The organism is Streptomyces sp. SS8 (assembly GCF_054072955.1).
The window spans coordinates 109,036-291,254 of sequence record NZ_JBSVCZ010000003.1; the positions used below are offsets into that span (position 1 = coordinate 109,036).

General features: G+C 73.4%; 173 protein-coding genes, 1 pseudogene and 1 riboswitch. Of the genes and pseudogenes, 83 read left to right on the forward strand and 91 right to left on the reverse strand.

Going from position 1 to position 182,219, the window contains the following annotated elements; translation table 11 throughout:
* Positions 1-103 precede the first annotated feature (103 nt).
* From ACW69E_RS04415 to ACW69E_RS04440, 6 genes are all read left to right on the forward strand, one after another.
* Positions 104-1,669, forward strand: a complete 1,566-nt coding sequence (locus ACW69E_RS04415) for an MFS transporter (protein ID WP_457496842.1) — start codon at positions 104-106, stop codon at positions 1,667-1,669.
* A 92-nt stretch (positions 1,670-1,761) separates the two neighbouring features.
* Positions 1,762-2,046, forward strand: coding sequence for a DUF6332 family protein (locus tag ACW69E_RS04420; protein ID WP_457496843.1), 285 nt, complete (start codon positions 1,762-1,764; stop codon positions 2,044-2,046).
* A gap of 141 nt (positions 2,047-2,187) precedes the next feature.
* Positions 2,188-2,394 carry a hypothetical protein gene (locus ACW69E_RS04425; RefSeq protein ID WP_457496844.1) on the forward strand — a complete coding sequence of 69 codons (207 nt, stop codon included), beginning with the start codon at positions 2,188-2,190 and terminating at the stop codon, positions 2,392-2,394.
* A gap of 275 nt (positions 2,395-2,669) precedes the next feature.
* Positions 2,670-4,988 (forward strand): Tox-REase-5 domain-containing protein, encoded by a 2,319-nt coding sequence (locus tag ACW69E_RS04430; protein ID WP_457496845.1) that lies wholly within the window; start codon positions 2,670-2,672, stop codon positions 4,986-4,988.
* A gap of 66 nt (positions 4,989-5,054) precedes the next feature.
* Positions 5,055-5,789, forward strand: a complete 735-nt coding sequence (locus ACW69E_RS04435; RefSeq protein ID WP_457496846.1) for a hypothetical protein — start codon at positions 5,055-5,057, stop codon at positions 5,787-5,789.
* Positions 5,786-6,319 (forward strand): hypothetical protein, encoded by a 534-nt coding sequence (locus ACW69E_RS04440; protein WP_457496847.1) that lies wholly within the window; start codon positions 5,786-5,788, stop codon positions 6,317-6,319. The genes ACW69E_RS04435 and ACW69E_RS04440 overlap by 4 nt, the downstream gene beginning before the upstream one ends.
* A 118-nt stretch (positions 6,320-6,437) precedes the next feature.
* On the opposite strand, the gene ACW69E_RS04445 is transcribed toward ACW69E_RS04440, so the two are convergent.
* Positions 6,438-7,232, reverse strand: a complete 795-nt coding sequence (locus ACW69E_RS04445) for an ANTAR domain-containing protein (protein WP_457496848.1) — start codon at positions 7,230-7,232, stop codon at positions 6,438-6,440.
* 416 nt (positions 7,233-7,648) lie between these two features.
* On the opposite strand from ACW69E_RS04445, the gene ACW69E_RS04450 reads away from it, so the two are divergent.
* Entirely contained in the window at positions 7,649-8,227 is a 579-nt protein-coding gene (locus ACW69E_RS04450; protein WP_457496849.1) for an AMIN-like domain-containing (lipo)protein, read from the forward strand.
* 73 nt (positions 8,228-8,300) lie between these two features.
* Here ACW69E_RS04450 and ACW69E_RS04455 read toward each other — a convergent pair whose 3' ends face one another.
* A complete protein-coding gene (locus tag ACW69E_RS04455) occupies positions 8,301-8,819 on the reverse strand; it encodes a hypothetical protein (RefSeq protein WP_457496850.1) in 519 nt (172 codons plus the stop codon).
* Positions 8,820-8,951: 132 nt separating this feature from the next.
* On the opposite strand from ACW69E_RS04455, the gene ACW69E_RS04460 reads away from it, so the two are divergent.
* The 3 genes from ACW69E_RS04460 to ACW69E_RS04470 all read left to right on the forward strand — a co-directional run bounded on the left by ACW69E_RS04460 (position 8,952) and on the right by ACW69E_RS04470 (position 13,907).
* Positions 8,952-10,268 carry a YncE family protein gene (locus ACW69E_RS04460; RefSeq protein ID WP_457496851.1) on the forward strand — a complete coding sequence of 439 codons (1,317 nt, stop codon included), beginning with the start codon at positions 8,952-8,954 and terminating at the stop codon, positions 10,266-10,268.
* 152 nt (positions 10,269-10,420) lie between these two features.
* Positions 10,421-11,314 carry an AraC family transcriptional regulator gene (locus ACW69E_RS04465; protein ID WP_457496852.1) on the forward strand — a complete coding sequence of 298 codons (894 nt, stop codon included), beginning with the start codon at positions 10,421-10,423 and terminating at the stop codon, positions 11,312-11,314.
* A gap of 265 nt (positions 11,315-11,579) precedes the next feature.
* Positions 11,580-13,907 carry a rhamnogalacturonan lyase family protein gene (locus ACW69E_RS04470; protein WP_457496853.1) on the forward strand — a complete coding sequence of 776 codons (2,328 nt, stop codon included), beginning with the start codon at positions 11,580-11,582 and terminating at the stop codon, positions 13,905-13,907.
* Here the strand turns inward: ACW69E_RS04470 and ACW69E_RS04475 are convergent.
* Complete coding sequence (locus ACW69E_RS04475; RefSeq protein ID WP_457496854.1) at positions 13,895-14,338, reverse strand: helix-turn-helix domain-containing protein; 444 nt, start codon at positions 14,336-14,338, stop codon at positions 13,895-13,897. The two genes, ACW69E_RS04470 and ACW69E_RS04475, sit on opposite strands and share 13 nt — an antisense overlap.
* 119 nt (positions 14,339-14,457) lie before the next feature.
* Positions 14,458-14,700 carry a zinc-binding dehydrogenase gene (locus ACW69E_RS04480; protein ID WP_457496855.1) on the reverse strand — a complete coding sequence of 81 codons (243 nt, stop codon included), beginning with the start codon at positions 14,698-14,700 and terminating at the stop codon, positions 14,458-14,460.
* A gap of 242 nt (positions 14,701-14,942) precedes the next feature.
* On the opposite strand from ACW69E_RS04480, the gene ACW69E_RS04485 reads away from it, so the two are divergent.
* Both ACW69E_RS04485 and ACW69E_RS04490 read left to right on the forward strand, forming a co-directional pair.
* Entirely contained in the window at positions 14,943-15,392 is a 450-nt protein-coding gene (locus ACW69E_RS04485; RefSeq protein ID WP_457496856.1) for a hypothetical protein, read from the forward strand.
* A 10-nt stretch (positions 15,393-15,402) separates the two neighbouring features.
* Positions 15,403-16,416, forward strand: a complete 1,014-nt coding sequence (locus tag ACW69E_RS04490) for a hypothetical protein (RefSeq protein ID WP_457496857.1) — start codon at positions 15,403-15,405, stop codon at positions 16,414-16,416.
* A 557-nt stretch (positions 16,417-16,973) separates the two neighbouring features.
* Here the strand turns inward: ACW69E_RS04490 and ACW69E_RS04495 are convergent.
* From ACW69E_RS04495 to ACW69E_RS04515, 5 genes are all read right to left on the reverse strand, one after another.
* Positions 16,974-17,981, reverse strand: coding sequence for a zinc-binding dehydrogenase (locus tag ACW69E_RS04495; protein WP_457496858.1), 1,008 nt, complete (start codon positions 17,979-17,981; stop codon positions 16,974-16,976).
* A 130-nt stretch (positions 17,982-18,111) separates the two neighbouring features.
* Entirely contained in the window at positions 18,112-18,609 is a 498-nt protein-coding gene (locus tag ACW69E_RS04500) for a hypothetical protein (RefSeq protein WP_457496859.1), read from the reverse strand.
* Between the two features lie 416 nt (positions 18,610-19,025).
* Positions 19,026-19,328 (reverse strand): XRE family transcriptional regulator, encoded by a 303-nt coding sequence (locus ACW69E_RS04505; RefSeq protein WP_101256698.1) that lies wholly within the window; start codon positions 19,326-19,328, stop codon positions 19,026-19,028.
* A 41-nt stretch (positions 19,329-19,369) separates the two neighbouring features.
* Entirely contained in the window at positions 19,370-19,747 is a 378-nt protein-coding gene (locus ACW69E_RS04510) for a type II toxin-antitoxin system RelE/ParE family toxin (RefSeq protein ID WP_457496860.1), read from the reverse strand.
* A 109-nt stretch (positions 19,748-19,856) separates the two neighbouring features.
* Complete coding sequence (locus ACW69E_RS04515; RefSeq protein WP_101256700.1) at positions 19,857-20,432, reverse strand: TerD family protein; 576 nt, start codon at positions 20,430-20,432, stop codon at positions 19,857-19,859.
* 188 nt (positions 20,433-20,620) lie between these two features.
* On the opposite strand from ACW69E_RS04515, the gene arfB reads away from it, so the two are divergent.
* Positions 20,621-21,058 (forward strand): alternative ribosome rescue aminoacyl-tRNA hydrolase ArfB, encoded by a 438-nt coding sequence (gene arfB / locus ACW69E_RS04520; protein WP_237878760.1) that lies wholly within the window; start codon positions 20,621-20,623, stop codon positions 21,056-21,058.
* A 32-nt stretch (positions 21,059-21,090) separates the two neighbouring features.
* On the opposite strand, the gene ACW69E_RS04525 is transcribed toward arfB, so the two are convergent.
* The 3 genes from ACW69E_RS04525 to ACW69E_RS04535 form a co-directional block, all read right to left on the reverse strand.
* Positions 21,091-22,245: a S8 family serine peptidase gene (locus ACW69E_RS04525; protein ID WP_457496861.1), complete on the reverse strand. Its 1,155-nt coding sequence runs from the start codon at positions 22,243-22,245 to the stop codon at positions 21,091-21,093.
* Between the two features lie 1,446 nt (positions 22,246-23,691).
* Positions 23,692-24,138 carry a hypothetical protein gene (locus tag ACW69E_RS04530; RefSeq protein WP_457496862.1) on the reverse strand — a complete coding sequence of 149 codons (447 nt, stop codon included), beginning with the start codon at positions 24,136-24,138 and terminating at the stop codon, positions 23,692-23,694.
* Between the two features lie 154 nt (positions 24,139-24,292).
* Entirely contained in the window at positions 24,293-24,856 is a 564-nt protein-coding gene (locus ACW69E_RS04535; protein WP_457496993.1) for a flavin reductase family protein, read from the reverse strand.
* Between the two features lie 338 nt (positions 24,857-25,194).
* On the opposite strand from ACW69E_RS04535, the gene cdgB reads away from it, so the two are divergent.
* The gene (gene cdgB, locus ACW69E_RS04540) at positions 25,195-26,829 is read left to right on the forward strand and encodes a diguanylate cyclase CdgB (RefSeq protein WP_457496863.1); all 1,635 of its coding nucleotides are present in this window, start codon (positions 25,195-25,197) and stop codon (positions 26,827-26,829) included.
* A gap of 127 nt (positions 26,830-26,956) precedes the next feature.
* A complete protein-coding gene (locus tag ACW69E_RS04545; RefSeq protein WP_457496864.1) occupies positions 26,957-27,928 on the forward strand; it encodes a hypothetical protein in 972 nt (323 codons plus the stop codon).
* A 40-nt stretch (positions 27,929-27,968) separates the two neighbouring features.
* Here ACW69E_RS04545 and ACW69E_RS04550 read toward each other — a convergent pair whose 3' ends face one another.
* From ACW69E_RS04550 to ACW69E_RS04565, 4 genes are all read right to left on the reverse strand, one after another.
* Positions 27,969-28,859 carry a class II fructose-bisphosphate aldolase gene (locus ACW69E_RS04550; RefSeq protein WP_457496865.1) on the reverse strand — a complete coding sequence of 297 codons (891 nt, stop codon included), beginning with the start codon at positions 28,857-28,859 and terminating at the stop codon, positions 27,969-27,971.
* A 112-nt stretch (positions 28,860-28,971) separates the two neighbouring features.
* Positions 28,972-29,910 (reverse strand): 1-phosphofructokinase family hexose kinase, encoded by a 939-nt coding sequence (locus ACW69E_RS04555; protein WP_457496866.1) that lies wholly within the window; start codon positions 29,908-29,910, stop codon positions 28,972-28,974.
* Between the two features lie 159 nt (positions 29,911-30,069).
* Positions 30,070-31,290 carry an N-acetylglucosamine-6-phosphate deacetylase gene (nagA, locus tag ACW69E_RS04560; RefSeq protein WP_457496867.1) on the reverse strand — a complete coding sequence of 407 codons (1,221 nt, stop codon included), beginning with the start codon at positions 31,288-31,290 and terminating at the stop codon, positions 30,070-30,072.
* Positions 31,287-32,243, reverse strand: coding sequence for an ROK family protein (locus ACW69E_RS04565; protein WP_412721650.1), 957 nt, complete (start codon positions 32,241-32,243; stop codon positions 31,287-31,289). The genes nagA and ACW69E_RS04565 overlap by 4 nt, the downstream gene beginning before the upstream one ends.
* 230 nt (positions 32,244-32,473) lie before the next feature.
* On the opposite strand from ACW69E_RS04565, the gene ACW69E_RS04570 reads away from it, so the two are divergent.
* The 4 genes from ACW69E_RS04570 to ACW69E_RS04585 all read left to right on the forward strand — a co-directional run bounded on the left by ACW69E_RS04570 (position 32,474) and on the right by ACW69E_RS04585 (position 36,423).
* Positions 32,474-33,073: a hypothetical protein gene (locus ACW69E_RS04570; RefSeq protein ID WP_457496868.1), complete on the forward strand. Its 600-nt coding sequence runs from the start codon at positions 32,474-32,476 to the stop codon at positions 33,071-33,073.
* A gap of 94 nt (positions 33,074-33,167) precedes the next feature.
* Positions 33,168-35,000, forward strand: coding sequence for a hypothetical protein (locus ACW69E_RS04575; protein ID WP_457496869.1), 1,833 nt, complete (start codon positions 33,168-33,170; stop codon positions 34,998-35,000).
* 15 nt (positions 35,001-35,015) lie between these two features.
* Positions 35,016-35,438, forward strand: coding sequence for a hypothetical protein (locus tag ACW69E_RS04580; protein WP_457496870.1), 423 nt, complete (start codon positions 35,016-35,018; stop codon positions 35,436-35,438).
* 52 nt (positions 35,439-35,490) lie between these two features.
* Positions 35,491-36,423, forward strand: coding sequence for a hypothetical protein (locus tag ACW69E_RS04585; protein WP_457496871.1), 933 nt, complete (start codon positions 35,491-35,493; stop codon positions 36,421-36,423).
* Positions 36,424-36,578: 155 nt separating this feature from the next.
* Here the strand turns inward: ACW69E_RS04585 and ACW69E_RS04590 are convergent, their stop codons facing one another.
* Together ACW69E_RS04590 and ACW69E_RS04595 are read right to left on the reverse strand one after the other, a co-directional pair.
* On the reverse strand, positions 36,579-37,598 hold the full coding sequence (locus ACW69E_RS04590) for a DUF5954 family protein (protein WP_457496872.1): 1,020 nt from the start codon (positions 37,596-37,598) through the stop codon (positions 36,579-36,581).
* Positions 37,599-37,736: 138 nt separating this feature from the next.
* Positions 37,737-38,687 carry an SIS domain-containing protein gene (locus tag ACW69E_RS04595; protein ID WP_457496873.1) on the reverse strand — a complete coding sequence of 317 codons (951 nt, stop codon included), beginning with the start codon at positions 38,685-38,687 and terminating at the stop codon, positions 37,737-37,739.
* 224 nt (positions 38,688-38,911) lie between these two features.
* On the opposite strand from ACW69E_RS04595, the gene ACW69E_RS04600 reads away from it, so the two are divergent.
* Both ACW69E_RS04600 and otsB read left to right on the forward strand, forming a co-directional pair.
* The gene (locus ACW69E_RS04600; protein WP_457496874.1) at positions 38,912-39,178 is read left to right on the forward strand and encodes a DUF3263 domain-containing protein; all 267 of its coding nucleotides are present in this window, start codon (positions 38,912-38,914) and stop codon (positions 39,176-39,178) included.
* Positions 39,179-39,216: 38 nt separating this feature from the next.
* A complete protein-coding gene (gene otsB / locus ACW69E_RS04605; protein ID WP_457496875.1) occupies positions 39,217-40,080 on the forward strand; it encodes a trehalose-phosphatase in 864 nt (287 codons plus the stop codon).
* A 273-nt stretch (positions 40,081-40,353) separates the two neighbouring features.
* Here the strand turns inward: otsB and ACW69E_RS04610 are convergent, their stop codons facing one another.
* Both ACW69E_RS04610 and ACW69E_RS04615 read right to left on the reverse strand, forming a co-directional pair.
* Positions 40,354-41,826 (reverse strand): alpha,alpha-trehalose-phosphate synthase (UDP-forming), encoded by a 1,473-nt coding sequence (locus ACW69E_RS04610; RefSeq protein ID WP_457496876.1) that lies wholly within the window; start codon positions 41,824-41,826, stop codon positions 40,354-40,356.
* Positions 41,827-42,097: 271 nt separating this feature from the next.
* Positions 42,098-43,057, reverse strand: a complete 960-nt coding sequence (locus ACW69E_RS04615) for a glucosyl-3-phosphoglycerate synthase (RefSeq protein WP_457496877.1) — start codon at positions 43,055-43,057, stop codon at positions 42,098-42,100.
* A 476-nt stretch (positions 43,058-43,533) separates the two neighbouring features.
* Positions 43,534-43,676, forward strand: a riboswitch (SAM riboswitch).
* Positions 43,677-43,694: 18 nt separating this feature from the next.
* Between ACW69E_RS04615 and thrC the strand changes: the two genes are divergently transcribed.
* The 5 genes from thrC to ACW69E_RS04640 all read left to right on the forward strand — a co-directional run bounded on the left by thrC (position 43,695) and on the right by ACW69E_RS04640 (position 49,788).
* Positions 43,695-44,975, forward strand: a complete 1,281-nt coding sequence (thrC, locus tag ACW69E_RS04620; RefSeq protein ID WP_457496878.1) for a threonine synthase — start codon at positions 43,695-43,697, stop codon at positions 44,973-44,975.
* Entirely contained in the window at positions 44,972-45,250 is a 279-nt protein-coding gene (locus tag ACW69E_RS04625; protein ID WP_457496879.1) for a MoaD/ThiS family protein, read from the forward strand. The genes thrC and ACW69E_RS04625 overlap by 4 nt, the downstream gene beginning before the upstream one ends.
* A 502-nt stretch (positions 45,251-45,752) precedes the next feature.
* Positions 45,753-45,956 (forward strand): cold-shock protein, encoded by a 204-nt coding sequence (locus ACW69E_RS04630; RefSeq protein ID WP_004986573.1) that lies wholly within the window; start codon positions 45,753-45,755, stop codon positions 45,954-45,956.
* A gap of 454 nt (positions 45,957-46,410) precedes the next feature.
* Positions 46,411-48,042, forward strand: a complete 1,632-nt coding sequence (gene groL / locus ACW69E_RS04635) for a chaperonin GroEL (protein ID WP_457496880.1) — start codon at positions 46,411-46,413, stop codon at positions 48,040-48,042.
* A gap of 252 nt (positions 48,043-48,294) precedes the next feature.
* Positions 48,295-49,788, forward strand: coding sequence for an alanine/glycine:cation symporter family protein (locus ACW69E_RS04640; protein ID WP_457496881.1), 1,494 nt, complete (start codon positions 48,295-48,297; stop codon positions 49,786-49,788).
* A gap of 137 nt (positions 49,789-49,925) precedes the next feature.
* Here the strand turns inward: ACW69E_RS04640 and murQ are convergent, their stop codons facing one another.
* Both murQ and ACW69E_RS04650 read right to left on the reverse strand, forming a co-directional pair.
* Entirely contained in the window at positions 49,926-50,915 is a 990-nt protein-coding gene (gene murQ, locus ACW69E_RS04645; protein ID WP_457496882.1) for an N-acetylmuramic acid 6-phosphate etherase, read from the reverse strand.
* Positions 50,916-51,084: 169 nt separating this feature from the next.
* On the reverse strand, positions 51,085-52,020 hold the full coding sequence (locus ACW69E_RS04650; protein WP_457496994.1) for a MurR/RpiR family transcriptional regulator: 936 nt from the start codon (positions 52,018-52,020) through the stop codon (positions 51,085-51,087).
* 142 nt (positions 52,021-52,162) lie between these two features.
* Here ACW69E_RS04650 and ACW69E_RS04655 point away from each other — a divergent pair, with 142 nt between their 5' ends.
* On the forward strand, positions 52,163-52,585 hold the full coding sequence (locus tag ACW69E_RS04655) for a hypothetical protein (protein ID WP_457496883.1): 423 nt from the start codon (positions 52,163-52,165) through the stop codon (positions 52,583-52,585).
* Positions 52,582-52,863 carry a DUF4031 domain-containing protein gene (locus ACW69E_RS04660; protein WP_279950518.1) on the forward strand — a complete coding sequence of 94 codons (282 nt, stop codon included), beginning with the start codon at positions 52,582-52,584 and terminating at the stop codon, positions 52,861-52,863. Before ACW69E_RS04655 ends, ACW69E_RS04660 begins: the two co-directional genes overlap by 4 nt.
* On the opposite strand, the gene ACW69E_RS04665 is transcribed toward ACW69E_RS04660, so the two are convergent.
* From ACW69E_RS04665 to ACW69E_RS04680, 4 genes are all read right to left on the reverse strand, one after another.
* Positions 52,850-54,184 (reverse strand): SpoIIE family protein phosphatase, encoded by a 1,335-nt coding sequence (locus tag ACW69E_RS04665; protein WP_457496884.1) that lies wholly within the window; start codon positions 54,182-54,184, stop codon positions 52,850-52,852. The genes ACW69E_RS04660 and ACW69E_RS04665 overlap by 14 nt on opposite strands.
* Positions 54,181-54,981 carry an alpha/beta fold hydrolase gene (locus tag ACW69E_RS04670; RefSeq protein ID WP_457496885.1) on the reverse strand — a complete coding sequence of 267 codons (801 nt, stop codon included), beginning with the start codon at positions 54,979-54,981 and terminating at the stop codon, positions 54,181-54,183. Before ACW69E_RS04670 ends, ACW69E_RS04665 begins: the two co-directional genes overlap by 4 nt.
* A gap of 214 nt (positions 54,982-55,195) precedes the next feature.
* Positions 55,196-56,428: a Cmx/CmrA family chloramphenicol efflux MFS transporter gene (locus ACW69E_RS04675; protein WP_457496995.1), complete on the reverse strand. Its 1,233-nt coding sequence runs from the start codon at positions 56,426-56,428 to the stop codon at positions 55,196-55,198.
* Between the two features lie 278 nt (positions 56,429-56,706).
* Positions 56,707-57,399: an HD domain-containing protein gene (locus ACW69E_RS04680; RefSeq protein WP_457496886.1), complete on the reverse strand. Its 693-nt coding sequence runs from the start codon at positions 57,397-57,399 to the stop codon at positions 56,707-56,709.
* A gap of 58 nt (positions 57,400-57,457) precedes the next feature.
* Here ACW69E_RS04680 and ACW69E_RS04685 point away from each other — a divergent pair, with 58 nt between their 5' ends.
* Positions 57,458-58,159 carry a copper homeostasis protein CutC gene (locus tag ACW69E_RS04685; protein WP_457496887.1) on the forward strand — a complete coding sequence of 234 codons (702 nt, stop codon included), beginning with the start codon at positions 57,458-57,460 and terminating at the stop codon, positions 58,157-58,159.
* Positions 58,160-58,234: 75 nt separating this feature from the next.
* On the opposite strand, the gene ACW69E_RS04690 is transcribed toward ACW69E_RS04685, so the two are convergent.
* The 10 genes from ACW69E_RS04690 to ACW69E_RS04735 all read right to left on the reverse strand — a co-directional run bounded on the left by ACW69E_RS04690 (position 58,235) and on the right by ACW69E_RS04735 (position 71,203).
* Positions 58,235-58,762 carry a DoxX family protein gene (locus ACW69E_RS04690; RefSeq protein WP_457496888.1) on the reverse strand — a complete coding sequence of 176 codons (528 nt, stop codon included), beginning with the start codon at positions 58,760-58,762 and terminating at the stop codon, positions 58,235-58,237.
* A 317-nt stretch (positions 58,763-59,079) separates the two neighbouring features.
* A complete protein-coding gene (locus tag ACW69E_RS04695; RefSeq protein WP_457496889.1) occupies positions 59,080-62,187 on the reverse strand; it encodes a non-ribosomal peptide synthetase in 3,108 nt (1,035 codons plus the stop codon).
* 185 nt (positions 62,188-62,372) lie between these two features.
* Positions 62,373-63,110 (reverse strand): sulfotransferase-like domain-containing protein, encoded by a 738-nt coding sequence (locus ACW69E_RS04700; protein ID WP_457496890.1) that lies wholly within the window; start codon positions 63,108-63,110, stop codon positions 62,373-62,375.
* Positions 63,107-64,090, reverse strand: a complete 984-nt coding sequence (locus tag ACW69E_RS04705; protein WP_457496891.1) for an aldo/keto reductase — start codon at positions 64,088-64,090, stop codon at positions 63,107-63,109. Before ACW69E_RS04705 ends, ACW69E_RS04700 begins: the two co-directional genes overlap by 4 nt.
* A gap of 71 nt (positions 64,091-64,161) precedes the next feature.
* Entirely contained in the window at positions 64,162-65,358 is a 1,197-nt protein-coding gene (locus ACW69E_RS04710) for an argininosuccinate synthase domain-containing protein (protein WP_457496892.1), read from the reverse strand.
* A 211-nt stretch (positions 65,359-65,569) separates the two neighbouring features.
* Positions 65,570-66,598, reverse strand: a complete 1,029-nt coding sequence (locus ACW69E_RS04715) for a helix-turn-helix transcriptional regulator (RefSeq protein ID WP_457496893.1) — start codon at positions 66,596-66,598, stop codon at positions 65,570-65,572.
* 109 nt (positions 66,599-66,707) lie between these two features.
* Positions 66,708-67,334, reverse strand: a complete 627-nt coding sequence (locus ACW69E_RS04720) for a LysE family translocator (RefSeq protein ID WP_457496894.1) — start codon at positions 67,332-67,334, stop codon at positions 66,708-66,710.
* Positions 67,335-67,504: 170 nt separating this feature from the next.
* On the reverse strand, positions 67,505-68,290 hold the full coding sequence (locus ACW69E_RS04725; protein ID WP_457496895.1) for an SGNH/GDSL hydrolase family protein: 786 nt from the start codon (positions 68,288-68,290) through the stop codon (positions 67,505-67,507).
* Positions 68,291-68,494: 204 nt separating this feature from the next.
* Positions 68,495-68,977: a hypothetical protein gene (locus ACW69E_RS04730; protein WP_457496896.1), complete on the reverse strand. Its 483-nt coding sequence runs from the start codon at positions 68,975-68,977 to the stop codon at positions 68,495-68,497.
* Positions 68,978-69,049: 72 nt separating this feature from the next.
* The gene (locus ACW69E_RS04735; RefSeq protein WP_457496897.1) at positions 69,050-71,203 is read right to left on the reverse strand and encodes a HelD family protein; all 2,154 of its coding nucleotides are present in this window, start codon (positions 71,201-71,203) and stop codon (positions 69,050-69,052) included.
* Positions 71,204-71,632: 429 nt separating this feature from the next.
* Between ACW69E_RS04735 and ACW69E_RS04740 the strand changes: the two genes are divergently transcribed.
* The 3 genes from ACW69E_RS04740 (at position 71,633) to ACW69E_RS04750 (ending at position 73,692) form a co-directional block, all read left to right on the forward strand.
* Positions 71,633-71,941, forward strand: a complete 309-nt coding sequence (locus ACW69E_RS04740; protein ID WP_457496898.1) for a hypothetical protein — start codon at positions 71,633-71,635, stop codon at positions 71,939-71,941.
* Positions 71,942-72,190: 249 nt separating this feature from the next.
* A complete protein-coding gene (locus ACW69E_RS04745) occupies positions 72,191-73,312 on the forward strand; it encodes a glycosyltransferase 87 family protein (RefSeq protein WP_457496996.1) in 1,122 nt (373 codons plus the stop codon).
* A 68-nt stretch (positions 73,313-73,380) separates the two neighbouring features.
* Entirely contained in the window at positions 73,381-73,692 is a 312-nt protein-coding gene (locus tag ACW69E_RS04750; protein ID WP_457496899.1) for a helix-turn-helix domain-containing protein, read from the forward strand.
* 25 nt (positions 73,693-73,717) lie between these two features.
* Here the strand turns inward: ACW69E_RS04750 and ACW69E_RS04755 are convergent, their stop codons facing one another.
* The 4 genes from ACW69E_RS04755 to ACW69E_RS04770 form a co-directional block, all read right to left on the reverse strand.
* On the reverse strand, positions 73,718-73,885 hold the full coding sequence (locus ACW69E_RS04755; RefSeq protein WP_457496900.1) for a hypothetical protein: 168 nt from the start codon (positions 73,883-73,885) through the stop codon (positions 73,718-73,720).
* Positions 73,886-73,938: 53 nt separating this feature from the next.
* Positions 73,939-74,898: a DUF2332 domain-containing protein gene (locus tag ACW69E_RS04760; protein ID WP_457496901.1), complete on the reverse strand. Its 960-nt coding sequence runs from the start codon at positions 74,896-74,898 to the stop codon at positions 73,939-73,941.
* Positions 74,899-75,010: 112 nt separating this feature from the next.
* On the reverse strand, positions 75,011-76,015 hold the full coding sequence (pip, locus tag ACW69E_RS04765) for a prolyl aminopeptidase (RefSeq protein WP_457496902.1): 1,005 nt from the start codon (positions 76,013-76,015) through the stop codon (positions 75,011-75,013).
* 36 nt (positions 76,016-76,051) lie between these two features.
* Positions 76,052-77,713, reverse strand: a complete 1,662-nt coding sequence (locus ACW69E_RS04770; RefSeq protein WP_457496903.1) for a DNA repair helicase XPB — start codon at positions 77,711-77,713, stop codon at positions 76,052-76,054.
* Between the two features lie 179 nt (positions 77,714-77,892).
* Between ACW69E_RS04770 and ACW69E_RS04775 the strand changes: the two genes are divergently transcribed.
* Entirely contained in the window at positions 77,893-78,084 is a 192-nt protein-coding gene (locus ACW69E_RS04775; protein WP_206346880.1) for a hypothetical protein, read from the forward strand.
* A 13-nt stretch (positions 78,085-78,097) separates the two neighbouring features.
* On the opposite strand, the gene ACW69E_RS04780 is transcribed toward ACW69E_RS04775, so the two are convergent.
* The gene (locus ACW69E_RS04780) at positions 78,098-80,581 is read right to left on the reverse strand and encodes a helicase-associated domain-containing protein (RefSeq protein WP_457496904.1); all 2,484 of its coding nucleotides are present in this window, start codon (positions 80,579-80,581) and stop codon (positions 78,098-78,100) included.
* A gap of 107 nt (positions 80,582-80,688) precedes the next feature.
* Between ACW69E_RS04780 and ACW69E_RS04785 the strand changes: the two genes are divergently transcribed.
* Positions 80,689-81,834: a hypothetical protein gene (locus tag ACW69E_RS04785; protein WP_457496905.1), complete on the forward strand. Its 1,146-nt coding sequence runs from the start codon at positions 80,689-80,691 to the stop codon at positions 81,832-81,834.
* 182 nt (positions 81,835-82,016) lie between these two features.
* Positions 82,017-82,289, forward strand: coding sequence for a hypothetical protein (locus tag ACW69E_RS04790; protein ID WP_457496906.1), 273 nt, complete (start codon positions 82,017-82,019; stop codon positions 82,287-82,289).
* Between the two features lie 96 nt (positions 82,290-82,385).
* Here the strand turns inward: ACW69E_RS04790 and ACW69E_RS04795 are convergent, their stop codons facing one another.
* Genes ACW69E_RS04795 through ACW69E_RS04810 form a run of 4 tightly spaced genes read right to left on the reverse strand, consistent with a single transcriptional unit; the run spans position 82,386 to position 86,444 of the window.
* Positions 82,386-83,366 (reverse strand): ABC transporter substrate-binding protein, encoded by a 981-nt coding sequence (locus ACW69E_RS04795; RefSeq protein ID WP_457496907.1) that lies wholly within the window; start codon positions 83,364-83,366, stop codon positions 82,386-82,388.
* Positions 83,363-84,280 carry an ABC transporter ATP-binding protein gene (locus ACW69E_RS04800; protein WP_457496908.1) on the reverse strand — a complete coding sequence of 306 codons (918 nt, stop codon included), beginning with the start codon at positions 84,278-84,280 and terminating at the stop codon, positions 83,363-83,365. The genes ACW69E_RS04795 and ACW69E_RS04800 overlap by 4 nt, the downstream gene beginning before the upstream one ends.
* Positions 84,277-85,368 (reverse strand): FecCD family ABC transporter permease, encoded by a 1,092-nt coding sequence (locus tag ACW69E_RS04805; protein ID WP_457496997.1) that lies wholly within the window; start codon positions 85,366-85,368, stop codon positions 84,277-84,279. The genes ACW69E_RS04800 and ACW69E_RS04805 overlap by 4 nt, the downstream gene beginning before the upstream one ends.
* Before the next feature lie 14 nt (positions 85,369-85,382).
* Positions 85,383-86,444, reverse strand: a complete 1,062-nt coding sequence (locus ACW69E_RS04810) for a FecCD family ABC transporter permease (RefSeq protein WP_457496909.1) — start codon at positions 86,442-86,444, stop codon at positions 85,383-85,385.
* A 135-nt stretch (positions 86,445-86,579) separates the two neighbouring features.
* On the opposite strand from ACW69E_RS04810, the pseudogene ACW69E_RS04815 reads away from it, so the two are divergent.
* Positions 86,580-87,203: pseudogene (locus ACW69E_RS04815) on the forward strand (HAD family hydrolase); the annotation flags it as partial.
* A gap of 15 nt (positions 87,204-87,218) precedes the next feature.
* Here the strand turns inward: ACW69E_RS04815 and ACW69E_RS04820 are convergent.
* Positions 87,219-87,461, reverse strand: coding sequence for a hypothetical protein (locus ACW69E_RS04820; RefSeq protein ID WP_093846952.1), 243 nt, complete (start codon positions 87,459-87,461; stop codon positions 87,219-87,221).
* A 214-nt stretch (positions 87,462-87,675) separates the two neighbouring features.
* Between ACW69E_RS04820 and ACW69E_RS04825 the strand changes: the two genes are divergently transcribed.
* Positions 87,676-88,059, forward strand: a complete 384-nt coding sequence (locus tag ACW69E_RS04825; RefSeq protein WP_457496910.1) for a cold-shock protein — start codon at positions 87,676-87,678, stop codon at positions 88,057-88,059.
* 57 nt (positions 88,060-88,116) lie between these two features.
* Here the strand turns inward: ACW69E_RS04825 and ACW69E_RS04830 are convergent, their stop codons facing one another.
* The 4 genes from ACW69E_RS04830 to ACW69E_RS04845 form a co-directional block, all read right to left on the reverse strand.
* Positions 88,117-88,992, reverse strand: coding sequence for a 1,4-dihydroxy-6-naphthoate synthase (locus ACW69E_RS04830; RefSeq protein ID WP_457496911.1), 876 nt, complete (start codon positions 88,990-88,992; stop codon positions 88,117-88,119).
* Positions 88,973-89,671 carry a futalosine hydrolase gene (locus tag ACW69E_RS04835; RefSeq protein WP_457496912.1) on the reverse strand — a complete coding sequence of 233 codons (699 nt, stop codon included), beginning with the start codon at positions 89,669-89,671 and terminating at the stop codon, positions 88,973-88,975. Before ACW69E_RS04835 ends, ACW69E_RS04830 begins: the two co-directional genes overlap by 20 nt.
* Before the next feature lie 62 nt (positions 89,672-89,733).
* Positions 89,734-90,237, reverse strand: a complete 504-nt coding sequence (locus ACW69E_RS04840) for a DUF2771 domain-containing protein (protein WP_457496913.1) — start codon at positions 90,235-90,237, stop codon at positions 89,734-89,736.
* Positions 90,238-90,264: 27 nt separating this feature from the next.
* Positions 90,265-91,722, reverse strand: coding sequence for an MFS transporter (locus tag ACW69E_RS04845; protein ID WP_457496914.1), 1,458 nt, complete (start codon positions 91,720-91,722; stop codon positions 90,265-90,267).
* 254 nt (positions 91,723-91,976) lie between these two features.
* Between ACW69E_RS04845 and ACW69E_RS04850 the strand changes: the two genes are divergently transcribed.
* Entirely contained in the window at positions 91,977-92,903 is a 927-nt protein-coding gene (locus tag ACW69E_RS04850; RefSeq protein WP_457496998.1) for a DUF3027 domain-containing protein, read from the forward strand.
* Between the two features lie 51 nt (positions 92,904-92,954).
* On the opposite strand, the gene ACW69E_RS04855 is transcribed toward ACW69E_RS04850, so the two are convergent.
* The 4 genes from ACW69E_RS04855 to htpX form a co-directional block, all read right to left on the reverse strand.
* A complete protein-coding gene (locus ACW69E_RS04855) occupies positions 92,955-93,392 on the reverse strand; it encodes a type II toxin-antitoxin system HicB family antitoxin (protein ID WP_457496915.1) in 438 nt (145 codons plus the stop codon).
* Complete coding sequence (locus ACW69E_RS04860) at positions 93,389-93,601, reverse strand: type II toxin-antitoxin system HicA family toxin (RefSeq protein WP_093846940.1); 213 nt, start codon at positions 93,599-93,601, stop codon at positions 93,389-93,391. The genes ACW69E_RS04855 and ACW69E_RS04860 overlap by 4 nt, the downstream gene beginning before the upstream one ends.
* A 113-nt stretch (positions 93,602-93,714) precedes the next feature.
* Positions 93,715-94,293 carry a PspA-associated protein PspAB gene (gene pspAB / locus ACW69E_RS04865; protein ID WP_457496916.1) on the reverse strand — a complete coding sequence of 193 codons (579 nt, stop codon included), beginning with the start codon at positions 94,291-94,293 and terminating at the stop codon, positions 93,715-93,717.
* Positions 94,294-94,324: 31 nt separating this feature from the next.
* Positions 94,325-95,224, reverse strand: a complete 900-nt coding sequence (gene htpX / locus ACW69E_RS04870) for a zinc metalloprotease HtpX (protein ID WP_457496917.1) — start codon at positions 95,222-95,224, stop codon at positions 94,325-94,327.
* Positions 95,225-95,526: 302 nt separating this feature from the next.
* Here htpX and ACW69E_RS04875 point away from each other — a divergent pair, with 302 nt between their 5' ends.
* Complete coding sequence (locus ACW69E_RS04875) at positions 95,527-98,715, forward strand: sacsin N-terminal ATP-binding-like domain-containing protein (protein WP_457496918.1); 3,189 nt, start codon at positions 95,527-95,529, stop codon at positions 98,713-98,715.
* A gap of 19 nt (positions 98,716-98,734) precedes the next feature.
* Here ACW69E_RS04875 and ACW69E_RS04880 read toward each other — a convergent pair whose 3' ends face one another.
* The gene (locus tag ACW69E_RS04880) at positions 98,735-99,274 is read right to left on the reverse strand and encodes an NUDIX domain-containing protein (protein ID WP_457496919.1); all 540 of its coding nucleotides are present in this window, start codon (positions 99,272-99,274) and stop codon (positions 98,735-98,737) included.
* A gap of 263 nt (positions 99,275-99,537) precedes the next feature.
* Here ACW69E_RS04880 and ACW69E_RS04885 point away from each other — a divergent pair, with 263 nt between their 5' ends.
* The 5 genes from ACW69E_RS04885 to ACW69E_RS04905 all read left to right on the forward strand — a co-directional run bounded on the left by ACW69E_RS04885 (position 99,538) and on the right by ACW69E_RS04905 (position 103,405).
* Positions 99,538-100,545, forward strand: a complete 1,008-nt coding sequence (locus tag ACW69E_RS04885; protein WP_457496920.1) for a hypothetical protein — start codon at positions 99,538-99,540, stop codon at positions 100,543-100,545.
* 46 nt (positions 100,546-100,591) lie between these two features.
* On the forward strand, positions 100,592-101,125 hold the full coding sequence (locus ACW69E_RS04890; RefSeq protein WP_457496921.1) for a Uma2 family endonuclease: 534 nt from the start codon (positions 100,592-100,594) through the stop codon (positions 101,123-101,125).
* A gap of 207 nt (positions 101,126-101,332) precedes the next feature.
* A complete protein-coding gene (locus ACW69E_RS04895; protein WP_457496922.1) occupies positions 101,333-102,544 on the forward strand; it encodes a helix-turn-helix domain-containing protein in 1,212 nt (403 codons plus the stop codon).
* A 94-nt stretch (positions 102,545-102,638) separates the two neighbouring features.
* A complete protein-coding gene (locus ACW69E_RS04900) occupies positions 102,639-103,106 on the forward strand; it encodes a hypothetical protein (protein ID WP_457496923.1) in 468 nt (155 codons plus the stop codon).
* A 14-nt stretch (positions 103,107-103,120) separates the two neighbouring features.
* Positions 103,121-103,405 carry a hypothetical protein gene (locus ACW69E_RS04905; RefSeq protein ID WP_457496924.1) on the forward strand — a complete coding sequence of 95 codons (285 nt, stop codon included), beginning with the start codon at positions 103,121-103,123 and terminating at the stop codon, positions 103,403-103,405.
* A 191-nt stretch (positions 103,406-103,596) separates the two neighbouring features.
* On the opposite strand, the gene ACW69E_RS04910 is transcribed toward ACW69E_RS04905, so the two are convergent.
* Positions 103,597-106,104, reverse strand: coding sequence for an HAD-IC family P-type ATPase (locus tag ACW69E_RS04910; RefSeq protein ID WP_457496925.1), 2,508 nt, complete (start codon positions 106,102-106,104; stop codon positions 103,597-103,599).
* A gap of 124 nt (positions 106,105-106,228) precedes the next feature.
* Complete coding sequence (locus tag ACW69E_RS04915; protein ID WP_457496926.1) at positions 106,229-106,558, reverse strand: DUF2530 domain-containing protein; 330 nt, start codon at positions 106,556-106,558, stop codon at positions 106,229-106,231.
* A 306-nt stretch (positions 106,559-106,864) separates the two neighbouring features.
* On the opposite strand from ACW69E_RS04915, the gene ACW69E_RS04920 reads away from it, so the two are divergent.
* From ACW69E_RS04920 to thpR, 4 genes are all read left to right on the forward strand, one after another.
* Positions 106,865-108,355, forward strand: a complete 1,491-nt coding sequence (locus ACW69E_RS04920; protein ID WP_457496927.1) for an NCS2 family permease — start codon at positions 106,865-106,867, stop codon at positions 108,353-108,355.
* A 354-nt stretch (positions 108,356-108,709) separates the two neighbouring features.
* A complete protein-coding gene (locus ACW69E_RS04925; RefSeq protein WP_457496928.1) occupies positions 108,710-109,147 on the forward strand; it encodes a MarR family winged helix-turn-helix transcriptional regulator in 438 nt (145 codons plus the stop codon).
* Between the two features lie 32 nt (positions 109,148-109,179).
* Positions 109,180-110,718 (forward strand): MFS transporter, encoded by a 1,539-nt coding sequence (locus ACW69E_RS04930; protein WP_457496929.1) that lies wholly within the window; start codon positions 109,180-109,182, stop codon positions 110,716-110,718.
* A 27-nt stretch (positions 110,719-110,745) separates the two neighbouring features.
* On the forward strand, positions 110,746-111,315 hold the full coding sequence (gene thpR, locus ACW69E_RS04935; protein ID WP_457496930.1) for an RNA 2',3'-cyclic phosphodiesterase: 570 nt from the start codon (positions 110,746-110,748) through the stop codon (positions 111,313-111,315).
* Positions 111,316-111,650: 335 nt separating this feature from the next.
* Here thpR and ACW69E_RS04940 read toward each other — a convergent pair whose 3' ends face one another.
* From ACW69E_RS04940 to ACW69E_RS05025, 18 genes are all read right to left on the reverse strand, one after another.
* Complete coding sequence (locus ACW69E_RS04940) at positions 111,651-112,637, reverse strand: aldo/keto reductase (RefSeq protein ID WP_457496931.1); 987 nt, start codon at positions 112,635-112,637, stop codon at positions 111,651-111,653.
* An 85-nt stretch (positions 112,638-112,722) separates the two neighbouring features.
* The gene (locus tag ACW69E_RS04945) at positions 112,723-113,391 is read right to left on the reverse strand and encodes a hypothetical protein (RefSeq protein ID WP_457496932.1); all 669 of its coding nucleotides are present in this window, start codon (positions 113,389-113,391) and stop codon (positions 112,723-112,725) included.
* A 144-nt stretch (positions 113,392-113,535) separates the two neighbouring features.
* Entirely contained in the window at positions 113,536-114,876 is a 1,341-nt protein-coding gene (locus ACW69E_RS04950) for an APC family permease (RefSeq protein ID WP_457496933.1), read from the reverse strand.
* Complete coding sequence (locus ACW69E_RS04955) at positions 114,873-115,259, reverse strand: hypothetical protein (RefSeq protein WP_457496934.1); 387 nt, start codon at positions 115,257-115,259, stop codon at positions 114,873-114,875. The genes ACW69E_RS04950 and ACW69E_RS04955 overlap by 4 nt, the downstream gene beginning before the upstream one ends.
* Complete coding sequence (locus ACW69E_RS04960; RefSeq protein WP_457496935.1) at positions 115,256-116,053, reverse strand: YqcI/YcgG family protein; 798 nt, start codon at positions 116,051-116,053, stop codon at positions 115,256-115,258. Before ACW69E_RS04960 ends, ACW69E_RS04955 begins: the two co-directional genes overlap by 4 nt.
* 478 nt (positions 116,054-116,531) lie before the next feature.
* Positions 116,532-117,290: a GDSL-type esterase/lipase family protein gene (locus ACW69E_RS04965; RefSeq protein ID WP_457496936.1), complete on the reverse strand. Its 759-nt coding sequence runs from the start codon at positions 117,288-117,290 to the stop codon at positions 116,532-116,534.
* A gap of 115 nt (positions 117,291-117,405) precedes the next feature.
* Entirely contained in the window at positions 117,406-117,579 is a 174-nt protein-coding gene (locus tag ACW69E_RS04970; protein ID WP_457496937.1) for a hypothetical protein, read from the reverse strand.
* Between the two features lie 49 nt (positions 117,580-117,628).
* Entirely contained in the window at positions 117,629-118,123 is a 495-nt protein-coding gene (locus tag ACW69E_RS04975; RefSeq protein ID WP_457496938.1) for a hypothetical protein, read from the reverse strand.
* The gene (locus tag ACW69E_RS04980) at positions 118,116-119,609 is read right to left on the reverse strand and encodes a phytoene desaturase family protein (protein WP_457496939.1); all 1,494 of its coding nucleotides are present in this window, start codon (positions 119,607-119,609) and stop codon (positions 118,116-118,118) included. Before ACW69E_RS04980 ends, ACW69E_RS04975 begins: the two co-directional genes overlap by 8 nt.
* On the reverse strand, positions 119,606-121,402 hold the full coding sequence (locus ACW69E_RS04985) for an ABC transporter ATP-binding protein (protein ID WP_457496940.1): 1,797 nt from the start codon (positions 121,400-121,402) through the stop codon (positions 119,606-119,608). Before ACW69E_RS04985 ends, ACW69E_RS04980 begins: the two co-directional genes overlap by 4 nt.
* A complete protein-coding gene (locus tag ACW69E_RS04990; protein WP_457496941.1) occupies positions 121,399-121,578 on the reverse strand; it encodes a hypothetical protein in 180 nt (59 codons plus the stop codon). Before ACW69E_RS04990 ends, ACW69E_RS04985 begins: the two co-directional genes overlap by 4 nt.
* Before the next feature lie 16 nt (positions 121,579-121,594).
* A complete protein-coding gene (locus ACW69E_RS04995; RefSeq protein ID WP_457496942.1) occupies positions 121,595-122,368 on the reverse strand; it encodes a class I SAM-dependent DNA methyltransferase in 774 nt (257 codons plus the stop codon).
* Positions 122,365-122,907, reverse strand: coding sequence for a hypothetical protein (locus tag ACW69E_RS05000; protein WP_457496943.1), 543 nt, complete (start codon positions 122,905-122,907; stop codon positions 122,365-122,367). Before ACW69E_RS05000 ends, ACW69E_RS04995 begins: the two co-directional genes overlap by 4 nt.
* Complete coding sequence (locus ACW69E_RS05005) at positions 122,904-123,938, reverse strand: alpha/beta fold hydrolase (protein WP_457496944.1); 1,035 nt, start codon at positions 123,936-123,938, stop codon at positions 122,904-122,906. The genes ACW69E_RS05000 and ACW69E_RS05005 overlap by 4 nt, the downstream gene beginning before the upstream one ends.
* Entirely contained in the window at positions 123,935-124,771 is an 837-nt protein-coding gene (locus tag ACW69E_RS05010) for a hypothetical protein (protein WP_457496945.1), read from the reverse strand. The genes ACW69E_RS05005 and ACW69E_RS05010 overlap by 4 nt, the downstream gene beginning before the upstream one ends.
* A gap of 205 nt (positions 124,772-124,976) precedes the next feature.
* A complete protein-coding gene (locus ACW69E_RS05015) occupies positions 124,977-125,156 on the reverse strand; it encodes a hypothetical protein (RefSeq protein WP_093658995.1) in 180 nt (59 codons plus the stop codon).
* A gap of 249 nt (positions 125,157-125,405) precedes the next feature.
* Complete coding sequence (locus tag ACW69E_RS05020; RefSeq protein ID WP_457496946.1) at positions 125,406-125,606, reverse strand: hypothetical protein; 201 nt, start codon at positions 125,604-125,606, stop codon at positions 125,406-125,408.
* Between the two features lie 470 nt (positions 125,607-126,076).
* The gene (locus tag ACW69E_RS05025) at positions 126,077-126,535 is read right to left on the reverse strand and encodes an RNA polymerase sigma factor (RefSeq protein WP_279950578.1); all 459 of its coding nucleotides are present in this window, start codon (positions 126,533-126,535) and stop codon (positions 126,077-126,079) included.
* A gap of 455 nt (positions 126,536-126,990) precedes the next feature.
* On the opposite strand from ACW69E_RS05025, the gene ACW69E_RS05030 reads away from it, so the two are divergent.
* The 4 genes from ACW69E_RS05030 (at position 126,991) to ACW69E_RS05045 (ending at position 131,523) form a co-directional block, all read left to right on the forward strand.
* Entirely contained in the window at positions 126,991-127,977 is a 987-nt protein-coding gene (locus ACW69E_RS05030; protein ID WP_457496947.1) for an ABC transporter ATP-binding protein, read from the forward strand.
* Positions 127,974-128,738 carry an ABC transporter permease gene (locus ACW69E_RS05035; protein ID WP_457496948.1) on the forward strand — a complete coding sequence of 255 codons (765 nt, stop codon included), beginning with the start codon at positions 127,974-127,976 and terminating at the stop codon, positions 128,736-128,738. The genes ACW69E_RS05030 and ACW69E_RS05035 overlap by 4 nt, the downstream gene beginning before the upstream one ends.
* A 161-nt stretch (positions 128,739-128,899) precedes the next feature.
* Complete coding sequence (locus ACW69E_RS05040) at positions 128,900-129,976, forward strand: hypothetical protein (protein WP_457496949.1); 1,077 nt, start codon at positions 128,900-128,902, stop codon at positions 129,974-129,976.
* Between the two features lie 176 nt (positions 129,977-130,152).
* Positions 130,153-131,523: a VanZ family protein gene (locus ACW69E_RS05045; protein WP_457496950.1), complete on the forward strand. Its 1,371-nt coding sequence runs from the start codon at positions 130,153-130,155 to the stop codon at positions 131,521-131,523.
* Positions 131,524-131,599: 76 nt separating this feature from the next.
* On the opposite strand, the gene ACW69E_RS05050 is transcribed toward ACW69E_RS05045, so the two are convergent.
* Complete coding sequence (locus ACW69E_RS05050; protein WP_457496951.1) at positions 131,600-132,382, reverse strand: TetR/AcrR family transcriptional regulator; 783 nt, start codon at positions 132,380-132,382, stop codon at positions 131,600-131,602.
* An 88-nt stretch (positions 132,383-132,470) separates the two neighbouring features.
* Here ACW69E_RS05050 and ACW69E_RS05055 point away from each other — a divergent pair, with 88 nt between their 5' ends.
* Together ACW69E_RS05055 and ACW69E_RS05060 are read left to right on the forward strand one after the other, a co-directional pair.
* Complete coding sequence (locus tag ACW69E_RS05055) at positions 132,471-133,475, forward strand: ATP-binding cassette domain-containing protein (RefSeq protein WP_457496952.1); 1,005 nt, start codon at positions 132,471-132,473, stop codon at positions 133,473-133,475.
* 5 nt (positions 133,476-133,480) lie between these two features.
* Positions 133,481-134,326: an ABC transporter permease gene (locus ACW69E_RS05060; RefSeq protein WP_457496999.1), complete on the forward strand. Its 846-nt coding sequence runs from the start codon at positions 133,481-133,483 to the stop codon at positions 134,324-134,326.
* Positions 134,327-134,379: 53 nt separating this feature from the next.
* On the opposite strand, the gene ACW69E_RS05065 is transcribed toward ACW69E_RS05060, so the two are convergent.
* Positions 134,380-134,772, reverse strand: coding sequence for a pyridoxamine 5'-phosphate oxidase family protein (locus ACW69E_RS05065; protein ID WP_101258814.1), 393 nt, complete (start codon positions 134,770-134,772; stop codon positions 134,380-134,382).
* A 250-nt stretch (positions 134,773-135,022) separates the two neighbouring features.
* Between ACW69E_RS05065 and ACW69E_RS05070 the strand changes: the two genes are divergently transcribed.
* From ACW69E_RS05070 to ACW69E_RS05110, 9 genes are all read left to right on the forward strand, one after another.
* The gene (locus tag ACW69E_RS05070) at positions 135,023-136,261 is read left to right on the forward strand and encodes a helix-turn-helix domain-containing protein (protein WP_457496953.1); all 1,239 of its coding nucleotides are present in this window, start codon (positions 135,023-135,025) and stop codon (positions 136,259-136,261) included.
* Positions 136,262-136,576: 315 nt separating this feature from the next.
* On the forward strand, positions 136,577-137,011 hold the full coding sequence (locus ACW69E_RS05075) for a hypothetical protein (RefSeq protein ID WP_457496954.1): 435 nt from the start codon (positions 136,577-136,579) through the stop codon (positions 137,009-137,011).
* Positions 137,001-137,177, forward strand: coding sequence for a hypothetical protein (locus tag ACW69E_RS05080; protein WP_457496955.1), 177 nt, complete (start codon positions 137,001-137,003; stop codon positions 137,175-137,177). The genes ACW69E_RS05075 and ACW69E_RS05080 overlap by 11 nt, the downstream gene beginning before the upstream one ends.
* A gap of 62 nt (positions 137,178-137,239) precedes the next feature.
* Complete coding sequence (locus ACW69E_RS05085) at positions 137,240-137,731, forward strand: hypothetical protein (RefSeq protein ID WP_457496956.1); 492 nt, start codon at positions 137,240-137,242, stop codon at positions 137,729-137,731.
* Between the two features lie 119 nt (positions 137,732-137,850).
* Complete coding sequence (locus ACW69E_RS05090; RefSeq protein ID WP_457496957.1) at positions 137,851-138,297, forward strand: roadblock/LC7 domain-containing protein; 447 nt, start codon at positions 137,851-137,853, stop codon at positions 138,295-138,297.
* Between the two features lie 129 nt (positions 138,298-138,426).
* On the forward strand, positions 138,427-138,672 hold the full coding sequence (gene tgmA / locus ACW69E_RS05095) for a putative ATP-grasp-modified RiPP (RefSeq protein WP_457496958.1): 246 nt from the start codon (positions 138,427-138,429) through the stop codon (positions 138,670-138,672).
* Positions 138,672-139,649, forward strand: coding sequence for an ATP-grasp ribosomal peptide maturase (gene tgmB, locus ACW69E_RS05100; protein WP_457496959.1), 978 nt, complete (start codon positions 138,672-138,674; stop codon positions 139,647-139,649). Before tgmA ends, tgmB begins: the two co-directional genes overlap by 1 nt.
* Positions 139,646-140,749: a methyltransferase domain-containing protein gene (locus tag ACW69E_RS05105; RefSeq protein WP_457496960.1), complete on the forward strand. Its 1,104-nt coding sequence runs from the start codon at positions 139,646-139,648 to the stop codon at positions 140,747-140,749. The genes tgmB and ACW69E_RS05105 overlap by 4 nt, the downstream gene beginning before the upstream one ends.
* A gap of 10 nt (positions 140,750-140,759) precedes the next feature.
* Complete coding sequence (locus ACW69E_RS05110) at positions 140,760-141,077, forward strand: MazG-like family protein (protein ID WP_457496961.1); 318 nt, start codon at positions 140,760-140,762, stop codon at positions 141,075-141,077.
* 111 nt (positions 141,078-141,188) lie between these two features.
* Here ACW69E_RS05110 and serC read toward each other — a convergent pair whose 3' ends face one another.
* Positions 141,189-142,307 (reverse strand): phosphoserine transaminase, encoded by a 1,119-nt coding sequence (gene serC, locus ACW69E_RS05115; protein ID WP_457496962.1) that lies wholly within the window; start codon positions 142,305-142,307, stop codon positions 141,189-141,191.
* A gap of 159 nt (positions 142,308-142,466) precedes the next feature.
* Between serC and ACW69E_RS05120 the strand changes: the two genes are divergently transcribed.
* The gene (locus tag ACW69E_RS05120) at positions 142,467-145,367 is read left to right on the forward strand and encodes an FAD-binding and (Fe-S)-binding domain-containing protein (protein WP_457496963.1); all 2,901 of its coding nucleotides are present in this window, start codon (positions 142,467-142,469) and stop codon (positions 145,365-145,367) included.
* A gap of 265 nt (positions 145,368-145,632) precedes the next feature.
* Here the strand turns inward: ACW69E_RS05120 and ACW69E_RS05125 are convergent, their stop codons facing one another.
* Positions 145,633-146,205: a hypothetical protein gene (locus tag ACW69E_RS05125; protein ID WP_457496964.1), complete on the reverse strand. Its 573-nt coding sequence runs from the start codon at positions 146,203-146,205 to the stop codon at positions 145,633-145,635.
* Between the two features lie 214 nt (positions 146,206-146,419).
* Here ACW69E_RS05125 and ACW69E_RS05130 point away from each other — a divergent pair, with 214 nt between their 5' ends.
* From ACW69E_RS05130 to ACW69E_RS05140, 3 genes are all read left to right on the forward strand, one after another.
* Positions 146,420-147,991: an alpha/beta fold hydrolase gene (locus ACW69E_RS05130; RefSeq protein WP_457496965.1), complete on the forward strand. Its 1,572-nt coding sequence runs from the start codon at positions 146,420-146,422 to the stop codon at positions 147,989-147,991.
* 515 nt (positions 147,992-148,506) lie between these two features.
* The gene (locus ACW69E_RS05135) at positions 148,507-149,250 is read left to right on the forward strand and encodes a S1 family peptidase (RefSeq protein WP_457496966.1); all 744 of its coding nucleotides are present in this window, start codon (positions 148,507-148,509) and stop codon (positions 149,248-149,250) included.
* Between the two features lie 40 nt (positions 149,251-149,290).
* On the forward strand, positions 149,291-150,445 hold the full coding sequence (locus ACW69E_RS05140; RefSeq protein ID WP_457496967.1) for a phospholipase D-like domain-containing protein: 1,155 nt from the start codon (positions 149,291-149,293) through the stop codon (positions 150,443-150,445).
* Between the two features lie 132 nt (positions 150,446-150,577).
* On the opposite strand, the gene ACW69E_RS05145 is transcribed toward ACW69E_RS05140, so the two are convergent.
* Positions 150,578-151,678 (reverse strand): citrate synthase 2, encoded by a 1,101-nt coding sequence (locus tag ACW69E_RS05145; RefSeq protein ID WP_457496968.1) that lies wholly within the window; start codon positions 151,676-151,678, stop codon positions 150,578-150,580.
* Between the two features lie 439 nt (positions 151,679-152,117).
* On the opposite strand from ACW69E_RS05145, the gene pdxH reads away from it, so the two are divergent.
* Both pdxH and ACW69E_RS05155 read left to right on the forward strand, forming a co-directional pair.
* Positions 152,118-152,816, forward strand: a complete 699-nt coding sequence (gene pdxH, locus ACW69E_RS05150; RefSeq protein ID WP_457497000.1) for a pyridoxamine 5'-phosphate oxidase — start codon at positions 152,118-152,120, stop codon at positions 152,814-152,816.
* Between the two features lie 381 nt (positions 152,817-153,197).
* The gene (locus ACW69E_RS05155) at positions 153,198-154,619 is read left to right on the forward strand and encodes a PAS domain-containing protein (RefSeq protein ID WP_457496969.1); all 1,422 of its coding nucleotides are present in this window, start codon (positions 153,198-153,200) and stop codon (positions 154,617-154,619) included.
* Between the two features lie 67 nt (positions 154,620-154,686).
* Here ACW69E_RS05155 and ACW69E_RS05160 read toward each other — a convergent pair whose 3' ends face one another.
* On the reverse strand, positions 154,687-155,520 hold the full coding sequence (locus ACW69E_RS05160; protein ID WP_457496970.1) for an SIS domain-containing protein: 834 nt from the start codon (positions 155,518-155,520) through the stop codon (positions 154,687-154,689).
* Between the two features lie 262 nt (positions 155,521-155,782).
* Between ACW69E_RS05160 and ACW69E_RS05165 the strand changes: the two genes are divergently transcribed.
* Positions 155,783-156,478, forward strand: a complete 696-nt coding sequence (locus ACW69E_RS05165; RefSeq protein ID WP_237878068.1) for a metal-dependent transcriptional regulator — start codon at positions 155,783-155,785, stop codon at positions 156,476-156,478.
* A 480-nt stretch (positions 156,479-156,958) separates the two neighbouring features.
* Positions 156,959-157,828: an alpha/beta fold hydrolase gene (locus tag ACW69E_RS05170; RefSeq protein ID WP_457496971.1), complete on the forward strand. Its 870-nt coding sequence runs from the start codon at positions 156,959-156,961 to the stop codon at positions 157,826-157,828.
* Positions 157,829-157,857: 29 nt separating this feature from the next.
* Here ACW69E_RS05170 and ACW69E_RS05175 read toward each other — a convergent pair whose 3' ends face one another.
* Positions 157,858-158,529, reverse strand: coding sequence for a bifunctional DNA primase/polymerase (locus ACW69E_RS05175; protein ID WP_457496972.1), 672 nt, complete (start codon positions 158,527-158,529; stop codon positions 157,858-157,860).
* Positions 158,530-158,861: 332 nt separating this feature from the next.
* On the opposite strand from ACW69E_RS05175, the gene ACW69E_RS05180 reads away from it, so the two are divergent.
* Both ACW69E_RS05180 and ACW69E_RS05185 read left to right on the forward strand, forming a co-directional pair.
* Positions 158,862-160,247: a transcriptional regulator gene (locus tag ACW69E_RS05180; protein WP_457496973.1), complete on the forward strand. Its 1,386-nt coding sequence runs from the start codon at positions 158,862-158,864 to the stop codon at positions 160,245-160,247.
* A 638-nt stretch (positions 160,248-160,885) separates the two neighbouring features.
* Positions 160,886-161,920, forward strand: a complete 1,035-nt coding sequence (locus ACW69E_RS05185; protein ID WP_457496974.1) for a hypothetical protein — start codon at positions 160,886-160,888, stop codon at positions 161,918-161,920.
* Between the two features lie 83 nt (positions 161,921-162,003).
* On the opposite strand, the gene ACW69E_RS05190 is transcribed toward ACW69E_RS05185, so the two are convergent.
* Positions 162,004-163,350, reverse strand: a complete 1,347-nt coding sequence (locus ACW69E_RS05190) for an ABC transporter substrate-binding protein (protein ID WP_457496975.1) — start codon at positions 163,348-163,350, stop codon at positions 162,004-162,006.
* 223 nt (positions 163,351-163,573) lie between these two features.
* Between ACW69E_RS05190 and ACW69E_RS05195 the strand changes: the two genes are divergently transcribed.
* Together ACW69E_RS05195 and purU are read left to right on the forward strand one after the other, a co-directional pair.
* Complete coding sequence (locus ACW69E_RS05195) at positions 163,574-164,011, forward strand: SCO4402 family protein (RefSeq protein WP_457496976.1); 438 nt, start codon at positions 163,574-163,576, stop codon at positions 164,009-164,011.
* A 160-nt stretch (positions 164,012-164,171) separates the two neighbouring features.
* Positions 164,172-165,056 carry a formyltetrahydrofolate deformylase gene (purU, locus tag ACW69E_RS05200; protein ID WP_457496977.1) on the forward strand — a complete coding sequence of 295 codons (885 nt, stop codon included), beginning with the start codon at positions 164,172-164,174 and terminating at the stop codon, positions 165,054-165,056.
* 66 nt (positions 165,057-165,122) lie between these two features.
* On the opposite strand, the gene ACW69E_RS05205 is transcribed toward purU, so the two are convergent.
* Complete coding sequence (locus tag ACW69E_RS05205) at positions 165,123-166,313, reverse strand: zf-HC2 domain-containing protein (RefSeq protein WP_457496978.1); 1,191 nt, start codon at positions 166,311-166,313, stop codon at positions 165,123-165,125.
* Positions 166,310-166,873 carry an RNA polymerase sigma factor gene (locus ACW69E_RS05210; protein WP_457496979.1) on the reverse strand — a complete coding sequence of 188 codons (564 nt, stop codon included), beginning with the start codon at positions 166,871-166,873 and terminating at the stop codon, positions 166,310-166,312. Before ACW69E_RS05210 ends, ACW69E_RS05205 begins: the two co-directional genes overlap by 4 nt.
* 334 nt (positions 166,874-167,207) lie before the next feature.
* Here ACW69E_RS05210 and ACW69E_RS05215 point away from each other — a divergent pair, with 334 nt between their 5' ends.
* Positions 167,208-167,582: an STAS domain-containing protein gene (locus ACW69E_RS05215; protein ID WP_457496980.1), complete on the forward strand. Its 375-nt coding sequence runs from the start codon at positions 167,208-167,210 to the stop codon at positions 167,580-167,582.
* Here ACW69E_RS05215 and ACW69E_RS05220 read toward each other — a convergent pair.
* The gene (locus tag ACW69E_RS05220) at positions 167,572-168,090 is read right to left on the reverse strand and encodes a hypothetical protein (protein ID WP_457496981.1); all 519 of its coding nucleotides are present in this window, start codon (positions 168,088-168,090) and stop codon (positions 167,572-167,574) included. The genes ACW69E_RS05215 and ACW69E_RS05220 overlap by 11 nt on opposite strands.
* A gap of 324 nt (positions 168,091-168,414) precedes the next feature.
* Between ACW69E_RS05220 and ACW69E_RS05225 the strand changes: the two genes are divergently transcribed.
* Entirely contained in the window at positions 168,415-168,936 is a 522-nt protein-coding gene (locus ACW69E_RS05225; protein ID WP_457496982.1) for an ATP-binding protein, read from the forward strand.
* A gap of 48 nt (positions 168,937-168,984) precedes the next feature.
* On the opposite strand, the gene ACW69E_RS05230 is transcribed toward ACW69E_RS05225, so the two are convergent.
* Complete coding sequence (locus ACW69E_RS05230) at positions 168,985-170,004, reverse strand: GlxA family transcriptional regulator (protein WP_457496983.1); 1,020 nt, start codon at positions 170,002-170,004, stop codon at positions 168,985-168,987.
* Positions 170,005-170,170: 166 nt separating this feature from the next.
* Here ACW69E_RS05230 and ACW69E_RS05235 point away from each other — a divergent pair, with 166 nt between their 5' ends.
* Positions 170,171-171,406, forward strand: coding sequence for an MFS transporter (locus ACW69E_RS05235; protein WP_457497001.1), 1,236 nt, complete (start codon positions 170,171-170,173; stop codon positions 171,404-171,406).
* On the opposite strand, the gene ACW69E_RS05240 is transcribed toward ACW69E_RS05235, so the two are convergent.
* From ACW69E_RS05240 to ACW69E_RS05250, 3 genes are all read right to left on the reverse strand, one after another.
* Positions 171,396-171,914, reverse strand: a complete 519-nt coding sequence (locus tag ACW69E_RS05240) for an NUDIX hydrolase (protein WP_457496984.1) — start codon at positions 171,912-171,914, stop codon at positions 171,396-171,398. The genes ACW69E_RS05235 and ACW69E_RS05240 overlap by 11 nt on opposite strands.
* Positions 171,915-171,921: 7 nt before the next feature.
* Complete coding sequence (locus ACW69E_RS05245; RefSeq protein ID WP_457497002.1) at positions 171,922-173,064, reverse strand: flavin-containing monooxygenase; 1,143 nt, start codon at positions 173,062-173,064, stop codon at positions 171,922-171,924.
* 105 nt (positions 173,065-173,169) lie between these two features.
* Entirely contained in the window at positions 173,170-173,712 is a 543-nt protein-coding gene (locus ACW69E_RS05250; protein ID WP_457496985.1) for a GNAT family N-acetyltransferase, read from the reverse strand.
* Positions 173,713-174,139: 427 nt separating this feature from the next.
* Between ACW69E_RS05250 and ACW69E_RS05255 the strand changes: the two genes are divergently transcribed.
* Positions 174,140-175,189: a LuxR family transcriptional regulator gene (locus tag ACW69E_RS05255; RefSeq protein ID WP_457496986.1), complete on the forward strand. Its 1,050-nt coding sequence runs from the start codon at positions 174,140-174,142 to the stop codon at positions 175,187-175,189.
* Between the two features lie 168 nt (positions 175,190-175,357).
* A complete protein-coding gene (locus tag ACW69E_RS05260; RefSeq protein ID WP_457496987.1) occupies positions 175,358-176,677 on the forward strand; it encodes a S8 family peptidase in 1,320 nt (439 codons plus the stop codon).
* A 257-nt stretch (positions 176,678-176,934) separates the two neighbouring features.
* Here ACW69E_RS05260 and ACW69E_RS05265 read toward each other — a convergent pair whose 3' ends face one another.
* Positions 176,935-177,582 (reverse strand): TetR family transcriptional regulator, encoded by a 648-nt coding sequence (locus tag ACW69E_RS05265; protein ID WP_457496988.1) that lies wholly within the window; start codon positions 177,580-177,582, stop codon positions 176,935-176,937.
* A 129-nt stretch (positions 177,583-177,711) separates the two neighbouring features.
* Between ACW69E_RS05265 and ACW69E_RS05270 the strand changes: the two genes are divergently transcribed.
* The 3 genes from ACW69E_RS05270 (at position 177,712) to ACW69E_RS05280 (ending at position 182,008) form a co-directional block, all read left to right on the forward strand.
* On the forward strand, positions 177,712-178,584 hold the full coding sequence (locus tag ACW69E_RS05270) for a VOC family protein (RefSeq protein WP_457496989.1): 873 nt from the start codon (positions 177,712-177,714) through the stop codon (positions 178,582-178,584).
* Positions 178,585-178,789: 205 nt separating this feature from the next.
* Positions 178,790-181,324 carry an outer membrane protein assembly factor BamB family protein gene (locus tag ACW69E_RS05275; RefSeq protein ID WP_457496990.1) on the forward strand — a complete coding sequence of 845 codons (2,535 nt, stop codon included), beginning with the start codon at positions 178,790-178,792 and terminating at the stop codon, positions 181,322-181,324.
* A 183-nt stretch (positions 181,325-181,507) separates the two neighbouring features.
* Entirely contained in the window at positions 181,508-182,008 is a 501-nt protein-coding gene (locus tag ACW69E_RS05280) for a hypothetical protein (protein ID WP_457496991.1), read from the forward strand.
* Positions 182,009-182,219: the final 211 nt, after the last annotated feature.

The following is a 182,219-nucleotide window of genomic DNA, read 5'->3' on the forward strand; positions in this document are numbered from 1 at the left end:
GGGCGGCGCGAAACGGGCGAAAGGGATGTTCGCGGTGAGCGGCCGGCCCGCCGGGGAGCGAGCACCCGGCTGTCCGCACACGGCCGGAGTCCGGAGCGCCACCATGACCGAACCACCCCCGGAGCTGACCTCGTCCCCGCCGCACAGGTGGCTCTCGCTGATCGGTATCTGCGGCACCGCGGGGATCGTCTGGCTCGCCTTCTCCGACCTGGGGGTGGCGATCCCGGAGATCGCCGACGAGTTCGACAGCAACTTCTCGATGCTCCAGTGGGCGAACAACGCCTTCAGCCTCGTCACCGGCGCGCTCGTGATCGCCGCCGGGAAGTTCGGCGACCTCTTCGGGCGCCGGGTGATGCTCCAGACCGGCACCGTGCTGCTGGCCGTGTTCTCCGTGGTCGCCGCGCTCTCACCGGACGTCGAATGGCTGATCCTCGGCCGCGGGCTCATGGGGATCGGCGCCGCGCTGATCCTCCCGGCCTCGCTCGCCCTCATCCCTCCCGAGTTCTCGGGGCGGGCGCGGACCGCGGCGTTCGGCATCTGGCAGGCGGTGGCCTGGGGCGGGCTGTCCGCCGGGCCCGCGATCAGCGGTCTCGTCACCGACGGGCTGGGCTGGCGGTGGCTGTTCTGGCTCAATCTGCCGCTGGCCGTCCTCACCCTCACCGTCGTACGGCTCACCACCCCGGAGTCGCGCGACCCCGACGCCTCGGGTCACATCGACTGGCCGGGCCTGGCCACCATCGGCCTGGCGGTCTTCTCGCTGCTGTACGCGCTCACCGAGGGGCCGAGCGTGGGCTGGGGGGATCCCCGTATCGTGGCGCTGCTCGCCGCGACCGTCGTGTTCGCGGTCGCGTGGTACCTGATCGAGCGCCGCGTACGTTTGCCGCTGGTGGACCTCCGGCTGTTCGGGATCCGCGCCTACAACGGGGCGCTGACGGCCAATCTGACGATGAACCTCGCCTACGCCGGCCTCAGCTTCCTGCTGGTGCTGTGGCTGCAGAACGTGCGCGGCTACAGCGCGGTGGAGGCCGGGTCGCTGATGATCCCGGCGACGGCCGGGGTCTTCCTGGGCATCCCGGCCGGGGGCGCCCTCGACACCAGGCGGGGCGGAAGGCCGCCGGCGACGGTCGGCCTGGCGGTGGCGAGCGCCGGTCTGACCACCCTCGCCTTCCTCGACACCGGCACCCCGATCACGGTGATCGCCGCCGGGCTCTTCGTCGTCGGGCTCGGTCTGGGCCTGGTGAGCACGCCCGTGGCCAACACCGCCGTCGGGGAGGTCCCGGCCGATCTGGCGGGGACGGCCGCCGGCGTGTTCAAGATGTCCAGCATGCTCGGCGGCTCGCTGGGAGTCGCCGTCCTCACCGCACTGGCCCGGGAGCTCACGGCGCGCGAGGCGTCCGGCGTGCTCGAGGACTCGGGGCTGACCGACGCGGAGATCACCCGGGTGCGGCAGACGCTGGTGAACTCCGACTCCTACCAGGGGGCGGTCGACACGCTGCCGCCCGATGTCCGGGGCGAGGTCGTCCGGGCGGCCGAGGAGTCGTTCTCGCTCGGTGTCGCGGACGCCATGGGTGTCACGGCGGTCCTCACCCTCCTGGCGGCGGTGGTCGTCTTCTTCGTGTGGCCCCGCCGCGCCCGCCGCGCCCCCGCCGGGAAGGCCCGGGGAAGGTGACGGCCGGGTGCCGTACCGCGGTTCGGGCCGGTAGGTTCGATGCTCCCGGGGACCGGGGGACCTCACGCCGACTACGGGGGAAGGGCGAGACGATGACACGGGACCAGGCGGAGCGGGACGCGGCCACGGTGGAGATCGGGTACGCCGTCGTCTCCGCGGCCCTCCTGGCGGGGGCGGTGTGGCTGGTCCTGATGAGCCCGGTCCTGCTGTTCGGTGTGGAGGGCCCCGCCGCGAAGGCCGTCGCGGGCACCGCCACCGTCCTGTCCGTGGCCGCTCTGCTGTGGCGGGCGGCCGTCGTTCTGTGGGGTTTCGACTCGCGGCGGCGTAGAGGGCGGACGGGCGGGGCCGGGCGGGGGGATCCGCGCGGTACCCGGTAGCCGGGGGCGCCCGGCGCGGGGTGTGACCGCCAGTCATGACTTCCCGCACGCCGAGGGGGCAGACGGACACGGGGAGGTGATGCCGTGTCGTCGAGTCCGTCAAGGCCCTCGAATCCGTCGAAGCCGTCGGAGAAGGGCTGGATGTTCCAGGCCCTCGGCTCCCTGTGCTGGGTCGTGGTGGGCGCGATCAACGTCGCCCTGGCCCTCCGCCCGGGCGGAGGTACGGGCCACTGGGCCATGGCGGCCATCGCCGGCGTCGGGGCGCTGAGCCTGGGAGGCGCGGCCTGGTCGGGGCGGCGGAGGGCCCGCGATCCGGAAGCGGGGGAACGGGAGCGGGAGTTCTGCTGAGGCGGCTGCCCGCCACCGGCCCGCGGAGCGCCGGGAGGTGGAGGGGAGGGCGCGAAGGCCGGTGGTGCCGTGTGCGTGTGCGGCCCCGCCCGCGAGGGGAGTCGACGGGCGGACACGGCCCGGGTCCGCAACCCCGTACCGCCGTGCGGCGTCCGGACTTAAAGTGAGTGCCGGTCACATAGGTCACCGGTGAGTCCGGTCGGGGGGCGAGCGTGTCTGCGTTCGGTGGTGTGTCCGCGTACGGGGGCGGCTGTCCGGTTCCGGGACGGCAGGCGATGCCGCGTGCGCTCGGTGCGGCGCGCGTACTGGTCCAGGTCCTGTTCGCGGCGACCGTGCTGGGTGGAATCGGCCTGATCGGTTCCGGGCTGGCCGTGGACGCCATGGGCGGCCGGCTGCTCGGCACCGTGCTCTACGGTGCCGCGCCCGGGGTCGCGGGCTGGCTGCTCGTACGGCGTGCCTGGAGCGGCGGCACCCGGGTGTGGGCCGGGCTGGTGGCCGTACAGGTGTGGCTGGTGCTCGGGGCCCTGGCCAACATCGGCGACTCGTCGTGGCACGGCTTCACCGAGCTGATCCTGCCGACGCTGATCCTGTGGCTCCTCTTCCGGGCGGAGAGCCGCGACTGGTTCCGGCTGCCGGCGTGGGAACGGGAGGAGAAGCCGGACTTCTCGCTTCCGCACATGATCACCTGGCGGCGCGACCGGGGGCAGACGACCGTCGAGTACGTCGGCCTGCTGACGCTCGTCGTGGCGATCATCGTGGCGCTGTCGGTGGGCGGCGTCGGCGGCCGGATCGCGGACGGCTTCCAGGCCGCGGTCTGCTCGGTCACGGGTGCGGCCTGTCCGGCGCCGGGCGGAGAGACGGTCCAGGCGGGCGAGGACGGCGGTCCGGGCGGTCAGGGTGGGCAGGGTGACTCGGGCGGCGGCTCGGGTGGGCAGGGCGGTTCGGGCGACCCGGGTGGCGAGGACGGCGGCTCGGGTGGTCCGGGCGGCCCAGGTGGCGAGGACGGCGGCTCGGGCGGCCCGGGTGGTGGCTCGGACGGTGGCCCGGACAGCCCGGACGGTCAGGGGAACGGAGGGGACACCGGCGGTCCGGGCGGCGACACCCACCCCGAGGACAACCCCGAACCCGAGGCCGCGTACGACATCCCCGCCTCCTTCACGGACGACCCCGGGGAGTCCGGTGACGGCGACGGCGGTGACGGCGGCGGAGAGGGGTGCAGCGGTTTCTGGGGCTGCACGCTGGACCACGGCGGGCAGGTTCTCGAGGGCCTCTTCGTCGACGGGGTCTGGGGTGATGTCACCGGCATCGTCGATGTCTTCAAACCCGACACCTGGTCCGGTCTCGCCGACTACGGCGGCCAACTCGGCGACCAGTGGAAGCGTGACTCCGCGGACGCCGGCGACAAGTGGCGCAACGGCGACTACCTCGACGCCCTCACGGACTGGGGCGGGGCCTCGTTCAACACGGTCGTGACGGTCGGCGACGACATATTCGTCGGTGACGAGGTCCGCGAGCGCTGGAACAACGGCGAGAAGACCCGGGCCGTCACCGATGTCGTGTGGAACGTCGGCTCGCTCTTCATCCCCGGCTACAACGTCGCGAAGGTCGTCGGCAAGGGCGGCAAACTCGGCAGGCTCGGCAGGGTCGCCGACGATGTGGCCGATGCCGCCTCGGACGCGGGCGAGGCGGCGGACCGGGCCCGCAGGGCTGCCGACGCCGGAGACGTCGAGGGCGCCCGCAAGGCGGCCAGGGAGGCCGACGAGGCGGCGGACGAGGCCGAGGAGCAGGCACGCAGGACCGGCTGCGCCATCGCTTTCGGTCCCGGCCCCGGCCCTCGCTTCCGGCACGGCGGTGTGCCGGGGGCGGGCACGGGTGTGCTCGCCGCGGGCCCTCCGGGCCGTGCGGTCCTGGCCGAGGGCGGCTGCGACGAGGAGGCCAGGGCCAAGGCGGAGGAGGCCCGCGCCAAGGAGCGGCAGGCGTACCTGGACCGGAAGCGGGCCGAGGAACCCGAACGCGCGCGCAAGGCCGAGGCGGACAGGAAGCAGTGGCCGGAGCCCGAGCGCAACGACACCTCCGATCCGCGCAACTACAACCCCCCGGAGTGGGCCGAGGACCTGAGGAGCCCGGACCTCGGGGACGTCGACGGGGGCGACGGCTACTGGGCCAGTCGCGACCGCAACCCTCCGCCGAACTGGAAGAACGAGTCCTGGCTCCGCTACCAGGAGCAGATCACCGGCACCGTGCGCGGCCGGGAGTACGTCGTCCCGCACCCCAGGGAGGGCAAGCCGGACGTGGAGTACGACGGCTGGGACTCCGGCCGGCAGACGTTCCTGGAGGCCAAGAACGGCTACCGCAGCTATCTGTCCAAGACGGACAGGGGCACGCTCACCGAGTCCGGCAAGCAGAAGTTCCTCACCGAGGCGCGGGGGCAGGTCGACGCGTCCGGCGGCCGTGCCATCGAGTGGCACTTCTCCGACCCCGAGGTGGCCAGGGCCGCCCGCAGGGCGTTCCGGGAGGAGGGTCTGCCGATCAGGGTCGTACACACCGGGCAGAAACCGATCGACAGCACAAGGAAACCCGAGGCGTTCGACTGAGCCCCGGTTAGGGTGACGGCGGCGGCCGGGCCGCGGGACGTGCAAGAGGCTTAGGGAAGGCGGGACATGCGACGCGTGGTGCGGGGCTTCTGGGGACCCCGGGAGGAGCCGGTGGAGGTGCTGGCCGGACGCTGGAGGGCGACCCTGGAGCGGTTCGCCGGGCTTCTTCCGGCGGCCGGCTCCGGGTCCGACGGCCTGTGGGCGTGGCAGCAGGTCCACGCCTCCGGGCCCGCCACCGGGCTGCGGACGGACGAGCGGGCCCTCACCGCGGCCCTGCGCGCGGCGGGGGAGGCCGAGGGCCGGCCGGACCGCACGGGGTATGCGCTGCGGCTCGTCGTCAGGGGCGGTCCGGGCTGGAAGATCGAGGTCAGCGGCCGTGCGGGCGGCACTTCGGACTTCCTGCTCCAGTCGATGGTGATCGGTGTCGGCTCGCCGGACGGCGCCGAGGTCCCGGACACCGAACTCCTCACCGCCCTGGCGGAGTCGTGGGAGCCCGACTTCGGCGGGGTGACCGACGACGACGTGCTCGACGCGCTGGAGGACGAGGCGGAGTTCGGCCCCGACGAGCCCGCCGTCGGCTGGGTCGGCTACCTCTCGCCGGGACGTGCGGCCCTGCTGCCCGACGGCGTGGACGGTCCGGACGGTCCGGTGGCCGCGCGTGGGGAGGTCCGCGGCGGGGGCGTGATCCTGGAGGTCGCGGCACCCGGCGCGGTCGGGGACGTCGTCCGCGCCAACGTACGGCTGCGGGAGGCCGGAGTGCTCCGGCCGCTGCCCCGCCCGATGGACCGGGCCGTTCTGTGACCGTCCGGGCCGGGGAGCCGTTCGACACCGGACGGGCGGTGTCCGACGTGGAGGAGATGCTCGGCGCGCCGCTGCCGGAGCACGGCCCGACGGTCGCCGAGGGCGACCCGGACACGGGGGAGTGGAGCCGGACCCGGGGCGGGGGGTTCCTGATCGCCCCGATCTGGGAGAGCGAGGACCTCACGGGTGTGCACGGGTCCGAGTGGGAAGCGGCGGCGGAGACCGCGGAGAGCCATCTGGGTTCCCTGACAAGGGAGTTGGAAAGGCGCTGGGGCGGCCACCGGAAGGTGTCCATGCGGATCCCGCTCTTCCGCCGCCGGTCGGGCGAGCCCGTGCCGCCGCTGTTCGGAGCGCTGTGCGACGAGGACTGCTACGGCGACCTCGCGGTGTGGGGGCCGGTACGCGCGGCCGGGTCGGTGTCCGGCGCCCGGCGGTGGGTCGGGGTCTCACTCAACCAGAGCGACGGCGACGCGCCGATGATCATGGTGGCGGTCGTCAGCGACAGCCCGGTCACCGAGCCGGAGGAGTGAACACGGGGCGCGTGGCGGGAGTCTCGCGCCCCCGGACGCACCCCACGCCACCCCGGCGGCACCGGCCCGGGGCCCGTGACGGGCTCCCCGTGGCGGCTCCTCGTGACGGTCAAGGCCGTCACGAGGCGCCGTCACGGGTGCCGGTGTCCGGCAGGAGGGGCCCCGGCGGGTCGGTCTCGGCCAGGCTCACCAGGCCGGCGGCGATGTCGCGGAGTTTGGTGTTGGTGCGCTGGGAGATGCTCACCAGGACCTGGAAGGCGTCCTCGGGGCCGCAGCGCCGCTCGGCCTGAACGATGCCGATGGCCTGGTCGATCGTCGCGCGGCTGCGCATGGCCCGCCGCAGATGGGACGCCTCCTCCTCCAGTTCGCGGTAGCGCCTGAGGTCGTGCGTGGCCTGCGCCAGATGGCGCTCGTAACCGCGCTGGGCGACGGCCGTGTGGTCGCGGGCCGTGGGGGTGTCGGTCTGCCGGTAGGCGCGTTCGATACGGGCCAGCTCCTCGTGGAAGCCGGTGACGTCCTCGACGTGGTGCAGAAGCGCCGTCACCTCCCCGCCGGGTCCGAGGACGGGGCTGCTGACCGGGCTCCAGTACTTCTCCCGGAAGCCGGTGGGGCTGCCGTCGAAGGGGACGTCGTACTTCAGGACGGGCAGGGACTGGGCCGTTCCGGTCGTCAGGACGCGCCGGAACAGGGCGCCCAGGTCGCGCGCGCCGCCCGCGTCCGGGTCGTCGGGGTTGGCGGGGTAGGCGTCGAAGACATGCCGTCCGACCACCTCGTTCCGCTCGCGGAACGTCGCCTCCTCGCAGGCGCGGTTGACCTCCAGGATCACCAGATCGGTGCCGAGCACCAGCAGGGGCGAGGTCGTGGCGCGGAATATGGCCTCGAAGTCGGCGGGGGAGGGGGTAGACGGAGCCATATCTCCACTCATGCTCCAAGTCCGGCGTTCAATGCGTACCGGCCCCGCGTGAAGTGCTGTCCGCCGCTGCCCCGCCACCCTCCGCCACCCTCCGCCGCCCTCCGCCGGTCCCGGCGGCTTCACGGCCGGCGGTCGGCTCGTCCATGGTGCCGGTGCGGAAGGCCCGAACGGTACGGGCCGGAGGGGAATACGGGGGAAAGACACCTTTGGCTGGATCGTGGGGGTCGGGTGGTTGGCATCCGGCCCACTCGGCAACAGAGCAGTATCGAGCGGGCTCCCGGAGCCCGGCAGACTACGTTCAGGAGCGCGCAGTGACACCTCGTACGACCATGACCGCGATCGCTCTCGTGTCGGCCCTCCTCGTGACGGCCTGCGGCGGGGCGGAAGGGGAGACGGGAGGGGAAGCGGGAGGCGGCGTGAGCACGGCCCCGACGGCCGACCGGTCCGGACAGTCCGAGGACCCCGGGGGGAGCGCCTCGCCCTCGGCGCCCACCGGCGCGCCCTCGTCCGCCTCCCCGTCGCCGTCCCGGCCAGGGGGCGGGGGCGGGGAGGAGAGCGTGGTGCTGCGCGACACCTCCCGCAGGACGGGGGCCGCCCGGGACGCGGGTGTGAACGACTTCCCGGAGCTGCGCGGGGTGCGGGTGGGCATCCACGACACCTACGACCGGGTCGTCTTCGACTTCGACAAGGGAACCCCGCGCTTCGTGGCCGAGTACGTCGACACCCTGCACCAGGACGGATCCGGCGACGTCATCCCCCTCGAGGGCGACCAGGACCTGAAGATCTCCTTCCTCCGCTCCGTGCCCGACCCCGACTTCGACGACGGTGGCAAGAGCACCCCCGTCATCCGCGAGCTGCGGCTGGTGAGCTACTTCGAGGGCGAGACGCTCTTCGGCGTCGGCACCGATCCTCAGGGCGACGGCCCGGCGGGCTTCCGGGTGACCACGGGCAAGAACAAGATCATCCTTGACGTGGCGCACAGGGCTGCGGGCTGAGGCGGACTGAGGCGGGCTGAGGCGGCCTCGGCCGGGCGGACGGCGAACCGCCCTCCCGCCGCGACGCGGTACGTCAGGACTCCGGCGGCATGGTGCGGGCGCGGGCACGGCGGACGGCCCTCAGGACCTCGTCGCGGTTCCTCCCGCGCTTGATCCACGCGGGCAGGGAGGCCACCAGCGTCTTGTGCGTGCCGATGTCGTACCAGTGGGCCCTCTCGCGCAGCGACGCCCGCACATAACGCTCGATCAGATCGAGGTGCCGGAGGTTGTAGGCCCACAGCAGGCCGTGACGGGTCCGGGCCTGCAGCAGCAGCGGCGCGCCGAAGTACGGGTCCCGGGCGGTTCCGGCCGGGCCTCGGCGGAAGACCGGAGCGCCGCCGCCCCGTGTCCGGGACAGGGCGCAGGCGCGGCAGACCAGGCGCCGGGGCGCGAGGGCCGGGTAGAGGGGATGTCCCGGCTCGTGCGGGATCCCGGCGACGCGTGCTTCCGCGCCGCAGCCCGGGCAGGCGACGAGGACCGGGTCGAGGAATTCGTATCTGGTGTGGCGCCGGTCCCGGAACCGGCGGGCGCGCGGCGGGGGCGGCGGTTTCACGCGGACGAGTATGGGGCGCGCGGCCCGGAGGCGCGACCGGTTTCCGGCTTGCCGCACCTCTGGCCAGCCGTTCGCCGGGCCGCTACGTTACCTCCGGTAACCAGCCCCGTCCGTCCGAACCGGGAGCGCGCCATGACGCCCACACCGTCACCCCACAGCCCCTCCCCGCGACACCGCCCCTCCCGCCGAGCCCGCGGGATCGGCGGATGCGCCGCGGCCCTCGTCCTGGCCGCCACGGCCGCCGTACCCGCATCCGCCGCGCCCGCATCCGCCGACGCGGGCGGCGGCCCGGCGGGCGGTGGCCTGAACGAGGTCCTGTTCGTCGGCAACAACTGGGACGGGACGGCCGACGTCATCGAGTCCACCGGCGACTACGCGAAGGTCGGCCGGATCGACGTCATCCCCGACAGGAAGGAGCGGATGCGGGAGATCCACCTCAACCCGGTCAGGCTCGCCTTCTTCCTCGGTATCCGCCACACCGTCGGCGAGGGCCACGACCAGTACGTCGACGACATGTACTCCACCCCGGACGGCTCGGCCGTCGTCGTCTCCCGTCCCAGCTTCGCCGACGTGGTGTCGATCGACGTGGCCACGGGGAAGGTGAACTGGCGCTTCCCCGTGTCGGGTTTCCGCTCCGACCACATGGCCGTCTCGCCCGACGGCCGCCGTGTGGCGGTGTCGGCCTCCACCTCCAACACCGTCCACGTCCTCGACATCGTCACGGGGAAGGAGGTGGGCTCGTTCAGGACCGGAGACAAGCCGCACGAGAACGTCTTCACCGACGGCGGCCGGCACATCTGGAACATGTCCATCGGAGAGGTCAACAACGACCTCGACGCCCCCTGGCTGGACTGGACGAAGGGCGACCGGCGCATCACGGTCGTCGACGCGGACACCTTCGAGCGGGTGAGGGTGATCGACATGCGCGAGCGGCTGGACGCCTTCGGCCGCGCGGACCTCTCCGACTCGGTGCGGCCCGTGGCCTTCACACCCGACGAGTCCAGGCTCTACTTCCAGGTGTCGTTCTTCAACGGCTTCCTGGAGTACGACGTGGCCGCCGACGAGATCACCCGGATCAAGGAGCTGCCGAAGAACCCGGACACCGACGAGGACCGCACCACCTGGGTCAACGACTCACGCCACCACGGCATCTCGATGAACCCCCGGGGCACGAAGCTGTGCGTCGCCGGGACGATGGACGACTACGCCACCGTCGTGGACCGCGGGACGCTGGAGGAGGGGCCGCTGGTGGAGGTCTCCAAGCCCTACTGGGCGACGGTGAGCGGCGACGGCAGGCACTGCGTGGTCTCCGAGAGCGGATCCGACCAGATCACCGCGATCGACTTCGCGACCGGCCGGAAGGTGGTCTCCGTGCCCGTCGGCGACCACCCGCAGCGGGTGCGCGTGGGGCACGTCCCGGCCGGGTGGGCCGGTCCCTCCGCCGGCTGACCCGCGCCCGTCTCCCCGCCCCGGGGGCCGGGGCGGGGAGACGGTGTCGGCGTGGAAGCCCCGGCCCGCCCGGGCGCATGATCGGAGCGGACCGCGGCGGTCGGGTCGGGCCGGGGTCCCGCCGGGCAGGGTGGACGTCGAAGGGAGGCCCTGTGATCTCGGCCCTCAACCGGCTCGTCGACCTCGTCGAGGAGCACATCGCAGCACGGACCGCGGAGCACCTCGCCGAGGACCTCGATGTCCGGGGACTGGCCGGGGAACTCGGTACGACCGAGTACCACCTGCGCCGCATGTTCTCGTCGCTGGCCGGCATGCCGCTGTCGGAGTACGCGCGCCGGCGCCGCATGACCGTCGCCGCCGCCGACGTGGTCCGCGGCGAGGACGGCCTGCTGGGCATCGCGGTCCGGTACGGATACGGCTCGGCCGAGGCGTTCGGCCGAGCGTTCCGCGCTGTCCACGGCGCGGGCCCCGGTGAGGTGCGCCGCGACGGGGGCCCCCTTCGCGCACAACCGCAGCTCAGGTTCCACCTGACCGTCGAAGGGAGCACCCCCATGGACACCCGCATCGCCGACCGCCCCGCGTTCCGCCTGATCGGACACGCGACTCGGGTCCCGCTCATCCACCAGGGCGTCAACCCGCACATCCAGCGGCACATCGCCGCACTCCCGCAGGAGGAGCACCTCCGGCTGAAGGACCTCGGCGACACCGAGCCGGGAGGACTGCTGCAGGTCTTCGACGACCTCGACCCCGACGCCACGGAGGGGAGCGAACTGACCTATCTGCACGGGGTCGCCGTCTCCCGGGACACGCCGGTCCCCGGCGACCTCGACGCCGTCGAGGTACCGGCCGGCAAGTGGGCGGTCTTCCGCACCGCCGGACCGTACCCGCAGGCTTTGCAGGCGACCTGGGCCGCGACCGCGACCGAGTGGTTCCCCTCCAACCCGTGGCGCCTCCGGCCGGGGCCCTCGTTCGTCGCGGTCCTGGAGCGCGCCGACGACTTCGCCACCGCGACCTGCGAGCTGTGGCTGCCCGTCGAACCGGCTTGACCGACCGCGCCACGGGAGCGGCCCGGGGGCCGGAACGCGGATGCGCGTTCCGGCCCCCGGGCCGGTCCCACCACTTCGTCAGTGCACGGCCCTTGCCGCCCCGCGACGGCCGCCCCTATCGTCGCGGGAGCGCTCCCACGCTTTGTTTCACACCACGTTCCGTCGGCGTCCTTGGCGTTCACCTCTCCGTCCGGCGCGTCGATGAATCGATTCACCAAGGCTCTTCCCCCACCCGTGGGTGCGTCACCCCAGACAAGGAGCCGCCATGCCTGCCCACAGCACATCCGCAAGACCCCGCTCCCGCCCGAGAGGGCTGTACGCCGCCGTGTGCGCCGCGCTGCTGGCCGCCGTCTCGCTCGTCGCCCTGCCCGCGCAGGAGGCCGGCGCCGCGGAGATCGACACCTCCGCCTACTACCGGCTCGTCTCCCGCCACAGCGGCAAGGCGATCGACGTCTTCGAGCGCTCCACCGACAACGGCGCCTCCGTGGTGCAGTGGACGCCGGGTACGGGCTACAACCAGCAGTTCCGCTTCGTCCCCTCCGGCGACGGCTGGTACCGGATCGCCGCCCGCCACAGCGGCAAGGTGCTGGACGTGGAGGCACGTTCCACCGCCGACGGTGCGAACGTCGTCCAGTGGACCGACAACAACTCCGCCAACCAGCAGTTCCGCGTCGCCGACTCCGACGGCGGCCACGTCCGGCTGATCAACCGCCACAGCGGCAAGGCCCTGGACGTGTGGGAGTGGTCCACCGCCGACGGCGCGCGGATCTCCCAGTACACCGACACCGGCGGACACAACCAGCAGTGGCGTCTGGTGGAGGTGGACGGCGGAGGCGGAAGCGAACCCCCGCCCGGGAACGCCAAGCAGATGGAGAACCTGAACCGGGGTCTGGTCTCGGTCCGTTCGGGATCGGGCAACCTCGTCTCGTGGCGGCTGCTGGGCACCGAGAGCCGCGACACGGCCTTCAATCTCTACCGGGGCGGGACGAGGGTGAACTCCTCGCCCATCACCGGCTCCACCAACCACCTGGACGCCGGCGCCCCCGCCGACGCCTCCTACACCGTGCGCGCGGTGGTGAACGGCGCCGAACAGCCCGCCTCCGCCCCCTCGCTGCGCTTCACCGGCGGCGACCACCTCGACGTACCGCTCTCCCGCCCCGGCTCCACCTACACCCCTGTCGAGGCGTCCCCCGGCGACCTGGACGGTGACGGGCAGTACGAACTGGTCGTCAAGTGGGACCCGGACAACGCCAAGGACAACTCCCAGTCCGGCACCACCGGCAACGTCTACATCGACGCCTACCGCCTCAGCGGCCAGCGCCTGTGGCGCATCGACCTGGGCCGCAACATCCGTGCCGGAGCGCACTACACCCAGTTCCAGGTCTACGACTACGACGGCGACGGCCGCGCCGAGGTCGCCATGAAGACCGCCGACGCCACCCGCGACGGCCGCGGCACCGTCATCGGGAACGCGGGCGCCGACCACCGCAACTTCAGCGGCTACATCCTGTCCGGCCCCGAGTACCTGACGATGTTCGACGGCCTGACCGGCGCCGCGCTGGACACCGTGGACTACGAGCCCGGCCGCGGCAACGTCTCCTCCTGGGGCGACTCCTACGGCAACCGCGTCGACCGCTTCCTGGCCGGTACCGCCTACCTCGACGGCACCCGGCCCTCCCTGATCATGGCCCGCGGCTACTACACCCGCGCCACCATCGCCGCCTGGGACTTCCGCGACGGGCGGCTCGCCCGGCGCTGGCTGTTCGACTCGAACAACTCCGGCAACGGCGCGGCCTACGGACAGGGCAACCACCAGCTCTCCGTCGCCGACGTGGACGCCGACGGCCGACAGGAGATCGTCTACGGCTCGGCCACCGTCGACGACAACGGCACCCTGATGTACGCCACCGGCTTCGGCCACGGCGACGCCCTGCACGTGGGCGACTTCGTGCCCTCCCGGCCCGGTCTGGAGGTCTTCACCATCCACGAGCCCGGCAACCAGCCCGGCTCCGACCTGCACGACGCCCGCACCGGCCAGGTCATCCACCGCACGCCCACCAGCGGCGGCGAGGGCCCGGGGCGCGGCGTGGCCGGCGACATATACGCGGGCAACGCCGGAGCCGAGTTCTGGGGCTCGGGCCCGAACATGGACCGGCTGCGCAACGCCTCCGGCGGCGAGGTGGGCCGCAACCCGTCCTCGGCCAACTTCCTCGCCTGGTGGGACGGCGACCCGGTCCGCGAACTCCTCGACGGCACCCGGATCGACAAGTACGGCACCGGCGGCGACACCCGCCTGCTGACCGGCAGCGGGGTGGCCTCCAGCAACGGCACGAAGTCCACGCCGGTCCTCTCCGGCGACCTGTTCGGCGACTGGCGCGAGGAGGTGATCTGGCGGCACAGCGACAACTCCGCGCTGCGCATCCACGCCACCACCGTCCCGACCGACCTGAAGCTGCACACCCTCGTCCACGACGCGCAGTACCGGGTGGCGCTGGCCTGGCAGAACACCGCCTACAACCAGCCGCCGCACCCGGGCTTCTTCCTCGGTCAGGGCATGAGCACCCCGCCCCAGCCCAACGTCTACCTGCGCTGACGAACCCGACAACCCCCCACGGGAGCCTCCCCACGGCCCCGGGGTCCGCCCGCGCCGCACCGAGCGGCCCGGGCGGGCCCCGGGGCCTTCCACGATCTCCTGCGGCCGGGCGGTGCCGCCGCCTGCGCGCTCTCGGCGTGCGGGGTGAGGTCCACGCGCAGGTCCAGATCCAGCGCCTCGGCGAGCCGGGCCGGCACGGGCAGCGTGGGAACCGTGCCCCCCGCCTCGAACCGGGCGACCGCCGACTGCGTCATCCGGGCCCTGCGCCCCGCCTCGCCCTGCGACAGCCCGAGCTCCAGACGGCGGCCGCGCACCGTCTCGCCCAGTTCGAACCTCAGCCGCGCCGCCGCGTGCTCCTGCTCGATCTCGGCGCTGACCGGACGTGCTCCGCGAGCCTGGGCAAGGCCGGTACGTCCGCTTGTGTCGGTCACAGCTCCTCCGCCGCGGTGTGTCCCTCGTCCCGGCACTTCTCGAGGGCTCGCCCTGCGCGTTCTCTGCCAAGAGATATCAGCCGACAGCGGCCTGTCGGCCACTTTGGCGGACACCGGGGTCAGGGGACGAGGACGACCTTGCCCAGGGTGGCGCGGGTCTCCAGGGCGCGGTGGGCGCGGGCGGCGTGGGCCAGCGGGAAGTGGTGGACGGGCGGGACGAGGACGCCCTTGGCGGCCAGCGCCATGGCCTCCTCCTCCAGCACCCGGATGTTCTCCATGCCGCCGATGCGGTCGAACATCGGCCCGCCCAGCACCGAGCGCGAGGTGACCCCCAGCTCCCGCTGCTCCTCCTCGCTCAGCACGGCCTGCCCCTCGGGCGAAAAGCCGGCCGAGGCGTAACCGTAGGAGAGATGTGAGCCACCGGGAAGGAGACCTCAACGTGAGGTGATTCAGGTAGATTTCGGGCCATGCCGTGAAGGCTGTGTACGGGCTCTAACGGTGCCGAAATCGGAAAAAATTGCCAGTTCCGCACATCCTGTCCTGGCGCTGCTAGTACGGCGTAGAGGACGTGTAGTGAGCGGACGGATCAGTGAGGGAAGGGGGGTTGAAGACCATCTCCTTCGACGATGAGTGGGCCCAGCTGGTGTCAGCTGCTAAAGAAAAGCAAGCGGCTCGTATGAGGATTAATCGGGCAGGGGAAGAGAATCAGAGCTCACAGGGTTCTGAACTGGACGTCACGCCATCTGTTCTGCGGTCGCGGGCGGGAAAGCTGGAGAGTGGTGTTATACCGGATTTAAAGGAGGCTCAGAGGAAAGCGAGAGAGAGAGTGGCTGATGTTCCGGGGAGCATGGCAGGGTTCTCCTGCGACGAAGCAGTGAGCAAATTCATTGAACGCTGGGACGACCAGATTAAGCATCTTGAGGGCATGCTCGGAAGTAAAGGGATCGCAGGGGCGCTTCGGGCGGCAGCCGACGACTTCGAAATGGAAGACAATTCTCGCAGAGGAGAGTTCGAGGGAATGAGGCGTGAATACCGAGAAGGCGATATAATCTGAGGTTTTTCCTGTGAATCCGAACTACTTCGAAGTAAAGAACGTAGAACTCGAGAAGCTCTCTGATGCGGTCGATGAATGGCGTACTCTGTCAGGGAAAATCAAGCAGGTGAGAACTACTTTTCACACCGAGGTGGTAAAAGGGCTGAGGAATTCAAACTGGCGCGGCAAGGCTGCGGAATCCGCATTCAGCAAGTTTGACGATATCGAGAAGCAGATCTCCGATGCGGCCAGGGAAGCTTCTGCCGTCCATGGCCTTCTCTCCAGTGCTTTGACATGCTTCCGAAACGCCAAGCGAGATTTGGATGATATCGAAAAAGAAGTGGAAGGGCATGAGCATCTTTCACTGGACAGGAGCGACGGTTCCGTATATGTTGACGAGAGAAAAGTTGATGCTGAAATCCGCAGCAGGGTGCAAAAATCGTATCTTGGCACCATAGCGGATTATCGGAATAGGACACAGAAGGCGGTTGAGGCCGCGCGCGCCGGTGATAGGGCACTTAAGTGGGCGCTCTCCAAGGATGAGAGCATCGGTCGAGGGTTCAATGCGGATGCTTATGGCAGCCTTAAAGAAGCGCAGGCGGGATGGGAAAGAAAGGAGAGAGCGAGGAAGGGGGAAGATGGTGGTGAATCAGTTGGCGTGAGTCCGTCGTCTGCCCCCTTCGGGAGCGGGTCGATTAAACCAGCGGCAGAATTCTTGAGCTATCGGCCGTGGATAAATGCGGGGTCATCCGCGTTGCGCGGAGAATTCGGGGACGCGTGGAATTATTTTCTAGGCGGCACGCCCGCGTACGCTCTGGGGAAAATGAGCGAAGGCGCCAAGGAGTACCCTGGAGGAGGGGGGCGTCACCGCAAACCCTCTCTGATAAACAGGGTAGGTTGGCTGGGCACGAAAGTATTTGGAGCCCCTGTTGCCATTGGTTCCACTTTGGTCGACTATGTGTACACTCCCGAGAGTGACCCGGCAGTCAAGGAGAAGAACAGTCACACTCTTGCGCCAGGCCCTCTGAATCGAAAGGTTCGTTAAAGGTGGCACATGCTGGAAGCAGTCCTCCTTCGAAATGCAAAGGGAAGGGAGACCCCACGTACAGGAAGAGGGCTTTGGCTTCCTTCCTGAAGCCCAGTGGATTGCGCGCTTTCATTCTTGGTGTATCTCTTGCGGTGGGCGGATTTGCGGGAGGGGTCAGGATGCTTATGGAAGGTGTTGAGGTCATCAGAGGAGTGACCGCTCTAGGGATCGGGATTATGGGCTCCCTGATAGCTCTTTCCTGTGTTCTGGAAAATTCCAAGCGATAACCTTTGTTGAGTCCTTGATCTTTTCGGAGATGTGGCTTGGCGTGAGTTTTTATGGCCGGATAGTGGCGTAAATTTGAATAACGTTAGCCACTGGAGAATCCCTCGAAAATTTATGGAGGGTAGGAGGTTCCCAGATTCTCTGAGGATTCTCTGGGTATCCGTTTTGTCGTCGATCGCGAACGTTCATTTCGGTGTTCTTATCCGCCTTGCTTGGTCGAAGACCTGACCCTGGTGGGAAACGGCCCCGTTCCTGGCGAGAGCCAGGAACGGGGCCGTTTCCCACCAGGGTCAGGGGACGAGGACGACCTTGCCCAGGGTGGCGCGGGTCTCCAGGGCGCGGTGGGCGCGGGCGGCGTGGGCCAGCGGGAAGTGGTGGACGGGCGGGACGAGGACGCCCTTGGCGGCCAGCGCCATGGCCTCCTCCTCCAGCACCCGGATGTTCTCCATGCCGCCGATGCGGTCGAACATCGGCCCGCCCAGCACCGAGCGCGAGGTGACCCCCAGCTCCCGCTGCTCCTCCTCGCTCAGCACGGCCTGCCCCTCGGGCGAAAAGCCGGCCGAGGCGTAACCGTAGGAGAGATGTGAGCCACCGGGGGCGAGGAGAGCGGTTGCCCCGCGGCCGAGACCGCCGCCGACGCCCTCGAAGAGGTACGTGACGGGACGGTCCCCGAACTTCTCCCGGATCCGGTCGGCCCAGTCGCTCCGGGTGTAGTCCACCGCCAGGTCCGCGCCCATGTCCTCCACCGCACGCACCTTCTCCGGTCCGCCCGCCGCGCCGACGACGGTGGCGCCCCTGTGCCGGGCGTACTGCACCAGGAGCGAGCCGATGCCCCCGGCCGCGGCCAGTACCAGCACCGTGTCGGCGGGGGAGAGGTCGGCGAAGCGGAGGACGCCCATGGCGGTGCGGCCGGTGCCGACCAGGGCGACGGCGTGGTCCTCGCTCAGGCTGCCGGGCAGCGGATGCAGCCGCTCGGTGCCGGTGACGGCCAGCTCGGCGTACCCGCCGGGCACCATGCCCAGATGGGCGGCGACGCGGCGGCCCAGCCACGCCGGATCGACGCCCTCGCCCAGCGCGTCCACGGTGCCGGCGACCTCCCGCCCGGGGACGGTCGGCAGCTCGGCGGGCGTGGGGGTCGGGCCGAGCCGCAGCCCCTCGCGCAGGGCGGTGTCCACCAGATGTACCCCGGCCGCCGCGACGGCGATCCGCACCTGGCCGGGGCCGGGCTCGGGGTCCGGGACCCGCTCGTAACGGAGGTTCTCGGCGGGGCCGAAGGCGTGCAGACGTACGGCGTGCATGGGCTCTCCCCGTGGCTGGTGGGTGGTCATCGCCGCTCCGGCGCCCGCCGGCCCGGCGATGACCACTCTCTGCCCTCAAGCGGACTTGAGGTCAAGGCCGTTGGGTGAGGCCGTTGCGGGAGTGGCGGATTCAGACCCTGGGGAAGCGGGCCTGGAGGTCCCAGAGCACGGGGTTGTCGCCCAGCCCCTCGTGGATGTCGGTGAGGTCGGCGATCAGGTCGTGCAGGAAGTCGCGGGCCTCGCGGCGCAGCTCGCCGTGGTTGACGGTCAGCGGCGGCTCGTCGGCGGGCAGCCAGTCGGCGGTGACGTCCACCCAGCCGAAGCGGCGCTCGAAGTGGAGGCTGTCGGCCGACTCCACGAAGTCCAGCTCGGCGTACTGCGGCTTGGCGGCGCGGCTGCCGAGCGGGTCGCGGTCGAGGCGCTCGGCGATGTCGCACAGCGCCCAGGCGAAGTCGAGCACCGGCACGGTGCCGCGCGCGGTGGACAGCTCCCGGTCCGCCTCGGTGTCCGCGAGGTAGACGTCGCCGCAGAACAGGTCGTGCCGCAGTGCCCGCACGTCCGCCGAGCGGTAGTCGGTCTGCGGCGGGTCGGGAAAGCGGCGGGAGAGGGAGTAGCCGATGTCGAGCACGGAAGCGATGGTGGCACGGCGAGGTGGACGCACGCCCACCGGGCGGGACGGGGGTCACTCCCGGCCGTCGCCGGGGCCAGCCTCCTCGGGCCGCTGCTCGACGACGAAGGTGCCCTTGCCGACGACCGTCTGCACGATGCCCCGCTCGGCCAGCAGCACCAGCGTCTTCCGGGCGATGCCCTCCTGCCGCTGCGAACGACGGTTCGCACCCTTGTCTCTCGGGGGCGAGGAGTACCGGTCGGTGGCGTGCCGTCTGGGGCAGCACCGCACCTGCCGGGACGACGAGGCGGCCGAGCCGCCCTGCGAGGGCGTAACCCTGCTGCGCTGCTCCTGCCACGCGCCGGGGCCGTAGAACGCGGAGGGCGCCCGGCGCCGCGATGCGCGGTGCCGGGCGCCCTCGCGAGGCGTCAGAGGCGTCAGGCGATACGCACCTGCGTGTCACCGAAGTCGGCGACCAGTTCCAGACGCCCGCCCAGAGCCTCCACGTACGAGCGGAGAGTCGCGATCTCGGTCGCGTCGATCTCACCGTTCTCGATCTGCGACACCCGGGGCTGGCGCACTCCCATCGCGGCAGCCACGTCGGCCTGGCGCAGCGCGCGCTCCTTCCGGACCTGTGCGAGGCGATAGGCGCGGGCCTCCGACGCCATGGCCCGGCGCCGTTCGGTGACGCGGGTCTCGTCGGTGACGACCCCGGGCCGGACGTCCTTCCAACTCTTCATGGCATTCCCTTGGGGTGTGGTGTCGCTCCGTACACCGAACGTCAGTCGTCGGCTCTTCGGGCGTCGAGCTTCTCCAGATGCTGTGCGTAGCGCTTCTCCGCGACCTTGAGGTTGTCCTTGTACCACTGAGTCCACTGCCCCGACTTGTCGCCCGCGACGAGCAGGACGGCCTGCTGAACCGGGTCGAACACGAACAGGATGCGGTACTCGGCACCGGCGGAGGTGCGGGGGCGGAGCTCCTTCATGTTGTGGTGGACCGAGCCCTTGATGCGATCGACAAAGGGTCTGCCGAGGGTCGGGCCGTGCTCTTCGAGAAGGTCGATCGCGGCAACCACGTCATCGGCCTCGGCGGGGTTCGTCCCCGCTAACTCCAGGAGCCAAAGCTCCACCTCCTCCACCAGGAGGATTTCCCAGCTCACGCCTGGATTATGCCTTCAGGCTTATATTTGGGCAACTCTCCGAGAAAGCGCGGAGGGCGCCCGGCGCCGCGATGCGCGGTGCCGGGCGCCCTCGCGAGGCGTCAGGCGATCAGACGTTGACGCCGAAGTCCTTGGCGATACCGACCAGGCCGGAGGCGTAGCCCTGACCGACCGCACGGAACTTCCACTCCGCGCCGTGGCGGTACAGCTCACCGAAGACCATGGCGGTCTCGGTGGCGGCGTCCTCGCTCAGGTCGTAGCGGGCGATCTCGGTGCCGCCGGCCTGGTTGAGGATGCGGATGTAGGCGTTGCGCACCTGGCCGAAGTTCTGGCTGCGGCTCTCGGCGTCGTAGATGGAGACCGGGAAGACGATCTTGTCGATGTCGGCGGGCAGCGCCGCGAGGTTGACGTTGATCTGCTCGTCGTCGCCCTCGCCCTCGCCGGTGCGGTTGTCACCGGTGTGGACGATCGCCTGGTCCGGGGTGGCCTTGTTGTTGAAGAAGACGAAGTGCTGGTCCGAGTAGACCTGGCCGTTCGCGTTGACCGCGATGGCGCTGGCGTCGAGGTCGAAGTCGGTGCCGGTGGTCGTACGGACGTCCCAGCCGAGGCCGACCGTCACGGCGGTCAGGCCGGGGGCCTCCTTGGTGAGCGAGACGTTGCCGCCCTTGGACAGGCTTACAGCCATGGGGATGCCCTTCTGTGGTGTTTCCGTGCTGGCCCTTACTGGTCCATTTCCTACCCTCTCCAACGCCGACGGTGGGGGACCGGGTTCCAGGTTTCTTTGCTTTCTTTACCTTCCTCGCCCGGCAGGCGGGGAGAAGGGGGCAGGAGGGCGGGGAAAACGCCGTGACGGCGGGCCCGGAGGGCGGGATCATGGGAGTCATGTCCGGGCCCTACCTCATCCGTGGCTCGGTCTCCCTGCCGGAGGCCGAGCTGAACTGGCGTTTCTCGCGCTCCTCCGGGCCTGGCGGCCAGCACGTCAACACCAGCGACAGCCGGGTCGAGCTCCGCTTCGACCTCGCACGTACCGAGGCGCTGCCAGAGGTGTGGAAGGAGCGGGCCCTGGAGCGGCTGGCCGGCCGTCTGGTGGACGGAGTCCTGGTCGTACGGGCCGCCGAGCACCGCTCCCAGTGGCGCAACCGCGAGACCGCGGCCGTACGCATGGCCGCGGTGCTGGCGGAGGCGACCGCGCCGCCGCCTCGCCCGCGCAAGAAGGGCAAGGTCCCGCGCGGGATCAACGAGCGGCGGCTGCGGAACAAGAAGCACCGCTCCGACGTCAAGCGCGGCCGCTCCGGCCGCGACTGGGGGTAGGCCGGCCGGGGCCGGCCCACCCCTGTTGCTCCTCAGTACCGGGGCTGCGCAGGCGTCCGTCGACGGAAGGCCACGGCGGTGACGACCGCGGCGACGGCGACGAGCACCGCGGCTCCGATGCCGATGGCCGTCCAGGGCGGCCCGCTGTCGCCGGTGTCCTCCTGCGCGGCGGCCTGCTCGCCGTCCTGCTCCTGGGCTTTGCCGGGCTTGGCGGTGGGCGGTCCCTCGTTCTTGCCGTCGGCTTCACCGTCCTCGGGCGAGGGGGACTTGGAGGCTTCGAGGGAGGCGTAGTACTTGGAGAAGATCGGGCTCACATCCGCCGGCCCGGGGTCGCCGTCGCCGTCGACCAGGACCTGTGCGGGTCTGACGATGCCGTGCCCGAGGTACATGCTGGGCTCCTCGCCCCGCTGCGACCGTCCTGTGGTCTCGACCATCACACGCAGGACCTGGTGATTGGTCCAGTCGGGGTGCTCGGCCCAGATGAGCGCGGCCGATGCGGACGCGATGGCGGATGCCTGACTCGTGCCGCCGGGTACGCCAGGGGCGGAGAACACAAGGTGATGGCCGTAATTGGAGAAGTCAGCCACCGTGCCGGTCTCGTCCACCGCTCCCACAGGCACGACACCCGGAAGTACCGCTGGGAAGTCGTCATTCTTCACACGACGACCATCGTTTCCGGCAGCCGCGAAGATGAGCTTGCCGCGCTTGTTGGCTTCGTCGACCGCTTCCTGCAGTTCATCGGCCGTTTCGTTGGATACCCCGGAGAGTCCCTGCGAGATGTTGATGATCTTGGCGTCGCTCCGAGCTGCGTATCGGATCGCCTCGATGAGCGTGTCGTGTGACCTGAAAAGGCCGGGTGTGACATGGGTACGGAGAGGGAGGATCTTCGCTTCTGGAGCCAGGCCTCGGAGGGTGTTGCCTGCCCCGGAGCCGGCGATCAGCGCGGCCATCTCCGTTCCGTGTCCGGTCTCGTCTTCGTGAACATCAGCGTCTGCCGTGGTGAAACTCTTCCCGTCCAGCAGCCTGCCGGTCAGTCCTGGCGTCGGCTTCACTCCAGAATCGATGACAGCGACAGTCACGCCTTTCCCCTTGCTGACTTTCCACAGTCCAGAGGCATTCATGGCGTCCAGATACCACTGCTGGTCCGGCCTGACCTCAGCTAGGGCAGGGGGCGCGAGCAGCCCCATGGACATGAGCGTGGCTGTGAGCAGACCGACCAAAGTCAGTGCTCGCCTCTGTGGGGGGAGAGCATGGGTTCGCATGTGACAGCGCACTTCCTCGGAATCAATCGATGACCGGCGGCACAACGTCCCGTCGCCCCGTCCAGGTCCCCTCGTCCTCGGTGAGGTAGTCGGGGCGCTCCTGGCCCTCTCTCCGGTCCCTCGACGGGGAACTCGTGTTGGTCGGCCGCCCGGTTCCCGCCACCCCCGATGCTGTGCTGCCCCGGACGAGCCCACTGCCGCCGGGAGTGAACTCGGCACGACCGCGACCGCTGCCCATGCGAGAGCCTCCCCCGATGCCACCCGGTTGCGGCGCCATAGGCCGTCCAGGAGACATGCCTCTGCCTGTCGGGGGCCCGCCGTTCGCAGCTCCCGGAATACCACCCACAGGCCGTCCCAGTGGAGCACGGTCCCCGCCGATGGTCCCGCGTGGAGTCCCTGTTCCCACAGCATGGTTACCTGCCTGACGCGGGGTGCCGCCCATGATGCCGTCTCCGGCGGAGCTTCGCGGTGGGACACCGCCCCTTCCACCATTGCCCGGTGGCTGACCGGTTGCGGTGATGTGGGGCAGCGGTCGGCCAGCGCGATGGATCGGCCCATTGGGTGCCACTGGGGGCGTGGTTGGAGTTGAAGGGCCCGTGGAGGGTTGGGAAGGGGGCAGCCCTGTTTGTGACCGAGACTCAGAGGCAGGAAGTGAGGTAACGGAGTCGATCGTCATGCTTGTGGGGCGATCGGCTGTAGGGGTGGGAACGGTGTTGGGGCGTTCCGCCGTGAAGGCGGAACGGAGCCCATCCCCCTCTTGCGTGGGGACGAACCTGCTCGAGGCTGAGCCCGAATCCCGAGTGGCTGCCGAACTCCAGGGGCCGGAATGCGGCATTGAATTTGGCGCATACGTGCCGGGGCCTCTTTCCCCCTGCCCGGGCAGCGGCCGGAACTCCGGCTCCTCCGCGGCGCGGAGTGCTTCCCCGGTCGTCCTGTAGTACGACGACAGCCGGTTGAGCTGGTTGATCGCCTCTTGGCGCTTGCCCTCCTCACGCTCCTGGCGGGCCTTGTCCTTCTCCGGGTCGGCGTAGCACATCTCGGGGTCGGGGATGGCGGCCTTGGCCTCGGTCAGGGCCTGGCCCGCGTTGACCATGTGCTGCCCGAGCGTGCGGACGTACGCGGCGAACCGCATTGACTCCAGGGCGAACTGACGTCCCCACTCGCGGAAGGCGTCACCGCCCTCGCCGTCCCACTCCACGCGGTCGATGTAGGTGCGCAGTTCGCTGCCGATGCCGTCCATGTCGGAGCCGGCCTTGCCGAGGGCCTGGCCGCGCGAGGTGAGCAGGCCGGGGTCGGCCTTCGCGACCATCGCGTTGAGCGCGGCGAGGGACTTTCCCTCGAACTCTCCCGTAGCCATTCCTGCCCTCCCCCTCAGCTGAAGTCCTTGCCGTCGGACTCGTCAGAGTCCTTGGAGTGGACGTCCTGGCTCTCTTGCCCTTGCCGGCCTGCCGACCAGTGCTCGCCCACCTGCGTCTGGATGGCCTGGAAACGCTGCCGCCGTTCCTCCTCGATGCTGCCGTAGCCCTTGTCCACGATCTCGGTGGCGATCCCCAGCGCCTCCAACTGCTCGCCGAACAGCCGGGAGAGGGTTTCCAGGCGCGTGTGCACCTTCTCATAGAGGGCTGACAGATCCTCCGCCGCGCTGAAGCCCGTGCCGTACGCATCGGGGGTGACGGTCTGTTCGCCGATCTGCTTGTGGGAGGCGGGGGATCTCCCCAGCTCACCGAGGAGTTCGTCGATGCGGCCCTTGAAGGCGGTGAGCGTCTCGGCCTGGTAGTTCAGGCTCTTGCCACCGCCGAAGTCACGCTCGCCTGTCACGCCGTGCCCCCGTCCCCCGATTAGTCGCCACGCTGTGCCAAGGTCGTGTCACGTCAGTGTAGTCAGCAGGCGATCCGGCACGTCGGGGGCTGTGGACGACGGGCGCGTTTTCCGGCCGGTCGGGACGGGTGGGCAGGCGAGCCGGGGCGGGCCGCTAGGCCAGGTGCCGGTAGCGCCCGCGGAAGTACGTCAGCGGCCTGCCCTCCGAGGACGGCAGCGAGGTGGCCAGCACCCGGCCGATCACGAGTGTGTGGTCGCCCGCGCCCACCCGCTGCTCGGTGCGGCACTCCACGGTCGCCAGCGCGCCGTCGACCAGGAGGGCGCCGGAGGCCTCGCCGCGGGTGCGGGGCATGTCCTGGAAGAGCAGGCGGTCGCTGACCCGGCCGCGCATGGAGAAGCGGCCCGCGATGTGGCGCTGGCCCTCCGCGAGCAGGGAGGCGGCCCACAGCGGCTGCCGTTCCAGCAGCTCGTCCATCCGGGAGCCCTCGCGCACGCTGACCAGTACCAGTGGCGGGTCCAGGGAGACGGAGAGGAAGGAGGTCGCGGTCATGCCCACGTCCTCGCCGCGCGGCCCGTCCTCCGGGTCGTGCGCCGTCACCAGTACCACGCCCGCGGCCAGCCGTGCCAGGGCCGCGCGGAACTCCTCCTCGCCCACCCCCTCAGGATGCGGGAGGCCCAGGGTGTGGCGCGAGGGCGAAGTGGGGGCGTTCCGGGACATCTGATGCTGTGGTGTCGGGTGCACACCCGCACGCTAGACGCTGGTCCCGGGGGGTCGCATCGGCCCCCGGGACCAGAGCGGACCTAGGTACATCGGCTGAATGATCCGCAGGTCAGGGCCGGAATTTGCGTTCGGTACGGGTGTGGTGCGCATCGGAGCGCTCCCACTCGGCGCAGTCGGGCGCCCACGCTCCGTTGTGACATGAGTCACACAGGGGGGCAATTGTTGACCCTGTGTACCGGCTGGGCAGCTCGCTGTGATTCAGTGGCCTGAAGACAGTGGAAAGTCCAAAACCGGATCATCTGGAGTCACCCACTCGAGTCTCAGGGGGAGGGCGGATGGAAGCCGAGTCGGAGCCGTACGTGCGCCTCGCCACCCTGCGCAGGCTCCACCAGTCCATGGCGGACCTCAACACCGCGCGCAGCCTGGCGGACACCCTGCAGACCGTCGCCGACGGCGTCGTGAAGGGCCTCGACTTCGAGCTGGCCGCGGTCAACCTCGTCAAGCCCGACGGGGACCTCGTGGTGGCGGCCGTCGCGGGCAGCGAGGGCGCGGAGGCGATGATGGCGGGCCGTACGGGCTCGCGGGCGGCCTGGGAGCGGCGGTTGGCGCTGGGCGAGCGCTGGGGCGAGCTGCGCTTCGTCCCGTACACCGAGGCGTGGGTCCTGATGGACGACGACGTGCCGCAGTGGCACACCGCCGGGCCGGCCCCGCGGTACGCCGACGAGTGGCATCCGATGGACCTCCTCATGGCGCCGATGCACTCGTCCGACGGGGAGCTCCTCGGCGTGATCTCCGTCGACAAGCCGCGCAACGGGCGGCGCCCGGGCGCGTGGGGGCGCGAAGCGTTGCAGATGTACGCCTTTCAGGCGGGGATTGCGATCAGCAACGCCCGGCTGCGCGCAAACATGCAGCGCGCGCTGGTCCGCCTGGAGCGCGAGCAGCAGGCGCTGAGGGCGAGTGAGGAGAGCTTCCGGCAGGCGTTCGAGTACGCGCCCAGCGGCATGGCGGTCACCGAGCTGGGCGGCGACCAGCACGGGCGGCTGGTGCGCGCCAACGACGCGCTGTGCCGTCTGCTGGGCCGCCCGGCCGCGGCGCTGCGGCGCTGCGGCTTCTCCGACCTCGTCCACCCCGAGGACCTGGCGACCCTGCTGCGCACCTCCGCGGAGGGCGGCCGGGCCGAGCTGCGGCTGGCGCGGCGCGACGGCTCCTTCCTCTGGGTCTCCCTGCGCAACTCGGTGGTGGCCGACGCCACCGACGGCCCGCGCTTCCTGCTCACCCACGTCGAGGACATCGAGGAGCGCAAGCGCCACGAGCTCCAGCTCGCCCACCGGGCCAGCCACGACTCGCTCACCGGCCTGCCCAACAGCGCCGAGCTGCGGGCCCGGCTCGGCGCGCGGCTGTGCGACAAGCCCGCGCCGGTGCCCGACGCCGCGCAGATGGGCCCCGGGGGAGTCGGCGGCGCCCTCGACGGCGGCTTCGGCCTCGACGGCTTCGGGGGGGTCCTCCCGGAACCGGTCGGCGGCTACGAGCACCACGTCCACACCGTTCCGCCCGCGAGCGACGACCCCTCGGAGAAGGGCCTGGCCGTCCTCTTCTGCGACCTCGACGGCTTCAAGTCGATCAACGACCGCTTCGGCCACCACTGCGGCGACGCCGTGCTGATCGAGGTGGCCAGACGCCTTTCGAGTGGTGTTCGCGACAATGACACCGTCGCCCGGCTCGGTGGTGACGAATTCGTCGTCCTGGCGGACGGGCTGTGCCGTGCCGACGCCGCTGACCTGGCCGTACGGCTGCGCAACGCGATCATTCCGCCCATCCGCGTGGAGGGGCGCGCGGTGCGGGTGGGGGCGAGCTTCGGCATCAGCTGGGCGGGGTGCGGGATGTCCGCCGAGGAGGTCCTGCACTCCGCCGACCAGCGGATGTACGTCGAGAAGCGGTCGCGCTCCAAGGCCCACCGCCGGGTCGGATGAGGCCCGGGCGGGCCCCGGCGCCGGGTGTGTCACGGGGTGTGGTGCGAGGGGTCACAGACGCCGCGTTCTTTAACCCGAAAGAGGTAGGCTGCGCCGGGCAGGCACCCGTCATGGAGGAGCGCACGGAATGACCGCCGGTAACAACGGCTCGGGCACGCCGGAGAACGACGACCCGTTCGCCTACCTCTACCGCTCCGAGGGCGGTACGGGCGGTGACGCAGGCACCGCGGCGTCACAGCCGGGAGTGCCTCGCACCTCGTACAACCACGTCCGTGCCGTGGGCGAGCGCCGCTACGGCGGGCAGCAGGGCCAGCAGGCGCCGCAGCAGCACCAGCAGCCGCCGCACCAGCCCAATGCGCACTACGCGGCCCCCGAGACCGTGCCCGGCGGCCGTGCCGCCGCGCGGCGCGAGGCCGCCGCGGCCGGTGCGGCCGGCCGGGGGCGGGGCCGCAACCACAACGGCCTGCTGGTCGGCGCACTGGCCGTCGTCGCCGCCGTGGTCCTCGGCGTGGGCGCCGCGATCTTCTTCAGCGGCGACGACGACGCGAACGCCAACCAGACCGGCGGCGTCCAGGCCGCCACCTCGGGAGCCGGCGAGGGCGACAGCGGCACGGGCGACGGGGACGACCAGGACAAGGACGCCGACAAGAACAAGGAGGGGAAGCCGGGCCGCCTCCCCTCCGAGGACGCGGCCAGCCTCCAGCTCGGCGGCGGCGCCACCACGGACAAGACCGTCAAGGGCGCCGAGTCCAGGAGCGGCGCGTACGTCACCGGACTCGACAAGCCCGGAGCCTCGGCCACCTGGACCTTCGAGGTCCCCGAGGACGGCAAGTACACGCTGTTCGTCGGCTACGGAGTGCCTGGCAAGGACGCGAACTCCACGCTCGCCGTCAACGGTACGGCCCGCCAGGATCCGCTGAACATGAAGAACTTCGCCAGGGCGGGCGAGGGCGAGTGGGAGAAGGGCTGGACGCGCACCTTCGCCTGGGTCGACCTGAGCAAGGGCGCCAACACCGTCAGGATCTCCTGCGAGGAGGGCAACCAGTGCGGGTTCGTCCTCGACCGGGTCTGGATCAAGGAGGGTCACGTCCGCGGCTGACGCCGTCGTGACAGGCCATGACAGGGGCGGCGCGGACGCGTCAGCCGCCGACCACCTTCAGGAAGGCCGCGACCGTCCGGGCCATCGCGTCCCGCGCCGGGGACAGGTACCGGCGCGGATCGACGGACCGCGCGTCCTGGGCGAGGAAGGCGCGGACGGTCCCGGTGAAGGCGGTGTTCAGAGCCGTCCCCACGTTGATCTTCGTCATTCCGGCCGCCACCGCCCGCCGCAGTTCCTCGTCCGGCACCCCTGAGGAGCCGTGCAGCACCAGCGGCACGGGGACGGTCTCGCGCAGCTCGCCGATGAGGGCGTGGTCGAGGACGGCGGTGCGCTCGGTCATCGCGTGGGAGCTGCCGACCGCGACGGCCAGGGCGTCCACCCCGGTGGCCGCCACGTACGCCGCCGCCTCGGCGGGATCGGTGCGTACGCCGGGAGTGTGCGCGTCGAGTGTCCCGCGCCCCTCCTCCGGCCCTCCGCCGCCCCCCGGCTCCCGGTCGCCGGGCTTGCCGCCGATCCGGCCCAGCTCGGCCTCCACCCACATCCCGTGCGCGTGGCCAAAGCGCACGGCCTCCGCCGTGGCCTCCACATTGTCGGCGTAGGACAGCTTCGAAGCGTCGAACATCACCGAGCCGAACCCGGACTCCGGTGCGGCACGCAGCAGTTCGAAGCTCTCCACATGGTCCAGGTGCAGCGCCAGCGGGGCGCTGGAGGCCCGCGCCACGGCCGCCGCCGCGGCGGCGACGGGGGCGAGCCGGCCGCCGTGGAAGCGCACGGCGTTCTCGGAGATCTGGAGGACGGCGGGCATGCCGGCGGCCTCCGCGCCGGCGGCGATCGCCTCGGCGTGCTCCAGGGTGATGACGTTGAACGCGGCGATGCCGCGACCGGACGCGCGCGCCTCCGCCACGAGCTCTTCACCGCCGACCAGTGGCATGCCGACTCCTCCTCCGTGTCCGTCCCGCGCGCCCGTCTTCTCCGCCGGCCGCCGTCGCGCAACCATCCCGCTGCCGCCTCGCCGCCGTCCGGCCGGTACGCCGGACGGCCCGTCAGACGGATGCCATCTGCCGGTCGATCCGCACCCCGGGCAGCAGCTCCTCGTACAGCGCCCGGTCGAACTCGCCCGCCGCCTCGGCTCTTACGGTCGCCGCCGACAGGGCGGCGGCGCGGGCCAGCCGGTCAGGCCAGGGCAGGCCCTCCACGAGTCCGGACAGCAGCGCGGCCACCACCGAGTCCCCCGCACCCGTCGGGTTGCCCGCCAGCCGCCGGGGCGGCTCGACACGCCAGACGCCCTCCGGGGTGAGGCCCAGCAGCCCGTCCTCGCCCAGCGAGGCGACCACCGCGTGCGCCCCGCGCCGCTGCGCCAGCCGCGCGGCCCGCAGCGGCTCGGTGGTCCCCGTTATCCCGGCCAGCTCATGGGAGTTGGGCTTGACGACATCCGGCCGGGCGGCCAGCCCGCGCAGCAGCGGTTCCCCGCTGGTGTCCAGCAGCACGGGCACGCCCGCGGTGCGCGCGGCGCGCACCAGCGTCCCGTACGCCCCCACGGGCACCCCGGGCGGCAGACTGCCGCACAGGGCGACGGCGGTGGCGTCGTGCAGCAGCCCGCCGTAGACGTCCAGGAAGCGCTCCCACTCGGCGGGGGCTATCTGCGGGCCGGGCTCGTTGAGCACGGTGGCGTCCCCGGAGGTCTCGTCCACGACCGTGACGGTGCGGCGGGTGTCCCCGCCAACGGCGACGAACGCGTCCCCTACCGGGCCCTCCTCCGTCACCTCCGACAGCAGTGCGCGCAGCCGGTCGCCGTTCGGGCCGCCGGTGAAGCCGGTCACCAGCGTCTCGTGGCCCAGCGCGCCCAGCACCCGTGCCACGTTCAGGCCCTTGCCACCCGGACGCTCGGCGACATCCCGGACCCGGTGGGAGGCGCGCGGCTCCAGACGGGGGACGCGGTAGGTGATGTCCAAAGCCGCGTTGAGCGTGACGGTCAGGATCATCCGGTACTCCGCCTCCCACCGGCGAGTGTGAACGTTCGGCATGCGCACGGTGGCGCGGGGCCGCCGACCGTGCGAGTGATCATGCCAAAGCCGGGGCGGTCGGCCCAGAGGGCGAAGGCGCCCGCCCGCGCTCGATGTGGGAACGAGACCGTAACGCAATCAGGCCGTCGCGCCACCGCGTACAACCCCGGCGGGCTCCGCGGTGTCCGGGACGCGAGGGGGCACCACCCACTCGCCCCGGCGCATGACGCCCGCCACCCGGTAGCCGCCGTCCAGCACCACCAGATCGGCGTACTTGCCGGGCTCGATCGACCCCACCCGGTCGGCGACCCCCAGCAGCCTCGCCGGGTTGAGCGACAGGGCCCGTACCGCGTCCTCGATCCGCAGGCCGTCCACCGTCACCGCGCGCCGCAGCGCCTCGTCCAGGGTGAGCGTGGAGCCGGCGATCGAGCCGCCCTCCACCAGCCGGGCGACGCCGTCGGTGACGCGCACCTGAAGCGGGCCGAGCGGGTAGAGGCCGTCGCCCATGCCGGCCGCTCCCATGGCGTCGGTGACGAAGGCGACCCGGCCGGCTCCGGCGCGGGCGAAGGCCAGCTCCAGGACGGCGGGGTGCAGATGGACGCCGTCGTTGATCAGCTCGACGGTGACCCGCTCGTCCTCCAGCAGCGCCGCCACCGGGCCGGGGGCGCGGTGCAGCAGCGGGGGCATCGCGTTGAACAGGTGCGTGGCGACCGTCGCGCCCGCCCCGACGGCCTCCAGCACGGCCTCGTAGGAGGCGTCGGTGTGGCCGACGGCCGCGATCACCCCGCTGTCGGCCAGCAGCCGCACCGAATCCAGGCCGCCGGGCAGCTCCGGCGCGAGCGTCACCATCCGCGCCGCGCCACGCGCCGCCTCCACCAGTGCGCGCACATCGGCCGGGTCGGGATCGCGCAGCAGGGCGGGGTCGTGGGCGCCGCAGCGGCCGCGGGCGATGAAGGGGCCCTCGAAGTGGATGCCCGCCAGATCGCCCTGCTCCACCAGCTCCGACAGCACGGCGGCCTGCCGGGCGAGTTCGTCCGGAGCGCCGGTGACGGTGGAGGCGACCATCGTCGTGGTGCCGTGCGCCCGGTGGGTGGCGATCACCCGCAGCGCCTCCTCGGCCGAGCCCGCGGAGAAGGACGCCCCGCCGCCGCCGTGGACGTGCATGTCGACGAAGCCGGGCACGACCCAGTGGCCGGCCAGGTCGAGCGTGCCCGCCTCCCCGGGGGCGCCGGCGGCGATGCGCGATCCCTCCACCGTCACCCTGCCGTCCTCGGCCACGCCGTCCGGCAGCACCACCCGGGCGCCCGTCAGCACGGTGCGCCGCGCCCCCGTCGTCTGCGCCGTCTTCGGACCGGTCATCGGCTCGCAACCTCCGCGGAGAGTAGGTCCCAGGCGAGGAGCCCCGCGCCCAGGCACCCGGCGGCGTCCCCGAGGGCCGCCGGAACGATCGTGGGGACGTGCTGGAAGGTGACCTTGGCGCGTACGGCCTCGCGCAGCGGCGCCAGAAGCGTCTCGCCCGCCTCCGCCAGCCCGCCGCCGACGATCAGCACCCGCGGGTCCAGCAGGGTGATCGCGGTGACCAGGCCCTCGGAGAGGGCGTCGACCGCGTCGCGCCAGACGGCGGCGGCCCGCGGGTCGCCCGCCTCCACGGCCCGGGCGGCACCGGCCGCCGTCGCTCCCGGGTCGCCGCACGCCCCGGCCCAGGCCCGGCCCACGGCGGCGGCGGAGGCGAACAGCTCCAGGCAGCCGCGCCGCCCGCAGCCGCACTCGGGCCCGCCGGGCCGTACGGTGATGTGGCCGATCTCGCCCGCGCCGCCGTGCGCGCCCGGCTCCACCCGGCCGTCGATCCCGACGGCGCCGGCGATGCCGGTGCCCAGCGCCGTGAACAGGAAGCGGTCCACGCCCGCCCCCGCCCCGATCCGCCCCTCGGCGAGTCCGCCGGCGCGCACGTCGTGCCCGAGGGCGACGGGCACCCCGCCCAGCCGCGCGGACAGCAGGTCGCGCAGGGGCACGTCCCGCCAGCCGAGGTTGGTGGAGTAGACGGCCGTACCCGCCGCGTCGTCGACGATCCCCGGCACCGCGACCCCCGCGGCCACGGGCTCGGCGCCGTACCGCGCGACCCCGGCCTTCCGCAGCCCTTCGGCGAACGCGAGTACGTTCCCCACCACGGCCTCCGGGCCGTCCTCCCGCCCGGTGGGCCGCCGGGCCTGGTGCAGCAGTGTGTGGCCGGGCCCGACGAGGGCGCCCTTCAGCCCGGTGCCGCCCACGTCGAGGGCGACGACATACGCGGTTTCGTCATGCCGAGGAGTCACGGGGACAGTCTCACCTGTCACCCGCGAAAGGTCTAGTCCACTCTGCCGCCGGTCGGGGCCGCGCCCGGGGGCCCGGACGCCATGAGCAGGCGCGCAGGGCCGAACGCCGTTCGGCGAGCTGTGGAAAACCCGACCCCCTCCATCCCCTCTGTTAGCGTCGGGCGAGGACCGGCGGGGGGATCATGGGGAGTCTGTGGAAACGCGGTCGGCTGCGTACCACTGTTCTGGGGATGGCGGTCCTCGCCGTCGTGACGGCGGTGATCGCCTACTCAATGCGGGACGACGAATATCTGAGGGCCAACCGTGCGCAGGTACGGAAGGCGTGCGCCGGCCTGCTGCCCGCCGCCCACCTTGACCCGTTCCTGCCCCGCGACTCGGCCGTGACGCACGGGCAGTACGGCACGCTCCTCGACCCCGGCCACGAGAGCCGCGCGTTCATCGACTGCCGACTCGACTGGACCGGTGACGGCGGGAACGGCGACCGCAGCGTCCACATGCGGGCGGAACCATGGGGGCCCGACGACGTAGTGCCCTCCACCTGCACCACGGGGAAGCTGAACGGCTGGGAGGTGGCCAGGGGTCTGTCCCACCGGCTGAACAAGTGGGAACGGAACTCCAAGCGGCTCCAGGGCCGCCTGGATGCCGAACTCACCGGACTCGAGCAGACCAACACCCTCTTCGGGAACAACGAGACCGACACCAAGGCGTCCTTCAACGGAATCTCCCCTCCCTACCGCAGTGCCCTGAGCGACTACGCGCCCGGCGCCGGCTCCTCGCCGAGCCCGAACCTGGACCGTCCGGCGGCGAAGAGCCCGATAGCGGGCTTCTGAGCGGAAGAGGGGAACCGACATGACAGTCGACTACGAGACGATCGTCAACACCGGTTTGTCGAGCCTTTCGGACGCGGCGGACGCCTGAGAGGGCATGGGCAAGCGGTTCGGAGAGCTGCACGACAACTACCGTGACCACGTCAAGGCCGCGGTGGAGGCCGACGGCTGGCGGGGCGAGTCGGCCACGACGTTCAAGAGCCGGGCCCAGGTCACACTGGAGGAGTACGCGGGCGCGCGCGACGAGGCAAAAGCCGTCGGTGCGCTGCTGAAAGAGGCGTACAGGACGCTCAACTCCCGGCGCAACAAGGTCATCGAACTGCGCGATCAGGCCATCGAGGTCTGCATGACCGTCAACCCGTACTCCGGCCGCTGCACCGCGGACCTCGCCAGGATGGACGAGAACAGGGCGAAGATCTACCGCAGCAACCGGCTCGCCCGCCAGGAGCTGGAGGAATCCTGGACGAACAAGATCCTCGACGCGGTCAAGAACGTCCAGGACGCCGACGAGAACTTCCGCATGGCGCTCATGTCGGACCCGTCCGACGGCAACAAGGGACTGCTGGACGGCTTCAACGGGGCGCTCAGGAGTGATGCTGGCGAGGCCAACGCCGCACGCGCCGAGGAGCTGTACGACAAGATCAGGCGGGGAGAGAAGCTCTCCGACGCGGAGCGGAGCGAACTGGACCTCCTGATGCGGGAGAACAAGTCCGACCAGGAGTTCAGCCGTACCCTCATCACCTCCCTGGGCGGCCCCGACGGTGTCATCCGCACGCACAACGAGCTGACCGACCGCGCGTACTTCGAGGAGACCGGCCGGAAGAAGCAATACCTGAACATGGACCGGCACCTGGCCGACGTCATCGCCACCGCCACCAAGGTCGAGGGCAAGGGCAGGGAGAGGGAAGAGGACCAGAGGTTCTACGACAAGTGGATGAAGGACCTCAAGGAAGTCGGCCTCAAGGAGTACGACGCCGAGATCGTCGGCCATGCCGACAGTGATCAGAAGATGCGGGGCTACCAGTCGATCGTCACCCTGATGCAGAACGGCAGCGGCTACAGCGAGCAGTTCCTGCACGACCTCGCCGACGACATCCGCGCCGTCGAGGACTCGAAGCAGACGGACGAGGATTCGAAGCGGAGGGGCGATCCCGACATCTGGGACCTCGACCGGGGGTTCGCGGGCACGAGGAAAGAGGACGGCACCTTCGCACGGGACGGGGACAGCTGGTTCGCCAACGATCCCTACGACGGTGTCCTCGGCATCATGAGCAAGACCCCCGACATCGCCACCGCCTACTTCGACCCTGACACGGCCGCCGGAAAGGACCGTCTGCAATACCTCCAGAAGGAGCGCGACTGGGATCTGGTCAACACCTCCGAGTACCGCAAGGTCGAGGTGTCCGGCCCGGACAAGGCCGACGCCGACAGCCACGTCGGCTTCGGCGCGGCCCTGGAGGCCGCCATGACCGGCCAGGTCCCCGGTGAGGATCCTCAGGGAGAGAACCCCACGCGCCACAGCGAGAAGCAGGCACACCTCCTGGAGAACGTAATCAATTCGTATGCGGCAATGGAAAATCCGAACGGGAGCACCGGAGAGAAATTCGAGAGAGCGGTGATGCACGATAATATTCGTCAGAACATGGCGAATGCACTCGCTTGCTATCCAGAGGATATCCATGAAATATTGGGCATGAGAGTCGATCATGGAGACAGGAATGATGGTTCTGTCCAGGATGTTTCGACGGATCCCAATAAGATCGATCTCGACAGAGGGGCGGTCAGCCGATTTATCCGCGATATTTCAGAAGATGGAAGAGCTTTCCAGGCGATTCATGACTCTCAGATGCGGATAATCGCCGGAGATATGGAAGAGCTGGATAGGGGGGATTTCGAGAAGGGTGCCAGTAAGATTCAGCTTATTTCTTAGGTGAGCGGGCAGGTGATGGGATCGCTGGACGGAATTCGGGCCGACGTGATCTCGTCTCAGCGAGAAGATGAACTTTCCGATAATGGCTGGGATAAAGTTTACAGCTATCACGCGATAGGTGCCCCGGTCACGGGTATACCTGTGGTTGGTGATGTATTTCAGCGTCTTGTTGACATAGGTGCGGGAGAGGGGCTCGACAAGGCTAATGCGGAGACTGAGGAGAAGTATAAAGAAGAGTTGATAAAGTGCTACCAGCAGAATGGGTATCCGAGGCTGGAGAGAGCTCTCGCGGAAAAGGCGCTTGACCTGGGGTTGTCGAAAAGCTATTTGACAGATAAAGAAGAAGGAGTTTTCACGGTGAAGGTCACGCCATGGGCGGCGGGTGGATACAACCACGGTATTGGTCAGGCCAGGGGTCCTATAGGGGGAGCACCGTGAATCGGTCCAGGATGCTCACAGGGGCGGTGTGCCGGGAGCTGAGGTGCTCCGCGTGACCGAAGAACTCAAGGGGAGCAAGTGGCGTCCGACGCTGGGGCCGGCCGGGATGGTTGTGGCCCTAGCGGCAGTGGTGCTTGCCGGCTGGTGGTTCTGGAGCGGTGCCGACGGATCGGCGGAGCGGGAGGAGCGGAACGCCTTCTGCTGGAGCCTCGTGCCCGGGGGTGAGCCAGAGGGGGGTGGATCGACGGCCGAGTGCGGGGGCGAGCTGGAGACGGCCATGACGGGCCGGCCTGCGGGAACCCGTCCACCGGAGAGGACGCCCGAGCATGGTGCCGAGCGCGTCCGTGTCTTCGAGAAGGTTGTAAAGGCGTATGGGGATCGTGTCCAGGACGACCCTGAAGCCGTTCCTCGGGAAACCCGCCGGAACATGGCGAACGCCTTCAACTTCTACTCGTCGGACATTCGCTACGTCATTGGCCTGTACGGGAATCTCTCAAGTGACATGCTGGTGACCGAGCCGAACGATGTGGACATCGACAGGTCGATGGTCGAGGATTTTGTTCGCGGGGTGGCCGAGGACGGTGAGTCCTTCGGAGAGATTCACAGGTTCCACTTTGATCTTGCCAGGGGAGACGTCGCCGAACTTGGTGAGGAAGACTTCCGGAAGGGGACCGTGGGAGCCGAGCTGGCAGCCCTGAGGGTGGGGGAGTCCATGGGATTTCTGGACGCCATAGGGGCTCAGGTGCTTGAGGGGCGAAGTGATGACGGGGCCCGGGATGGGTGGATGGATGGCTATGGGAGAGCAGGAGAAGGAAAGGCTGAGGAGGTCTTCTCCGAGAACCGGGACGGCGGGTACTTGGTGAACATCTTCCAAGAGCGCTCAGATGCTCTGGGCGTCAGGTTCCCCGCATCGGAGAGCGAGGGGACGGGCCTGCACCCGAAGATTCTTGAGAAGATCACAGAAGGGTACGCGCGGTGGGTCTGAGGTGACGCGTGCGGGGGTGTCTTCTGACCCAGTACTTTTATTGAGGGACCGAATTCCGGCCCGCTTCCCCTCGTTGTCTCCTTCGATAGGCCGTGTGCCGGGCGCTGTCCCGCCCGGCCGGGGGCCGGGCGGGCGGGACAGCGGGGGCCGGGCGGTCAGTCGCGGAGGATGTTTCCGAACTCGTCCATCACCGGGTGGAGCCGCATCGGGGGCTGAGGGTCCCGGTCCGAGGGGCGGGACGTCTCGGGCCCGTCGGGGCCGACGCGGATCAGCCGCTCCACGCGGACGATCCGGAAGCACCGGCCGCGCACCCGCAGTTCGTCGCCGCGCGGGGTCGCGGCCACGTACTCGTCGGCCGCCCGCGCGTCCTCCTCGGCCTCGTCCGGGGGGACGTCGTAGAGCATGGGCCGGATCTCCTTCAGATGGTTCACCATCGACCGCCGGGCGTCGTGCGGGGTGGGCAGGGAGACGCAGACCGGCTCCCAGGAGTCCTCCTTCTCCTCGGCGAAGGCGAAGGCGGCGGGCAGGAGCACCACGCCGGGGTGGGTGTGGAGGGCGCGCAGGGAGTCCGCCCGCACCTCCTCCGGGTAGCGCGCGGCCCGGTAGGCCAGCGACAGCAGCTCGACCCGCTGGATGCCCGTCATGAGACCCACGGCGGCGGCGTGGTCGATGACGAAGCCCTTCGTCCGTGAGACCGACCGGTCGCTCAGTTTCCAGGAGAGCGGCCCCGGGGGCTCGGGGTCGGTGGGGCGGGGCGGTTCCAGCCCGTCGGGGCCGATGCGGGCGAACTCGTCGCCGCGCACGACGCGGTAGCGGGTGTCGCCCACCGAGACCTCGTCCACCGGCTCGGTCTCCAGCCGGGCGACGGCGGCCAGCAGCCGGCGGCGCAGCGCCCGGTCCTCGGTGTCGTCCCGGGCCATGAACCACAGGTACGAGTTGAGGCCGTCCCGGGCGTGCTGCGGGAAGCCGCTGTCCATGTCGCTCAGCAGCCGCCAGCGGGCCCCGTCCTCGGGCCGCTGCTCGGCGAAGCCGAAGACGGGCCCCCGGATCACGACATGCGGGTAGCGCACGGACGCCTCGACGGTGTCGTGCTCGGTGACCCGGGAGACGGGGTCGTCCTGGGCCCGTACGCGGATGGTCAGGTGATCTGGTGACTTCTCACGGTGGTCCTTCATGCACCCACTGTGTTGGAACCGTCCCGCCGCGTCAGCGGGTTCGCGGCATTTCGGCACGTACAGTCCCCGGCTGTACGAGGTCTGTACGGGCGGTACGGGCGCTGTACGAGCGGCCCCGGTGGGCCGCCGGCGGGCGCGTCAGCCCAGGACCACGCTGCGCGTGAGGTTGCGCGGCCGGTCCGGGTCCGCGCCGGAGGCCTCCGCCAGGGCGACCGCCAGGCGCTGGGCCCGGATCAGATCGGCCATCGGGTCCAGCGCCCGGTCGCCCGTGGCCGGGCAGTCGGAGTCCGCCAGCAGGGTCCCGCCCGCCCGCGCGATGTCACCGGACAGCCCCTCCGGCAGGGAGCCCAGCAGCCAGACGGCACGGCCCGGGCGGGCGATCGCGATGGGGCCGTGGCGGTACTCCATCGCCGGGTACGCCTCCGTCCAGGCGCCGGCCGCCTCACGCATTTTCAGCGCGGCCTCCAGCGCCAGCCCGTACGTCCAGCCCCGGCCCAGGAACGTCCACTGCTCGGCCTCCAGCGCGGCCGGGGGCAGCGGCTGGACGACGGCCAGCTCCGCGTCGACCGCCGCCTGCTCGACCGGCTTCACCCCGGCCGGCGGCGCGCCGTGCCGCTCCAGGCCCGCGCGCAGCAGCGCCAGCGCCGTCGTGGCGAAGCGGGTCTGGACGACCGACTCCTCGTCCGCCCAGTCCAGGACGGCGGTGTGCCCGGCGGTCTCCGTCACTGGCGTGGCGGGGTCGGCGGTCAGGGCGGTGGTCGGCACGCGGCCCCGCAGGTGGGCCAGGAGACCGAGGACCTCGGAGGTGGTGCCGGAACGGGTGATCGCCACCACCCGGTCGTACGCACGCCCGGCCGGGAACTCCGAGGCCGCGAAGGCGTCCGTCTCGCCCTGCCCGGCGGCCTCGCGCAGCGCCGCGTAGGACTGGGCCATGAACCACGAGGTGCCGCAGCCGGTCACCGCCACCCGCTCACCCGGGCGCGGCAGCGCCCCGGCGGACCCGGACTCCACCGCCTTCGCCGCCCGCCGCCAGCAACCGGGCTGGGTGGCGATCTCGGCGGCGGTGCGGGACGGCTCTGCGGCGGCCATGCGGGGCTCCTCGTGACGGGGGCGGGGCGGAGGGCGTGGTGCGCTGTGGTGCGGGACGGGGCACGGGTCGCGGTCGGCTGTGGATCCCGGCGGGCGGGTACACGCACGTGGATAGCAGCCCCGGCCCGGGAGAGTGAAGCACCGTTGTCGAAGCGATACGCGATGGGGCGGGGGCCGTCCGGCCGCCGGGATGCGGTGTCCGAGCGCGGCAGTAGGTTGGAGGGGTGAGCACCGGCAGCGAGCAGCCGAGCGGCGGCGACGGCACCGGCGGCCTGTCCGAGGAGGACGAGGCCGTGCTCGCCGTCGAGCGCCGGGGCTGGCCGAATCCCGGCGCCAAGGAGCGCGCGATACGCGAGCGCCTGGGGATGTCGCCCACGCGCTACTACCAGGTGCTCAACGCCCTGCTCGACGACCCGCGCGCCCTGGCCCGCGACCCGGTCACGGTCAACCGGCTCCGCCGCCGGCGCGACGAGCGGCGCGGGCTGCGGTAGGGGCGGTGAGGGGACGGCCGCCGGGTATGGTCCCAGGCATGGGCAGCCACTCCTCACACACCTTCCCGGAGCAACTCCCCGTACCGACCACCTCCGCCGGACGCGACGGGCTGGCCGCGCTGCTGGCCGCCCCCGGGCGGGCCGTGGTCGCCCTCGACTTCGACGGGACGATCGCCCCGATCGTCCCCGACCCCGACAGCGCCCGCGCCCACCCGGAGGCGGTGCCCGTCCTGGCCCGGCTGGCGCCGCTGCTGCGGGCCGTCGTCATCGTCACCGGGCGCCCGGCCGCCACGGCCGCGCGCTACGGCGGCTTCGCCGGGGCGCAGGGTCTGGAGCATCTGGTGGTGCTCGGCGCGTACGGCGCGGAGCGCTGGGACGCCGCCACGGGCGAGACCCGCACCCCGCCGCCCCACCCGGGCGTGGAGGCGGTACGCGCCGAACTGCCCGGCCTGCTGGAGAAGGCCGGGGCGCCGCAGGGCGTCCGGACCGAGGACAAGGGCCGCGCGCTGGCCGTCCACACCCGCCGGGCCGCCGATCCGCAGGGCGCCTTCGAGCTGCTGCGCGGTCCCCTGGCCGAGCTGGCCGGACGGCACGGGCTGGCCGTGGAGCCCGGCCGCCTGGTGCTGGAGCTGCGGCCCCCGGGCATGGACAAGGGCATGGCCCTGACGGAGTTCCTCCGCGAGACGGGCGCCGCCTCGGTCCTCTACGGCGGCGACGACCTGGGCGATCTGGCCGCCTACGACGCGGTGGACCGGCTGCGCGGCGAGGGCGTGCCCGGGGTGCTGCTGTGCAGCGGCAGCGACGAGGTCACCGCACTGGCCGAACGGGCGGATCTGGTCGTGGACGGCCCCGCCGGAGTGGTGGGCCTGCTGGGCGCGCTGGCGGACGCGCTGGGGGCCTGACGGCCCCGGGGCGCCCCGCCCGCCGCGAGCGCGGAGCCGGCCCCCGGGCCCGCCGGCGGGCCGTACCGGAGGGCGCCGCCGGCCGGCCCGTTCCCGCGAACCGGAGGCGCCCTTCCGGGCGCCGCCCGCCGGGGCGGCCGACCCGCCGGGGCGACCCGCCGCCGGTGCCCGCGCGGGTACCGGCGGCGGACACCGCTCTCAGGCCCCGCCGGACCTGCCGAGGCCGCCGGGCGAGCTCCCGGGCACACCCGGAGGCGGGCCGGGGGCCGGTGATCAGTCGCGCAGCGCGTTCAGCTGGTCCAGGAACCACTTCGTGGGCGGCAGGGCCGTGGCCGCCGCGGCCAGGCGCTTGGTGCGCTCGGCGCGCTCGCCCGCGTCCATCGTCAGCGCCCGGTGCAGGGCGTCCGCCGTGGCGCCGATGTCGTAGGGGTTGACGGTGATGGCGTCCTCGGCCAGCTCGGCGAAGGCTCCGGCCTCGCGGGAGAGGACCAGCGCGCAGCCGCCGTCGGAGAGCACCGGGATCTCCTTGGCCACCAGGTTCATGCCGTCCCGGATCGGGTTGACCAGGGCGACGTCGGCCAGCCGGTAGGCCGCCAGGGAGCGCGCGAAGTCGTCCTTGAGGTGCAGCTCGACCGGCGTCCAGTCGCCCTCGCCGAACTCCGCGTTGATCCCCTCGGCGACGCGGGCGACCTCGTCGGTGTACTCGCGGTAGACCGCCAGGTCCTGCCGCGAGGGGTAGGCGAAGGCGACGTGCACGACCCGGCCGCGCCACTCGGGGCGGTCGGTCAGCAGCCGCCGGTAGGCGAGCAGGCCGCGGACGATGTTCTTGGACAGCTCGGTGCGGTCCACGCGCACGATCGCCCTGCGCGGCTCGCCGTCGGGCCCGCGGCCGATCTGCCCGCGCAGCAGCGCGATCCGGTCCTCCACGTCCGGCCGCCGGGAGCGCTCGCGCAGGAACTCGGCGTCGGCGCCCAGGCCGTGGACGCCTATGCGCGTCTGCCGGCCCTCGTGGGTGACGATCATCTCGTCGCCGCCGTCGGCCACGGAGACCTCCGCGCCCAGCAGCTTCACACAGCAGTCGGTGAAGGCGTTGGCCCAGCGCCGGGTGAGGAAGGCGGCCCGGTCGGCGCCCAGGATGCCGCGCAGCACCTCGGCGGCCACTCCGCCGTCCGGGTCGTCCGGCAGCATCCGGAAGTAGTCCGGCGGCGCCCAGGGGGTGTGGGAGAAGTGGCCGATGCGCAGGTCGGGACGCCGCTCGCGCAGCATGGCCGGGACGAGGGTGAGGTGGTAGTCCTGCACGAGGACGGCCGCGCCCTCGGCGGCCTCCTGGGCCAGCGCGTCGGCGAACGCCGCGTTGTAGGCCTCGTAGGAGCGCCACTGCCGCTCGAAGTCCGCGTCGAAGGCGGGCTCCAGCGGGGTCTGGTAGAGCATGTGGTGGACGAACCACAGCACGGAGTTGGCGATGCCGTTGTAGGCGTCCGCGAAGACGTCGGGCGCGATGTCGAGCATCCGCACCTGCTGGCCGCCGGTGTCCGCCGGATCCAGCTCGCCGCCCGTGCGCCGCACCGCCTCGCGGTCGCCCTCGCCCAGCGCCGCGCAGACCCACACCGCGTCGCCCTTGACGGCCGACAGGCCGGAGACCAGCCCGCCGCCGCCGCGTTTGACGGTCAGCTCGCCCCCCTCGCCGAGCGTGTGGGAGACGGGACCGCGGTTGGAGGCGACGAGTACCTGGTGCCGAGTGACCATGAGCGGAACCTAGCCGCTGTCCGTACCGCTCAAACGTACGGTTCTCGTCACACGGGGCGCGGAAGGCCCGCGGAGACCGGGCCGGAGCGCACGGGCCGGGGCGCGCACGCGGCGTGTGCGGAGCATGTGCGGGGCGGGGACGGCGGCGCCCGCACGGGGGGCTCCCGCACCGGCCGGTGCGGGAGCGGTTGGAACGGCGCGCGCCGGGCCGGGTACGCACTTCACCGGCGCGCGCCGGGCCGGGGGTTCCCCCTTCTCGGGCCCGCGGTCCTCAGGCCGCCGTGCGGCGGGCGGTGTACTCGGGGACGGTGCACATCGGCGGGCGCTCCTCGGTGTCCACCGGGTGGGTGTGCGGTACGAAACCGCCCCCGGGCACCCGCTCGAACTGCGTGAGCACCGGGCGTATCAGCGGGCCGCGCGCCTGCCGTACGTGGGCGGTGCGGTGTATCGCCGCGGCCATCCGCCCCAGCGCCAGACCGTCCTGGTTGCGGTGCCTGCGCACGCCGACGTCGACCTGTGCGAGCGCGTCGAGCCCGACGGTGTGCAGCGCGTCCACCAGCAGGCCCAGCTCGACGCCGTAGCCGACGGGGAAGCTGAGCCGCTCCAGCAGGGAGCGCCGTGCCGCGTACTCGCCGCCCAGCGGCTGGACGAAGCCCGCCAGCTGCGGCCAGTACAGGTTGAGCAGGGGGCGGGCGACCAGCTCGGTGACCCGGCCGCCGCCGGCCGGGCTGTCGCCGATGGCGCGGTCGTACATCGCCTTGACCATCGCCAGGTCCGGGTCGGTCAGCAGCGGCCCCACGATGCCCGACACGAACGTGGTGTCGAACTCCCGCAGATCCGCGTCGACGAAGCAGACGATCTCGCCGCTGGTGGCCAGCAGCGACCGCCACAGCACCTCGCCCTTGCCCGGCACCGTGGGCAGCCGGGGCAGCACCTCGTCGCGGTGCACCACCTTCGCGCCCGCGGCGGCCGCCACCTCGGAGGTGCGGTCGGTGGAACCGGAGTCCACCACCACCAGCTCGTCGACCAGCGGCATGTCGTCGGTCATCAGTCCGCGGCGGATGGCGGCGACTATGTCGCCGACCGTCGCCTCCTCGTTCAGCGCCGGAAGCACCACGCTCACGCTGCCCGCCGGTCCGGCGGCCCGCTTGGCGGCCAGCAGCCGGTGCAGCGGGCGTTCGGCAGCGCTCCATGAGCGTCGTTCCAGCCAGTGGTCGACCTCATTCAGCACGTGTGCCTCCCTGTCCTTGACGGTCCTCGCCGGTCCTCGCCGGTTTCCGCCGGTTCCCGACGGTCCTCGCGGTCCCGGCATTCCCGGTCTCCCCGGTGCTCCCGGTGGCCCCCGCCGTCCCGGCGGTCCCAGGCATTCTGCGGGACCGGAGTCGCCCGGGTGATCTCGGCGTGTCTCCTGCTGTCGGTCGTGGTGCGGGCCGGGTGCCGGCCGGGAGTGCCGGCCGTGGTCGGACCGTGGTTGCCCGCCACCGGCCGTCCATGCCCGGTGCGGGGCATGTTTCCGGGGCGTTTGTCCGGGTCCGCCTTCCGGAGGGCTCCGGTGCCGTCCCCGTGTGCCTCTCGTCTCGCGGTTCGGACGGCCGGCCTTGCGGTCAAGGGCTTCGGTTACAGTCTTGGACGACGCACGGGAGTTCCGCATCTCGGGGATCCCGTCGTGCACAAACGCCCCGGTCAGGGTATTGGCCGGTGCCATAGAGCTCATCCAGAGGGGCAGAGGGAACGGCCCGTTGAAGCCCCGGCAACCCTCCCGCCGGCACTCGTCGACAACAGTCCGAGGCCACGGTGGGGAAGGTGCCAATTCCGGCCTGCGGCGAAAGGCGTCGCGGGGAAGATGAGGAGAAAGGGCCTCGCCGACCATGGCTGTGCAGACTGTTGTAGCCGACACCGACCTTTCGCTCGGCCCCGCCGTGGCGCTCTCCTGCCGCGAGTGCGGTGAGCGTTTCCCGCTCGGACCGAGCTTCGCCTGCGAGGCGTGTTTCGGCCCCCTGGAGATCGCGTACGACCTGCCGGGGGGTGACCCGGAGGAGCTGCGGAAGCGGATCGAGGCCGGCCCGGACAGCATCTGGCGCTACGCCCCGCTGCTGCCGGTCCCGGCCGACGTGGCGGACAAGCCGAACCTGAACCCGGGCTTCACCAGGCTGGTCAGGGCCGACAACCTCGCCCGCGAGCTGGGCGTCACCGGCGGCCTGTACGTCAAGGACGACTCCGGCAACCCCACGCACTCCTTCAAGGACCGGGTGGTGGCCATCGCCGTCGAGGCCGCCCGCGCCTTCGGTTTCACCACCCTGTCGTGCTCCTCCACCGGCAACCTCGCCGGCGCGGTCGGCGCCGCGGCGGCCCGCGCGGGCCTGCGCTCGTGCGTGTTCATCCCGCACGACCTGGAGCAGGGCAAGGTCGTCATGGCCGCGGTCTACGGCGGCGACCTGGTGGGCATCGAGGGCACCTACGACGATGTGAACCGCTTCTGCTCGGAGCTGATCGGGGACCCGATCGGGGAAGGCTGGGGCTTCGTCAACGTCAACCTCCGCCCGTACTACGCGGAGGGCTCCAAGACCCTGGCGTACGAGATCTGCGAGCAGCTCGGCTGGCGGCTGCCGGACCAGCTCGTCGTCCCGATCGCCTCCGGCTCCCAGCTCACCAAGATCGACAAGGGGCTGCGCGAGCTGATCGCCCTGGGGCTGGTCGAGGACCGGCCCTACAAGATCTTCGGCGCCCAGGCCGAGGGCTGCTCGCCGGTGGCGCGGGCCTTCAAGGACGGCCACGACGTGGTGCGGCCGGTGAAGCCGGACACCATCGCCAAGTCGCTGGCCATCGGCAACCCGGCCGACGGCCCGTACGTGCTGGACATCGCCCGCCGCACCGGAGGCGCGGTGGAGGACGTGAACGACGGGCAGATCGTCGACGCGATCAAGCTGCTGGCCCGCACCGAGGGCGTCTTCGCCGAGACCGCGGGCGGCGTGACCGTCGGCGTGACGAGGAAGCTGATCGAGGCCGGTGTGCTCGACCCGTCCCTGACCACCGTCGTCCTCAACACCGGCGACGGCCTCAAGACCCTGGACGCGGTGGCGCCGACCACCGGACCGTCCGCGATCATCCGTCCGAACCTGGACTCCTTCCGAGAGGCTGGCCTGGCATGAGCGTCACCGTCCGAATCCCGACCATCCTGCGCACCTACACCGGCGGCCGGGCCGAGGTGCCCGCCGAGGGCGCCACGCTCGCCGAGGTCATCGCGGACCTGGAGAAGAACCACCAGGGCATCTCCGCCCGGGTGCTGGACGACTCCGGCAAGCTGCGCCGCTTCGTGAACGTCTACGTCGACGACGACGACGTCCGCTTCGCCGACGGTCTGGGGACGCCGACGCCGGACGGCTCGGGAGTCTCCATCATCCCGGCCGTCGCGGGCGGCTGCTGACCGGACGGCCGGCGGCCGGACCTTCGGCGCCGTACGCGCCACCGCACGCGGGCGGCCCCGCGCCCCCTCTCGCACGGAGGGGGGCGCGGGGCCGCCCGCGTGTGCGCTCCATGGGGGAGGGCGTGTGGCAGCGACGGGAAACGGAATTGGTAATTCCGGCCCCTGGAGAGCGGTAGAGTGAGCGTGCCTCCCCCCAAGTGCGCACTTCGGCGCCCATGAGAACGCGACAACTTGTGCCCGGATTTACCGCGTGAATTGTCGTGTCGGTCCGCTATGCCCGGCCCGAGTTGCCCCGCTTTCCCGCCGTTCATGTGCTTATCGGCAATCCGGCGTGACCGGAATTCTCGTCCGACAGACCTGTTGCGGAGGGCGTCTGCCCAGATACATTCAGCCGCGGTCGACGCGTTCCGGCGCACGCCGCCCCCTCTCGCCGGGGGGTGGTGACTGACCCGGGTCCGCGGAGCGCGGGCTCGCGCAAGGGCCGGCAATAGGGGAGTTAGGAATGGCTCAAGGCACCGTCAAGTGGTTCAACGCGGAGAAGGGATACGGCTTCATCGCGGTCGACGGTGGGGCGGACGTGTTCGTCCACTACAGCGCGATCCAGATGGACGGATACCGCACCCTTGAGGAAGGGCAGCGGGTCGAGTTCGAGATTTCGCAGGGCCAGAAGGGCCCGCAGGCGGACATGGTCCGCGTGACGGCCTGAAGCGCCGGACACACGCACCACGACGCACACCAGCAGTAGACGGCACAGGAGGGCCCGCGTCCCGGCAGGGGCGCGGGCCCTCCTGTTGTGCGCCCGCGCACCGGGGAGGGCCCGCGGTTCCGTCCGCGCTCCGTCTCCGCGCTCCGTCTCCGCGCTCCCCGTCTCCGCGCTCCCCGTCTCCGCGCTCCCCGCCTCCGTGCCCGTACCGCCGGGTACGGGCGCGCGGAACACCTGCGCGCTTGCACTCGGAGGGGTCGAGTGCTAATCATTGGCGTTAGCACTCTGAAGGTGAGAGTGACAAAGCAAGGACCGGTTCGGTGAGGTCCGCAAGCCCGGTGGAGCAAGGAACCGCCGGGCCGGTGGGCCGTCCGTCGCGGGCGCCAGAGCGGTCCGGACACATCCCAAACCCGCCCCTGGCCTTCGGCATGGGGAACCCCAGGGAGGACCACTTCACATGGCCAAGACCATCGCGTTCGACGAGGAGGCGCGGCGCGGCCTCGAGCGCGGGATGAACCAGCTCGCCGACGCCGTCAAGGTCACGCTCGGCCCCAAGGGCCGCAACGTCGTCCTTGAGAAGAAGTGGGGCGCCCCCACGATCACCAACGATGGTGTCTCCATCGCCAAGGAGATCGAGCTCGAGGACCCGTACGAGAAGATCGGCGCCGAGCTGGTCAAGGAGGTCGCGAAGAAGACCGACGACGTCGCCGGTGACGGTACGACCACCGCGACCGTCCTGGCCCAGGCGCTGGTCCGCGAGGGTCTGCGCAACGTCGCCGCCGGCGCCAACCCGATGGCCCTCAAGCGCGGTATCGAGAAGGCCACCGAGGCCGTCTCCGCCGCCCTGCTGGAGCAGGCCAAGGAGGTGGAGACCAAGGAGCAGATCGCCTCGACCGCCTCCATCTCCGCCGCCGACACCCAGATCGGCGAGCTGATCGCCGAGGCCATGGACAAGGTCGGCAAGGAAGGCGTCATCACCGTCGAGGAGTCGCAGACCTTCGGTCTGGAGCTCGAGCTCACCGAGGGCATGCGCTTCGACAAGGGCTACATCTCCGCCTACTTCGCCACCGACATGGAGCGGATGGAGGCGGTCCTGGAGGACCCCTACATCCTGATCGCCAACTCCAAGATCAGCGCCGTCAAGGACCTGCTCCCGCTGCTGGAGAAGGTCATGCAGGCCGGCAAGCCGCTGCTGATCATCGCCGAGGACGTCGAGGGCGAGGCCCTCTCCACCCTGGTGGTCAACAAGATCCGCGGCACCTTCAAGTCCGTCGCCGTCAAGGCCCCGGGCTTCGGCGACCGCCGCAAGGCCATGCTCGGCGACATCGCCATCCTCACCGGTGGCCAGGTCATCTCCGAGGAGGTCGGCCTCAAGCTGGAGAACGCCGGTCTGGAGCTGCTGGGCCGCGCCCGCAAGGTCGTCATCACCAAGGACGAGACCACCATCGTCGACGGTGCCGGTGACAGCGAGCAGGTCAACGGCCGCGTGAGCCAGATCCGCGCCGAGATCGAGAACTCCGACTCCGACTACGACCGCGAGAAGCTCCAGGAGCGTCTGGCGAAGCTGGCCGGCGGCGTGGCCGTCATCAAGGCCGGCGCCGCCACCGAGGTGGAGCTCAAGGAGCGCAAGCACCGCATCGAGGACGCGGTGCGCAACGCCAAGGCGGCCGTCGAGGAGGGCATCGTCGCCGGCGGCGGCGTGGCCCTGCTGCAGGCCTCCGCGGTCTTCGAGAAGCTGGAGCTCGACGGCGACGAGGCCACCGGTGCCGCCGCGGTCAAGGCCGCGCTGGAGGCCCCGCTGAAGCAGATCGCGGTCAACGCCGGCCTCGAGGGCGGCGTCATCGTGGAGAAGGTGCGCAACCTGACCCCGGGCCACGGCCTGAACGCCGCCTCCGGTGAGTACGTGGACATGATCGCCGAGGGCATCATCGACCCGGCCAAGGTCACCCGCTCCGCGCTGCAGAACGCCGCCTCCATCGCGGCGCTCTTCCTCACCACCGAGGCCGTCATCGCCGACAAGCCGGAGAAGGCCGCGGGCGGCGCCGACGCCGCCGCCGCTGCCGGCATGGGCGGTGGCATGGACTTCTGATCCGCCCGGCGGATCGGTGGTTCCCACCGGGCGCGCACCGCGCGCACGGTGAACAGGGCGGCACCCCGCGAGGGGTGCCGCCCTCTCGCTATGTCCAGTATGTGAGATTTGGCACCGCGTCGCGGCCTGCCCGGGAGGCGGCGCACCGGATAGCCTCCCGTGGGCCGCGTACGGGCGATCCCCCGCGCGGCGCCTTCACTCTGTTTCCAGAGCCGAACCCACCCCACACGACTCCTGGACGGCACCTACGCGATGAGCACGCTCGAAACAGTGATCGTCGAGATCAACGACCACTTCTGGACCTATCTGCTGATCCCCCTGGTGGCCGTGGCGGGCCTGTACTTCACCGTCCGCTCCAAGGCCATGCAGATCCGGCTCCTGCCGGAGATCGTCAGGACGGTCGCGGAGCGGCCCCGTGCCGGGACCGACGGCAGGAAACCGGTCTCCCCGTTCGGCGCCTTCACCATCTCCGCCGCCGCCCGCATCGGCACCGGCAACATCGCCGGCGTCGCGGCGGCCATCACCGTCGGAGGGCCGGGCGCGGTCTTCTGGATGTGGATGATGGCCCTGGTCGGCGGCGCCTCCGCGTTCGTGGAGTCCACCCTCGCCCAGCTCTACAAGGTGCGCGACCGGAGCAAGGGAGGCGAGGGCGCCTACCGCGGCGGTCCCGCGTACTACATGCAGCGCGGCCTGGGCCGGCGCTGGGTCGGCGTGCTCTTCGCCGTGATCATCACCCTGACCTTCGGCCTGGTGTTCACGGCCGTGCAGTCCAACACGATCGCCTCGGTCACCGCCGGATCGCTGGGCACGGGCGGCGACGGCGGCTCCGGCTGGGTCGCCCCGGTCGTCGGCGCGGCCCTCGCCGTGCTGCTCGGACTGGCCGTCTTCGGCGGGGTGCGCAGGATCGCCTCGGTCACCAAGGTGCTCGTCCCCGTGATGGCCGTGATCTACCTGCTGGTGGGCCTGGCCGTGATGGTGCTCAACTTCTCCGAGGTGCCGCGCGTCCTCGCCGACATCGTCGGCGGCGCCTTCGGTCTGCGCGAGGTCGCCGGAGGCGGCATCGGCGCGGCGATCCAGCAGGGCGTGCGCCGCGGCATGTTCTCCAACGAGGCGGGCCTGGGCTCCGCCCCGAACGCCGCCGCCGCGGCCGAGACCTCCCACCCGGTCAAGCAGGGCCTGGTGCAGACCATGGGTGTCTTCTTCGACACCCTGGTGGTCTGCACGATGACCGCCTTCGTCATCCTCTCCGCCAACCCGGAGCTCTCCGGGCGCCAGGGCGCCGACCTCACGCAGTCCGCGCTGCAGGAGACCCTGGGCGGCTGGGCCGGCCACCTGCTGACGCTGGTGGTCTTCCTGCTCGCCTTCAGCTCGATGATCGGCAACTACTACTACGGCGAGTCCAACATCGAGTTCATCACCCGCAGCCGCTCGGTCATGCTCGGCTACCGGGGGCTCGTCCTGGCCGCCGCCTTCCTGGGCGCGCTGGGCTCGCTGAGCGTGGTGTGGAGCCTCGCCGACGTCACCATGGGCGCCATGGCCCTGGTCAACCTGCTGGCGATCCTGCCGCTGTCGGTGATCGCCTTCCGGCTGATGGAGGACTACCTCGCCCAGCGCCGCGCGGGCCTGGACCCCGTCTTCACCCGCGACCGCCTGCCGGACCTGACCGGTGTGGAGTGCTGGGAGGCGGCGCCCGCCGAGCGGGGCGGGCAGGACGAGCCCGCACGGGCGGAGGCGCGGAACGGCTGAGCAGGCCGCCCGGTCCGGGCACGGACACCGTCCGCGCCGCCGGCCCCCGGCGCGCACCATCCCCTTCCGGTGCGCGCCGGGGGCTTTCCGCGTGCGCCCGCCCGCCGTACGCCTGCCGCCGTGCGCGGCGCGGGACGTCAGCCGCGTGCCGCCTCCAGGGCCGCGCGCAGCCGGCCGCCCGACTCCCTCAGCAGCCGCTCGGCCGTGGGGCCGTCCACCTCGCCCAGGATGGTGAGGATGGCGTTCTTCACCTCGCCGCCGGTGGCCGCCAGCGCCGACTCGACCCGCTCCTCGCTCGCCCCCGTGGCCAGCGAGACGATACGGCGCGAGCGGGCCCGCAGCTTCTCGTTCGAGGCGCGCACGTCGACCATCAGGTTCCCGTACGTCTTGCCCAGCCGGATCATGGTGATGGTCGAGATCATGTTGAGGACCAGCTTCTGGGCCGTGCCCGCCTTGAGCCGGGAGGAGCCGGTGATCAGCTCCGGGCCCACGACGACCTCGATGCCGTGGTCGGCCGCCGCCGCCAGCGGCGAGCCGGAGTTGCAGGACAGCCCGACCGTCAGCGCCCCCAGCCGCCGCGCGTGCTCGACCGCGCCGACGGTGTACGGGGTGCGCCCGGAGGCGGAGACGCCGACCACCACGTCGTCGGGGCCCAGCCCCAGTCCGTCGAGGTCGGCCGCGGCGAGGCCGGGGCGGTCCTCGGCTCCCTCGGCCGCGCTGACCAGCGCGTCCGGGCCGCCCGCGATCACCCCGACGACCTGGGAGGGATCGGTGTCGAAGGTGGGCGGGCACTCGCTGGCGTCCACCACGCCCAGCCGGCCGGCCGTCCCCGCCCCCGCGTAGACCAGCCGGCCGCCGCGCGCCATCCGCTCGGCGGTGGCGTCGATGGCGGCGGCGATGCGCGGGAGCTGGGAGGCGACGGCGGCGGGAACGGTGGCGTCCTCCCCGTTCATGACCCTGGCGATCTCCAGGGTGGGGAGCCGGTCGATCTCGGACAGGTCGCTGCGGAACGCCTCGGTGGTGAGCGTGTCCAGCTCGGCGCGCAGCCGGTCGTACGCGCCGTCCGGATCGAGGGAGTCGCGGGGGTCGCCGGACTCGTGGCCGGCGGCGGTCGGAGAGGAGGTCATGAGGGTGCGGCTCTTTCCGTTCTTCCGGATGCCGGGGCCGGCCACCGGTGCCGGCGCCCGGGCGGGGGTGTGGGGGGTTGGGCGGTGCTGATCGGGTGCTGCTCAGGCGCTGTTCGGCTGCTGCTCGGGTGTGCTGGGGCGGTCGAGGGGGCGGGTGCGGGCGCGGGGGTCAGCGCTGCCGGGGCGAGTGGCGGTGGGCCAGCGCCTCGTAGGAGGCCGCCAGCGCGGGGGCGGCGGTCTCGTAGGTGCGCTGTGCCACGCCGATGAACAGGCAGTCCACGACCAGCAGCTGGCTGGTCCGGCTGGACATGGCCGCCGGGCGCAGCTCGCTCTCGCGCGCCGTGGAGGTGGTCAGCACGTGGTCGGCGTACTGCGCGATCTCCCCGTCCGGGCGGCCGGTGACGGCCACGGTGGTGGCGCCGTGGTCGAAGGCGACGCGCAGCGGTTCGATCACGTCCACCGTACGGCCGGAGTGGGTCACCGCCAGGGCGACGTCACCGGCGCGCAGCTGCACGGCGCCGGTGACGGCCAGGTGCGGATCGGCGTGGGCGTGGGCGACCAGGCCGATCCGCAGCAGCTTCTGCGCCAGGTCCTGGGCGACCAGGGCGGAGGCGCCGGCGCCGTAGAGGTCTATCCGGCGGGCGGAGGCCATGGCGTGCACGGCCGCCTCGACCTGGCCGGGGTCCAGACCGGCGGCGGTGTCGGCGAGGGTCTGCCGCTCGTCGTGGGCGAGCTTGGCTATGACCTCCTCGATGGGATCGTCCACGGCGATGTCGGCGGTCACCGACGGGGAGGCGCCGGAGGCCTGCTGCGCGGCGAGCCCGGCCAGCGCCAGGCGCAGATCGCGGTAGCCGGGGTAGCCCAGCAGGCGCGAGGTCCGCACGACGGTGGCCTCGCTGGTGCCGGTGCGCTCGGCGAGACCGGTGACGGTGAGCCGCGCGCATCCGGCGGGGTCGCCGGCGACGGCCTCGGCGACGCGCTGCATGGAGCGGGTCATCGAGGGGGCCATGGTGCGCACCTTGGCCGCGAGGGCGGCGGGCTCGGGGGGACCGGGGCGGAGGCCCGGCGCGGTGTCGCGGGCCGGACCGGAGAAACTTTCCTTCACAGTGTTGTTCACATGGCGGAAGGTATTTTCACCGGACGTGGCCGTCAAGAGGCCGTCAAGAGGTACCTCATCCCGGCGGTGGCCGGGCCCGGTCGCGGCCGGCGGGGCGATTCCGCCGGTCTTCTGCTCCAATGGAGGGGCTATGGCAGAGCAGCACCCCCCTTCCCCCGGTCCCGATCCCCACGACTCCGATCCCCGCGAACCCGACCCCCACGGCCTCGAACGCGCCCTGCACGCCGGCCGGGCGCTCGTCCTCGCCGACCTCACCGCCTGCGGCATCGCCGAGGCCGAGGTCGTCTCGCTGGTCGAGGACGCGGTCTCCCACCGCCGCTGGTGGGTCGAGCAGTGGCCCGAGGGCGTCTCCTTCGTCGCGGGCCTGATCGCCCAGGACGTCCAGGACGCCCTGCTGGACCGCCGGGGCCGCTGGCCGGGCTGCCCGCTGTGCGGCGGTGAGGAGGAGCACGCCCTCGACGTCGAGCCCGAGCTGGGACCGGACCCGCACTGGGTGTGCGGCCGGACGGCGACGGCGGTGGCGCCCGTCGGGGAGCTGGGAAGGGCCCGGTGACCGTCTACATCGACCCGCCGGAGTGGCCGGGCCACGGGATGTTGTGGTCGCACCTGGTCAGCGACGTCTCCTACGAGGAGCTGCACGCGTTCGCCGCCGCCCTCGGCTGCCCGCGCCGCGCCTTCGACCGCGACCACTACGACGTGCCCGCCCACCGGTACGAGCGGGCGGTGCGGCTGGGCGCGGTCGAGGTGGGCAGCAAGGAGCTGCTGCGGCGGCTGACGGAGGCGGGCCTGCGGCGGCGCCGTCCCCCGCGCCGGGTGGTCACGGCGACCTGAGCGGCTCCGGCCCGTCAGGGGTGCCCGGCCCGTCAGGGGTGTCAGGGGTGCCCGGGCCGCCCCGGGAGGCGGGGACGCCGAGGGCCAGTACGGCGGTGTCGTCGTCCACCCCCTCGCCCAGCCCCTCCAGCAGGGCGCCGATGGCGGCGACGGCGTCCGCGGCGCTCGTCGGGGCCAGCCCGGCCGCGAAGTCGAGCAGGGCCTCCTCGCCGTAGCGCCCTCCGTCCAGCTGCCCGTGGCGGCCGTCGGCGTGGGCGGTGCGGGCCTCGGTCAGTCCGTCGGTGTACAGCAGCAGGGTGTCGCCGGGGGCCAGGCGCACGGTGGTGGCGGCGAAGTGGGCGTTCGGCAGCACCCCGACCAGCTGGCCTCCGGGGGTGTGCAGGTATCCGGCGGTGCCGTCGGCGCGCATCAGCAGGGCCGGGGGGTGGCCGCCGCCGGCGAGGGTGATCTCGCAGCCGTGCTCGCCCGGGGTGAGCAGACCGTGGATGACGGTGCAGAAGCGCGGGTCCTCGCCGTGGTTCTCGTGCTCCAGGACGGTGTTGAGGTTGGCCAGCACCCTGAGCGGGTCGGGGTCGGAGGCGCTCGCGGCACGCAGGGAGTAGCGGGCGAGGGAGGTGACGGCCGCCGCCGCGGCGCCCTTGCCGGACACATCGCCGAGGAAGAACCCCCAGCACCCCCCGGAGACGGGGAACAGGTCGTAGAAGTCGCCGCCGACCTCGTCGATCGAGGCGGTGTGGTAATGCGCGGCCAGCTCGGTGCCGGGGATGTCGGGCAGGGCGGGCGGCAGCAGGCTGCGCTGGAGGGTGGTGGCCAGCTGCTGGACGCGTTCGCGCTCGCGGTCGGCCTCCTGCCGGGCACGCAGCAGCTCGGTCTCGTACGCGCGGCGGTCGCGGGCCTCGAAGACGGAGATGCGCACCAGTGCCGGCCGCCCCTCGGAGCCCTCCCGCACCGCGGCGGCGACCAGCACCGGCAGCCGGCTGCCGTCGGCGGCCTTCATCTCCAGCGCGATCCCGCCGATGCGCCCCTGCATCCCCAGCAGCGGGGCGAGGTGGGTCTCGTAGTAGATCCTGCCGCCGACGCTGAGCAGCCGGGAGAAGGTCCGGTGGCCGACCAGCTCCTCGCGGCGGTAACCGAGCCAGTCCAGCAGGGTGGCGTTGACCTTGACGATCCTGCCGTCGGGGAGCGTGGAGAGCTGGCCGCACGGGGCGTTCTCGTACAGCTCCTCCGGGTCGTCCTCCGGATTCCCGCCGTCCTCCGGTTCCGGCTCGTCCGGTTCCTGTTCCGGTTCCGGCTCCGGGGCCGGGCTCGCGCGGGAGGTCACCGAGACCTCGCGAAGGAGGCGATGGCCTCGGCCGTCGGGCCGGGGCTGCTCAGCTGCGGGCAGTGCCCGTGGGCGTCCAGGGTGACCAGGGTGCTTCCGGCGATCTCGTCCCGGACGAACGAGCCCACCTCGCGCGGGGCGAGGGTGTCGTGCGCGCACTCGACCACCAGCGTCGGCACGGTCACCCCGGCCAGGTCCTCGCGGTTGTCGGAGAGGAAGGTGGTGCGGGCGAAGACGCGGGCCATGCGCGGGTCGGTGCGGCAGAAGCTGTTGGTCAGCTCCTCGCCCAGCTCGGGCCGCTCCGGATTGCCCATGATCACCGGCGCCATCACCGCGGACCAGCCCAGGTAGTTGCTCTCCAGCGACTCCAGCAGCTCCTCGATGTCGGCCCGGCTGAACCCGCCCCGGTAGTCGCCCTCGTCGATGTAGGAGGGGGAGGGGGTGAGCAGGACCAGCTTGGCGAAGCGCTCCGGTTCGCGCAGCACCGCCAGTACCCCGATCATGGCGCTGACCGAGTGCCCCACGAACACCACGTCCCGCAGGTCCAGGGCGCGGCAGATCTCCAGCACGTCCTGCGCGTACCCCTCCAGGGAGGAGTAGCGCTCCTCGTCCCAGGCGGCGGGGTCCGAGCGGCCGGAGCCCACATGGTCGAAGAGGACCACCCGGAACTCCCCGGCCAGCGCGGGTGCCACCAGGCGCCACAGGTTCAGGTCGCAGCCGAATCCGTGCGCCAGCATCACCACCGGCCCGTCCTCCCGGCCGGTGACGGTGACGTTGTTCCTCCTGCGCACGTCCATCTCGCATGTCCTTTCACCCGTGCCCGGCGTGCCGGCCGCCGGAGGGTCGTTTGCCGGAGGGCCGGTCGCGGGCGTTCCGCGGGTGGCCTGCGGGTGTACCGGCCACCGAGGGTAATCCGGTACCCGGGACGGGGCGCGTCGGAACGGTCCGGGGCGGGAGGACGGCCCCGCGGGTCCGGCCGGGCCGTGGCGGCCGCCGGCGCCCCCGGACGGATCAGCCCGCGGCCTCGGTGACCCGTCCGGGTGCGCCGGCGGCCGCTTCCGCGGGCGAGCCGGCCACCACCCGGGAGGCGGCGGTGCGCCGGTGCCACCGGGAGGCCGCCACCGTCGCGCCGACGGCCGCGGCGGCCAGCAGCGCGCTGACCCAGGAGACGCCGGTGTAGCCCCAGCCCGCGGTGATCACCAGTCCGCCGATCCAGGGGCCGAGGGTGTTGCCGATGTTGAACGCGGAGGTGGTCGTCGCGCCCGCCAGGGTGGGCGCGGCGCCCGCCACCTCGAACATCCGGGCGTTGATGGCGGGGGCGGTGAAGAACGAGGTCACCCCCAGCCCCAGCGCCAGCCCGACGGCCGCCACCGGCAGATGCGCGGTGAGCGCCAGCAGCGCCAGTACGGCGGTGGTGGCGGCCAGACCGGCGTACATGGCGCCGAACAGGTGTGCGTCGCCGACCCGGCCGCCGAGCGCGGCGCCGATCAGCGCGCCGACCCCGTACAGCGCCAGCACGGTCGGCACCCAGCCCTCGCCCAGGCCGGCGGTGTCGGTGAGCAGCGGGGAGAGGTAGGAGAAGAGGCAGAAGGTGGCGGCGGCGTTGAGCGCGGTGATCACCAGTGCCAGCCATACCTGGCCGTCGCGGTAGATCCGCAGTTCGCGCCGGAGCACGGGCCGGTCCGCGCCGGTGGGCGGCTGGGTGGGCGGTACCAGCGCCAGCACCCCGGCCACCGCGACCGCCGCCATGACGGCCACCGCCCAGAACGCGGCCCGCCAGCCGGCGTGCTGTCCCAGAAGGGCCCCGGCCGGTACGCCCAGGACGTTGGCGACGCTCAGTCCGCCGATCATCACCGCCATCGCCTTCGCCTTCGCGCCCGCCGGGGCCAGTGACACGGCCACGGCGGCGCCCACCGCCCAGAACCCGGCGCACGCCAGCGCGCTCACCACGCGCGAGGCGAACAGCACCTCGTACGTCGGCGCGAGGGCGCCGGCCGCCTGCCCGGCCCCGAAAGCGGCCAGCAGCGCCACCAGCGTGGTGCGGCGGGGCAGCCGCAGCGTCGCGCCGGCCAGCACCGGGGCGCCGACCACCATGCCGATGGCGAAGGCGGACACCAGCAGCCCGGCCTGCGGAATGGTCACCGACATGTCGCGGGCGATCGGCTGGAGCAGCCCGGCGATCATGAACTCCGAGGTGCCGAGCGCGAACACGGACAGCCCCAGGACGTAGACGGCCAGGGGCATGCGCGGCCGCTTCGCGAGGGGCGGAGCGGCCGGGGGCGCGGCGCCGGGGGAGGGCTTGGCCGGGGCGTCGGGGGTGCCGGGGGCGTCGGGGGTTTCGCCGGAGGCGGCGCCGGGATCGGGGTGGGGCATGTACGGGCCCAACATCACCGGCGGTTCCCTCATTCCTCGCCGGGCTCTTTCGTGCCTTTGATCACGTCGGGTCCTTTGCGCCTCCCGCGTCGCGGGCCCTCCCGCCGTCCGTCCGTCCGGTCGTCCGTCCGGCCGTCCGCCGCGCCGCCCTAGCCGGCCGACAGCAGCTCCAGCTCCGTTTCCAGGTTGCGGCGGGCGGCGTGCTCCCAGTGCTCCCGGCCGTAGTGGGTGCGGAACAGGGCGGGCAGGTCCAGCAGCCGGCGCAGGACCTCGGCGCGGCCGGCCCGGAAGGCCTCGTCGGGGACGAAGCCGTACTCCTCACGGACGGCGGCGGCGTAGGCCGCGTACTCCCGCGGCGACCCGGCCAGCACCGCGAGGTCGGCGTCGCAGAGCACCTCGCCGCCCGTGTCGCCGGGGGCCGGGTCGTGTCCGGCGGTGAGGCGGACCAGCCGGGCCACCTCGGCGGCCAGGGCGGGGGAGGCGCCCGCCTCGGGCAGGGCGCGCTCGGCCAGGCGGGCGCTGCGCTCCTCGTTGGTGGAGCGCTCCGGGAGGTACACCGCGTCGTGGAACCAGGCGGCCAGCGAGACGGCGGCGACCTCCTCGGGGCCGGAGCAGTGAGCGGAGAGCAGGCCGACGCGGTCCAGGACGGCGATCAGGTGGTCGGTGGTGTGGTAGCGGCGGTGGGGCTCGGCCCAGCGCGCGAGGAGGTCGTCGGCATAGGCGTACGGGGAGGGGGTGCCGGCGGGGAGACCGGCCTCCGGGCGGCGTACGGCCAGGAGGGTGCGGGTCCAGCGCTCGCGCAGCGCCTCGTGGGCCGGATGGCGGTTCTTCGGCGTGGCCATGGCGCAATTGTGTGCCCCGTCTTCCCGGCGTGTCCCGCGATATGGCAGGCTCCGCTATATGTCTAGACCAATCCTCGAAGTGATCGCCCTCGACGCACGCGACGCGATCGCCGCGCAGACCGGCGGGGCGGACCGCCTCGAACTGGTCGGCGACATGGCCGCCGACGGCCTCACCCCCGCCCGGGAGACCTTCGCCGCCGTCCGCGGCGCCACCGACCTGCCGGTGCGGGTGATGCTGCGCGCGGCGGGCGGGTTCGCGGCGGGCGGCGAGGCGGCGCTGGAGGAGTTGTGCGAGCGGGCGCGCGAGCTGCGCGCGGAGGGCGCCGAGGAGTTCGTGCTCGGCTTCCTCGACGACACCGGGCAGCCCGACCTCGCCGCGATCGGCGCGCTCCTCGACGCCGTCCCCGGCTGCCGCTGGACCTTCCACCGCGCCATCGACCACTGCGCCGACCGCGCCGGGCTGCGCAAGAGGCTCGACGGGCACCCCGGTCTGGACGCCTACCTCACCGCCGGCTCGGCGGACGGCGTGACGGCGGGCCTGGCCGTCCTGTGCGCCGAGGCGGCCCGTACGGCCGCCGGGGAGCCCGGCTACCTCCCGCTGCTGATGGCCGGCGGCGGCCTGGGCCTCGACCACGTCCCCGCCCTGCGCGCGGCGGGCGTGACCGCCTTCCACATCGGCGGCGCGGCCCGCCCCGGCGGCTGGGACACCCCGGTCTCCCCGGACGCGGTGCGCACCTGGCGCCGGACGCTGGACGGCTGAACGGGCGGGCCCCGGCCCCGGCACACGGGGGTGGCCGGGAGCGGTCCCCCGCTTCCGGCCACCCCCGCTTCGGACTCACCCCCGCAGAGCGGGGTTCCGTACCACCCCGGCCTCCGGCAGCCGCCGGACCGGGGCGCGGTCGTCGACGGCCGCCCACAGCGCGACGGCGATGAGGAGCGCCTGCAGGGGGACCCTGAACCACAGGGGCGTGGCCGCGCCGCCGTTGAAGGCGACACCCTCGACCGCGGCGTGGACGTTGGCCGGGAGCATCAGCGAGAAGAGCACGGCCAGCCCGAATCCGGCCGCCGGGCGGGTCGCCGCCAGGACGAGACCCGCGGCGCCGAGGAGCTCCAGCACACCGGTCAGGTAGACCATGGTGTGGGCCCACGGCACGAACGGCGGGACCATGGCCGCCATGTCCCCGTGCCCGGGCATCGCGGTGGCGCCCGAGCTGATGAAGTGCGTGGCCGCGGTGACCGTCAGCATGACCGCCAGGCCGTGCGCGGCCGCGATCCGCCACGTCGAGAACCGGCCGACGCCCAGTGCGCCGAGCAGCCGGAAACCCAGTGCCGGGCCGATGAGGAGCATGAGCGTTCCGAACATGGTCGGCCTCCGGGGCGAGGAGAGGGGGGAAGCGGATGAGCGGGGTCGCGGACGGGATGTCCGCCGTGCCTTGCCGCGCCGTGCCGCTTTCCGGCTGCTTCGGCGCCCACCCGTACTCTTCCACCGGGCCGCTCCCGCGGGGCGTGGTGAAGGTCCCCCGGCGCCGGGGCCGCAGGTCGCCCCTCCGCCGCCCGGCCGGCCCCGGGAGCCGGGACGTCCGGCCCTGGCGGGACCGCACCGCCCGGTCACGGCGCTCCGCCCGGAGGCCCGTCGCCGGGCCGCTCCCGCCCGGCCGCCTCACTCCGCGCCCGGCCGCCTCACTCCGCGGCCGGACGGCCCCCGGCCGGTCGCCCTGTCGCCGCCCGCCCGGTGCCCAGCCACTCGACGTCCAGCGACCGGACCCACCTGTGGCAGTTGCGGCTGAAGTCCGGCGACGGTACGTCCCGGAAGAGCCCGCCGAGGTCCTCCGGCCCGTCGTCGGGGTCGGGCAGCACCATGGCCAGCCGCTGGAGTGAGGGGGAGCCGTGTGCCCCGACCAGTTCGCGGAACTCCCGGTACGTCACGTGCCGCAGGCCGTGCGCCGGGCCGAAGCGCCCCATGAGGTCGTCCAGCCGGGTCGGCTCCCGCTGCACCACGTGGAAGGTCTCGCCCAGGCACCGCTCGCGCACCGCCGCGGAGATGAACCGGCCGACGTTGTCCACCGGGGTGAAGTCGCCCCGCGCGCCCGTCTCGAAGCGGACGCCGAGTTCCGCGCACGCCGTCAGGAGGAACTCGGCGAGGCTGCCGCCGTGGCTGAGGACCCCGGTGCGCGAGTGCGGCATCACCTCGCCCATGCGGTACAGGCTCACCGGGAGGCCGTACCGCCGCCGGGCCTCGCGCAGCAGCGCCTCGGCGACCCACTTGCTCCGGCTGTAGCCGTCGCCCGGAACCTCCCCGGCCGCGGGGAAGGCGTCCTCGTCGGGCACCGGGCCGTCGTGGGGCGCGCGGGGCAGGATGCCGAGCGTCGACAGGTGGTGCACGGGACTGTCCGGCCCGGGGCCGGTGCGGGCCAGCCGGATCACCTCGCGGGTGCCGAGCACGTTCACCGCGCGTAGACGGCGGTAGGGGTAGACGAGGTTCACCTCCGCGCCCGCGTGCACGATCGTGTCCGTCCACTCGGCCAGTTCCCGGAAGCCGGCCCCGGACAGCCCGAACCGCTCGGCGCCCAGGTCGCCGCGCACGACCCGGACCCGGTCGTCGCCGCTGCCGACGGGCAGGCCGTAGTGGCGGGCGCGGGCGTCGAGCCGGGCGCGGGCGGCCGCGTCGTCCCCGGCGTTGACCAGGCAGGCGACGGTGGCAGTCGTGGACCGCAGCAGCTCGTCCAGCAGATGGATGCCGATGAAGCCGGTGCCGCCGGTGAGGAGGATGTGCCGGGGCGGGGCGACGGCCGCGGACCGCGGGCGCGGTACGGACGCCGGGGAGCCCGGTTCCGGAGCGGCCGGTTCCAGGGCGGCCGCGTCGGCCAGCATCTCCCGGTGGACGGCTGCCTCCTCGGCCTCCGGTCCGCCCCGGGCGATCAGACGGACCTGGTCGGCGACGGTCGGCGCCTCGGCGATGTCCCGCACCGACAGGCGCAGGCCGAACAGGTCGCGCAGGCGCAGTACGAGCCGCTGGGCGCTGAGGGAGGTGCCGCCGGTCTCGAAGAAGCCGTCCCGCGGACCGGGGGTGACGCCCAGGAGCTCGGCCCACAGGGAGCGGACCGTCCCCTCCGGGTCGCCGCCGGGCGCCGTCCCGCCCCCGGCGCCGCCGCTCCCGGGTGCCTCGGCCCGCCCCGCCGCACTCCGCTCCGCCGCGTCCGGCCCGTCCAGCAGCCGGGCCAGGGCCCGGCGGTCGGCCTTGCCGTTGGGGGACAGGGGCATGCTCTCGATCCGTACGAACCGGTCGGGCACCAGCTCGGCCGGGAGCAGCTTCCCGGCCCGCGCCCTGGTGTCCGCGAGGTCGAGGTCCTCGTGGGCGACCACGGCCGCGACCAGGGTCTGGCCGTCGGCCTCGCCCCGCAGCACGACCCGCACGTCCTGTACCCCCGGCAGCGTCAGCAGCGCCCGCTCGACCTCCGCCGGTTCGATCCGCACCCCGCGCACCTTGAGCTGGTCGTCGCGCCGTCCCACGAAGTACAGGCGGCCGTCGGCCCGGTAGTGGCCGAGGTCGCCGGTGCGGTAGAGGCGGTCACCGGGGATGTCGGGGAAGGGGTTGGGCACGAACGCCGCCTCGGTCCGCTCCGGGTCGCCGAGGTAGCCCAGCCCCAGGCAGTCGCCGCCGATGAGGATCTCGCCCGTCTCGCCCGTGCCCAGGCGCCGCATCGAGGAGTCCACGACCACCGCCGAGGTGTTGTCGATGGGGCGGCCGACGGGTATCTCGCCACCGGTGCCGCCGCCGGTGCCGTCACCGCCGGCGGTGACGGTGTGGAAGACACTGCCGATCGACGCCTCGGTGGGGCCGTAGGTGTTGGTGATCGCCGTGCCTGGCAGCAGCCCGTGGAATCTGCGTACCGCCTCCACGTTGATCGCCTCGCCGCCCAGCAGGACGTGCCGCAGGGAGCCGGCCGCCCGCACCAGCGCCGGGTCCGAGGCGAGCAGGTCGACGAGCACGGTGAAGATCGACGGTACGAAGTCGGTGATCGTCACCCCGTGGCGGCCGATCTGGTCGACGGTGCGCTCCAGGTCGAGCAGCCCGTCGCGGCGCGGCATGACGACGCTGCCGCCCATGGTCAGCGGCCACAGCAGCTGCCACAGCGACGAGTCGAAGACCGACCGGCTGTTCTGGAGCGCCACGTGCCCGGCGCCGAACCTGCGGGTCATGTAGAGGAACCGGTTGAGCAGGCCGCGGTGCACGTTGAGCGTGCACTTGGGCAGGCCCGTGGTGCCCGAGGTGAAGAAGCCGTAGGCGAGGTCGGTACGGCCGGGGCGCCCGCCGGCGGGGGCGGCGCCGGTGCCGTCCAGCTTCCGGTGGTCGGCCACCAGCGCGCGGGCGCAGCCGGCCGCCGGGGCCGGGGTGCGCGGGGAGACGACGGCGATGTCGGTGCCCAGGCCCCGCAGCAGCGCGCCGATCCGCTCCCGGGGCCAGCCCGGGTCGAAGGGGATGAAGGGGACGCCCGCCTTCATCGCCGCGACCATCGCGAGCGGGAGTTCCATCCCGTCGCTCACCAGCAGGGGGAGCAGCGTCTCCCGGCGCGCGCCGTGGTCCACGAGCATCGCGGCCAGGGAGTTGGCCCTGCGGTCCAGCTCCCGGTAGCTCAGCGTCGCGCCGTCGTAGTACAGCGCTTCGGCGTCGGGGGTGGTACGGGCCTGCTCCTCGATCAGGTGCAGGGTCGTCGCGGTGCCCTGAGGGTACGGTGCGCGGCGTCCGTTGGGATCGGGCAGTGCGGACGAGGACGTGCTGGCTGGCATCGTGGACCCCAATCGAGTGTGGTTCCAGGCGTTTCCAGGCGTTTCCAGGACTGCTCTGCGGTGCGGGCTGTGCGGTGCTGTGCTCCGCGGGGCGGGCTGTGCGGATGCGGGCACACGGGCCGCCGCGCGGCGGCCCGTGTGCCCGCGTGTCGCGTGCGGCGGGGCTCGCGGCGGTGCGCGGGCCCTCAGGCGGCGGGCAGGACGAGTGAGCGGGCGCGCAGCTCCTCGTGGAAGGGCAGGTGGTGCCGGAGGTAGCCGGCCAGCACCGGGCTGTCGTCGACCGTGACGGCGTGGCGCCGGCCGCTCTGCCGGAAGCCGGAGCTGCGGGCCACGTCCTGGTGCCACCGGCTGGTGCGGCTCCACTCGGAGCGCTCCCCCGACCGCCAGGACAGGGCCCGCTCGTCGTAGGGGATGCCGACGGCCTCGCAGTAGGCGCGGACGGTGTCGCCGGGGCGCTCGACGAGGACGTCGGCGTCGACCACGACGGGATCGCGCCCCGTCTCCCGGCGGACCCGGTCGAATATCTGGTACTGGTACTCGAACCCGATCTCCGGGAGCTTCACCTCGGGGTTCACCGCGTAGTGCGACTCGATGGCGCGCCGCGGGTCGCGGACGATGAAGGTGTGCGTGACGGCCCCGGCCAGCGGCAGCGCGTCGAAGAGGCGGGCGTGCGGGTACTCGGTGGTGTCCTTGAAGAACACCGGCGTCTCCGCCGACTCCGCCGTGAATCCCCGCAGCACCTCCTCCGGCGTGGCGAGGCGCCGCCCGCCGACCTCGACACCGTGCCCGGCGGCCAGTTCGGAGAACGGCTCGTGGTACGCGCGGAAGTCGCCGCGCTGCACCATCATCCGGAAGAAGGCCGTCGACATGGACCGCGGCGGGGACCACAGGGCCAGCACCGCCGGCCGTACGGGGGCGCTCACTGCGACCACTCCGTCGGCTTCCGGTCCCAGCGGTGGGCGCGCAGCTCGCGCAGCAGCTCCCCGGGCAGCCGGCGGCCGTCGCTGACGGCGATGTTGGCGGAGACGTGCGCGGGACGGCGCATGCCGGGGATCACGGTGTGCACGTCGTCGTTGTGCAGGATGAAGCGCAGGGCCAGTTCGGGCAGCGTCATGCCGTCGGGGACGATTCTCTTCAGCGCCTCCGCGCGGTCCACGCTGGCGTGCAGGTTCTCGGGCACGAAGTAGGAGGCCCGCCAGTCGCCCTCGGGCCAGGTGGTGTCCTTGGTCAGTGTCCCGGTCAGGGTGCCCTCGTCGAACGGGACGCGGGCGATCACGCCGATGCCCAGCTCCCGGCAGAGCGGGAGGAGTTCGTCCTCGGGCGCCTGGTCGAAGATGTTGTAGATGACCTGGACGCTGTCGATCAGGCCGGTCCGCAGCACCTCCGTCGCGTTCCAGGGCTCCCAGCGGTTGATGCTGATGCCGATCCCGTCGACCATGCCCGAGGACCGCAGCGCCTCGACGGTGGCCAGCCAGCGCTCGTCCCGCGCCCAGTGGTCCTCCCACACGTGGAACTGCATCAGGTCCACACGGGAGACGCCGAGATTGCGCAGGCTCTTCTCGGTGTACTCCATGACGTGGTCGTACGGGAACACGTCGTCGACGTCGGAATCCCTGGTGGAGGGGAACCTCCGGTCCTTGGGAGGGATCTTGGTGAAGGCCTTCAGCCCCTTGCCCGGATTGGCCGCGAGGAGCCTGCCCAGCAGGACCTCGCTGTGCCCGCGGCCGTAGATCCACGCGGTGTCGAACGCGTTGCAGCCGAGGTCCACGGCGAGCTGGAGGGCGGCGAGACTCGTCTCGTCGTCCGCCCCCTGCCAGCCGCCGGGGCCGGCGCCGACCCCCCACATCCCGTAGCCGATCTCCCCGACCCGCCAACCCAGCCGGCCGAACGTGCGCTGAAGCATGTCTGTATCCCCTGAGAGCGAGTGGACAGGTGTGCGCGAGTACGCGGGAGGGCGCGGAAGCCGCCCGCGGGTCACCCGGAGGCGGGCCCGGCGAGGGGCGCCGAGTCCCAGTTGTGGCCGCCTCCGCCGGTGAACCGGCGCTGCCGCAGGACGTCGGCGCCCGAGCCGATCTCCGACAGCGCCCGCCCGACGACGCCTCCCTTGTAGAGGTCGAGCCGGACGGTGGCGTCGGCCGGGCCGGCGATCTCGGCCAGACCGGCCCGCGCCGCCCGGGCGGTACGGCCGTGCGCCGTCCCCTCGTAGACGCAGACCGCGAGCTGCCGGGCGAGGAACCGAGCGGTGTCCGCGGCGCCCCGGTCGGTGACCGTCTCGTGGGCGGCGCGCACCGCGTGCGACAGCAGCTCCATGCCCGGCGCCTCGTACACGCCGCGGCACTTGGTGCCGTTGATGCGGTGCTCCACCACGTCGGTCAGGCCCAGACCGTTCCGCCCGCCGACGGTGTTGGCCAGCTCCAGCAGCTCCTCCGGCGGCAGGCGGCGGCCGTCGAGGGCCACCGGGCGGCCGTGCTCGACGGTGACGGAGACCGTCTCCACCCGGTCCGGCGCCTGCCGGGGCGACACGCCCATCAGCCGCTCCAGACCCGCCGCCGTGGTGCCCAGGTCCTCCAGGCCCGCGTCCTCGTGGGAGGTGCCCGCGAGGTTGCCGTCGACGGAGTGCTCCGCGGTGTTGCCCGGCATGCACACCAGGCCCGCCGAGGCGACGTGGCGGGCCATCGCCTCCCGGTCGGGCAGGGCGGCCAGCACCTCCGGGTCGCGCCAGGGCGCGAAGACCGCGAGGTCCGGCGCGAAGTGCGCGCCGTAGCGCTCGAAGCGGCGCTGGTCGTTGCCGCCGCCGACGCAGCCGTGCGCCAGCACGCCGGCGCCGGCCCGGCGCAGTCCGGGCACCACGTGCTCGACGATGACGGCCCGGGACAGGCCCGTGGTGTTCCAGTAGCCCCCGTCGTAGTGGGCCTGGAAGGCGACGACGTCGAGCGCCGCGTCGGCCATGGCACGCCGGGCGTCCACCTCGTGCACCGGTATGCCGGCCGCGCGCACCGCGCCGGTGAACTCGCGGAAGTCCTTCTCCGGACACTGGCCGATGTCGAGGACGAACGCCTCCACGTCGTATCCGCCGCTGTGCAGCCAGGAGGCCAGCGCGAGGGAGGAAAGCCCTCCGGAGAGGCAGATTCCGGTCTTCCGCCGCTTCAGTTCGGACAGCGAGAGGTCCACCCATCCTCCAGGGGAGATACGCCTGCGCTCCGGTGTCCGCACCGGGCTGTGCGGTACGGGGACATGCTGTCCAACCCGGGTGGGCGGGGGAAGTGAGGACCGCGGGGCATGATGCTGCAATGCGTAAACCTGAAGGCGTTGTACATGGGCGGAAACCGGGCCAACCCGGAGCCGCCCGGCATCCCGCGCCGCGCCTTCGGCGGCACGCCGTTCAGCCGAGCCGGGCTCGGTCGTCGGGCCGTTGGGACTCCAGGAGCCCGGACCGGGCGAGCAGATAGCCCAGTTGGGCCCGGCTGCCGGCCCGGAAGTGGTCGGCGGCCCACTTGATGTGGTTGGCCACGGTGCGGGGGCTCACGCCCAGCCGGCTCCCGATCGCCTTGTCGGTGTGCCCCTCCACCATCAGGCGCAGTACGGCCCGCCGGGTCTGGGAGGTGAACGCGTGCGGCTGCCACCGGTCCGTACCCCGGAAGACGGGCTCGGCCCGGTCCCACGCGCAGTCGAAGGCGTTCACCAGATAACGCAGGATCGCGGGGTGGCGCACCGACAGGGCCGCCGGCTGGTGCTCCTGGGCGGCGGGTATGAAGGCGACGGCGCCGTCGAAGACGGTGAGCTGGTTGAACGCCTCGGCCAGTGTGCGCACCTCGGCGCCGGCCGCGGTGATCTTCTCCGCGTAGGCGAGCGTCGGGCCGTGGGAGCGCACGGTGTGCTGGTACAGCACCCGCTGCCGCACCCCCCTGGAGCACAGGTCCAGCGCCTCCGGCAGGGTCCGGGCCAGCGACTCCTCACCCAGTCCGCCGCCCGGCTGGGCGGTCATCACATCGCTTCCGCAGGACCGGGCCGCCCGGCGCAGGGCCCGGTCGACGGCCTCCTCGCCGAGCAGCAGGTCCGCCGTGCGGTTGACCTCCCGGCCGATCTGCCGGTACGCCGCCTCCGCGCGGGCCAGCACCGACCGGACCGACCGCAGGGCCTGCTCCTGCTCCAGGATGGCCCGCTCGATCGGGCGCGCGAGCCCGGCGGCGGCGATGTCCGGCGGCACCGGTACCAGCGTCCCGGGGCACTCCGGCGACCGGCGCAGCAGCCCCAGTTCGAGCAGGCAGCCGGGCGCCTGCCCGGCGGGCACGCTGCCCCGGGTCAGCGCCTGCCGGTAGAGGGCGTCGCCCTCCTCGCAGATGTCGGGACCCGGCCGGCCGGGCGTGGTGGCGGATGTGCCGGCGGATGTGCTGGTCGTGACGGTGCACATGGGGCGCTCTTCCGAATCTTCGGCTGTCTTCGTCACCACACCGGGTCCGGCGCGTCCGAGGGGCTCCCGGTCGTCGGACGGCGGGGGCGACGGGCGGTGGGACGGTCGCTCAGGCGATGGCGACCTTGGCTGCGAGGCCGAGGAAGACGACACCCGCGAGCCGGTTCAGCCAGGTGCCCGAGCCGGGCTTCCTCCGCAGCCGCTCCCCGATCCGGCCCGAGAGCAGCGCGACCACACAGTCGACCAGCAGCCCGATCACGGTGAACGTCGCGCCCAGCACCAGCAGTTGGAGGGCGGGGCTTCCCGCGGAGGGCGTGACGAACTGCGGCAGGAAGGCGAGGTAGAAGATGACGATCTTCGGGTTGAGCAGATTGACGATCGTGGCCCTGCGGAAGACCGTCATCGGTGACGCGGCCGTGTGCTCGCCGTCGAAGGTGGTCCCGGAGGAGTCCCGCAGCGTGTGCCAGGCCAGATAGAGCAGGTACACGGCCCCGGCGTAGCGGAGCACCTGGTAGGCCGTCTCCGAGGACTGGACGAGGGTGGCCAGCCCCAGCGCGACCGCGAGGGTGTGGCAGGCCATGCCGGCCGACATGCCGAGCGACGCCAGCAGGCCGGCTCTGGTGCCCTGGCTGATGCCGTGGGTGAGGATGTAGACCATGTCGGGGCCGGGAGTGACGCAGATGACCAGCACCGCCATGACGAAGACCGCATAGGACGCCAGTCCTAACCCGAACATGTTCCCCCTCTGATCCGGCCGACCGTTCGGAACCTAGACAGCCGGGCCGCCGCGCGCAACCGGTACCGGTCCGTCGGCGTGATTCCGCCCCCCCTGGCAGCGGGACGGGAGACGAGGCCGCCCGGCCCCCGCGCCCGTGGAGGAGAGGGGGAGCCGGGCGCCCTCGCGCCCTACCGGACCACGGCGGAGAAGGCCGGCAGATAGCCCTTCTCGTGGCCCTCGGCCGTGGGGTGGATGTTGGAGGAGCTGATCCACGGGTCGCTCGTGCAGATCTCGTGCCCGGCGAAGGCGGGACGGGCGTCCGCGAAGGAGAACCCGGCGGCGGCGGCGCGGCCGGAGATCACCTGGTTGAGCACGTCCGAGCCGTCGTTGATCGCCTCGCGCTTGCCCGAGCCCATGCTCAGGCAGAAGCCGCCCTCCTTGTAGAGGTAGGGATAGCCCACGACGACGACCTCGGCGTTCGGCGCGCGGTCGCGGATGGTGGCGTACAGGGCGTCCAGTTCGCCGGGCAGTTCGTTCCGGACGTAGTCGGCGGCCTCGTCCAGTCTCTCCTCACAGGTCGACTGCGAGGAGAACGTGCAGGTCAGCATGGTGGAGGCGAAACCGGAGTCGTTGCCGCCGATGCTGATGCTCACCAGCGTCGTGCTCTCGTCCAGATACCGCACCTGATTGTTCAGCACGTCCGGGATCTTCGCCCCGCCGCAGGCGGCGAAGGTGAAGGACGCGGGCGCGGACGCCTGCGCCCACCGGGCCGGGTAGGCGTTCCCGCTACGGGTGCACAGCAGGTCGGAGTAGTCTCCGGCACCGGTGCCGGAGGAGTAGGAGTCGCCGAGGGCCACGTAGTTCTCGGCGGCGTTCCGCGTGGCGTCCTCGGCGGCGGACGCGGGTGCGGCCGGTACGGCGAACGCCGTCGCCAGGGCCAGCAGGGCGGTGGTCAGGAGACGGGGGACGCGCATGGTTTCCTCCAGGAGACATGCACAGGGGTGTGAGGGGGCGTCACACCATTACCGCCCTGGACCGCTCCCGAAATCAGTGAAACCGCCGGTCCTGACACCCGGTCGGGCGACGCGGCGAGGCTTCCTGTGATCGCCTGACGATCGCAGGAAGCCTCCGGGAGGCGCTCGGGCGCCCGCGCTGACGGGCGCGGCCGCCCGGACGGTCTACCGCCCCTCTCGCCGTGCCGCCGAGAAGTAGGCGTTGGAGGCCGGGAGGAACATCATCACGATGGCCCCGGCCGCCAGCAGGTCCGGCAGGACGTCGGTCAGCAGCAGGTCGCCGATCCCGCCGTCCGCCGTCCACCGGAATCCGTCCGTACTCAGGGCGTTGAGGAAGAACAGCCCGCTGAAGAGGCCGACGACGGTGAGCGCGATCCGGGCCCGCCCGTCACCCGCGCGCATCCTGAAGCAGAACAGCAGCCACAGGGCGCCGAGGACGGCCAGGAGACCGGCGGAGACGGCGAGCTGCCGGGGCGCGCCGTCCCGCCCCAGCTCGCCGCGCAGCTCCTCGAGCCCGGTGGGGGAGACGACGAACGTACCCAGCACCCAGACGACGACCTGGAGAGCGATCGCCGCGAGCGACAGCGTGAACGCCGCCTCCACCGTCCTCGGACGCCCGGCCCGTCCCACTGCTGCCGCATCGGTCATCTCTCTCCCCTCTCCGCCAGGTAGGACGGCCCCGCCGGGCCGGTGGTTGCCTCCGCGCCGCCCGGCGTCCCGTCAGGCATCGCCCCTCTCGCCCCCGTCGCGCAGCGGGTCGGGCAGGGGCGCGGCGTGGACGACGGCGAGGCCGGAGACCGCGCGGGTGAGGCAGACGTACAGGCGGCGCAGGCCGGTGCGCTCGTCCGGTTCGCCGTCGACGACGGCGGCCGGCTCGTCCAGGACCACGTGGTCGTACTCCAGGCCCTTGGCCAGGGTCGCCGGGACGAGGGTGAGGCGGGTGTCGGCGTCCGTCTCCGTGCCCGGGGCGAGGTGGGGGATGCCGGCGGCGTCCAGGGCCGCGGCCAGGGCGGGGACGCGGGCGTCGGCGGCGATCAGGCCGATCGATCCCTCGCGCTCCAGCGCCTCGTGGCAGGCGTCCACCACCGTGCCGTCCAGCTCCTCCACCGCCACCGCCCGGACCCGCAGGGAGCCCGCCGCGTCGCGGATCGAGGTCGCCTCGGACAGGCCCGGCGCGATGTGCGGCAGCAGCCGGGAGGCGTAGGCGATGACCTCGCGCGGCACACGGAAGCCCCGGGTCAGCTCTTCCACCGCCGCGTCCGGCTTGCCCAGGTGGGACAGGGCCTCGGCCCAGCTCGCGGTCGCCCACGGCGTGGTGCCCTGCGCCAGGTCGCCCAGCACCGTCGCCGATCCGGTGGTGCAGCGGCGGCCCACCGCCCGGTACTGCATGGGGGAGAGGTCCTGCGCCTCGTCCAGGACGACATGGCCGAGCGAGGGGGTGCGCCGCACCAGGTCGGCGGCCTCGTCGATCAGCACGGCGTCGGCGGCCGACCACTTCGCCGACCGCACCCCGCGCGGCGGCTTCGTCCACAGGATCGCCTTGCGCTCCTCCTCGGTGAGGATCCCCTCGGAGCACTCGGCCAGGAAGCCGTCGTCCGACAGCAGCCGCAGCACCAGCCTCGCCGGATCGACCTCCGGCCACACCGCCTTGACCAGGGCCTTCACCGCCGCGTTGCGCGCCACCGCGTTCTGCACCCGGTCGTCGGGGGCCTCGCCCGAGCGCTCCATGCGCGTCAGCACGGCGTGCGCGACGCGCTGCGGCAGGGCCTCGCGGGCGGCGCCGTAGCGGATGCCGCGCTCCAGCAGCTCGCGGACGATCTCCTCCAGCTCGTACGCCGGGACGCGCCAGCGGCGCGAGCCGCGGACGACGACGCACGGCTCGGCCGGCATCGTGACGCCCGAGCGGACCGCGCGGCGCAGTACCTCGGCCATGCGGGCGTCGCCCTTGATCCGGGCGGCCCCCGGGTCGTCGGCGCCGCACACCTCCACGCCCGCCGCCCCGGTGACCAGGTCCTCCACGGTCGCCTGCCGCACCGCCAGCTCGCCCAGCGCCGGCAGGACCTGCTCGATGTAGCGCAGGAAGGACCGGTTGGGGCCGATGACCAGCGTCCCGGTGCGGGCCAGGCGCTCGCGGTGGGCGTAGAGCAGATAGGCCACGCGGTGCAGGCCGACGGCCGTCTTGCCGGTGCCCGGCGCCCCCTGGACGCACACGGTGCCGTCGACGCCGGTACGGACGATCTCGTCCTGCTCGGGCTGGATGGTGGCCACGATGTCGCGCATCGGGCCGACGCGAGGGCGCTCGATCTCGCGCCTGAGCAGTGCGCTGGCCTTCTCGGCCTCGTCAGGGTCGGACAGCCGCTCGTCCTCGTACGCGGTCAGTTCGCCGCCGGTGTAGCCGAAGCGGCGGCGCAGGCCGACGCCCTGCGGGTCCTTCTTGGAGGCGCGGTAGAAGGGCTGGGAGACGGGGGCGCGCCAGTCGATGACCATCGGGTCGCCGTCGGCGTCGTGTACGTGGCGGCGGCCGATGTAGTACCGGACCGCCTCCGGAACGCCGCCCTCCAGGGCGGCGGAGGAGCCCGGAGGGCTCGGGAAGTCCGTGTAGTCCAGGCGGCCGAAGAACAGCGGGGTGTCGGCGAGGTCGGCGAGGGCCTCGATCCGGGCGTCGATCTGGTGCTGGAGCGCCTCGGTGTTCACCCAGTTGGCGGTGACGTTCCCGATGTCGAGCGACTCGACGTCATGGCGCATGGCGCGCAGCGCGGTGCGCGAGGCGGCCAGGTGGGCGCGTTCGCGTTCGAGCGGGTCGAGAGTGCCGGGATCGGGTGCGTCGGGATCGGGCATGCCGGGGGCGTGCGGGTCGTGGGCGTGCGCGGGCACGTTGCGGCCTCCTGCGAAAGAGCGCGCACGACGGCGGTACGGCGAGCCGCTCGGACGTGCGGCCGCGCCGCACACCGGGTGCGGTGGACGACAGGGTCGGAGGGGACCGCGTACGCCGGCGGGGGCCTGTGGGCCGCCGGAGGCCGGCGAGGGCGCGGCCGCCGGAGCGCGGTCCGCCGGCCGGTACCGACCGGCCGACTCCTCCCCGGCGGCACGGCGGCACGCGGGCATGCGGAGCGTACGCCCTGCGGTGCCGTGGCACGGGAGGCGGGAGACGCGTGATTCTAGCCCCGCTCCTCCCGGCGGGCGAACGATTTCCCCCGTACGCGGGGAGGGTGGACGGGCCGGGTTGCGGGCGGAGAAAAGCCGTGGTGAGACCTAGGATGGATATGGACCAATAGGGCGAAACTACTGCGAACCCGTGGAGCCATGAACAGCACCCCCATCCCTCCCCAGACAGTCGGCGGCCGGTCCACGGGCGCCACCGCGCTCGCCGCGCTCGACGCACGGAGCGGCGACGGCGGCCACCGCCACCGTCGCCATCTGCTGGGCGACGCGGTCCGGGCGATCTCCGTCTTCGCCGGGGCGGCGTTCGACGTCGCGGTCCTCGGCGACTACGCGGAGGCTCGCGAAGAGGACCGGGAGCAGGGCCCGGAGCAGGGCGGGAACCGGAACGGCGGGACGCGTGGCGACAGAGCGCGAGGCGGCAGGACGCACGAGTCCGCGACCCGCGCCTGACACCGGCCGGGCGCGCCGGACCGTCGGTTAGGGTCGCCCCGCGGCGGTGGCCGCGGACGGCCGAAGGACGACCGTCGACCGACGGACCGGAACCCAGGAGGTGGCCGAGTGCCGGCTGCGCCCACACCCGACACCGGCACCGGCGCCGATCGCCCGGACCGCGCCGCACGCGGCAGCCGTACCGCGAGAGCCCGGATACGCGCCGCGCTCGGCGCGTACGGTGACCGCCGTACCCGTGCGGCCACCGCCCTGCTCACGGTCTCCCTCGCGGCGCTCGCGGTGGTCTGCGCGGCGCAGCCCAGCTTCCTGGTGGACCTGCTCGTCTACCGCGCCGAGGGCCGGGCGGTCGTGGAGGGGCGCGACCTGTACGGCTTCACCGTCACCGAGTGGGACCTGCCCGCCACCTACCCGCCCTTCGCCGCGCTGCTGTTCGTCCCCACCGCCCTGCTGCCCCTGCCCGCCGTCCAGGTCCTCTTCGCGGCCGGCAACGTCGCCCTGCTCGCCCTGCTGGTCCACCTCTCCCTGCGCCTGGCCGGACGGCGGACCTCCCCCGCCCCGCTGATCGCCGCCACGGCGGTGGGCCTGTGGCTGGAACCGGTCTTCCAGACCATGGTCTTCGGGCAGATCAACCTCGCCCTGGCCTGCCTGGTCCTGTGGGACCTCGGCCGCCCGGACGGCGCCCGCGGCAAGGGCCTGGCCATCGGCGTCGCGGCCGGGATCAAGCTCACCCCCGCGATCTTCGCCGTCCATCTGCTGCTGACCGGACGCGTCCGGGCCGGGCTGACGGCGCTGGCGGGCTTCGCGGGGACGGCGGCGCTCGGCGCGGCCGTCCTGCCGGGCGCGAGCGTGGACTTCTGGACGCGGCGGATGTTCGAGACCGGCCGCGTCGGCAAGGCGTGGATCGTCGACAACCAGTCCCTCCAGGGCATGACCGCCCGCCTCCTGCACACCCCCGAGCCCGGCCTGTGGTGGGCCGTGCCCGCGGCCGTCGTCGGGCTGCTGGGGCTGTGGCTGGCCCGCCGGGCCCATCTGCGCGGGCGGGAGAGCTGGGGGATGCTCGCCGTCGCGGGCACGGCGGTGCTGGTCTCGCCGATCAGCTGGTCCCACCACTGGGTGTGGTGCGTGCCGCTGCTCGCCGTCATGGCGGCCTCCGCGTCGCCGTCCCGCCGGTGGCCGCTGTACGCCGCGGGCGCCGTCGCCGTGCTCTTCACGGCCCGCACGCACTGGCTCGTCCCCCACTCCGGGGACCTGGACCTCCACCTGCCCTGGTGGCAGCAGCCGCTCGCCTCCCCGTACGCGCCCCTGGCGCTCGCCCTGCTGGCGTACGCGGCGTGGCGCCTGCGACGGGAGAGCCCCCGGCCCACCCGATGACGCCCCGGCCCCGCGCGGCGGCCTTTCCGTTCCCCGCGGCGTTGGACGGACGGATGAGAGGAGCGGCCGTGCACAGGGGATACCGAACACGGTGGCCGGTTCCGGACGAGCACCGCGCCGACCCCGCCTACGTCGAGGCCGGCGCGGCCATCGCGCCGGGGCAGGCCGTGTACGACCGCCGCACCGCGCTCGGGTTCACGCAGGGGCAGCTCGCACACCGGGCAGGAACGGCGGAAGCCGAGGCCGGGCGAATCGAAGGCGGGGCGGTGACGCCCACCGTCGCCCTGCTGCACGCGCCGGCCCAGGCCCTCGACGCCAGGCTGGACCTGTCCGTCGAGGATGACGACACGTCCGTGTCGTTCGTGGCACGCGCGACGTAGCGCCCCTGGACGGGAAGCGCGCGGCTCACGGGGTCCCCGGGCCGCTTCCCGGCTGTTCCATGGCCTGTGCCAGGCGTCTGTCCAGTTCCTCGTCCAGACGCCGCGCCTCGTCCTCGGTGGGGTCGTAGCCGTTCCACTCGCGCAGTAGGGCGCGGGTCCGCTCGGCGGGGCCGCGTGAGTCGGCGTCGGCCATGGGGATCTTCTCCTGTCGTCCGCCGCAAAGGTAGCGGGGGCAGGGCGGACCGGTCAGGTTTCCAGCCACTCCAGGGACTGGCCGTGCGGGCCCGTGAAGGCCACCGGGCGTTCGTCCAGGGCCAGGACGAACGAGGCGCGGTCTGCGGGGGCCGGGCGGGGCAGGCGTTCGGCGACGGAGGGCAGGGCGCCGGGGGACTCGTTGGAGATCCAGTGGGCGGGCAGGGTGCGCATCGTCTCGGCGAAGGCATCCCGCGCTCCGGGCGGCAGATAGGCCAGCACCGCGCTGTGGAAGACCACCGGCGCGGCGCCCGCCGGGGCCGAGGCGACCAGATCGCGGACGGTCTCGTCGAGGTCCCCGCGGACCAGGTGCGGGGGTTCGGCGCGGGCGACGCGGACGGCGTCGCGCAGCCGCCGCAGCCGGTGCGTCTGCTCCGGCCAGACCAGGCACTCCAGCCAGCGGACGTCGCCGTCGTCGCTCACGTCGAGCGGGTTGAGGTCCGTCCCGGCCCGCCAGGCGACCGTGGGTGGCCGGGCGGGAAGCGGTACGGGACCGGCCGTGCGGCAGTCCAGGGTGACCGGGCCGCCGTCCGGGCCGAACGAGGGTCGGTCGTCGTAGGAGTACCGGTAGCGGTCGGGGTACAGGCAAAGCCCGGCGGAGGCACCGACCTCGATCAGGGCCAGCGGCTGGGGCAGGGCAGCCAGCAGCGGCAGCAGCACGGCGCACCGGCCGGGCTCGTTGGTCTGGGTGCGGCGCTCCAGTACGACCGCCCGCACCTCGTCCCAGTGGTCGAGCAGCCAGGGGCGGAACGCGGCGGGGTCGCCGGTGGGGCCGCCGAGGAACCGTGCCGCGCCCAGCAGCAGGTTCGGCTGCCGTTTCGGCTCGGGCAGCCGGTCGATCAGGGCCGTCAGACGGTCGTCGCGGGCGATCGCCCCGGCCAGCTCCTCGTAGCCCGGGGAGTGCCCCCGGGCCTCCCGCTCCGCGAACCGCCGGTACCGCTCTGCCGTGTCCATGAATCGATCATGGGCACGGTGAGCGGGGCCGTGCGGAGGGTTCGGACGGAGTGTCCGTCACCTCACACCGCCGCGGGAGTCACCGCCGACACCATCGCCACCGGCAAAGCCGTCACCGCGCCGCGAAGCGGTCCAGCGCGTCCAGGACGCGGGCGCGGGTGGCGGCGCCGCCGAGGTGGCCCTCGGCACCGACGACGGTCAGCTCCGCGTCCGGCCAGGCGCGGGCCAGCTCCCACGCGGTGTCGAGCGGGCTGCTCAGATCGGCCCGGCCGTGGACCAGCACCCCCGGGATTCCCGCCAGCCGTCCCGCGCCGCGCAGCAGCGCGCCCTCCTCCAGCCACGCGCCGTGGGAGAAGTAGTGCGCGCACAGGCGCACCAGGGCCGGTTTGGCGGCCGGGGGCCGGCCGCCGTAAGGGCTCGCGGCGCCGCCCGCGCCACCGCTGCCGCCGCCCGTCTCGCCGGACAGGACGGCGTCCTCCCAGGCGCACCAGTCGGCCGCGGCCCGCTCGCGCACCGTCGCGTCGGGGTGCTCCATCAGCCGCGCGTACGCCCCGAGCAGCTCGGGCGTGGCCGCGTCGCGCGGCGCGCTGGCCCCGGCCCCGGCCCCGGCCCCGGCGCGGAAGCGTTCCCACTCCCCGGGGAAGAAGCGGGCCACGCCCCGGTAGAGCCAGTCGATCTCCGAGCGCCGGGTGGTGGTGACTCCGGCGATCACGATGTGCGAGACCCGCTCCGGGTGCCGCTGGGCGTAGGCGAGGATCAGTGTGGAGCCCCACGAGCCGCCGTACAGCAGCCAGCGGTCGATGCCCAGGTGCTCGCGCAGCCGCTCCATGTCGGCGACCAGATGCCAGGTGGTGTTGTGCCGCAGACCGGCGGCCGGGTCGCCGGCGTGCGGGGTGCTGCGGCCGCAGCCGCGCTGGTCGAACAGCACCACCCGGTACCGCTCGGGGTCGAAGAGGCGGCGCGCCCCTTCCCCGCACCCCGAACCGGGCCCGCCGTGGACGACGGCGGCGGGTCTGCCGTCCGGGTTGCCGCACACCTCCCAGTACACGCGGTGGCCGTCGCCGACGTCGAGCATGCCGCTGTCGTACGGTTCGGCCGGCGGGTACGGCTCACGCATCCGCGACCTCCCGGAGTCCGATGGCGGACCGGAAGGCTATCCGACCCCGCCCGGCTCCTCGTCGCCCGCCAGCAGCTCGGAGGCGTCCACGATGCGGTAGGCGTAGCCCTGCTCGGCCAGGAAGCGCTGGCGGTGGGCCGCGAAGTCCTGGTCGACGGTGTCGCGGGCGACGACCGAGTAGAACCGGGCCTCGTGACCGTCCGCCTTCGGGCGCAGCACGCGGCCCAGGCGCTGGGCCTCCTCCTGCCGGGAGCCGAAGGTGCCCGAGACCTGGATGGCGACGGTGGCCTCGGGCAGGTCGATGGAGAAGTTGGCGACCTTGGAGACCACCAGCACCGACAGCTCGCCCGAGCGGAAGGCGTCGAACAGCTTCTCGCGCTGCGCGTTGCCGGTGTCGCCCTTGATCACGGGCGCGTCCAGGTGCTCGCCCAGCTCGTCGAGCTGGTCGATGTACTGGCCGATGACGAGCGTCTGCTGTCCGGCGTGACGGCGCACCAGCGCCTCGGTGACGCGCTGCTTGGAGGCCGTGGTGGAGCAGAAGCGGTACTTCTCGTCCGACTCGGCCGTCGCGTACGCCAGCCGCTCGGACTCGGTGAGGTCCACGCGGACCTCCACGCAGTCGGCCGGGGCGATGTAGCCCTGCGCCTCGATCTCCTTCCAGGGGGCGTCGAAGCGCTTGGGGCCGATGAGGGAGAAGACGTCGGACTCGCGGCCGTCCTCGCGCACCAGCGTGGCCGTCAGGCCGATGCGGCGGCGGGCCTGGAGGTCGGCGGTGAACTTGAACACCGGGGCCGGCAGCAGGTGCACCTCGTCGTAGACGATCAGGCCCCAGTCGCGGGAGTCGAACAGCTCCAGGTGCGGGTAGACGCCCTTCCGCTTCGTCGTCAGCACCTGGTAGGTGGCGATGGTGACGGGGCGGATCTCCTTCTTCGCACCGCTGTACTCGCCGACCTCGCTCTCCGTCAGCGAGGTGCGCCGCACCAGCTCGCTCTTCCACTGCCGGGCCGAGACGGTGTTGGTCACCAGGATCAGCGTGGTGGCCTTCGCCGTGGCCATCGCGCCCGCGCCCACCAGCGTCTTGCCCGCGCCGCAGGGCAGCACGACGACGCCGGAGCCGCCGTGCCAGAAGTTCTCCACGGCCTGCTTCTGGTAGGGGCGCAGCGCCCAGCCGTCCTCGGTCAGCTCGATCGGGTGCGCCTCGCCGTCCACATAGCCGGCCAGGTCCTCGGCGGGCCAGCCGAGCTTGAGCAGCGCCTGCTTGATCTGGCCGCGCTCGGAGGGGTGGACGGCGACGGTGTCGGGGTCGATACGGGTTCCGACCAGCGGCTGGATCCGCTTGGAACGCAGGATCTCCTCCAGCACCGGCCGGTCGGAGGACTCCAGGACCAGCCCGTGGGTGGGGTGCTTGAGCAGCCGCAGCCGGCCGTAGCGGTCCATCGTCTCGGCCACGTCCACCAGCAGCGCGTGCGGCACCGGGTAGCGGGAGTGGGTGACCAGGGCGTCGACGACCTGCTCGGCGTCGTGCCCGGCGGCGCGGGCGTTCCACAGTCCCAGCGGGGTGAGCCGGTAGGTGTGGATGTGCTCGGGGGCCCGCTCCAGCTCGGCGAAGGGCGCGATGGCGCGGCGGCAGTCGTCGGCCTGCTCGTGGTCGACCTCCAGCAGCAGGGTCTTGTCGCTCTGGACGATCAGGCAGGACACACGCACCTCCAGCGATCGGATCGTCGTGTGACGGGCGCACACGCCGAATGGAAGAGTCTACTTTTTCCGGGCGCGTACCGGCGTGCCCGGTGTGACCGGCCCCGGCGGGGCCCTTCGGCTCTCCGCCGGGGCCGCCCGGCCCGTGCGGGGGAGGGGTCCCGGCGCCTACGCTGCCGGTCGTGAACGCGATACGGCTCGGGTGGACACGGCGTGCGGAGGGCTGCGGTATGGACGGCTATGTGAAGTGGGCGGGCAGGGTGGCGGCGACGGCCGGGGCGGTCGCCGCGCTCGCCGGGGCCTGGGCGGCGATCGCCGGGGCGGTGGCGGCCACCAACGGCGCGAAGGCGGCGCGGAAGGCCGCGCGGCGGTGAACGCGGCGGCGGGTCACGCCCGGCCCGCCGTCCCCGCCGGGCCGTCCGGAGTCCCCACGTCCGCCGCGCCCGTGACGCGGTGCAGCGGGTAGGTGCGGACCTCCTCGGCGGTGTGGTCGTACGCCGTGACGAAGCCGCCCTCGACGCGGACGGGCTCGACGACGCGCTCACCGGCGGTGCCGTCGGCGTCCACATGGCCGATCCGCACCGCCGTCCCGTGCCGGGCGGCGGCGCGCAGGACGGCCAGGGTGTCGGCGGCGGGCGTGCGCGGCGGCGGGCCGCCGGGAGCGGCCGGGACCGGGCGGCGGGGCCGGGGCGGTGCCCCGCCGGCCGCCACGTCCCCCGAGCGGATGGCGCGTACGGCGGCGGCCAGCAGCGGGGCGCCGGGACTGGGCGGGCCGTCCGGCACCGGCTCGGGCGCGGTGCGCGGCGGGGTGCGCAGGGCGTCGGCGCGGTGGACCACCACATCGCCCCCGGCAGACTCGGCGGCCGGCGCGTACCCCATGGCGCGCAGCCGCTCCAGCAGGGTGGCCGGGTCCGCCTGGGAGGCCAGCACCGTCGGCGCCAGCAGCCGCAGCCCCAGGGGGGCGGCGCGGCGGTCGGCGGCGATCTCGGCGAGCAGCGTGTCGTCGTCGCAGCGGACGTAGGAGCCGGCCGCGCCCACCCGCAGCCGCCCGTGCCGTCGCGCCACGTCGTCGATCAGGTATGCCAGCGGCTGCGGGACGGGCGTGCGGGAGTGGGTGGCCAGGAAGGAGTGCAGGTCACCGGCATCGTGGCCCGCGTCGAGGGCGCGGCGCACCGAATCGGGGGTGAAGCGGTAGACCGTCGCGCCGCCCTTGGACTCGATGTCGGCCAGGGTGTTCAGCGTCTCGGCCAGATGGCGGCGCAGCGGCCCCGGCGCCACGGCCGTCAGGTCGGCCTGGAGCAGGACGTGGTCCAGTGGCTCGGGCAGGAGTGGGGCCAGGAGGGCCGCGGCGGCGGTGTCCTGGGCGGCTGTCTCGGGATCGGTGGCGTCCGGGTCGGCGGCGTGCTCGTCCAGCAGGGGGCGCGCGTACGAGGTGAGCGCGCCGCGCCCGGTCACGCCCAGCAGCTCCGCCTCCGTCAGCGTCCACCGCACGATCCGGCCGCGCAGCTCCGCACCGCCGCGCAGCGGGCACTCCCAGTCCAGCCGGGCGGCCACCGCGTCGGCCTCCGGGGCCGTCCCCGCCGGCTCGGCGGCCAGCAGGCCCAGGGCGCGGCGGCGCAGCTCGGGCGCGGGACCGCGGTCCAGACCGGGGCCGAGCGCGCCGAGCGTCCGGCTGCGGGCGTCGCGCCCGCCGACCAGCCCGGCCAGCCGGGTTGCCGCCAGCCAGGCGCGGGCCAGGTGCGTCCAGCGCCGCTCGGGCGGCTCCTCCAGCCATGCGTCGTAGGCGGGGGTGGGCGCGTACCGCTCGCCCTCCTCGCCGTCGGAGGCCAGCAGCCCGGCGGCGTAGGCCAGCTCGATCCAGAAGGCGGCGACCGGCTCGGACACGTCGAGCGCGACGGCGGTGCGCTTGAGGTCCCGCACCCCCAGGCCGCCCGCGCGCAGCACCGGCGGCGCGCCGGCCTCCGTGCTCCACAGTTCCAGCAGCTCCTCGACGGCCGCGAGCGCCGCCAGCGCCTGGCCCGCCCCGGCGGAGTCCGCCACCGCCGGCGCAAGGGCCCGGCCCGGGCCGACGGGCGGCGGCAGCGGCTCCAGGCCGCGGTGGGCGCGGCCGCCGCGCAGGTGCAGGGCCACCTCCCGGGGCAGTACGACCGTGCGGGGCGCGGCCGGCAGCAGCAGGGCGCGGTCCAGCAGCCAGCGGACCGGCGCGGAGGGGACCTCGGAGACCTCGCCGTAGGGCGGACCCCACACCAGCTTGGCGAGCATGGCCCGCGCCTCCTCGGGCGCCTGTCCCAGCAGGGCGTCCATCCGCTCCCGGTCGCCGAAGAGCGAGGCCAGGGACTCCAGCGCGCTCACCGGGTCGTGGGTGGTGGGCAGCCCGGCGGCGGTCAGGATCTCCTGGAGGCGGCCGGGCGACATCCCCGCGGTGGCCTCGGTCAGGGACGGGCCCAGACCGGTGGGGGAGGGCCTCGACGCGGACGGGGCGAGCAGTTCGCGGGCGGTGCGCACCAGCCGCAGCCGGTCGTCGCCGCCCCACACGATCGCCCGCGCGCGCAGCAGGCCCAGCGCGCGCGGCAGCTCGTCCTCGCCGCCCGGCAGCAGGGCGGCCAGCTCCCCGTAGGAGCAGGGGTCGGGTGCCACGGCCAGCGCCTCGGCGGTCTGGAGGGCGAAGCGGTCCAGCCGCTCCAGCGCCCGCAGCACCGAGGTGCGGGCGCCCGCGCGGGTGGCGAGCTGGGAGAGGTCGCCGGGGACGGGCGAGAGCAGGTCCGGGCGCGACCGCAGCAGGGCGGCGAGCTCGTCGTCGGGGCGGGAGCGCAGCTCGTCGGCGAGCGTGCGGGGAGCCGCTCGGCGCCGCGCTTCGGGCTCTGTCGTCATCCGTACAACGGTACCGGCAGCCTGTGGACAACCGGTTCCGCGCGCGGACGGTGCGGGTACGGTCGTGGCGTACGGATGCCAGGGACCAGTAGCCGCTGAGGTGTCGGGTGGGGATCGAGAGCGAACAGCTGGTCTTCGACTATCTGAGCCGGATCGGGGATCTGGCGCACGGCACGGCCATGACGGCCGCCGAGCGGGCGCGTCTGGTGGCCGGGGTGCGCGCCGACATCGAGCGGCGCCGCGCCGAGGCGGGCGGCGCGCACACCGCGGCCGGGGTGCGCCGGATCCTGGACGGGATCGGGCGGCCGGAGGACGTGGTCGCGGGCACGGGCGTCTCCGTGCCGCAGCCCAGGGAGCACGGGCCGGCGGAGCCCCGGCCAGTGGAGCCCCGGTCCGTGGAGCCCCGGCCGGCGGAGCGCAGGTTCGTGGGGCGCAGGGCGGCGCGGGAGGCCCCGGAGGGCGGGCCGGCGGCGGACGGCGGCGACCCGCTGCGGAAGCAGCCGAAGCGGCCGAAACCATCGAAGTCGCCGAAGCAGCCGAAGTCACCGAAACCGCCGGAGCGGTCGACCGCCGCCTCGCCGCCCCATCTCGCACCCGCCCACGAACTGGGCCCCGGGGAGAGCGACCCCGACTGGTGGAGCGGAGGACCGGGCGCCCCCCGGTACGCGCCGGGCGGCCGGCGGCCGGTCGGCGGCTTCGACGGCGGGATCGAGCTGCCGGAGGTGCTCGAGCAGCCGCCGGACCCGGACAAGGAGAGGGAGGCGGCGCGGCGGAAGGCGGAGGCCGCGCAGGCCGCCGACGCCGACGCGGTGGACGAGACCCCGGCCGCGCCCGGGCGGAACCGCCTGCCGCGCCCGCTGCGCCCGCGCACCGCGAAGGCGGCGGGCGGCGCCCCGCGTACGGCCCGTGTGCCGCGTGTGGGCGGCGCCGTGGAGCTGGCGGCCGCCGCACTGCTGGTGGCGGGCGCGGTGATGGGCTCGCTGATCCCGCTGGGCCTGGGCTGGCTGGCCGCATGGTGGTCGCCCCGGCTGAGCCGCCAGGAGGCCAAGTGGGCGGTGACGGTCGTGCCCGGTACGGTCGCGGCCGCCGGGCTGGTGTGGCTGTGGGGCCGCACCGAGGGCCGCTGGGGGGAGCCGATAGCCGAGGGCGCGCTGGGCGAGGCGATCACCGCCTCCTGGCCCTGGGCGCTGCGCACTGCGGCCGTCGCCAGCGCCCTCTACCTGCTGTGGCGGGCCCGGCGGCCGAGAGGATAGCGAAGAGAAGAGGACGGGGGGAGGACGGGGGAGAAGCGTTGGAGGAGTTCCTGGGCCTTCTTTTCACCCTGCTGAGTGCCGGTCTCGGTTTTCTGGGCGTGAGACTCCTGGTGCCGCTTGTGCGGAACGGCAGGTTCGCCAGGGGGAGGGCCGGCGTTCGCACGGTGGGCGAGTGCGTGAACATGCGCTGGACATCGGGCGGCTGGGTGTCCAGCATCGTCGCCTATGAGGACGAGGACGGCGAGCGGCACCTCGCGTCGACCGGCGCCCGCCCGGTCATACCCGTCCGCATAGGGGAGACCGCCGAGGTCCGCTACGACCCGCGGGGCAGGGCGGCAGCGGTGGTGAACGGCGAGATACCGTCCAGGGGTGTGTATGCCCTCGGCCTGGTGCCGATCGGCGTCGGCCTGGCCTTCGGTGCCATCGGGATCCACTACCTGTCGACGGCTGTCTGAGACCTGAGGTCCGAAGGAGAGGCCCGTGCGCCGGCCGGGCGGGGCACACCGACGCACGGCCGGCGGCCGCCCGGGCCCGGCGGACGGGGCCGGAGATCAGCCCTCGGAGGTGCCGGAGCCCTTGGGCAGCAGCTCCTTCATCTCCTCCAGGATCGTGTCGGCGGCCGTGTAGCCGATGCCCTGGATCCAGGTCTCGTCGTCCACGCGGTGGGCGCGGCCGTTCTCCACCGCCTCCATGCCCTTCCACAGCGCGCCGCCGACGGCCTTGTCCTCGCCGGACTTCGCCGGGTCGCCGTAGGAGGTGTAGAGGACGACGTCCGCGTCGCCCTGGTCGACCTTCTCCGGGCTGACGTCGACCGAGAAGCCGTCGGGGGCCTTGTCGGCGATGGCCGGGCGGCTCACACCGATGTCGGCGAGGATGGAGCCGATGTAGTTCTGCCTGCCGTAGACGCGGGTGTCGGCGCCCTCGACGAAGCGGACGACGCTCACCGTCAGCTCCCGGGCCTTCTCCGGGCCGCCGAGCGCCTCGGTGACCTCGGCCGCCTTCGCCTCGTAGGCGTCGATGACCTTCTCCGCCTCGTCCTGCCGGTTGAGGGCGTTGGCGTGGACCAGGAAGTTCTGCTTCCAGGGCGCGCCGGTGGTCTCGGTGAAGACGGTCGGGGCGATCTTCGACAGCTCGTCGTAGCGGTCCTTGTCGCGGATGTCGCTGCCCAGGATCAGGTCCGGCTTGAGCGCCGCGATCCTCTCCAGGTTGGGCGCGGCGATGTTGCCGACGTTCTCGATGCCCTCGACCTTCTCCTCGGGCAGGTACTTCAGGAAGCCGGAGGCCACGTCGGAGCGGGTGGAGCCGACGGGCTTGACGCCCAGGGTGATGGCCGAGTCCAGCTCGGCGGTGTCGAGGACGACCACGCGCTCGGGCTCGGCGGGGACCTCCACCTCCCCGTGGGCGGTCATCACCGTCCGGGTCTCCCCGGAGGCGGCGCTGCCCTCCCCGCCGCAGGCGGACAGGGCGAGGGCGAGGACGGAGGCCAGCGCGGTGGCGCCGGCGGCGGTCGTACGGCGGCGGGTGAGGGTCACGGGGAAGCCTTTCGGAAACTGACGGGGACGGAACCGGGGGTGCCGGGAGCAACGGGAGCGGGCGCACCGGGGGCGCCCGGAACGACGAGTGGGCCGCCCGTCACCGGGTCGGGCACCACCACGGCCTCCAGGCCGAAGACCTCGCGGACCAGACCGGCGGTGACGGCCCGGCCCGGCGGCCCCTGCGCGACGATCCGGCCCCCGCGCATCGCGACGAGGTGGTCGGCGTAGCGGGCGGCCTGGTTGAGGTCGTGCAGGACCATCACGACCGTGCGGCCCCGCTCCCGGTTGAGCCGCCGCACCAGGTCGAGGACCTCCACCTGGTGGGCGATGTCGAGGTACGTGGTCGGCTCGTCGAGCAGCAGCAGCTCGGTCTCCTGGGCGAGCGCCATGGCGATCCACACGCGCTGCCGCTGGCCGCCCGACAGCTCGTCCACGGCCCGGTCGGCCAGTTCGGTGACGCCGGTGCTGTCCATGGCGTCGGTGACGGCCCGCTCGTCGGCCTCCGACCACTGCTGCCACCAGCGCTGGTGGGGCTGGCGGCCCCGGGCGACGAGGTCGCCGACGGTGATCGCCTCGGGGGCGACCGGCGCCTGGGGGAGCAGCCCGAGGGAGCGGGCGACCGCGCGGGTGGGCACGCGGTCCAGCTCCCGGCCGTCCAGCAGCACGGCGCCGTGCCGGGGCCGCAGCAGCCGGCCCAGCGCCCGCAGCAGGGTGGACTTGCCGCACGCGTTGGGGCCGACGACGACGGTGACGCGGCCGTCGGGCACGTCGAGGTCGAGGCCGTCGACGACCGTGCGGCTGTCGTAGGCGAGGGTCAGGCCGCGGGCCGCCAGCCGGCTCGCGGGCGCGCCGGGCCCGGTCGGCCTGTCCGGCCCGCCGGCCGCCGTGGACGCGGTGGTGGTGTCCGTCATGGTCTTCCTCCGGTGCGTCCGCGGGCGATCAGCCAGACGAGGTAGGGCGCCCCGATCGCCGCCGTCAGCACTCCGACCGGCAGCTCCACCGGCGCCAGGAGCCTGCGGGCCAGCAGGTCGCCGAGGGTGACGATGAAGGCGCCCAGCAGGGCCGTGGCGAGCAGCGGGATCTGAGCGGTGCGCGTCAGGCGGCGGGCGATCTGCGGGGAGAGCAGCGCCACGAAGTCCACCGGCCCGGCCGCCCCGGTGGCCACCGAGGCCAGGACGACGCCGGTGGCCGCCAGCCCCAGCCGGACGCGGCCCAGCCGCACCCCCAGGGCGGTGGCGGTGTCGTCGTCGAGGGCCGCCTGCCGCTGGGCGCGGGCGCACCACAGCACGGCGGGCAGCACGGCCAGCAGCGCCCAGCCCAGGGGCCCGGCCTGCTCCCAGCCGCGCCCGTTGAGGGAGCCGGTCAGCCACACCTGGGCCTGCTGGGCGGCGAGGAAGTCGCCCTTGGTCATGAACAGCTGGGTGAGCGAGCGCAGCGCGACGGAGAAGCCCAGGCCGATCAGGACGAAGCGGGCCGCGCTCAGGCCGCGCCGCCAGGCGAAGACGTAGACCAGCGCGGCGGCGAGCATCCCGCCCGCCACGGAGAGGTAGGGCAGCAGGGCGTACGAGGTCAGGCCGAAGGTCATCGCGCCGACGGTCACGGCGGCCGCGCCGTGGGTGACGCCGATGATCTCCGGGCTGGCCAGGGGGTTGCGGGCGACGGTCTGGATCAGCCCGCCCGCCACCCCGAGCGCGGCGCCCACCATCAGCCCGAGGACCACGCGCGGCAGCCGCAGCGTGCCCACGACCAGTTCGTCCGGGGACGGCAGGCCCAGCAGTACCCGCACCACCTCGGTGGGCGCGGTGGCGGTCTCGCCGAGGCAGAGGGAAGCGACGACGGCCGCGGCCAGCGCGGTGGCGAGGCCGGCCGTGACCGCGGCCGAGCGGCGGTGGAGCAGGAACGAGGCGCGCCCGCGGCGCACCAGGCCGTACCCCGGGGGCCTTACGGGTGTCTCGCGGGGCAGCTCGCGGCCCGGTGCCTCGCGGGGCGTCTCGCTCACGGCGCCGGGCGCGGTCACGGCCCCACCGCCTTCCCGGCCCGGCCGCGCACCAGCGCCACCAGGAAGGGCACGCCGATCAGTGCCGTCATCACGCCCGCCGGCACCTCGCCCGGCGGCACCACGATCCGCCCGGCCACGTCCGCCACCAGCAGCACCACCGGGCCCAGCAGCGCGGCCGCGGGCAGCAGCCAGCGGTGGTCGGAGCCGACGAGGGCGCGGGCCAGGTGGGGGACGGCCAGGCCGACGAAGGCGATGGGCCCGGCGGCGGCGACCCCGGCGCCGGTCAGGACGGTGGCCCCGAGGCCGCCGGTGATCCGTACGGCCGCGGTGTTCTGCCCCAGGCCCCTGGCCATGTCCTCGCCCAGCGCCAGGGCGTCCAGACCGCGCGCGACGGCCATCACCAGCAGCGCGCCCGTCGCCAGGAACGGCCACACCTGCCCGATCACCTCCGCATCGCGCCCGGCGACCGAGCCGACCTGCCAGAAGCGGAACTCGTCCAGGGCCGCGGCCCGCGTCGTCAGCACCCCCGCCACCACCGAGTACAGCAGCGCGTTGACGGCGGCCCCGGCCAGTGCCAGGCGCACCGGCGTGGCCCCCTCGCGGCCCCGGGCGGCGACCGCGTAGACGGCCGCCCCCGCGACGCCCGCGCCGGCGAAGGCGAACCAGACGTATCCGGAGAGCGTGTGCACCCCGGCGAAGGCGATGGCCAGTACGACACCCAGTGCCGCGCCCTGGCTGACGCCGAGGATGCCGGGTTCGGCGATGGGGTTGCGGGTCAGGCCCTGCATCACGCAGCCGGCCAGCCCGAGCGCGGCGCCGACCAGCACCGCCAGCAGGGTGCGCGGGGCGCGCATGGTCCGCACCACCTGGGCGGCGGGGCCGTCGCCGCCGTGCACCAGCGCCTCGTACACCGCGTCCGGCGCGATGGCGCGGCTGCCGACGGCCAGGCTCAGCAGCACGGCCAGGGCGAGGGCGGCCGTGACCGCACCCACCGCGCCCAGCCGGCGGGCCGTCCGCGCGCGACGCGGGCCGGCCACCGGCCGGCCGGGCGCGGCGGGTGCTGGGGCGACGGGCATCTGCGACCTCGGACGGGGTGCGGGCGGACGGGAGCCGGGGACAGGACGGGACAGGACCGGCTTCGCGTCACGGAAGCCGCAGAACCGGCCAGCCAAGGTTAGGCGAGCCTAACCAACCATGTCACGGAGTGCACAATGTGGGGTATGGCATCTCCCGCGGTGACGGTCGGCTTCGACCTGGACATGACGCTGATCGACTCGCGCCCCGGCATCCGGGCGACCTATCTGGCCCTCGCCGCCGAGACCGGCGTCCACATCGACGCCGACCTGGCCGTCACCCGCCTCGGGCCGCCGCTGGAGGTCGAGCTGGCACACTGGTTCGACGAGGAGGCGATCGACGAGGCCGCCGTCCGCTACCGCGAGCTGTACGTGAGCCACGCCATCGAGCCGGCCCTGCCCATGCCCGGGGCCCGGGAGGCGGTGGAGGCGGTCCGGCGGGCGGGCGGCACGGCGATCGTGGTCACCGCCAAGCACGAGCCCAGCGCCAGGCTCCACCTCGACCACCTGGGCATCGAGCCGGACGCGGTGATCGGATGGCTGTGGGCGGAGGCCAAGGCACAGGCGCTGGTCGAGCACGGCGCCGGCGTCTACGTCGGGGACCACCTGGGCGACGTGCGCGGGGCGCGGGCGGCCGGGGCCCTGTCGGTGGCGGTGCCGACGGGCCCGTGCGGCGCGGCGGAGCTGCGGCAGGCGGGGGCCGATGTGGTGCTGGAGGACCTGACGGCCTTCCCCGCCTGGCTGGCGGCGTACGCGGCGGCCAGGACCCCTCAGGCGCTACCGGCGGGCCGCCTCGCGCGCCTCGCGGCGCTGCACGGCGATCGACCGCAGTACCCCGGCGCCGGCGACGGCGAAGCCGACGCCCATCAGCATGCTGACGAGGTACGCGGCCGTGGGCAGCGGGTCGGAGCCGAGGAACAGGGGCGTGATGGTCGCGAGAGTGGCCACCGCGCCGACGACGAAGACGACGGCGCCGATGCGGACGAGCAGATCTCCCGCGCGGGACGTTTCACTGGTCACCAGGACAGGGTAGTTCCGTGTGAAGACACGCGCGGGACACGGGGGAGGCGGCCCGGGGCGTCTTGTCACCGGGGAGCGGATCATTAGTCTTGGTGACGGCGGGTCATGCGGCCCGCCGCGGTCTTGTGCGGAACCGTTGCCTTTCAAGAAGTCGTTGTTTTCCCGACAGGTCGTAGCCCGGGCATCCGGACGAATTACGAGGACGAGGACAGACGTGCCTACCGGCAAGGTCAAGTGGTTCAACAGTGAGAAGGGTTTCGGCTTCCTCTCCCGCGACGACGGCGGTGACGTCTTCGTGCACTCGTCGGTGCTCCCGTCCGGGGTGACCACGCTGCGGCCCGGCCAGCGCGTCGAGTTCGGGGTCGTCGCGGGCCAGCGCGGCGACCAGGCCCTCTCCGTCACCCTGCTGGACCCGGCCCCCTCCGTGGCCGCCGCCCAGCGCCGCGGGCCGGACGAGCTGGCGTCGATCGTGCAGGACCTCACCACCTTGCTGGACGGGGTCGCGCAGCAGCTGGAGCGGGGCCGCTACCCCGACCGCCAGCACGGCCACAAGATCGCCGGCATGCTCCGCGTCGTGGCCGACCAGCTCGACGTCTGACCGGGCGCCCGGCCGCGCGCCCAGTGCGGGCCCGGCCGGCGCCACCGCCCGCACGAACTACACGAAGTCCAGCGCGCCGGGGCCCAGGGGCGGCACCAGCTCCTCGGCCGCGGCGCGCGTGAGCAGCCCGCGCACCGCCGCGTAGCCGCTCTCGCCGAGACCGGCGGTGAACTCGTTGACGTACAGCCCGATGTGCCGGTCCGCGACCGAGGGGTCCATCTCCTGTGCGTGCTCCAGCACGTAGGGCCGTGACGCCTGGGGGTCCTCCCACGCCATCCGCACCGAGGTGCGGGCCGCCCCGGCCAGCGCCCGCAGCACCGGCGCGCCCAGCGAGCGCCTGGCGATGATCGCGCCCAGCGGGATCGGCAGCCCGGTGGTGCCCTCCCAGTACTCGCCCATGTCGGCGAGCCGGTGCAGGCCGTAGTCCTGGTAGGTGAAGCGGGCCTCGTGGATGACCAGCCCGGCGTCCACCCGGCCGTCGCGCACGGCGGGCATGATCTCGTGGAAGGGCAGCACGGCGATCTTCCCGACCCCGCCGGGCACCCGCTCGGCCGCCCACAGCCGGAACAGCAGGTACGCCGTGGAGCGCTCGCCCGGCACCGCCACCGTCGCGCCGCCCAGATCCGCCTCCGCACCCGGCTCGCGGGTGAGCACCAGCGGGCCGCAGCCGCGCCCCAGCGCGCCGCCGCACGGCAGCAGCGCGTACTCGTCCAGCACCCACGGCAGGACGGCGTAGGAGACCTTCAGCACGTCCAGCTCGCCGCGCTCGGCCATCCCGTTGGTGACGTCGATGTCGGCGAACGTCACGTCCAGCTCCGGCGCGCCCGGCACCAGGCCGTGCGCCCAGGCGTGGAAGACGAAGGTGTCGTTGGGGCAGGGGGAGTAGGCGATCCGCAGCGGCCGCCCGGTGCTGTCATTGCCGGTGCCGGTCAAGGTCACTCCAACCGTCGAGTACGGGCACGATCCTGCCGAAGGCCGCGGTCAGGGCGTCCAGCGCCTCCGCGAACCGCCAGGCGGCGCGGTCGCGCGGGCCCACCGCGTTGGAGACGGCGCGGACCTCCAGTACGGGTACCCCGCCGCAGGCCGCGGCCGCCTCCGCGACCCCGAAGCCCTCCATCGCCTCGGCCAGCGCTCCCGGGTGCCGGCGCGCCAGCAGCGCGGCCCGCTCTGCGGTGCCGGTGGCGGTGGAGACCGTCAGCACCGGGCCCAGGGCCGCGCCCGCCGCCTCGGCGGCGGCCCGTGACAGCGCCTCGGGCGGCAGGTGGACGCTGGTGCCGAAGCCCAGCTCGGCCACCGAGGCGAAGGGCTCGGGCCCGGCCGGGGTCTCGGCGCCCAGGTCCGCGGCGACGATCTCGGAGGCGAGGGCCACCGAGCCGACCGGGGCCAGCGGGGCGAAGCCGCCGCCGATGCCCGCCGAGACCACCAGGCCGTACGGGCGGCCCCGTGCCGCGCCGCGCTCCAGCGCCACGGCGGTACGGGCCGCCGCGGCGGCGGGCCCGGCTCCGGCGGCCAGTACATCGATGCCGGCCGGGGCGCAGGCGGCCGCCACCGCGTCACGCTCGGCGGGCACCGCCGTGACGACCAGGACCGGCGCGGCCCCTGCCGCGGGCACGGCGGTGCGGTGGGACGGCGCGGTGCGGCGGGACGGCGCGGTGCGGCGGGGCGCTGCGGGGCTCAGTCTTCGCTCTCGCGCTCGAGCTCGAAGTTCCACACGCCCCGGTAGTTGCTGCCGTCGTACTCGACGATGCTCAGCTGCACCGACCGCGCCTCGCCGCCCTGCTGGCCACCGCCGTTCTGGAAGAAGGCGTCGCCGGAGAAGCTGCGGTAGGTCTTGGTGATCCGGTCCGTCACCGCGGGCTGGCCGTTGAGGAACAGCACCCAGCCTTCCTCGCCGATCTCGGGGTCCACGCCGATGCGCAGCAGGTCGCCCTGGCCGACGGTGATGGAGGTGTCGGTGTCCTCCTTGGCGCAGGAGAGCACCTTGTCCTGCGAGATCTTGCCGTTGTCCTCGTAGCAGGCGGCTTCCGTGGAGACGCTGTCGGAACCGACGGTCACGGTCGCTCGGGGAGTCGGCTTCTCGCAGGCGGAGAGGGCGACGAGCCCGAGGGTGGCCGCACCGATGGCTACGGCAGTGCGGATGGTGCGGCTGCCCTTGCCCCGGGAGATCGTGTGGGTCATAGCACGCAGGCTACCCGGCGGTTCCGCTCAGGCGACGCGCGGGTGGGGCGTGCCGTGCCGCGCGGCCGACAACAGGGGGCGGACGGTGGCGAGCGCGCCCACCGCCACGATCACCCCGGCCACTCCCATGCCGACCGGCCCGATCAGCGGCAGCGCGATCCCGGCGGCGCCGCCGGCCACCCACGACATCTGCATCAGCGTCTCGGAGCGGGCGAAGGCGGAGGTGCGCACCAGCTCCGGCACGTCCCGCTGGATCAGCGCGTCCAGCGACAGCTTGCCCAGCGCCTGCGCCAGCCCGGCGACGGCCGCGACGACGGGCACGGTGACCGTGCCGTACAGCACCGCCGCCACCACGGTGGCGGTCAGGGCCAGCGCCAGCACCGAGGCGATGATCACCTCCGGTACGCGGTCGCGCAGCCAGGCGCCCAGCGCCGTGCCCAGCGCGTTGCCGCCGCCCGCCGCCACGGCCACCACACCCAGCGAGACCACGGGGTCCAGGCCGGCCAGGGGGTGCTCGCGCAGCATGAAGGCGAGGAAGAAGGTGAGGAAGCCGGACAGGGCGCGCAGGGAGGAGTTGGCGAGCAGGGCGTTGAACACGGAGGCGCCCACGGTGCGCAGACCGGGCCGCCGGGGCTTGCCGTTCCCGTTGGCGTTCTTCCCCGCGCCGCCCCCGGCTCCGCTCTCCCCGGCCGCGCCCCCGCCGGCATCGGTGCCGCCGTCGCCGTCCCGGCTGTGCGCGGCCTCGTAGGCGGTCAGCAGGGCCCGCCGCTCGCCCTTGGCGGAGTCCACCTTGTGGGGCAGCGAGAAGGACAGGAAGGTGCCGATGACGAAGACGGTGAACGCCCCGTACAGCGGCCAGGAAGGCCCCAGACTGTGCAGCGCGGCCCCGACCGGGGCCGCCGCGCCGGTGGCCAGCAGCCCGGCGAGCGTCACCCGCGAGTTCGCCTTCACCAGCGAGATCCGGTGCGGCAGCAGCCGGGGCACGACCGCCGATCTCACCACCCCGTAGGCCTTGGAGGCCACCAGCACACCCAGCGCCGCCGGATACAGCTCCAGGCTGCCGGTGGCCACCGCCCCGGCCATGCTCAGCGCCAGCAGCGCCCGGCCCAGCATCGACCCGGCCATCGCGGCGCGGCGGCCGTGCGGGATGCGGTCCAGCAGCGGCCCGATGACCGGCGCGAGCAGCGCGAAGGGGGCCAGGGTGACGGCCAGGTAGAGGGCGACGCGCCCGCGCGCCTCGCCGGTGGGGACGGAGAAGAAGATCGTGGACGCCAGGGCGACGGTGATCATCATGTCGCCCGCGGAGTTCACCGCGTGCAGTTCGATGAGCTTGCCCAGCCCGGACTCGCCGGCGCCCTGGGCGTGGGTGGCCTTGCGGATGCGCCTGCCCAGTGCGCGGGGAGGCGTGTGTACGGCGCGGACGATCGCCCGCGCCGTGCGTCGGAATCGCCCCTCGTCGTGCTGGGACGTCCTCAAGGCAGCCACGTCGTCAGTGTGCCCCACCGCTCGCCGCCTAGCCCGGCTCCTTCGGCTGAAGGTTTGGTTGAAGGTGCGACGGCCGGCGGTGTGCGCGCGTGGGGTAGCGTGGGGGGATGGTGCGCTCCGCCCGGTGTGAAAGCCTGGGTCCGGACGTCGCAGCGGTCCCCCGGTCCGCTCCGTCCTCACCCGTCTGACCTGGGCGTACGGTAGGCGCACTCGCGAAACGGCGTAGGAGAGAATCGATTCTTGTGAGTGCTGCGATGCGAGGCCGTACCCCTGATCGCCTGTGCGCCGAGGCGGTTGAACTGGCTCGGGAGGCGGCACAGGAGGCCGCGTTCCCCGGCCGGACCGGCGACCATCTGGGTGCCGTCGCCGACGGGGACCGCGTCGTCACGCACTACTTCGAGTGCCTGGAACCGGGCTACCGCGGCTGGCGCTGGGCCGCCACCGTCGCGCGGGCCTCGCGGGCACGGGTGGTGACCGTCGACGAGACGGTGCTGCTGCCCGGCCCCGACGCGCTGCTCGCCCCCGAATGGGTGCCCTGGAGCGAGCGCCTGCGCCCCGGCGACCTCGGCCCCGGCGACCTGCTGCCCACCGAGGCCGACGACCCGCGCCTGGAGCCCGGCTACACCGGCGGCGGCGAACCCTCCCCGCACGCGGCGGTCGTGGAGTCGGCCTGGGAGGAGGCCGGCGCCGGGGGCCCGGCCGAGGCCGAGGATGCCGACGTCGTCACCAGCGAGCCCGGCGAGCTTCCCGGCGCCCCGGCGCGCGGCAGCATCGCGGCGGTCGCCGAGGAGATCGGCATGGGCCGCCCCCGGGTCCTGTCCCGTCAGGGCCTGCACGAGGCCGCCGACCGCTGGGAGGAGGAGTTCGGCCCCAGGACGCCCATGGCGCAGGCGGCCCCCGCCTCCTGCATGAGCTGCGGCTTCCTGGTGCCGATGGCGGGCTCGCTGCGCCAGGCCTTCGGGGTGTGCGCCAACGAGTTCTCCCCGGCGGACGGCCGCGTGGTCTCCCTCGCTTTCGGCTGCGGCGGCCACTCCGAGGCGGCCGTCATGCCGAAGACGCCGCGCCCGCCGGCGCCGGTGATCGACGAGACGAAGGTGGACGAGATGCCCCTGGGCAAAGGCGTGCGGGCCGACGGCGAGGACGGGGACGCGGACGGCGGCGCGGACGACCCGGAGGCGTAGCGGGCTCCGGCCCGCCGCGGGGCCGGTTGTCCCGGCCCCGCCGAGGCCCGGTCAGCGCTGGACCCGGCGTCCGGTGCGGGGCTTCTCCCTCCGGCTCGTCCGGTGGGCCGCGGACCCCGAACCGAGCAGCTGCGACACCCGCTGGAACGACACCCCCATCACCCGGCCGGCGTCCCGCTGGCTCAGATCGCGGGTCAGGACCGCGGCGGCGTGCCGCATGGCCTCCCGCTCGGCGTCCGCGGCCTCCCGCGCGGCCCGCCTGGCGTCCTCAGCCTGCGCCAGTACCCGCCGGGCCTCCTCCGGGAGTTCGGGCTCGACGGTGACCTCGATCTCTTCCGGCTCGATGTCCAGCATGGCCGCGATCGCCTCGCGAGCCGCTTCGTCGGCCCTGTCCAGCCGTTTGGCCTGGCTGAAGACGCCAGGCAGATCGGGGATCTCCAGAGCCCACCAGTCACCGGCGCGGCGTGCTGTCACGCGGTAAGCGCTCATCGCCACCAACCTTCTCCGAGTTCCGCCTCAAGCCTCTTGCAGATCTGCTCTGCCGTTATCTCGTTGACCTCGCTGTGCTTCGGGATGACGACGGGCGTCGAGCCGCACGTCCAGTACTGATGGCTGCCTTTCTGCCTGTGCATCTCGAAGGCGAGCCCTCTCGCCCTGGCCGCTTTCCTGATCTTGCCGACCAGATCCCTGTACTTCACAGTGTACGTCTAGTCAGGGTAGACAAAATAAGTCCAGTCCCTCTAGACAAGTTCATGCGATCGGGTGAGTGGGCCGGGAGCCGCACCGCCGCCGCCCGGCCGCCGTCGCGGGCTCACAGGCCCGGGGCGCCCCAGAGCGGGAACCAGCGGCCCAGGTCCGGCTCGATGTTCAGGTCGCCCTGGAGAGCCGCCCTGACCTGGAGCTCCAGCGGGTTGTCACGCTTCTGGCCGGGCAGCGGGGCGAAGGGGTAGAAGGTGCCGCGCTTGTAGAGGTAGACCAGCGCGAGGGGCTGCCGGCCGGGGGAGCGGAAGGCGACCAGCGAGCACAGCAGCTGCGGGCCGAACCCGCTGCCCTGCAACGTGGTGTTCACCGCGTGCAGGTCGTTGACCAGGGAGGGCAGCTCCTCGGGGGCGCGGCGCGAGAGCAGCCAGGAGTACCCGTAGCCGTCCTCGCTGAACTCCACCGTCCCGCCCCCGCGCCCGGAGTCCGCGCCCAGCAGGGCCTCCACCTCCTGCCGGATCCGGGTGAAGGCGCCGCCCTCGACGCTCGCGAAGCACACCGAACCCGCTCCGGTGGGGGCCAGGCCCGTGGCGGCCTGGAGGGTGATCGCCGCCGAGGGCAGGGCGAAGAGGCGGTCGAGGTCGGGCCGGGCCGGCTTGCTCCGGCCGAACAGGACGTCCAGCAGACCCACGGCGACTCCTTCCCGGATCCGGTGCTCGGGGTCACTCGCCGCCCAGCCGCTCGGAGATCTCCGCCAGCGCCTCCAGGCGGCGGTCCAGGCTGGGGTGGGTGGAGAACAGCCCGGCCACCGCGCTGCCGGGCCCGAGGGCGGGGGTGAAGAAGAACGCGTTGAACGCCTGGGCCGTGCGCAGGTCCCGGGTGGGGATCCGGGCGATGTCCCCGCTGACCTTGGTCAGCGCCGAGGCCAGGGCGGAGGGTTTCCCGGTGAGCATGGCCGCCGCGCGGTCGGCGGCCAGCTCGCGGTAGCGCGACAGCGCCCGGATCAGCAGGAAGCTGAGGGCGTACACGACCGCGGAGACCAGCATGACCATCGCGAACACGGCGGCGGTGTTCTGGTCCCGGCGGCCCCCGCCGAACAGCTGGGAGTAGAAGGCGAAGCGGACGACCAGCCCGGCCAGCACCCCCAGGAACGAGGCGATGGTGATCACCGCCACGTCGCGGTGGGCGACGTGGGACAGCTCGTGGGCGATGACGCCCTCCAGCTCCTCGGTCTCCAGGCGCCGCGTCAGCCCGGTGGTCACGCAGACCACGGCGTGGTCCGCGTCGCGGCCGGTGGCGAACGCGTTGGGCAGGTCCATGCCGGACACGGCGACCCGCGGCTTCGGCATGTCCGCGGTGGCGCACAACCGGTCGACCACCCCGTGCAGCCGCGGCTCCTCCTCCGGGGTGACCAGACGGCCGCGCATGGCGTACAGGGCGATCCGGTCGGAGAACCAGAACTGCGCGCCCAGCAGGACGGCGGCGATGACGACGACCAGCACGAGGGAGTCCAGCAGCGCGATCAGCGCGGCGACGAACCCCACGTACAGCAGCCCGAGCAGGAACATCGTGAGCACCATGCGCGCGGTCAGGCGCCGGTCGGGCTCGAAGCGGCTGCGCATCACGCACCCGCCCCGGAGACCGGGCTTCCGCCGGAAGTCCGTACAGCGGTCGTGACCCTCGTACCCATCGGGCCCTCCTGTCCGTCACGCTCCCGCCGGACGGGACCGTGGACCGAGACGTGGTTCCCTTTCCTCCCTGTATACCCCAATGCCCGGAATCGCCCCTTCCCCGGTCGCGGACGGGCGGCCGACCCGCGCGACCGGCGGCCCGGCGCGCACCGGGCACACCGGACGCAGTACCGTCGCCCGCGGACAGGCAATCGGGCTCGTCCCGCGGCGGACCTGACGGAGGAGACGGACACGTGAGCGGTACGGTGCTGGTGCAGGGCGCGGACGACGGAGCGGATCCCTTCGACACCGCCCGGCTGCGGCGCGGCGTACTCGACGCCTGGACGGCGTCCCCCGCGCGCTTCCGCGAGGACGCCAACGCCGAGGAGGACCTGGCCCTCGGCGGCTACCGCGACCGGCTGGTGGTCGAGCTGGCCCAGAACGCCGCCGACGCCGCCGCCCGCGCCGGCGTCCCCGGACGGCTGCGGCTCACCCTGCGCGGCAAGGTGCTGGTGGCCGCCAACACCGGGGCGCCCCTGGACGCGGCAGGCGTGGAGTCCCTGTCCACCCTGCGCGCCTCCGCCAAGCGCGACGACGGGACGCCGGGCGCACCGGAGGCGCCGGGCGGACCCCAGGCGGGCCCCGTCGGCCGCTTCGGCGTCGGCTTCGCCGCCGTCCTTGCCGTCAGCGACGAACCCGCCATCGTCTGCCGCACCGGCGGCGCCCGCTGGTCGCTGGCCGAGGCCCGCGAGATGGCCGCCGAGGCCGCCGAGGGCAACCCCGGCCTCGCCGGTGAGCTGCGCCGCCGCGAGGGCCACGTACCGCTGCTGCGCCTGCCGATGCCCGCCCAGGGCACCGCCCCCCAGGGCTACGACACGGCCGTGGTGCTGCCGCTGCGCGACGGCGCGGCCGAGGAACTGGCCGCCCGGCTGCTCACCGCGGTCGACGACGCCCTGCTGCTCACCCTCCCCGGCCTGACCGAGGTCGTCATCGAGGCCGACGGCGGGGTGCGCACGCTCACCCGCCGCCAGGACGGCGCCTACGTCGTGGTCGAGGACAGCGGCGCAGCCGGGGGCGGGGGCGCCACCCGCTGGCGCGTGGCCGCCGACGCCGGACGCACCGACCCCACCCTGCTCGCCGACCGCCCCGTCGAGGAGCGGCGGCGGCCGTACTGGTCGGTCACCTGGGCCGTACCCGTCGACGCCGACGGCGCCCCCGCCCCCGCCCGCACCGTGCCCGTCGTCCACGCCCCCACCCCCACCGACGAGCCGATCGGCCTGCCCGCCCTGCTCATCGCCTCCTTCCCGCTGGACCCCACCCGCCGCCACATCGCCCCCGGACCGCTGGCCGACTTCCTGCTGGAGCGCGCCGCCGACGTCTACGCCACCCTGCTGCGCGACTGGCGGCCGGTCACCACCGGCACCCTCGACCTCGTGCCCGGCCCGCTGGGCAGGGCCGAACTCGACGGCGAACTGCGCCGCCTGGTCCTGGAACGCCTGCGGCGCACCCCCTTCCTGGCGAGCGCCGCCACCGATGACGACAGCGGCGAGCCCCACGCACTGCGCCCCGCCGACGCCGAGATCGCCGAAGGCGCCGGGGCCGACACGGTCGCCGTCCTGGCCGAGCTGTTCCCCGCCCTGCTGCCGGCCGGACTGGAGCGCCGCACCGAGCTGCGCACCCTCGGCGTCCCCCGGGCGCCGCTGGGCGAGCTGATCGACCGGCTGGCCGGCGTGGAACGGGACCCGTCCTGGTGGCGCAGGCTGTACGACTCCCTCGCCGGCACCGACCCCGACCGGCTCACCGGCCTGCCCGTCCCCCTCGCCGACGGCCGCACCACCATCGGACCGCGCCGGGTGCTGCTGCCCCTGCCCGACACCACGGGTGCCGGCTCGCTGACCCGCCTCGGCCTGAAGGTCGCCCACCCCGACGCCGCCCACCCGCTGCTGGAGAAGCTGGGCGCCACCCCGGCCACACCCCGCGCGGTGCTCACCACCCCGCAGGTACGGGCGGCCGTCGCCGCCTCGCTGGAGGCCGAGGAGAGCTGGTACGGCGACGAGGAGGAGGACGGCGGCCCCCTGGACGCCGAGGAACTGGCCGACACCGTCCTCGCCCTCGTCCGCGACGCACGCCTCTCGCCCGGCGACGAGCCCTGGCTGGGCGCCCTCGCCCTCCCCGACGAGGACGGCGAACTCGCCCCGGCCGCCGAGCTGGTCTTCCCCGGCAGCGCCTTCGAACGCGTCATCCGCGAGGGCGAACTGCCCGCCTGCGACGCCGAACTGGCCGAGAAGTGGGGCGAGGAGACCCTCGCCGCGGCCGGCGTGCTCGCCGACTTCGCCCTGGTACGCGCCACCGACCTCGTCCTGGACCCGGACGAACTCGAGCCCCGCGACACCGACTTCCCCGAGCCCGACGACGCCGGCCTGCTGGACGCCGTCGACGTGTGGTGCGAGGACGTCCTCGACACCCTGCCCGAGACGCCCGTACCGCCGGTGGTCTCCGAACTGCTCGCCGTACGCGACCTGGACCTCGTCGACGACGACCGCTGGCCGCAGGCCCTGCGGATGCTCTCCCGTCCCCCGCTGCGCGACGCGCTCACCACCCCGGTACGCGTCCTGCTGCCCGACGGCACGGTCGAGACCGTCCGCCCCTACACCGCCTGGTGGCTGCGCGGCCACCCCGTCCTGGACGGCCGCCGCCCCGCCGGACTGCGCGCGGCCGGCGGCGACCCGCTGCTGGCCGGCCTGTACGAGGAGGCCCCCGCCGCCACCTCGGGCCTGGACGAGCAGGTGCTGCGCGCCCTGGGCATCCGCACCTCCGCCGCCGCCCTGCTGGACGAACCCGGCGGCGCCTCCGAACTCCTGGGCCGCCTCGCCGACCCCGGCCTGCCCGTCACCCCCGCCCAGCTCCACGGCCTTTACAACCTGCTGGCCGAACTCGACCCGGACGAGGTCACACTGCCGGACGAACTGCGCGCCGTGGCCGACGGCGAGGTACGCCTGGTGGACGCCGCCGACGCGCTGGTCGCCGACGCCCCCGACCTGCTGCCCCTGGCCACCGGCCGCCCCCTGCTGCCGGTACGCCCGGCCCTGGCCGCCGCACTGGCCGCCGTCCTCGACGTACGCCGCCTCAGCGAGGCCGTCGGCGAGGGGCTGCCCGCCCCGGATGCCGGAGCGGGCGAGGTGCGCGAGGTGCCCGACGCGGTACGCGTCCTGCTGCCCGGCGCCCCGGCCACCTACGTCGAGCACGACGAACTCGTCCTCGCCGGCGTGGAACTGGACTGGCGGCTCACCCCCGACGGCACCCTCCACGCCGCCACCGTCGAGGGCGTCGCGGCCGGCCTGGCCTGGGCGGCCGGCCAGTGGCCGCGCCGCTTCGAGGCCGCCGCCCTGCTGGAGGACCCCTCCCGGGCCGCCGAACTGGCCCGCGACCGCTGGTTCGACTGACACCCGGCAGCCCGGCCCGTCACGCCGGCCCCCCGAGGATCGGCTCGCTCAGCAGCAGGGCCGCCCGGCCGGTGCGGCGGGCCTCGGCGAGGGCGGCCAGCCGCCGGTAGCCCTCGGGCGTCATCAGCCGCTCCCACACGTGCCAGTCCTCCACCGCCCAGCGGTCGTGCTCCTCCGGGTCCAGCCGGATCGAGGCGATCTCCTCGTCGCTCAGCGTGCCGCCGTCGAAGCAGAAGCCGACCTTCGCCAGCGGGGCCTCGGCCGGGTCGGAGCGGATGTAGTGCGCCAGCAGCAGCGGGCGAGGGCCCTCGACCCGCAGCCCGGTCTCCTCGTACGTCTCCCGCACCACCGCCTGGAACGGGTCCTCGCCCGGGTCCATGTTGCCGCCCGGGATCTGCCACAGCCGTCTGCCGTACACCGAACGCAGCTGCACCGGCCGCCCGCGTGTGTCGGTGAAGTACACGCAGGCGTAGACGGTGGCCTTGGGCAGGGTGGCCAGGTACTCGGCCTGCGGCATCGGGAACGGCAGCCCGGCGGGCTCGTCACTGGTGGAGGTCATGCCCCTACTCCTACCGGATCTCGGGTTCCGGGACGCGGGATCCGAGCGCTCTCTCATTGGAACGGGTGGGTCGCAGACCCACCCGCCCTCCCTCCGCGAGTGAGGGCGTGAGCAGGCGAGTTGACTTTTGGTGACCGGAGCGCCACGCTTCGGCGTGGCGATGCGGCGTTGCGTCCCGCACAAGCAACGGCCCCCGACAGGTGCTCGCAACACCTCCGGGGGCCTGACCAACGAGATCGACAAAGCTGAAGGAAACCGATCCCATGGCTGAGAGCCACTGTAGCTTTTCCGCGTCCTCCGGCGAGCATCCGATGGCCGTTTCCGGCTACGGAAAGCGGCACGTCCCCGGACAACGGCCGCGCCGCAAAGGCGACTTCGCCGAGCTGAAGCCCCGGGCCGCGGCCGTCGCCGCGTACATCGACCGGCTGCCCGAGGGCGCCGACGTCTCCATCAAGGCGCTGGCCGCGCGGCTGCCCTATGGCCAGCAGGCGGTCGGCACGGCACTCCGGCAGATGTCGGCGGCCGGACATCTCAGGCGGGTGCGGGAGCGGCCGCCGGGGTGCGGACAGTGGGTGACGCGGACGTACTTCTCGCGCGTCCCGCGCTCCGACACCTGGTGGGCGGGCTTCTTCGCGGAGACGGAATCCGCCGAACCGGGGGCCGTCCGGGAGGCGGCCGGGAAGGCCGCTCCGAAGGAGGACGCCGCCCCGGCGGGTACGCCTCCGGAGCCGGATGCCGCACAGGAACGACCGGAGCGACCGGAGCGGTCGCGGGCTTACGGGACGCTGGCGCGGCTGGGGGAGGCCGATCCGCGCATGGGCCTGTCGGCGGCCGACTGCGAGGAGCTGGCGCCGCTGGTGGCGCAGTGGTTCGCCCGGGGCGCGGGGGAGCGGCAGGTGGTCGAGGCGCTGACGGCCGGGCTGCCCGGCGAGGGCGTGCACTCGCCCCGCGCCGTGGCCGCCTGGCGGCTGGAGCACAAGATCCCGCCGCCCTCTCCGGTGCGCAGCCGCACCCTGAGGCTGGTGGAGTGCACGGTGTGCGGCGTGCCGGGCCGGCCGGAGGCCCTGCCCGGCGGACTGTGCCGGGAGTGCCGGGGCGGGGAGCGCCGCGACGGCTCCGGCGGCGCACAGGACGGCGCACAGGCTGTGGACGTACGCCGCAACGCCGACGCCGTACGCGCGGCCATGGCCCGAGGACGGCGCCGGGGATCGCCGGACGAGCCGCGTGACTCCCGTGCGGGCGCCCTTCGCGGCACTACTCCGGGCCGGTAGGCGTGAGAGGGGGCGCACCATGACGGCGCAAATGGAGGGCCCTGTGATGTCCGAGGAGATGCGGCGGTTCGAGGAGATCGACACCGCGTTCCCGGACCTCAGGGGCGAAATGATCGACGGGGAAATCCGTATCGACGCCGTGGCGAGCAGCGCTCGCGGGCAGATGGTGCTCGCCGTCGCCTCCCAGCTCATGCCCGGGTGGTGCGTGATGACCGAGGTCGACACCGTTTACGGGGGGTGGCACGGGAGGACCCTCCTGCGTCCCGACGTGTCGGTGGCCGGCCCCTCCTACCGGGGGACCCGGCTCAAGCAGTTCCCGGCCGACGAACTGTTACTTGTCGCGGAGGTCGTCTCGGAGTCCAATCCCGAGAACGACCTGGACCGGAAGGTCGGCAAGTACGCGGTGGCCGGGATTCCGTACTACCTGGTCGTGAATCCGGTCAAGGGCGTCTGCCTGCTGCACTCCGAGCCGGTCGGCGAGCGCTACCGGGCCGTGCGCGAGAGCGAGTTCGGGGAACCGGTGCCGGTGGGCGAACCGATCGGCACCGTGCTCGACACCACGACGCTGTACGTCTACTGAGCCGCGTACTGCCGCAGGAAGTCCGTCAGCAGGGCTGTGGTCTCCTTGGGCGGTCCAAGCCTGGGCTGAAGGCCGGCCGTGAGACAGGAGTGTTCCCCGCGAGGGCTGGGCCGAGTGCGCCCGGATTCCGCGGCTGTTCCGTTCCGCCCCGGGCGTCTGGACCTACCATCGGATAGCAGCAGCCGGAGCAAACGCACTGGAGTGATCGTGAGCAGCTGGGCTGATCTGACGAACGGTAAGCGCATCAAGCACCTACGAGGTTCCGATCTGACACAGCAGGGGCTTGCCGATGCGGCGGGGCTGTCCCTCGCCCTGGTGCAGAAAGCCGAGCAGGACCGCGGGGAGTTGTCCGTCGGCTCTTTGCTCAAGCTCGCCCATGCGCTGAACACGGACGTGTCCGTGATCCTGGGGCAGCAGGCGCCGCGTCGGGGCATGGACCGGGGTGACCGTGCCGCGCTGCGCCAGCTGTCCGACGCCGTGCACGAGAGTGCCCTCGGCGAGTGGGAGGGCATCGACGACCCGAGCACCGTCGAGGAACTGGGCGAAGCCCGCGACCGCGCGTGGGATTCCTACTGGGCGAGCGACACGGCCAAGGTGAGCAGCTTCGCCTCGAAGGTCCTCATGGAAGGACAGGCCAGGTACGCCAGTGCCACCGGCAGCGAGCGCGAGCGACTGGCATCGATCCTGGCGAGCACGTACCGCGTGGCCGCGTCGTGCTCGAACGGGCTCGGGCAGCGCGACCTCGCACTGAGCGCGCTCGCGTCGGCGAAACACCTCGCGGGGGACGTCGGCGACCCTGTGATGACGGCGCTGCTCGAGTCCACGCTGTCATGGATCCATCTGCGGGGTGCCAAGTTGTCCCGGGCGGTGGCCGTGGCCGAGCGTGCGGCACTGGCGATCGAGCCGTCGTTCAGCAGCGGATCCCGCCCGCAGCTGCTCGCGTACGGGCGGCTGATGATCTCCGCGGCTGTGGCGGCGTCGAGACGCGAGGACAGGAGCGCGGCCGACGACTACATCTCGCAGGCGCACGCCGCGGCGGCGAGGCTGGGGCGGGACGAGAAGCTGCACGGGACCAGTTTCGGTCCGACGGCGGCGAAGACCGAGGCCGTCGGGATCCACGTCGCGCTGAAGGACTACGGGCGCGCACTCAAACTCGCCGGTCAGCCGGAGATGAAGAAGCTTCCCAAGTCCATGTCGAAGGTGGCCCGCAACCGCTACCGGCTCGATGTCGCTCTCGCGCAGTGCGCGGCCGGTCTCCACGACCAGGCCGGAGACACGCTGATCGAGGTAGGGCTCGACGCTCCTGAGTGGGTCAGGCATCAGGCGCTGCCCGGTGTCATCGGGAAGCGTCTCGCGAAGGTGTCCACCGCACGCGTACGGAACATCGGCGAACTCATCGGAGTGCCCTTGATCGCCTGAGTCCTACGGAGCGTACGGGTCGGGGTCCGGCCACATCGTCAGGTCCTACGCCTCGTCACTTCACTGTTTGTCATCAGGCGAGCACGATTGACGCATGGTCAGTATCCAGAGCGGGCCGGAACGATCCGGGACCCGCCGAACCGAAGGCGAACTGCGACTGCGCCGGTCACTGGCGGACGCGGCGGCGGGCGTCGCGCCGGGTGAGGCCGGTGTGTCCGCCGAGGCCGCGAGGACCGAGCGGTTCCGCTGCGTGGTCTATCTGTGCGGTGCTCCCAACACGGACATCACGGGCCCTCGCGAGGAGTGCACGAAGCACGCCGAGGCGTTCGGGTGGGAGATCACGGGAGTGATCGAGGAGCGCGTGGGGCTGCTGCCGCCGCAGGGGCGTGACGGTTTGAGACAGGCCGTCGAACACATCAGGAGCGGCGAGGCCGGGGCGGTGCTCACGGCGTGGCGCTCGATGGTCTCGCCCGTTCCGCAGGAGTACGACGAGGTGGCGCGCGAGATCGAGAAGGCAGGAGGCTTCCTGGAACTCGCTCGGGTGAACGGGGGCACGGCATGACCTTCGCCCCGGCCATGGCGCGCACATGGTGCGACGCATGGCCGCTCGTCGCGCAGACGGACGACGGGAACCAGTGGGTGACCGGCGCCTGTTGGCTGTACTGCCGACGGGAAGGCGTGCGCGTGCTGTGGGTCGGGTCCGTGACCACGCCCGGTACGACGGGCGACGTGTACGCGTGCGGCCCGTGCATCGCAGAACTCGACCACATGGCGCGTATCCAGTCGCACGACCGGGACCGAGCGGCCGACCGTATGCGGCTGCGTGTGGGCCCCGGCGGACAGCGCCTCACCTGGGGGTGATCGCGGGCTGATGCCACACGCCGCCCTGTCCGTCCGCCGTTCTCCGTGGTGGCGGACAGGGCTTCTCCCGCTACGCGCCCGCGCCACCGCTCTCCCGCAGGAAGTCCGTCAGCAGCGCCGTCGTCTCCTGCGGGCGCTCCAGGCCGGGGAGGTGGCCCGCCCAGGGGAGTTCGAGGTGGCGGGCGGCGGGGTCAGTCCGGGAAGCGGCGGCCGATCCAGCGCCAGGTGAACTCCAGGAGGGCCGCCGAGGCGGCGGCGACGCCGACGGCCGTCCACGGCATCACCGTGCCGACCAGGCGGAGGGCGAAGAAGTCCTGGAGGAACGGGGTGACCTGCACGACCACGAAGGCCGAGGCCATGGTGAGCACCAGGGCGATCCGCCACCAGGTGTAGGGGCGGGCGATGATCGCCAGCACCCACAGCGCCACCAGGAACAGCGTCAGCGTCGCCGCGCTGGTCTCGGCCTCCAGCGCGCCCGGGCCGGTGTAGTGGTGGCGGGCCAGCAGGTAGACGGTGAAGGTGGCGGTCGCGGCGATGAGGCCGGAGGGGACCGCGTACCGCATCACGCGCCGTACGAAGTGCGGGCGGGCGCGCTCCTTGTTGGGGGCCAGGGCCAGGAAGAAGGCGGGGATGCCGATGGTCAGGCCGCCCAGCAGGGTCAGATGGCGGGGCAGGAACGGGTAGGGCACCTGGGAGACGATGACCAGCAGGGCCAGCAGCACCGAGTAGACGGTCTTGGTGAGGAAGAGGTTGGCGACGCGCTCGATGTTGCCGATGACCCGCCGCCCCTCGGCGACGACCGACGGCAGGGTGGCGAAGGAGTTGTTGAGCAGCACGATCTGGGCGACGGCCTTGGTGGCCTCCGAGCCCGAGCCCATCGAGACGCCGATGTCGGCGTCCTTCAGGGCCAGTACGTCGTTGACGCCGTCGCCGGTCATGGCGACGGTGTGGCCGCGCGACTGGAGGGCGCCGACCATGTCGCGCTTCTGCTGCGGGGTGACGCGGCCGAAGACCGTGCCGTCCTCCAGTGCCGCCGCCAGTTCCCCGCGGTCCTCCGGGAGGGTGCGGGCGTCGACGGTGGAGCCGGCGCCGGGCAGGTCGAGCTTGGCGGCGACGGCGCCGACGGAGACGGCGTTGTCGCCGGAGATGACCTTCGCCGAGACGTCCTGTTCGGCGAAGTAGCGCAGGGTGTCGGCGGCTTCGGGACGCAGCCGCTGCTCCAGCACGACCAGGGCGGTGGGCTCGGTGGAGGTGGGGTCGGTGGCGAGGGCGGGGTCGTCCAGGGCGCGGGAGGTGCGGGCCAGCAGCAGTACGCGCAGGCCCTGCCGGTTGAGGCGGTCGGTCTCGGCGAGGGCCGGGGAGCCGGGGGCGAGCAGGACGTCGGGGGCGCCCAGCAGCCAGGTCCCCGTCTCCCCGCCGGGCCCGGTGAGGGCCGCGCCGCTGTACTTGCGGGCGGAGGAGAAGGGGAGGGAGCCGGTGCACGTCCAGCCCTCCGCCCCGTCGGCGGGGTGGGCGTCGGCGATGGCCTTCAGGCTGGCGTTGGGGCGGGGGTCACTGCATCCGAGCGCGGCCAGCACCCGTCGTACGCGGGCGGGGTCGGCGCCGTCCAGCGGGCGGACCTCGGCCACGTCCATGCCGCCCTCGGTGAGGGTGCCGGTCTTGTCCAGGCAGACGGTGTCCACACGGGCCAGGCCCTCGATGGCGGGCAGTTCCTGCACCAGGCACTGCTTGCGTCCCAGCCGGATGACGCCGATGGCGAAGGCGATGGAGGTCAGCAGCACCAGGCCCTCGGGCACCATCGGCACGATGCCGCCGACCATGCGGCGAATGGCCTCGTCGACGCTGTGGTCCTCCACCAGGAGCTGGCTGAGGACCAGGCCGATCGCGGCCGGGACGATCATCCAGGTGATGTACTTGAGGATCTGGCTGATGCCGCTGCGCAGTTCGGAGTGGACGAGGGTGAAGCGGGAGGCCTCCTCGGCCAGCTGGGCGGCGTACGCCTCGCGTCCGACCCGGGTGGTGGTGAAGGCGCCGCCGCCGGCGACGACGAAGCTGCCGGACATCACGGTGTCGCCGGGCCGCTTGTGGACGGGGTCGGCCTCGCCGGTCAGCAGGGACTCGTCCACCTCCAGCCCGTCGGACTCGGTGACGGTGCCGTCCACGACGACCTTGTCGCCGGGGCCCAGCTCGACCAGATCGCCCAGGACGATCTCGTTGGTGCGGACCTCGGTGGCGGCGCCGTCGCGGCGGACGGTCGGCCTGGACTCGCCGATGACGGCCAGGTTGTCCAGCGTCCGCTTGGCGCGCAGCTCCTGGACGATGCCGATGAGGGTGTTGGCGAGGATGACGAAGCCGAACAGGCCGTCCTGGATGGGGCCGACGACCAGGATGATCGCGAAGAGGACGCCGATGATGGCGTTGAAGCGGGTGAAGACGTTGGCGCGGACGATGTCGGCCGTGGAGCGGGAGGACCGCACGGGGACGTCGTTGACCTGGCCGCGGGCCTTGAGCTCGGCGACCTCGGCGGCCGTCAGGCCCGGGGACCGGGGGGCGGGGGTGCCCGCTGCCGGGTCCGTGCCCGTGCCCGTGCCCGCCGCCGTACCCGCGTCCGTGCGGGGGGAGGGTACGGCGAGCGCCGTGCCCTCGTGCGGCTCCGGGGCACCCCGGTCGCCTCGTACTGTCTCAGCCCGTTCCGTCATGTCCCAGACACTACGAGGCGAACGCGCCTTCGCGCGCGGTCCGCGGCACGGGTACGGGTGTGATGGGGGAGAAATCAGGGAAGGGAACAGGGCTTTCGCCGGGGGCGGAGCGCCCGGTCGCGGGTCAATCGGCGGGTGTGGGGCCCTCCGGGGCGGGGCCTGCGCCCGTGCCCGTGCCGGGGTCCGTCCCGGTCTCCCGTGCCAGGCGCTCGCGGCGCAGCGTGGCCTCGCGGCGGCGGACGAACCAGATGCCGTACAGGCCCAGGACGCCGCCCGCCAGGCAGGTCCACAGCCACCAGGTGCGGTCGTGGTCGTCGAACCAGCGGTAGAAGGGGAGCTGGACCAGGAAGAGCGTGAACCAGATGACCGTGCCGCCCACGACGGTGGCGACGACGTTGCCCTCCAGGGGCTCGGGTGCCTCACGCTCGCCGCTCGTCCACCTGCTCCAGCCCATCGCCCGGCCCTCTCGCTTCCCGTCGCCCCGTCGCCCGTCCGTGCCGTGGCGTTCCGCACCAGCGTAACGAGGGGGGAGGCCGGGGCCGACCCGGGAGCGGCGTCCGGGTGGGGCGGGGGCCGGGAGCACGCGGGCGGGGAGGGGCGAGGGGGTGTGGGGAGGGTCACGGCCGCGCCCTGGGAATGCCCCCGTCCGCGGATGGCCTTTTCAACAGTGGTGCGTTCATACTGAAAGCACCCTGGATTGGCTGGTTCCCATTGGAGGAACCTCCGAAACCGTCCCCGAACCGCCCAGTGAAGGTCACGCATGTCCGCTCCGGCCACCGACACCCCGGCCACGCCAGACACCCCCGGTACCCCTGGTAACGAAACCGGATCCCCGTCGTCCGGGAGCGGTGTCGACCGCTTCTTCAAGATCTCCGAGCGAGGCTCGAGCGTGAGCCGCGAGCTGCGCGGCGGGCTGGCCACCTTCTTCGCGATGGCCTACATCATCGTGCTGAACCCGATCATCCTGGGCGCGGGCACGGACAAGTTCGGCCAGCAGCTCGACAACGCCCAGCTCGTCACCGCCACCGCGCTGATGGCCGGTCTGACCACCATCCTGATGGGCGTCATCGGCAACGTGCCCATCGCGCTGGCCGCCGGGCTCGGCATCAACGCCGTGGTCTCCCTCCAGCTCGCGCCGCAGATGAGCTGGCCCGACGCCATGGGCATGGTGGTCCTGGCCGGACTGGTGCTGATGCTGCTGGTCGCCTCCGGACTGCGCGAGCGCGTCATGGACGCCATACCCGGCGGGCTGCGCCGGGCCATCGCCATCGGCATCGGCCTGTTCATCACCCTCATCGGCCTGGTGGACTCCGGCTTCGTCACCCGCAACCCCGACGCCGCGCACACCACCGTGCCGCTCGGCCTCGGGCAGGGCGGTCACCTGACCGGCTGGCCGGTGCTCGTCTTCATCCTCGGCCTGGCCCTCACCTTCGTCCTGGTCATCAGGAAGACCAAGGGCGCGATCCTGATCAGCATCGTCGTGATGACCTTGGTCGCCGTGGTGATCAACGCGGTCGCCGAGATCCCCGACGCAGCCTGGGGCCTGGCCGTGCCCAACATGCCCGAGAGCATCGTGAGCACCCCGGACTTCGGCCTGATCGGCGAGGTCAGCCTCTTCGGCGGCTTCGCCGAGGTCGGCGTGCTGACCGGTTCGCTGTTCGTCTTCACCGTGCTGCTGTCGGGTTTCTTCGACGCGATGGGCACCATCATCGGCGTCGGCCACGAGGCGAAGCTGACCGACGAGCAGGGCCGGCTGCCCGGCATGGGCCGCATCCTGATGACGGACGGCGTCGCGGTGGCGGGCGGCGGCTTCGGCTCCTGCTCGGCCAACACCTGCTTCGTGGAGTCCACCGCCGGTGTCGGCGAGGGCGCCCGCACGGGCCTGGCCAACATCATGACCGGCGCGCTGTTCCTGCTGGCCCTGGTCTTCACGCCGCTGGCCACCGTGGTGCCCTCGCACGCCGCGACCCCGGCGCTGGTCGTGGTCGGCTTCCTGATCATGGCTTCGAACGTGCGGGAGATCGACTGGAGCGACCAGACCGTCGCCGTCCCGGCGTTCCTGACGCTGATCTCCATGCCGTTCACCTACAGCATCACCAACGGCATCGGCATCGGCGTGCTCTCCTACATCCTGCTGCGCACCGCCACCGGGCGCTTCCGCGAGATCCCGTGGCTGCTGAACGCCGTCGGCGCCTGCTTCCTGGTCTACTTCCTGCTGGACCCGATCCAGCAGGTGCTCGGGATCGGGTGACCGGGCCCGGGGCCGGTTGACCTGAGCCGGATGAACGCGCCGCCGGGCGGATCGCCCGGCGGCGCGTTCACGCGGACGGCACGGACGGCACGGACGAGCGTCCGGGACCATGTGGTCCCGGACGCTCGTCGCGTGTTCGGAGGCATGGCCGCGGAGCCGTTCGAGTGGCGCACCGTCCATCCGTAGGCTTGGCACCTTCGTTTCCGCGGACTCCATGGGGACACGGTCGCGGGGGTAGGCGGGGGAGGGCGTCGGCTTTTCTTGCCGACTCACTCGTACGGGTGAGGAAAGACACCCCTTCCACACCCTCCCCGGACTGGTCCTTAGGAGAAGTAATGAGTTAGGCTAACGAATATGCCGGATCTGTCCCGGGGCGAGGACGCCGAAGCCGTCAGCGCCCTCCGCTCCGCCACGATGCGCCTGGCGCGCCGTCTCAAGCACCAGCGCGTCGACGAGTCGCTGAGCCCGGCCGAGATGTCGGTCCTCGGCACCCTCGCGCGCTGCGGCTCCGCCACGCCCGGCGAGCTGGCGCGCAAGGAGCACGTACAGCCGCCGTCGATGACCCGCATCGTGGCCATGCTGGAGGCCAAGGGGCTCATCCGGCTGGAACCGCACAGTGAGGACCGCCGCCAGAAGGTGGTCACCCAGACCGAGCGGGCCGAGGCAATGCTCGCCGCCAGCCGCACCAAGCGCGACGCCTGGCTCGCCGAGCTCGCCGGCCGGCTCGACGAGGACGAGTGGGCGCGGCTGCGCGCCGCGGCCCCCGTACTGGAGAAGCTCGCGCAACTGTAAGAAGGAGTAGCGCCACGAGGAGGCGAAACCGATTGAGTCCGGGACCCGGAGCAGACTCCGCACCCGCACCTGACGAGAACACCGAAACCCCGAAGGCGGCGAAGGCCGCGAAGCCCTCGACGTTCAGCTCGCTGCGCATCCGCAACTACCGGCTGTTCGCCGCCGGACAGCTCGTCTCCAACACCGGCACCTGGATGCAGCGCATCGCCCAGGACTGGCTGGTCCTCAGCCTCACCGGATCCGCGACGGCCGTCGGCATCACCACGGCCCTGCAGTTCCTCCCCATGATGCTGCTGGGGCTCTACGGCGGCGTCATCGCCGACCGCTACCCCAAGCGCAGGCTGCTGCTGATCACCCAGACGGCGATGGGCCTGACCGGACTCGCCCTCGCCGCGCTGACCCTCAGCGGCCACGTCCACGTCTGGCACGTCTACGCCCTCGCCCTCGTGCTGGGACTGGCGACGGTCGTGGACAACCCCGCCCGCCAGACCTTCGTCTCGGAGATGGTCGGCCCCGAGCAGCTCGCCAACGCCGTCTCCCTCAACGGCGCCAACTTCCAGTCCGCCCGCCTGGTCGGCCCAGCCGTCGCCGGTGTGCTGATCACGGCCGTGGGCAGCGGCTGGGCGTTCCTGCTCAACGGGCTGTCCTTCATCGCGCCGATCACCGGCCTGCTGATGATGCGCACCGCCGAACTGCACGTCATCGAGCGCGCCCCGCGCGCCAAGGGCCAGCTCCGCGAGGGCCTGCGGTACGTCGCGAGCCGGCCGGAGCTGATCTGGCCGATCACACTGGTCGGCTTCGTCGGCACCTTCGCCTACAACTTCCCCATCTGGCTCACCGCCTTCACCGACAAGGTCTTCGACGAGGGCGCGGGCACCTACGGCCTGCTCAACAGCCTGATGGCCGTCGGCTCGGTCGCCGGCGCGCTGCTGGCGGCCCGGCGCGGGGTGAGCCGGATGCGGGTGATGGTCGGCGCAGCGCTCCTCTTCGGCGTGCTGGAGATGACCGCGGCCCTCTCCCCGTCGTTCTGGGTCTTCGCCCTGCTGATGGCGCCCATCGGCGCGGTGGGCCTGACCTTCAACGTCACCGCCAACTCCACCGTCCAGCTCGCCTCCGACCCGGCGATGCGCGGCCGGGTGATGAGCCTGTACATGATGGTGTTCATGGGCGGCACCCCGCTCGGCGGCCCGCTGATGGGCTGGATCACCGACACCTACGGCGCCCGCGCCGGCTTCCTGGCCGGCGGCCTGATCTCGGCCGCGGCCGCCGTCGCCACCGCCCTGGTACTGGCCCGGATCGGCGGACTGCGGCCGCGGGTGGGCCTGCGACGCGGCCGCCGGGGCCTGACGTTCGTCCCGGTGGCACGGGGAGTGCGGGCGGCCGGAGCGGCCGGCGCGGCGAGCGCGGAGGGGCCGGAGGGCATAGCGGGGGACGGCCCGGCCCCACAGGACCGCACCCCGGTCTCCCCGCGCCGGACCGTCCCCGCCGCCGCCCCGGCCGCGGCCCCGCCCAGCGCCCCGGCCACCGGGCCGGGCGGGGAGCGGGACCACCGCAGGGACGTGCTCGCGTGAGCGGCCCGCCCGCGTGAGACTCTCCCCATGAGGCTTTTCACCGCCGTGCTGCCGCCGCCCTCCGCCGTCGCGGAACTCGGCGAGGAGGTGGAGCGGCTGAAGGGACTGCCCGGCGCGGACCGGCTGCGCTGGGCCCTCCCCGAGGGCTGGCACTTCACCCTCGCCTTCCTGGGCGAGGTGGACGAGGACCTGCTGCCCGCGCTGTGCGAGCGCCTGGAGCGCGCCGCCCACCGCCACCACCCCTTCGAGGTGCGGCTGGCCGGGGGCGGCCGGTTCGGCGACCGGGTCCTGTGGGCCGGGGTGGACGACGGCCGCGAACCGCTGCGGCGGCTGGCCGGCTCCGTCACAGCGGGCGTCAACCGGGCCGGGGTGCCCACCGACGACCGCCCCTACAAGCCGCATCTGACCCTGGCCCGCGCCGGCCGCCGCGGGCCGGGCCCGGACCTGCGCCCCCTGGCGGCGGCCCTGGAGGACTTCGCGGGAAGCCCCTGGCGGGCGGAGGAGCTGAGCCTCGTACGCAGCCGGCTGCCCCGCTCCGGGATCCCCGGGGAGCACCCCCGCTACGAGACGCTGGCGTTCTGGCCGCTGGGCCGCTGAGGGTCCGGCGGCCGGTCCGCCGAAGGGGCTGCCGAAGGGCTCCCGGCCGGGCGGGCTACCGTTGGGGCGTGGACCCGAAGACCCGTACCCGCATCGTCAGCGGGGCCCTGGTGCTCATGCTCGCCGTGGTGATGCTGGCGGCCCTCATCGGCTGAGAGGGCCGCCCGGGCGGCGGGCCGCACGGACGAACGGCCTCCCGGCCGTTGGGGAAGACACAGGGAGGACGGCCGTCCGCCCCGCCGGGCGGCGGAGCGGACGGCCTCGGGCGCCCGCACAGCCCGGGCGCACCGGGCCCGGTGGCGCGCCCCCGCGCCACCGGCCCGCCGCCCGGCGCGTCACCAGGCGAACGCCTCCGGGGAGGGCCCGGGGCCGGGGAAGATCTCGTCCAGCGAGGCCAGCAGCTCCCCGCTCAGCTCCAGCTCCACCGCGCGCAGCGCCGAGTCCAGCTGCTCGCGGGTGCGCGGGCCGATGATCGGGCCGGTGATGCCGGGCTGGGCCAGGTGCCAGGCCAGGGCCACCTCGCCGGGCTCCAGGCCGTGCTTGTCCAGCAGGTCCTCGTACGCCTGGACCTGGTCGCGCAGTCCGGGGTTGTTCGCCAGCGCCTGCGACGAGCGGCGCTCGGGGTTCTCCCGCTCCTTGCGGAGCACGCCGCCCAGCAGGCCCCCGCCCAGCGGGGACCACGGGATGACGCCGAGGCCGTAGCCGCGCGCCGCCGGGATGACCTCCATCTCGGCGCGGCGCTCGACGAGGCTGTACTTGCACTGCTCGCTGACCAGGCCGAGCCGGCCGGTGCGGGCGGCACTCTCGTTGGCCCGGGCGATGTGCCAGCCCGCGAAGTTGGACGATCCGACGTACAGGATCTTGCCCTGCTGGACCAGGACGTCCATCGCCTGCCAGGTCTCCTCCCACGGCGTGTTCCGGTCGACGTGGTGGAACTGGTACAGGTCGATGTGGTCGGTCCGCAGCCGCTTCAGGCTGGCGTCGACGGCGCGGCGGATGTTCACCGCGGACAGCTTGTCGTGGTTGGGCCAGACGTCGCCGTCCGTGGCCGCCATGTTGCCGTAGACCTTGGTGGCGAGGACGACCTTGTCGCGGCGGTCGCCGCCCTTGGCGAACCAGTTGCCGATGATCTCCTCGGTGCGGCCCTTGTTCTCGCCCCACCCGTAGACGTTGGCCGTGTCGAAGAAGTTCAGACCCGCGTCGAGGGCGGCGTCCATGATGGCGTGGCTGTCGGCCTCCTCGGTCTGCGGACCGAAGTTCATCGTGCCGAGAACGAGGCGGCTGACCTTGAGACCGGTGCGTCCGAGCTGCGTGTACTCCATGGGTACCAGCCAACGTGCTGGAGTGGGCTCGAAGCAAGAGCGGCACGACCGAAGGGCCGGACCCCGCGCGGCGGGGCCCGCGCCGTCAGGGTGCGTCGGTGACCACGAGTTCGGTGGCGGTGATGTCGGGCCGCAGACGGGCGAGCAGCTCCAGGACGGTGCCGCCCGCCTCCGCGGTGTGGCCTGCGTCGGTGCCGGGGCAGCCCAGGACGATCATCACCGCCTCGGTGGTGTCGTCGAGGAGCTGGAAGTCGGCGCTGTCGCAGTCGCGGCGCCCCAGCCAGGCCATGGGCCGCAGTTCCTCGCCGTCCCGGCCGCCGTGGAGCCCGTAGACCAGGTCTCCTTCGGGGACGGGCCTGGAGCGGTCCGAGAAGGCGGGGACCATGCGCAGTCCGGCGGGGGCGCGGGTGATGAGCATCCGCGCGCCCCCGGTGTCGTCCGCCCGGTGCAGGCCGATGCCGCCGCCGTGCTCCATGGTGGCGGCGTTGACGGCGTCGACGACGGGCCCGTGGGAGCGCCAGCCGCGCTCGGCCACGGTGCGCCGCAGCCTCTCCCCGGCCGGAACCGTGCCGGGGTGGCCCAGTGCCGCCAACAGGTCCCGGTACCCGGGCGGGTGCTCGCCGCCGCCGAACGCCGCGGCCTCCCCGGCGCCGATACCGGTCCCGGACAGCAGGGGCCGGCCGGACTTCAGGGACCAGACCCGGGGATGGCGCAGCCCCAGGTCGCGGGCCGATGCGGAAAGCAGGACGTTCAAGGCTGCCTCTCTCGTGGCGTCTCGGTGCGGACGGACCGGTGCAGGCGGGGTCCGTGCCCGTACCGGGTACGGACCCCGCTCTGCCCCGGGCATACTGCCGTGCCGTCCGGACACCGCCAAGCCGGTGCCCGGACGGCACGGCGGTCAGCTTCCCGGTGCGGCCTCCCGCCGCTTCCCGACCCGCCACGACAGGACGCGGCCGAGCACCAGCAGCGCCAGCGCGTACCCGAGCTGGAGGGGGCCGAAGGTCAGCGCCAGCAGCCCCAGCAGTACGGCGATGGCGATACCGAACGCCCTGGGGGCGCCGGACTTGAGCCGCGCGTAGACGACCGCGGAGAACAGGTAGAGCAGGAAGAAGTTCTGCCCCGCGACGGTCAGCAGGTCCGACAGCGACAGCAGGTCGGACGCCGTCGCCAGCGACATCAGGCTGAAGACCGCGACGCACACCGCCACCGCGTTGCGCGGGGGCGTGCCGGCCGACCGGCTCAGCCTGGCCAGGGGGCGCGGCAGCAGCCCCTCGCGGGCGCTGGACATCACCAGCCGGGAGGCGGCCCACACCGCGCCCACCAGATTGGCGGCGATGATCACCACGCCCAGCACCGACACCACCCAGGCCAGGCCCGGGGCGGCGGCCGACACCACGGCGTGGATCGGCGAGGAGGCGGCCTTGGGGTCGTCCTCCGCCAGCCGCGTCTGGACCGCCCAGGCCAGCAGGACGTAGAGGGTCGTGACGACGAGGAAGCTGATGACCACCACCCGGGGGAAGTCCCTGCGAGGGTTGGCGTACTCCTCGGTGGTGAAGGAGAGCATCTCCCAGCCGGTGAAGGCGAAGAACACCGCTCCCAGCGCCGCCACGCCCAGCGCGAGCTCCTCCGGCCGGGCCGGCGGCAGGTGCTGTACGGGATCGCCGCCGGACAGGCCGAGCACCGCCGCCGCGAGCAGTCCGGCCGTCATGAGCAGTGCCAGGACGATCTGGATGCGCGACGACACCGATCCGCCGATCGCCACCGACAGTCCGGCCAGTGCCAGCAGCCCGATCGCCGCCGCCCAGGCCGGGACCCCGTGCAGGCCGGGGATCTGCTGGAAGTAGAAGCCGCCGGTCAGGGCGATGGCCGGGATGCCGAGGCCGAAGGTGCCCAGGAGCATGACCTCCACGCCGGCCGCCCAGGAGCGGCCGAACCCGGCCTGGACGAAGCCGGCGACGCCCCCGGCGCCGGGCAGGTCGGCGCCCAGCCGGGCGAAGACGATCAGCAGCGGGACGGTGACGGCGGCGGCCACGAGCCAGGCGTAGAGGGCGGCCTGGCCGGTCTGGTGGTAGGCGATGCCGGGTGAGACGAGGGCGCCGCTGCCCACCACGATGGTGATGGCCAGCGCCACGGCCCCGGGCAGGCGCAGATGGCCCGCCATCCGTGTGGGGGGCGGGGCGGCCGCGCCCTCGGCGCCGGCCGCCCCGCCCGCGGACTTCGTGCCGTGCGGACCGGTCACGCCGCGGATTCCCGTGCGACCGGGGTGGGGTGCGGGTGCTCGCCGTCGGCCAGGAACGTGGTCTCGGCCGTACGGCCGTCACGCGGGCGGATCATGTAGACCGCGCCCTGCGGGCCGGCCAGCGAGCCGTGCACGGTGCCGGCGGGCAGCGTGATCCAGGTGCCCGCCGGGCAGTCGCGCTCCTGGTAGGCGCCGGCCGCGTCCCAGAAGAGCAGGGCGCTGCCCCGCAGTATGAACAACTCCTCGTCCAGGCTGTGGTGGTGCCAGTTGTGGACCTTGCCCGGCTGGTCGTTCTGCAGCTCGAAGCTGCCCTGGTGCGGGAGGAGTTCGGTGAGGTCGGCCGGGACGGCGGGGGCCGTGCGGCTGTCGAACCGGGGGCTCATACGGCGGTCTCCTGTGCGTTGTCGGCGGAGGTGTCGGCGTTGTTGTCGGCGGCGTCGCGGGCGCTGTCGGCGTGCTGTGCCCCGTGCCTGACACGCAGGGGGCAGCGCGTCCCCCGGTCGTGGGGCGTGTTGTCGTCGTCCAGGAAGTACTGGGCCCACTCCAGGTTGCCCGGCTTGCCGTAACTGCCCAGGAGCGGACTGGCGGGGACGTCGTCGTAGGCGGCCAGGCGGCCGCGGATGATGGTACGGGCATTGCGTCCCTGCTTGGAGTCCTCGGAGATGTCGTCGAAGACGAAGCGGGGCTGGAAGGTGATCGCGAGGTCCTCGAAGTACCGGCTGTTGCGTCTGCGGTGGGCCGGGGTGTTCGCGACGACGAACATCGGCATTCCGGCGAAGCCGAACTCCCACTCGGGATCCTCGGTGTCCAGCGGGACGTCCGCCGGCCAGGGCGAGGTGTCCAGGTCGTGCACCCCCTGGAGCAGCTCCCACACCAGGGTGCGGAAGCCCTCCACGTCGCGGGCGCGGTCCTCGTCGGTGGTCTCGAAGAACGCCACCAGGGAGGTCCTGCGGCCCAGTTCGGGCGCGAGGGCGACGAAGTCGCCGAGTGCCGCCGCGAGCCGCCGGGCGAGGCCGTCCCCCCGTTCCAGGAAGGAGAAGCGCAGGGTGGCCCTGCGCAGCGCGTCCACACCGAAGACGCACGGGAAGAGGGCGCTCTCGTCGAGCATGCGCTTGCGGAACCGCTCGACCGCGTCCGCCTCCCACGCCTTCTCGCGGGGCTGCCGCGGATCGCACACCAGGGGTGTGGTCAGCGGAGGCGCGGATTGCTCGGAAAAGGATATTGGAGCGGAATCGGTCATCTGGATACCCCCTGTTGCGCGTTGACAGGACGGTGCCGCCGGAATCCCGGTGGGGATTCTCCGCCGAAGTGTCGGTGGCGCCGAGATGGTTTCAGCACAGCCGCGGGAGGGAGGACTGTTTATTGAGCCAAACACCGTCTTTTTCCAGCCACCCGGGCGGGTGTGCACGGCTGGCTGAGAGCGCGTCCAAGGCGCTGGACACCGTCGTCACAGGCCCGTGTTCACAGAGGGGCGTCCGGGCCCGGTACCTTTTCGGCCGCCGTGAAGTCAGGCATTCCGGAGCTGCGGCGCATGTCCGTCATCATTCCGGATCCGCGATTTCCCGCCTTTCGCCGCCCCTTGCGGCGGCCCTCCGGGAAGCTCCGGAAAATCCTTCACCGCCGACAGGGGATTCCGGGGCTAATGGGAGCGGAATTCATTGTTCCACGGTGACCGGACCGGCCGTGCGGCGGGCGCCGGGTACGCCCGGCTGGGCCCCCACCGCGCCCGCGGCGTACGGGCCGCCCACGCCCCACGCCCGGTGCATCGCATCGGCGAAGGCGGCGGCGATGAGGTGCTCGCCGCAGGCGGTGGGGTGGGTGCCGTCGTAGGTGTCGCGGGCCAGGTCCCAGCCGTGCGGCGGTACGGCCGTCAGAAGTGGCGAGGCGGGGGTGGACAGTTCGGCCGCGGCCCGCGCCAGCAGCCCGTTGAAGCGCTCGCACTCGGCGGCGAAGAAGGCGTCGTGCCGCGCCCGTATGTTGGGGATCACCGGCAGCAGCACCATCCGCACCCGCGGTTCGGCGGAGCGGGCCTCGGCGACGAAGCGGCGGACGTTGGCGGCGGTGGCGTCGGAGCCGGTGTAGAAGCCGAGGTCGATCAGGCCCAGGAAGACCAGCAGGGTGTCGGCGCGGTGTTCGCGCACCGCACCGCCTATCACCGGCGCCATGTGCAGCCAGCCCTCGCCCCAGCCGGCGAGATGGCGGCGGGCGCCGGCGGGGAAGGCGGGGTCGGCGTAGTCGTGGGAGACCGGGGCGTCGGCGTCCTTGTCGTACAGCGCGTCGCGCGGGCCGACGATCTCGTACGCGGCGCCGTGCGGGCCGCGGGTGCGCTCCAGGTGCCGCCACATGCGGTGGCGCCAGGTGTGCTCACCGGCGCTGCCGATGGTCATGGAGTCGCCGACGAAGAGCACGCGCATCCGCTCATCCTCCCGGAAGGCGGCTGTGACCTGCGACGTGACACCCGTCACCCGAGCACCCGCCGGCGCCCGCGCGGTGGGCGGGCGCCGGCGGGGCGGCGTCAGGTCCCGGGGGTCAGCCGGCGGCGCGCTCCTCCGACACCACCTGCTGCCTCAGCTCCACCAGCGCGCTCAGGGCGTTGCTGTACATCTGCAGGCTCTTCTCGCTGTGGGTGTCGATCGCGGTGCGGACCTCCTTGAAGGTCTTGGCGATGGTCTCGTCCAGCTCGGCGCGGTCGATGCCGTTCATCTCTCTCCCTCTTTCTCTTCCTTCGGTGACGGCCGCCTCTCGGCGGTGGTCATCCCCCGTTGACGGGCCACCAGGTGATGTTCTGCCAGGCGGCGCAGTCCCCGGTGTCATCGGTTCCCCGGCACACGGTCAGATAGCCGCTGGTGGTGGGGCGGTACTGGTGCCGCAGGGCGACGGGGACGGTTCCGGAGCCGCACACCTCGGCGTACTTGCGGGGCGGGGCCGGGGCCAGGTCGTGGGTGTAGCGGATCCACAGCGAGTGGCAGCCCTCGCCGGAGCCGGTCAGCTCACCCCGGATCACCAGGGTGTGGAAGATCCCGGCGACGCTCGTCTCGACCCACCGCTCGCCGGAGGCGGACGCCGAACCGTGCCGCACCGACCAGGGGACGCGGGCGGACGCGGCCGTGGCGCCCGCGGCGGTGGTGGCGGTGCCCGCGGCGGTGTCCGCCGTCGTCGTCGTGGCGGCACCGGCTGTGCCGGGCAGGGCGCCGGCGGCGAACAGGGCGGCGGCGGCCGCGATCGCGGCCCGGGTGCGTCTACGCATCGGATCGGCTCCTCGCAGTGGTGGGGGACAGGTCGGGCGGGTTGCGCAGGCCGTGGTGGCGGCGGAGCGCGGCCAGCGCGGCGAGATGGCCGCACATGCCGTGCACGGACGGCCCCGGCGGGGTGGCGGCCGAGCACAGGTACACCCCGCGCAGCGGTGTGGCGTACGGGTTCCAGCGCACGGTGGGACGGGCGAGGGACTGGCGCAGGGTCATGGCGCCGGCGCCGATGTCGCCGCCGGTGTAGTTGGGGTTGTAGGCCTCGTAGTCGGCGGCCGCGATGCCGCGGGAGGCGACGATCGTGTCGGTGAAGCCGGGCGCGTACTCCTCGATGCGGCGGCGCACCAGCTCCACCGGATCGCGCCGGTCGCCGTTGGGGACGTGGGCGTAGGCCCACACCGGCCGCCGCCCGCCCGCCGCGCGCGAGGGGTCGGTGACGGCCGGGTCCACCACCAGCACGAACGGCTCCCCGGTGGGGCGTCCGGCGGCGGTGGCGTTCTCCTGCCGGACGATGTCGTCGCGGGTGCCGCCGAGGTGGACGGTGCCGGCCCGGCCCACCAGCGGGTTGCGCCAGGGGATCGGGGCGGAGACCAGGAAGTCGGCCTTGGCCGCCCCGGGCCCGTAGCGGAAGCGCTCCAGGGCGCGCCGGTAGCGCCCGGGCAGCCGGTGGCCGGCCAGGGCCAGGAACTCCCGTGGACCGACGTCCAGCAGGACCAGGGGTGCGCCGCCGAGCTCGGCCAGGTCGCGCACGCGGTGGCCGGTGCGGAAGACGCCGCCGTGCGCGGTGATGTCGGCGGCCATGGCCTCGGCGATGCGGGCGCTGCCGCCCTCGGGCAGCGGCCAGCCGGTGCTGTGGGCGGTGTGGCCCAGCAGCATCGCCACCGCGGCCGAGGCCGGGGAGGGCAGCCGTCCCACCGCGTGGGCGGCGACCCCGGCCAGCAGAGCCTCGGCCTCCTCGGTGGCGAACCGGCCGCCGCGCGCGGTGGAGTGGGCCAGCACCCGGGGGGCCAGCCGCAGCGCGGCGACCGGGTCGCGCGGCAGGGAGCGCTGCCCGGACAGCAGCAGGTCCACCACGCCCCGGCTGCGGTCGGCCAGCGGCGCCATCAGCCCTCTCCAGCGGGGCCCGTCCACGCCCAGGCGCTCGGCGGTGGTCTCCAGGCTGCGCCAGGCCGCCGCCGCCCGCCCCCGGGGCAGCGGGTGGGCGTAGGGGATGCCGGGCTGGAGCAGCCGCACCCCGCGGGCGGGCAGGTCGAAGCGGCGGAAGAACGCGGAGGCGGCGGCCATCGGGTGGACGGCCGAGCAGACGTCGTGCGCCACGCCGGAGTCGAACAGCGGCTCGGTGCGCAGGCCGCCGCCGATCGTCTCCTCCTTCTCGTACAGCACCACCCGCAGCCCGGCGCGGGCCAGCGTCACCGCGGCGGCCAGCCCGTTGGGGCCGGTGCCCACGACCGCCGCGTCGGGGGCCGCGCCGCCCAGGGGATCGGTCACCGCCCGGCTCCCGCCGGGGCGAGCTGCCGGCCGGCCAGCCGCCGGTAGGTCTCGTCGCTCTCCATCAGCTCGGCGTGGGTGCCGCGGGCGCGCAGCCGCCCGCCCTCCAGCACCAGGATCCGGTCGGCGTCGACGACGGTGGAGATGCGGTGGGCGATGGTCAGCACCTGGCAGCGGGCGCCGACGCCGGTGATGGCGGCCCGCAGCGCCGACTCGGAGTCGGAGTCGAGGTTGGAGGTGGCCTCGTCCAGCAGCAGTACGTCGGGCCGGGCCAGCAGCGCGCGGGCGATGGCCAGGCGCTGGCGCTGGCCGCCGGACAGGCCGGCGCCGCCCTCGCCGAGTTCGGTCTCCAGGCCGTCGGGCAGGGCCTGGACGACGTCGGCGAGGTGGGCGGCCTCCACGGCCTCGGCGATCTCCTCGTCGGTGGCGTCGGGGCGGGCGTAGACCAGGTTCTCCCGCACGGTGCCGCGCATCAGCGGCGCCTCCTGCTCCACCAGGCCGATGCGGGAGCGCAGTTCGTCCAACGGAAGGGCGGCGGCGTCCGAGCCCGCGACGCGGACGGTGCCCCGGTCGGGGGTGTGGAAGCGCTCGATGAGCTGGAAGAGGGTGGTCTTCCCGGCGCCGGACGGGCCGACGACCGCGGTGACCCCGGTGGCGGGCAGGGAGAACGAGATCCCCTCCACGGCGGGCGCGGGGGTGCCGGGGTAGGCGAAGGCGACATCCTCGAACTCCACCGCGGGGACCTCGCCGCGGGCGCCGGACCCGGGCGCGGGTGCGGACGCGGAGGAGGCGGCGGGGGAGGGGGTGCCGGGTGCGCCGTCCCGGCCGCCGTCCCGGTCACCGCCGTCCTCGTCCCCGGTCTCCTGGCCGATGGCGGCCAGCTCCCTGACCCGGTCGATGGCGGCCCGCCCCTGCTGGAACTCCCCGAGCGCCATGAACAGCATCACCAGCGGGGACACCAGATAGAACAGGTACATGATGAACGCGGTCAGGTCCTCCACCGGCAGCTCCCCGGTGGCGGTACGGGCCATGCCCCAGGCGATCACCACGGCCAGCGACACCTGGGTGCCCACGTTCATGGCGGGCATCAGCATCGCCGACAGCCGGGTGACGTGGATGCCGCTGCCGCGCGCGGCGTCGGCCAGCTCCCGCAGCCGCTCGGCCTCGCGCTCCTCGGCGCGGGAGGCCTTGACGGTGGTCAGCGCGCCCAGGGCGCGCAGCAGTCCGGAGCCGTAGGCGCTGGTGTCCTCCCGGTTGACCACCGCCACCCGGCGCACCGCGCGGGCCAGCCCCAGGGCGACGGCCGAGGCGGCGCCCAGGCAGCCGGCGGTGACCAGCAGCATCCGCCAGTCGATCCAGGCCATCACGGCGATACAGCCGACGGTGGTGAACCCGGCCGTGATCATCTGCGCGACGGAGGAGGACAGCGCCACCCGGGCGATGGAGGTGTCGGCGACGGTACGGGTGAACACGTCACCGTGCTCCAGCCTGCCGAACTCCGCGATCCGGGAGTGCAGCAGCCGCCCGGTGAGGGTGGTGCGCATGTCCAGGACGATGTTCTCCCCCGCGCGCCCGATCAGATAGAAGTGCGTGGCGGCCAGCAGGGCGTCGGCGGCGAACAGCGCGGCGATCAGCGCGATCGGACGGGCCGTCGGCTCGTCCAGCACCACGGCCTCGATCAGGTCGCCGATCAGCAGCGGCTGCAGCAGGGTCGCGGCCGTGCCCAGCAGGCCCAGGAACACACCGACGCCGAGCAGCGGACGGTGGCGGCGGACGATGGCGGATATGTTCACGACGGCCCCCTGCCGAAGACGACCGCGACGGCCGCGGCGATGCTCACCGCGAACAGGGTGCTCTGGAGCCACACCGTGCCGCGGGTCAGCCCGCTGCCGCCGAACATGGTCAGCATGGCGGGCAGGGCGAAGACGAAAGCGGCGCCGAACCACGCCGCACGGCTCGCTGTCAGCACTGCCGTTGACCTCCTCTCAGGCGACACCGCGGGCGGTGTACCAGTCGTAGGGCAGCAGTTCCTCGGCCGGAACCACCTCCTGGACGGCGAACCCGGCGCGGGCCAGGCAGGCCTCGACCTCCTCGCGCTCGATCAGCAGCACCTGCTCGGAGAACTCCACAGGCGGCTCGCCGTCCTTCTCCACGAGGGTGCCCATGGTCAGCACGTCCGCGTCGTCGACGGTGGTGGTGAAGGTGGTGGTGCCGCCGTGGTGCGGCATGGGCACGGTGACGGTGCCCAGCTCCACCAGGGGCCGGTAGACGGCCGTGGAGTAGTACTCCAGCGACAGCGTCGCGCCGGGCTCCAGCACCTCGCGCACATGGGCGAGGGCGGTGGTCAGCTCCTCGCGGGAGCGGACGCAGGCCAGGGAGCCCATGGTGGAGTACGCGGCGCCGAACCGGCCCTGAAGCGGCAGCGGCCGGCGGAAGTCGGCCTCCACCAGCGACACGTTGGCCGGGACGCCCTTGGCGCGGAACTCATCCAGCATCGGGCGGGAGTTGTCCACGCCGACCACCTCGCGGGCGAGGGCGGCGACGGGCACGGCCACCCGGCCGGTGCCCACCCCGACCTCCAGCACCCGCGCGCCGGCCGCGTACGGGCGCAGGCGCTCGACGGCGACCTCGGCGGGCATGGCGGGCGCGATCAGCGAGTCGTACACGGACGCCACGGCCGTGCCGTACTGCACGTCGCGGGCGTCGCCTCCGTCACGTACGTCGCGGACACCGGGGACATCACGGACGTCCTGGCTCACGGGGTCACCCTCTCGTAGTCGAAGACCATGTCGTACTTGGGGTCCTCGCTGTGGTCGTAGCCGGAGTAGCGCACCAGCATCACCTGGAACAGCGGATAGCCGGGCTCGGGCGTGATGCGCCTGCGGACGAAGTCGCCGACCAGCCGGTAGGCGGCCTTCTTGGCCTCCTGGTGCAGCGGCGTCATCGCGCCGGGGTTGTGGACCAGGGTGGAGGCCACGTCGAAGACGGCCTTCTCCATGCGGCGGCCGGGGAACCAGAAGGCGTGGGCCATCTTCCGGGGCGTGATGGAGTACACCTCGCGCCACTCGGTGTGCTCGCTTCTGTCCTCGCTTGCCAGCCGGTACAGGAAGTGCTGGTCCTCGACGGCCGGATTGGGCGCGAAGAAGCGCCAGTTGGGGATGAGGATCCCGGTGCCGGTCTTGTCCATGCTCCGCAGCTTGTCGTAGCTGCGGTCGGGGTGCTGGCTGAGCACCGACGCCACGAACCAGCCGGCGAGGACCGCCGGGACCGCGCGCTCCAGTACCGCTGACGCCTTCACGCCGCCTCCTCGCTCTCGGACTTCCCGGCTGTCTCCCCGGCGGGCCGGGCCGCGGCTTCCGCCAGGACCCGCCCGATCGCCCGCGCGGTGTGCGGTGCGCACGCGGGGCCGCCGAGGACCGACAGGTGGTTGGAGCCGGGCACGGTGGTGATGCGGCCGCCGGCGCCGGAGGCGAGGTACTCCTCGTACAGCTCCCGGTGCTCGGGGGTGTCCCGCACCGTCCCCTCGGCCGCCACGACCGAGACCGGCACGTCCAGCCGGTCCAGGGGCCGGCCGCCGTCGAGCATGAACGCGTAGGAGTAGTCCCACTCACGCCGCGCCGAGCGCCAGGTGGAGGGGGCGGAGCCCTCCAGCCGCAGCTTGCGGTGGTACGGGCTGCCCTCGGCGAAGGAGAACAGGCCCTTCTTGTCGATGAGCAGGCCGGCGCCGAAGACGGCCGACCAGGGGCCCAGCTTCATCGTCAGGTTCACACCCCGGGAGCCCTCGCGCTGGCGGCGCGAGTGCAGCAGCTCGCGCGGGTGGGTGGGGTCCACCAGGACCAGCCCGTGCACCCGCCCGGGCGCCGCCGCGGCGGCGCGGTGGACGAGGTAGCCGCCCAGGGAGTGGCCGGCCAGCACGCACGGCCCGCCGCCGAGCAGACGGGCGTCGGCCGCGTCGGCGAGGACCTCCGTCAGATCGCTCACCGACTCGCTCAGCGAGTAGTCCTCCGGGCAGCGCCGCAGCGAACCGCGGTACCCGGCCCGGTCGTACAGCAGCACCGTCACATCGGGGGCGAGGTGGTCGGCGACCAGCAGCCACGCGGCGGAGGTGCTCATCAGACCGGCCTCGCACACCACGGCCGGGCCGCCCTCGCGTCCGCGCCGCACGTGGTAGTCGACGATGTTGCCGGTGCCGCAGCGCACCCGGCGCCGCTCGAAACCGCGGTGGCCGGTGCGCGACACGGCGGTGGCGTAGTTCTGGTGGGCGAGTCCGGCGGCCAGGCACGCCGCCAGTCCGGCCGCGGTCAGCCGGGTGAAGGCCGTCCCCGTCACGACGCCTCCCCGGTGCCCCGGGCCAGCGCCCGAACGGACGGATAGGTGGAGGCGAACGCCCACGCGAACCGGGACAGGCCCATGAAGCGGGCGTTGGCCAGGTGGAAGGCGCCCATCACCAGCAGACCGGCGTCGATGTACCGGCCCTTCCTCAGCAGCAGCAGCGGGAAGCCGCACTCCAGGGCGAGCACGGCGTGGCAGATCGCCCGGGAGGCGGCCGGGTACCTGTCGAGCTGCTTGAAGAACCACTCGTCGCCGTAGGTCTGGGTGCGCATGATCTTCACCAGCGCGTCGCCCGAACGCCAGGCGTCGCCGGGCAGTTTGGCCCATCCGGAGGCGCCGTAGGACAGCACGGTCTGGGCGCCGATGAACTGCACCGCGGCGTTGCGGGTGGCGTCGGTGCCGCCCGCCCGGCCCAGCGCGGCGGCCGTCTGCACCAGGAACGAGACCTGATCGGAGCCGTCGGTGCCGAACAGGTGGCGGGGGTAGATCAGCAGCTGGCTGCCGGCCAGATAGGCGTTGGCGAGCATCCGCACCCTGTTGCTGCGCACCGGTGAGATGAGCACCGCCGCCGCCAGGGCGCGGGAGCCGTGGAGGGCCTGGGTGACCGGCTCGCGGGCGACGAAGTCCCTGACCTTCTGCATCGCCTTCGTCTTCGCCGGCACCTGGGCCCTGGTGTGGGTCCAGTCGTTCAGGCCGCCCGGTTCCCGGTCGGTCTTGCGCACCATGTACTCGAGGCTGGACAGCAGGTGCGTGGCGGCGGAGAGCCGCTCGGCGGTGGCGAGCGGCCTGGCACACGCCGACTCCGCGGCCCTGCGGAGACGTGACAGCATGATCTGCTCCTGATCGCGCGGCGGTTGGGGGACGGGGTGGGAACGGGGCGGGACGGCCGGAACCGGAAACGGACCGCGGACGGCCGGGGATCGGCCGGGGAGCGGCGGGCGGGCACGGCGGACGGAGGGGGCCGGGCCGGTGCGGGGGGCCCGGGCCCGTGAAGCCCCCCGCCGGCGCCCGGTGGCCTCCGGGCCCGCCTCGTGCTTACTTCTGGGCGTTGGCGACCGCGGCGCCGACGCCCGCGGCGGCGACGAGGATGGCGGACGCCTTCGCGCCGGCCACGACGCCCGCGGCGAACGCGGCCGGGGTCGCCATCACCGGGGCGGCCTCGTCCTCGACCGGACGACCGACACCGGCGTTGACCTTCTCGACGAGCACGGACATGGTGCTTCCTCCACTGGTCTGGTAGATCGGAGTGCGGTCCGGTTCCGGCGGGCAACGCGACTGCCCGCCGGAACCGGGGCCCGGGAGCGGTCCCGGGCACGCGGGGCTGTGCTCACCGGCGGCCGTCGGCAGAGCGGCCGCCGGGGACCGCCGGGCCCACGGCCCCGGGTACGTCGATCGGCGCCGGACGCCTCGTGGACTCCGGCAGGGGGGACGGGGCCGGTGGACGGCTCGGCGGGTTCACCGGGATCAGCCGGTGGCGGTCTTGTACGCCACGTAGGCGGCACCGGTCACCGCGCCGGCGCCGACCACGGCACCGGCGGCCTTGGCGATCACCGGGGTCGCGATCAGCGCCGGGGTGGCCATGACCGGGGCGGCGCCGCCCAGGGGTGCGCCGGGCTCCAGCGTCCCGCGCAGGGACGTGTCGGCGTTCACCTTCCGGATCAGCATGAGCTGTCCCTCCTTTCAGACGAATCGTTTCGGTTCTACGGACATCCCGCAGCCGGCCTTTCCGGGCATGCTTCGGGAATTCTTCTTCTCCGGTCTCCCGGAGGCAGGGGGAATCACCGGACGGCCGGAAAGGGATATCACCGCCGTATGGCTGCCGACGGGATACGGTGGAAATCCCGTGGCGCCCTGCGGAAGCCTCTCGAGGCCGTTTCCGTTTCCTCTGTTCCCCTTTTGCGTAATGGTCTCGGAAGTGCGGCGGAAGTCCGGCCGGGGCGGCCCGGGACGCGGGGCGCGGTCGGTGTTCCGGACCTTCGTGCCGGCCCGCCCCGGCCCCTGCCCCGGTTCCTCCCGGGGGCCTCCACCGTGCTTCTGTCTGGATAACCCCCGGGGAGCCGCCCGTGTATGACCGGCCGGCGGGGAATTTTTCCGGGGCCGCCGGACCGCCGCCCCCGGACCCTCCCCGGACGCCCTCAGGAGGCCTCGGCCAGCCCGACCAGTCCCCGCATGGCCCGCAGCCCGTGCGCCCGGGCCCGGGAGACCGTCCCCCGGTGGACGCCCAGCACGGCGGCGGCCCCGTCGATGGTGTAGTCCTGGACGTCGACGAGGAAGATCGCGGCGGCCTGCTTGCGCGGCACGGCCGACAGCAGCCGCCCCACCTCCCACCTGGCCTCCCGCTGCGCCATGGGGTCGCCCGGGTGGGCGTGATCGGGGAACTCGTCGACCGGGGTGTCCTTCGCCCGGCGCTCGGCCAGGTCGTACGCCGCGGTGGTCACCGCACGGACCGCGTACGCGGCGGGGTTGGGATGGGAGAGCCAGGAGTCGGACGACCTCAGCAGCTTGAGGCACGCGGTCTGCACCGCGTCGTCGGCGTCCTGTCCCAGCAGCCGGGAGGCCCGGCTGCGCAGCAGCGGCAGCAGTTCGCGGATCAATGCCTCCGCGTCTCTCCCGCCGTCTCTCCCACCGCCGCTCCCGCTGTCTCTCTCGCTGTCCGTCTCGCACTGAACATCGGCATTCGGCATCAAAACGCTCCCCCGGCGAGGACCCTTCGCGAAGGGCCGTGGCACTGGTACTGCGCGTGGCGCGTTGGTCAGGCGCACGCAGCGCGGTAACTGTAGACACGCGCGGCCGAATCTTTGGTCGGCCGGGACACCGATCTGAGCAAGATTTGAGGGTTACCGCCGAACGCCCCCGGACCTCCGGGTGTAAGCCTCACTTCGGTCGCCGAGTGCGGATTTTTCGGACCGCTGCCGACTGGGGCGAGATGACCGGTGGATCCGATGGTATTGAATTTCCCGGCGGCGTGGCCAAGAATTCACGGGATATACGCGGACCCGAACCGCCTCATGACAGGATCACCCCGGTTCCCCACACCGAGGAAGGACGCATGCCGGAAGCGGAAAGCAGCCATATACACGCCCATGACGTCTGGCGCCGCTACGGACGCGGGAAGAGGACGTTCGACGCCGTGCGCGGGGTGAGCTTCACCGTGTCGCCCGGGCAGCTGTTCGCCCTGCTGGGGACCAACGGCGCCGGCAAGACCTCCACCGTCGAACTGCTGGAGGGGCTGGCCGCCCCGCACCGCGGGCGCGTACGCCTCTTCGGCAACCTCGACCCGGTCGCCGACCGGGCCCGTATCCGCCCCCGCACCGGCGCGATGCTCCAGGAGGGCGGCTTCATCTCGCACCTGACGGTGCGGGAGAGCGTGGAGATGTGGGCCGAGCTGACCTCCCGGCCCCGCCCCGTCGCACAGGCGCTGGAGCTCGCCGGGCTCTCCCACCGCCGCGACGTGATGGTGCAGAACCTCTCCGGCGGGGAGAGGCGCCGCCTGGACCTGGCCGTCGCCACCCTCTCCCGCCCCGAGGTGCTCTTCCTCGACGAGCCCACCGCCGGCATGGACGCCGAGGGACGGCACGCCACCTGGCGGCTGATCGGGGAACTGCGGGAGCGGGGCTCGACGATCCTGCTCACCACGCACTACCTGGAGGAGGCCGAGTCCCTGGCCGACCGGCTGGCCATCATGCACCGGGGCCGTATCGCCGCCTCCGGCACCGTCGCCGAGATCGTCGCCGACCACCCCTCCACCCTGTCGTTCGGCTTGGACGGCCGGTGGACGGTGCGCGACCTGCCCATCGGCGGCACATCGCTGGAGGAGCGGGGCGGACGGGTGACGATCACCACCGGGCAGCTCCAGAAGGACGCCGCCCGGCTGCTGGCCTGGGCCGAGGAGAAGGGCGTGGAGCTGGAGCGGTTCACCGCGCGGCCGGCCTCCCTGGAGGAGGCCTTCATCGGCATCGCCGGCCGGGACGGCCAGGACGACCGGGACGGGGGGACGCCGGCCGGCGTCGGGACGAAGCAGGGGGAGGAAGCGTGAACGGCCTGGCACTGCGGCACATGAGGACCCTGTTCCGCATCGAGTGGAAGCTGTTCAACCGGATCCGGGCCAACTACGTCTTCGCGGTCGCCGTCCCGCTGATGCTGCTGGTGGCCATGCGCTCGGTGCAGGAGCAGATGGACCTCGCCGCCCACGGCGTGGACGCGGGCCCGCTGATGGTCTCCACCTCCGCTGGCATCCTGCTGATCTTCACCCTGTACTCCTCCGTCACCGGCCTGTACGTGGCCCGCCGTGAGGAGCTCGTCCTCAAGCGGCTGCGCACCGGGGAGGTCTCCGATCCGGTGATCCTGGCCGGCGGCGCCTCGATGTACGTCGCGCTCACCGTGGCCCAGATCGCCGTGGTGGCCGTGGTGCTGTCGGTGATGTTCGGCGCGGCACCCCGGCAGCCGCTCTCGGCCGTCGCCGGGCTGGCCACCGGGGTCGCGCTGATGACCGCGATGGCCGCCGCCACGGCCGCGCTGTGCCGCTCCGTGGAGTCGGTGATGGTCGCCACCCTCCCGGCGATCTTCGTCCTGCCGCTGGTCTCGGGCGTCTACATCCCCCGCGAGGTGCTGCCGGACGCACTCGGCGACGTACTGGCGTACGCCCCGCTCTCCCCGACCGTCGACCTGATCCGCTCCGGGTGGACCGGGCAGCTCTCGGTGGCCGAGGTGCCGGTGCGGATCGTGCTGGACGCGGTGTGGGCGGCGCTGTTCGCCTGGGTGGCGTTCCGCAGGTTCCGCTGGGAGCCCCGCACCTGACGCGGCACCGCCGGCCGGGGAGCCTTCCGCCGGGAGCACGGGAGCACGGGAGCACGGGAGAACGGCCGGAACCGGCCCAACCGTCCGGCGGCACGGTGACCGGCGCCCGCCCGGGGAGCGCACGCGCGGACGGCGCCCCCGTAGATGGCAGGCTTGGGGCCATGCGGAGGCTTGTGCGCGCCCTGGGCGCGGCGACGGTGATCGTGCTGGCCGGGACCACCGGAGCGGCGGGGGAGGCCCGGGCGGCCTCGGCGGCCGACCCCGCCGCCGACGGCTTCACCATCGAGGACGAGCGGATCACCGAGTCCAGCGGCCTGGCGGCCGGCCGCGCCCACCCCGGCGTGTACTGGACGCACAACGACAGCGACGACGGACCGTACGTCTACGCGATCGACGGCCGCACCGGCGAGACGGTCGCCACCGTCACCCTGGCCGGCGTCGCCCCGCGCGACGTCGAGGCCGTCTCCGTCGGCCCGGACGGCGACGTGTACGTCGGCGACATCGGCGACAACTTCGGCGGCCGGTGGCCCGAGGTGTGGATCTACCGCTTCGCCGAGCCCGAGAAGCTGGCCGACCAGACCGTCGAGGTCACCCGCCACACCGTGCGCTACGCCGACGGCCCGCGCGACGCCGAGTCGCTGGCCGTCCACCCCGTCACCGGGCGGGTGTACATCGTCAGCAAGCACAGGGACGGCGGCGCCCTGTACGCAGGGCCGGAGGAGCTCCCGGCCTCCGGCACCGCCACCTTCACCCGCGTCGCGGACATCGGCCTGTGGGCCACCGACGCCGCCTTCTCCCCGGACGGCACCCGGCTGGCGGTGCGCGGCTACTTCGGCGGGACCATGTACGCCTGGGAGGACGGCAGGCCCAGGGAGCTGGGACGGCTGACGGTGCCGGTGCAGCGCCAGGGCGAGTCGGTGACCTTCACACCGGACGGCCGCACCCTGCTGTACGGCACGGAGGGCGAACGCAGCCCCGTGCAGCCGATGCCCCTGACCGAGGAGCAACTCCCCGACAGCGCACGCGAGGAGAAGCCGGGCCGGGCCGGCGGCGACGAAACCGGTGAGGGGGCCGGTGACGAGGCGGACGACCGCGAGCCGGACGCCGCCGGGGACGACGCGGCCGGGGAGGGCGGGGGAGAGGGGAGCATCCTCGGGTTCGTCCTCGCCCTCGGCGCGGGCGCCGCCCTCCTCCTCGCCCTGCGCCGCTCGAAGCGGCGCGGAGGCGGCTCCTCCTGACCCCTCGCCGGGCGCCCCGCCCGGAAGCGGCCGCCCCGCCGCCCCACCGCCGCCCGGACCGTCTGCTCCGCGAAGTGGCTTGAACCGTCCGGCCGTTCGAACCGCGCGGTCTAGGGTGAGCCGGAACGATCATGCGCCTGGCCGCGCGGCCGGGCGCGACCGAGGGGGGCCCGGTCTTGCTCACCGCCGTCTTCCGAGGCCACGAGGGGTTCGTCGCCTTCGCGGTCCTCCTGGCCACCGCCTGCGCGGCGGCCGTCTGGTACCGGGCCCGGCGGCGCGGCCTCCCGCGCCCCGTCCTCCACGCGCTGTGGGCCGCCTCCGCGGTGAGCGTCGTCGCCCTCACCCTGTGGACCACGCACGGCAGCGGGGTGTCGGGTGTGTGCACCGTCAACAGGGACGTCCTGGAACCGTTCCGGACGGTCCAGGGGCGGCTCAACGCGGGGCTGTTCGTGCCCTTCGGGCTGCTGGGGACGCTCGCCACCCGCCGCCCCGCGGTCGTGCTGGCCCTCGGCCTGCTGACCTCCGCCGCGGTGGAGACCGTCCAGGGCGCCGCCCCGTTCGTGGCGCGGCTGTGCGACACCAGCGACCTCGTGGCGAACGCCGCCGGCGCGGCGGCCGGCGTCGCCGCGGGCGCGCTCCTCGTCGCCGGAAGGAGCCGGGAGACCGCCCTGCCCGCCCGCACCGGCCGGCGCGTCCTGGCCGCCACGGGGGCGGGCGCGGTGCTGCTGGGCGGGGTCTGGCTGCTGTGGGTGTCGCCGACGGTGGTGGAGCACACGGTGAGCGACGTCCCCGCCTCGGCGGAGCAGCGCGAGGCCGTCGAGACCGCGCTGCGGGAGGCCTTCGGCGGCCACTACTCCGTCGGGTCCGCGAGCTTCGTACGCGGCGAGGGGGAGACGGGCACCGTGGCGGCGCACTTCGCCTCGGGATGGGCCGAGGTGGACTGGCCGGAGCGGGACGGCCTCAGGGTGGACCTGATCCCCGGCGAGCTGGAGGAGGGGCACGCCTTCGCCGTCCCCGGCGCTCCCGGCCCCGCGCGGACGGCCGGGGACGCCCAGCGCATAGCCACCGGCTACGCCGAGCGGTACGCGCCGTGGGCCCTGGAGGGCTCCCGCGTCGCGGTCGAGCGGCAGAAGGCGGAGGAGGCCGGGGACGGCACCCCGGGCTGGTGGGTGACCTGGACCGGCCGACGGGGAGAGGTCCTGCTGCCGAAGCGGCTGGACGTCCTGGTCGAGCCCGCGGGGCGGCTCACCGGCCTGGTGGCGCGGAACGTGGAGGCGCCCCGGCTGCCCGAGGTGACGGTGCCGGAGGAGCGGGCGTGGAAGATCGCCGGGAAGCACCTCGCCCAAGGGGCCGGGGACGCCGAACGCGCCGAGCCCGTGCTGCTGGCGGTACGGCACGAGGGCGCCTGGCGGGTCCACTGGCTGCTGACGCTGCGGGAGGGATCCTGGACGCACACCGCCGCCGTCGACGCGGTGACGGGGGAGGCCCACCCCGCCGAGACCTGGGACGCCTCACTGGGACGGCAGTACCAGCCGTTCCTGCCGTGAGTACCGGGCACTGAGTTCCGGACCCTGAGTTCCGGGCCCTGGACCCCGGGAGCCGCCCGGAGCCGCGCTCGGCCGCTCAGCCCCCGCCGTCCAGCCGCCCGGCGGTCCCGCCCTCCGCGGCGGCGAGGAACGCCGCCAGCCCGTCGAGCAGCCGCTCCAGGCCGAACTCGAACAGCCGCTCCCCGGGGACGGCGAAGGTGTCCTCGGCGAGGGCGGCGACGTGCGGGTACGCGCCGCTGAGCATCGCCTTCTCCAGCAGGGGCCCGTGTGCGGTCCAGAACTCCTCGTCGCTGATGCCGGTCTGCCGTGCGGCGAGGGCCGCGTGGACGTGGGTGCGGGCGCAGCCGGCGACATAGCCTTCCACGGCGGCGATGAACCCCAGCCGCTCCTGGTCGGTGAGGGGCGGGCCGGCCAGGCCGGAGAGGGCGTAGTCGAAGCCGGCCATGGCGCCGGGGCCGAGGACGGGCCGGGCCAGGTTGGTCTGGAGCAGCCAGGGGTGGGCCAGGTACATGCGCCAGTTGCCGTGGGCGACGTACCGCAGGACCGTGCGCCAGCCGGCGTCCCGTGGCGCGTCGTCGCCGGGCATCGCCCGGTAGGCGCGGTCGATCATCAGCTCCAGCAGCTCGGCCTTGCCCGGCACGTAGCGGTAGAGCGACATCGTGCCGACGCCCAGTTCGGCGGCGACGCGGCGCATGGAGAGCGCGTCGATCCCCTCGGCGTCGGCGATCGCGACGCCCGCGGCGGCGATGCGCTCCAGGGTCAGGCCCGGCCTGGGACCGCGGGAGGGGCGCTCGCCCTGGCCCCACAGGAGGTCCAGGCTGCGCCTGAGGTAGCCGCGGTCGCTGTTCTCGCTCGTCATCGCGGTCCATCCTACGGGGGCGCCAGAAAACTGGGTACGGTGTACGCGTAATCGGGTACGCTGTACTCGGTTTCGAAGGGAGGCCACCATGACCACATCCGCGACCCCGTACGCCGTACTGGCAAAAGGGCTGGTGAAGCGGTACGGCGGCGGACGCGCGCTGGACGGCTTCGACCTGGAGGTGCGGCGCGGCACCGTGCACGGCCTGCTCGGCCCCAACGGTGCGGGCAAGACCACCGCCGTCCGCGTCCTTGCCACACTCGTCCGGCCCGACGGCGGACGGGCCGAGGTGGCGGGGCACGACGTGGCCCGCGAGCCCGCCCGAGTACGCCGCCGGATCGGGCTGACCGGGCAGTACGCGGCGGTCGACGAGATCCTCACCGGCCGCCAGAACCTGGAGATGTTCGGCCGCCTGTTCCACCTCGGCACCCGGCGCGCCCGGCAGCGGGCCGGGGAACTGCTGGAGCGCTTCGCGCTGACCGAGGCGGCCGACAAGCCGCTCAAGGCGTACAGCGGCGGCATGCGGCGCCGCCTGGACCTGGCCGCCGGGATGATCCTCGCCCCCGAGGTCCTCTTCCTGGACGAGCCCACCACCGGACTCGACCCGCGCAGCCGCAACGAGGTGTGGGAGGCGGTGCGCTCGCTGGTCGCCGGCGGCACGACGGTGCTGCTCACCACGCAGTACCTGGAGGAGGCCGACCGGCTGGCCGACCGCGTCACCGTGATCGACCGCGGCGTGCGCATCGCCGACGACACCCCGGCCGCCCTCAAGGACGCCGTCGGCGGCGACCGGGTGGAGGTGGTGCTGTACGACGCGGCCGACCTGCCCGTCGCCGCCAAGGTCCTCGCCCGCGTCGCGGACGGGGGCGCCGAGCCGTACACCGACCCCGTGGAGCGCCGGGCGCACGCGCCGGTCACCGACCGGGTGGCCGCGCTCACGGAGGTGGCCCGGACCCTCCAGGACGAGGGCGTCGGGGTGGAGGACATCGGCCTGCGCCGCCCCACCCTGGACGAGGTCTTCCTGAGCCTGACCGGCCACCGCGCGGACACGGCCACCGGCGCCGCCACGGAGCAGAAGGAGAACGCGGCATGAGCGGCATGGACCCCACGGCCACAGCCACGACCACAGTCACGGCCGCAGCCCCGTCCGGCCCGGAGAACCGCCTGTACTGGGCCCTCGCCGACTGCTGGACGATCGTCCGCCGCGACCTGACCCACCTCGCCCGGCAGCCGTCCATCGTCGCCTGGCAGCTCGGCTTCCCGATCGTCTCGGTGCTGCTGTTCGTCTACGTCTTCGGCAGCGCCATGGACGTGGGCGCGGCCGACTACGAGTCGTACGCGCTGCCCGGCATGTTCACCATGACCATGGCCTTCGGCTTCATGAACACCGCGATGGCCGTCGCGGTGGACAAGGAACGCGGGATCACCGACCGCTTCCGCTCCATGCCCATGTCACCGTCGGCGGTGGTCACCGGACGCGGTGTCTCCGATGTGCTCCACGCCGGGCTGGACCTGCTGGTGCTGGCCGCGATCGCCCTGGTGGTCGGCTGGCGTTCGGACGGCGGGGCACTCGCCACCCTCTACGCCTTCGGACTGCTGCTCCTGCTGCGCTTCGCGCTGATCTGGGTCGGGGTGCTCATCGGGCTGCTCGTGCCCAACCAGGAGGCGGCGGGAAACCTGTTCGCGCTCGCCTTCCCCTTCGGCATGATCTCCAGCGTCTTCACCCCGCCCTCGATGATGCCGGACTGGCTGGGCGCGATCGCGATGTGGAACCCGGTCTCCTCCACGGCGAACGCCGTGCGCGACCTCTTCGGCAACCCCGTGCCGGACGGCGGGAGCTGGATCGAGCAGAACGCGTCGCTGATGGCGGTGGTCTGGCCGCTGGTGATCACGGCGGTCTTCCTGCCCCTGGCGGTACGGCGCTACCAGCGGCTCTCCGGCTGACGAACCGGCGGCGGGCGGGGCCGCGCCGTCCGCCGCCGGACCCCCGGCCGCTCTCACCGCTCGCCCACCGGGCGCAGCTCGTACAGCAGCGACCGGTCGAGCATCAGCCGGTGGCCCAGCGGCACCAGCACGCCCCGCGCGGGGTGCTTCCGGGCCAGGCGCCCGGCCGCGTGCCGGGCCTCGCGGCCCGACAGCCGCCGCACGTCCACCTTCATCGGCGCGCCCGCCGGGGTGCCGCCCAGGGTGGCGGGGGAGATCTCCGCCTCGGGGCGGCGGCGCAGCCGCTCGGCGGTGCCCGACCGGCCGTGGGCGCGCACATAGGCGCGGTCGCCCTCCACGGCGATCGCGGTGGCCGTGCCCACCGGCACACCCTCGCGGTCGTACGTGGCCAGCCAGACGCGCCGCTCGCCGGCGAACAGGCTCAGCCCGGTGCCCGGAGTGCTCATGCGCCGCCGGGTACCTCGCCGGGGCCGCGCGGAAACGGGCGGGGCCCACGGGGCCCGCCCGTTTCTATCCGGCCCTCGCCAGAGACCGGTCGGCCCCGGAGTGCACCGTCGCCCCCGGCACCACTATGCGCGGGTGGGCTGCCAGGAGCCCGCACCGCAGCCCTCACATGCCATGGCCCGACCCCCACACGAAGACGGCTCCGCCCCATACGCTGTGGACGACGAGCTACCCAGAGAAGGGGGCGGAGTTATGTCCATCGCCGATGCCACCCCGGAACCCGTCGCGTTCGGAGAGCGTCTGCGCATCCTGCGGACCCGCCGAGGCATGAGCCGACCCGTCCTGGCCGGCCTGCTGGGCCGTTCTCCGAGCTGGCTCAAGCAGGTCGAGCGTGGGGAGATCCAAACCCCTCCATTGTCGATGATTCTGCGGATCGCCGAGGTACTGCGAGTCCGTGATCTGTCCGACCTGACCGGGGACCAGTCCATGCCCACTGCACTCTTCATCGGCCCCGGCCACCCCCGCCTGCCCGAGGTTCGCGCCGCCGTAGACACCTTCCACTTCACCCACGCCGACCGCCAGGCCCCCGGCACCGCACACCTGCGCGCACGCCTCGACCGAGCCTGGGCCGCCCGCCACTCCGCCCCCAACCACCGCGAAGTCCTCGGCTCTCTACTGCCTGACCTGATCCGCGACGCCCAGCTCGCCGTACGGCAGGCCGACGCCGCATCCGAACGGCGCACCGCCCAGGCCATCCTCGCCGAGGTCTACAGCCTCAGCCAGTTCTTCCTGGCTTACCAGCCCGACAGCGCGCTGCTGTGGCGGGTCGTCGAACGCGGCATGGTCGCCGCCCAGGAATCGGAGGACCCTCATGCCCTGGGCATGGTGGCCTGGCTTACCGCCGAGGCCCACCGCGACTCCGGTCAATACGATGGCGCCGACGCCGTCACGATGGAGTGCCTGCGCTACCTCGAGCCCGAACTGCCCGACGCGGACGACCACGTCCGCGCGATCGCCGGAGCCCTCCAGGTCGCAGCCGGCTACACCGCCGCCCGTCGCGGCGACACCGGCGCGGCGTGGGGCTGGTGGGACAAGGCCGACCGCACCGCCCAGCGCCTGCCCGATGGTTACTACCACCCAGTCACCTCCTTCTCCCGCGCCGTCATGGGCGCCCACGCCGTCACCCTCGCCGTCGAACTCCACGCCGGCGGGGAGAGCGTGAGGCAGGCCGCCCGGGCCGACGCCCGCTGCATCCCCTCCCGCCCGCGCCGAGCCCGGCACCGCATCGAGGAAGCCCGCGGATACCAGCTCGACGGCCAGCCCGAAACCGCGCTGGCCACCCTGGAGAAGGCGCACGAGAACGCGCCCGAGACGATCCGCTACAACGGCTATGCCCGGCGGATCATCCTGGAGGAGACCGAGGCGAAGTCTCCCGAGCGGCGGCGCCGCGCCTCCGAGCTGGCGGTGAAGGTCGGTGTTCTCGCCGCCTGAGTGATCGCCACCTGAACGGGAGTGCGAGGGGCAGGAATCCTGCCCCTTCCTCCGCTACAGGGGTCCTACTTTCGGTGACGAACCGATCACCGAAACTCTTCGGGGGCTCCTGTGCAGACCTCGCCCACCGCATCACCTGCTGCCGCGTCAGCCGTCACAGACGCCCTGGCCGACATCGCCACCGTCATGGGGACAATCGGTCGAGCTCTGCCCATCAGTACGGCCCTGCCCCGGCCTGAGGCCGCCGAGAAACTCGTCGCTGAACCGGCCGGTCTCCCAAAGCTGTTGCCGACCGCCGTCCCGCACACCTGCCCGGTGACCGCTCCCGCCGATCAGGCCGCCCACTCCGCTCCGCTGGTTCGGGCGGGGGTGTGGTGCGAGGCGGTCAGCACCCTGGTGGGCATGCCGGAAACGGCCATGCGCCGGGACGGATACGCGGCGCTGAGCCCGGAGGCGGCGATCCGGTGGATCCGGGCCGGGGCGCGCACCGTGGCCTCAGTGCTCGGCCCGCACCAGGCCGGATACGTGCTGGACCACTGGGTGGACGGACCCGGCTCGGCGCGGGCGTGCGCCCGGCTGCGCCGGGGCGAGCCCTGCTCGCTGACCCTCTACCCGGGCATCCAGCACCTGACCTGGCAGGCCCGCCCGGTGCGGTTCCTGCCCCTGGCGGAGATCAACGGCCGACCTCCCTGCGGCCGCCGGCACCGGCCGCGACTGCTGCCGGCCGGGAGGGCCGACCGTGCCCGGTGACGCGCCCCGGACGCCCGGCAGCGCGAGGACCGAGCAGCCCGGCCGGCTGGGCTGCGCGTACCTGACCGTCAAGGCCAACCCTGGCGCTCTCGCCGTGGTCATCGGCCTTCTCGCGTTCGCCGCCTGGCAGTTGTGGCCGCTGATCGCTCTCGCCCTCGGCCGGTAGCGCCCACCCTCCTCCAATCCGGAACAACTCCTGTACCACCTGATCGGAAGGCACCACGCCCCGTGAACCCGACCCCGACCCTGACGCACACCGCCGCGGACCTGTCGGACCTGATCCTCGGCCCCCTGGAACTGGACTGGCTGCGGCCCACCGGCCGCCTCCCGGACGTGCTGCGCGCCTGGGCACACGGGGCGCTGGGCGAGGCGCCGACCGGGCCCGCCTGGGACGTGGTACGCCTCCCCACCGGCACCGCGCACGCGGCGGTGCGGCGGCTCCGCACGGCCCGCGCACCGCTCGGGCCCGTCCTGGCCACCCCGCTCGGGGTGGACTTCCTCCTCGCACCCGGCTCGGCGGACGGCTGGAACGCCCCCGGCAGCACGCGCCTGCCCGACCGCACGCTGGTGCCGCTGCCGCACCCGGACTACGCCGAACCCCGCCACCTGGGAGGCCGCTCCTGGATCGTGCGCCCCACCGGCACGCAACTCACCGACGGGCCCGCCCTGCGGGACGCCTACACCGCCGCCCGCGCCGCGGCGGAGGAGGCCGCCCGGTGAGCGCCGCGCCACAGACCCCTGCCCCCGGCGACGGACGTTCCCACTCCCCTGCGGCCCGCCGCCGGGGGCAGGCACCAAGCCACTTCCCCATCCCGTCCCGCACCCGAGGAAGGCACCCCATGGCCGGCACACAGAGCACCGGCGGCACAGCCCCGAAGACATGGCTGCTCCAGGGGCTGGTCGAGCGCAACGCCCGCATCCGCAGCGCGGCACTGGTCACCTCCGACGGGCTGATCCGGGCAGCCCACGGTCTGGACGACACCGACACCGCCGACGTCCTGGCCGCCACCGTCTGCGGCCTGTACTCCCTGGCCAGAGGCGCCGCCGCCCGCATCGACACCGGACCCGAACCCCACCAGGACCGCGGTGTACGGCAGATGATCGTGGAACTCACCGACACCCTGCTGTTCGTCCGCGCCGTCGGCGTCCGCGCTCACCTGGCCGTCATCGCCGACCGCGACGCCGACCCTGCCGTGGTCGGCCACGAGATGACGCACCTGATCAGGCAGGTCCGCGCCCACCTGGCCGCGCCCGCCCGCACCACGGCGGGTCCGGGGACGGCCTGATGACGCCGCTCCCGGCGGTACAGGGCCCGGGCCCGCAAAGGACTCCGTGAGGCATCGCACCGACGGTGCCGCACGGCAAGCCCGCCGCCCGGCGGGCCGTACGAGGAACGACCAGAAGGAGGAACACAGATGTCCACCACGGCAGCGGTGCCTTTCGGCGCTCGCAACCCCCAGCCCCCGTACACCATCACCATCGACCCGAGGGAGTTCACCTACGACCCCGACCGGCAGGTGAACGTGACGGGTGACGGCCGTCTGTGGGCCCACACCCCGGTGGCCGCGTCCAGCACCGCGGCCAACAACGACTCCAACGGACCGGCGGACGAGACGTCCGATCCGTACGCCTTCCCCGCCGACTACGTCGAAGCCGCCTGATGGCCGTGCCGCGCGGGCACGTCCTGGTCGTCGCCGAGAACCTGGACGCGAGCGCCGATCTCGTCGTTCAGGCCCTCAACGACCGGAAGGTGCCGGTGACCAGATTCGACATTGCCGACTTCCCTCAGCGCATCACGCTCATGGCCGGGCACGACGGCCATGCGCCCGGCTGGTGCGGGGAGTTGGGCACCGGTGCCCGCGTGGCGCGGCTGGAGGAGGTCCGGGCCGTCTACTACCGGCGGCCCGGTCTCCCCCGCATCTCGCCGCAGGTGGCCGAGGAGTACCGGGAGTGGGCGCGTGCGCAGGCCCTGGTGGGCATGGTGCAGGTCCTCTCCTCGCTGCCGGTGGTGTGGATGCATCACCCGGACACCTACCGGGCCGCGGCTCACAAGCCCGCCCAACTCGTCGCCGCCACCGACGCCGGACTCACAGTGCCCCGCACCCTGATCACCAACAGCCTTGTCCGGGCCCGCCGTTGGGCCACCCTGGTCGACGGTCCGCTGGTGTGCAAGCCCATCGCCGCCGCCCCACTGCACCGGCCCGGTGAGAAGCCGCTGACGCTGCCCACCCGTCGCGTGGAGCGAAACGAGCTGGACGAGTCGCTGGAGACGACCGCGCACCTGCTCCAGGAGTGGGTGCCCAAGCAGTACGAGGTGCGGCTGACCGTCGTCGGCGACCGGATGTTCCCCGCCGCGATCCATGCCGGCAGTGAGGCCGCCCGCGTGGACTGGCGCGCCGACTACGACGCGCTGAGCTACGAACCCGTGCCCGTCCCCGAGCAGGTGGCCGAGTCCGTACGCCGGTTCATGGACCACTACCACCTGAACTACGGGGCGTTCGACTTCGCCGTCACCCCGGCCGGCCGCTGGGTGTTCTTCGAGTGCAACCCCGCCGGGCAGTGGCAGTTCATCGCCGCCGCCACCAAGTTACCGATCGCCGAGGCCCACGCCGACCTTCTGCAAGGAGCCGCCGCATGACCGCCCCCGCCGACCCCGCGCGAGATCTCCGCACCGCCCTGGCACACCGGCTCACCGCCCCCGGCGACCCGTGGCGGGCCGCATTCGAGACGGTGCCCCGGCACGTGTTCGTGCCCTCCTTCCACGAGCAGGCGGAGGACGGCCGGTGGGTGACCATCACCCCCGAGAACCCGCGGTACTGGGAGGCCGTCTACTCCGACCGCGCACTGACCACCCAAATCGCCGACGGCACACCCACATCGTCGTCCAGCCAGCCGAGCCTGATGCTGGAGATGCTCCAGGCCCTGGAAGTGGCCGACGGGCACAGGGTGCTGGAAGTCGGCACCGGCACCGGCTACAACGCCGCCCTCCTCTCCCACCGGCTCGGCGACAGCCGGGTGACCACCATGGACGTGGACCCCGACCTGACCGGGGCCGCCGCCCAGCGCCTCGGCGAGGCCGGACACCACCCGGCCGTGCACGTCGGCGACGGCGCGCGGGGCTTTCCCGACCGGGCCCCGTACGACCGGATCATCGCCACCTGCGGTCTGCCGTCCGTGCCGTGGCCGTGGGTCGAGCAGGCCCGAGAGGGAACAGTGATCGTGGTCCCCATCGGCTGGGGCGTCGCCCGCCTGACCGTCCACGGCGACGCCGCCGAGGGTGCCTTCCTTCCTGGCGGGGCCTACTTCATGCCCCGCCGCACGGGTGCCGTCGCCCCGGACTTCGCCGGCCTGGAGCACACCGAGCCCCGCCCCTCCCGTACCACCACTCCGGTCGACGCACTCCGCCGGCTGGAGTTCCCGCTGTCCCTGACCATGCCCGGTTACCGCTTCTGCGCCTGGAACCGCGAGGACGACGGCACGGTGGAGAGCGTGGGCCTGTGGACGCCCGACGGGTCGATCGCCCGTGTCGGCGCCGACGGCACTGTCCGCCAGGCCGGGCCCCGCCGCCTGTGGGAGGCCGTGGAGGAACTGCACCGGTGGTTCCCGGACACGGCCCCCGCCCGCGACTCCTTCGGCATCACCGTCACCTCCGGCCGCCAGTGGGTGTGGCTGGGCGACCCGCGGGGTCCCGGCTGGGATCTGCCGCCCGTCTCCGGCACCGACGGCGGCATCCGGTAGAACGGCGCGCATGGACGACGAGACCTGGGAGACGATCGACCGGCTGGTGAAGCGGCTGGACGAACACGGCACCGCATCACCGGAGACGGCCCGGCTGCTGCGCATCCTCAAGATCGGCGAGGAGGCCGGGGAGGTCGCCGAGGCCGTCCACGGCGCGATGGGCTCCAACCCCCGCAAGGGGCACAGCCACACGTGGGACGACGTGCAGAAGGAATTGTGCGACGTAGTCCTCACCGCGATGGTCGCGTTGCGCACCATCACCCCGGACGCGCAGCGGGCGTTCCGCGAGAACCTGGAGCGCGTCGCCGCACGGGACGCGCTCCGCTGAGCCGCGCCTCCGCGAGAGGCGGGGACGGCGGGAAAGACGGCGCCGCCGGCCGCCGGGACCGCATCGCGGTCCCGGCGGCCGGCGGCCGGGAGTCACCTACCGCCGTGTGGCTCAGAGGCGCTCGGCGACGTAGTCCACGCAGGCCGTCAGCGCCTCGACGTCCGCCGGCTCGACGGCCGGGAACATCGCCACCCGCAGCTGGTTGCGGCCCAGCTTGCGGTACGGCTCGGTGTCCACGATGCCGCCCGCGCGCAGCACCTTGGCGATCGCGGAGGCGTCCACGCCCTCGGCGAAGTCGATCGTGCCGACGACCTGGGAGCGCTGGGCGGGGTCGGCCACGAAGGGCGTGGCGATCTCGGACTTCTCCGCCCAGCCGTACAGCCGCGAGGAGGAGTCGGCGGTACGGGAGACGGCCCAGTCCAGACCGCCCTGGCCGTTGATCCACTCCAGCTGGTCGGCCAGCAGGAAGAGGGTGGCGACGGCCGGGGTGTTGTACGTCTGGTTCTTGCGGGAGTTGTCGATCGCGGTCGGCAGGTCGAAGAAGGCCGGGATGTGCCGGTCGCTCGCGGCGATCCGCTCGGCCCGCTCCAGCGCGGCCGGGGAGAACACGCCCAGCCACAGGCCGCCGTCCGCGGCGAAGGACTTCTGCGGGGCGAAGTAGTAGACGTCCGTCTCGGAGATGTCGACCGGCAGGCCGCCCGCGCCGGAGGTGGCGTCCACCAGGACCAGGGCGCCCTCGTCCGCGCCCTCGACCCGCCTGATCGGCATGGCGACACCGGTGGAGGTCTCGTTGTGGGTGTAGGCGTACACGTCCACGCCCGCCTCGGCGCTCGGCAGCGGGTGGGTGCCGGGCTCGGAGGAGATCACGGACGGCTCGGCCAGCCAGGGGGCGAGCTTCGCGGCCTTGGCGAACTTCGAGGAGAACTCGCCGAAGGACAGGTGCTGGGACTTCGACTCGATCAGGCCGTGGGTCGCGATGTCCCAGAAGGCGGTGGAGCCGCCGTTGCCCAGGACGACCTCGTAGCCCTCCGGAAGACCGAAGAGCTCCTTCACTCCCTCGCGCACCCTGCCGACGAGGTTCTTGACCGGAGCCTGGCGGTGTGAGGTGCCCAGCAGGGACGTACCGGTGGCGGCCAGGGCGCTCAGCGCCTCCGTCCGCACCTTGGACGGGCCCGAACCGAATCGTCCGTCGGCGGGCTTGATGTCTGCGGGAATCTGGAGATCGGCCACGTACCGAAGGGTAGTGCGTGGCCGCCCTGTCCTCCGTGAGGCGTCCATCCCGCGAGACGCGCCGTGGACGCGCTGATGGGACGCGCCGTGGGGCAGGCGGCGGGACACACCGTGGAGCGACCGGTGCGGAAGGGGCCGGCCGGGATGCACGCTGGTGCCATGGGTGACGACGAGGCGAGGGCGGCACGGGAGCAGGCGCGCACGGCGCCGGAGCGTACGGCACGGGCGGAGGAGCGCGAGCGGGCGCGGGAGGTGGTGCGGGCGCTGCGGGCGGCCGTACGGGGGGAGGTCGCCGGTGACGCGGGCTCCCGCGCGCTGGTGACGATGGACGCGTCCAACTACCGGCGGGTGCCGCTGGCGGTGGTCGCGCCGCGCGACGCCGGCGACGTGGCGGCGGCGCTGGAGGTGTGCCGGGAGACGGGGGTGCCGGTGGTGCCGCGCGGCGGGGGCACGTCCATCGCCGGGCAGGCGACGGGCACGGGGGTGGTGCTGGACTTCACCCGCCACATGGACGCCGTCCTCTCGCTCGACCCCGGGGCGCGTACCGCCGTCGTCCAGCCGGGCGTGGTCCTGGACGAGTTGTGCCGCGCGGCCGGCGCCCACGGGCTGACCTTCGGCCCCGACCCCTCCACCCACAGCCGCTGCACGCTCGGCGGGATGATCGGCAACAACTCCTGCGGCTCCCACTCGGTGGCCTGGGGGACGACCGCCGACAACGTCCGGGAGCTGGAGGTGCTCACCTACGGCGGCGAGCGGGCCCGGCTCGCGCCCGGCGGGGACGGTGTGCCCGAGCGGCTGCGCGCCGGGGCACGGGCGCTGGTGGGCGGGGAACTCGCCCGGCTGCGCACCGGCTTCCCCGAACTGCCGCGCCGTATCTCCGGCTACGCCCTGGACGCGCTGCTGCCCGAGCGGGGCGAGGACTGGGCGCGGGCGTTCACCGGCAGCGAGGGCACCCTCGGGGTGGTCACGTCCGCCACGGTGGGGCTGGTGGAGCGGCCCGGCGCACGGGTGCTGGCGGTGCTGGGATACGCGGACGAGAGCGCGGCGGCCGAGGCGGCCGTCACCCTCCTCCCGCACCGCCCGCTGACGGTGGAGGGCATGGCGAGCGATCTGGTCCCCGAGGCCGAGCGGGCGATGCTGCCCCGGGGCGGTGCGTGGCTGTTCGTCGAGGTCGGCGGCGCGGACGCGGACGGGGCGCGGGCGGCGGCCGAGCGGCTGTGCCGGGCGGCCGCGGAGGATGCGGCCGACCACGCGCTGGTCACCGACCCGGCCGGGCAGCGCGCCCTGTGGCGGGTGCGCGAGGACGCCTCCGGCACCGCCACCCGCATGCCCGACGGCAGCGAGGCGTGGCCCGGCTGGGAGGACTGCGCGGTCCCGCCCGCCCGGCTGGGCGCGTATCTGCGGGACTTCCGCGCGCTGCTGTCCGAACACGGGCTGCGCGGGCTGCCGTACGGGCACTTCGGCGACGGCTGCATCCATGTGCGCATCGACTTCGACCTGATCGCGGAGGAGGGCATCGCCCGCTTCCGCCGCTTCTCCGGCGACCTGGCCGATCTGGTGGTCGCGCACGGCGGCTCGCTGTCGGGCGAGCACGGCGACGGGCAGGCGCGCGCCGAGCTGCTGCCGCGCATGTACGGGCGGGAGACGGTGGAGCTGTTCGGCCGGTTCAAGGACCTGTGGGACCCGGACGGCGGCCTCAACCCCGGCATGCTGGTGCGTCCCCACCGCCTGGACGAGAACCTGCGGTTCGCGCCGCTGCCGCGCGAACCGCTGCCCGTCGTCTACGGCTACCCGGAGGACGGCGGCGACTTCTCCGCGGCGGTACGGCGCTGCGTGGGGGTGGCCAAGTGCCGCAATCCGGCCGGGAGTCCGGGTGTGATGTGCCCCTCCTACCGGGCGACGGGGGAGGAGAGGCACTCCACGCGCGGCCGGGCACGGCTGCTGCACGAGATGCTCGCGGGCGAGGTGGTCACCGACGGCTGGCGCTCCGAGGAGGTCCGCGAGGCGCTGGATCTGTGCCTGTCGTGCAAGGGCTGCCGCAGGGACTGCCCGGTGGGGGTGGACATGGCGACCTACAAGGCGGAGTTCCTGCACCACCACTACGCGGGCCGCCGCCGTCCGATGGCCCACTACTCGATGGGACGGCTGCCGCTGTGGCTGCGGGCGGTGGCCGCCACCCGCACCGCGCCGCTGCTGAACGCCCTGGCGCGCACCCCGCTCGCGGCCCTGGCCAAACGGCTGGGCGGGATTGCCCCGGAGCGGGAGATCCCGCCGCTGCCGCGCGCCCCCTTCACGCGCCGGTGGCGCGCGTACAGCCGGAAGCGCCCGGCGCGTCCCGGGCCCGGTGGCCGACGGGTCGTGCTGTGGCCGGACACCTTCACCAACCACCTCTCCCCCGAGGCGGGCACCGCCGCCGTACGGGTGCTGGAGGCGGCCGGGCTGGAGGTGGTCCCGCCGCCGGGCGCGGACCGGGTCTGCTGCGGTCTGACCTGGATCTCCACCGGACAGCTCGACGGCGCCCGCCGTGTGCTGCGCCGCACCCTGGACCGGCTGGAGCCCGTACTGGAGGCGGGGGTCCCGGTGGTCGTGCTGGAGCCGCCGTGCGCGGCGGCGCTGCGCACCGACGCCCCCGAGCTGCTGCCGGACGACCCGCGCGCCGAGCGGCTGGCCGCCCTCGTGCGCACCTTCGCGCAGGCCCTGGAGGAGTACGCCCCCGACTGGACCCCGCCGCGGATCGGCCGCCCGGTGGCCGGCCAGACCCACTGCCACCAGCACGCCGTGCTGGGCGACGCGGCGGAGCGGCGGTTGCGGGAGAGGGCCGGGCTGACCGGCGGGCTCAGCGACGGCTGCTGCGGACTGGCGGGCAACTTCGGCTTCGAGAAAGGGCACTTCGAGGTATCGGCCGCCTGCGCGGAGGAGAAGCTGCTGCCGGCGGTGCGCGGCGCCGAGCCGGGCACGGAGCTGCTGGCCGACGGCTACTCCTGCCGCACCCAGCTCGCCCAGCTCGGCGGGTACCGCGCCCGCCACCTGGCGGAGGTGCTGGCCGAGGCGCTGGACTGACCGCCGTAGGGGAAGCGGCCGCAGGAGCGGCCGGGGCGGTGAGGCGGCGGGGCCTCTGCCCGGCGGCGCCCGTACGGCGGACGGAACCGGTCGACGGCGTCCGGCGGCAGTGAACACCACACCTGAGGGTGACGGTGTCCGCTGCCGCTGGACGCTGCCGCAGGGCGGGCGCATACTGGATCTGCCAGGTCCCCTGGGGCCTGGAAGTGACGCCGGGACCACCCGATGGAGGTCGGGAGCCCGGCGTTTGCGCTGTGGGGCCGGATCAGTCCGCTTCCACGTCGACCAGCGTCACCTGCTCCTCGAGCAGTGACCAGTGCGCGCCGTGGCCGTCCAGCCACCAGGACACCGCTCCGGCGACGCAGTCGGCGACCCACAGGCCCGCGAACCACGCACCGGGGTCCTCCCACGTCAGTGACATGGCATCGGTGACGACTTTCGCCTTGCGCAGGCTGGTGATCACCGCACGGTCGGCGGCATCCTGTTCGTGCCGGGTTTCGAAGATCACGCGTTCCACGTCCCGGCGTGCCAGTCCGTCGAGAAGCCGGAGCAGACAACGTCGCCGGGCCCGTTCGCTTCGGACCTCGGCATCGTGCAAGCACACGGCGACCAGCCCGGTGACCGGCAGTCCGGCGATCGCGGAGGCGATCAGCGTCCTGCGTTCGGGGCGTTCCTTGCGCCAGTGGACCACACGGGAACGGCCGTGGCGCAGCCCTTCCATCGTCGCTCTCACGGTGCTCTCCGCGTCGTCCGGCACCAGAACCGCGGCCAGCACGTAGACGCAGGAGGCCTCTCCTCGGCGGCGGCGCATGGACTCGTCGATGTACGCGGTGAGCATCCGGGCAATCTATGGCGGCGGCGCCCGTACGGCGGACGGAACCGGTCGACGTTCGCCCGATGGTGCGACGAGAGGCGCGACGGGGGCAGGGAAAGTTACGGATGCGTAACTTACTGACGGGTTACCACCGGTAAGCCCCGCGTCTAGTCTCAGGTCACCTTCCCCACACGCCCGCCGGCCCCCACGCCGGCGGCACGACTCAGGAAGAGGGCCCATGGGACACCCTCGCAGGCGTCTGCGCACGTCCACCGCCGTCGCCGCCGTCTCGGCCGCGGTGCTGGCCGGGACCGTCGCCGGCCCGGTCACCGCCGCCCACGGCACGACCGCCTCGTCCACCGTCCGCTTCGTCGAGATACCCGGCGACGGCGGTACGCCGCTGGCCGCCAACGTCGTCGTGCCCGGCGACGCGGACGGTGAGCGCCGCTACCCGCTCGTCGTGCTCCCCACCAGCTGGTCCATGCCGCAGGTCGAGTACCTCGCCCAGGCGAAGAAGCTCGCCGACTCCGGCTACGTGGTGCTCAGCTACAACTCGCGCGGCTTCTGGCAGTCCGGCGGCGAGATCGAGGTCGCAGGCCCGCCCGACGTCGCCGACGCCTCGAAGGCCATCGACTGGGCGCTGGCCAACACCCCCGCCGACCCCGAGCGGATCGGCATGGCCGGCATCTCCTACGGCGCGGGCATCAGCCTGCTGGCCTCCGCCCACGACGACCGGATCAGGGCCGTGGTCGCCATGAGCGGCTGGGCCGATCTGGTCGGCTCCATCTACAGCGGCCGCACCCAGCACACCCAGGCGGCCACCTTCCTCACCGGCGCCGGCTACCTAACCGGCCGCCCCAGCGACGAGTTCAAGGAGATCATCTCCGGCTTCCTCGCCTCCGACCTGGAGAAGGAGGGCGACATGATCGCCTGGGGGAAGAAGCGCTCCGCCGCCACCCACATCGACCGGATCAACGCCAACGGTCCCGCGATCATGCTGGGCAACGCCTGGGGCGACTCGATCTTCCCGCCCAACCAGTACGCCGACTTCTACGAGAAGCTGACCGGCCCCAAGCGCCTGGAGTTCCGGCACGGCGACCACGCCACCCCCGAGATGCCCGGCCTGCTGGGCCTGCCCAACGACGTGTGGAACAGCGCCGAGCGCTGGCTCGACCACCACCTCAAGGGCGAGGACAACGGCGTCGACCGCGAGCGGCCCGTCCAGCTCACCGACCGCCAGGGCGACCAGGAGGGCTACCCCGACTGGAAGTCCGTGCCCTCGGGCGCCGAGCGGATCGTGCTGAACGACACCGAGCGCGTCCTGGCGAACGTGGACTCCGGCGCGAACGGCGGCACGGTCTTCCTCTCCAGCATCTTCGACCAGCTCACCGGCCTCCCGCCGACGGTCTCGATCCCGCTGCTGCCCGACTGGTACTCCGCGGTCTGGAAGTCCGAGCGGTACGCCACCGCCCGGCAGGTCCGGGGCACGGTGAAGCTGCACACGACGGTGACCTCCAACAAGTCCAGCGGCACCTTCGTCGCCCACCTCTACGACGTGGGACCGCTGGGCGTGGGCAGGCTGGTCACTCACGCGCCGTTCAGCTTCCACGGCAGGACGCCGGGCGAGGCGTTCGGCGTGGACCTGGAGCTGTTCTCGACCGCCTACGACGTCCCGGCCGGGCACCGGCTCGCCCTGGTGATCGACACCGTCGACCCGCTCTACGCCGAGCACAACCCGTTCGGGGCGAAGCTCGCCTTCTCCTCGCCCGCGGGCGACCCCTCGTACGCCGAGATCCCCGTGCGCGACTGAGTCCGGCCGGCCCGGCGCCCGACGGCCTCACCCCGCCCCTCCCGGCGGGGTGAGGCCGTCCGCTTCATGTGGCGACAGCCGTACACCGTTTCCCGGAAAACCGCTCCGAACGGAACGGAACGGAACGGGCGGAGTCGGCGGCGGTGCGTTCCGGGGTCGTCGGCCCGGCGGGCCGCTTCCGGGAATCGGATGCCCGTCGGTTCCGGTTTTCGGAAGCAGGTGTTCCGGAAAGCCCGCCGATGAAAGCTCTGGAGAGCCCGCCGGCTTGTCGGTCTCCCTTCAAATGGGATGAAGTCCCTGCTCGCGAGTCTGCGGAAAGTTCCGTATGCCGACCCTTGGCGGTTTTTTCGCCATTCTGCGGACTCGCCACCATCTCGTTCGCCATGGCGGAAAACCGATTGCTGGGATTTGTGTTCGAAGATACTGTCCCGGGGACTTGTTTTTTCCACGAAGGAGAACAGTTGCGTTCAAAGGCAGCGGGAAGATTCCTCGTTTCTCTCGTCTCCGTCATATCTTTGGCTCTGGGGTTTGCCGGTCCGGCCGCCGCGGACTCCGCTCCGGCCCCCGGCGTGTCGGCGGCCAAGGCCGGAGTGGTCGGCAAGGGCGGCCCCGAGGGCATCATCGGAGGGGAGAACGCCGACTCCTCCAGGGGCATGGCGGCCCTCCACCGCAACGGGAACTTCCAGTGTTCCGGCTCGATCGTCGACAACCGGTGGGTGCTGACCGCCAGACACTGCCTGTACGACAGGAGCGGCACCAGGATTCCCGACTCCCAGCTCACGGTCCGGGTCAAGAGCCTGAACCGCACCAGCGGCGGAGGCGTCGTGGCGATCTCCGACTCCAAGGTCAGGATCAACCACGACATCGCGATGCTGAAGCTCAACCGCTCCGCGAACGCCGAGCCGGTCCGCCTCGCCACCGCCAACCCCGTAGTCGGTGCCACCACCTACGTGTTCGGCTGGGGCCGGACCTGCGCCACCTGTGCTCCCAGCACCGTGCTGAAGCGCGCCACCATGCGGGTCGAGAGCATCGACTCCACGGACGTCCGCGGCGGCAGGGCCATTCGCACATCGGGACTCAACGGACGTACCTGCAACGGGGACTCGGGCGGACCGCTGTTCAAACTCGTGGACGGGAAGCGCTACCAGGTGGGAGTCGTCTCCGGGGGCACCCAGTACTGCCCCGACGACTCCAACTTCGTCTTCGCGAGCACGCCCACCAGCCTCACCTGGATCCAGAACGTGATGAGGGACTTCTGACCGGCCCGCGGCCGGACCACGGACCAGGAAGGACGACCCCATGATCAGACGCATCGTCACGGCGGCCCTGCTGCTCGGCACCCTGCTGGCGCCGGCGGGCACCGCGTCCGCGGCCGGGGAGGCCGCCGCCTCCGTCACCACCGGAGCGGTCTTCAACGATCCCCGGGGCACCACGGCCCGGAAGAACGCGGTCAAGGACCACATCATCGGCGCGATCAACGCCACACAGAGTGGACGGACCATCCGTGCCGCCCTGTACGCGCTGAACGACCAGGACTACGCGGACGCGCTGATCGCGGCGCACAACCGGGGGATACAGGTCAGGGTCGTACTGGACTCCAAGTACGCGGACCGGCCCGCCGCCCGGAGCGTGCGGACCGCGCTCGGCGGCGACACCTCGGGCGGCTCGTGGGTGCGGGTGTGCACCGAGGGGCGTGCCTGTATCGCCGACGCCCCCGCGGACGTGAACCCGATCAACCACAACAAGTTCTTCACCTTCTCCCGGATCGGCGGCGCGGGTGAGGCGGAGGACGTGGTGATCCAGACATCCGCCAACCAGACCTCCCTCAACGTGGAGAAGTACTGGAACAACGCCTACACGGTCGTCGGCAACACCGGCCTCTACTCGGCCTACGTGTCGTACTTCAACGACCTGGCAGCCATGCGCAAGGACGGCGACTACTTCCGGCAGGGCAAGGTGGGAACGGAGAAGTACTACTTCTTCCCGCAGGCCGCCGGCGACGTGGTGGTCGACGTGCTGGACAACGTGACCTGCACGGGCAACACCTCGGTGGGCTCGGCGTCCCACAAGACGGTGGTCCGCGTCAGCGCCTTCGCCCTGCACCGGGACGCGGTGGCACGCAAACTCCGGGCGCTGGCGGACCAGGACTGCTGGGTGGAGGTGGTCTACGCCGACAGCAACGACACCGGGATCATGCGGGGGCACCCCAGGCTCAAGCTCTACCGCCTCAATACCTCCGACGGGTACCTGGTGCACTCCAAGTACCTCACGATCGAGGGCAACTACGCCGGGCATCCCGACACCAAGTGGACCTTCACCGGCTCGCACAACCTGGACCACTCCTCCCTGCGCGAGAACGACGAGGCCATGCTGCGACTGGAGGGCGCCGCGGCCCACGACGCCTACCGGGCGAACTTCCTCGGCATGCGCGCCGCTGCCGCTCCGGTCACCTGACCGCCGGGACGCGGGGCACACGCGGCCCGCGCGGCGTCCGGCACCCTCACGGCGAGCGGGGCGGCGCGCTCCGGCCCCGGCGCGACATCCTGTCGTGCCGGGGCCGGAGCGGTGTCCGTACGGACGGGGGCCTCAGCGGGCGATCTCGGCGTAGCCCTCGATCTCCCGCACACTGCGCGGGCCCGGGCCCACGTAGCGCGCGGAGGGGCGCACCAGGCGGCCGGTGCGCTTCTGCTCCAGGATGTGCGCCGACCAGCCGGCGGTGCGGGCGCAGCTGAACATCGAGGTGAACATGTGCGCCGGGACCTCGGCGAAGTCCAGCACGATCGCCGCCCAGAACTCCACGTTGGTGGCCAGCACCCGGTCCGGACGCCGGTTGTGCAGCTCCTCCAGCGCCGCCTTCTCCAGGGCCTCGGCGACCTCGAAGCGCGGCGCGCCCAGCTCCCTGGCGGTACGGCGCAGCACCCGGGCGCGCGGGTCCTCGGCGCGGTAGACGCGGTGGCCGAAGCCCATCAGGCGCTCGCCGCGGTCCAGGGCGCCCTTCACGTACGCCCGGGCGTCACCGGTCCGCTCGATCTCCTCGATCATGCCCAGCACGCGCGAGGGCGCGCCGCCGTGCAGCGGGCCGGACATCGCGCCCACCGCACCCGACAGCGCCGCCGCCACGTCCGCGCCGGTGGAGGCGATGACGCGGGCGGTGAAGGTGGAGGCGTTCATGCCGTGCTCGGCGGCCGACGTCCAGTAGGCGTCCACGGCCGCGACGTGCTTGGGGTCGGGCTCGCCCCGCCAGCGGCGCATGAAGCGCTCCACGACGGTCTCGGCCTTGTCGATCTCCCGCTGCGGCACCATCGGCAGCCCCTGGCCGCGCGCCGACTGGGCGACGTACGACAGCGCCATCACCGCGGCCCGCGCCAGGTCGTCGCGGGCTTGGCGCTCATCGATGTCCAGGAGCGGGCGCAGGCCCCACACGGGCGCGAGCATCGCCAGCGCGGACTGCACGTCCACCCGGATGTCACCCGAGTGGACCGGGATGGGGAAGGGCTCGGCCGGGGGCAGGCCGGGGGTGAAGCCGCCGTCCACCAGCAGGCCCCACACGTTCTCGAAGGAGACGTGGCCCACCAGGTCCTCGATGTCCACACCCCGGTAGCGGAGGGCGCCGCCCTCCTTGTCGGGCTCGGCGATCTCCGTCTCGAACGCGACGACTCCCTCGAGTCCGGGTACGAAGTCGGACATCTGGCGGCTCCTCGTATGTGGTTCGGTAGGAGGACGGCGGGCACCCCAGTGGGCCGGTCGGCTCTCTGAGGGTGTGCCTGCGCGGTTCCGCCGCCGCGTGGGGCCGGCGGTCCGGGCCGGCACCCGGTCCTGCCCTGCTGCTGTTGGGCTGCCGGTGGTGACCGGGCAGTGACTGGTCGGACACGATAGCCCGCGCTGTGCGAAGGCCACAGTGGTCCAGCCAGCGATTCTGTCCGGTCCGGCAGGTGCGGGGAAGAGTGAGATGCGGCACACTCCCCGTTTCCCCGTCTCCAGGTGTACACGCTCCCACGGACGGGCAAACTCGCCCGCCACCGCCCGATGCCGCGCGAGGGACGTGTTGCAAGATGAACGCGTGCCCCAAGCCGACGACGCAGCCCGCGAAGCCCTCGCCCACCGTCCGCACCTGGACCCCGCCGCCATGCGGGCCCACTACCGCGCGGAGGGACTCCGGGAGGAGGATCTCGCCGCCGACCCGTACGGGCAGTTCCTGCGCTGGTTCGAGGAGGCGGTGACCGCCGGACTCCACGAACCGAACGCGATGGTCGTCTCGACGGCCGACGAGCGGGGGCGGCCCAGCTCGCGCACGGTGCTGCTCAAGCAGTTCGACGAGCGCGGCTTCGTCTTCTACACCAACTACGTCTCGCGCAAGGGCCGCGAGATCGACGCCAACCCGTACGTCTCGCTGCTCTTCCCTTGGCACGCCGTGGCCCGCCAGGTGATCGTCGCCGGCCGGGCGGAGCGCACCGGCCGCGACGAGACGGCCGCCTACTTCCGCACCCGCCCGCACGGCTCGCAGCTCGGGGCGTGGGCCAGCGAGCAGTCCTCGAAGGTGGCCTCCCGGGAGGAGCTGGACCGCGCGTACGCGCAGCTCGCGGAGCGCTACCCGGAGACGGAGCGGGTCCCGGTCCCGCCGCACTGGGGCGGCTACCGGGTGGTGGCGCGGACGGTGGAGTTCTGGCAGGGCCGCGAGAACCGCCTCCACGACCGCCTGCGCTACGTCCGCCGAGACTCGGATGCTCCGGGAGGCCCGGGCGACACGGCCGGTCCGGGCGGTTCCGGCGGGCCGGGCGGTTCTGGTGGGGCGGCGGCCTGGACGGTCGAACGCCTCAGCCCCTGAGGGAGGCCGCGAAGGCGCCGAGGCCCCCGCGGACGCAGACGACCCGCGGGCCTGGCCCCGGTCGCGCCGTACGGCGCGAGGGGGGTCGGTCGGACGTACCGACAGCCCGCGGGTCGGGTGACTGCTCGGGATTGGCCGGCGGTGCCGGCATCACGCTGTGACGTCGGCCTCCTAGGCCGCAGCCACCTCACGCGTCCGGTTGCAACTCATCTGCCGAACCACCTCCCTTCTCGTGTACTGAGAACGGTAGGCGGCGACATGGGCACGGACAAGCGAATTTCGAGGGCACAACGATTTGCGTGAATCACATGTGCGCTGCGTCACGTTCGAGTTCAATGATCGGGAGTGCAGTTGCGCGCAGCGTCCAGCCGGGGGTGTCAGGTGACGGCTCAGTCCGAGACCCACTTCGAACACGGTGCCGGTGACGGAGGTTCCTCCCGAGGCGGTTCCGCGGGAGGAACCGCCCCGCCGCGAGTCGCCGGCTCCGAGGACGAGCTGCTGCTCGCCGCTCTCCTGGACGGCATGGACGCCGCCCTGTGCGCCTTCGACGCCGACGGCGTCGTCACCCACTGGAACCGCGAGGCCGAGCGCATCCTGGGCTGGACCAGGCAGGAGGCCGTCGGCCGCCGGGGGCTGGCGGGCTGGGCGGTCCGCACCGCCGACGCCGGGGACGTCCAGGAGCGGCTGATGGCCGCGATGGCCGCGCCGGGGCGCAGGGTCCACGAGTTCGCGCTGGTGCGCAAGGACGGCGGACGGGTGCTGGTGCGGGTGCAGTGCTCGGGGGTGCGCGACGCGGACGGCCGGCCGACCGGCGTGTACTGCGCGTTCGGCGAGGTGCGCACGCAGATCGATCTGGAGCGGTCGATCGCCCTGAGCGAGGCCCTGTTCGAGGGCGCCTCGTGGGGGGTGGTCCTGGTGGACGCCGACCTGCGCCCGGCCGTCGCCAACCTCCACGCCGCCCGCGCGCTGCGCGTCGGCCGCGCCGCCATGCTGGGGCGGCCGCTGGGCGAGCTGGTGGGGGAGGGCGTGGAGGAGCTGGAGAGCGCCCTGCAGCACGTACTGGCGGAGGGCCCGCCGCCCGCTCCGGCGGAACTGTGGGTGACGCTGCGCGCCGGGGCCGGCGAGCAGGAGGCGGAGCGGGAGGACGGGCCGGCCGGGGACGCGCGGCGCTGCTGGCGCAGCGGCTTCCTGCGGCTGGTCTCGCCGATGGCGGAGGAGGCGCCGGTGCCGCTGGGCGTGGCCTGGTTCTTCATGGACGTCACGGACACCAGGCGGGTCGAGCAGGAGGCGGCGCGGTTCCGCTTCCGGGGCAACCAGGCCCACCGGGCGGCGCGGGCCGCGGCCGAGTGCGAGGACCCGATGGAGGCGGTGGCCGTCCACCTGGACTTCGCGCTGGCGGGCTTCGCCGACCACGCGCTGCTGGACCTGGCGGCGCCCGGCTCCCCGGCCCGGCTGGTGCGCACCGCCGAGGCCCCGGCCCCGGGCACGTCGACCACGGGCGTCCCGGTCCCCTACCCGAGCGACCACCCGGCGCTCCAGGCGTACGAGCGCTGCGGCCCGGTGCGCACCAGCGTGGGCGGATCGGCGGTGCGGGGGTGGGCGAGGGCCCGCAGATGGCCGGAGGGCACGGTGCACGGCCTGTGCGCGGTCCTGCGCAGCCGCGGCCGCACCCTGGGCGTGCTCACCTTCCTGCGGGGGCCGGGCCGGCGCGCCTTCGACCGCTCGGACGCGATCTACGCGGAGGGCGTCGCGGACCACGTCGCCGCCGCGGTCGACCTCGCCCGCGCCCTGTCCCGGGACTGAGCCCGGGACCGAGCCCGCGCCCGGAATCCGGGGCGGGGCTGCGGGGCCGGGATGCGGGCCGGGGCCGTCAGCGCAGGTGGAAGATCCGGTCGGCGTGCTCGGCCATCACCCGGGCGTTCCACTCGTGGCCCCCGTCCACGTTCCCCGAGCGCAGCAGGGGCGGGGTGACACCGCGGGCGGCCAGCGTGCCCACGGCCGAGGCGACGACCGCCTGCATGATCGCGCCGGTCACCACCGTCGAGGCGGGGGCGAAGGGGGCGCCGACGCCCTCGGCCGTCAGCTCCGCGTCGCCCACCGCGATCTTGCTGTCGACGACGATGTCGCAGTGGTCCTTCAGGAAGGTGCCCGACGGGTTGCGCGGCGAGGTGGCCGACGCGTACGCCACCGAGGTCACGCCGATCACCTTCAGCCCCAGCTCCCGGGCGCGGGAGGCCATCTCCACCGGCAGCGCGTTGCGGCCCGACAGGGAGATCACCACCAGTACGTCGCCGGCCCTCGCCGGAGAGGTCTCCAGCACGGCCGAGGCCAGTCCCTCGACCCGCTCCAGCGCGCTGCCCAGCGTCGCGGGCACGACGTCGACGCCGACCGCGCCGGGCACGGGCAGGAGGTTCAGCACGGCGAGTCCGCCCGCCCGGTAGACCACGTCCTGGGCCGGAAGGGAGGAGTGGCCCGCGCCGAAGGCGAAGATCCGGCCGCCGCCGGTGAAGGTGTCGGCGATCAGCGTCCCGGCCGCCGAGATGCTGCCGGTCTCCTCCTCGCGGACCCGCTCCAGCAGGCCGACGGCCGCGTCGATGAACCGTTCGGCCGGCCCGCCCGCCGCTTCGTCCGCGACCCCGCTCACCGTCCTGTCCACCGCCTCGCCCGCCGCCTCGTCCGTCGCCCCGCCCATCGCACCGGTCATCGTCCCGGCCTCCCGTCGTGTGCCGCCGTACGGCCCGGCGCGCGCCCGGCCGCATGCCCCGGTGAACGCTCCGGCGGGCGCCCCGGAACATCCCGTGACGCCGCGATCACGGTGAGGTCTGGACCAGTGTGCTGTCAATACGCGGTGCTCCCGGAGGGCGTGCGGACGATGTGCGGCGCTCCCGGGCGGATCGGGAACGGTTGTCGGCTCCATGCGTCAGAATTGGTCACCAGGGCCACCGCACGAGCTGACGAGGGGCACGATGTCCGGACTCATCGACACCACGGAGATGTATCTCCGTACCATCCTGGAGCTGGAGGAGGAGGGCGTGGTCCCCATGCGTGCCCGTATCGCCGAGCGGCTCGACCAGAGCGGCCCGACGGTGAGCCAGACGGTCGCCCGCATGGAGCGCGACGGGCTGGTCCGGGTGGCCGGCGACCGGCATCTGGAGCTGACCGAGGAGGGCCGGCGGCTGGCCACGCGCGTGATGCGCAAGCACCGGCTGGCCGAGTGCCTCCTGGTCGACGTGATCGGCCTGGAGTGGGAGCAGGTGCACGCGGAGGCGTGCCGCTGGGAGCACGTGATGAGCGAGGCGGTCGAGCGCCGCGTGCTGGAGCTGCTGCGGCATCCCACCGAGTCCCCCTACGGCAACCCGATCCCGGGCCTGGAGGAGCTGGGCGAGCCCTCGGAGGCCGGGCCGTTCCTGAGCGACGACATGGTGAGCCTGTCGGACCTGGACGCGGGCTCGGACGGCAAGACGGTCGTGGTGCGCCGGATCGGCGAGCCGATCCAGACGGACGCCCAGCTGATGTACACGCTGCGGCGGGCCGGTGTGCAGCCGGGCGCCGTGGTCAGCGTGACGCCCGGGGCCGGCGGCGGGGTGCAGGTCGGCAGCGGCGGCGAGGCGGCGGAGCTGACCGCCGAGGTCGCCACGCACGTGTTCGTCGCCAGGCGCTGAGGGTGTGGCCGGGACGGTCGCCGGGCTCCCCGGCGGCCGTCCCGGCCGACCGGTCCTCGGGCCGCCCGGGGTTGCGAGGAACGCGGGCGGGCGGGGGCGGTGTCGTGGCACGCTTTCGGTGATGTGCGGGGGAAGACGGAAGGGGAGCCGTCCATGGGGCTGTCGCAGCACCGGGGCCCCGGCGCCGTCGTCGGCCGCCGGGGCCCCGCCTCCCCGTGTCCCCCCGCCGCACCGCCCCCTTGTGCGACCCTGAGCCCCGAGCTCCCGGGGTCGCTCCCCGCGGGCCCCTGTCCCCGAGCGGCCCGCCTCCCGGTAGCTGTCTCCCCTCGGCCCGGCCGGACGACACTCGCTGAGTGTCACTCAAAAGAGGGGTGTTGCACGCCAGATGGGCTTGTTCGAATAAAAGTTCGATAGCGTGAGGCCGGCAGGCGACGAGGCACACGGACGACGCGGACAGGAGGGATGGGGGTGCCAGGACGCATGGTTCGACGCATCAACGTCAGGGGAGCGGACGGTCTGCGGCTCGCGGCCTGGGAGTTCGCCGACCCGCCCAAGGGCACGCCGCCGGGAGACGAGGGCCAGACGCCGAGCGTGCTGCTGCTGCACGGGCTGATGGGCCGCGGCTCGCACTGGGCCTCCACCGCCCGCTGGCTCTCCGGGCGTTACCGCGCCGTCTGCCTGGACCAGCGCGGGCACGGCCGCAGCGACAAGCCGACCGACGGCCCGTTCGGCCGCGACGCGTACGTGGCCGACGCCGAGGCCGTCATCGAGCAGCTCGGCCTGGCGCCCGTGGCGGTCGTCGGGCACGGGATGGGCGCGCTGACGGCCTGGCGGCTCGCCGCCGAGCGTCCCGACCTGGTCCGCGCCGTGGTGATCTGCGACATGCGGGCCTCGGCGCTGGGCAAGCGCTCCCAGCGCGACTGGGAGCAGTGGCTCGAGACCTGGCCGGTGCCCTTCGCCACGCTCGCGGACGTCCGCAGGTGGTTCGGCGAGGAGGATCCGCTCCTGGAGCGCCCGTACCCCTCGCGCGGCGAGTTCTTCGCCGAGGTGATGGCCGAGCGGATGGACGGCTGGCGTCCGGTGTTCTCGCGCCGTCAGATGCTGATGATCCGCCAGACATGGGCGTCCGAGGCGCACTGGGAGGAGCTGGCCCTGGTGCCCTGCCCGGCCCTGGTGGTCCGGGGCATCGACGGCGAGCTCGGGCGCGCCGAGGCCCAGGAGATGGTCCGGGTGCTGCCCCAGGGCGTCTACGCCGAGGTGGCCGACGCGGGCCACCTCGTCCACTACGACCAGCCGGAGCAGTGGCGGCAGGCCGTCGAACCCTTCCTCCAGGGCGCCCTCCCGGCCTGAGCGGCGGCCGCCGCTCAGGCCGGGCCGGGTCAGCGCGCGCGTGCCGCGGCGGCGTCGCGGCCGCAGGCGTACGCCAGCGGCGGGACGATCTCCCCGGCCTCGGGCAGCCGGTGGCCGGCGCCCCCGGGCCGCCTCACCCACAGCACCGCGCCGTGGGTGCCCACCCTGGTCGGCGGGGCCGCCACCCAGTCGCCGTCGCCCCGCGCGGTCAGGTCGACGCCGCTGGGCGACCAGCCCAGCCCCCGCACCAGATTCGGCACCTCGGCCGCGCCGCCGGGCTGGACGAAGAAGAGCATCCGCCCGTCCGGGGTGCCGGTGACCGGACCTGCCGTCAGGCCCATGCGTTCCATCCGGGCCAGGGCCAGGCAGCCCGTGGTCTCGGACACCTCGATCGCGTCGAAGGCCCGCCCGGTCGGCAGCAGCACCGACGCGTGGGGCCGGTCGGCCCACATGCGGCGCACGGCCGTGGCGCCACCGGTGGCCTGCGCCGCCCAGTCGGGGCGCGTGGGGTGCGCGCCGGGCGCCCCGCAGTCCGCCGTGCCGCACGAGCAGCGCGGTATGCCGCCCCCGGTCTCGAGCCATGCGCCGGGGAACACGTCCCACAGCCGCTCCCTCGTGTAGCGCACCGCGTGCTCGACCATCGGGCCCGCCGTGCCGGCCGTGGCCTGGGCCGCCGGAGTTGTCGCTGTTGTGATGTTCATGGGCTCCTCCACGATGATCACAACTTCTTCCGTGACGAAGGGTTACGGCTTGGGGATCGATTCGTCCGGCGCACCGTTCCGGCACACGGGGCGCACAGGTGCACGGGCGGGGGCGCGTGCATGAACGGACGGTCTTGGATGGGTAGTTCCCTGTGCGGCGCGGCGCCGGAAATCTTGGCATATGCGCCCGGCGGTGCGGTCGGAGCGCCCTGAGCCCGGGGTGCCCGGCGCACTCGGAGCGGACAGCGCGTTCACGAGAGCAGTCACAGCAGACGGCGCGGTCGCACGGACGGCGCGGTCAGGACAGGCAGCACGCAGAGGGAGGGGACCGTATGGCCGCGAGGCCGCTGGTCGCACGGCAGCCGAACGAACGGCTGCAGGCGCTCATCCAGGAGGCCGGCTGTTCCAACGCCGGGCTGGCCCGCCGCGTCAACATGTGCGGCGCGGAGCAGGGGCTCGACCTGCGCTACGACAAGACGTCCGTCGCCCGCTGGCTGCGCGGCCAGCAGCCGCGCGGCCGGGCGCCGGCGGTCATCGCCGAGGCCCTGGGGCGCAAGCTCGGCCGGACGGTGACGGTCGAGGAGATCGGCATGGCGGGCAGCCGGAGCATGGCCGCCGGGATCGGTCTGCGGTTCGCGCCCACCGTCTCCGGAGCCGTCGAACAGGCGAGCGAGCTGTGGCGCAGCGACGCGGGGCGCCGTGATCTGCTCACCGCGCGGTCGGGGGCGTTCTCCGCGCTGGTCGAGCCCAGCCGCGACTGGCTCATCTCCGCCCCGGACGCCGAGGTGGAGCGCCGCACCGGCCCGAGGGTGGGGGCGTCCGACGTCGCGGCCGTACGGGACACCACCGCGGCTCTGTCGGAGCTGGACCACCGCTACGGCAGCGGCCATGTGCGGCCGGTGGTCGTCCACTACCTCAACAGCGTGGTCTCCGGGCTGCTGACGGGTTCCTACACGGAGGCGGTGGGGCGCGAGCTGTTCGCCGCGGCCGCCCGGCTGACCGAACTCGCCGGCTACATGGCCGTGGACACCGGGCAGCCCGGCCTGGCCCAGCGGTACTACATCCAGGCGCTGCGGCTGGCCCAGGCGGCGGACGACCGTGCCTACGGCGGCTACGTGCTCGCCGCGGGCATGAGCCACCTCGCGGCCTCGCTGGGCACCCCCCGGGAGATAGCCCAGCTCGCGAGAGCCGCCCAGGAGGGCACGAGGGGCCGGGTGACCCCGCGGGCGCAGGCGATGTTCCACGCGGCGGAGGCGCGCGGCCACGCGCTGATGGGCGACGCCCGCACCTGCCAGCTCGCCGCGGGGCGGGCGCTGGCGGCGTTCGACCGGGCGGAGTCCGCGACGGACGCGGGCGACGACCCGGAGTGGATCGGCCACTTCGACGCCGCCTACCTGGCCGACGAACTCGCCCACTGCCACCGGGACCTGAACCAGCCCACCCCCGCCCAGCGCCGCGCCGAGGAGGCCCTGGTGGGCCATCCGGAGCGGCGTGCGCGGCGGCGGGCGATCGATCTGCTGCTGCTCGCCGCCGCACGGATCCAGCAGGGTGAGCTGGAACACGCCTGTCACACCGGTGCGCAGGCGGTGGAACTGCTGAAGGGCCTGCGCTCGCGGCGGGGTTCGGAGTATCTGGACGACTTCCGGGCGCGGCTGGAGCCCCACCGGCGAGAGCCCGTGGTCAGGGAGTTCGCGCAGCGTCTGGAACCGGCGGCGTAACGGGGGCGGGCCGGGCGCGCGGGCCGGGCGCGGAGGAGGCAGGAAGGAGGAAGGACGGAAGAGGGGACGGAGAGGTTTCGCCCCGGCCGGTGGTGGGGAGAATGTGGAGCCCTCCCGGGGGCGTGGTCGCCCGCGCGAGCGACCGGGTAGCGTGAGCCGACGAATTCGCAGTCGTGTTTTGGTAGTCAGGCGAACGAGGAGTCCCGGTGACGACGCACAGCCGACAGGGCGACGAGGCGCGTGAGGGTGTTGTCCTGCCGTCGAACGGTGACCGGTGGGCTCCCGGTCACGGCGACTCCCAGGTGAGCCCGCCGGCGGGGCAGCCCTGGGGACAGCCGTGGGGACCGGCCGCCCAGTCCGGGCCGCAGGGGCAGCAGCCGCCACCGCCCCCGGCCCAGCCGGCTCCGCAGCCACAGCAGCCGCAGCACCTGTCGCCGCGGTACCAGCCGCCCGGCCCCCCGCCGCAGCCCCCGGCTCCGGCTCCCGGCACCGTGCCCGGAGCCGCCGACGAGACGCAGCTCCTGCCCCCGATGACCCCGTCCGGCCCGGCCCCCGGGACTCCCCAGGGCCCCCAGTCTCCTCAGGCCCCCCAGGCGGCTCAGGGCGCTCGGGATGCCCGGAGCGGCGGGGCGGGCGACATGGACGACGCCACCCGGGTCCTGCGGCCGGTCACCGGTGGTCCGCCCCCGGAGCGCGACGTCGAGAGCACCACGGTGCTGCGCAGGCCGCTGCCCCCCGAAAGCGCCCGCGCCGCCTCGCGCCAGGTGCCCCCGCCGCCCGCCGGAGCCCCGTACGGGATACGCCCCGGCGCCCCCGGCGACCGCACCACCCCGCCCTCGGACTTCGACGGCCTGTTCCGGAGCGGTGCCCGGCCGGGAGCTCAGCCGGGGGCCCAACCGGGGGCCCAGCCCGCCGACGCCACCCAGCAGCTCCCGCCCATCGACCCCGGCGCCGTCCAGCCGTCGTACGGCGGCGGCCACGGTGGCCGCGACGGTCACGACGGCGGCCACGGCGGATACGGCGGGGGCGGCGGACGGCGCGGTCTGCCGCGTGCCGCCGTCGCCGGACTCGTCGTCGCGGGGCTCATCACCGCCGGGCTCGCCGCGGGCGCGGCGCTCAGCGGCGGGGACAAGCCGGCGGAGCAGCCGCAGGCGCGGTCCTCGGCCCCCGCCGAACCCGAACCCGAGCCCGAGCAGCCGCCGTCCCCCTCGGCCGATCCGGCCGAGGCCCAGGCCAAGGAGCTGGACAAGCTGCTGGCGGACAGCAACAACAGCCGCAACGCGGTCATCCGGTCGGTCGAGAACATCAAGAAGTGCGAGAAGCTGGGCGAGGCCGCCACCGATCTGCGCGACGCCGCCCGGCAGCGCAACGACCTGGTCACCAGGCTGGGCGAGATCGAGATCGACCGGCTGCCCAGGCACCAGGAGCTTGCCGACGCGCTCACCGAGGCGTGGAAGGCGTCGGCCGCGGCGGACGACCACTACGCCGCGTGGGCCGACCAGGTCGCGGGCAAGAAGGGCTGCCGGAAGGGGGAGGCCCGGGTCACCGACCGGACCGCCCAGGGCAACAAGGCCAGCGGCGACGCCACGGCGGCCAAGAAGAAGGCGGCCGGACTGTGGAATCCGACCGCCCGTCGGTACGGCCTGCCCGAGAGGCAGTTCAGCCAGCTCTGACGGTGGTGTCGTTCCGGGGGACCGTCCCCCGGCCGCCGCCCCGGCCGGGAGCGCCCCGGCCGCAGCCGTGCCGGGCGTGCGCCTCAGCCGCCGTCCGGCACGGTCTCCAGGGTGTCGCGCACGTCGACGAAGCCCTCGCGGGCCGGGGCTATCGTGCCCTCTCTGACCTGCTGGAAGGTCACCTTCGCGTTGACCAGCCGCGGGTGGTCGCGCACGGCCAGCATGTCCTCGTAGCGCCAGCTCAGCCGGGGTGTCAGATCCCCGGTGTCCACCGGGGGCATGGTCTCCAGGGCGCGCCGGACGGTCCTGGCGGTGACGGGCCCCCGGGTGTGCTCCATCGCCGCCCGCAGCACGGTGTAGGCGATCCAGGTGGTCTGGACGCCGGGGTCGGCCGCGTCGATCCGGTTGTCGCCGAAGGCGTGCTCGCGGATGACGCTCTTCATCCGCGCCCAGCGGGGATCGGAGGAGACCGGGTACCAGCCGGTGGCGTACGCGCCCTCCCACTGGCTGTCCGGGCCGCCCGTCCGGTCCACGAGCGACTGCTGCACGCTGCCGAGCACCGAGGCGATCCGCACCCCGGGGCCGTCCTCGCGCAGCCGCCGGAAGGAGTCGAAGAAGGTGTCGGTGCGGCCGCCGAGCACGGCGGTGACGCATGCCCCCTCCGCTTCGCCGTCCTGCCCGCCGCCCTGTCCGCCCTCCGTGCCGCCGGCCGTCCGGACCCCGGCCCCGTCCTCCGTCAGGCCCACCCCGGCCAGGGCGCGCCTGGCGTGCTCGGTGTAGGCGGAGGCGTCCTCCGGGGCGCGGATGTCGGCCGCCGGGCCCCGGTCGCCGGCGGTGGCCAGACCGGCGTTGAGCAGCCTGGGGAGCTGGTCGCCCGAGACGGTGTCGGGGCGCACGAGCGAGACCCGCTCGCAGTGGCCGGCGAGCTGGTGGCCGCTCCCGGCGAGCAGGGTGGCCTGGCCCCCGTTGACCGGGTACGACAGCGGGCTGGTGAACTCCTCGTCCGTCACGCCGTAGCCGCCGAGGTAGGGGATGCCGGCCGACTCCAGGGCCGTCATGAACGTACGGCCGTGCTGGCTGTACGAGCCGACGACCGCGACGGCCCCCTCGGTGCGGGCACGGTGGGCGCACCGGGCGGCGCCCACCGAGTTGTTGTGATCGTTGCAGGTGAGAACACGGAGGGTGCGCCCGTTGATTCCCCCGGTGGCGTTCACCCAGCGCGCATATGCCTGTGCCATAGCAGGCATGCCGGGCATATTGGTTGCCCCGGTCCCCTCCGGGGCCCAGGTCATCACGGTCACGGTGCCCTCGTCGGCCCTCGCGTCACCGGGCAGCACGCCGCAGCCGGTGAGCAGTGAGGCGCAGACCCCCGTCGTGGCGGCGAGAGCGGCCATGGTCCTAGCGGAACGTTTGCTACGCCATGCGGTCATGACTCCGAACGATTCCGCCGCGGCTGTAACGGACGAGTGATGAACAGCCAACGCGGAGCGACGGAGGGGTGAACAGGCGGGGGGTGCGCGGATCCGTCCGGCGCGGAACGTACGATCGACGACCGTGCAGGCACAACAGGGCGAAGGCGAGCAGGGGCGACAGGACCGGCGGGGGCAGGAGAGGTCTTCCCGCCGCGGCGGTCGTTCGAGCACCATGGACGGCATGCCGCCCAAAGACATGCCCTGGTGGCGCTGGCGCAGCAACGTGCGCTCGGCGCTGCACATGCTCTCCGACCCCGTCTTCCAGCGGGAGTGCTGGCTGACGGGCCTGCCCGGGTACGGCGACGTCACGGACGCCGTCTACCGCCTGGTCGAGGACACCTGGCTGGACAACTGGTCCGCGGACAAGTACATCGGCACGGTCTTCCGCGACGCCCAGGAGGCCGCGCTCGTCGACGTCGCGGTGCTGCGCGTGCTGCGGATCATGCACCAGGTCGGGGCGGACGCCCCGGTGGCGGCCTATCTGGAGCACCCGGGCTGGCCGGAGGCCGTCCACGCGGCGCGCGACGCCCATGTCCTGCTCTGCGCCAACGACGGCGACGACCCGGACCGGCCGCCCCACTCGCTGGACGTGCTGGCGGCCATGCTGCGGACCGCCTGACCCCGGACCGCCCGATCCCGGGGCCCGGCCGCGGTCCGGCCCCGCCGCCTCGGGGCCTCGCCCAAGCCCTGCCTGGCCCTGCCGGGCTCCCGAGGCGGCCGCGTTCTCGCACTGCGGGACCGGCCACGGCGTCCGGCCGGGATATGCCAGGCTTGTGCACATGAGCCAGCCGCAGCCCACCGCAGTGCCCGAGAAGCCCGAGCAGTACGTCCTGACGCTGTCGTGTCCGGACAAAAAGGGCATCGTGCACGCCGTCTCCAGTTACCTGTTCATGACCGGCTGCAACATCGAGGACAGCCGGCAGTTCGGGGACCACGACACCGGGCTGTTCTTCATGCGGGTGCACTTCAGCGCGGAGGCCCCGGTGACCGTGGAGAAACTGCGGGCGAGCTTCGCCGCGGTGGGCGACTCCTTCCAGATGGACTGGCAGATCCACCGCGCCGACGAGCGGATGCGGGTCGTCCTCATGGTCAGCAGGTTCGGGCACTGCCTGAACGACCTGCTGTTCCGCACGCGCATCGGCGCGCTGCCGATCGAGATCGTGGCGGTGGTCTCCAACCACACCGACTTCGAGGAGCTGGTCTCCTCCTACAACATCCCCTTCCACCACATCCCGGTCACCAGGGAGACCAAGCCGCAGGCGGAGGCGCGGCTGCTGGAGATCGTCCGCGAGGAGGGCGTGGAGCTGGTGGTGCTGGCCCGCTACATGCAGGTGATCTCGGACGACCTGTGCAAGGAGCTGTCGGGCCGGATCATCAACATCCACCACTCCTTCCTGCCGAGCTTCAAGGGCGCCAAGCCCTACCACCAGGCCCACGCGCGCGGTGTGAAGCTGATCGGGGCCACGGCGCACTACGTCACCGCCGAGCTGGACGAGGGCCCGATCATCGAGCAGGAGGTGGAGCGCGTCGGGCACGAGCTCACCCCCGAGCAGCTCGTGGCGGTCGGCCGGGACGTGGAGTGCCAGGCGCTGGCCCGCGCGGTGAAGTGGCACAGCGAGCACCGCGTACTGCTCAACGGCCACCGCACGGTCGTCTTCGACTGACGGGCCCCGCCTCGCCCCCGGCGCACACGGCCGGGGTACGGCGGCCGGGGTACGGCCCGGGCGCGGTCACATACGCGAGAGCGTGGCCACGGCCCACAGGACCTCACCGACGGCCTCTTCGTCGCCCTCCCGGCCCGCCGCCGCCTCCCGCGGCGGCACGTGGCCCGCGGCCAGCCGGCAGAACTCCGCGTCCTCCAGAACGAGACGGGCCACCGTGTGCTCCGGGGAGGCGAGGGCGGCGGGGGAGTCCAGGGGGACGTACCAGTCGCCGCCGCCCCGGCCCCCGATCTCCAGATGGAGGGTGCGGCCCGGCGCGCCCGCCGCCGTCAGCCGGCGCGGCGGGGCGGCCAGCCCGGCGCGGCGCCGCGCCGCGACGGCCTCGGGGAGGCGCCGGGCGATGAAGTCGACCATGCGGGCCAGGTGTTCGGGCGCGGGCGGCCCGTACGGGTAGTCGACCGCCGCGGCGATGTCCTCCGCGTGGATCCAGCAGGCGAAGGCCCGCCCGGCCAGCGCGTCGCGCAGCGGGCGCCGGAACTCGGTGAAGTCCACCGGCAGGCCGGCGTCATGGGCGCGCAGGGCTGCGGCGCGCACGATGTTCCGGGTCTGGGTGCGCCACTTGTTCCGCACGAACGGCGGCCCGTGCGCGCGGCACCGCTCGACCGCCGTCTCCGTTCGGTCGCCCACGGTGCGCGGAGCGCCGGGGCCGAGCGGGTCGTCCAGCCCGAGGGCGGTGGCCACCAGGCCGTCCACCGAACCGAGGTGGGCGAGCACCCCGCACAGCGTCAGGGTGCGCTCGCCGGTCGCCCAGCGCAGCCGGACCGGGGTGTTCCACTCCGCCTCGCCCATGTCGCGCAGCAGCGCGTCGAGCCGCGCGGTCTCCGCGTCGTACGGGGCCACCCACTCCGGCAGCGGTGTGCGGGCCGGACGCCGGCGCAGGCACTCGTCCAGCACCCGCGAGCGCAGCAGCGGGTCCGGGTCCAGGCTCTCCTCGCGGTGCATCAGCCCCACGGCGTCCCGCAGCCGCCGCGCCTCCCCGGCGCAGGGCGGGCAGCGGGGCAGGTGCGCCTCGACGGCCGCGGTCTCCTCGGCGGAGCAGACCGCCAGGGCCCACGCGCCCAGCAGGGACTTCAGCGCGAGGTGCTCCTCGTCGAACGCGCCGCCGTCCCCCGCGGCCTCCGGCCCGGCCGCCCCTTCGGTCTCCGGCCCGGCCTTCAACCCGGCCTCCAGCCCGGTCTCCCGGTCCCCGGCGGGACTCACGACGCCTTCTCCGCCCCGTTTCCGGCGGCCGCGGAGAGCAGTTGCAGCCCCAGTCTCAGCCGCCGCCGCGTCTCGTCCTCGCTGACGCCCAGCTCCGCGGCGGCCTCGCGGTAGTCCCGGCGCCCCACGTACGCCAGCTCCAGGACCGTCCGCAGCGAGCCGGGCATGGCGGTGACCATGTGGTCGGCGCGGGCGGCGGCGGACGCGGCGCGGATCCGCTCCTCCAGCCGGGCCCGCGCATCCGGGTCCAGGGAGCTCTCCTCCAGGTGCCGCAGCGCCCGCCTCCGGGTGAGTTCGGTCAGCCACGAGCGCAGCGAGCCGCGCTCCGGCTCGTACGCCCCGGGATCGGCCCAGACCTCGGCGAAGACCTCCGCCGCGACGCGGTCCGCGGCGTCCTCGTCGTCCAGGAAGCGGTGGGCCAGGCCGCGCACCACGGACGCGTGCCCGTCGTACAGCTCGGCCAGCGCGGACTGCTCGCCCCGCACCAGCCGCCGCCGTATCGCGTGGTCCTGGTGCGGACGTGTCGTGCCGGTCGCCCCGTCGGGCGTCTCGTTCGGCATCCTCCACCCCCAGCCTGCTGCTCATCTCGAATGTAATGGCAGAAGCTGACAGGACGCCTCCCTTTGCGGCAGTGTGCTCCTCCACACGGTTGCGCATGGTCGTCATCCGGTCACTTTGTGCGCCTTCGTGCTGATCGGTACGGTTCGGTCCTGTCCGGATCCGGTGGGGTGTTACGCGGGTGTGACCGGAAGTTGGGAGAGACGGAGACCTGATTCGGCATAGGCTCGAGGTCTGCGGGTGTCGTGACGGTGTCCGGCAGGGGTGATCGGCGAGGGGGAATGGCGGGGAGAGAACGTTCCGGTCGGTGTCGGCGGATGAAGGGACTGCGAGCACGTGTCGTTGAAGGTGATCGGGGAGGACCGGGGGGAGTGGGCCGTGCTGCGGGTGTCGGGTGAGCTGGATCTCGTCACCTCCCCCGTGGTCCGCCAGCATGTGCACGACGCCGTGGCCGACGGCCGCCGCAGCCTCGTACTGGACCTGTCGCAGGTGCTGTTCTGCGACTCCAGCGGCGTCGGCGTCCTCATAGCCTCGCGCCGGCTGATGCGCTCGTGCGCCGGCCGCCTCCGGCTGATCCTCCCCGCCCAGGGCGCGGTGGACGGCTCCCACGTCAACCGGGTCCTCGCCGCGCTCGGAGTGCGCAGGCTCTTCGACTGCTACCCGGACCTCGACGCGGCGGCGGACGAGGCCGCCAGCCCGCTCAGCGCCTGACCTCTCCCCGCCGCGCCGGTGCGGCGCCCGCCTCCGCGGGCTCGCCCACGTAGGGCGCCGCCGCGGTGACGAAGCCCTCGATGGCCTGTTTCGAGGAGGCCCGCAGGGCGTCCAGGCCCCGGCGGTCCAGCTCCTTGCCGTGCAGAGCGGTCACCGCCTCCAGGGCGGCCCGCGCGACCTCCTCCAAGTCCGGTGAGCGAGTCAGGAGTTGCACGCGGAAAAGCGACTCGTGGGCCTCCGAGCGCAGCCGGTGGACCTCCCGCAGCAGGGCGGGCATGTCCTCCTCGCCGGGCCTCTCGTGCTCCGCGAACCACCGGTGCACCAGCATCCGCCGGTAGTTGTGCAGGGCCCCGGCGTACAGGCAGCACGCGTCGATCCTCTCCTGCCGCAGCCGCTCCCGGCGCGCCGGCTCCTCGCCGTACGCGGTCGTCCGGCGCTGGAACGCGTAGGTGATGCCCGAACCCAACAGGGTGCCGAGGACGGCGATGAGTGCCGCTATCGCTTCCATGCTCCAAGTCGATCAAGAAAAGCGTTCAGCGGAAGGGGAGTTGGCGAGTACGGGCACTTCCGGTCGCACCCCGGCTCATCCGGTGGCGCACCGCGGCGTACGGTCGCGCGCCGGAGCGCGTTCCGCCCGCCGGGCTCGGATGTTCGACTCCCCGGCCGGGGCGTCGCACAGTATGCGGTGTCACTACTCCTTTGCGCCGGAATATGCCCGAAGCGCTTGTTGCCGCGGCGCCGGTTACAGCACTCTGTGCGACACCGGGGGAACGGACAGTGGCCTCGCGTCGGTGTGGGGCCGTGCGGACCCGGGCCATGGACGGTGTGAAGGGTGCAGATGCTTCAGGTGCAGCTGGAGGTCGGAAGCGATCCCAAGGAGGTGGGCAGAGCCCGCAGATGGGCCCGGTCGAGACTGGCCGGTTTCGGCCTGGAGCCGGACGAGTCCCTGGTGGAGACACTGGTGCTGCTGGTCTCGGAACTGGTGACCAACGCCGTCGTCCACACCGGGCGCCCCGCGGTGCTGCGCATGCTCCTCTCCGGGCGCCTCGTGACAGGGGGAGGGACCGTGCGGATCGAGGTCGCCGACACCTCCAGCAGCCCCCCGCGGCGGCGGCCGGTCGAGGGCGACGCCACCGGCGGACGCGGTCTGGAACTGGTGGTCGGGCTCGCCGACCGCTGGGGCTGGCTCCAGGAGGGCACGGGCAAGCGCATCTGGTGTGAACTGGACCGCGACAGCGGCGCGGCGGCCGAGAACGCGGACGCACGCGACACCGGGGACACCGGGAGGGCCGGGACCCGTACCGCCCCGCACGGCTCCTACGACAACCCCCGCGCCCAGCCGGTCCGCACCTGACACCGGATCGTTTCGGCTCGGACCGCCCCGGTTTTGGTCTCCCGCGCGTCAACGGCCCTCCGTCGTACGGAAGGTGCGGCGGTACGTGCCCGGCGAGACGCCCAGCGCCGCCTGGAAGTGCAGGCGCAGTGAGGCCGCCGTACCGAAGCCGGCCTCCACGGCCACCCGCTCCACCGGCAGGTCGCTGCTCTCCAGCAGATGCCGGGCGCGCTCGACCCGCTGCCGGGGGAGCCACCGCAGAGGGCTCATCCCGACCTCCTCGCGGAAGCGGCGGGTGAAGGTCCGCACGCTCGTCGCCTCCAGGTCGGCCAGCTCCTTCAGTGAGATGGGCCGCTCCAGGTTGTTCAGCGCCCAGGCGCGGGCCGTTCCGGTGTCACGGATCCGCGGCTCCGGGACGGGTCGCCGCACGTACTGGGCCTGGCCGCCGTCGCGGTGCGGCGGCACGACGGTGCGGCGGGCCACGTCGTTGGCCACCGCCGAGCCGTGGTCGAGGCGCACCATGTGCAGGCAGAGGTCGATGCCGGAGGCGACGCCGGCCGAGGTCAGCACGTCGCCGTCGTCCACGTACAGCACGTCCGGGTCCACCCGCACCGCCGGATACATCCGCCTCAGGCGCTCGCACGACGCCCAGTGCGTCGTCGCCGGCCGTCCGTCGAGCAGCCCGGCCGCCGCCAGCGCGAAGGCCCCGGTGCAGATCGAGGCGGTGCGGGCACCGGGCCGGATACGGGCGAGGGCCTCGGCCACGGCGGGTTCCGAACGGCCCTCGGTGTAGGCCGGATCCTCTTCGTGGGCGGCCGGGACGATCACGGTGTCGGCCTCGGCAAGCGCCTCGGGGCCGTACTCGACGGTGACCGTGAAGTCGGCGTCGGTGCGGACCCGCCCGGGCTCCGGTGCGCAGGTGACCACCTCGTACAGCGGCTCGCCGGCGGCCGACAGCGCCTTGCCCATGATCCGGTGCGGGATGCCCAGCTCTATGGGCAGCAGGCCGTGACGGACGAGGACGGCGACCCGGTGGCGTTCCGGATGGCGGAAGACGGCGGGGTGCATGGCCCGATCCTTGCACACCATGTCCTTCGGGCCACTCGTTCCGTTCCGGTCCGGAGGCCAGGGTGGTGGCGTGACCCAGAGACCCCGCACCCTGCCCGCCGGCGGAGCGGAGAGCCCGGACGGCCCGGCGGGCGTCCCGAGTCCTTCCGCTCCCGCTCCCGCGCCCCCGGCCCGTCGCGCCCCGCGTGTGCACCGCGCCTGGTACGTGGCCGCGGTCGCCTTCGTGACCATCGTCGGCGCGGCGGCCTTCGCCTCCCTGCCCGGCCTGCTGATAGACCCCCTGCACACGGAGTTCGGCTGGTCGCGCGGCACGATCGGCTTCGCGATCTCCGTCAATCTCGCGCTGTACGGGCTGATCGCGCCCTTCGCCGCCGCCCTGATGGACCGCTTCGGCATCCGCCGCGTCGTGGCCTGCGCGCTCGCCCTGATCGCGGCCGGGGCGGGTTCGGCGGTGTTCATGACCGAGCCCTGGCAGTTCACACTGACCTGGGGTGTGATCGTCGGTCTGGGCAGCGGCTCGATGGCGCTGGCGTTCTCCGCGACCGTCGCCAACCGGTGGTTCGCCGCCCGCCGTGGTCTGGTCACCGGCCTCCTCACCGCCGCCGGGGCCTCCGGTCAGCTCGTCTTCCTGCCGCTGCTGTCCTGGATCGTCGCCCGCCATGACTGGCGTCCCGCCGCGCTGACCGTCGCACTGGCGGCGCTGGCGGTCGTGCCGTTCGTCTGGCTCCTGATGCGTGACCACCCCGCCGACGTGGGTCTGCCGCCCTACGGCGCGACGGAGTTCGTGCCGAAGCCCGTGCCCGTGCCGGGCGCCGCCGCCCGAGCGGTACGAGCCCTGCTCGACGCGGCGCGCACCGGCCCGTTCTGGCTGCTCGCGGGCACCTTCGCCATCTGCGGCGCCTCCACCAACGGGCTGATCAGGACCCATTTCGTGCCCGCGGCCCACGACCACGGCATGCCGGTCACGGCCGCCGCCTCGCTGCTCGCCGTGATCGGCGTCTTCGACATCGTGGGCACGATCTTCTCCGGCTGGCTCACCGACCGCTTCGACTCCCGCCGGCTGCTGGCCGTCTACTACGCGCTGCGCGGCCTCTCGCTGCTTGTGCTGCCGCTGCTGATGGCCCCGGACGTCCGGCCGCCGATGGTCTTCTTCATCGTCTTCTACGGCCTGGACTGGGTGGCCACCGTCCCGCCCACCATCGCCCTGTGCCGTGAGCACTACGGCGCGGACGGGGCGATCGTCTTCGGCTGGGTACTCGCCTCCCACCAGGTCGGCGCCGGACTCGTCGCCTTCGTCGGAGGCATGGCCCGCGACGCCTTCGGCTCGTACGACCTTGTGTGGATCGCCTCGGGCGCGCTGTGCGCGGTGGCGGCGCTGATGGCCCTGGTGATCCGCCGGCGCCCGGCGGCGGTCACGGGGTGAACCGCTCGCTCCAGGGGCCGTCCGGCAGCAGGGCCGCCAGTACGGAGAGCAGGTGCGGCGGCTCGACCCGGCCGGGCGGCGAGCCCAGGTCCGGCCACGGTATCCAGGCGCACCCCTCCAGCGAGGCGCGCTCGTGATGGAGCAGGCCGCCCCGTGACACCGCCGGCCGCTCGCAGCAGAAGCGGGCGGGGAAGAACAGTTCTGTGCCGGAGTACCGCCGTCCCTTCCACCGCACGTCGCGATCGACGGGCACCGGCCGGTCCAGGACCGCGGCGGGGTCCAGCCCGGTCTCCTCGGCCAGTTCGCGCCGTGCCGCCTCCAGCGGCGTCTCACCGGGCTCGATGCCGCCGCCGGGCGGCTCCCAGAGCCGCGAACCGTCGTACGGGTCGCGCCACTTCAGCAGGAGGACGCGGTCGGCGGCGTCCAGGCAGACGACCCGCGCGGCGGGCGGGCACGCGACCGGGTCCGGCACAGGGCCCGCAGGCCCGTCCGCCGGGCGGCTCGTCATCCGGTCGTCATCCGGTCGTCGTGCGGGCGACGGAGCGGGCGATCTTCCGTGCGTCGATGGCCAGTTCGCGCAGCATGCCGCTGATGGGGTTGGTGTAGCCGGTGAAGTACAGGCCCGCGGCGGTCGGCAGCGTACGGGGGCCGCGGGCGCGGGGCAGCCCGCGCTCGTCCAGCACACCGAGGTGGCCCACCATCTCCTCCAGCCCGCGCCGGTAGCCGGTGGCCGCTATGACGGCGTCCGGGGTGACGGTGCTGCCGTCGGCGAGGGTGACCCGGGCCCCGTCGAAGGACTCCACCGCCGCCACCGGCTCTATCCGCCCCTGGCGCACCGCCTTGACGAAACCCGTGTCCTGCACGGGGATCGCGCCCTGCCGCACCCGGGTGTACAGCCCGGCCCCGGGGCGCGGCAGACCGTGCGCGGACAGGTCCGGCAGGGAGACCTTCGCCAGCCCCCGGGCCATGGAGTCCACCACGCGCACCGGCAGCCGCCGCACCGCGATGCCGGTGGCCTGTGCGGGCCAGCCCAGGGTGGAGCGGCGGACGATGTGGGGCGGGGTGCGCACCGCGAGCCGCACCCGCGCCGCGCCGCCCTCGGCCAGGTCCAGGGCTATCTCGGTGCCGGTGTTGCCGGTGCCGACGACCAGCACGTCCTGACCCTCGTACGGTCGGGCGTCGCGGTAGGAGCGGGCGTGCAGCAGTTCGCCCTCGAACGAGTCGCGCCCGGGCCAGTCGGGCACGCGCGGGGTGTGGTTGTGCCCGGTGGCCACCACGACCACCGGTGCGGCCAGTTCCCGGCCGCCGTTGGCCCGCAGTATCCAGCTTCCGTCGTCGGCCCGGTCGACGCGGTTGACCTCCACGCCCGCGGCGATCTCCAGCCGGTGGTGGAGCGCGTACTCCTCCAGGTAGCGCACCAGATCGTCCCGGCGCACCCAGCGCCCGTACGAGCGCGGGATCGGCATGCCGGGCAGCGCGGACCGGCGGCGCGTGGTGTGCAGCCGCAGCCGGTCGTAGTGGCCGCGCCAGGAGGCCCCGACGGAGTCGGACCTCTCCAGCACGACGGACCGTATGCCGCGTTCCTTGAGCGCGGCGGCGGTGGCCAGCCCGCCGGGTCCTCCCCCGATGATGTGCACTGGTCTGCTGTCGTCGGACATGTGCATGCCCATGAGTCTATGCCCCGCTTCCTCCCCCGGGCGCCCGGCCTCCGCACGCCGGGACGGCACCCGGGGCCCGGCTTCCCAGGCCCGGGACGGGGAAACCTAGAACGGCAGCGACAGCAGGTGCACCGGGCCGGGCGGCCAGCCGGCGCCCTCGCGCAGCGGCGTCCACATGGTGCGCATCGGCATGGTCACCGGCCCATCGGGCTGGTCGACGCGGACGTGCTCCTCCAACTCCCGCCAGCCCAGCGCCTCGTAGACCGGCATCCGCTCCGGCCAGCAGAACAGCAGGCCGGTGTCGGGACCCATGCCGCGCGCGTGGTCCATCGCCGCGGTGACGACCGCCCGGGCCAGGCCCTGTCCGCGCAGTCCGGGGGCGACGATCACACCGCCCAGGCCCACCGCCTCGGTACGCCGGCCCGCGACGGAGACCGGCACGGTCACCAGACCCGCGTGCGCGACCAGACGGCCCTCCCGCCGGATGCCGAAGTGCTCCCGCTTGGGCCGCCACGCCATGACCAGCCCCTCGATCTCGTAGGGATCGGGGACACCCCCGCAGACCTCCCCCCGGTCGGCCCCGGTGAACTCCGGCAGCCGCACCACCGCGAACTGCTCCCCGCACGTCCTCGCGCTCGTCGTCGTCACACTCCGATCCTGCTCCGGCGGGGGGCCCGCCAATCCGGGAGGTGTGCGAAGGGAACGGGGACGGAGCGGCGGGGAGGGAGCCGGGGGCTGCCGGGACGCCGTGTCCCGGCGGCCCCCGGCGCGATGCGGGGAGGCATCGCCGATCGCACCCCTCACCGGTTCGCCCCGTGTGTCCGGGCCCCAGGACGCGGGATCCGCGCCCCGGAGTCCGGATACCCGGAGACCGCCGCCCTGCCTCCGTGCGCTGTACGGCGCCCGGGGGGACCTTCCCGGGCGCCGGGCCGTGGTCATCGCCACGGAAGCGGGCACCACCCCGCCCGGCGGCCGGAGTCGCGGACCGGTCGGCGAGCGGCGTACGCAGACTTTGTACACCGGTGCGCGGACGGCCGGTGACACCTGAGGGACAGCGGCACTAAGGTGCCGCAGCGTGAGGCGCGACGGAGACGGGGCACCGGTGCGGGAGCCGGGCCCCGACACCCTGGCGGCCCATCTGTCCGCGCTCGGTGTGGACGGCGGGGCCGTCGCCCTGTACGTGGCACTGCTGACGGGCCACCCGGCGCCCCCGGCCTCCCCCGGGGCGCGGCGCGCGCTGCTCGCGCTCGGCCTGGTGACGGAGGTGCCCGCCGGCGAGGGGGACGGGCGCGGAGAGGACGGCGACGGGCGCGGCGCTCAGGACCCCGCCGGCGGGCTGGTGCCCGTACCGCCCGCGTCCGCACTGGAGTTGCTCTCCCGGCGCGAGACGCTGCGGCTGGAGGAGGCCCGCCTGGCGATCGCACGCGCCTACGAGCGCTACCGCCGTCGTACGCCGTCGGCCGTGGGCGGTTCGGTCGCCGAGGAGGTGACCGGCGGCGACATCGAGCGGGTGCTGGGCGAGGCGCTGGGCGGAGCGCGGCGCGAGGTGCTGCGGTTCGACTCGCCGCCGTACTTCTGGGACACCGAGCGCGGCACCAAGGAGGAGGTCGGGCAGTTGCGCCGCGGGGTGCGCTACCGGGTGGTGTACACCCGGGAGTCGCTCGCCCGCCCCGGCTACCTCACCGAGAACGTCCAGCCGTGCGTGGACGCGGGCGAGGAGGCCAGGGTGGTGTCCGGGCTGCCGGCGAAGCTGATGGTGGTGGACGACCGCGTCGGCTTCGTCTCGATGTCCATCGCGGACGTGGACGTCAGCCGCAGCATGCTCGTGGTGCGGCCCAGCGCGTTACTCGCCGCGCTGCGGGCGCTGTTCGAGGCGTACTGGGACCGGGCACTGCCCGTCCACCCCGACAGCGGGGTGGCCGCGCCGGGCGGCGCCAGGCCCGGCCCGGCCGAGCGCCGCATCCTGGCGATGCTGGTCGCGGGTGTGCCCGACAGCCAGATCATCCGCGAACTGGGCGTCAGCCGCCGCACGTTCTTCCGCCGCATGGAACTGCTGATGGCGCAGGCCGGCGCGGGCAGCCGCTTCCAGCTCGCCCTCCAGGCACAGCGGCGGGGCTGGCTGTGAGCCCCGGCGGCATGCGCCCCGGCCGGCACACACACGGCCGGCCCGGCGCGGAGGCGCACCGGGGCACGGCCGTGCCACGGCACCCCCGGTGCCCCGGGGGTGACGCCCCATCGGCTAGAACCGTGAGCACTCTCCAACGCACAAGCGCCAACGCACAAGCACCCCCCAGTGAAGAGAGAACACACCTTGAAGAAGGCCAGAAGACCCCGGATAGCCGTCGGCGCCGCCCTGGCGGCGCTCGTCCTGACGGGCACCACCGCCGCGGCGGCCTCGGCCGCCTCCCCCGGCCCGGAGCCCGCTCCCCTGGGCGAGGTCCGGGGCGCGGACGCGCCCGGCGCGCTGGACGGCGAGTACATCGTGGTGCTGAAGGAATCCGGAGACCGGGCCCGCGGGCCGATGACGGCGGGAGGCGTACGCGACCGCGCCGAGAAGCTGACCGGCGCCTTCGGCGGCAAGGCGGAGCGCACCTACTCCTCGGCCCTCAAGGGCTTCTCGCTGAAGGCCACCGAGAAGCAGGCGCGGCGTCTGGCCGCCGACCCCTCGGTGGCGTACGTCGAGGCCAACCGCGTCGAGCGCGGCGACGTCCTGCCGCAGGCGCCGGACCGGCCCCGGACGCCGGGCCCGTCGGAAGGGCCGGCTGTGAGCGGCACCCTGCTGCAGACGGACCCGGGCTGGGGCCTGGACCGCATCGACCAGCGCGACCTGCCGCTCGACGCGAGCTACGGCTACGGTGCCACGGCGCCGAACGTCACCGCCTACGTCGTGGACTCCGGCATCAACATCGCCCACGAGGACTTCGGCGGGCGCGCCTCCTACGGCTACAACTTCGTGGACGGGAACCGGACGGCCTCCGACTGCCACGGGCACGGCACGCATGTGGCGGGGATCGTGGGCGGTGAGACCTACGGCGTGGCCAAGGACGTGAAGCTGGTCGCCGTGAAGGTGCTCAACTGCCAGAACTCGGGCACCACCGAGGGCGTGCTGGCCGGCTACGACTGGGTCGCGAGGAACGCCACCGGGCCCGCGGTCGCCAATGTGAGCATCGGCGGCTCCGCGAGCGACGCCAAGGACGCGGCGGTGCGGAAGATGGTCGCGGCGGGGATCACCGTCGTGGTCTCGGCGGGCAACAAGGCCACCGACGCGTGCACCCAGTCGCCCGCCCGCGAGCCGTCGGTGATCACGGTGGCCGCGACGGCGCGGGACGACTCCAGGCCCAGCTGGTCCAACCACGGCGGCTGCGTGGACGTGTTCGCGCCCGGTGCCTCCATCCCGTCGGCCGGGATCGGCTCGCGGACCGAGGAGCGGACGATGAGCGGTACGTCGATGTCGGCGCCGCACGTGGCGGGCGCGGCGGCGCTGCACGTCTCGAAGAACCCGGACGCCACGCCCGCGGCGGTGACCCGGGCGCTGCTGGACGCCTCCAGCGCCGGCCGGGTGACGGGGCCGGGGGAGGGCTCGCCGAACCGGCTCCTCTACAGCCGCTTCTGACGCCTCCGGGCGCCTCCGGGCGCCTCCGGGCGCCTCCGGGCGCCGCCGGGCACCCGGAGCACCCGGAGGCGCCCGGCGGCCCCGATGCCCGACATGAAGAAGGCTCCCCGGGCGGCCGGTGACAGGGGCCGGCCGCCCGGGGAGCCGGGCACGGACAGGAACGGGACGGGCGCGGAACGGGCGCGGGGCCGGGCAGGAGAGGACCGGGACCGGGCGGAGCCGGACGCAGGCGCGCGGAGAGCGGGTGGCCCGGACGCCTACCGGCTGGGCTTGCGGCCCGTGACGCCCAGGTAGAGCAGGTAGGCGAGGCTCGGCTTCAGATCGGACTTCTTGGCGCCCCAGCTCTGCGCGGCCTTCTGCTGACCGGCCACCGAGGTGAGCATCGAGACCAGCGAGCCCGCGACGGCCGCCGGGCTGATGTCGGGGTCCGCCTTGCCCTTGGACTGGAGCTTCCCGATGGAGTCGGCCAGCGGGCCGGTGATCCCGCCGAGGACCTTCGAGCGGATCTTGGAGAAACGTTTGTCCCCCTCCGCCGCGCCCAGGTCGACCACCCGCAGGATCGCGTCGTTCTCCCGCCAGAAGGAGAGGAGTCCGTCCACCACCTCCTCCGCCGTCCGCCATCCGGCCTTGCCGGTCCACGTGCGGTCGGTGGCCAGCTCGCTCAGCGAGGAGCTCTCCTTCGACATCTCCTCGGCCAGCTCCAGGACGGCGCCCTCCACGTCCGGGAAGTACTGGTAGAAGGTCGCGGGGGAGGTGCCCGCGCGCCGGGCGACGTCGATCACCCTGACGTCGCGGTAGGGCGACGAGCTGAGCATTTCGTCGAGGCAGGTGAGCAGCTTCTGCCGCGTCGCCTGGCCTCGGCGCCCGGCCACCCGACCGTCAACAGTTCGTACTTGTCCTGTCATGTCGTCAGCTTACCGAGGGATGATCAGGCCGCGATTCGACCGACCCCAAATGGGGTGATCTACTGCAAGAGAGGTGATACGCGGATAACGTTCGCCTGTCGGTACGCAACGGTGCGGAAGGAGCGGGAGATGGTCGCTGTCGAAGGCGCCTTCGCCGAGGGCACACCCTGCTGGACCGACGCGATGCTCCCCGACCTGGAGGCGGGCAAACGCTTCTACGGCGAGCTGTTCGGCTGGACCTTCGGCGACCCGGCACGGCCCGACCGGCCCGAGGACCGGCCCGACCGGCCCGAGGACCGGCCCGACCGGCCCGAGGACCGGCCCGGACGGGGCTCCCGCACGGTCGCGCTGCTCGGCGGCCGGCGGGTCGCCTCGCTCGTCCGCAAGCCGGACGGCCGGCTGCCGACGGTGTGGACGGTCTACCTCGCCACCCCCGACGCCTCGGCGACCGCCCGGCGCATCCGCGCCGCGGGCGGGCAGCTCGTCACCGAGCCCGAGGCGGTCGGCCCGGAAGGGGTGGCGGCCACCGCCGTCGATCCGGGCGGCGCGGTCTTCGGCCTGTGGCAGCCGGAGGCGCTGACGGGCTTCGAGGCGGTGCGCGAACCCGGCTCGTACGTGTGGACGGAGGTGTGCACCCGGGAGAGGGAACCGGTGGACGCCTTCTACCGGGAGGTCTTCGGCTACGTCATGTATCCGGCCGGTGACGAGAGCGCGGGGGAGGCTGCCGACATCATGGTCTGGGCCCCGCGCGGGGAGCCTGCCGACGACGAGCACGCCGTCGGCAGCCGTACGATGATCGACGAGACGTACCCGGTGGAGATGCCCGCCCACTTCCTCGTCCACTTCGCGGTCGCCGACTGCGACGCGGCCGTCCGCACGACCGTGCGCCTGGGCGGCCGTACGGTCGACGGCCCGCAGGACACGCCCTTCGGCCGCTACGCCGTCCTCGCCGACAACCAGGGCGCGCGCTTCGGGGTCCTGGACACCTCCGCCGCGCTCTGAGCCCGGACCGGCGGCGCGGACCGGCCCGTCCGCAGGACCGGCCCCGTCCGGAGCCCACCGGCCGGGGAATGGGCGACTCACCGCCCCCGGGTTCGCAACCGGGGGCTCCGCCAGGAAGAATCGCTGTCGGACCGCGGGACCGGTACGGCGGTGGAAGGCTGCACGGGGCGGCGATCGTCGACCCCGACGGGGAGGTGGCAGGCAAGTGGTGGAGCAGCTGACGCAGCACGATCCGCGGCGTATCGGCCCGTTCGAGGTGCTCGGACGGCTGGGCGCCGGGGGCATGGGGCTGGTCTACCTCGCCCGTTCGGCCTCCGGGCGCCGGGTGGCGATCAAGACGGTGCGCACCGAGCTCGCCGAGGACCAGCTCTTCCGCGTCCGCTTCACCCGGGAGGTGGAGGCGGCCCGCGCGGTCAGCGGCTTCTACACCGCCGCCGTCGTGGACGCCGACCCGCGCGCCGCGGTGCCGTGGCTGGCGACCGCGTACGTGCCCGCGCCGTCCCTGGAGGAGATAGTCAACGAGTGCGGGCCGCTCCCGGCGCAGGCCGTGCGCTGGCTGGCCGCCGGCGTCGCCGAGGCGCTCCAGTCCATCCACGGGGCGGGCCTGGTCCACCGCGATCTGAAGCCCTCCAACGTGCTGGTGGTCGAGGACGGCCCGCGGGTGATCGACTTCGGAATCGCCTCCGGGGTGTCCAACACCCGGCTGACGATGACCAACGTCGCCGTCGGCACCCCCTCCTACATGTCACCCGAGCAGGCCAGGGACTCGCGCAGCGTCACGGGCGCCAGCGATGTCTTCTCCCTCGGCTCGACCCTGGTCTTCGCCGCAACCGGCCATCCGCCCTTCCACGGGGCCAACCCCGTCGAGACCGTCTTCATGCTGCTGCGCGAGGGCCCGGACCTGGAGGGCCTGCCCGAGGAGCTCAGACCGCTCATCGAGTCCTGCATGCGCACCGAGCCCGACCAGCGGCCCACCCCCGCCGACCTCCAGGCACAGCTCGCCCCGCACCTGTTCTCCTCCGGCGGCGACGACAGCGGCACCGCCTCCGCCTGGCTGCCGGCCGGCGCGGTGGCGCTGATCGAGCGGCACCGCGGCGGACGGGTGCGGCCCGCGAAGCCGGCCTCCCGGCCCGGGCACCGGGCGCCGGAGCAGGCGCCCGCGGCCGCCCACGCACCGGCCCAGGCCTCCGCCCAGGCACAGGCGGCCGGACCCGGCGCCGGGTGGCGGCCCCCGGCCGCCGACCCGCGGAGCGGGGGAGCGCACGCCGCGTCCGTGGCCGCGCCCCCGGTGCCGCCGCCTCCGGTGCAGCAGCCCCCGCACGCCCCCGTCCCGCCGCCCCCGCACCCTCCGGCGGACGGCGGCTCCGTACTGCTGCCGGGCGCACCGCTGCCCATCGGCCCCGGCCCCCGGCGGCCCCGGGCGCGCGTCACCGAGGTGAGCGCCCCGACGTCCTGGGTGCTGCGCGCGCCGGACGGCGCCGGTGCGGACGGCACCGGCACCCCCGGAGCCACCGCGGCCCACCCCCCGCCGCGCACCCCCTCCCAGACCTCCCCCCACAGCCCCTCCGGCGGCGCCGCGAACGGTCCTGCGGGGGACGAGGCCGCCGCTCCGCCGCGCTGGCGGCCGTGGCGCTTCCGGATGTCGAACGACGTGTGGGGCACCCCGGTCGTCGCCGACGGCCTGCTGTACGTCACCTCCTTCGAGGTCCACGCGCTGGACGTGGCGACGGGGCGGCGGCAGTTCAAGACCCGCGAGGTGGCGTGGTCGATGGCCGTGAGCAACGGCCGGGTCCACGCCTCCGACGGCCCGAGTCTGTACGCCCTGAACGCCCGCGACGGCTCCGACGTCTGGCGTCTGGCGGCCGACGGCTGGGTGTACGCGCTGCGCGCCGACCGCGGCACGGTCGTCACCGGCACCCGGGGCGGCGGCGTACAGGCGTGGGACGCGGCCAGCGGCGAGCGGCTGTGGGAGCTGTCCGGCGCGCAGACCGACTTCGAGACCGACGAGGCCGGCCCGGTGACGAGGGGCGGCTCGGTCTACGTCTGGGGCGACGGGCGGCTGTACGCCCTGGAGGCGCGCACCGGCGCCGAGCAGTGGTCGTACCCGGTCGGCGACTCCTCGGCCACCGGCGGCGTCCCGGTGCGGCTGCTGCCCGCCGACGACGGCGCGGTGTACGTCAGCGCCGGCTCGCGCGTCTTCGCACTGGACGCGGCCACCGGAGCGGAGCGGTGGCGCTTCGACGCGCCCGCCGCGTTCCTGTGCCCGCCGGCCTTCGCGCCGGGCGCGGCGATCGCGGGCGGCGGCGTCTACCTGGCCGACTACCTGGGCACGGTGTACGCGCTGGACGCCGCCAACGGTCACGACCGCTGGCGGATCGCCACCGAGTCCCGCCAGTCGGCCGAGCCGGTGGTAGTGGCCGACGGGCTGGTCCACCTGGGCAGCGGCAGCGCGCTCTACACGCTGGACGCGGTCAGCGGCACCCCCCGCTGGCGCTTCGCGACGGGCGGCGAGATCACCGGCGCCCCGGTGTCGGCGGACGGCCGGGTCCACTTCGGCTCGGCGGACCACTGCCTGTACACGCTGGACGCCGTCGGGGGCCGGCTGCGCTGGAAGCTCGCGACGGAAGGCGAGATCACCGGATCGCCGGTGGTCTCGGGCGGCGTGGTCTTCGCGTGCAGCCGGGACCGCTGCGTGTACGCGCTGGACGCGGCCAAGGGGACGGGACAGGCCCGCGCCTGACCTGTCTCCCGGTTCCCGCCCCCCGTTCCCGCGTTCCGCGCTGTTCCGCCCGGCCCGGTTTCCGGGCGAACAGCCTTGCGCGGGAACCCCGTTGGCCGTTCCCTGCGTGAACCCTGGTAGAAAGTCCGAAAACCAGCAGCGGGTGCGTACGCGCGCCGAGCGGCCACCGGGGGAGAACGCGACATGAAGCGCTCTGTGAAGCGCCATCTCAAGCTGATAGCCGTCGTCACCGTCGTGACGCTGGCCCTGTCCGGTTTCAGTCAGGCCCGGAGTGGCGGCGGCAAGGGCGGCGGAGGCCGGGGGAGCAGCAGCAAGAGCGGCGGAGGCGGCGGCTGCGGCAAGGACGGCTCCAGCAGCCGGTCGAGCTACAGCGGCTACCGGAGTACGACGGCCGGCAGCAGCTCCTCCGGTTCCTCCGGTTCCTCGTCCCGCAAGGACGAGCCGGACGCCGAGATCATCTCGTGCGCCAGGAGCGGGAAGGGGACGGTGGTCGAACTCTCCGACGGCGACGCCGGCACCTACACCGTCTACGTGTATCTGGTGGACGACTTCGGGGACACACTCGACGTCTCCTCCCGGCGCGTCAGCGTGGGGAGGAACCAGACCAAGCGCGTCGAGGTGAAGCCGAGGGACCCGGCCATGGTGGGGGCCGCGGACGACTGCCGCGCCTCCGTGATCGGCTGAACCGGTCCGGGCGCGGAGAGCCCCGGCGGAGGCCGTGTCCCGGTCTCAAAATGGCATGGGCACGACACGCGTATCGGCGCACTCCGGACAGGGCACTCCCGTACGGGAGAGCGGAACGTGAGGCCCCGTCAACGAGTCGGGGGGGGGGGGGGGGCCCGGGCCCCCCCCCCCCCCCCCCCCCCCCCACGCCGCCCCGGCCGCCCCCCCGGCC

Excerpts from the sequence above, each read along its gene's own strand:
- ACW69E_RS04725 (WP_457496895.1), bottom strand. The coding sequence starts at position 68,290 with ATGCGCGTCCCCCGTCTCCTGACCACCGCCCTGCTGGCCCTGGCGACG.
- ACW69E_RS05030 (WP_457496947.1), top strand. The coding sequence starts at position 126,991 with ATGCCGGAAGCGGAAAGCAGCCATATACACGCCCATGACGTCTGGCGC.
- ACW69E_RS04690 (WP_457496888.1), bottom strand. The coding sequence starts at position 58,762 with ATGTTCGGAACGCTCATGCTCCTCATCGGCCCGGCACTGGGTTTCCGG.
- ACW69E_RS05175 (WP_457496972.1), bottom strand. The coding sequence starts at position 158,529 with ATGAACATCACAACAGCGACAACTCCGGCGGCCCAGGCCACGGCCGGC.
- ACW69E_RS04430 (WP_457496845.1), top strand. The coding sequence starts at position 2,670 with ATGCCGCGTGCGCTCGGTGCGGCGCGCGTACTGGTCCAGGTCCTGTTC.
- ACW69E_RS05180 (WP_457496973.1), top strand. The coding sequence starts at position 158,862 with ATGGCCGCGAGGCCGCTGGTCGCACGGCAGCCGAACGAACGGCTGCAG.
- ACW69E_RS04460 (WP_457496851.1), top strand. The coding sequence starts at position 8,952 with ATGACGCCCACACCGTCACCCCACAGCCCCTCCCCGCGACACCGCCCC.
- ACW69E_RS04570 (WP_457496868.1), top strand. The coding sequence starts at position 32,474 with ATGGCGGTCCTCGCCGTCGTGACGGCGGTGATCGCCTACTCAATGCGG.
- ACW69E_RS05060 (WP_457496999.1), top strand. The coding sequence starts at position 133,481 with ATGGACCCCACGGCCACAGCCACGACCACAGTCACGGCCGCAGCCCCG.
- ACW69E_RS04625 (WP_457496879.1), top strand. The coding sequence starts at position 44,972 with ATGAGCGTCACCGTCCGAATCCCGACCATCCTGCGCACCTACACCGGC.
- ACW69E_RS05090 (WP_457496957.1), top strand. The coding sequence starts at position 137,851 with ATGGCCGGCACACAGAGCACCGGCGGCACAGCCCCGAAGACATGGCTG.
- murQ (WP_457496882.1), bottom strand. The coding sequence starts at position 50,915 with ATGACCTCCTCTCCGACCGCCGCCGGCCACGAGTCCGGCGACCCCCGC.
- ACW69E_RS05210 (WP_457496979.1), bottom strand. The coding sequence starts at position 166,873 with ATGCCGAACGAGACGCCCGACGGGGCGACCGGCACGACACGTCCGCAC.
- ACW69E_RS05055 (WP_457496952.1), top strand. The coding sequence starts at position 132,471 with ATGACCACATCCGCGACCCCGTACGCCGTACTGGCAAAAGGGCTGGTG.
- ACW69E_RS04505 (WP_101256698.1), bottom strand. The coding sequence starts at position 19,328 with ATGAAGAGTTGGAAGGACGTCCGGCCCGGGGTCGTCACCGACGAGACC.
- ACW69E_RS04780 (WP_457496904.1), bottom strand. The coding sequence starts at position 80,581 with ATGACGACAGAGCCCGAAGCGCGGCGCCGAGCGGCTCCCCGCACGCTC.
- ACW69E_RS05105 (WP_457496960.1), top strand. The coding sequence starts at position 139,646 with ATGACCGCCCCCGCCGACCCCGCGCGAGATCTCCGCACCGCCCTGGCA.
- ACW69E_RS05010 (WP_457496945.1), bottom strand. The coding sequence starts at position 124,771 with ATGCTGTCACGTCTCCGCAGGGCCGCGGAGTCGGCGTGTGCCAGGCCG.
- ACW69E_RS05050 (WP_457496951.1), bottom strand. The coding sequence starts at position 132,382 with ATGACGAGCGAGAACAGCGACCGCGGCTACCTCAGGCGCAGCCTGGAC.
- ACW69E_RS04840 (WP_457496913.1), bottom strand. The coding sequence starts at position 90,237 with ATGACCCACACGATCTCCCGGGGCAAGGGCAGCCGCACCATCCGCACT.
- ACW69E_RS04680 (WP_457496886.1), bottom strand. The coding sequence starts at position 57,399 with ATGGCCACGCCGAAGAACCGCCATCCGGCCCACGAGGCGCTGCGCGAG.
- ACW69E_RS04525 (WP_457496861.1), bottom strand. The coding sequence starts at position 22,245 with ATGGGGCTGCTCGCGCCCCCTGCCCTAGCTGAGGTCAGGCCGGACCAG.
- ACW69E_RS04970 (WP_457496937.1), bottom strand. The coding sequence starts at position 117,579 with ATGAACGGCATCGACCGCGCCGAGCTGGACGAGACCATCGCCAAGACC.
- ACW69E_RS04790 (WP_457496906.1), top strand. The coding sequence starts at position 82,017 with ATGCGCTGGACATCGGGCGGCTGGGTGTCCAGCATCGTCGCCTATGAG.
- ACW69E_RS04810 (WP_457496909.1), bottom strand. The coding sequence starts at position 86,444 with ATGCCCGTCGCCCCAGCACCCGCCGCGCCCGGCCGGCCGGTGGCCGGC.
- ACW69E_RS05165 (WP_237878068.1), top strand. The coding sequence starts at position 155,783 with ATGTCCGGACTCATCGACACCACGGAGATGTATCTCCGTACCATCCTG.
- ACW69E_RS04800 (WP_457496908.1), bottom strand. The coding sequence starts at position 84,280 with ATGACGGACACCACCACCGCGTCCACGGCGGCCGGCGGGCCGGACAGG.
- otsB (WP_457496875.1), top strand. The coding sequence starts at position 39,217 with ATGGGCAGCCACTCCTCACACACCTTCCCGGAGCAACTCCCCGTACCG.
- ACW69E_RS04685 (WP_457496887.1), top strand. The coding sequence starts at position 57,458 with ATGTCTAGACCAATCCTCGAAGTGATCGCCCTCGACGCACGCGACGCG.
- ACW69E_RS04470 (WP_457496853.1), top strand. The coding sequence starts at position 11,580 with ATGCCTGCCCACAGCACATCCGCAAGACCCCGCTCCCGCCCGAGAGGG.
- ACW69E_RS04855 (WP_457496915.1), bottom strand. The coding sequence starts at position 93,392 with ATGAGCGCTTACCGCGTGACAGCACGCCGCGCCGGTGACTGGTGGGCT.
- pdxH (WP_457497000.1), top strand. The coding sequence starts at position 152,118 with ATGCGGGCCCACTACCGCGCGGAGGGACTCCGGGAGGAGGATCTCGCC.
- ACW69E_RS05245 (WP_457497002.1), bottom strand. The coding sequence starts at position 173,064 with ATGTCCGACGACAGCAGACCAGTGCACATCATCGGGGGAGGACCCGGC.
- ACW69E_RS04760 (WP_457496901.1), bottom strand. The coding sequence starts at position 74,898 with ATGGACACGGCAGAGCGGTACCGGCGGTTCGCGGAGCGGGAGGCCCGG.
- ACW69E_RS04715 (WP_457496893.1), bottom strand. The coding sequence starts at position 66,598 with ATGTGCACCGTCACGACCAGCACATCCGCCGGCACATCCGCCACCACG.
- ACW69E_RS04920 (WP_457496927.1), top strand. The coding sequence starts at position 106,865 with ATGTCCGCTCCGGCCACCGACACCCCGGCCACGCCAGACACCCCCGGT.
- ACW69E_RS04900 (WP_457496923.1), top strand. The coding sequence starts at position 102,639 with ATGGTCAGTATCCAGAGCGGGCCGGAACGATCCGGGACCCGCCGAACC.
- ACW69E_RS05015 (WP_093658995.1), bottom strand. The coding sequence starts at position 125,156 with ATGTCCGTGCTCGTCGAGAAGGTCAACGCCGGTGTCGGTCGTCCGGTC.
- ACW69E_RS05120 (WP_457496963.1), top strand. The coding sequence starts at position 142,467 with ATGGGTGACGACGAGGCGAGGGCGGCACGGGAGCAGGCGCGCACGGCG.
- purU (WP_457496977.1), top strand. The coding sequence starts at position 164,172 with ATGAGCCAGCCGCAGCCCACCGCAGTGCCCGAGAAGCCCGAGCAGTAC.
- groL (WP_457496880.1), top strand. The coding sequence starts at position 46,411 with ATGGCCAAGACCATCGCGTTCGACGAGGAGGCGCGGCGCGGCCTCGAG.
- ACW69E_RS04755 (WP_457496900.1), bottom strand. The coding sequence starts at position 73,885 with ATGGCCGACGCCGACTCACGCGGCCCCGCCGAGCGGACCCGCGCCCTA.
- ACW69E_RS04610 (WP_457496876.1), bottom strand. The coding sequence starts at position 41,826 with ATGGTCACTCGGCACCAGGTACTCGTCGCCTCCAACCGCGGTCCCGTC.
- tgmA (WP_457496958.1), top strand. The coding sequence starts at position 138,427 with ATGTCCACCACGGCAGCGGTGCCTTTCGGCGCTCGCAACCCCCAGCCC.
- ACW69E_RS04975 (WP_457496938.1), bottom strand. The coding sequence starts at position 118,123 with ATGCGTAGACGCACCCGGGCCGCGATCGCGGCCGCCGCCGCCCTGTTC.
- arfB (WP_237878760.1), top strand. The coding sequence starts at position 20,621 with ATGGGAGTCATGTCCGGGCCCTACCTCATCCGTGGCTCGGTCTCCCTG.
- ACW69E_RS04515 (WP_101256700.1), bottom strand. The coding sequence starts at position 20,432 with ATGGCTGTAAGCCTGTCCAAGGGCGGCAACGTCTCGCTCACCAAGGAG.
- ACW69E_RS04420 (WP_457496843.1), top strand. The coding sequence starts at position 1,762 with ATGACACGGGACCAGGCGGAGCGGGACGCGGCCACGGTGGAGATCGGG.
- ACW69E_RS05070 (WP_457496953.1), top strand. The coding sequence starts at position 135,023 with ATGTCCATCGCCGATGCCACCCCGGAACCCGTCGCGTTCGGAGAGCGT.
- thrC (WP_457496878.1), top strand. The coding sequence starts at position 43,695 with ATGGCTGTGCAGACTGTTGTAGCCGACACCGACCTTTCGCTCGGCCCC.
- ACW69E_RS04670 (WP_457496885.1), bottom strand. The coding sequence starts at position 54,981 with ATGGACGTGCGCAGGAGGAACAACGTCACCGTCACCGGCCGGGAGGAC.
- ACW69E_RS05065 (WP_101258814.1), bottom strand. The coding sequence starts at position 134,772 with ATGAGCACTCCGGGCACCGGGCTGAGCCTGTTCGCCGGCGAGCGGCGC.
- ACW69E_RS04730 (WP_457496896.1), bottom strand. The coding sequence starts at position 68,977 with ATGACCGATGCGGCAGCAGTGGGACGGGCCGGGCGTCCGAGGACGGTG.
- ACW69E_RS05020 (WP_457496946.1), bottom strand. The coding sequence starts at position 125,606 with ATGCTGATCCGGAAGGTGAACGCCGACACGTCCCTGCGCGGGACGCTG.
- nagA (WP_457496867.1), bottom strand. The coding sequence starts at position 31,290 with ATGACCGGTCCGAAGACGGCGCAGACGACGGGGGCGCGGCGCACCGTG.
- htpX (WP_457496917.1), bottom strand. The coding sequence starts at position 95,224 with ATGCGCAGCCGCTTCGAGCCCGACCGGCGCCTGACCGCGCGCATGGTG.
- ACW69E_RS04495 (WP_457496858.1), bottom strand. The coding sequence starts at position 17,981 with ATGCACGCCGTACGTCTGCACGCCTTCGGCCCCGCCGAGAACCTCCGT.
- ACW69E_RS05265 (WP_457496988.1), bottom strand. The coding sequence starts at position 177,582 with ATGACAGGACAAGTACGAACTGTTGACGGTCGGGTGGCCGGGCGCCGA.
- pip (WP_457496902.1), bottom strand. The coding sequence starts at position 76,015 with ATGCGTGAGCCGTACCCGCCGGCCGAACCGTACGACAGCGGCATGCTC.
- ACW69E_RS04445 (WP_457496848.1), bottom strand. The coding sequence starts at position 7,232 with ATGGCTCCGTCTACCCCCTCCCCCGCCGACTTCGAGGCCATATTCCGC.
- ACW69E_RS04545 (WP_457496864.1), top strand. The coding sequence starts at position 26,957 with ATGACCGCCGGTAACAACGGCTCGGGCACGCCGGAGAACGACGACCCG.
- ACW69E_RS04695 (WP_457496889.1), bottom strand. The coding sequence starts at position 62,187 with ATGCCAGCCAGCACGTCCTCGTCCGCACTGCCCGATCCCAACGGACGC.
- ACW69E_RS04940 (WP_457496931.1), bottom strand. The coding sequence starts at position 112,637 with ATGGAGTACACGCAGCTCGGACGCACCGGTCTCAAGGTCAGCCGCCTC.
- ACW69E_RS04535 (WP_457496993.1), bottom strand. The coding sequence starts at position 24,856 with ATGTCCCGGAACGCCCCCACTTCGCCCTCGCGCCACACCCTGGGCCTC.
- tgmB (WP_457496959.1), top strand. The coding sequence starts at position 138,672 with ATGGCCGTGCCGCGCGGGCACGTCCTGGTCGTCGCCGAGAACCTGGAC.
- cdgB (WP_457496863.1), top strand. The coding sequence starts at position 25,195 with ATGGAAGCCGAGTCGGAGCCGTACGTGCGCCTCGCCACCCTGCGCAGG.
- ACW69E_RS04890 (WP_457496921.1), top strand. The coding sequence starts at position 100,592 with ATGTCCGAGGAGATGCGGCGGTTCGAGGAGATCGACACCGCGTTCCCG.
- ACW69E_RS04915 (WP_457496926.1), bottom strand. The coding sequence starts at position 106,558 with ATGGGCTGGAGCAGGTGGACGAGCGGCGAGCGTGAGGCACCCGAGCCC.
- ACW69E_RS04910 (WP_457496925.1), bottom strand. The coding sequence starts at position 106,104 with ATGACGGAACGGGCTGAGACAGTACGAGGCGACCGGGGTGCCCCGGAG.
- thpR (WP_457496930.1), top strand. The coding sequence starts at position 110,746 with ATGAGGCTTTTCACCGCCGTGCTGCCGCCGCCCTCCGCCGTCGCGGAA.
- ACW69E_RS04550 (WP_457496865.1), bottom strand. The coding sequence starts at position 28,859 with ATGCCACTGGTCGGCGGTGAAGAGCTCGTGGCGGAGGCGCGCGCGTCC.
- ACW69E_RS04555 (WP_457496866.1), bottom strand. The coding sequence starts at position 29,910 with ATGATCCTGACCGTCACGCTCAACGCGGCTTTGGACATCACCTACCGC.
- ACW69E_RS04850 (WP_457496998.1), top strand. The coding sequence starts at position 91,977 with ATGCGAGGCCGTACCCCTGATCGCCTGTGCGCCGAGGCGGTTGAACTG.
- ACW69E_RS05160 (WP_457496970.1), bottom strand. The coding sequence starts at position 155,520 with ATGACCGGTGCGATGGGCGGGGCGACGGACGAGGCGGCGGGCGAGGCG.
- ACW69E_RS05040 (WP_457496949.1), top strand. The coding sequence starts at position 128,900 with ATGCGGAGGCTTGTGCGCGCCCTGGGCGCGGCGACGGTGATCGTGCTG.
- ACW69E_RS04630 (WP_004986573.1), top strand. The coding sequence starts at position 45,753 with ATGGCTCAAGGCACCGTCAAGTGGTTCAACGCGGAGAAGGGATACGGC.
- ACW69E_RS05170 (WP_457496971.1), top strand. The coding sequence starts at position 156,959 with ATGGTTCGACGCATCAACGTCAGGGGAGCGGACGGTCTGCGGCTCGCG.
- ACW69E_RS04675 (WP_457496995.1), bottom strand. The coding sequence starts at position 56,428 with ATGCCCCTGGCCGTCTACGTCCTGGGGCTGTCCGTGTTCGCGCTCGGC.
- ACW69E_RS05130 (WP_457496965.1), top strand. The coding sequence starts at position 146,420 with ATGGGACACCCTCGCAGGCGTCTGCGCACGTCCACCGCCGTCGCCGCC.
- ACW69E_RS04740 (WP_457496898.1), top strand. The coding sequence starts at position 71,633 with ATGAACAGCACCCCCATCCCTCCCCAGACAGTCGGCGGCCGGTCCACG.
- ACW69E_RS05185 (WP_457496974.1), top strand. The coding sequence starts at position 160,886 with ATGGACGACGCCACCCGGGTCCTGCGGCCGGTCACCGGTGGTCCGCCC.
- ACW69E_RS04435 (WP_457496846.1), top strand. The coding sequence starts at position 5,055 with ATGCGACGCGTGGTGCGGGGCTTCTGGGGACCCCGGGAGGAGCCGGTG.
- ACW69E_RS04955 (WP_457496934.1), bottom strand. The coding sequence starts at position 115,259 with ATGAGCCCCCGGTTCGACAGCCGCACGGCCCCCGCCGTCCCGGCCGAC.
- ACW69E_RS04655 (WP_457496883.1), top strand. The coding sequence starts at position 52,163 with ATGGCAGAGCAGCACCCCCCTTCCCCCGGTCCCGATCCCCACGACTCC.
- ACW69E_RS04905 (WP_457496924.1), top strand. The coding sequence starts at position 103,121 with ATGGCGCGCACATGGTGCGACGCATGGCCGCTCGTCGCGCAGACGGAC.
- ACW69E_RS05230 (WP_457496983.1), bottom strand. The coding sequence starts at position 170,004 with ATGGTGTGCAAGGATCGGGCCATGCACCCCGCCGTCTTCCGCCATCCG.
- ACW69E_RS05270 (WP_457496989.1), top strand. The coding sequence starts at position 177,712 with ATGGTCGCTGTCGAAGGCGCCTTCGCCGAGGGCACACCCTGCTGGACC.
- ACW69E_RS04705 (WP_457496891.1), bottom strand. The coding sequence starts at position 64,090 with ATGCTTCAGCGCACGTTCGGCCGGCTGGGTTGGCGGGTCGGGGAGATC.
- ACW69E_RS05110 (WP_457496961.1), top strand. The coding sequence starts at position 140,760 with ATGGACGACGAGACCTGGGAGACGATCGACCGGCTGGTGAAGCGGCTG.
- ACW69E_RS05145 (WP_457496968.1), bottom strand. The coding sequence starts at position 151,678 with ATGTCCGACTTCGTACCCGGACTCGAGGGAGTCGTCGCGTTCGAGACG.
- ACW69E_RS04575 (WP_457496869.1), top strand. The coding sequence starts at position 33,168 with ATGGGCAAGCGGTTCGGAGAGCTGCACGACAACTACCGTGACCACGTC.
- ACW69E_RS04965 (WP_457496936.1), bottom strand. The coding sequence starts at position 117,290 with ATGCGCGTGCTCTTCGTCGGCGACTCCATGACCATCGGCAGCGCCGGT.
- ACW69E_RS04885 (WP_457496920.1), top strand. The coding sequence starts at position 99,538 with ATGGCTGAGAGCCACTGTAGCTTTTCCGCGTCCTCCGGCGAGCATCCG.
- ACW69E_RS05190 (WP_457496975.1), bottom strand. The coding sequence starts at position 163,350 with ATGACCGCATGGCGTAGCAAACGTTCCGCTAGGACCATGGCCGCTCTC.
- ACW69E_RS05125 (WP_457496964.1), bottom strand. The coding sequence starts at position 146,205 with ATGCTCACCGCGTACATCGACGAGTCCATGCGCCGCCGCCGAGGAGAG.
- ACW69E_RS04415 (WP_457496842.1), top strand. The coding sequence starts at position 104 with ATGACCGAACCACCCCCGGAGCTGACCTCGTCCCCGCCGCACAGGTGG.
- ACW69E_RS04425 (WP_457496844.1), top strand. The coding sequence starts at position 2,188 with ATGTTCCAGGCCCTCGGCTCCCTGTGCTGGGTCGTGGTGGGCGCGATC.
- ACW69E_RS04640 (WP_457496881.1), top strand. The coding sequence starts at position 48,295 with ATGAGCACGCTCGAAACAGTGATCGTCGAGATCAACGACCACTTCTGG.
- ACW69E_RS05140 (WP_457496967.1), top strand. The coding sequence starts at position 149,291 with ATGATCAGACGCATCGTCACGGCGGCCCTGCTGCTCGGCACCCTGCTG.
- ACW69E_RS04925 (WP_457496928.1), top strand. The coding sequence starts at position 108,710 with ATGCCGGATCTGTCCCGGGGCGAGGACGCCGAAGCCGTCAGCGCCCTC.
- ACW69E_RS04580 (WP_457496870.1), top strand. The coding sequence starts at position 35,016 with ATGGGATCGCTGGACGGAATTCGGGCCGACGTGATCTCGTCTCAGCGA.
- ACW69E_RS04880 (WP_457496919.1), bottom strand. The coding sequence starts at position 99,274 with ATGACCTCCACCAGTGACGAGCCCGCCGGGCTGCCGTTCCCGATGCCG.
- ACW69E_RS04595 (WP_457496873.1), bottom strand. The coding sequence starts at position 38,687 with ATGGCCGCCGCAGAGCCGTCCCGCACCGCCGCCGAGATCGCCACCCAG.
- ACW69E_RS04720 (WP_457496894.1), bottom strand. The coding sequence starts at position 67,334 with ATGTTCGGGTTAGGACTGGCGTCCTATGCGGTCTTCGTCATGGCGGTG.
- ACW69E_RS05280 (WP_457496991.1), top strand. The coding sequence starts at position 181,508 with ATGAAGCGCTCTGTGAAGCGCCATCTCAAGCTGATAGCCGTCGTCACC.
- ACW69E_RS05240 (WP_457496984.1), bottom strand. The coding sequence starts at position 171,914 with ATGACGAGCCGCCCGGCGGACGGGCCTGCGGGCCCTGTGCCGGACCCG.
- ACW69E_RS05195 (WP_457496976.1), top strand. The coding sequence starts at position 163,574 with ATGCCGCCCAAAGACATGCCCTGGTGGCGCTGGCGCAGCAACGTGCGC.
- ACW69E_RS04590 (WP_457496872.1), bottom strand. The coding sequence starts at position 37,598 with ATGAAGGACCACCGTGAGAAGTCACCAGATCACCTGACCATCCGCGTA.
- ACW69E_RS05220 (WP_457496981.1), bottom strand. The coding sequence starts at position 168,090 with ATGGAAGCGATAGCGGCACTCATCGCCGTCCTCGGCACCCTGTTGGGT.